The 230,686-nt window shown below is 61.1% G+C and carries 190 protein-coding genes, 4 tRNA genes and 2 pseudogenes (2 of these 196 only partly in view); 122 read left to right on the top strand and 74 right to left on the bottom strand.

From position 1 onward, the window contains the following. On the top strand, positions 1-1,121 hold the 3' portion of the coding sequence (locus tag NTU39_RS18410; RefSeq protein WP_257958246.1) for an MFS transporter. It extends 127 nt beyond the left edge of the window; 1,121 of the gene's 1,248 nt are visible here — the last part of the coding sequence; its start codon lies beyond the left edge, outside the window; the stop codon is at positions 1,119-1,121. A 441-nt stretch (positions 1,122-1,562) separates the two neighbouring features. Here NTU39_RS18410 and pdxR read toward each other — a convergent pair whose 3' ends face one another. After that, on the bottom strand, positions 1,563-3,182 hold the full coding sequence (gene pdxR, locus NTU39_RS18405) for a MocR-like pyridoxine biosynthesis transcription factor PdxR (RefSeq protein ID WP_257958245.1): 1,620 nt from the start codon (positions 3,180-3,182) through the stop codon (positions 1,563-1,565). A 106-nt stretch (positions 3,183-3,288) separates the two neighbouring features. Here pdxR and NTU39_RS18400 point away from each other — a divergent pair, with 106 nt between their 5' ends. Beyond that, a complete protein-coding gene (locus NTU39_RS18400) occupies positions 3,289-4,014 on the top strand; it encodes a GNAT family N-acetyltransferase (protein ID WP_150666494.1) in 726 nt (241 codons plus the stop codon). 108 nt (positions 4,015-4,122) lie between these two features. Here the strand turns inward: NTU39_RS18400 and NTU39_RS18395 are convergent, their stop codons facing one another. The 3 genes from NTU39_RS18395 to NTU39_RS18385 all read right to left on the bottom strand — a co-directional run bounded on the left by NTU39_RS18395 (position 4,123) and on the right by NTU39_RS18385 (position 7,766). Continuing rightward, the gene (locus tag NTU39_RS18395; RefSeq protein WP_150666495.1) at positions 4,123-5,415 is read right to left on the bottom strand and encodes an NCS2 family permease; all 1,293 of its coding nucleotides are present in this window, start codon (positions 5,413-5,415) and stop codon (positions 4,123-4,125) included. A 117-nt stretch (positions 5,416-5,532) separates the two neighbouring features. After that, positions 5,533-6,573, bottom strand: coding sequence for a porin (locus NTU39_RS18390; RefSeq protein WP_150666496.1), 1,041 nt, complete (start codon positions 6,571-6,573; stop codon positions 5,533-5,535). A gap of 353 nt (positions 6,574-6,926) precedes the next feature. After that, entirely contained in the window at positions 6,927-7,766 is an 840-nt protein-coding gene (locus tag NTU39_RS18385) for a metal-dependent hydrolase (RefSeq protein WP_150666497.1), read from the bottom strand. A 161-nt stretch (positions 7,767-7,927) separates the two neighbouring features. Here NTU39_RS18385 and NTU39_RS18380 point away from each other — a divergent pair, with 161 nt between their 5' ends. The 4 genes from NTU39_RS18380 (at position 7,928) to NTU39_RS18365 (ending at position 13,707) form a co-directional block, all read left to right on the top strand. After that, entirely contained in the window at positions 7,928-8,578 is a 651-nt protein-coding gene (locus NTU39_RS18380) for a TetR/AcrR family transcriptional regulator (RefSeq protein ID WP_257958243.1), read from the top strand. A gap of 102 nt (positions 8,579-8,680) precedes the next feature. Continuing rightward, positions 8,681-10,288 (top strand): Na/Pi cotransporter family protein, encoded by a 1,608-nt coding sequence (locus NTU39_RS18375; RefSeq protein WP_150666498.1) that lies wholly within the window; start codon positions 8,681-8,683, stop codon positions 10,286-10,288. Between the two features lie 456 nt (positions 10,289-10,744). Then, a complete protein-coding gene (locus NTU39_RS18370; protein WP_257958241.1) occupies positions 10,745-11,974 on the top strand; it encodes an arabinose transporter in 1,230 nt (409 codons plus the stop codon). A 422-nt stretch (positions 11,975-12,396) separates the two neighbouring features. Further along, positions 12,397-13,707 carry an MFS transporter gene (locus NTU39_RS18365; RefSeq protein WP_150576991.1) on the top strand — a complete coding sequence of 437 codons (1,311 nt, stop codon included), beginning with the start codon at positions 12,397-12,399 and terminating at the stop codon, positions 13,705-13,707. A 171-nt stretch (positions 13,708-13,878) separates the two neighbouring features. Here NTU39_RS18365 and NTU39_RS18360 read toward each other — a convergent pair whose 3' ends face one another. Further along, on the bottom strand, positions 13,879-16,119 hold the full coding sequence (locus NTU39_RS18360; protein WP_150666500.1) for an NADP-dependent isocitrate dehydrogenase: 2,241 nt from the start codon (positions 16,117-16,119) through the stop codon (positions 13,879-13,881). Between the two features lie 545 nt (positions 16,120-16,664). On the opposite strand from NTU39_RS18360, the gene NTU39_RS18355 reads away from it, so the two are divergent. Continuing rightward, positions 16,665-17,174: a DUF2867 domain-containing protein gene (locus NTU39_RS18355; protein WP_150666501.1), complete on the top strand. Its 510-nt coding sequence runs from the start codon at positions 16,665-16,667 to the stop codon at positions 17,172-17,174. 520 nt (positions 17,175-17,694) lie between these two features. Next, positions 17,695-18,522 (top strand): DUF5677 domain-containing protein, encoded by an 828-nt coding sequence (locus NTU39_RS18350; protein WP_257958238.1) that lies wholly within the window; start codon positions 17,695-17,697, stop codon positions 18,520-18,522. Between the two features lie 104 nt (positions 18,523-18,626). Here NTU39_RS18350 and NTU39_RS18345 read toward each other — a convergent pair whose 3' ends face one another. From NTU39_RS18345 to NTU39_RS18280, 14 genes are all read right to left on the bottom strand, one after another. Further along, the gene (locus tag NTU39_RS18345; RefSeq protein WP_257958236.1) at positions 18,627-20,180 is read right to left on the bottom strand and encodes a tetratricopeptide repeat protein; all 1,554 of its coding nucleotides are present in this window, start codon (positions 20,178-20,180) and stop codon (positions 18,627-18,629) included. Beyond that, positions 20,173-21,198, bottom strand: a complete 1,026-nt coding sequence (locus tag NTU39_RS18340) for a protein kinase domain-containing protein (protein WP_257958234.1) — start codon at positions 21,196-21,198, stop codon at positions 20,173-20,175. Before NTU39_RS18340 ends, NTU39_RS18345 begins: the two co-directional genes overlap by 8 nt. 789 nt (positions 21,199-21,987) lie before the next feature. Beyond that, positions 21,988-24,792 carry a toprim domain-containing protein gene (locus NTU39_RS18335; RefSeq protein WP_257958232.1) on the bottom strand — a complete coding sequence of 935 codons (2,805 nt, stop codon included), beginning with the start codon at positions 24,790-24,792 and terminating at the stop codon, positions 21,988-21,990. An 8-nt stretch (positions 24,793-24,800) separates the two neighbouring features. After that, positions 24,801-25,151 carry a DUF1484 family protein gene (locus NTU39_RS18330; protein WP_257958231.1) on the bottom strand — a complete coding sequence of 117 codons (351 nt, stop codon included), beginning with the start codon at positions 25,149-25,151 and terminating at the stop codon, positions 24,801-24,803. Beyond that, positions 25,144-25,320: a hypothetical protein gene (locus NTU39_RS18325; protein WP_257958230.1), complete on the bottom strand. Its 177-nt coding sequence runs from the start codon at positions 25,318-25,320 to the stop codon at positions 25,144-25,146. The genes NTU39_RS18330 and NTU39_RS18325 overlap by 8 nt, the downstream gene beginning before the upstream one ends. Before the next feature lie 350 nt (positions 25,321-25,670). Next, the gene (locus tag NTU39_RS18320; RefSeq protein WP_257958228.1) at positions 25,671-25,835 is read right to left on the bottom strand and encodes an ogr/Delta-like zinc finger family protein; all 165 of its coding nucleotides are present in this window, start codon (positions 25,833-25,835) and stop codon (positions 25,671-25,673) included. Positions 25,836-26,168: 333 nt separating this feature from the next. Beyond that, positions 26,169-26,894, bottom strand: coding sequence for a hypothetical protein (locus NTU39_RS18315; RefSeq protein ID WP_257958227.1), 726 nt, complete (start codon positions 26,892-26,894; stop codon positions 26,169-26,171). Between the two features lie 8 nt (positions 26,895-26,902). After that, positions 26,903-27,076, bottom strand: a complete 174-nt coding sequence (locus tag NTU39_RS18310; protein ID WP_257958226.1) for a helix-turn-helix transcriptional regulator — start codon at positions 27,074-27,076, stop codon at positions 26,903-26,905. Positions 27,077-28,170: 1,094 nt separating this feature from the next. Next, positions 28,171-28,812: a hypothetical protein gene (locus NTU39_RS18305; protein WP_257958225.1), complete on the bottom strand. Its 642-nt coding sequence runs from the start codon at positions 28,810-28,812 to the stop codon at positions 28,171-28,173. After that, the gene (locus NTU39_RS18300; RefSeq protein ID WP_257958222.1) at positions 28,813-30,099 is read right to left on the bottom strand and encodes a tyrosine-type recombinase/integrase; all 1,287 of its coding nucleotides are present in this window, start codon (positions 30,097-30,099) and stop codon (positions 28,813-28,815) included. It abuts the gene before it with no gap. 170 nt (positions 30,100-30,269) lie between these two features. After that, positions 30,270-30,344 (bottom strand) — tRNA-Val (locus NTU39_RS18295). Positions 30,345-30,618: 274 nt separating this feature from the next. Continuing rightward, positions 30,619-31,359: a DNA polymerase III subunit epsilon gene (gene dnaQ, locus NTU39_RS18290; RefSeq protein ID WP_150666502.1), complete on the bottom strand. Its 741-nt coding sequence runs from the start codon at positions 31,357-31,359 to the stop codon at positions 30,619-30,621. Between the two features lie 105 nt (positions 31,360-31,464). Further along, positions 31,465-31,911 carry a ribonuclease HI gene (gene rnhA / locus NTU39_RS18285; RefSeq protein WP_150666503.1) on the bottom strand — a complete coding sequence of 149 codons (447 nt, stop codon included), beginning with the start codon at positions 31,909-31,911 and terminating at the stop codon, positions 31,465-31,467. An 11-nt stretch (positions 31,912-31,922) separates the two neighbouring features. Next, entirely contained in the window at positions 31,923-32,789 is an 867-nt protein-coding gene (locus NTU39_RS18280) for a methyltransferase domain-containing protein (RefSeq protein WP_150666504.1), read from the bottom strand. 14 nt (positions 32,790-32,803) lie between these two features. On the opposite strand from NTU39_RS18280, the gene gloB reads away from it, so the two are divergent. From gloB to mdtD, 8 genes are all read left to right on the top strand, one after another. Further along, positions 32,804-33,631 (top strand): hydroxyacylglutathione hydrolase, encoded by an 828-nt coding sequence (gene gloB / locus NTU39_RS18275; RefSeq protein ID WP_257958221.1) that lies wholly within the window; start codon positions 32,804-32,806, stop codon positions 33,629-33,631. A 375-nt stretch (positions 33,632-34,006) separates the two neighbouring features. Next, entirely contained in the window at positions 34,007-35,698 is a 1,692-nt protein-coding gene (locus NTU39_RS18270; protein WP_150666506.1) for a transglycosylase SLT domain-containing protein, read from the top strand. A 208-nt stretch (positions 35,699-35,906) separates the two neighbouring features. Then, positions 35,907-36,089: a hypothetical protein gene (locus NTU39_RS18265; protein ID WP_150666507.1), complete on the top strand. Its 183-nt coding sequence runs from the start codon at positions 35,907-35,909 to the stop codon at positions 36,087-36,089. Next, positions 36,082-36,843, top strand: a complete 762-nt coding sequence (locus tag NTU39_RS18260; RefSeq protein ID WP_150666508.1) for a lasso peptide biosynthesis B2 protein — start codon at positions 36,082-36,084, stop codon at positions 36,841-36,843. The genes NTU39_RS18265 and NTU39_RS18260 overlap by 8 nt, the downstream gene beginning before the upstream one ends. Before the next feature lie 127 nt (positions 36,844-36,970). After that, the gene (locus tag NTU39_RS18255; protein WP_257958219.1) at positions 36,971-38,806 is read left to right on the top strand and encodes an asparagine synthase-related protein; all 1,836 of its coding nucleotides are present in this window, start codon (positions 36,971-36,973) and stop codon (positions 38,804-38,806) included. Continuing rightward, the gene (locus tag NTU39_RS18250; protein WP_257958218.1) at positions 38,803-40,635 is read left to right on the top strand and encodes an ABC transporter ATP-binding protein; all 1,833 of its coding nucleotides are present in this window, start codon (positions 38,803-38,805) and stop codon (positions 40,633-40,635) included. The genes NTU39_RS18255 and NTU39_RS18250 overlap by 4 nt, the downstream gene beginning before the upstream one ends. 124 nt (positions 40,636-40,759) lie before the next feature. Continuing rightward, entirely contained in the window at positions 40,760-42,661 is a 1,902-nt protein-coding gene (locus NTU39_RS18245) for a propionate--CoA ligase (protein ID WP_150666511.1), read from the top strand. A 217-nt stretch (positions 42,662-42,878) separates the two neighbouring features. Continuing rightward, positions 42,879-44,333, top strand: coding sequence for a multidrug transporter subunit MdtD (gene mdtD, locus NTU39_RS18240; RefSeq protein WP_246184758.1), 1,455 nt, complete (start codon positions 42,879-42,881; stop codon positions 44,331-44,333). A gap of 26 nt (positions 44,334-44,359) precedes the next feature. On the opposite strand, the gene NTU39_RS18235 is transcribed toward mdtD, so the two are convergent. Further along, positions 44,360-45,277, bottom strand: a complete 918-nt coding sequence (locus tag NTU39_RS18235) for a LysR family transcriptional regulator (protein WP_150666512.1) — start codon at positions 45,275-45,277, stop codon at positions 44,360-44,362. Positions 45,278-45,482: 205 nt separating this feature from the next. Here NTU39_RS18235 and NTU39_RS18230 point away from each other — a divergent pair, with 205 nt between their 5' ends. Then, complete coding sequence (locus tag NTU39_RS18230) at positions 45,483-46,880, top strand: M20 family metallopeptidase (RefSeq protein ID WP_257958217.1); 1,398 nt, start codon at positions 45,483-45,485, stop codon at positions 46,878-46,880. Further along, the gene (locus NTU39_RS18225) at positions 46,877-48,235 is read left to right on the top strand and encodes an MFS transporter (RefSeq protein ID WP_257958216.1); all 1,359 of its coding nucleotides are present in this window, start codon (positions 46,877-46,879) and stop codon (positions 48,233-48,235) included. Before NTU39_RS18230 ends, NTU39_RS18225 begins: the two co-directional genes overlap by 4 nt. Before the next feature lie 77 nt (positions 48,236-48,312). Here NTU39_RS18225 and NTU39_RS18220 read toward each other — a convergent pair whose 3' ends face one another. The 8 genes and pseudogenes from NTU39_RS18220 to NTU39_RS18185 all read right to left on the bottom strand — a co-directional run bounded on the left by NTU39_RS18220 (position 48,313) and on the right by NTU39_RS18185 (position 58,672). After that, positions 48,313-48,573, bottom strand: a complete 261-nt coding sequence (locus tag NTU39_RS18220; protein WP_246184759.1) for a DUF5076 domain-containing protein — start codon at positions 48,571-48,573, stop codon at positions 48,313-48,315. 243 nt (positions 48,574-48,816) lie between these two features. Continuing rightward, on the bottom strand, positions 48,817-49,122 hold the full coding sequence (locus NTU39_RS18215) for a hypothetical protein (protein ID WP_257958215.1): 306 nt from the start codon (positions 49,120-49,122) through the stop codon (positions 48,817-48,819). A 125-nt stretch (positions 49,123-49,247) separates the two neighbouring features. Next, a pseudogene (locus NTU39_RS18210) lies at positions 49,248-49,643 on the bottom strand (transposase); the annotation flags it as partial. Between the two features lie 72 nt (positions 49,644-49,715). Continuing rightward, positions 49,716-50,309 carry a hypothetical protein gene (locus NTU39_RS18205; RefSeq protein WP_257958214.1) on the bottom strand — a complete coding sequence of 198 codons (594 nt, stop codon included), beginning with the start codon at positions 50,307-50,309 and terminating at the stop codon, positions 49,716-49,718. Positions 50,310-50,462: 153 nt separating this feature from the next. Then, positions 50,463-50,606 (bottom strand): annotated as a pseudogene (locus tag NTU39_RS18200) (IS5/IS1182 family transposase); the annotation flags it as partial. Positions 50,607-51,117: 511 nt separating this feature from the next. Continuing rightward, positions 51,118-51,678, bottom strand: coding sequence for a hypothetical protein (locus tag NTU39_RS18195; protein ID WP_257958212.1), 561 nt, complete (start codon positions 51,676-51,678; stop codon positions 51,118-51,120). Between the two features lie 526 nt (positions 51,679-52,204). Next, complete coding sequence (locus NTU39_RS18190; protein ID WP_257958211.1) at positions 52,205-53,263, bottom strand: hypothetical protein; 1,059 nt, start codon at positions 53,261-53,263, stop codon at positions 52,205-52,207. Between the two features lie 270 nt (positions 53,264-53,533). Further along, positions 53,534-58,672 (bottom strand): ShlB/FhaC/HecB family hemolysin secretion/activation protein, encoded by a 5,139-nt coding sequence (locus tag NTU39_RS18185; RefSeq protein WP_257958210.1) that lies wholly within the window; start codon positions 58,670-58,672, stop codon positions 53,534-53,536. Positions 58,673-59,127: 455 nt separating this feature from the next. On the opposite strand from NTU39_RS18185, the gene NTU39_RS18180 reads away from it, so the two are divergent. The 7 genes from NTU39_RS18180 to NTU39_RS18150 all read left to right on the top strand — a co-directional run bounded on the left by NTU39_RS18180 (position 59,128) and on the right by NTU39_RS18150 (position 67,314). Continuing rightward, on the top strand, positions 59,128-61,470 hold the full coding sequence (locus NTU39_RS18180) for a bifunctional salicylyl-CoA 5-hydroxylase/oxidoreductase (protein ID WP_257958208.1): 2,343 nt from the start codon (positions 59,128-59,130) through the stop codon (positions 61,468-61,470). A 9-nt stretch (positions 61,471-61,479) separates the two neighbouring features. Then, the gene (locus NTU39_RS18175) at positions 61,480-62,301 is read left to right on the top strand and encodes an SDR family NAD(P)-dependent oxidoreductase (RefSeq protein WP_257958206.1); all 822 of its coding nucleotides are present in this window, start codon (positions 61,480-61,482) and stop codon (positions 62,299-62,301) included. 143 nt (positions 62,302-62,444) lie between these two features. Continuing rightward, the gene (locus NTU39_RS18170; RefSeq protein WP_150661506.1) at positions 62,445-63,308 is read left to right on the top strand and encodes an enoyl-CoA hydratase family protein; all 864 of its coding nucleotides are present in this window, start codon (positions 62,445-62,447) and stop codon (positions 63,306-63,308) included. 3 nt (positions 63,309-63,311) lie between these two features. Then, complete coding sequence (locus NTU39_RS18165; protein WP_150666524.1) at positions 63,312-64,496, top strand: acyl-CoA dehydrogenase family protein; 1,185 nt, start codon at positions 63,312-63,314, stop codon at positions 64,494-64,496. A gap of 209 nt (positions 64,497-64,705) precedes the next feature. Continuing rightward, complete coding sequence (locus NTU39_RS18160; protein WP_150666525.1) at positions 64,706-66,349, top strand: AMP-binding protein; 1,644 nt, start codon at positions 64,706-64,708, stop codon at positions 66,347-66,349. Between the two features lie 81 nt (positions 66,350-66,430). After that, positions 66,431-66,904 carry an acyl-CoA thioesterase gene (locus NTU39_RS18155; protein ID WP_150666526.1) on the top strand — a complete coding sequence of 158 codons (474 nt, stop codon included), beginning with the start codon at positions 66,431-66,433 and terminating at the stop codon, positions 66,902-66,904. Between the two features lie 2 nt (positions 66,905-66,906). Continuing rightward, positions 66,907-67,314, top strand: a complete 408-nt coding sequence (locus NTU39_RS18150; protein ID WP_039402674.1) for a RidA family protein — start codon at positions 66,907-66,909, stop codon at positions 67,312-67,314. A gap of 385 nt (positions 67,315-67,699) precedes the next feature. On the opposite strand, the gene NTU39_RS18145 is transcribed toward NTU39_RS18150, so the two are convergent. The 3 genes from NTU39_RS18145 to NTU39_RS18135 form a co-directional block, all read right to left on the bottom strand. After that, positions 67,700-68,233, bottom strand: a complete 534-nt coding sequence (locus NTU39_RS18145) for an ureidoglycolate lyase (protein ID WP_257958204.1) — start codon at positions 68,231-68,233, stop codon at positions 67,700-67,702. A 1-nt stretch (position 68,234) separates the two neighbouring features. Continuing rightward, positions 68,235-69,260 (bottom strand): allantoicase, encoded by a 1,026-nt coding sequence (alc, locus tag NTU39_RS18140; RefSeq protein WP_150663413.1) that lies wholly within the window; start codon positions 69,258-69,260, stop codon positions 68,235-68,237. Between the two features lie 119 nt (positions 69,261-69,379). Next, positions 69,380-70,705 (bottom strand): C4-dicarboxylate transporter DctA, encoded by a 1,326-nt coding sequence (locus NTU39_RS18135; RefSeq protein WP_150663412.1) that lies wholly within the window; start codon positions 70,703-70,705, stop codon positions 69,380-69,382. A gap of 474 nt (positions 70,706-71,179) precedes the next feature. On the opposite strand from NTU39_RS18135, the gene NTU39_RS18130 reads away from it, so the two are divergent. The 8 genes from NTU39_RS18130 to NTU39_RS18095 all read left to right on the top strand — a co-directional run bounded on the left by NTU39_RS18130 (position 71,180) and on the right by NTU39_RS18095 (position 81,065). Further along, positions 71,180-71,947 (top strand): SDR family NAD(P)-dependent oxidoreductase, encoded by a 768-nt coding sequence (locus NTU39_RS18130; RefSeq protein ID WP_150663411.1) that lies wholly within the window; start codon positions 71,180-71,182, stop codon positions 71,945-71,947. Between the two features lie 2 nt (positions 71,948-71,949). Next, on the top strand, positions 71,950-73,560 hold the full coding sequence (gene treF / locus NTU39_RS18125) for an alpha,alpha-trehalase TreF (RefSeq protein ID WP_257958203.1): 1,611 nt from the start codon (positions 71,950-71,952) through the stop codon (positions 73,558-73,560). A gap of 151 nt (positions 73,561-73,711) precedes the next feature. After that, positions 73,712-74,473, top strand: a complete 762-nt coding sequence (locus NTU39_RS18120) for a FadR/GntR family transcriptional regulator (protein WP_257958202.1) — start codon at positions 73,712-73,714, stop codon at positions 74,471-74,473. A 195-nt stretch (positions 74,474-74,668) separates the two neighbouring features. Next, entirely contained in the window at positions 74,669-75,814 is a 1,146-nt protein-coding gene (carA, locus tag NTU39_RS18115; RefSeq protein WP_039397138.1) for a glutamine-hydrolyzing carbamoyl-phosphate synthase small subunit, read from the top strand. A gap of 28 nt (positions 75,815-75,842) precedes the next feature. Beyond that, the gene (leuE, locus tag NTU39_RS18110) at positions 75,843-76,523 is read left to right on the top strand and encodes a leucine efflux protein LeuE (protein ID WP_257958201.1); all 681 of its coding nucleotides are present in this window, start codon (positions 75,843-75,845) and stop codon (positions 76,521-76,523) included. Between the two features lie 18 nt (positions 76,524-76,541). Further along, positions 76,542-79,784 carry a carbamoyl-phosphate synthase large subunit gene (gene carB, locus NTU39_RS18105; protein ID WP_039397142.1) on the top strand — a complete coding sequence of 1,081 codons (3,243 nt, stop codon included), beginning with the start codon at positions 76,542-76,544 and terminating at the stop codon, positions 79,782-79,784. Positions 79,785-80,089: 305 nt separating this feature from the next. Continuing rightward, positions 80,090-80,566, top strand: a complete 477-nt coding sequence (greA, locus tag NTU39_RS18100; RefSeq protein WP_039397144.1) for a transcription elongation factor GreA — start codon at positions 80,090-80,092, stop codon at positions 80,564-80,566. Next, a complete protein-coding gene (locus NTU39_RS18095) occupies positions 80,550-81,065 on the top strand; it encodes a DUF4149 domain-containing protein (protein WP_150578120.1) in 516 nt (171 codons plus the stop codon). The genes greA and NTU39_RS18095 overlap by 17 nt, the downstream gene beginning before the upstream one ends. Positions 81,066-81,207: 142 nt before the next feature. On the opposite strand, the gene yhbY is transcribed toward NTU39_RS18095, so the two are convergent. After that, positions 81,208-81,708 (bottom strand): ribosome assembly RNA-binding protein YhbY, encoded by a 501-nt coding sequence (yhbY, locus tag NTU39_RS18090; protein ID WP_150663408.1) that lies wholly within the window; start codon positions 81,706-81,708, stop codon positions 81,208-81,210. 156 nt (positions 81,709-81,864) lie between these two features. Here yhbY and NTU39_RS18085 point away from each other — a divergent pair, with 156 nt between their 5' ends. From NTU39_RS18085 to phoR, 11 genes are all read left to right on the top strand, one after another. Further along, positions 81,865-82,515 (top strand): RlmE family RNA methyltransferase, encoded by a 651-nt coding sequence (locus NTU39_RS18085; RefSeq protein WP_150578121.1) that lies wholly within the window; start codon positions 81,865-81,867, stop codon positions 82,513-82,515. 119 nt (positions 82,516-82,634) lie between these two features. Continuing rightward, a complete protein-coding gene (ftsH, locus tag NTU39_RS18080) occupies positions 82,635-84,509 on the top strand; it encodes an ATP-dependent zinc metalloprotease FtsH (RefSeq protein ID WP_150663407.1) in 1,875 nt (624 codons plus the stop codon). A gap of 526 nt (positions 84,510-85,035) precedes the next feature. Beyond that, on the top strand, positions 85,036-85,815 hold the full coding sequence (gene folP, locus NTU39_RS18075) for a dihydropteroate synthase (protein WP_246184482.1): 780 nt from the start codon (positions 85,036-85,038) through the stop codon (positions 85,813-85,815). A 113-nt stretch (positions 85,816-85,928) separates the two neighbouring features. Then, positions 85,929-87,272 (top strand): phosphoglucosamine mutase, encoded by a 1,344-nt coding sequence (gene glmM, locus NTU39_RS18070; protein WP_150663406.1) that lies wholly within the window; start codon positions 85,929-85,931, stop codon positions 87,270-87,272. 464 nt (positions 87,273-87,736) lie between these two features. Then, positions 87,737-88,771 carry a phosphate ABC transporter substrate-binding protein PstS gene (pstS, locus tag NTU39_RS18065; RefSeq protein ID WP_150578124.1) on the top strand — a complete coding sequence of 345 codons (1,035 nt, stop codon included), beginning with the start codon at positions 87,737-87,739 and terminating at the stop codon, positions 88,769-88,771. 139 nt (positions 88,772-88,910) lie between these two features. Next, on the top strand, positions 88,911-89,885 hold the full coding sequence (gene pstC / locus NTU39_RS18060) for a phosphate ABC transporter permease PstC (protein WP_150663405.1): 975 nt from the start codon (positions 88,911-88,913) through the stop codon (positions 89,883-89,885). Between the two features lie 2 nt (positions 89,886-89,887). After that, positions 89,888-90,784, top strand: coding sequence for a phosphate ABC transporter permease PstA (gene pstA, locus NTU39_RS18055; protein WP_150663537.1), 897 nt, complete (start codon positions 89,888-89,890; stop codon positions 90,782-90,784). 71 nt (positions 90,785-90,855) lie between these two features. Beyond that, positions 90,856-91,638 carry a phosphate ABC transporter ATP-binding protein PstB gene (gene pstB / locus NTU39_RS18050; protein WP_039397158.1) on the top strand — a complete coding sequence of 261 codons (783 nt, stop codon included), beginning with the start codon at positions 90,856-90,858 and terminating at the stop codon, positions 91,636-91,638. Positions 91,639-91,659: 21 nt separating this feature from the next. Then, positions 91,660-92,367, top strand: coding sequence for a phosphate signaling complex protein PhoU (gene phoU, locus NTU39_RS18045; protein WP_039397160.1), 708 nt, complete (start codon positions 91,660-91,662; stop codon positions 92,365-92,367). A 53-nt stretch (positions 92,368-92,420) separates the two neighbouring features. After that, complete coding sequence (gene phoB, locus NTU39_RS18040) at positions 92,421-93,122, top strand: phosphate regulon transcriptional regulator PhoB (RefSeq protein WP_010805263.1); 702 nt, start codon at positions 92,421-92,423, stop codon at positions 93,120-93,122. A 113-nt stretch (positions 93,123-93,235) separates the two neighbouring features. Continuing rightward, positions 93,236-94,576 (top strand): phosphate regulon sensor histidine kinase PhoR, encoded by a 1,341-nt coding sequence (phoR, locus tag NTU39_RS18035; protein ID WP_150663404.1) that lies wholly within the window; start codon positions 93,236-93,238, stop codon positions 94,574-94,576. Positions 94,577-94,651: 75 nt separating this feature from the next. Here phoR and ppk1 read toward each other — a convergent pair whose 3' ends face one another. Beyond that, the gene (ppk1, locus tag NTU39_RS18030; RefSeq protein WP_233326380.1) at positions 94,652-96,766 is read right to left on the bottom strand and encodes a polyphosphate kinase 1; all 2,115 of its coding nucleotides are present in this window, start codon (positions 96,764-96,766) and stop codon (positions 94,652-94,654) included. Between the two features lie 152 nt (positions 96,767-96,918). Between ppk1 and ppx the strand changes: the two genes are divergently transcribed. Further along, positions 96,919-98,457, top strand: a complete 1,539-nt coding sequence (ppx, locus tag NTU39_RS18025; RefSeq protein ID WP_150663402.1) for an exopolyphosphatase — start codon at positions 96,919-96,921, stop codon at positions 98,455-98,457. 125 nt (positions 98,458-98,582) lie between these two features. Here ppx and NTU39_RS18020 read toward each other — a convergent pair whose 3' ends face one another. Together NTU39_RS18020 and NTU39_RS18015 are read right to left on the bottom strand one after the other, a co-directional pair. Further along, on the bottom strand, positions 98,583-99,410 hold the full coding sequence (locus NTU39_RS18020) for a GNAT family N-acetyltransferase (RefSeq protein ID WP_150578130.1): 828 nt from the start codon (positions 99,408-99,410) through the stop codon (positions 98,583-98,585). 226 nt (positions 99,411-99,636) lie between these two features. Continuing rightward, positions 99,637-100,113 (bottom strand): SixA phosphatase family protein, encoded by a 477-nt coding sequence (locus NTU39_RS18015; protein ID WP_039402684.1) that lies wholly within the window; start codon positions 100,111-100,113, stop codon positions 99,637-99,639. Positions 100,114-100,302: 189 nt separating this feature from the next. Between NTU39_RS18015 and NTU39_RS18010 the strand changes: the two genes are divergently transcribed. Further along, positions 100,303-100,379, top strand: a tRNA-Pro gene (locus NTU39_RS18010). A gap of 118 nt (positions 100,380-100,497) precedes the next feature. Here the strand turns inward: NTU39_RS18010 and NTU39_RS18005 are convergent. Beyond that, positions 100,498-101,244, bottom strand: a complete 747-nt coding sequence (locus tag NTU39_RS18005) for a GntR family transcriptional regulator (RefSeq protein ID WP_174984386.1) — start codon at positions 101,242-101,244, stop codon at positions 100,498-100,500. Positions 101,245-101,800: 556 nt separating this feature from the next. On the opposite strand from NTU39_RS18005, the gene NTU39_RS18000 reads away from it, so the two are divergent. From NTU39_RS18000 to NTU39_RS17910, 19 genes are all read left to right on the top strand, one after another. Beyond that, entirely contained in the window at positions 101,801-102,832 is a 1,032-nt protein-coding gene (locus NTU39_RS18000; RefSeq protein ID WP_150663400.1) for an ABC transporter substrate-binding protein, read from the top strand. After that, positions 102,829-103,644: an ABC transporter ATP-binding protein gene (locus NTU39_RS17995; protein WP_257958200.1), complete on the top strand. Its 816-nt coding sequence runs from the start codon at positions 102,829-102,831 to the stop codon at positions 103,642-103,644. Before NTU39_RS18000 ends, NTU39_RS17995 begins: the two co-directional genes overlap by 4 nt. Further along, positions 103,641-104,420, top strand: coding sequence for an ABC transporter permease (locus tag NTU39_RS17990; RefSeq protein WP_150663399.1), 780 nt, complete (start codon positions 103,641-103,643; stop codon positions 104,418-104,420). The genes NTU39_RS17995 and NTU39_RS17990 overlap by 4 nt, the downstream gene beginning before the upstream one ends. A gap of 46 nt (positions 104,421-104,466) precedes the next feature. Further along, complete coding sequence (locus NTU39_RS17985; protein ID WP_217426130.1) at positions 104,467-104,889, top strand: cupin domain-containing protein; 423 nt, start codon at positions 104,467-104,469, stop codon at positions 104,887-104,889. Continuing rightward, positions 104,879-105,952 carry an Ldh family oxidoreductase gene (locus NTU39_RS17980; RefSeq protein WP_257958199.1) on the top strand — a complete coding sequence of 358 codons (1,074 nt, stop codon included), beginning with the start codon at positions 104,879-104,881 and terminating at the stop codon, positions 105,950-105,952. Before NTU39_RS17985 ends, NTU39_RS17980 begins: the two co-directional genes overlap by 11 nt. Positions 105,953-106,036: 84 nt before the next feature. Further along, a complete protein-coding gene (locus NTU39_RS17975) occupies positions 106,037-106,438 on the top strand; it encodes a RidA family protein (protein ID WP_150663397.1) in 402 nt (133 codons plus the stop codon). Positions 106,439-106,501: 63 nt separating this feature from the next. After that, entirely contained in the window at positions 106,502-107,410 is a 909-nt protein-coding gene (locus tag NTU39_RS17970) for a fumarylacetoacetate hydrolase family protein (RefSeq protein ID WP_150663396.1), read from the top strand. Between the two features lie 51 nt (positions 107,411-107,461). Continuing rightward, entirely contained in the window at positions 107,462-108,376 is a 915-nt protein-coding gene (locus tag NTU39_RS17965) for a VOC family protein (RefSeq protein ID WP_257958198.1), read from the top strand. Positions 108,377-108,405: 29 nt separating this feature from the next. Beyond that, a complete protein-coding gene (locus tag NTU39_RS17960) occupies positions 108,406-109,362 on the top strand; it encodes an amidohydrolase family protein (RefSeq protein ID WP_257958197.1) in 957 nt (318 codons plus the stop codon). Positions 109,363-109,515: 153 nt separating this feature from the next. Further along, on the top strand, positions 109,516-111,042 hold the full coding sequence (locus NTU39_RS17955) for an amidase (protein ID WP_308340578.1): 1,527 nt from the start codon (positions 109,516-109,518) through the stop codon (positions 111,040-111,042). 63 nt (positions 111,043-111,105) lie between these two features. Beyond that, a complete protein-coding gene (locus tag NTU39_RS17950; RefSeq protein WP_150663392.1) occupies positions 111,106-112,443 on the top strand; it encodes an MFS transporter in 1,338 nt (445 codons plus the stop codon). 130 nt (positions 112,444-112,573) lie between these two features. Continuing rightward, positions 112,574-113,305, top strand: coding sequence for an iron-containing redox enzyme family protein (locus NTU39_RS17945; protein ID WP_039397245.1), 732 nt, complete (start codon positions 112,574-112,576; stop codon positions 113,303-113,305). A gap of 83 nt (positions 113,306-113,388) precedes the next feature. Continuing rightward, positions 113,389-114,843 (top strand): aldehyde dehydrogenase family protein, encoded by a 1,455-nt coding sequence (locus tag NTU39_RS17940; protein WP_257958196.1) that lies wholly within the window; start codon positions 113,389-113,391, stop codon positions 114,841-114,843. 44 nt (positions 114,844-114,887) lie between these two features. Beyond that, positions 114,888-115,367 (top strand): GlcG/HbpS family heme-binding protein, encoded by a 480-nt coding sequence (locus tag NTU39_RS17935; RefSeq protein WP_150663390.1) that lies wholly within the window; start codon positions 114,888-114,890, stop codon positions 115,365-115,367. Between the two features lie 14 nt (positions 115,368-115,381). Beyond that, positions 115,382-116,410 carry a 2Fe-2S iron-sulfur cluster-binding protein gene (locus NTU39_RS17930; RefSeq protein ID WP_257958195.1) on the top strand — a complete coding sequence of 343 codons (1,029 nt, stop codon included), beginning with the start codon at positions 115,382-115,384 and terminating at the stop codon, positions 116,408-116,410. A 25-nt stretch (positions 116,411-116,435) separates the two neighbouring features. Further along, positions 116,436-116,765 carry a 2Fe-2S iron-sulfur cluster-binding protein gene (locus NTU39_RS17925; RefSeq protein WP_257958194.1) on the top strand — a complete coding sequence of 110 codons (330 nt, stop codon included), beginning with the start codon at positions 116,436-116,438 and terminating at the stop codon, positions 116,763-116,765. Between the two features lie 341 nt (positions 116,766-117,106). Continuing rightward, entirely contained in the window at positions 117,107-117,400 is a 294-nt protein-coding gene (locus NTU39_RS17920; RefSeq protein ID WP_150663534.1) for a 2Fe-2S iron-sulfur cluster-binding protein, read from the top strand. Further along, complete coding sequence (locus NTU39_RS17915) at positions 117,394-118,353, top strand: alpha/beta hydrolase (RefSeq protein WP_150663387.1); 960 nt, start codon at positions 117,394-117,396, stop codon at positions 118,351-118,353. Before NTU39_RS17920 ends, NTU39_RS17915 begins: the two co-directional genes overlap by 7 nt. Positions 118,354-118,446: 93 nt before the next feature. Next, positions 118,447-119,121 carry a GntR family transcriptional regulator gene (locus NTU39_RS17910; RefSeq protein WP_150663386.1) on the top strand — a complete coding sequence of 225 codons (675 nt, stop codon included), beginning with the start codon at positions 118,447-118,449 and terminating at the stop codon, positions 119,119-119,121. Positions 119,122-119,170: 49 nt separating this feature from the next. Here NTU39_RS17910 and NTU39_RS17905 read toward each other — a convergent pair whose 3' ends face one another. Continuing rightward, on the bottom strand, positions 119,171-120,067 hold the full coding sequence (locus NTU39_RS17905) for a metal ABC transporter solute-binding protein, Zn/Mn family (protein ID WP_257958193.1): 897 nt from the start codon (positions 120,065-120,067) through the stop codon (positions 119,171-119,173). Positions 120,068-120,225: 158 nt separating this feature from the next. On the opposite strand from NTU39_RS17905, the gene NTU39_RS17900 reads away from it, so the two are divergent. Next, positions 120,226-121,569, top strand: coding sequence for a dihydroorotase (locus NTU39_RS17900; protein WP_373275414.1), 1,344 nt, complete (start codon positions 120,226-120,228; stop codon positions 121,567-121,569). A gap of 48 nt (positions 121,570-121,617) precedes the next feature. Here the strand turns inward: NTU39_RS17900 and NTU39_RS17895 are convergent, their stop codons facing one another. Next, on the bottom strand, positions 121,618-122,172 hold the full coding sequence (locus tag NTU39_RS17895) for an NADPH-dependent FMN reductase (RefSeq protein WP_257958191.1): 555 nt from the start codon (positions 122,170-122,172) through the stop codon (positions 121,618-121,620). Positions 122,173-122,205: 33 nt separating this feature from the next. Then, positions 122,206-123,693, bottom strand: coding sequence for an MFS transporter (locus NTU39_RS17890; RefSeq protein ID WP_257958190.1), 1,488 nt, complete (start codon positions 123,691-123,693; stop codon positions 122,206-122,208). A gap of 302 nt (positions 123,694-123,995) precedes the next feature. On the opposite strand from NTU39_RS17890, the gene NTU39_RS17885 reads away from it, so the two are divergent. Continuing rightward, entirely contained in the window at positions 123,996-124,946 is a 951-nt protein-coding gene (locus NTU39_RS17885; RefSeq protein ID WP_150663382.1) for a LysR family transcriptional regulator, read from the top strand. Positions 124,947-124,948: 2 nt separating this feature from the next. Here NTU39_RS17885 and NTU39_RS17880 read toward each other — a convergent pair whose 3' ends face one another. Further along, positions 124,949-126,007 (bottom strand): acyltransferase family protein, encoded by a 1,059-nt coding sequence (locus tag NTU39_RS17880; RefSeq protein ID WP_257958189.1) that lies wholly within the window; start codon positions 126,005-126,007, stop codon positions 124,949-124,951. Positions 126,008-126,459: 452 nt separating this feature from the next. Between NTU39_RS17880 and NTU39_RS17875 the strand changes: the two genes are divergently transcribed. Both NTU39_RS17875 and NTU39_RS17870 read left to right on the top strand, forming a co-directional pair. Then, a complete protein-coding gene (locus NTU39_RS17875; protein WP_150663380.1) occupies positions 126,460-127,545 on the top strand; it encodes a mechanosensitive ion channel family protein in 1,086 nt (361 codons plus the stop codon). A gap of 131 nt (positions 127,546-127,676) precedes the next feature. Next, complete coding sequence (locus tag NTU39_RS17870; RefSeq protein ID WP_150663379.1) at positions 127,677-128,306, top strand: hypothetical protein; 630 nt, start codon at positions 127,677-127,679, stop codon at positions 128,304-128,306. Between the two features lie 131 nt (positions 128,307-128,437). On the opposite strand, the gene NTU39_RS17865 is transcribed toward NTU39_RS17870, so the two are convergent. Continuing rightward, positions 128,438-129,555 (bottom strand): IS3 family transposase gene (locus tag NTU39_RS17865; protein ID WP_373275322.1). Its coding sequence is split into 2 segments (ribosomal slippage): positions 128,438-129,294 and positions 129,294-129,555, totalling 1,119 coding nucleotides; the frame shifts between segments, so codons are not numbered across the junction. A gap of 492 nt (positions 129,556-130,047) precedes the next feature. On the opposite strand from NTU39_RS17865, the gene NTU39_RS17860 reads away from it, so the two are divergent. The 3 genes from NTU39_RS17860 to NTU39_RS17850 all read left to right on the top strand — a co-directional run bounded on the left by NTU39_RS17860 (position 130,048) and on the right by NTU39_RS17850 (position 132,566). Next, positions 130,048-131,229, top strand: coding sequence for a porin (locus tag NTU39_RS17860; RefSeq protein ID WP_039397265.1), 1,182 nt, complete (start codon positions 130,048-130,050; stop codon positions 131,227-131,229). A gap of 488 nt (positions 131,230-131,717) precedes the next feature. After that, entirely contained in the window at positions 131,718-131,930 is a 213-nt protein-coding gene (gene rpsU / locus NTU39_RS17855; protein ID WP_150663378.1) for a 30S ribosomal protein S21, read from the top strand. Between the two features lie 162 nt (positions 131,931-132,092). Beyond that, positions 132,093-132,566 (top strand): WbuC family cupin fold metalloprotein, encoded by a 474-nt coding sequence (locus NTU39_RS17850; protein WP_046292545.1) that lies wholly within the window; start codon positions 132,093-132,095, stop codon positions 132,564-132,566. Between the two features lie 80 nt (positions 132,567-132,646). On the opposite strand, the gene NTU39_RS17845 is transcribed toward NTU39_RS17850, so the two are convergent. Both NTU39_RS17845 and NTU39_RS17840 read right to left on the bottom strand, forming a co-directional pair. Next, the gene (locus tag NTU39_RS17845; RefSeq protein ID WP_150663377.1) at positions 132,647-133,666 is read right to left on the bottom strand and encodes a hypothetical protein; all 1,020 of its coding nucleotides are present in this window, start codon (positions 133,664-133,666) and stop codon (positions 132,647-132,649) included. A 396-nt stretch (positions 133,667-134,062) separates the two neighbouring features. Next, on the bottom strand, positions 134,063-134,929 hold the full coding sequence (locus tag NTU39_RS17840) for a CsgG/HfaB family protein (RefSeq protein ID WP_150663376.1): 867 nt from the start codon (positions 134,927-134,929) through the stop codon (positions 134,063-134,065). 505 nt (positions 134,930-135,434) lie between these two features. Here NTU39_RS17840 and NTU39_RS17835 point away from each other — a divergent pair. Next, positions 135,435-135,644 (top strand): DUF805 domain-containing protein, encoded by a 210-nt coding sequence (locus tag NTU39_RS17835; RefSeq protein WP_150663375.1) that lies wholly within the window; start codon positions 135,435-135,437, stop codon positions 135,642-135,644. A gap of 98 nt (positions 135,645-135,742) precedes the next feature. Here NTU39_RS17835 and NTU39_RS17830 read toward each other — a convergent pair. Further along, positions 135,743-135,817, bottom strand: a tRNA-Arg gene (locus tag NTU39_RS17830). A 171-nt stretch (positions 135,818-135,988) separates the two neighbouring features. Here NTU39_RS17830 and NTU39_RS17825 point away from each other — a divergent pair. The 3 genes from NTU39_RS17825 (at position 135,989) to NTU39_RS17815 (ending at position 139,937) form a co-directional block, all read left to right on the top strand. Continuing rightward, complete coding sequence (locus NTU39_RS17825; RefSeq protein WP_257958188.1) at positions 135,989-137,053, top strand: site-specific integrase; 1,065 nt, start codon at positions 135,989-135,991, stop codon at positions 137,051-137,053. 476 nt (positions 137,054-137,529) lie between these two features. Beyond that, positions 137,530-139,074: an AAA family ATPase gene (locus NTU39_RS17820; RefSeq protein ID WP_257958187.1), complete on the top strand. Its 1,545-nt coding sequence runs from the start codon at positions 137,530-137,532 to the stop codon at positions 139,072-139,074. Positions 139,075-139,076: 2 nt separating this feature from the next. Next, on the top strand, positions 139,077-139,937 hold the full coding sequence (locus NTU39_RS17815; RefSeq protein ID WP_257958186.1) for an HNH endonuclease: 861 nt from the start codon (positions 139,077-139,079) through the stop codon (positions 139,935-139,937). A 579-nt stretch (positions 139,938-140,516) separates the two neighbouring features. Here the strand turns inward: NTU39_RS17815 and NTU39_RS17810 are convergent. From NTU39_RS17810 to NTU39_RS17770, 10 genes are all read right to left on the bottom strand, one after another. After that, a complete protein-coding gene (locus tag NTU39_RS17810) occupies positions 140,517-142,283 on the bottom strand; it encodes a hypothetical protein (RefSeq protein WP_257958185.1) in 1,767 nt (588 codons plus the stop codon). A 305-nt stretch (positions 142,284-142,588) separates the two neighbouring features. Continuing rightward, positions 142,589-143,236, bottom strand: coding sequence for a hypothetical protein (locus NTU39_RS17805; protein WP_257958184.1), 648 nt, complete (start codon positions 143,234-143,236; stop codon positions 142,589-142,591). Positions 143,237-143,542: 306 nt separating this feature from the next. Continuing rightward, on the bottom strand, positions 143,543-143,779 hold the full coding sequence (locus NTU39_RS17800; protein WP_257958183.1) for a hypothetical protein: 237 nt from the start codon (positions 143,777-143,779) through the stop codon (positions 143,543-143,545). Between the two features lies 1 nt (position 143,780). Continuing rightward, the gene (locus tag NTU39_RS17795; protein ID WP_257958182.1) at positions 143,781-144,560 is read right to left on the bottom strand and encodes a rolling circle replication-associated protein; all 780 of its coding nucleotides are present in this window, start codon (positions 144,558-144,560) and stop codon (positions 143,781-143,783) included. Positions 144,561-145,557: 997 nt separating this feature from the next. After that, the gene (locus NTU39_RS17790; RefSeq protein ID WP_257958181.1) at positions 145,558-145,866 is read right to left on the bottom strand and encodes a cellulose synthase; all 309 of its coding nucleotides are present in this window, start codon (positions 145,864-145,866) and stop codon (positions 145,558-145,560) included. An 801-nt stretch (positions 145,867-146,667) separates the two neighbouring features. After that, entirely contained in the window at positions 146,668-146,916 is a 249-nt protein-coding gene (locus NTU39_RS17785) for a hypothetical protein (protein ID WP_257958180.1), read from the bottom strand. A 433-nt stretch (positions 146,917-147,349) separates the two neighbouring features. Continuing rightward, positions 147,350-147,670 (bottom strand): hypothetical protein, encoded by a 321-nt coding sequence (locus NTU39_RS17780; RefSeq protein WP_373275321.1) that lies wholly within the window; start codon positions 147,668-147,670, stop codon positions 147,350-147,352. Positions 147,671-148,418: 748 nt separating this feature from the next. Continuing rightward, positions 148,419-148,943 (bottom strand): ATP-binding protein, encoded by a 525-nt coding sequence (locus tag NTU39_RS17775; RefSeq protein WP_257958179.1) that lies wholly within the window; start codon positions 148,941-148,943, stop codon positions 148,419-148,421. A gap of 13 nt (positions 148,944-148,956) precedes the next feature. Beyond that, positions 148,957-149,406, bottom strand: coding sequence for an ASCH domain-containing protein (locus NTU39_RS27025; protein WP_505557876.1), 450 nt, complete (start codon positions 149,404-149,406; stop codon positions 148,957-148,959). Further along, positions 149,366-150,841: a PIN domain-containing protein gene (locus tag NTU39_RS17770; RefSeq protein ID WP_257958178.1), complete on the bottom strand. Its 1,476-nt coding sequence runs from the start codon at positions 150,839-150,841 to the stop codon at positions 149,366-149,368. The genes NTU39_RS27025 and NTU39_RS17770 overlap by 41 nt, the downstream gene beginning before the upstream one ends. 814 nt (positions 150,842-151,655) lie before the next feature. On the opposite strand from NTU39_RS17770, the gene NTU39_RS17765 reads away from it, so the two are divergent. The 16 genes from NTU39_RS17765 (at position 151,656) to NTU39_RS17690 (ending at position 170,095) form a co-directional block, all read left to right on the top strand. Continuing rightward, positions 151,656-152,402, top strand: a complete 747-nt coding sequence (locus NTU39_RS17765) for an HNH endonuclease (protein ID WP_257958177.1) — start codon at positions 151,656-151,658, stop codon at positions 152,400-152,402. Between the two features lie 1,189 nt (positions 152,403-153,591). Next, positions 153,592-154,143 (top strand): hypothetical protein, encoded by a 552-nt coding sequence (locus tag NTU39_RS17760; RefSeq protein ID WP_257958176.1) that lies wholly within the window; start codon positions 153,592-153,594, stop codon positions 154,141-154,143. 610 nt (positions 154,144-154,753) lie between these two features. Continuing rightward, the gene (locus NTU39_RS17755) at positions 154,754-155,956 is read left to right on the top strand and encodes a porin (protein WP_150663358.1); all 1,203 of its coding nucleotides are present in this window, start codon (positions 154,754-154,756) and stop codon (positions 155,954-155,956) included. Between the two features lie 185 nt (positions 155,957-156,141). Then, positions 156,142-156,942, top strand: coding sequence for a GntR family transcriptional regulator (locus NTU39_RS17750; protein ID WP_150663357.1), 801 nt, complete (start codon positions 156,142-156,144; stop codon positions 156,940-156,942). Between the two features lie 20 nt (positions 156,943-156,962). Further along, on the top strand, positions 156,963-158,177 hold the full coding sequence (locus NTU39_RS17745; RefSeq protein WP_150663356.1) for an ABC transporter substrate-binding protein: 1,215 nt from the start codon (positions 156,963-156,965) through the stop codon (positions 158,175-158,177). Positions 158,178-158,181: 4 nt separating this feature from the next. After that, positions 158,182-159,054: a branched-chain amino acid ABC transporter permease gene (locus NTU39_RS17740; RefSeq protein ID WP_150663355.1), complete on the top strand. Its 873-nt coding sequence runs from the start codon at positions 158,182-158,184 to the stop codon at positions 159,052-159,054. A 22-nt stretch (positions 159,055-159,076) separates the two neighbouring features. Then, on the top strand, positions 159,077-160,093 hold the full coding sequence (locus NTU39_RS17735; protein WP_257958175.1) for a branched-chain amino acid ABC transporter permease: 1,017 nt from the start codon (positions 159,077-159,079) through the stop codon (positions 160,091-160,093). After that, positions 160,086-160,862, top strand: coding sequence for an ABC transporter ATP-binding protein (locus NTU39_RS17730; protein WP_150663353.1), 777 nt, complete (start codon positions 160,086-160,088; stop codon positions 160,860-160,862). The genes NTU39_RS17735 and NTU39_RS17730 overlap by 8 nt, the downstream gene beginning before the upstream one ends. Beyond that, the gene (locus NTU39_RS17725) at positions 160,859-161,569 is read left to right on the top strand and encodes an ABC transporter ATP-binding protein (RefSeq protein ID WP_150663352.1); all 711 of its coding nucleotides are present in this window, start codon (positions 160,859-160,861) and stop codon (positions 161,567-161,569) included. Before NTU39_RS17730 ends, NTU39_RS17725 begins: the two co-directional genes overlap by 4 nt. 4 nt (positions 161,570-161,573) lie before the next feature. Then, a complete protein-coding gene (locus NTU39_RS17720; RefSeq protein WP_257958174.1) occupies positions 161,574-162,842 on the top strand; it encodes a 3-isopropylmalate dehydratase large subunit in 1,269 nt (422 codons plus the stop codon). A 47-nt stretch (positions 162,843-162,889) separates the two neighbouring features. Then, on the top strand, positions 162,890-163,420 hold the full coding sequence (locus NTU39_RS17715) for a LeuD/DmdB family oxidoreductase small subunit (protein WP_257958173.1): 531 nt from the start codon (positions 162,890-162,892) through the stop codon (positions 163,418-163,420). Beyond that, on the top strand, positions 163,414-165,114 hold the full coding sequence (locus NTU39_RS17710; RefSeq protein ID WP_257958172.1) for a hydantoinase B/oxoprolinase family protein: 1,701 nt from the start codon (positions 163,414-163,416) through the stop codon (positions 165,112-165,114). Before NTU39_RS17715 ends, NTU39_RS17710 begins: the two co-directional genes overlap by 7 nt. Beyond that, positions 165,111-167,162: a hydantoinase/oxoprolinase family protein gene (locus NTU39_RS17705; RefSeq protein WP_257958171.1), complete on the top strand. Its 2,052-nt coding sequence runs from the start codon at positions 165,111-165,113 to the stop codon at positions 167,160-167,162. The genes NTU39_RS17710 and NTU39_RS17705 overlap by 4 nt, the downstream gene beginning before the upstream one ends. A gap of 22 nt (positions 167,163-167,184) precedes the next feature. Then, on the top strand, positions 167,185-167,802 hold the full coding sequence (locus NTU39_RS17700; protein WP_150663347.1) for a cysteine hydrolase family protein: 618 nt from the start codon (positions 167,185-167,187) through the stop codon (positions 167,800-167,802). Then, a complete protein-coding gene (locus tag NTU39_RS17695) occupies positions 167,799-169,223 on the top strand; it encodes an FAD-dependent oxidoreductase (protein ID WP_257958169.1) in 1,425 nt (474 codons plus the stop codon). The genes NTU39_RS17700 and NTU39_RS17695 overlap by 4 nt, the downstream gene beginning before the upstream one ends. After that, positions 169,220-170,095 (top strand): isocitrate lyase/PEP mutase family protein, encoded by an 876-nt coding sequence (locus NTU39_RS17690; protein ID WP_150663345.1) that lies wholly within the window; start codon positions 169,220-169,222, stop codon positions 170,093-170,095. The genes NTU39_RS17695 and NTU39_RS17690 overlap by 4 nt, the downstream gene beginning before the upstream one ends. A gap of 168 nt (positions 170,096-170,263) precedes the next feature. On the opposite strand, the gene NTU39_RS17685 is transcribed toward NTU39_RS17690, so the two are convergent. After that, a complete protein-coding gene (locus NTU39_RS17685) occupies positions 170,264-171,487 on the bottom strand; it encodes a CaiB/BaiF CoA transferase family protein (RefSeq protein WP_150663344.1) in 1,224 nt (407 codons plus the stop codon). Positions 171,488-171,775: 288 nt separating this feature from the next. Between NTU39_RS17685 and alaS the strand changes: the two genes are divergently transcribed. From alaS to NTU39_RS17660, 5 genes are all read left to right on the top strand, one after another. Continuing rightward, positions 171,776-174,400, top strand: a complete 2,625-nt coding sequence (alaS, locus tag NTU39_RS17680) for an alanine--tRNA ligase (RefSeq protein WP_257958168.1) — start codon at positions 171,776-171,778, stop codon at positions 174,398-174,400. Between the two features lie 208 nt (positions 174,401-174,608). After that, positions 174,609-175,862, top strand: coding sequence for a YbfB/YjiJ family MFS transporter (locus NTU39_RS17675; RefSeq protein WP_257958167.1), 1,254 nt, complete (start codon positions 174,609-174,611; stop codon positions 175,860-175,862). A 56-nt stretch (positions 175,863-175,918) separates the two neighbouring features. After that, positions 175,919-176,689 carry a class II aldolase/adducin family protein gene (locus NTU39_RS17670; RefSeq protein ID WP_257958166.1) on the top strand — a complete coding sequence of 257 codons (771 nt, stop codon included), beginning with the start codon at positions 175,919-175,921 and terminating at the stop codon, positions 176,687-176,689. 114 nt (positions 176,690-176,803) lie between these two features. Further along, positions 176,804-176,998, top strand: coding sequence for a 4-oxalocrotonate tautomerase (locus NTU39_RS17665; RefSeq protein WP_150578194.1), 195 nt, complete (start codon positions 176,804-176,806; stop codon positions 176,996-176,998). A gap of 211 nt (positions 176,999-177,209) precedes the next feature. Then, positions 177,210-178,202 carry a threonine aldolase family protein gene (locus NTU39_RS17660; RefSeq protein ID WP_257960102.1) on the top strand — a complete coding sequence of 331 codons (993 nt, stop codon included), beginning with the start codon at positions 177,210-177,212 and terminating at the stop codon, positions 178,200-178,202. Positions 178,203-178,211: 9 nt separating this feature from the next. Here NTU39_RS17660 and NTU39_RS17655 read toward each other — a convergent pair whose 3' ends face one another. Then, on the bottom strand, positions 178,212-179,507 hold the full coding sequence (locus tag NTU39_RS17655; protein WP_257960101.1) for a chloride channel protein: 1,296 nt from the start codon (positions 179,505-179,507) through the stop codon (positions 178,212-178,214). 264 nt (positions 179,508-179,771) lie between these two features. Between NTU39_RS17655 and NTU39_RS17650 the strand changes: the two genes are divergently transcribed. Next, positions 179,772-180,302: an NUDIX domain-containing protein gene (locus NTU39_RS17650; RefSeq protein WP_257958165.1), complete on the top strand. Its 531-nt coding sequence runs from the start codon at positions 179,772-179,774 to the stop codon at positions 180,300-180,302. Positions 180,303-180,438: 136 nt separating this feature from the next. Further along, entirely contained in the window at positions 180,439-180,666 is a 228-nt protein-coding gene (locus NTU39_RS17645; protein WP_039402727.1) for a sulfurtransferase TusA family protein, read from the top strand. Between the two features lie 118 nt (positions 180,667-180,784). Here the strand turns inward: NTU39_RS17645 and galU are convergent, their stop codons facing one another. Both galU and NTU39_RS17635 read right to left on the bottom strand, forming a co-directional pair. Beyond that, complete coding sequence (galU, locus tag NTU39_RS17640) at positions 180,785-181,672, bottom strand: UTP--glucose-1-phosphate uridylyltransferase GalU (protein ID WP_039397316.1); 888 nt, start codon at positions 181,670-181,672, stop codon at positions 180,785-180,787. A 29-nt stretch (positions 181,673-181,701) separates the two neighbouring features. Continuing rightward, entirely contained in the window at positions 181,702-184,563 is a 2,862-nt protein-coding gene (locus NTU39_RS17635; protein ID WP_257958164.1) for a valine--tRNA ligase, read from the bottom strand. 110 nt (positions 184,564-184,673) lie between these two features. Here NTU39_RS17635 and NTU39_RS17630 point away from each other — a divergent pair, with 110 nt between their 5' ends. Next, on the top strand, positions 184,674-186,992 hold the full coding sequence (locus NTU39_RS17630; protein WP_150663337.1) for a UvrD-helicase domain-containing protein: 2,319 nt from the start codon (positions 184,674-184,676) through the stop codon (positions 186,990-186,992). A gap of 72 nt (positions 186,993-187,064) precedes the next feature. Here NTU39_RS17630 and NTU39_RS17625 read toward each other — a convergent pair whose 3' ends face one another. The 3 genes from NTU39_RS17625 to NTU39_RS17615 form a co-directional block, all read right to left on the bottom strand. Next, the gene (locus tag NTU39_RS17625) at positions 187,065-187,877 is read right to left on the bottom strand and encodes a BPSS1780 family membrane protein (protein ID WP_150663336.1); all 813 of its coding nucleotides are present in this window, start codon (positions 187,875-187,877) and stop codon (positions 187,065-187,067) included. Positions 187,878-187,907: 30 nt separating this feature from the next. After that, positions 187,908-188,879, bottom strand: a complete 972-nt coding sequence (locus NTU39_RS17620; RefSeq protein ID WP_150663335.1) for a homoserine kinase — start codon at positions 188,877-188,879, stop codon at positions 187,908-187,910. Between the two features lie 147 nt (positions 188,880-189,026). Continuing rightward, positions 189,027-189,398 (bottom strand): hypothetical protein, encoded by a 372-nt coding sequence (locus tag NTU39_RS17615; RefSeq protein WP_052252618.1) that lies wholly within the window; start codon positions 189,396-189,398, stop codon positions 189,027-189,029. Between the two features lie 354 nt (positions 189,399-189,752). Here NTU39_RS17615 and NTU39_RS17610 point away from each other — a divergent pair, with 354 nt between their 5' ends. Further along, positions 189,753-190,985, top strand: a complete 1,233-nt coding sequence (locus tag NTU39_RS17610; protein WP_257958162.1) for a YeeE/YedE family protein — start codon at positions 189,753-189,755, stop codon at positions 190,983-190,985. Positions 190,986-191,082: 97 nt separating this feature from the next. Here the strand turns inward: NTU39_RS17610 and NTU39_RS17605 are convergent, their stop codons facing one another. Further along, the gene (locus tag NTU39_RS17605) at positions 191,083-191,817 is read right to left on the bottom strand and encodes an LOG family protein (protein ID WP_039397329.1); all 735 of its coding nucleotides are present in this window, start codon (positions 191,815-191,817) and stop codon (positions 191,083-191,085) included. Here NTU39_RS17605 and polA point away from each other — a divergent pair, their 5' ends adjacent. From polA to NTU39_RS17585, 4 genes are all read left to right on the top strand, one after another. Continuing rightward, positions 191,818-194,556: a DNA polymerase I gene (polA, locus tag NTU39_RS17600; RefSeq protein ID WP_150663333.1), complete on the top strand. Its 2,739-nt coding sequence runs from the start codon at positions 191,818-191,820 to the stop codon at positions 194,554-194,556. A gap of 218 nt (positions 194,557-194,774) precedes the next feature. Further along, positions 194,775-196,139, top strand: a complete 1,365-nt coding sequence (locus NTU39_RS17595) for an NAD(P)/FAD-dependent oxidoreductase (protein WP_174984429.1) — start codon at positions 194,775-194,777, stop codon at positions 196,137-196,139. A gap of 156 nt (positions 196,140-196,295) precedes the next feature. Beyond that, on the top strand, positions 196,296-197,171 hold the full coding sequence (locus NTU39_RS17590; RefSeq protein WP_257958161.1) for a dienelactone hydrolase family protein: 876 nt from the start codon (positions 196,296-196,298) through the stop codon (positions 197,169-197,171). Between the two features lie 86 nt (positions 197,172-197,257). Further along, entirely contained in the window at positions 197,258-198,172 is a 915-nt protein-coding gene (locus tag NTU39_RS17585) for a ZIP family metal transporter (protein WP_257958160.1), read from the top strand. Positions 198,173-198,250: 78 nt separating this feature from the next. Here NTU39_RS17585 and NTU39_RS17580 read toward each other — a convergent pair whose 3' ends face one another. From NTU39_RS17580 to NTU39_RS17570, 3 genes are all read right to left on the bottom strand, one after another. Beyond that, positions 198,251-199,135 (bottom strand): sulfurtransferase, encoded by an 885-nt coding sequence (locus NTU39_RS17580; protein WP_039397336.1) that lies wholly within the window; start codon positions 199,133-199,135, stop codon positions 198,251-198,253. A gap of 42 nt (positions 199,136-199,177) precedes the next feature. Continuing rightward, positions 199,178-200,032, bottom strand: a complete 855-nt coding sequence (locus NTU39_RS17575) for a DMT family transporter (RefSeq protein ID WP_150663330.1) — start codon at positions 200,030-200,032, stop codon at positions 199,178-199,180. Between the two features lie 279 nt (positions 200,033-200,311). Beyond that, complete coding sequence (locus NTU39_RS17570; protein ID WP_150663329.1) at positions 200,312-201,427, bottom strand: aromatic ring-hydroxylating oxygenase subunit alpha; 1,116 nt, start codon at positions 201,425-201,427, stop codon at positions 200,312-200,314. Between the two features lie 228 nt (positions 201,428-201,655). On the opposite strand from NTU39_RS17570, the gene NTU39_RS17565 reads away from it, so the two are divergent. From NTU39_RS17565 to folE2, 4 genes are all read left to right on the top strand, one after another. Further along, positions 201,656-201,928, top strand: a complete 273-nt coding sequence (locus tag NTU39_RS17565; RefSeq protein WP_150578213.1) for an exodeoxyribonuclease VII small subunit — start codon at positions 201,656-201,658, stop codon at positions 201,926-201,928. 122 nt (positions 201,929-202,050) lie between these two features. After that, positions 202,051-202,947 (top strand): polyprenyl synthetase family protein, encoded by an 897-nt coding sequence (locus NTU39_RS17560; protein WP_257958159.1) that lies wholly within the window; start codon positions 202,051-202,053, stop codon positions 202,945-202,947. Between the two features lie 243 nt (positions 202,948-203,190). Beyond that, positions 203,191-205,107 carry a 1-deoxy-D-xylulose-5-phosphate synthase gene (gene dxs / locus NTU39_RS17555; protein ID WP_257958158.1) on the top strand — a complete coding sequence of 639 codons (1,917 nt, stop codon included), beginning with the start codon at positions 203,191-203,193 and terminating at the stop codon, positions 205,105-205,107. Between the two features lie 199 nt (positions 205,108-205,306). Continuing rightward, positions 205,307-206,116: a GTP cyclohydrolase FolE2 gene (folE2, locus tag NTU39_RS17550; RefSeq protein WP_233326309.1), complete on the top strand. Its 810-nt coding sequence runs from the start codon at positions 205,307-205,309 to the stop codon at positions 206,114-206,116. Between the two features lie 103 nt (positions 206,117-206,219). Here the strand turns inward: folE2 and tsaD are convergent, their stop codons facing one another. Continuing rightward, on the bottom strand, positions 206,220-207,251 hold the full coding sequence (tsaD, locus tag NTU39_RS17545; RefSeq protein ID WP_150663325.1) for a tRNA (adenosine(37)-N6)-threonylcarbamoyltransferase complex transferase subunit TsaD: 1,032 nt from the start codon (positions 207,249-207,251) through the stop codon (positions 206,220-206,222). A 90-nt stretch (positions 207,252-207,341) separates the two neighbouring features. Here tsaD and NTU39_RS17540 point away from each other — a divergent pair, with 90 nt between their 5' ends. From NTU39_RS17540 to dnaG, 3 genes are all read left to right on the top strand, one after another. Beyond that, positions 207,342-208,589, top strand: coding sequence for a BaiN/RdsA family NAD(P)/FAD-dependent oxidoreductase (locus tag NTU39_RS17540; protein ID WP_257958157.1), 1,248 nt, complete (start codon positions 207,342-207,344; stop codon positions 208,587-208,589). Positions 208,590-208,993: 404 nt separating this feature from the next. Next, positions 208,994-209,440 (top strand): GatB/YqeY domain-containing protein, encoded by a 447-nt coding sequence (locus NTU39_RS17535; RefSeq protein ID WP_150659826.1) that lies wholly within the window; start codon positions 208,994-208,996, stop codon positions 209,438-209,440. Between the two features lie 69 nt (positions 209,441-209,509). Continuing rightward, positions 209,510-211,393, top strand: a complete 1,884-nt coding sequence (gene dnaG, locus NTU39_RS17530; RefSeq protein WP_257960100.1) for a DNA primase — start codon at positions 209,510-209,512, stop codon at positions 211,391-211,393. Between the two features lie 20 nt (positions 211,394-211,413). Here the strand turns inward: dnaG and NTU39_RS27015 are convergent, their stop codons facing one another. Further along, positions 211,414-211,992: a hypothetical protein gene (locus tag NTU39_RS27015; protein WP_257958156.1), complete on the bottom strand. Its 579-nt coding sequence runs from the start codon at positions 211,990-211,992 to the stop codon at positions 211,414-211,416. Between the two features lie 13 nt (positions 211,993-212,005). Between NTU39_RS27015 and rpoD the strand changes: the two genes are divergently transcribed. Together rpoD and NTU39_RS17515 are read left to right on the top strand one after the other, a co-directional pair. Further along, positions 212,006-214,111 (top strand): RNA polymerase sigma factor RpoD, encoded by a 2,106-nt coding sequence (rpoD, locus tag NTU39_RS17520; RefSeq protein WP_246184452.1) that lies wholly within the window; start codon positions 212,006-212,008, stop codon positions 214,109-214,111. A 28-nt stretch (positions 214,112-214,139) separates the two neighbouring features. Then, positions 214,140-214,216 (top strand) — tRNA-Ile (locus NTU39_RS17515). A gap of 90 nt (positions 214,217-214,306) precedes the next feature. Here NTU39_RS17515 and NTU39_RS17510 read toward each other — a convergent pair. Beyond that, a complete protein-coding gene (locus NTU39_RS17510) occupies positions 214,307-214,504 on the bottom strand; it encodes a hypothetical protein (protein WP_150663322.1) in 198 nt (65 codons plus the stop codon). A gap of 341 nt (positions 214,505-214,845) precedes the next feature. Between NTU39_RS17510 and NTU39_RS17505 the strand changes: the two genes are divergently transcribed. Next, a complete protein-coding gene (locus NTU39_RS17505; protein ID WP_039397361.1) occupies positions 214,846-215,325 on the top strand; it encodes a carboxymuconolactone decarboxylase family protein in 480 nt (159 codons plus the stop codon). An 11-nt stretch (positions 215,326-215,336) separates the two neighbouring features. Then, positions 215,337-216,098, top strand: a complete 762-nt coding sequence (locus NTU39_RS17500) for an SDR family oxidoreductase (RefSeq protein WP_257958155.1) — start codon at positions 215,337-215,339, stop codon at positions 216,096-216,098. 113 nt (positions 216,099-216,211) lie between these two features. Here NTU39_RS17500 and NTU39_RS17495 read toward each other — a convergent pair whose 3' ends face one another. The 3 genes from NTU39_RS17495 to NTU39_RS17485 all read right to left on the bottom strand — a co-directional run bounded on the left by NTU39_RS17495 (position 216,212) and on the right by NTU39_RS17485 (position 218,903). Beyond that, the gene (locus tag NTU39_RS17495) at positions 216,212-217,228 is read right to left on the bottom strand and encodes a LysR family transcriptional regulator (protein WP_150663320.1); all 1,017 of its coding nucleotides are present in this window, start codon (positions 217,226-217,228) and stop codon (positions 216,212-216,214) included. A gap of 181 nt (positions 217,229-217,409) precedes the next feature. Next, on the bottom strand, positions 217,410-217,832 hold the full coding sequence (locus tag NTU39_RS17490; RefSeq protein ID WP_373275413.1) for a cupin domain-containing protein: 423 nt from the start codon (positions 217,830-217,832) through the stop codon (positions 217,410-217,412). 144 nt (positions 217,833-217,976) lie between these two features. Next, a complete protein-coding gene (locus tag NTU39_RS17485; protein ID WP_373275319.1) occupies positions 217,977-218,903 on the bottom strand; it encodes an RNA polymerase sigma-70 factor in 927 nt (308 codons plus the stop codon). A 338-nt stretch (positions 218,904-219,241) separates the two neighbouring features. Between NTU39_RS17485 and NTU39_RS17480 the strand changes: the two genes are divergently transcribed. Continuing rightward, positions 219,242-220,159 (top strand): MBL fold metallo-hydrolase, encoded by a 918-nt coding sequence (locus NTU39_RS17480; RefSeq protein ID WP_150663317.1) that lies wholly within the window; start codon positions 219,242-219,244, stop codon positions 220,157-220,159. A gap of 31 nt (positions 220,160-220,190) precedes the next feature. Here the strand turns inward: NTU39_RS17480 and NTU39_RS17475 are convergent, their stop codons facing one another. Continuing rightward, on the bottom strand, positions 220,191-221,549 hold the full coding sequence (locus tag NTU39_RS17475; protein ID WP_257958153.1) for a hypothetical protein: 1,359 nt from the start codon (positions 221,547-221,549) through the stop codon (positions 220,191-220,193). Positions 221,550-221,853: 304 nt separating this feature from the next. On the opposite strand from NTU39_RS17475, the gene NTU39_RS17470 reads away from it, so the two are divergent. The 3 genes from NTU39_RS17470 to NTU39_RS17460 all read left to right on the top strand — a co-directional run bounded on the left by NTU39_RS17470 (position 221,854) and on the right by NTU39_RS17460 (position 226,119). Beyond that, positions 221,854-223,734 carry a methyl-accepting chemotaxis protein gene (locus NTU39_RS17470; RefSeq protein ID WP_150663315.1) on the top strand — a complete coding sequence of 627 codons (1,881 nt, stop codon included), beginning with the start codon at positions 221,854-221,856 and terminating at the stop codon, positions 223,732-223,734. Between the two features lie 201 nt (positions 223,735-223,935). Next, on the top strand, positions 223,936-224,292 hold the full coding sequence (locus NTU39_RS17465) for a GFA family protein (RefSeq protein WP_150663314.1): 357 nt from the start codon (positions 223,936-223,938) through the stop codon (positions 224,290-224,292). A 231-nt stretch (positions 224,293-224,523) separates the two neighbouring features. Then, positions 224,524-226,119, top strand: a complete 1,596-nt coding sequence (locus NTU39_RS17460; RefSeq protein ID WP_150663313.1) for a methyl-accepting chemotaxis protein — start codon at positions 224,524-224,526, stop codon at positions 226,117-226,119. Positions 226,120-226,360: 241 nt separating this feature from the next. Here NTU39_RS17460 and scpC read toward each other — a convergent pair whose 3' ends face one another. Next, the gene (gene scpC, locus NTU39_RS17455) at positions 226,361-227,857 is read right to left on the bottom strand and encodes a succinyl-CoA:acetate CoA-transferase ScpC (protein ID WP_150663312.1); all 1,497 of its coding nucleotides are present in this window, start codon (positions 227,855-227,857) and stop codon (positions 226,361-226,363) included. A 203-nt stretch (positions 227,858-228,060) separates the two neighbouring features. Here scpC and NTU39_RS17450 point away from each other — a divergent pair, with 203 nt between their 5' ends. Further along, on the top strand, positions 228,061-228,963 hold the full coding sequence (locus tag NTU39_RS17450) for a LysR family transcriptional regulator (protein ID WP_257958152.1): 903 nt from the start codon (positions 228,061-228,063) through the stop codon (positions 228,961-228,963). A 1-nt stretch (position 228,964) separates the two neighbouring features. Here NTU39_RS17450 and NTU39_RS17445 read toward each other — a convergent pair whose 3' ends face one another. Next, positions 228,965-229,282 carry a hypothetical protein gene (locus tag NTU39_RS17445; RefSeq protein ID WP_150663310.1) on the bottom strand — a complete coding sequence of 106 codons (318 nt, stop codon included), beginning with the start codon at positions 229,280-229,282 and terminating at the stop codon, positions 228,965-228,967. Positions 229,283-229,470: 188 nt separating this feature from the next. On the opposite strand from NTU39_RS17445, the gene NTU39_RS17440 reads away from it, so the two are divergent. Then, positions 229,471-230,686, top strand: the 5' portion of a protein-coding gene (locus NTU39_RS17440; protein WP_174984367.1) for an EAL domain-containing protein. 380 nt of this gene lie beyond the right edge of the window; the window shows 1,216 of its 1,596 coding nt (coding positions 1-1,216); the start codon lies at positions 229,471-229,473; its stop codon lies off the right edge, out of view.

The raw sequence follows: 230,686 nt of genomic DNA, 5'->3' as shown, positions 1-230,686 counted from the left end.
TGCACGTGGATCTGGCTTATAGCTCTGTGATCGCCGGGCTGGCGATCAGCGTCCAATATCTCGCGACACTGCTCTCTCGCCCGTATGCCGGACGCACGGCCGACGCCTGGGGCCCGAAGCGTACGGTGCTGTGCGGTCTGGTCGCGTGTGGCGCATCCGGCTTGCTCGTGGCGTTGGGCGGTGTGTTCTCCGGTGTGCCCTGGCTGGCGCTGCTCGCGCTGATCGTCGGACGCCTCGTGCTCGGCTTCGGTGAAAGCTGGGTGTCGACGGGCGCGATTATGTGGGGCATCGGACAAGTCGGGCCGTCGCACACGGCGCGGGTGATTTCGTGGAACGGTGTTGCGACATACGGCGCGCTCGCGCTTGGCGCACCGCTGGGCGTGGCACTCAACAATGCGTACGGCATCAAGGCCGTGGGCGCTGCGGTGGCGCTGGCGGGTATCGTCGGTTTGCTGCTGGCCCGCATGAAGCGTGCGACGCCGGTCATTCACGGTGAGCGACTCGCGTTCCGCGCCGTGCTCGGCCGCGTGATGCCGTTCGGCATGGGACTGGCGCTCGGGTCCATCGGCTTCGGTGCGATCTCGACGTTCATTACGCTTTACTACGCAAGCCATCATTGGGACAACGCGGCGCTGGCACTGACAGCGTTCGGGCTGTGCTTCATGGGCGTGCGTCTGTTGCTTGGTAGCAGTATTCAGCGCTTCGGCGGCTATCGCGTTGCGATGGCGTCGTTCGCGCTGGAAGCCTTCGGTCTGATCGTGCTGGGCATTGCCCCGACGGGCTTCACGGCATTGCTCGGCGCCGCGCTGGCGGGCGCGGGCTTCTCGCTTGTATTCCCGTCGCTGGGCGTGGCGGCCGTCAACCTCGTACCTGCGCAGAATCGTGGCGCGGCACTCGGAGCGTACTCCGTGTTTCTCGACGTCGCACTGGGCGTCACGGGACCGGTCGCGGGCCTGATCGTGGGGGCTTACGGGTACGCCGAGGTGTATTTGTGCGCGGCACTGGCCGCCATCGCCGCCGTGCTGCTGACTCTGTGGATGTCGCGCAATGCCCATGTGGGCCAACCGCATGACGCTGCGTCGACGGTGACCAAGTCAGCACAGACCGCGACGTCGTCGTAATCGTCTTTCCGATTCAAGCCTCGCCTCATTCCCACAAGGAGGTCGACGCACGGTCACCGTGCGCCGATCTCAGGGGAACCTTCCTCCCGTTGCACTGCGCTGTCCTCCCAATTCCGGAGGCGCGAGCGCATTTCTGCAAGTCGTCTGCCGTATCACCGACCTAAATTGAATCCGCAGCAGCCAGCGCGTCGCGCAGGGTTGCTGCGAGCGCCCTTGCTCATCGCAACGGGCATTCATCTTAGGAGTGTGAAATGAAACAGAACTGGATGATGCGTGCCGGGTTGATCTCGGCGGCGCTTTGGACACAAATTCCGACGATACAAGCCGCTGAGCTTCCCGGAGTGCAGGCAGCCGATTCACCGTACCAACTGTGCCCACCGTGGGACGATGACGAGTGTCAATGTCCCGACCCAACGCTCGTCTGCCGTGAGCGCTGAGAACTTACCCGGCCGACCCGGCCGACCCAGCCGACCCAGCCGACGTTAACCCGGCGGCTGCGACAATCGCCGCCAGCCGCTTGATCAATCCGGGGATGCGGGACGCGTCCGTATCCCCGTAGCCGATCACAAGCCCGTTGTCCGCCGGTTGCGGATCGAGTGCGAAGCTCGATAGCGCGCGAGGGCCGATCCCTTCGCGCTGGGCGGCTTCCACGATGGCTTTGTCCGGGAAGGCCGCGTCCAGCCGCACCGTCAGATGGAGTCCGCAGCGTTCGCCAATCACCGCGTATGCCGGATCGAAGTGCGTGGCCAGCGCGTCGCGCAATGCCGTCTGACGCTCCCGGTACAAACGCCGCATGCGCCCAAGATGGCGCGCAAACTGCCCGCTTCGGATGAAGTCGGCGAGTGCCAGCTGTTCGAAGCGATGGCCACCGCGCAGGAGTTCGTCGAGCGCGTCGCGGGCCTGCGTCGCGAGTGCGGTCGGCAGAATCAGAAACCCGAGACGCAGTGCCGGGAACATCGTCTTGCTGAAGGTCCCGACATAGACCACGGGCGCGTCCGGCACCATCCCCTGCATCGCAGCAATCGGCTCGCCCTGATGGCGAAACTCGCTGTCGTAGTCGTCCTCCAGAATCCACGCGCCGTGACGCCGCGCCTGTGCAATCAGATCGAGACGGCGCGATGCCGACAACACGCTGCCGAGCGGGTACTGGTGCGACGGCGTGACGTACACCAGTCGCGGCGGCGAGCGCTCCCACAAGCCGTCGGGAATCACGATGCCTTCGTCGTCCACACGCAGCGCCTGCAATCGCACGTCGCTCGAATGAAAAGCGGCCTTCGCGCCCCGATAGCCGGGGTCTTCCATCCACACCGTGTCGCCCGGGTCGGTCAGCAACCGCACGCAGAGAATCAGCGCCTCGTGCGCACCTTCCGTGATGACGACCTGCGAGGCGTCGCACCGTACGCCGCGCGAAATGCGCAGGTGGTCGGCAATGGCTTCACGCAGCGCAGGCTCGCCCAGCGGATCGCCATAGTTGTAGTGACGGGGCTGCGCTTCACGCATGACGCGCTCCAGCGTACGTCGCCATGTGCTTGCTGGAAAGCGGGTAAGCGCGGGCACGCCGGGCGTGAACGGCAGCGGGGTTTCACCCGCGCGTGCGGCGTGCCGGGTGGCGGGCAGGCGTTGAATGCGGCGTGACGGTGACGGTGCGGTCACGACTTCCGGTGCAATGTCCGTCGGCGCGACATCCCGCGCGTTCGACTTCGCCACGAGCGCTGCTTGCGCGGCAATGTGCGGATCGAGCGAGAGTTGCGCGACGCGCGTGCCGAGCCGATGCGGGACGATGAAACCCTCGGCAGCAAGCTGGTCGTAGACGATGGAGACGGTGTTGCGCGACACGGCGAGGTCTTCCGCGAGCGTGCGTGAGGCTGGCAAACGTGCACCCGCAGGCAGACGTCCTTCGAGAATGGCGTGTTTGAGTCGCGTCAGGAGCTGCTTCTGGAGTGAGACGTTGCGCCCCGGTCCCGTGGCAAGCGGGCTATCGAACAGGGCGGCAACGTTTTCCGGTGCAAAGGCAGGTGCCGGGGGCGTTGAGTCGGCGCGCGTTTTGGCTACGGATGTCATGGCACCAAGAGATTTGCGAGGAGTGGTGCTTTTCATCGTACCACTGGCGCGATAATTTAGCCTTGATGATCAAAATGCCCATCCAATTGCCGGAGACGAGAGAGCCATGACCGACGCACCGAACTTCAACGACTACGACCAGCCCATCGGCCCGGCGCTGCCCGACTGGAAGCCGCGCGCGCAGCCCCCGCGCACGCCGGTGAGCGGCCGGTACTGCCGTCTGGAGCCGATCGACGTCGAGCGTCACGCCAAGGATCTCTTCGACGCCTTCGCCACCGCGCCGGACGGGCGCGACTGGACTTACATGAGCGGTGGTCCGTTCCCTGACTTCGACAGCTACTACGCGTATGCGACGAAGCTCGCGGCGTCCACCGATCCGCTGCATCACGCCATCGTCGATCTGGAGACGGGCAAAGCTGTCGGCACGCTCGCGCTCATGCGCATCGACCCGGCGAACGGAGTGGTCGAGGTCGGGCACGTGGCGTACTCGCCGTTGCTCAAGCGCACGCGTGCGGGCACCGAGGCGCAATATCTGCTGATGCGCCGCGCGTTCGACGAGCTGGGCTATCGGCGCTACGAATGGAAGTGCGATTCGTTGAATGCGCCCTCGCGCCGTGCGGCGGCCCGCTACGGTTTCACGTTCGAAGGGATCTTCCGCAACGCCATCGTCTATCGCGGGCGCAGCCGGGATACGGCGTGGTTTTCCATCACCGATGCGGAATGGCCTGCGATCAGCCGGGGCTTCGAGCAGTGGCTCTCGCCGGAGAACTTCGACGCGCAGGGCCAACATCGCTCGGGACTTGCGGCATTGATCTCCGCTGCCCGGGCATAACGGCGACGTCAAAACAAAACGGCCCGCCGGGAAATCCCCGGCGGGCCGTTTTGCTTGTTGCTTGTTATCGGAACCGTCCCAATCGACGGTGACGATACCTCGGGTCGATCAGCCCGGGAAGAAGGCGTACTTCAACACGAACAGCACGGCGATCACCCACGCTGCCGGGTGGACGTCCTTCGCACGGCCCGTGAACAACTTCAGCACGGCGTACGAGATGAAGCCGAACGCCAGACCGGTGGCGATCGAGTACGTGAACGGCATGGCCAGCGCGGTCAGGGCGGCCGGCGTGGCTTCCGTGATGTCGTCCCACTCGACGTCGAGCAGTTCGCGCAGCATCAAACCTGCAACATACAGCAGTGCCGGTGCCGCGGCGTACGCCGGAACCGAGCCTGCCAGCGGGGCGATGAACAGCGCGAGGATGAACAGCACGGCAATCGTCAGTGCGGTCAGACCCGTGCGGCCACCCGCCTGCACGCCCGAAGCGCTTTCCACGTAAGCCGTCGTGCTGCTCGTGCCCAGCAGCGAGCCGATGAAGATAGCGATGGAGTCGGCGAAGAGCGCGCGTCCCAAGCCCTTGTAATGCGTGCCTTCGAGCAGACCGGCGCGCTTGGCCACACCCATCAGCGTACCTGTCGCGTCGAACACTTCGACCAGCACGAAGGCCAGAATGACGTGGACAAAACCGGCGTGCAGGGCGCCCGGAATGTCGAGCTGGAGGAACGTCGGCGAGAGGCTCGGCGGCATGGCGAACACGCCCTGGAACTGGTTCAGACCCAGCACCATCGAGAGCACCGTGACGGCCAGAATGCCGATCAGGATGGCACCGCGAACCCGCAGCGCGTCGAGCACAGCGATCAGGAAGAAGCCGAAGATGGCGAGCAGTGCCTGCGGCGAGTGGAGATCGCCCAGACCGATCTTCGTGGCCGGGTTGGCGACGACCACGCCAGCGTTACCGAGCGCGATGATGGCGAGGAACAGACCGATACCCGCTGCAATCGCACATCGTAACGATTTGGGCACCCCGGCAATGAGCCAGGATCGCACCCCTGTCACGGTCAGGATGATGAACAGACACCCTGAGATGAACACCGCGCCGAGCGCCTGTTGCCACGTGTATCCCATCGCGCCCACGACCGTGAAGGCGAAGAAGGCGTTCAGGCCCATACCCGGCGCCATGCCGATCGGGTAGTTGGCGACAAAGGCCATCACCACCGAGCCGATCGCCGCTGCAAGACAGGTCGCCACGAACACGGCACTCTTGTCCATGCCCGTCGTGCCGAGGATGTTGGGGTTGACGAAAATGATGTACGACATGGTGAGGAAGGTCGTCAGACCCGCCACCATTTCGGTGCGTACATTGGAGCCATGCTCCTCGAGTTTGAAGAATTTGGTCAGCAACGCGCTCTCCTTGTGACTTTGTTATGCCGTTGTCCGTGTGCAGCGGGGGCGCGCGCATTGTACTGCGCGCGAGCCCGTGCCACTGATTTTGTCAGGCGACTGCTTGCGTCGAGTCTGTCAGAACTTCATGCGCATGCCCACCCCGAAAGTATTCCCGGCATCCAGCCCGGAAACCTTGTCGTTGAGATAGGCCGTGTACACATCGGTGCGCTTGGAGAGGTTGTAGTCGTAGCCGATGGCCCACGTATTCCGGCTGGCGTTGTTCGCGCCGGAGTTCTTCGTGTAAGCGTAAGACGCCATCACATTACCCCCGCCGAGCGGCACGGTAAAGCCGAGCTGGCCGCCGTTGGACGTCAGATTGCCGCCCGTGATCGTGTTCTTGATGTACTGGTACTGACCGAAGAACTTGACCACCTTGAAGTCGTACGTCAGACCGGCCTGAAGTGCCTGCTGATTGCGAAAGCCGGTGATACCGGCCTGATCGTCGGGCGTCGAGTCGAATTTGACCTGCTGATAGGCGAGCGTCGCGGCGAGCGGGCCGTGGAAGTACATGGCCGCAGCGCTCCACTTGTTCTGCCCCATTTCGCCTGCCTTGTTGCCGAAGGCGTAGGAGAAGCTTGCGCCCAGTCCCTTGTAGTCGGGCGTGGCGTACATCACGCCGTTGTTCCAGCCCGAGTCGCCGACGATCCCCTGTCCCGCGAGACCGAGGAACGTGTGGTAGACCATCGGGCTGAAGGTGTAGGAGTCGACGAACGGGTTGAACAGGATCGTCGACACGAAGTACGACGTGGTGAGCCGCCCCATCGTGATCGTGCCCAGCGTGTCCGATTGCAGGCCGACGTACGCGTTGCGCGAGAAGAAGCTGTCACCGGTGAAGCGGCCGTAGTTGCCGTTCTGCGGCAGGAAGAAGTCTTCGAGCGTGAAGATCGCTTTCAGGCCACCGCCAAGATCTTCGGCGCCCTTGATACCCCAGTAAGACGTGGACATACCGCCGCCGGCCTGCGTCCACGCACGGTCGCCGCCCGGGGCTTTGGCCGCGCCGACCCACGCGTCGACCTGACCGTAAAGGGAAACGCTGGATTGTGCGTTCGCGACGCCCGCCGCGCCGCAAATTGCGAGGGCGAGCGTGCCCCGCAGCCAACTTGCTGCCTTGCTCATGAATGTGTCTCCGTCTCGTTTTTAGTTTGTGCGTGCCTCTGAACTGCTCTTTTCACCGAAGGGTGCAAGGGGGCACGCCTGAGTCATTGACACACTGACTTCGCGTTGCGCGGGGATCGGTGTTGCTTTGAGGCGTGATCATTATTATCAAGGTGCCTCATACGACATATCACGCTGCGTTGATACTCGTTATTCCGTTGTTGCCGTCACACTTTTCGGGTTAACACTGGCGGTTTACCTCTTGCGCAGCGCAATTTGCGGGCGCGAAAAAAAACGGATATCCGCGCTCTGGACGCGAATATCCGCTCTCAATTTGATGGCGGCTTAAGGCAAGCCGCCGTCGTCGACGGTGCTTACCGAACCGCGCGCCAACTCGCGTTATGCGCTTCGAGCCAGTTCTGCGCGAGCGCCGGATCGCCGTGACGATTCGGATGGAACGACGGCAGCATGTACTTGAGCATCGGCCCGGTGGTGCGCCAGATGACGCCGTCGCGACCGAAGAACATCGTCGTGAATCCCCACCACGTGCTCGGCTTGAAGAGCGTGCCGTCACGCCAGAGATTGTTGATCGTCTGCGCGTGGCTCTCCAGCCCGAACATGAACAGCACGTAGAGATACGTCAGTACCCGCTGGCGCTCGCTGCCACCCAGCGCGCGATACAGGTCGAACGCCACCGCCTTGTGCTCGGTCTCCTCGGCCGCGTGCCAGCGCCACATCAGACGCATCTTCGGCTCCGCCTTCGCGAGCCAGCGGTCGTAGCGCAGTGCGCCGTCGCCGAACACCGCCGTGCAATGCTCGTAAGCAGCCGTGACGGCGAGCATGTACATCGGCGACAGCTTGCGGCGCCGCGCCCACTGAATGCGCGACGTCGCCCAGTTCTCCCAATGATTCACCAGGCCTTGCTTGGCAAGCTGCGCGTTGTACTGGCCGTGCAGATGACGGTGCGTCGCTTCCTGTCCGATGAATTGTGCGATGTCGGCGCGCAGTTTGTCGTAACGCGCGTCGTCAGGCAGACGGTCCATCGTGTCGCGCACCGAGTCGATGAACGACTGCTCGCCGACGGGAAAACTCATCGACAGCGCGTTGTAGTACATCGTGCGGTAAGCGTCGCCGCTGTGCCAATGGCGCTCGAAGCCACTGGCCAGATCGACCGTCAGCTTGCGCACGGTCAGCGCGGAAATGTCGTTGCTCATGATGGCAGACCTCTCTGGCAGTCGAGACGAATGTCGGATGCGATGAATGTGACGTCCATGACGCCGTCTCTTGAAATTCATACCGAATGTGAGCATTATTCATTTTTCAGGCGTCATGCCGCAACTCGCTTCTCGCTCAGTTCCTGCTCAGGTTTTCAGTTATGTCCACACCGAAGTCGCCCGCCACCCCGAATGCCCCGTCCGCCATGCGAAAGCGGCCGACGCAGGCACGCGCGCAGCACACCGTCGAGACCATTTTCGAGGCCACAGCTCAGGTTCTCGACGAAGAAGGGGAGGCGGCGCTCACGACCAATCGCATCGCCAAGAAGGCCGGTTTTTCGATTGGCACGCTGTATCAGTACTTCCCTACCAAGGAAGCGATTCTGTTGGCAATGATTGCGCGCGAGCGGCGTCGCGTAATGGACGAGCAGAACGAATTTCTCGCACGCGCCGCCGATGAAGGTGCAGACCCTGAGCGCGTGATTCGCGAGCGCATCCGCATGCTGATCGAAGCCTTCGGTTCGGGAGGACGCGTGAAGCGCTCGCTCATCAAGATGGCGTGGCAAATGGACCATCACGAGAACATCATGCAGGCGATGCGCGAGGCGGCCGAGCATATCGCTGTCGCCATGTCGCGCCGCGATGCGCCGGGAATGCGTCCGCCGACCACCGCCACGGTCTTTGTGCTCACGCGCGCATTCATGGGCACACTGCGCTCGGCCGTGCTCGAAGACTCCCCGTTGCTTGGCACTCCAGAATTTGAGGACGAGCTTTACCGGTTATGCTGGGGCCTGTTGCGCGCCGACGCCTGACGGCACAGCCGCCGGGCCGACAGTAGATTCCACAGTCGCCTCGCAGGCGACGACGCGCACCACTTCGATAGCTCCGGCAGTACGCACAAAGGAAGGCGTTGCATGGGTGAAATCGTCAAGGCGGTCAGCATTCTGGCGGGTGGCGTCGGCATCTTCCTCATCGGCATGGCGATGATGACCGATGGCCTCAAACTCGCCGCCGGGCCTGCGCTCGAACGCATTCTCGCGGGAGCGACGCGCACCCGATGGCAGGCCTTCGCTTCGGGCGTGCTCGTCACCGCCATCACCCAAAGCTCCTCCGTCGTGACGATTGCGACCATCGGCTTCGTCAACGCCGGACTGCTCAAGCTTGGCGGCGCTCTGTGGCTGATGTTCGGCTCCAATCTCGGCTCGACGATGATGGGCTGGATCGTCGCGGTCATCGGCCTCAAATTCAATATCGATGCGTTCGCGCTGCCGATGATCGCTGTCGGCGTGGCGCTGCGTCTGACGGGCGCGGGCACCCGGCGCGGTGCCATCGGCAATGCGCTCGCGGGCTTCGGCCTGCTCTTCTTCGGCATCTCGCTGCTGCAATCTGCCTTTATCGACATGGCGGGCATGATTCGTCTGCCCGATGGCACCGGCCCGCTCGATGTGCTGCTGCAAGTCGTCGTGGGCTTCGTGCTGACCTGCATCGTGCAGTCCTCGGCGGCGGCAATGGCCATCACACTCACGGCCGCGCAGAACGGACTGCTGGGCGCGCAGGGCGCGGCGGCCGTGGTGATCGGCGCGAACATCGGTACGACAGTAACGGCCGTGATCGCGGCCATCGGCGCTACGCCCAACGCGCGGCGTGCGGCGATGGCGCACGTCGCCTTTAATGTGGTGGCGGCTGTCGTGGCGCTCTTGCTGCTGCCGTGGATGATCCGCGCCATCGCTACCGGCATGGAATGGATGCATCGCGAAGCCGACCCCGCCATCCAGCTTGCCATCTTCCATACGACCTTCAATGTGCTTGGCGTGCTGCTGATGATTCCGCTGACCACGCCGCTGTTGCACTGGTTGCAGCGCCGCTTTCGCTCGCGCGAGGAAGACGAGGGTGCACCGCAGTTCCTAGACGACAACGTGTTGCAGGTGCCGCAACTGGCCGTCGAGGCGCTCAAACGCGAAGTCGAGCGTCTTGGCGTGATCAGTCGGCATATGGTGCGTGGCGCGCTGACCGGCACGAGTTCCGGCGTGCTGGCCCAGTCGCACGCGTGCGTGACTCGCCTCGGCAGCGTCTGCCAGACGTTTGCCGAGCGCATGAGTCGCGTGGCGATGGGCGCGGCGTCCGCCGAGCAACTGGCCGACACGCTGCGCACACTACGTTACTACGAGAGTGCGGCAGAGCAAGCGGTGGCAGCTTCCGCGTTGCGAGACCAGACCAGCACCGCGACCGGGATGTCGGACGTCTACGCGGCGTTCCTGCGCGAATCGGGCGCGCTGCTCGATCATGTGGAAAGCGACACGTTGCCGGAAGACGGTGGCGAATCGCTCGGCACCCATGCGTCGGCGATGGAGGCGGCGTATGGCGGGCTCAAGGCCAAATTGCTGGCCGACGGCGCGGCGGGCACCGCACGTATCTCCGTGATGGAAGAAGCCTTGCGACGTTACAGCGCGCTGCGACGTGCGTTGCAACAGACCGTCAAGGCGAGCACGCGTCGTGCGAAGGGGACGGACCCCATCGATTGACCGACTGACCGGCTGAGCGCGAGGTGTGGCTTTCGCGTCATGTCCATCGCTTGCGCAACGCAACATGCGTGGCTAGAATGGCGACGGATTCTTGGCATCTGGTGAAATCTTCTCCGGTGTCACGTAAGCGTTCACGTGAATCAACGCATTCTCCGCGACAGCGGCCGGTTCTACCGGCACGTCGGTCGAGGGGCGTGCGTTCTGCGTGAACTACCGGGCAACCCATTCAGCGTTGTCTTCGGTTCTCTGAGCGTCATAAGCGCCGTCCTCCTCCGATTTGCCTGTTTCGATACCGATGCCCCGTTTGCGGTCGTTCGTCCACCGGTTGGCGTCTGGTGTCCGTCGTTCGTGGCTTGTTCATCGTTCGCCGGTGTTTCGCCGATGGCTTTGCTCGCGTGTCATTTGTGTCATTCGGCACTGGCTTGCGCTGACCGGTAACCTTTGGAGTTTTCTCGCATGTCGTCCTCCGCTACATCGGCCCAATCTTCGGATCGGGCTCAACCCCCGCATCAGGCGGCGGGTGCGCCCGCCAACGCTACGGCGTTGCTCGTGCGCTTCTCGCTCAATGTTTTTCTCGCGTGCCTGACCATCGGCATGTCGCTCTCCGTAGTACCGCTGTTCGTGCACGACACGCTCGGGTATCACAACGTCATCGTGGGCTTTGCCGTGGGCGTGCAGTCGCTCGCCACGGTGCTCACCCGCAAGTTCGCCGGACGCACCGCCGATCAGCGCGGTGCGCGCGTGGCGCTCATGCGCGGTCTGGTGTTCGTCGGACTGTCAGGCATCGCGCTGCTCGCGACGAGCCTGATTTCGGCGGCCGCCGAACCGCGTCTTGCTGTGCTGACGCTCGCCCGCTTGCTGCTCGGCGTCGGCGAGAGCCTGTGCATCACCGGCACATTGACGTGGGCCATCGGCAGTCTCGGTGCCGCGCAATCGGGCCGCGTGATGTCGTGGACCGGCGCGGCTGTCTTCGGCGGATTCGCGGTCGGCGCGCCGTTGGGGCTGGCGCTCTACGGCGGCATGTCGCTGGCGGGCGTCGCCATCGCAATCTGTCTGTTGCCGCTGGCGGGCTGGGCCGTCATCTCGCGCATTGCTGCCGTCGCGCCCGCGCATCAGGCAGGGGGCGCGCTGCCGTACTCGCAGGTGTTGCGTATCGTCTTCCTGCCCGGACTGGCGCTGGCGCTGCAGGGTGTCGGGTTCGCTGTGGTCGGTGCGTTTGTGGTGCTGTACTTCGAGGCGTCGCGCTGGACCGGTGCGGCGATTGCCTTGTCGGCGTTCGGTCTGGCGTTTGTGCTGATGCGTTTGATCGGCGGACGCTGGCCCGAGCGCTTCGGCAATCTGCGAGTGGCACAGGCGTCGCTCGTCGTCGAGGCCATCGGGCTGCTGATCGTCTGGCAAGCGCCCGTCGCGTGGCTCGCGCTGCTGGGTACGGCGTTGGCCGGGGCGGGGGCGTCGCTGATTTTCCCGTCGCTGGGCATTGAAGTCGTCAAGCGCGCACCGGCGGCCAGCCGTGGCACGAGCCTCGGCACGTACGCCGCGTTTCAGGACATCGCCATCCTGACCACCGGTCCGCTCGCGGGGGCCGTGGCCAACCCGTTCGGCTATCGCGCCGTCTTCCTGTGCGGGGCGGTGGCGGCGGTGCTGGGTGTCGTCGTGATCGTGTTGTTGCGGGCGCGTCAGCGCTGATTTGAGGTCGATGCAGCGCCGTGCTGTCTCTCTCACCCTAGAGGCGCACGGCGTTGCCTTCCGTCGTCCCGCAGAAGCCTGTAAATGCCTACGCTATGCCCGCAGATCGCACCTCAAGAAAATGTTCATGTACTGAAGGTTCGTTCCATTTAAAGCGGTGTCCTATGGTTTACAATCCGCCTCGGCCTCCCAATACCTAAGGGGATGGCAGGGTGAGATGCGTCGCACAACGACTTAACCGTCGGGCGCGACGTCCGGAGACAATGCCTCCGGGCCTGCGCGTGATCGATTCTCGCAACATGGGAATCGTGAGGTCTTCAGAGCGGTCGAGTGGGTAAGGCAGCGTGATCGGTGCGAGTGGTCCGGGTGCAACGTTGCAGTCAATTCAGGCTGCGTGGCAGCCGAAGTTCGAAGTGGAGACCATGAGTACTATCGCAAGCGGTGTCAAAGCCAACGCGCATACGCGCGAGATCGAGGCGCAAGCCTACGCAAAAGCGACCTGGCGTTTGTTGCCGTTCCTTTTCCTGTGTTACGTCGCGGCCTATCTGGACCGCGTGAATGTCGGCTTCGCCAAGCTGCAAATGCTGAACGACCTCCAGTTCAGCGAGACCGTCTACGGTCTGGGCGCCGGCATCTTCTTCATCGGTTACTTCTTCTTCGAAGTGCCGTCCAACATCATCATGCACAAGGTCGGTGCGCGTCGCTGGATTGCGCGCATCATGATCTCGTGGGCGGTGCTCTCGGCGGCGACGCTGTTCGTCACGACGCCGACGCAGTTCTACGTCGTGCGCTTCCTCCTCGGTGTGGCTGAAGCGGGCTTCTTCCCCGGCATCGTGCTGTATCTGACCTACTGGTTCCCGGCGCAGCGCCGTGGCCGCATGAACGCGCTGTTCATGATCGGTATTCCGGTTGCCGGTGTGTTCGGCGGTCCGCTCTCGGGCTGGATTCTGCAAGCGTTCAACGGCGTGGGCGGCTGGAAGGCCTGGCAATGGTTGTTCTTCATCGAAGCCATTCCGTCGGTGATTCTCGGCGTGATCACGCTGATGTATCTGCCGAACGGTATTCGCGCTGCGAAGTGGCTCACCGAAGACGAGAAGGCCGTGCTGGAGCACAACATTGCACAGGACAGCGCGGGCAAGGCACCGCAATCGGTGGCCTCGGTGTTCTCGAACGGTCGCGTGTGGCTGATGGCCGTGATCTACTTCTGCTGCATGATGGGTCTGTACGGCATCGGCTTCTACCTCCCGACGCTCATCAAGGCCAGCGGCGTGAAGAGCGCGCTCGACGTGGGTCTGCTGACCGCCATTCCGTATGCTTGCGCAGTCGTCAGCATGATCGCCGTGGCACGCAGCTCGGACCGCACGCGTGAGCGTCGCTGGCACTTCGCCGTAGTGTCGTTCGCCGGTGCCGTTGGCCTGTACCTGAGCACGATCTGGGGCAACAACGTACCGCTCGCGATGGTCGCGCTGTCGGTCGGCACGGCGGGCATGCTGGCCACGATGCCCGTGTTCTGGACGTACCCGAGCGCGCTGCTCGTCGGCGGCTCCGCGGCGGCTGCCATCGGCATGATCAACTCGATCGGCAACCTGGCAGGCTTTGTGAGCCCGTTCGTCATCGGCTGGCTCAAGGACGTGACGCAGAGCACGAACGCCGGTATGTACTGTGTGTCGGCAGCGCTCGCACTGGGTGCCGTGCTGGCACTCACGCAGTCGAAGGAACAGGTCAATCGCTGATCGTTCCGAAGTGATGTGAGGGAAGGGCGGCAGCGCTGCCCGTCCCTCTGGGGCGATACTTCATGCAAGAAGCGTCGCCGACAAAAAAAGCGGGTCCATGTGAGTGGACCCGCTTTTTTATTTCTTGCTGCCGGGGCAGTCCTTGTGGACCGCCCGGCACGACACCGTGGCTTACGCCTTGGCGACGCTTGCCAGCGCTGCGTTGAACGTCTTGCTCGGACGCATGACTTGTTCGAGCTTTTCGAAGTCCGGCTTGTAGTAGCCGCCGATGTCGGTCGGCTTGCCTTGCACGTCGGCGAGTTCGCCCACGATGGTCTTCTCGTTCTCGGTCAGTTGCTTTGCGAGCGGGGCGAAGAGCTTGGCCAGTTCGGCGTCGTCCTTCTGCTCGGCGAGTTCCTGTGCCCAGTACATCGACAGGTAGAACTGGCTGCCACGGTTGTCCAGCTCGCCGGTTTTCGGCGACGGACCCTTGTTGTTGTCGAGCAGCTTACCCGTTGCGGCGTCGAGCGTCTTGGCGAGGATCTTGGCGCGCTGGTTGCCCGTCTTGATGCCCAGGTCTTCCAGCGAGACAGCCAGTGCCAGGAATTCACCCAGCGAATCCCAGCGCAGGTGGTTCTCTTCCACCAGTTGCTTGACGTGCTTCGGTGCCGAGCCGCCAGCACCCGTTTCGTACATGCCGCCACCGGCCATCAGCGGCACGATGGAGAGCATCTTGGCGCTGGTGCCCAGTTCCATGATCGGGAACAGGTCGGTCAGGTAGTCGCGCAGAATGTTGCCGGTCACCGAGATGGTGTCCAGACCGCGGATCACGCGCTCCAGGGTGTAACGCATGGCGCGCACTTGCGACATGATCTGGATATCGAGGCCGTTGGTGTCGTAATCCTTCAGGTACGTTTCGACCTTCTTGATCAGTTCGGCTTCGTGCGGACGGTACGGGTCGAGCCAGAACACGGCCGGCATGCCCGAGTTGCGCACGCGGTTCACGGCGAGCTTCACCCAGTCGCGGATCGGTGCGTCCTTGACCTGGCACATGCGCCAGATGTCGCCGGCTTCCACGTTCTGCGAGAGCAGCACTTCGCCCGTGGCGATGTCGACGATGTTCGCCACGCCGTCTTCGGCGATTTCGAACGTCTTGTCGTGCGAGCCGTATTCCTCAGCCTTCTGCGCCATCAGGCCGACGTTCGGCACCGTACCCATCGTGGTCGGATCGAATGCGCCGTTCGTCTTGCAGAAGTTGATGATTTCTTGATAGATACGAGCGAACGTGCTTTCCGGGATCACGGCCTTCGTGTCCTTCGGACGACCGTCGGCGCCCCACATCTTGCCGCCGATACGGATCATGGCGGGCATCGATGCGTCGACGATCACGTCGTTCGGTGCGTGCAGGTTCGAGATGCCCTTGGCCGAGTCGACCATCGCCAGTTCCGGACGGTGCTCATGGCAGGCGTGCAGATCGCGGATGATCTCTTCGCGTTGCGTGCTCGGCAGCGCTTCGATCTTCTCGTACAGGTTCACGAGACCGTTGTTGACGTTCACGCCCAGTTCGTCGAACAGCTTGCCGTGCTTCTCGAAGGCTTCCTTATAGAAGATCTTCACGGCGTGGCCGAACACGATCGGGTGCGAGACCTTCATCATTGTGGCCTTCACGTGCAGCGAGAACATGACGCCGGTCTTGCGTGCGTCTTCCATCTGTTCTTCGTAGAAGTCGCACAGCGCCTTCTTGCTCATGAACATGCTGTCGATGATTTCGCCGTCGAGCAGCGAGACCTTCGGTTTGAGGACGATCGTCTTGCCGCTGTTCGTCACGAGTTCCATCTTGACGTCGCGAGCCTTGTCGATCGTCATCGACTTTTCGCCGTGGTAGAAGTCGCCATGCTTCATGTGCGCGACGTGCGTGCGCGAAGCCATGCTCCACTCGCCCATGCTGTGCGGGTGCTTCTTGGCGTAGTTCTTGACGGCGAGCGGTGCGCGACGATCCGAGTTGCCTTCACGCAGGACCGGGTTCACGGCCGAGCCGAGGCACTTCGAGTAACGCTTCTGGATGGCTTTCTCTTCGTCGGTCTTCGGGTCTTCCGGGAAGTCCGGAATCTTGTAGCCCTTCGACTGAAGTTCCTTGATGGCGCTCTGGAGCTGGAACACCGATGCGCTGATGTTCGGCAGCTTGATGATGTTCGTGTTCGGATCCTGCGTCAGACGACCGAGTTCGGCGAGGTTGTCCGGGACGCGTTGTTCTTCGGTCAGGAATTCCGGGAATTCGCCGAGGATACGGCCCGAGACCGAGATGTCGCTCGTGTCGACCGCCACGCCCGCCGGAGCGGTGAACGTGCGGATGATCGGGAGGAAGGAGCCGGTGGCGAGAAGCGGAGCTTCGTCGGTCAGGGTGTAGATGATGCTGGGTTGCTGCGTGCTCATCGCTGGTCTCGGATTCAAGAATCAGGAAAAGGTGGGGGAACGCCGCCGACTGGGTCACAGTCCGCAAGCCATGACAAATTTTCCCTGATTGTGACACGGGTCGGGTGCAAAACTGAAATGCCTTTTCGTAATGTGAATGCTTGGGTCTTATATAAGACTGGCACGGAAGTGCCCATCTCGCCGTTGAAAACCCCGCAGGCTGGGGCAGGGGTGTGGGAATTGGCAGGGAAGGAGGGCCTTCTGATGAGGGTTGTTTGGATGGATTTGGTTTTTCGATAGTAATAATCTATGAAAAACGCCACTAAAGCCGTCGTCGAGACACGAGGAAATCCGGTTCCAGAGCGCACCGTACGCGGTCACGCCGAGTCCGAACATCGCAGTGTCGGCGGGGTCGACCACGTGAGGCCGGTGCAGCAGCGAACTTCCCGGCAGCGTCATCATCCAGGGTGCGGTCATGTGCCGCATACGCGAGCATGGGATCGGTGTAGTCTGACTCGCATGCTCACCGTTGTTACGCCTACTTCTCGATACTCGTGACTTCACTCATGACCAAAGCGCGCGCCGTGCCTATGCCTAGCGACAGCGCAATTGCACCGCTCTATGCGGGCGCAGATTTGTCAGACGCGTATGCAATTCGACTGCCGCCCGAGGCCAGCGACGATCTGGAGGTCCTGACGCGCATCCTGTTCGAGCGGCAGGCGTGGTGGATTCGTGCACTCTTGTGTGTCCGCGACGCAGTGATGGTGACCGTCAACGTCAAATCGTCTCACGCCGTCGGCCTTGCTGGCGCAGCGCGGGGGCCGGTGATCAGTTTCTTTCCACTGCTCTCAAAGAGTGCGACGGAGTTGGTTCTGGGTGCAGATGACAGGCATCTCGATTTCCGCGTTTCCGTCCAACTTCGCACCGATTCGGCCAATGGGCGCGAGTTGCTCACCGCGACAGTTGTGCATTGCCATAACCGGCTGGGAAGAATCTATCTTGCGACGATTGCACCGTTTCATCGCGTGATCCTTCGGGCGAATTTGGAACGAGCGGTCAGAGATATGAGAGTGTGAGCAGAGATTGAGCAGAAAAAGAAAAAGGCCCTCGGCATTTGCCTGAGGGCCTTTCCTTGCGCGAGTCGCGCGAATCTGGTGGTGGTACAGCGACCAAGGTTGAAAATTAATCTGCCGTATTATCAAAGGGTTGTGTTTTGATTTTCTGTTTCATACCCTCAAGCGTACCCTGATGCATACCCCAGTTCCTGCCGCTTTCTGCCAGTGATCTGTACTCTGCGACTAACTTGGGCAAGCCCTCCTTTGGTGCGCGTGGCTGCGTCTAGCGTCTTCCGACCTGGAGGTCGTGTTTTGTTGTGCAGATCGAACAACGCGGGAGCAGGCATGCCGCAGAGCTGCTCCCCGGCAGAATTCACATTTTGATCTTAAGTATTTGAATTTTATATAAATCTAATCGGTCAAGTAGTGGTTTTTGCTCGCTGGTATCCTTTGGTCAATAGGTCGAAGTCCTGCGACTCGTTGGCGATTTTGCATCTGGGTGACCACAACATTCATACGTCGGCTAGTAAGCGTCGAACATATGCACAACGTAGAAGAACTAGAGCGTGATCCGCCCATCCATGAGTGGCCCGAATGGGATTGGTTTGATCAAGTCGCCGCTCTCGTGAAGCAAACGAAGCGAAGCATCAGCGAGGGGGATCTAAACACCCCAGCTCCTTTGTACCCGCTCTTAGATTCCATTGACGAGTCTATCGAGTCCTTGGCGATGTTGGTGCGACGTCAGAGATTGCGTGATTCCTACGTGCTATCTAGGGTGATATACGAGACCGCTGTCAACGTGTGCTTCTTGTTGGTGGATCCGGTTCCGCTAGGGAAGCTCGCCTTTTCTCACGCACGACAAAAATCACTTCGCAATCTCAAGCGCGCGATAAGGATCGCTGGGACCCTCATATTTGAATTTGAGCCAGAAGGAACCGAGCAGTTCTTGAGTCAGCCAACGAACCAAGCTTGGCTGAGAGAGTTCACTTCAAAATCTGGTCGCGAAATAACGTCTTGGACGCCGGAGAATGTTCAGCAGCGTTTGGATGCGATTTTTTTGAAATTTGGAGAGAGCAAGACACGTGGGCTAGCATTCGGTTTGCTAATCTACCGAAATGCCTCCGAAATTGCGCACGGAACGTTGTTTGGTGCGTTGTTTTCGTGGGGGGCAATGGAGGTTGGGCGGCCGCTTCGCTCCAAGGAGGACATTGGGAAATTTAGGCGGAAAGAGCTTCGCCATATGATGAAACTTGTTTCCTATTCGCTCGAATCTTTAATTCGAGTAGTAAGTTCAGTTACGGAGGCGACCGATATGGATGCCGCCGCAACAAACGCGAGAGCTACCTATTACGGGCGGCGAGGGATGTAGTGGTCCAGTCCTTTGACTTTGACAGTCGACAATTCAGATACCGGAGGCGTGGAACTCTTCTTCAAACCCCCAGGGGAACTGTAGCGATCGTGCGGCGAACGCCGTCACTCCACAGAATTGAGCGTGTTGCTGGCCATGTCCCACGTCCACTGCCTCTTTCGCACACGTTGCGATGCTGTCGCATCCAACCGGCTTCGTACACCGTCACCGACCAGGGATCGCACGACGTAGATCGCTCCGGCACTGGGTAACTGCTGCACCTTAGAGGCCGACTCAGACACAATTGTCGATGCGTTGGGGTCGCCAGCAATGGTTGCGCATCGAGCGTAAAACGCGCGCGCCAACGCTTCAATGTCGGGAAGGTTTTTCGCCTTGGCGATACGAATACTTCGTTCGTAATAGTCGCGGGCGTACTCAAACTCTCCGGCTGCATAAGCCAGCGCGCCAGCGTTTGCGAGCAACTGTGTCGAGTGAGTACGAGACTCAGGAAGCCGTGCCAAAATCATTAATTCATCGAAGGCATCATCAAGATCGCCATTCTGAATCTTGGCGAATAGGAGGTTTAGGCGGAGGTGAAAACTCGCTTTTCCGTCCACCTTGATGGCCGCTTCGACAGCCTTTTGGGCTCGCTCATACTGACCATCTATGCTGTACAAGTAGCACAATGCGTCGTGAGAACGAGAACCAAAAGGCTCATCATCTACCCAAGCTAGCGCGTGGGAAATGGCCTCTTCAATTTGGAGCTTCCTGTAGGCATTATGGCTATTGGCTTCGTAAGAAAGTGGGGTGCGGAGAGCGTCGTCATTGACAATCAATCGTAACTTTGATGCCGCCCACTCGGCCTGCGCGAGGCTATTGTCGTTGGGGTGGATGAGGGCTTTTTGAAACAGCTGTTTCGCTCTTTTATCGCCACCGTTCAGATATTCTACCGTGGCTAACGCGCTTGCTAGTTCGCTTTGATCCGCGCCAATTCGCTTCTCATCCAATAATCTCCGAACATTCTGTTTTACTAGGCTTGAAGTGCGTCCTCGCACTGTAGCGACTGCAATTTCTGACGCCTGCACCCACGGGTCCGATTTCAATAGGGGGGAGCCGCGAAGCAAGTCATGCGCGATTTCATGCTCGCCGATGTGGAGGTAATACCGCGCAGCTGCACGAACGACAAATCTAGACTGCGGTGCCATCGCTACCGCCGCTCGGACGTATCTCAGCGCAGATTTTTCGTGTTGTTCAACTGTTAGTGCGCGTGCTACATCCATCAGTAACACCGGGTTACGGTAGTTTGCAAGAAGGTGCTTCCTCGCCTCTTTGACGAAGTCCGCACTGGACGCCTGGACGCGCTCTTCGTCGTCGGTTCCTAAGATTTTTTTAGCCGTTCTAATAAGTTGCCGACCGCCGATCTTGGCTTCGTTCGCGATGATCACGTTTGCGGCTTTTCTTGCCACATCCGCTAAGCCCGCTTCACTTGCTAGAAACATTAGCTCCGAGGCGATGGGTACAGAGCCGTCGGAGATAAACTCACTTTCTTTTCGGGCTACTTCCGCGCTCAGGTCACGGCGAATGGCAGACGGACTTGTCTTGGCTTCATCCGTTTGAGCGGTGACAATAGACGTGCGCCACCGGGGTACTACACGTCGAGCCTCTGGACGGTTATGCATGTTTGTTCGGGCGTCGTACGCTCGCAGTCTTTTCTAATCGATCAAAGCGTGACGCATATCTTTGCAGCCACAGTAATCCACTTTGGGGAGTGGTGCCGCCGTTCGAGCGCCCTCTAAGGCTCGGGTCCGGCGAGCACAGGTCACGTACGATTTCGGCCAGTTCATTACGAAATTGCGAGGGGAAGTCCCCAGACAGATCGTCTAATGCGACCGCAAACGACGCTTGAATGTGAGGCATAACTTCCACGTATGAGTTCCCCCAGTTGCCTGGTCGATATGGGAGTGCGACGCGTTGCATTACGAACTCTGGAAAACAGATGTTCGTAAAGGTGAAGACGACAAGGCATCCCAGATGAAATACGTCCGTGCTTAATCTTCGCTCTACCCAATCACTTGATGTGTGGCCATATCGTTGCTCGAAGGGGGCATAATTAGTCGCACCAGCGATAGCGAAATTATCGTGAGGGGCTACTTTTCCTCGCAAAGAGGAGCGCCCGAGATCTGCCAGTTTCAATTTGTTGCCCTGGAACCGTAGGACGTTCGACGGCTTCAAGTCTTGGTGAGCAATAGCCTGGCTGTGCAGTTGGAGCAATGCGAGTGTTGTCTGATGGAGAACGTAAAATTTCCATTGATCGGAAACCTGCGTTGTTACGTCTACGGTTCCACGAATGTCGCCGTCGGCCAGTTCGAACACCAAGAAAGGAACCTGTCGAAGGACTTGAATAACCTCGGGCCCGCGCTCAATCTCTCCGGCCTCTAGAACTTCAACGACGCGGCCCAGACGCTTCTCCTTGCACAGTTGCACGAGTTCACTTTCATGGGCGAATCCCGCGAGGAGGCCCATAAGCTGGCTTACAGGAAACTTCTCTATATCTAGCGCCTTGAGAAAGGCTTGCTTACCATCCTTTTCCACATAGTAGCAATCTGAGAAATGGCCTCCGGTGTGATCTTCGGAAAACTTGGCTCTTTCTCCGATTGCCCAACCACCTGGCGTGGTTTTCCCCGTAAGGTCAAGCATGACCGTCCCCCTATTCGAGTTTCTAAGATTTTTGGGTTGTACCGTGTGATGTCTAACTCGTTTGTCGCATAAATATCAATTGCTTCAGGCGCTCCGTCAAGACTCAGGCTACTGCGGTGCCTTTGATGTCAGGGGGGGCACACTGGACAAATAAGCCGTGGTTCCGTGGTATGCCCCGAATATGCGCGCGCGATTTCAATAAAATCAAAGGCTTAGCTATCAACAAAATGCCACGGTTTTGGGTGTGGCGCGGCAAGAATTCCGTGGCCCAAAAAATAGGCAACTCGTCAAAACAGTGGCACGTGTCAAGCTCTTATTTTCTCTGCTCTTCTTCTCTTTCTCTTTGATTTAAAAAAGAAAAGAAGAAAATGAAGGGGCGGCGGCGAGGACGCAGGGTGTGGCGGAATCACTCAAAACCGTGGCATTTTTGGATAAAACTGTGGCAGCCAGTTCTAGTAAATTCAAGGGGTTACGAGTGATTGCCGCGGAACCACGGCTTTTTTCTCGCTGCCTGCTACCCAATGACGTGCCAAGGGGCGGCCCTCGCCCACGTGCGTATGTAGGTGAAGCGAGGAGATCAGGCAAAAGGGGTTTCCAATCTGCCAGTTCCTTTGTGAAGGGGAGGCAGTGGCGCACGCGGCAGCCTTCGGCCGTTGCCGATGCTTGGGTGGCAATGCGTGTTCGGTGCGCCAAGGCGGCAAGGCACCGCCGGACTGGCGGTGCCTAGTGAGGAAGGGCGGAGAGGGGTGTACTGAAGCGAGCGGGCGGACTAGGGAACGCCGATCTGGCTCAAGCGTTGCCGTAGCTGGCGGGAACGTCGGGCGACGCATATAGGCCGAGCTGTTCGAGCTTTGAAAGGCGAATGGCCGTCAGATGAGCATGTCTGCGCCCGCTGATGCGCCGCTCCACGTCGTCCATCGGTTTGCCGCCGCACACCGGCACAACGCCGGACTGGAGAAGCTGCTGCTTGAAGACCCGCCCGGTTTTGATTGGCAGCCCGTCGAACTTGGCCCGCAGGTGCGGAGCTGTCGACAGGTGATCCATGACGTGATTAGGACGCAGGAATAGGGCTAGTTCGCGCTTACCGTCAATCAAGATTTCGTCCCACGCAAACGGATGCTCAAACCGCTTCGCTTCGAGCTCCGACAACAGGATTTCCATAATCCAGACCCAAGGCAGGCGGGTGCCGTTCGTGTCGGCCAGGTGCGCGTTCATCTCGGCGACGAGATCCTCGACAAAGTAACCCTCATCAACATCGAGATCCGCGAATTCGCTGAGCAAGCCCCACGCCGTCATGACGGCCGCATAGTTTTCGACCATGCGCCGCGCCGTCGCATCTCCTTTCTCGGCCCGGCTCCGTTGCTGAGCTTGCGCAACATACGTGGCGTGCAAATCTCGAATGCGTGCCGGATCGAGCCTGGCCAGGAACTGTAACCACTCCCAGACCGGGAATTGGGGCAGATTGTGCGGAATCATGTCCCCTTGTTTTGCCACCGACAGCGATGTGCGGCACAACTTGGATTGCAGGCTCTCGACGTCGACCTCTTCCCCGGCCAGAAGCACCGGTGCACACATCAGGTACGGAGTCAGCGAGCTGCCGACCCGTGTGAACTCGAAACGGTAGGTCGATTGCAGCAAGCCGTCGATATCGGTCAGGATGGACTTGGGCAACTTGGAGAACTCGTCCCAGCCGACCGGATGTGATGTCCACGATACCGATGCACGGCGGCGGTGATCCGTCTTGAGCATCTGGCCCGATAGCACCTGGAACGCCAGCGTCGTTTGTAGGCTTTCCAGCAGCTTGGATTTGCCGGAGCCTTTCTCAGCTTGCATCTGCAAATGCGGGTAGAAACCCAGCACCGCCTTGAGATGTGCGCCGAGTGCCCATACGAGGGCCGTAGCGGCCGCGTTGCCCTTGAACGTCTTTTGGTATGCCCGGATGACTTCGCGGGCGTTGTGCGCCGTTCCTCGCGGGAAGATCATGTTCGCATATAGGCATTGCTTTTGCGGTTCGACAAAATAGCAGTCACCGCCCTGCATCGCGGCGAGTTGGCCATCGCGCCAGGCGAGGCCGACAAAGTTCACCACGTCGCGCGCCTGCAAGTCTGCCGTGCGCTCGAAGATGTTGACCATGCGACTGAACTGCGCGGGTAACCAGATCGCGCCGAACTGGCTGCGCCACCATTCCAGGTTGTAGAGCTTGTCATTACCGACAACCTGGCGCTGCAATGTTGAACCGTGGCGCGGGACCTGTGCACTGATACCGAATACGGTCTCGGGTTGGTTGTCGGGCGTGCCGTTGATCGTGGCTAAGTGGCTCTGAATGCGCAGGCGAGAAATGCCAGCGACGCGAAACGAGCACAAGTCCACCTTTTCCTCACTCCGGTCGCTTGGGTTTTCTTCTTCGTCCGCGTCTTTCCACTTGCGAACGTAATGGGTGAAATCGTCTTCGACGCGAAAGCGCCAGTAGACCTGGAAATCGTGCGACGGAAGGAAGATGCGGCGCGTGCCTTCGAGGCGCTTACCTCCTCCTGGCATACCGGGAATCATCCATTCTTCGAGCGAGCGGAGCCGTGTCGATAGCGCTCCGGCCCCGTGCTGCTTGAGCACATCATTGATGTCTTCACCGTCTTCCCAGTCCTGCATGTCGACAAATAGCGAGCCGATGTCCATCGCGGTGAGCGTATCCGACAAGTGCCACGCTGCCGTGAGGCCCGCGCGCCTGCCAGTCCGCTCATTCATCGCGTCAGTATGGTCAAGTGCGATGCGCACATGCCGCTTGTTCTTGAGGAATGACCAATCGATTTTCTCGACGTTGCCGGTGCCGCGCACGGCGAATGCTGCGAAGCTTCCGGGCAGAGCACAACACTCCACCGACAACGCATTGATAGGGCTCTCAACGATGTATACGGTGTCGGCTCGCCTGAGCCGCGCGGGATCACTGGTCCAGCCGTAACCAAGCTTGGCACCGTGGCATTGTGTCTTGACTCCGCCATTGAGCGCCGGATCTGCATAACGCATATCGACGGCCATAACGCGCGATGTGTCGAGTGCGCGCACGACAAATGCGGCAGCGAGGCCACCGTAGCTTTTTTCTCCGGGCGGCACGCTCTTGTTGTGCCACGTGTTCCAGCCGAGGCTGCCGCATTTGATCGCTCTCCGAATCACCGATTCGTCAATGCCTCTACCGGTTAGATATTCCACGACCGGATCTGGCGCGGCCAAGACCCCCTTGGCGATGTACTCCTCCTTGCTCTCGAGCGCGGTGGGCATCGGCTCACACGATTTCGGCAGCGGTATGCCCTGCATTTCACTGAGCAGTTTCGCGGCGTCCATGACCGACTCGACGCCGGGGGCGAAGTGCATGAGAAAGTCGATGCAGCTACCGCCGCGATCCGCCGACCAATCTTTGAATGCGTGACCGTCATCGAAGATCGAGACAGACGCATTGCGGTCGTCGTGATGCGGGCTGTGGTAATTGCCCTTGTCGCCGTCGCGGCGAAGTCCGAGTTTTTCGGCCAGCTCGTTGATGTCGACTCTACGCTTAACGTCGCGAAACCAAGTCGCCATTGCGTTGTTGTTCGTGTGGTGCATGGCTCGCCTCAAAGCATTGTCGAAATATCGTGGAACGACTCGTCCAACTGGCGCTTGAGCGGGGCGAGTAACGCGTGCAGTCCATCGGGATCGATCGGCTTGCGATCTGCACCGGCGAGGTAAAGCAGCTTGAGAAATGTCTCTAGCCCGGAGCTGACGGTGTAGAGGTCGATGACGGTCTGTTGAAGCGTCGCCTCGAACCCTTTACCCATCGTCACCAACTCGGACTGAATCTCATGAGCCGCCTGGATCGAGCGTTTACGACCATCGGAGAGGAGCCAGCGCAGATCGTTGAGCTTGCGGCGATGGAGGTCCAAAGCGAGGTGGCACGCGAAGTCGGCGGGCATCGACTTAGCCATGGCGAACCTCCGTTTCGACAACACGGGCAATTGCGACGAGCACATCACCGGCGGCGTCGAGCGACGCATCATCTGTCGGTGCGTTGACGGCCGCGCGCAATGCGGTGCGAGCGATGGACAGGATTTCAGTGAGGGCGGATTGCTCTTGACGAGCGAAGGCATTAGCCATTGCGGGCTCCTTGGGGTAGTTGGAGGCCCGCCGCTCATTTCGACGTGAGGGGTGGCGGGCCCGACAGCGGGGGTCGAAAACCGGTACCCAAGGAAACCGGCCAGCCCGAAGGCTGCCCCGCCCGGCCCGCCATAGAAGAGATAGGCGTGCGCGAACGCAACGGACGAAAAAAATGCCGCGACGCGGCTGTCCGCCTTGGAGTATTTCGGGTTTCGACGCCCGGCCACCGTTGTCTCGGTAGCAAGAGAATTGTTGGTCATCTTTACATCAAAGTCAAGCGGGCGCGGCGGCTCGCAAGTTCATATGGGCGGGCGAGTGACCCATCGATCCAGCGGGAGGGCCACTCGATTTCAGATGCCCGTCGATTCCGAAGCGACCGATCTACCGGCCAATTGCTTCGCAATCTCGGGGTTAGGCGTGCCGCTGGGCGACAAGGTCCGAACAACCTCCACCAGGCTCATAAAGGTGTGCCCGCATTCAATCTTCGTGCACGCGCAGTACAACTCGCGAGTCATGCGGGACAGCGGTCGGCTCGAGCGGATTAGCGCTCGCGAATCGCAGTGTGGGCAGACCAATTTCATTGTGATGCTCCGTCGGAAACGCCTTTCAATTTGCGCGGCATACTCGCCGAGCATTCGGCCTAGCAATCGGTGGCGATGCGGTAAACCTGCTCACCTTCACTCGTGAAGATCTCCACGCGATCAGACCGTCGTCCCAACGGAACAGAAAAGCGATGTCGACACGATCCGTTAATGCATTGAAACGTGGCTTCTGCTGCTGCGTTGTGGTGTGCGCGGAACGACTCCGCAGGCGTTTCGGCACGGCATTTCGGGCAATCGTGAATCATGTCATCGTCCTCCTTGTGTGCCTGCAGCGCGGGCATCGTTAGCTACGGCGAGCTGGTTCTCTTTCTCGATCCGAGATCTCATGCTTGGCGACATGGGGTCGTATCGTTCGCGCCCTGTCGGACGAACTACGGCATCAACGACGCAGTCTTGCTTTGCGTCATCGGCTGTTGCGTCATAGGTGCTTTCGATGACACTGAAGACCTCGCGAAGCATCGCTTCTTTTAGCGAGACAAACCCGGTCATGGCCCACGGTGCCGCGGGACCGTCCAGATGCATACGGCGTTCGACTAGTGCCATCGCCTGAATCACGGGCTGCAAATTTTCGGGCAGTGCCGCGAGTTGCTCGTCACGGCGTGACGCGACGATGTCGGCGAAGCACCCTCGCTCAATTTTTTTCGCGTCGCCAGCTTTCGCCCTCGCCAATGCAAACAAGGCCTCGACTTCTGCAGCTATCGAGCGGTAGTCCTCTGCAAGCGTGTACGCGGCACGCTCTTGGGCCTTCAGTTCGTGCATTTTCTTTGTTGACGGGTTGCCATCGCGGATCAGTGCCTTCACTGACTCTCGAGCTGCATTAGCATCTGCATCAGCGGCTGAAGCCGCCTTCAGGTGAGTTTCGAGTTCTGCGGCAAGTCGGTCGGCGTCGTCTCGCAATTTCTCGAACGTGATGCGCGCTTCGGCATGTTTGGCAATTACCGCTTTGATGGCGGGGGAGTGTTCGGTATTCATATCGGTTCTCAAAGTTGGCGCGCCGCGATGCGGGCCTCCATCCAATCGCGAATTTCACTAGCGAGCCAGGCGACGTTCTTGCCGGTCAGTGGTACCGGCTTTGGAAAGTCGCCGCGACGAACACCGTCATAAACGGTGGACATCGGCAGGCCGCACACGGCCATGACTTCGGGCAGTCGCATGAATCGTTCGGGCTCGGATTGCCCTGCATGGCTCAAGCGGATGCCGGGTGTTTCGCGATTGCTGGACGTCCCTGCGTGCGAACGTGACATCGGTTTTCCTCGTCGGGTTGGGGGTGAGCGACTAAGCTCGGTATTGCTCGCTGGCGCTCAATGGCGCTCGGTACTGCTCGGAGCAATCCCAGTGTCGGACGGTGGACGTGAGATGCTCAACCGCCTGATGTTGTATACGCCGCCTGCACAACGAAATGAGCGGTGGGGCGGCGGTTTGCGAGCGGCAAATACTTCCGACATGCGACATCTCCTGTACGTGGAAACGCGATATGGGCGCTACAGCGGCCTGGGCGAAAGCGAGGGGGGGCAGAGTCGAGTGCGGCGTCGCAGGCCGACACGTGACGCGCAGGGCAGTTTGGCGAGGCAATCGTCGTTGTACCTAGCGGCCCCTAAACCCCTGCGCGCGCAGTCATGACCCCGCCACGCCTGCCCGCTTGATACAACACTTTTTATGCACCTCTGCGCTGACCGCCAAGGCCCACCAGCATTGGTGCGGAAGGGCATTTCGGGGGGCATGAGACCTGTGCGCTTTCGTGCGCCAAGCTCATGCACTTCTGCGTCGCCTGGTCGGAGTGTCGTGAGTGGCCGCACTGGCTCGGTAGTTGAGCGGGTCGGCGATCCAGGTGTGCACCTGGCTGAAGTCGTACAAAGTGCAGCGCTCTGTGAGGCGAATTGGCTGCGGGGCATGGCCCGCTATCACCAACTGACGCCACTTCTCGCGGCATATTCCGACGAACGGCGCGATGTCGGACCAACGTCCTCTACCTATCGATGGTAGTGAGTTGAGATCCATTCGGTGTTGTCGCATCTCCAGCGAGGAATTGGCGGGAGACGTCGATTTGGATGAGGTGCTAGCCATCTGTGTGAATCGAATGCCAACGATAGGCAAATCAGTTGCGATGGCCGAAGCGTATGGTGTAGCGCTAGTTTTGTGGAGGGAGGGGGCTAGGTGCGAGTCGGGCAGCATCTAGCCAGGGCCGTGTACGGCTTGGTAGGGCACAGATAAATTACTTTCGCTCGTGTGCCCCTTTGGGGTCGCGCGACTACGGGGATGGTGTCTCGGAGGGGATTGTTGTTGGATTCTTCTTCGCGGAACTGATCAAGCGGGTCAGAGTATCGTGGGACAGGGCGATTCCTTTGTTTCTCAATATCTCGGCCGCGCGGGCGGCTGACAGGTTCGGACTGACCTCGTTAGACCAGACGCGAAGAGCGTGCAGCCTAATCTCGGCGTATTTCTCGCCAGTCTTGGAGCCACCGGAGCGCGCAATGCTCCGTCCATTTTCGCGTTGTTCGTATCGCGCGTGCACCCAGCCGATCGCGAGGCTCGCGGTAACAAGATTTTCTATCGCCGCGTCAGGAATGCCCTTTTCCCAGGAATCCCATGCGAGGGCGAGGCAAAAGTGGGCCCAAGCAAGCTTCTCAAGGATTTCCTTGTTCTGCCCACTTTGGATCGGAAGGTTCTCGAGAAAACGGGTTAGTGCCAGATCTCTTTCAATTGTTACGGGGGTTTGCAACCCGAACCCACCTGAGAGAATTGGAGCTCGAGAGCACATCACAATATGTGAGCATTCATCGCTATTGACGTCGAGGTCGAAAATTTCCTTGAGCAAGCGAGCGAGTTCGTCGGTTTGGCTTCCAATTGCCGTTTCGAGTTGCGAGACGGAGAGGGGCAGCAGTTGATCCATTTATTCGTGACGTGCGGAAATTGGTTGTCGGGGCGCGGCCGTAGGATGACTTAAACTTTCGGTGATACGTGACGCATCTATGAAATCTGCCCACCACTGCATGACACGTCGGCGCTCTGGCATGTACTTCGCGTGGTTGTAGGCAGCAATGGTTTGATTGGTTTCCTTGTGAGACAACTGCGCCTCTATGACTCGCGGGTCAAACTCTCCGGATTCGTTGAGCAGCGTCGAGGCGAGGCCGCGTAGGCCATGAACCGTCTGCTGTCCCTTGAAACCAATCGTATGGAACACCTGATTCATCGCTTCCCCGGTCACTGGCTTTAGCTTGCTCACGGCTCCGGGGAAAAGAAGGGCGAAGTGACCGGTATGCTGCTTGAGGTCCTCGAGCAACGAAATCGTCTGGCGTGCGAGAGGAACCACGTGAGGTGTTCCGGATAGTTTGTGCCAAAGGCGTCCCTTCATGCGACCAGACGGCACATGCCATTCCGCATTGGCGATATCGAATTCCCTCCATTCGGCGAACCGGAGTTCTCCTCCGCGAATGAAGGTTAGGACGGCCAGCTTCACGGCTGCAATCGTTTCTGGACGACCCTGGTAGAGGTCGATGCGCTGCAATAGGTCAGGGAGCTGGTCGGTGCCGACGTGGGGATAATGCTTTACTGGCGGCCGTGGCTTGAGTTGTGACGCCATGCCGACGGAAGCGTCTGAAGTTGCGCGGCCAGTACCGATAGCAAACTGGAAGATCTGGCTGATTGCCACGAGCGCCCGCCGAGGCATCTCATAAGCTCCGCGTGCCTCTATCTTGCGCGCTACACCCAGAACGAATGCAGGGCTGATGGTCGATATCGGATGAGGGCCGAGATCCGGCAAGAGGTCGCGCTCGAGCAACTGCCGCGTCTTCTGTGCGTATGTGGCGCTCCAGGTGTCCCGTCGATGGTCGAACCAGTCTTCGGCTACCGCCTTAAACGTGTTCCGATTTGCTGCTGCTTGTGCGGCACGAGCAATGTCTCGCGACAGTGCCGGATCGGTGCCAGTGGCGAGGAGTCCTTTGGCTTCTTCCCGCTTTTCGCGAGCTGTAGACAACGTCACCGCCGGGTAATCGCCAAACGTCAGGAGGTTTTCGGATTTTGTCCCCGGCTTCTGATATTTCATGCGCCACTTCTTTGCGCCGCTCGGGAGGACCTCTAGGTACAGGCCGCCGCCGTCACGAAGGCGATTACCGCCGTCGGCGGTGTATTTGGCCTGGCGGCACTGGAGATCTGAGAGGGGGAGAATTCGTTTGGGCATTGTTTTTAGGGTATGCGAACCCTCAAAACTATACCCCATACCCGAAACCGTACCCTTAAACCGCCTGGTTCTTGACGGGAAACGATGGGCAAAGATGGCAATAAAAAACCCCGGAAGCCTTTCGGCGCCGGGGTTTCATGGGCATCGATAGGAATCGATTGCCACTTATCTGGTGGGTGGTACAGGGATTGAACCTGTGACCCCTGCCGTGTGAAGGCAGTGCTCTACCGCTGAGCTAACCACCCAAATCATTAACTAAATCAATGACTTAGTGTCGATTGCTGAAGTTCTTCTTTCGCAATCAGGAGCAGAACTTTAACTGTTTTCGTAGAAGTCTGCAACCTTTCTTTTGTTCTGTTTTGCTGCCGTCGTGATGATATCTCTCGATCACTTCACGTCGTTTCTTGCGATGACTCGCAAGCAGCAAAGACAGCGATTATAGGGACGTTTTCTTCGTTTGGGAAGGGCTTTGTGCGATTTTTTCGCGAGGCTCGCCGCATTCGCCAAAAGATCGTGCAATCAGGGCGCCGCCGGTGCTTCGCCTTCCGGCGGCGTCGGTTCTTTGCGCCACACACACGTCCCCTTCATGCCCTTGTCGATGCCGTTGAGTACGCCATCGTGCAACTCCACTTCTTCGCTGGCTGCGAGGATCACCGGCAGATCGAACTGACGCAACGAAATCTTCTCGCGCGGCACGCCGTCGCTGCTGTCGTCACCCTCGCTGTCGTCGATGACAAGGCTTTCCTGACCGCGCGTCATCGCGAGATAAACGTCCGCGAGCAGTTCCGCATCGAGCAATGCGCCGTGCAACGTACGGTGCGCGTTGTTCACGCCGAGTCGTTCGCAAAGCGCATCGAGCGAGTTGCGTCGTCCCGGGAACATTTCGCGCGCACGCATCAGCGTGTCGATCAACCCCGAGCAGTTCTGCATGAACGGCGGCCAGCCAAGGCGGCCGAACTCCATGTCGAGAAAACCCAGGTCGAACGCCGCGTTGTGAATGATGATCTCGGCGTCGCGACAGTACTCGCGCAACTGCTCGGCAATCTCGGCGAACTTGGGTTTGTCGGAGAGGAATTCGGTCGTGAGGCCGTGCACCGCCAGTGCACCCGGATCGCTGTCGCGCTCGGGGTTGATATAGAAGTGCAGGTTGTTGCCGGTCAGGCGCCGATTGACCAGTTCGACGCAACCGATTTCCAGCAGACGGTCGCCCGTCTTGGCGTTCAGGCCGGTGGTTTCGGTATCGAGGATCAGTTGTCGCATGATGTTCGGTCGTGTTTCGTGTGCTTTCGGAATTGGCGCATTGCCGGCCGTTGCAAATGACAACGTCCTCACGCAGTGCGCGGATGATGCGAAGGGCTTACTCGCTTACCCGCGGCGCAGGCTCTCGACGCCGCGATTGGCCAACTGGTCGGCGGCTTCGTTACCGTCGTGCCCCGCATGGCCCTTCACCCAGCGCCAGTCGATGTCGTGCTTCTGCGAGACGGCGTCCAGCTCCTGCCAGAGGTCGGCGTTCTTCACCGGTTCCTTCGCGGCCGTCTTCCAGCCACGCGCCTTCCAGCCGTGAATCCATTCGCTGATGCCTTTCTGGACATATTGCGAGTCTGTATGAAGCACAACCTGACAGGGCTTGTTCAGGGCTTCGAGCGCGCGGATGACGGCGAGAAGCTCCATGCGGTTGTTCGTGGTGTTGGGTTCACCGCCGAACATTTCCTTGCGGTGCTTGCCCGCGACGAGCAGGGCGCCCCAGCCGCCGGGGCCGGGATTGCCTTTACAGGCGCCGTCGGTATAGATCTCAACTTGCGGCAAGGTCATCTCTCAAACAATCAATCGGACGCTTCGGTCGTTTCCGCCAGTTGGCGATGCGTGGTATTCGGTGTGGCAACCGGTGCCGCCGCTGGCTGGAGGCCGAGTATACGCTTGCGGACTTTGCCGACCAAACGCATGCCCTTGACGCGCTTGACCGCACGCACGGCATACAGCGCGCCGAAGATCGGCCACCAGCGGTCGCCCGCAGGCTCCATGAATTCGAAGCGTTGCAACCAGTGGTCGCCACGAAGCGGCGGACGATAACACCCGAAGCGGCCGCGGTCGATATCAAACGACAGCAGCTTGAGCCAGTCCTTCAGGCGGGTGAATGCAATCAGATCGGCCCCCGGCGGCAGGAACGGCGCGCCGGCGAGTCGGCCCAGTTCCTCCCGTGCGCCCCAGAGACTCAGGTTGTTGAAGCCGGTAATGATGACCTGACCTTCCGGCACGAGAATGCGTTCGACCTCGCGCAGGATGTCGTGAGGATTCTCGGCAAATTCGAGTACGTGCGGCAGCACCACAAGATCTGTGCTGGCCGTGGCGATCGGCAGTTCGTCGAAGCGGCTCACGAGGATGTCGCGTGCAACCATCTCCGCGCTCGCGCCTCCGGGCGTGCCGGATGGCGCGCATCCGGTCGTGTCGCTGGCGGCTTTGGTCATGAGCGGCGGGGCCTCCGGGCCACGCGCGGCGGGCAGGATGAGGCCCCGGTAGGGCATGCGGTTTTCGCGTAGCGTATCGAGCTCGGGACGGCCCAACTGCAACGCGTGATAGCCGAACAGATCCCCGACCCATTGGTCGAAGAGGGCCTGTTCCCATGCGAGCGCGTAGCGGCCTGGCGGTGAGACGAGCCAGACGGGCCAGTCTATAATCGGACGTTCTGACATGGTGGCGAGTATATATGGATGCGCACGCAGATGCGGCAAGTGGACAGTCAGCCGGAACACTGACCGTATTTCCAGTTCCCGCGTTCCAGGACAATTATCTCTGGGTCGTCGACAACGGCAAAGATGCCGTCGTGGTGGACCCGGGCGACGCTGCACCGGTGCTCGCCTATCTCGAATCGCGCAACCTCACGCTGCGCGCCATCCTCATCACGCACAAACATGCCGATCACATCGGCGGCGTCGATACGTTGCTCGAACGTTTCGACGTGCCGGTGCATGGTCCCGCACATGAGGCGATTGCCTGCGTCGATCATCCGCACAACGGCGGCGAGACGGTGCACATTGCATCGCCCGCGATGACGCTTGAGGTGATCGACGTGCCCGGCCACACCGCCGGTCACATCGCTTATTTCCTGGGTGCCGGTGCCGCGGGTGCGCCGCACCTGTTCTGCGGCGACACGTTGTTCTCGTGCGGTTGCGGCCGATTGTTCGAAGGCACGCCCGCGCAGATGCTCGCATCGCTCGATGCGCTCGCCGCGCTGCCACCCGCCACGCTCGTGCACTGCGCGCACGAATATACGTTATCGAATATCCGCTTCGCGCTCGCCGTGGATCCGGATAACGAGGCGCTCGGGGCGTGGCATAGGGAAGCGACGGCGCTGCGTGCGGCCGGTCGCCCGACGCTGCCGACGACGATTGCCCAGGAGCGCGTGACCAATCCCTTCCTTCGCAGCGACGCCCCGGCCGTGGTCGCGGCCGCCGAAGCCCACGCGGGACGCGCGTTGCTCTCGCGCGAAGCGGTCTTCGCGACCGTGCGCGGCTGGAAAGACACCTTTCGCTGATTTCACGGCTGGCGTGCAAGGCGCTAGCTGTGCAAGTGCTGCGCTGTCAACATCGCAGCGCGTCATACGCTCTGTCACGGCGCAGACGTTGACAGGTTTGTCGACGCCTGCTCCGCCCTGACGAATCGCCCCAAGTGTGAAGTTTCGGAGTCATATCGATGGCATCGTATACGTTCTCCCTGTCACGAAGCGCGTCGAAAATGCGTCTCGTCGCAGCCACAATTTGTGAATTCAAACTCGGGGATAACCCTTGCTTTTGGGACATTTCTGCGTAAATTTTGCAAAAAATTTAGGCAGAAAGGTTGACGCATCTGAAGGGTTTCCTTAACATCCTTGCCAATTTCATGAAGATGTAACCCAAATCGAGCCCGATCAATGCGACTTATCGTTAGCTTGCTCCTGACGCTGCTTCTCGCAGCGTGTGCCAGCACAGCGCCGACCACAGGTGCATCGAATTCCACGCCCGATGCGCAGAGCAAGTCGCCTGTCGCTTCGACCGCAAAAGGCAAGCAGCGCGTCTCCAGCGATCAGACCATCGACCTGGACAACGACTCGATCAACGATCTGGCCTACGGCAGCGACGACGCCGATCTCTGGTCGCGCATCCGCCACGGATTCTCCATTCCCGACCTCGACACCGACCTCGCGCAGGATCGCACGCAGTGGTACGCGCAGCGCCCCGAGTATGTCGAGCGCATGATTCAGCGTTCCGAGAAGTATCTGTTCCACATCGTCGAAGAGCTTGAGCGCCGTCATATGCCGACGGAACTCGCGCTGCTGCCGTTCGTGGAAAGCGCATACAACCCGCAAGCGCTCTCGACGGCCAAGGCCGCAGGCATGTGGCAGTTCATTCCCAGCACGGGCAAGACGTACAACCTCAAGCAGAACATGTTCCAGGACGAGCGCCGCGATGTGCTCGCCTCGACGACCGCCGCACTCGATTACCTTTCGAAGCTCTACGCGATGTTCGGCGACTGGCATCTTGCACTGGCCGCCTATAACTGGGGCGAGGGCAACGTGCAGCGCGCCATCGACCGCAATCAGGCACAAGGTCTGCCGACCGACTATCTGAGCCTGCGCATGCCCACGGAAACGCGCTATTACGTGCCTAAGCTCCAGGCCATCAAGAACATCATTGCGCATCCGGACATCTATAGCGTGAAGCTGCCGGAGATTCCGAATCACCCGTATTTCGTGAGCGTCACCACCAAGCGTGACATCGACGTAGCGCTAGCTGCCAAGCTGGCCGATCTGCCGCTCGACGAATTCCGCGCACTCAACCCGTCGTTCCGCAAGCCCGTGATTCTGGGCGCTGCACAACCGCAGATTCTGTTGCCGTTCGATAGCGCCGAAGTGTTCCAGCGTCGTCTGAAGGGCTACGACAAGCCGCTGTCGAGCTGGACGACGTACACGTCGTCGTCGCGTGAGCGTCCGGAAGACGTGGCGCGCAAGCTGGGCGTGGACGCAGCCGTGATTCGCTCGGTCAACAACATTGCGCCGCGCATGCGCCTGAAGGCGGGCTCGACGCTGCTGGTGCCGCGCTCGGACGACATCGATCAGGACATCAGCGCCTCGGTCGCGAGCAGCGCCGTGCTCGCCCTCGAACCGGATATTCCCGACACCCGCAAGGTGATGGTGCGTGCCCGCAAGCACGACACGCTCGCTGGCGTGGCATCGCGCAGTGGTGTGAGCGTGGCGCAGATCAAGAGTTGGAACCGCCTGCGTCGCGACACGCTGACGTCGGGCCAACTGCTGGTCCTGCACGTGCCGGTGAAGGACGCCTCGCGCGTGCTCGCCGCCTCCGCACCGGAGCCGGTCGCCGCGAAGGACGATGGCGATGCACCGCGTACGCGTCTGGTGCGTGGCAAGAACGGCAAGATGATTCGTGTGGTCGACCACCGTCCGGCCGCCAAGCAGACCAAGACGGCGGTCGCCAGCAAGGCCGCACCGGCGGCTAAGGTCGCCTCCAAGGCACCCGTCAAGGCCGCCGCGAAAGCACCTGCCAAGGCCGTCGCGAAGTCGTCGGCGAAGCCCGCGACGAAGGTCACCAAGACCGCGCAGCGCTAAGCCGCAGCAACGTTATCGCAGACGCCCGTGAGGTTCGCCTCACGGGCGTTTTGTTTTTGGCACTGCCATTGCGCGTCGCAATGACCCGCAAGTCCCTGCACGGGGTTTACGTGCGCCTTCGGAAAATTCCCATAAATGCATCGGCTCTCGTTTCCTATGATGAAGACGCGGACGATTCCGTTCGTATTCACTCAACAAGGAGTCCTAAATGAAGAAGGATCTGGGAGCCGTGAAAGAAGTGACCGAACTCGACGTGCTTGCATCGGTCGATGCCACGCACGCCACGCGAGGTGTCCTCGGCAATGACGCCGAAGGCATCACCGTGCTGCCGCTGTGCTTCAAGCCGGTTTGCATCCCGACGCTGCCGCCGGTGACCGGAGGTCATGCCTGACGTGGCAGATTCGACGCGAATCGGAACCGGCGCGTGTGCGGACGCGCCGGTTTTCCGTCATCTGGCACCGGACGTTCACATCGTCGGGATGGACGCACACGTCGTCGTGCTCAAGCTCGCTCGCGATCGCTACTTCAATCTGTCGTACGCGCACTCTCAGGCGCTGCGTCGGCTGATCGGATGGCGTCACGCGCCGGAGGAGGTCGCGCAGACGCTGCCAGCGATGCAGGACATGTTCGACGCCGAGGGGCTACTCGCGCCCGGTGAGCAGGACATGCCCGACCCCCGACACGCCACACGCGACATGGCACCTCGTCTCGGCTTCGACGCCTGGCTGGCGATGCCCGGCGATCTTGCTGGCCACGCGCGTACTCGCGATGTGATGCGTGCGAGCTATTGGCTCTGGCAAGCCCAGCGAGCGACGCGCAAGACGCGTATGGCGGGCGTGATCGGGCGCATCAATGCCGCCCAGAAACGACGCGACACGCAGTACGGTCTGCCCGGCGATTACGCGCCGTACGTCGCGGCGATGCACCGCGCGGCATTGTGCTATCCGCAGTGCACACCGTGCCTGCCGTGGTACGCAGCGCTTGCCCTGTGGTGCGCGCATGACGGACTGCGTCTGCAACTGGTGATCGGCGTACAGCGCCAGCCGTTCTACGCCCACGCGTGGGCGGAAGCGCAGGGTCGTGTGATTGGCGACGACCCGCGACGTCGCGAGCAGCTCGCCGTCATTTACGAGACGCCGGTCTGATCGTCCATTCGCGTGGTCTCGTTTTCGTGTTTCGCGCTTCGGTACATCGACGCCATCCAGGCCATCGACACGCCGCCTGAACCTCATCTGCGCCCCTACCGGCGCGCTATCCAACACGGAGCCTGTCATGCAACTTGCCCGCCTGAGACCAGGACCGGCCGAGCGTCACGTGCCGTTGCCCGGCGCCGTCGTATTACGGGGGCTGGACGGCCAGCCTGCCGCCCGGATTCGTCCCGAAGCAAACGATGACCGTCGTCATGTGAGCGATCAGAGCGAATTGCTTGCGTGGTACGTGAGCGGTCGTGTGTTTCACAAGGAGGATGGCCGCGAAGTGTTGCCGGGGCTGGAGCTGGCGCGACTGGCGTTGGAATCGCCCGAGCGCTTCGTGCAGCAGTATTGGGGGCACTACCGGATCATCGTGCATGACCGCTGGTGCGGCGCGACGCTCGTGTTGTGCGACCCATGCGGCCACTGTCCGACGTACTACCGCTTCTGTCGCGACGGCGCGGTGCACGTTGCGTCGGATCCGGCGGCGCTTGTCGGGGACGCCCCGTCGTTCGATAGCACCGCGCTCAAATCCTTCCTTGTGCACGGCGACGTGGGCGGCGTGCAGTGTGCGCTGTACGACGTGGAGCGTTTGCCGCTCGGCCACGCTCTGTGGATTCCCGAGCGTGGCGCGCCGAAGACGCGCGTCGTCTGGTGGCCCGCATGGCAGCCGGGCGGGGGCGCGAGTGAGGTGTATGAGATGACGTCGGGCACAGGCCTGCTTGGCGTGTTACGGCGCTCTACGGAGCGCTGTCTCGGCGACCGCTCGGCGGTGCTGGAACTCTCGGGCGGCGTGGAGTCAACCTCGCTGGCGCTTGCGCTTGCGCAGTCGGGACTCGCCGGTCAGTGCACGGCGGTGAATCACTGTGATCCGGCGTCGCCGTCGAGCGACGAATCGCATCACGCGGGCAGTGTAGCGAGGCATGTGCGCATGGCGTTCGAGCGTCTGGATATCGCGTGTGCGGCGTTCTCGCCGCCGACGGACATTCCACGCCTCGCGCGTCCGGCCATGCACTTGTGCATGCTCGCGCAACTGGATGCCGTGCGAGAGCGACTGATGCCGTACCGCGAGCATCGTCTCGTCAACGGTCACGGGGGCGACGCCATCTTCCTCGCGCCGCCGCCCGATGGCGCCTTACTCGATGCCTTCGCTGACAGACAGTGGCGTCGTGCGCTCGGCGCATGGCGCGATCTGGCGATCATGCAGCGCTTGCCGCTTTGGTCGGTCGCGCGAGGGGCGTTTGGACAACTGCGTCAGCGCCATGCGAACCCGCAGGCTGCGCTGCAAGACGGTTTGTTGACGGCCGCCGCGTGCGCGGGTGAGCCATGCCGTGGCGAACCGCTCGCGCAGGCATGGCTGGCGCAGTGGCCGCTCAGGATGCGTCCGGGCAAGCGCGCACAGATTCTCGGCACGCTCGGTAATTTGCGCGATATCGAAGTGCATCCGTCGCTGGCTGCAGGCGGCACGGCGTTTCCGTTCCTCACACAACCGGTCGTCGAAGCCGGGTTCGCGATGCCGACGTACCGGCTCTTCAACGCCATGCACAACCGTTTGCCGCTACGTCGCGCAGCGTATCTGGCCAGCGGTCTGCCGAACCTCTGGCGTCGTGACAAGGGGATGATGACGGGGGTTGTCGGTGCGGGCGTCGCCGCCAACTTGCAGCACGTCGAGGAAGTCTGTCTGGAGGGCTATTGCGCGGCGTCGGGCTGGATCGATCGAGACGCCTGTCGTCGCGCCATCGGCCGGATTGCCCATCATCATCTCGAATCGATGACGACGATTCGCCGCCTGTACGCCGTCGAGATGTTCGTGCGCGGCTGGCGGCAGGGGGCAGGCGGCGTTGGGGGAGCGCCCGAAGCGGATGGACGACGCGGGCAACAGGCATCCTCTGGTCGCGGTAACGAGGCGACGGCATGACGCGACAGGCGGGGTGGAACGCGCTGTGTTTCGTGCTGCGCACGCTATGGGCGCGTGAGACGGCGACATCGCGTCACCGTCTGTGGCTTGCCGCCGCGACGCTTGCGGCGGCGCTGATGCTCACGTTGCGGCTCGTCGCACCCTGGGTGTTGGGGCTGGCCGTGGATGCGCTGGCGGGCGAGCGTCCGGGCACGCTGGCGATGCCGTTCGCGATAGCGTACGTCGTGCTGTGGTCGGGGGCGGCCATCGGCGAGCGGGGTAAGGATCTGCTCATCCAGCGAGTGATGGAGGACCTTCGGCGCCGCACCGGACTCGGCTATCTCACGCGCCTGATCGAGCTGCCTGCGCATCGCGCGCGGGACGTCAATGCCGGGCACGTGCTCGACTGCCTGTTTCGTGTGGAAGTGGCGCTGCCGGTCATCGTCACGGGACTGGTGTTCGGGTTGCTGCCGCTCGCCGTGCAGGTGATCGCGACGGGCGTGATCCTGATGCTCAACTTCGGCGTGCTCTACGGCGTGATACTTGGCGCGACGGTCGTGGCCTACGTGCTGACGCTGCGGCCGACGCTCGCGCGCGTGACGCGTCGAGAGTCGCAGGCGAACGACGTCTCGCGCGCCACGACCGGCGCACTTGCCGACACGCTGAGTCAGCTGGAGTGCGTGAAGACGTTCGCGCAGGAGCCCGCCGAAGTGGGTCGCTTGTCGCAGCGTCTGCGTACGCGCTATGTCGCAGCGTTGGCGACGGCTACGACGGCGCAGGTCACGAGCGCATTGCAGATGGCGATCATGGCGGCGGGCGTCTCGGCGATGACGTTGCTTGCGGTCAGCGACGTGGCGCGCGGCGCCGAGCCGGTGGGCACACTGGTGCAGGTCAACGCCTATCTGCTTCAGTTCGCGTTGCCTGCGGCGATGCTCGGTGCGTTGGTGTCGCAGGTGGCGAGGGCGCTGGTCAGCGTCGACGAGCATCTGCGAGATTCGTCGGGTGGGCCGGTCGCTGCATCGGTCAAGCGTCCTGATGCCTCGGCACCTCCGCCGTCTCCGGCATCGCAAGCACCCACCATCGAATTCGACGACGTCAGCGTGGCCGTCGGGGACGCACCGCCCATCGTGTCCGGCATCCGTCTGCGGATCGCGGCGGGCGAGTATGTCGCGCTCGTCGGTCCCTCAGGCGCAGGGAAATCGACGTTGTTGCGGCTAATGGCGGGTCTCACGCTGCCGTCGCGCGGCGAAGTGCGCATCGATGAACACAGGCTGTGCCCGGTGCGTGCCGAAGCCGTGCGTCGCATAACGGGCTTCGTCACGCAGGATTGCCGTCTGTTCGATCGCACAGTGTTCGAGAACGTCGCCTATCGCGCGGGACTGAGCGAAGGCCGATTGTCCGAGGACGCTCGCGTACAGCACGAATTCCAACGTGTGACGACGCTTGCCGAAGTCCCGGATGCGGTGTCCGTCACAGGTCTGTCTGGCGGGGAGCGTCAGCGCGTGAACATCGCGCGCGCACTCTGGGGCGGCCCGCCGTTGTTGCTGCTCGACGAACCGACCGCAGCGCTCGACGCTCTGACCGAGGCGCGCATTCTGGCCCGACTCTCCCACGAACGGGCTGGCGCGACGTGCGTGGTCGTAGCGCACCGTCTCGCCGCTATCCGGCAGGCGGACCGGATCGTGGTGATGGAGGGCGGGCGCATCGTGGAAACGGGCGACCACGTGGCACTGCTGCGCCACGGCAGCCTGTACGCTCGCATGTGGCACGCCCAGCAAGCCGAAGTCCCGGTATCGCCAGCAGCGCCAGCCACGCCACCGATATCCGCCACCGTCCCGGATCTCGCCTAAATCGACAGAAATCCCCCCGATCTCCGCGTAATCCCCTAGCATTTCAGGCATGTGCCCGCTGCCCCGGTAAGCCTTCCGTAAGCGTCAACGCGCACACTGAATGCCAATAATGCAAGGAGACAACATGACTTCGTACGCGTCGTTTCACGCCCGTTCGATTGCTCCGGACTCGCGTGCGGCCTTCTGGGAGGAACAGGCCAAACTGATCGACTGGGAAACGCCCTTCGATCAGGTGCTGGAATACGACAAGCCGCCCTTTGCGCGCTGGTTTGTCGGTGGGCGGACCAACATCTGCCACAACGCGGTGGACCGTCATCTGCCGTCGCGCGGCACGCAGAATGCGCTGGTGTGGGTGTCGACGGAAACCGAACAGGAGCGTGTCTACACCTACGACGAACTCGCGGCGGAAGTGAACCGCATGGCGGCGTCGTTGCAATCGCTGGGCGTGACGCGTGGCGAGCGCGTGCTGATCTACATGCCGATGGTGCCGGAGGCGTTGTTCGCGATGCTCGCGTGCACGCGTCTCGGCGCGATTCACTCGGTGGTGTTCGGTGGCTTCGCATCGGTCAATCTCGCCGCGCGCATCGACGACGCGCAACCCAGAGTCATCGTCTCTGCCGACGCCGGTTCGCGTAACGGCAAGGTCGTACCCTACAAGCCGCTGCTCGACGAAGGCGTCGCGCTCGCACGGCACAAGCCGTCGAGCGTGTTGCTGATCGATCGCGGGCTGGCACCGATGGAGCGGGTCGAAGGGCGCGACGTCGATTATGCGCCGCTGCGCGAACAGCACCTCGACGCGTTCGTCCCGTGCGAATGGATGGAGTCGAGCGAGCCGTCCTACATCCTCTACACGTCGGGGACGACGGGCAAGCCGAAGGGCGTGCAGCGCGACACCGGCGGTTATGCGGTCGCGCTGGCTTCGTCGATGGAGCACATCTTCTGCGCGAAGCCCGGCGACACGATGTTCTGTGCGTCGGACATCGGTTGGGTGGTGGGGCACAGCTACATCGTCTACGCGCCGCTGCTCGCGGGCATTGCGACGGTGATGTACGAGGGCACGCCGATCCGCCCCGACGGCGGGATCTGGTGGCGCATCGTCGAGAAATACAAGGTGACGCAACTCTTCACCGCGCCGACTGCGATTCGCGTGCTCAAGAAGCAGGACCCGGCGTATCTCACGCAGTACGATCTGTCGTCGCTGCGACTGATCTTCCTTGCGGGTGAGCCGCTGGATGAACCTACGGCGCGCTGGCTCACGGAGGGCGTGGGCAAGCCGGTCGTCGACAATTACTGGCAGACGGAGACGGGCTGGCCGATTCTCGGCATGGCGCGCGGTGTTGAAGTCCTGCCGAGCAAGCTGGGATCGCCGGGCAAGCCGGTGTATGGCTACGACGTCAAACTGGTCAACGAGGCGACGGGCGAGGATTGCGGGCCGAACGAGAAGGGCGTGCTTGCCATCGAAGGCCCGATGCCGCCGGGCTGCCTCAGCACGCTGTGGGGCGACGACGCACGTTTCGTCAAAACGTATTGGCAGACGGTGCCGGGCCGCACCCTGTATTCGAGCTTTGACTGGGGCGTGCGCGACGAGGATGGCTATTACTTCATTCTCGGGCGCACCGACGACGTGATCAACGTGGCGGGGCACCGGCTCGGCTCGCGTGAGATCGAGGAGAGCATCGCGAGCCATCCGGCGGTGGCGGAAGTCGCGGTGATCGGCGTGCAGGATGCGCTCAAGGGACAAGTGGCGATGGCGTTCGCGGTGCTGCGCCGACCGGAGCAGGTGGACACGCCGGACGCACGTCTTGCGCTGGAAGGCGATGTCATGAAGACCGTCGACAAGCAACTGGGGGCGGTGGCGCGTCCGGCGCGCGTGTTCTTCGTCTCGATGCTGCCCAAGACACGTTCCGGCAAGCTGCTGCGTCGCGCTATTCAGGCCATTTGCGAGGGACGTGAGACGGGGGATCTGATCACCATCGAAGATCCGTCTGCGCTTGAACAGGTGCGGGAGGCGGTCGCCGGAAAGTAAGCGGCGCCTGGCAATGTCGGCCGTCGGCTGAAACGTCGGCGGCGATGGACGATTGATGCGGGAAGGCTGCGGCGCATCCGATTTTTCGGACTGCGCCGCAGTGCATTTGGGGGGCGAATGTGTTTCGATATCGATAATCGGTGTTGCGTTTCGACAGACTGTCGCGCAACGCCGGTATGATGCATTGCGCCTCCTCACTGCCATCGTCCATCGAAATATGACTTCACCCGATCAGGCCGCCTGGCGGCAGAAAGCGATGCTTTTGGTCGTCTCCGTCGGCTTCTTCATGCAGACGCTGGACTCGACCATCGTCAACACGGCGCTGCCTGCGATGGCGCGCGATCTCGGTCAGTCGCCGTTGCACATGCAGGCGGTCGTCATTGCCTATGCGCTGACGATGGCCGTGACGATCCCGCTGTCGGGCTGGCTTGCCGACCGGTTCGGCACGCGCGTCGTCTTCTCCAGCGCGCTCACGATCTTCTCCGTCGGCTCGGCCATGTGCGCCTATTCGAGCACGCTCGACGAGCTGGTGCTATGGCGCGTCGTGCAGGGTTTCGGCGGCGCGATGCTGTTGCCAGTGGGACGTCTGGCTGTGCTGCGCACATTCCCGCGCGAGCAGTATTTGCAGGCGCTGGCGTTTGTCGCCGTGCCCGGCATGATCGGGCCACTCATCGGACCGACGCTCGGCGGCTGGCTGGTCAAAGTGGCGTCGTGGCATTGGGTGTTTCTGATCAATGTGCCGGTAGGCGTCGCCGGATGCGTGGCGGCCCACTTCTTCCTCACGAATGCGCGCGCACCGCACCAGACGTCGTTCGACGTCAAAGGCTATCTGCTGCTGTCGGTGGGGATGGTCGCGACATCGCTGGCGCTCGACCGTCACGCCGACATTGCCGGGGCGCACGCGCTGATGCTGGTGTTGCTCGTGGTGGGGTTTGCAGGCTTCGTCGCCTACGGGCTCTATGCGAACCGCACGCCGCAGCCGTTGTTCTCGCTCGCGATGTTCCGCGTGCACACGTTCAGCGTCGGATTGCTCGGCAATCTCTTCGCCCGTATCGGGATCGCGGCCGTGCCGTATCTCGTCCCGCTGCTGTTGCAGGTCAGTCTCGGCTATTCGGCGTTCGAGGCAGGGCTGCTGATGTTGCCGATCACGATTACAGGCATCTTCGCGAAGAGCCTTGCGACGCATCTGGTCATGCGATACGGCTACCGCTCCGTCCTTGTGTGGAACACGATACTGGCCGGTGCAGTGATGGCAAGCTTCTCGCTGGTCACGCCCCACTATCCGGTGCCGTTGCTCATCGTTCAGTTGGGGATTCTCGGCGGCATCAATTCCATCCAGTTCACTGCGATGAACACGCTGACGCTCAAGGATCTGAACCCGGACGATGCGAGTGGCGGCAACAGCTTGTTCTCGCTCGTGCAGATGCTGGCGATGAGCTTCGGTCTGACGGTCGGCGGTGCGCTACTGGTGACGTTCACGGGCGCGTTCGGCGAGGCTGCGGGCGTGGGCGCGCTACCGGCGTTTCGTGCGACGTTCGCGTGCGTCGGTTTGATTACGTGCTGCTCGGCGTGGATCTTCGCGCAGTTGACCGACCGCGAACAGATGGCCAACGACGACGGCGATGCGCAGGCACATGCGGTCGCAACGACGCCGCCACCGCCTGCGAACTAAGGGCCTCGCGTCCTGATTTCGTGACGTCAGGCAAACGGCTTGTCGAGAATCTCTGGGGCGCGGATGGCGTCGATGAGGAGGCCGAGAAACGCCTCGACGGGCGCGGGCAGGGTGCGTCCTGCCATGGTCTGTACCTGAAGGGAGCGCTGATGCAGCGCCGGATTGCGGATAGGGATGGCGGCGAGCCCCTCGGGGGCGAGACGGCTGCGCACCGTCAGTAGCCCGGTGAGCGTGACGGCGTTGCCAGAGCGCACGAAGCTGTGCAGTGCCGCGTGGTAGTTGCTGATGAAGACCGGTTCGAACAGCAGGCCTTCGAGCGTGCAGCATAAGTCGAACATCTGACGAATCGTCACACCGGCCTCCGATAGCGCCATCGGGTAAGGCAGGAGGTCTGCAAGGGCAACGTCGCGCCGCTTGGCGAGAGGGTGCTTCTTCGCCATCAACGCGTAGATCGGCGCGGGTTGTGTATGAACGACCTGCACGCCTTTTTCGGGCGCGACGCTGAAACACACCGCGATGTCGGCTTCGCCGTCGCGTACGCGCTCCGTCGCTTCGAACGGCGAGACGACATCCAGCAGAAAGTGTGCGCCCGGATACGCCTCGCGAAAGCGCGCGAAGACTTGCGGCAGGAAGTCGCGTGCCACACCTTCCGAACTGGCGACACGAATCGTTGCGCGGCCCACTTCGGTGAGACCCCGAATCTCGGAGGTGACGCGTTCGGCGTCGAGCAACACGCGTCGTGCATGATCCGCGAGCAGCGCGCCCGCTTCACTCAGCACCATGCCGCGCGGACGCCGTTCGAATAGCGGCGTCCCCAGATCCTCTTCCAGCTTGGCGATCTGACGGCTCAACGCCGAGACCGCCACATGCAACCGTTCCGACGCCCGGCTCAGAGAGCCTGTCCGGGCGACTTCCAGAAAGTAGCGCAGTGCGTGTGTTTGCATGGGGTGAGCAGGGTAGAGGCTGTTGTTTTTGCTTTGCCGAAACGGCAAAGAAACCTTCGAAATATTATCATTGTTGTCAAAAATACCGACTCCTAGAATGGCCTGAACGGTTGTGCCGCAGCGTGCTACCGACACGCGTCGCATCAATGTCGTACCAATGAGCGAGACCGGCAGCCGTGCCCATAAAGCCATCTGGAGACAAGCAGTGACCCGTAGCGCAGCGATTTCCCAAGCCACCGCCCAATACGATTCGGGCGCCTTCCTCGATACCCTCAATCGTCGGGTCGCCTACAAGACCGAGAGTCAGGAGCCGGACAGCGGCGACGTTCTTCACGCCTATCTCTCCGACGAAATGACGCCCGCGCTCGCGACGCTCGGCTTCACATCGCGCATCGTCCCCAACCCGATTTCGGGCGGCGGACCGTTCCTGATTGCTGAGCGTCACGAAAGCGACGACGCCCCGACTGTCCTGACCTATGGGCATGGTGACGTCGTGCGCGGTTACGACGCGCAATGGCGCGACGGCCTCAAGCCGTGGGAGATCGTCGTCGAGGGCGACCGCTGGTACGGACGCGGCACCGCCGACAACAAGGGGCAGCACACGATCAATCTGGCGGCGCTCGCGGAGGTACTCACCGCGCGCGGAGGCAAGCTCGGTTACAACGTGAAGATGATCGTGGAGATGGGCGAGGAAATGGGCTCGCCGGGGCTGCATGCCATCTGCGAACAACTGCGCGACGAGTTGCGTGCTGACGTGCTGATCGCCTCCGACGGTCCGCGTCTGGCGGCGCAGCGGCCCACGGTTTTCCTCGGTTCGCGCGGTCTCGTCAACTTCAAACTCAGCCTGAATCTGCGTGACGGCGGCCACCACTCCGGGAACTGGGGCGGTCTGCTGCGCAATCCGGGTGTCGTGCTGGCGAATGCGATTGCGTCGATGGTCGACGGCAACGGCAAGATTCTGGTGGAGGGGCTGCGTCCTCCCGAACTGCCGACGTCAGTGCGACGTGCGCTGGCCGGACTCGAAGTCGGTGGCGGCCCGAACGATCCCGAGGTCGATGCGGATTACGGCGAGCCGGGCCTGACGCCGACCGAGCGCGTCATCGGCTGGAACAACATCGAAGTGCTGGCCTTCAAGACGGGCAATCCCGAGAAGCCCGTCAACGCCATTCCGCCTTACGCCTACGCGCATATGCAGATCCGGTTTGTCGTCGGGACGGATTGGGAGCGTCTGGGGGACATCGTGCGTGCCCACCTCGACGCGCATGGCTTCACGATGGTGGACGTAGAAGTTGAGCGCGGTGTTATGGCGACGCGTCTCGATCCGGAGGATCCGTGGGTGCTGTGGGCGCTGGCGTCGATGCGTGAGACGACCGGCAAGCCGCCGGTACTGCTGCCGAATCTGGGCGGCACGTTGCCGAACGATGTTTTCGCCGATGTGCTGGGGTTGCCCACGCTGTGGGTGCCGCACTCCTACCCGGCGTGTTCGCAACATGCGCCGGACGAGCATCTGCTAGGTTCGGTGGCGCGTGAAGCGTTGCAGATCATGGCGGGGCTGTTCTGGGATCTGGGGGACGTGAACCTGAAAGAGGGGAAACCGCGATGAACAGTTCCGCTGCCGCCGCCGGGGCGGATCATGCCGAGGGTGCCAACGACGCCAACGTGAAGGCCGGTGCGCGTTCCGACGTGCCCGTCTACAAACTGATCGTCGCGACATCCATCGGCAACGCGCTTGAATGGTACGACCTGATCGTCTACGGCTACTTTGCGGTGACGATCTCGAAGCTGTTCTTTCCTGCGCACGACGAGACTGTGTCGTTGCTGATGGCGCTCGGCACGTTCGCGCTGTCGTATCTGGCGCGTCCGTTGGGGGCGTTCGTGCTGGGCGCGTACGCTGATCGACACGGACGTCGCGCGTCGCTGATGCTTTCGATTGCGATGATGACGGTCGGTACGGGCATCATCGCCTTCATGCCGACGTATGCGGTCATTGGCGTGTGGGCACCTATCGGCATCTTCCTGTCCCGCTTGATGCAGGGTTTTTCGGCGGGCGGCGAGTTCGGTAGCTCGACGGCGTTTCTGGTCGAGCACGTGCCGAACCGTCCCGGCTTCATGTCGAGCTGGCAGTTCGCGAGTCAGGGGGCGAGCACGTTGCTGGCGTCGGCGTTCGGGGCGGTGCTGACCGGCGCGCTGACGCAGCCGCAACTCGAATCGTGGGGCTGGCGGATTCCGTTCCTGTTCGGGATGCTGGTCGGCCCGATCGGCTTGTACATCCGGAAGTACGTCGACGAAACGCCAGCGTTCGCGAACGATGCGGCGCGCAAGAAGGTGGCAAGCGCCGAGGGCGGCGATGCGGGCAAGTCTCCTGTGTGGGAGGTGCTCGCGACGCAGAAGTCGCGTCTGCTGGTGTCGATCGGCGCGTTGATTCTGACGACGACCGCGAACTACATGATCCTGTACATGCCGACGTATGCGACGAAGCAACTCGGCCTACCGCCCGCGCAGGGCTTTATCGCGACGCTGGTGACGGGGTTTGTGATCATGACGCTCACGCCGTTCGTCGGCCATTGGTCGGATAAGGTCGGACGCATTCGCATCATGCTGGTGGCCGGGCTGCTGTTCCTCTGTACGGTGTATCCGGCGTTTGCCTTCATGAATGCGCATGCGTCGCTGGCAACAATGATGGTCGTGATGCTGTGGGTGGGCACGTTAAAGGCGGTGTACTTCGCGCCGATCCCGGCCCTGATGTCGTCTTTGTTCCCGACACGCACGCGCGCCACCGGCATGGCCGTCGGCTACAACCTGGGGACGACGATCTTCGGCGGCTTCACGCCGTTGGCGGTCGCGTGGCTGATTGCCGCGACGGGCAACAAGCTGGCCCCGGGGTTGTATCTGATGGTGGGCGCCGTGATTAGTCTGACGACGCTGTTGATCGCCAGAACGCGGATGGGCGCTCGCTGAGGGTTACATCGGAGGTGGTGTCGCTACGTCGACTACATCGTTATGTCGTTATGTCATTAAGTCGTTAAGTCGCGAAATTAGTGACGTTGAGGTGGCGCGTCCTCGGTCGAAAGGAGCGACGGGGCGCGCAACTCGTTGAGGAAGTGATCCCGCACCATGGCGAGCGAGTCGGCTTCGGTGTCGGGATAGGCCTGCCGGAGGGCGTCCGATACCTGACGGGCGACGTCCGCGAGGATGACGCCCCAGACCGCTTCCTCGGAAACCTTCCGGGTTTCCTGATACATCCCGACCTTCATCGAGCAGTACATCGTCTTTTCTGCGGTCCAGACGCGCAGCATTTCGACTGCGTCATCGTCAGCTAATACGGCGTCGGGGATGGGACATGCGTGCATCAAATACCTCTCGGATCGTTGACCGGCCTACGTGAGCCGTCGGTCTGGTTTGAATGGGGAGTGTGCTGGCAAAGGCCGAAAACACAGGCCTTGCACGGGGCAAAACCATGCGTCGATGATGACGCGGCCAATCGTTCAAACCCATCGGGTAACGACCGTAGATTGCTTTGGTACTTGTCTGATAAATAGTTAGCTTCGGCTGCGATATGTATCCGTCTTGAAGCCTAGGGCGGCAGCGATGCTCGCTGTTGTCGCGTCCTTGCCCACGCTCGCCGTAATACCCGCGACAACGCTTTCAATGGGTTTCATCCGGGCCTCCTTGTCCTGCTGCGGTAATTCGTCCTTGCGCGTGTCGGCTATCTGATTGAGCAAGTTGCCGAGCACTACGCTTGCGGCACCGCCCATTGCACCCGCGCCGCAGTTGCCTCCCGACGCCGAGCCAGCGGCGCAACCGCCAATCACCTTTAATTCAGTTTTCCAATGGCCCAGGGCCACTCGTTGTGCGTCAAAAAATGCTCAGTGAATGGCCATGAGTAGCTCCTGAGTTTTCGAGGTCGCATCGCCAGGGCGTTGGTGTATCAATTGAGATCGAAAACATGAGCCCCTCAGTGAAGCCGAATTCAGGCGATACGGACGGATTTCGGGCGTGCGAGCGTGGTCATTCGGTTGAGCACGCCTGCCCGGATGACCACTTCGGTAGCTTGCGAGCCGATTTCGCGCGCCCACAGGCAGTGTCCCGTGAGCGTCTTGAGGCGGTATCAGGGTCTCAGCCAGCGAGCGCCGGTGATAACCGCTGGCGACTTTCCATTCGCGCCGACTGCTTTTCTCAATGACATCGATGGCCTCGTTACGCCAGGCTGCACCCGGCGTAAGCTCGGACCAAGGCTTCGCACCATTGCGTGGTGGAATCAAGGGCCGCGCACCTCGCGCAGCAATCGCCGTGTGACACGGCATGCTGTTGCAAACGCTGTCGCCGCCGATGATATCGATTGGCTATCGGTCGGGATCTGATCGACTACCCTCACAACCGTTGCACCTAAACGTCAGCCCAACCAAACCCGAATTTATGCAACAACGCCGCGCGAGGTCTAGATTCCGACGGCGCGGCTTCGAATGGCTTTAGTGCCTTGAGCGGCAAGATATCCGGTAATTGCTAGCAATGCGGAAACGGGAAACACAGCGAACCAGATATACAACGGTTGCTTATAAATTAGATGCAATGGGGCTGAAATCAACCAGGTGAGCAACGCCGAGAAAAAAACATGCGCAAGACGATTTTTCAAGATGCGGGCTGTGAGTATGCAATACGCTAATGGGTTCAGAAGGAAGTTGCACATGGTGAGCGCAACAATTAATAAGGGGCTTCCTTGGAGGACGATTCCTATGATATGGCCAATGGCCGGAACTACCAGTGCTACGACGATGAAGGGGAATATCCATCGTCTAAATTCGAAATTCCAGAATTCGGGATCATCATCAAGCGCCCCTAATCTTCGTCCCACAGTTGCAGAGATTTTGACAGAAAGAATTCCGACAATTGCAGACATGGCGAGTCCTGCGATGCTGAAGCCGTCGGAATTGTAGAATATGGGGGTAAAAAATGATTGGAATATTGAAATTCCAAATGCCGTTCCAAATGCTACGTAAATAGAAGATTTTTTAATAAAAAAATTATTTTTCATGTTTGGTTTTTGCGCGGTTAGAGGTTTCTTCAAAAATAGCCAGGTAAGTGTTCCCGAGAAAACACTAAGCCCGAAAAAATATATTGCCAATCTACCGAGGCGATTCCACGTGGCGTTGTTGCAGAAAACATGAGCCGCTCAGTGAAGCCGAATTCAGGCGATACGGACGGATTTCGGGCATGCGAGCGTGGCCATTCGGTTGAGCACGCCCGCCCCGATGGCCACTTCGGTAGCTTGCGAGCCGATTTCGCGCGCCCACAGGCTGTGTCCCGTGAGCGTCTTGAGGCGGTACGTCAGGGTTGCCGTGCAGAGCGGTTCGGGCGGATTCGCTTTCGAGGTTGTCCGCGATCTGTTTCACCTTTTCAATCGCCAACGTCTGCAAATAGCCGACGGCCGCCCGTTGCAGGAATTCGCCTGTTCCCGCAGTCACGTTTCCTCTCGCGGCTACGCTGATAACGGTGACAGTCTGGCAACAACGCCCGGCTGATGCCTACTTCACAGTATTCGTAATCTAAAAAGTTATTGCGGAAATACTTGTTCAATGTTTTCGTAATTTATTGCTTTGCGTTATTTTTCAAATTTTTTCTGGATTTTATTTTCTCAAGAGCGAATATTCCGATTGAAAGTGGTAGGCTCGCGGCTGCTCCCGCTTTTAATGATTGGTATATGTCTTCGATTGAAAAATTTGATTTGCAATAAAATATAAAAAAGTAAGTTGAAATTGATAATCTAATGATAATTAATGTTGTTGATAGGGTTAGTGTTGTAAAAAATATGTAAAATGCAAATTCAAAAAATCTTTTTTTTATCATTTTTCTGTTGTGTTGTTTATTTCACTTTGTATTTTTGAAGACGTTACTTCAGATGAAACGGACCCGAACAGAGCTCCGAAGATGCTCGAAGCTTCTTGGGATGCGATATTTTTCATCATCTCCGTGGCGGTTCGTCCGGCCTTGGCGCCCGCAACCGTGCCAACAACGGATCCGGCGGCGGCCGCTGAAACGTCTTCTCCCTTAATCGTTGCTCCCACCGCCGCGCCGCTTGCATTTATGGCGATTGACGTGAGGATGCTCCGCCCCTGAGTCAAAACCCCGTTCACAATGGCAATAAGCACATCGACCTTACTCATCTCTTGGTCACCGTTGAGTGCTTTCTGAACGAGTGGGTTCGCAGTTCCGCCGATCACGCCGCCTACGGCCATGCCGGTTGCGGTAGCAGCGCCCGGCGCGAGTGCTGGTGCATTGCCCATCAAAATTGCCCAATTCTTTAGAAGCAGCGTTGCTGGCTGCGGTACGTCGGTACCGACCCATTCGAGCAGATCGGTTTGGGCTTGTTGGATTTCCTCGGCAGATGCGCCGTTCTGGCTCATGAATTCGCCTAACGAGGTCGCAGCGGGCCCCGCTCTCGCTATGCCTTGTGTCGCACAAATTTCTCGAAGCATCCGTTAGAGAGCACGCAGGCGTGAGTCCCTACACCCGTTACAAGTAGTGCGCTGGCGGAGGCCGCCGGCGCGCCTTCGTCATTTATCGTTACCCCATTCGCTGCGACGATAGCGTTCGTCCACATGTGGGTAATAGTCTAGCTGCATTGGGACGGACCTCGGCTCGCCACGCTGATCGCGATACAGAGGTCCGTCGTCTTGATCGTCGAGTGCTAAGATTTTGATTGGTTATTGCTTTTTATTTTTTCGAATACAAGTATTCCGATTGACAATGGAATGCAAGCTGCTAAAGATGCTTTGGTGGCATAAATTATGTCAATAATTCCGAAGTGTAGTTTTCCATTAGTTAAGTAAAAATAAATTGCTATTGATAATCTTAATAAAATCAATGTTGAGAAAATTGAAATTGAAATTGAAATTACATAGAATAAAAATCTAAGTATTATGTTGGATTTCATTTGTCTGTGTTTTGTAATTGATTCTGTATTGTTGCGGTTGTTGCTTCTGATGTAATTGCGTTAAATGCAGCGCCGAGAATGTTCGCGGCTTCTTGGGGGGCGATGCTCTTTGGCATTTCTGCTATTTTTCGCCCGGCCTTTGCCCCGGCGAGCGTGCCGACCAGTGACCCTGCGGTGGCCGCCGAGATATCTTCTCCCTTAATCGTTGCTCCCACCGCCGCGCCGCTTGCATTTATGGCGATTGACGTGAGGATGCTCCGCCCCTGAGTCAAAACCCCGTTCACAATGGCAATAAGCACATCGACCTTACTCATCTCTTGCTCACCGTTGAGTGCTTTCTGAACGAGTGGGTTCGCAGTTCCGCCGATCACGCCGCCTACGGCCATGCCGGTTGCGGTAGCAGCGCCCGGCGCGAGTGCTGGTGCATTGCCCATCAAAATTGCCCAATTCTTTAGAAGCAGCGTTGCTGGCTGCGGTACGTCGGTACCGACCCATTCGAGCAGATCGGTTTGGGCTTGTTGGATTTCCTCGGCAGATGCGCCGTTCTGGCTCACGAATTCGTCCAACGAGGTGGCAGCAGCACCCGCTTTCATTACGCCTTGCGGAAGAGTGAATTGGTTGTTCTCCAACTCCAACCGAGACGCGATGCTCGCTGTCGTGGTGTCACTACCCGTCCCGGCGGTGATGCCTGCCACAACGCTTTCAATGAGATTCATCCGGGCCTCCTTGTCCTGCTGCGGTAATTCGTCATTGCGTGTGTCGGCTATCTGATTGAGCAAGTTGCCAAGCACCACGCTTGCCGCACCGCCCATCGCACCCGCGCCGCAGTTGCCTCCCGACGCCGCTCCACCGGCGCAGCCGACGATGCCGTGCAGGGCAGTGCGAGCCGATTCGCTCCCGAGGCTGTCGGCGATCTGTTTCACCTGTTCCACCGCTAACGTCTGCAAATAGCCGACGGCCGCCCGTTGCAGGAATTCGCCAGTCCCTGCCGCGACGTTTCCACCCGCCGCCCACTTCTCGGCGTGTTGAATCCGTCCTTCCAACGCGCGCATCATCACCCTTCGGGGAAGATTATTTTTTTTCGGTCATCTCGCTGATTTTTGCTGATATCCAAATGCCTGATCCAACGATGAATCCACAGGAGGTGCCGATTTTTATAGATAAAATCACGTCATCGATATCAATGACATTTTTTCCTGTTTTTATTATAAAAATTATTAGAATAAATATGTTTGCTATGATTAATATGGTTGTGAAAATAAATGAGCTTATGATGATCAAGTAGATAAGTATCTTTGCGGTTGGTCGGTATAGTTTTTTTTCATTCATTTTGATGTCTCTATGCCTTTTATTTTTTTATCAACTGTATTGGTTGTAAATTCTGATGCTGCTGAGCCGCCGACTGCGCCGAATATTTCAACGAAAATCTTATTTCCAATTAGCCATGCAAGATTCTTTACGAGGAAGTTGCCGAAACTAGCTCCGGCCGCGCCGCCAATTCCCGCAGGAATAGCGGCATTGATCGGATCGTCCCCTTTGATTGATGCTCCAAGAGCCGCTCCAGCAGCGGAAACGGAGGCGGTGGTGAAAATGCCCCGTCCTTGTGATATTGCTCCTATCCCTGCCGCGATGGCCGCATCCTTTATTTCCACCTCACCTTTAGCCAATTGCTGGGCGACAGCATTGGCTGTTCCAGTTATTACGGCACCTCCGGCCGCCGCAGAGGCGGTCGCCACTGCTCCCACGACGGCCACCGGGCTTATCGCTGCTACAGTTACCGCGTGTTCCACGAGTGCGGTTCCCGGCTGAGGCAAAACGTTTCCTTCCCATTCAAGTTGTCTCTTTTGTTCCGAAAGAATTTCTTCTACGGAGGCCCCGTTCTGCATCATCTGTTCGGCAAGTGTGGCTCCGGCCGATCCCGACTTTGCCGTGCCCAAGGGGAGCGTGAATTGGTTGTTCTCCAACTCCAACCGAGACGCGATGCTCGCTGTCGTGGCGTCATTGCCCGTCCCGGCGGTGATGCCTGCCACAACGCTTTCAATGAGATTCATCCGGGCCTCCTTGTCCTGCTGCGGCAATTCGTCATTGCGCGTGTCGGCTATCTGATTGAGCAAGTTGCCAAGCACGACGCTTGCCGCGCCGCCCATTGCACCCGCGCCGCAGTTGCCTCCCGACGCCGCTCCACCGGCGCAGCCGACGATGCCGTGCAGGGCAGTGCGAGCCGATTCGCTTTCGAGGCTGTCGGCGATCTGTTTCACTTTTTCCACCGCTAACGTCTGCAAATAGCCGACGGCCGCCCGCTGCAGGAATTCGCCAGTCCCTGCCGTGACGTTTCCACCTGCCGCCGCCGCCATCACCGTGACTATCTGACGGTAGCGTCCGCCCGGTGCCCACTTCGCCGCGTCTTGAATCTGTCCGTCCAACGCCGCGATCTTCACCGGATCCGTCTCCTTCTTACGTGCCTCTTTCAGCGCCTCGAATTCCTTCGCTCGGTTGGTCACAAACGTCCCGACTTCGCGCTGCAGCGCCCTCACGATCTCGAAGCCGGCTTCGATCTGCTCCTTGTCGAACTTGTTGGCGAGAGCGTTGCTCCCGTCCCGATCCGACGACACGTCACGATTGACGTCCGCTATCGCTTCCTCCGCCGTCTTACCCGTCAGGTCGAGTTGCCTTGCCTCGTCAGTAATCTCGATCACAGCCCCGCTTACACCGCTTCGGGTGACGCTGGAGGCGCTGTCGCCAGCCGCTACAACTATCGGTGGAGCGACGCTGACAGGACCAGTTTTCGGTAGTTCGGTGCCCGGCGTCGCGTTAGCACCGGTCTGAGCATCTCCCTTCTGGTCGGTCCCGACTTTTGCGTTGTCGCCACCGCCCGTACTGATGCCACCGCCCAAGCTGATACCGAAGGCGTCGTACTCTGCGTGGTTCTCGATGTCACGCGTCGTCAACGACCCAGTTTTCAGACGGTTCCTATTCGCGTCGACCGCTTTTTCCGTGGATGCAATGACCGCTCCCGTCAGGTCGGTGTTGCCCTTGACCGTCACGTCGAAACCCGCATCTCCCGCCTTAATTCCCGCCTGGTCTACGACGCTGGCGAAGTCACTGTTGATTTGCTGATGGCTGACGTTGATGCTGCCGGACGCCCCGCCGAAACCCACCGTTCCGCTCCCGCTGATCGACTGGTCTTTTGACTGATAACGGCTGGTGTCCTGAAGGCTCTCGATGTTCAGATCGCCACCGACCCTCGCGATGACTCGCTCGCCGCTCACCGTCCCGCCGCGGATATTGGTATCGCCTCCCGATGAGATTTCGGCCACGTTGCCCGCCTTGACGTGACTCGATCGATGCGTCACATCCGAACCGTCGGCTTTGCCGCGCGACAGGCTTGCGTTGGCCGTGACACCAATGGTCGAGCCTTTTGTCCCCAGGGCAATGCCCAGTCCTATGCCGCCAGATACCCCGCTGGAAGTTCGATGGTGCTCGGCCGTATCGGTCGACGCGAGAATGTCGAGCGCGCCGTCCGAAGCGAGCGTCACGTTGTCTCCCGCCTCAATCGCGCTCCCCCGAATCTGCATCGACGATTGATCGCCGTCGCCTGTGGCGTGGATGGCAATGTTGCGTCCCGCTCGCAGCGTCGAGCCGGTGGACGTCGTGCTGTCGTTCGTTTCGCGGCTCTGTTGCTTCGATCCTCCGACGGTGACGGAGATATTGACGTTGGCCGCGTCCTGTAGATTCTTGACGCTGTCTGCGGCGTTCTTGATCGCAAGCCCCCCGGCAGCGACACCGAGAGCCTTCATGCGGGAATCGTTCACCTTGCCAACGGCCTTGCCCATCTGGCCGAGCGTCTCAGCGGCGCTCAGGAGGGGGCTGGATACGGCGACCGTCAGGCCAGATTGCTTGACTTCCCGCTCATGAATGGACTTCTCCGAATCCTGGCTTTCGACGATGGCAACGCGCGTGGCGGCGATTTCGATGCTTCCGTCGCGCGCGAGAACCGTGCTGCCTTCCTGCCGGAAATCGTTGCCTGCACGAACCATGACGTCGCCATTGACCGCCCCAACGAGGCTTCCCGTTCGATTCACCTGCTCCCGTTGCTGTCTGTCTTTCTCTGTTCGGCTGCCAATAGTGAAACTCGTGCCACCTCCGAAAACACCGGTGGTCGATTTTTCGGAGGAGGACAGTGAAGTCCCGCGGTCTTCCGTGGACGAGATGTCGATATTCCGTCGGGCGCCCAATACGACATCGTTGTCAGCGATGACGTGACTACCCGCAATGGCGATATCCCGCCCCGACATCAAGGAAACGGCATCCCCGGACAACGTACTCCCCGTCGTGCGTGTTCCGTGACGCTCCCCATGCGTGGTCTCCGTCGTCGATGACAGAAGACCGTTGCTCGTTCGTTGTGTCCAGCGGACGTCGTCGTATTGCGTGGCAACGCCCCCGACGGTGATGTCCCCAGTCGCCGTGATTTGAATATCGGATTTGCCTGCGCGGCCCGGAGCCGGTTTCGTCGTGGGCCGATCAGGCGCGTCGCCACCGGCGCTGAGGTAGGCGCCGAGTATGGTGACGTCACCCGTGCCGGATTTGTCCGTCGACACGTAGGCGCTCACGCCTCGTTGCTCCAGCAGTCGACTCAACGCTGCGGCTTGCCCGGCGGCTATGCCGATTCCCTTGCCAGCCGACAATTGCGTTCCTCGGGCGGTTTCTTCGTAACTATCTACCTCGGTGGAGTACGAACTGCTGCGAACGCGCCCGGCGTCCTGAATGCTGTCCAAGACGGCATCGACCTTGACGTCTCTGCCCGTGACGATGGCGATACCGGGGCCGAACACTCGCCCGTAGTCAATGCCCACATAGACGGCGTGAGTGCTCGTTGCGAGAGGCACGTGGATGTCGTGACGGAGAAAGAAGCCGCGTGCTGCGCTGAGTGTTTGATCGCCCGTGAAGCCCCGTACGCTGTATCGACCGCCGATTGCCATTTGGTCGACGGCCCAGAGCGCATTGGCCGTGGTCTGGCCGTGAAGCGTGCCGGTAAGCCTTAACGGGACGCCGCCAAGTCGAATTGGGGCAGACCACTGCATGTCGGCGAGAAACATGCGGTAGCGATACGTTTGTGGCGTCGGCTGGTGCGTCACCGGGTCACGCAGGTCGTCTTGTGCGCCGAACCACGGCATGCCTTGCCGATAGCTCAATGCCAGGTCCGCTTGTACCGCACCCAGATACTGCCTTCGGGCAATCCCGAGTTGGAGATACGTGTTGTTCCTGTACTGCTGGGAAATCTCGAAGTCTTCGATGAAGCTCTTGCCGAACCGGCGGCCGATTCGCGCTTCCGCAGTCGTCTTGCTTCGGCTGTCCCGATGCACGACGCGTTCCAGCCGTAGTTCGGCTGTCTGGTTTCGTCCACTGGACACGAAGGTTTCATTGGCACCCGCTATACGCTGGAAGTAGGTGCGAGTGCTCCCAAAGACCGAAACCGTGCTGTAACCCCAAGGTACGGAATAGCTGACGCTGCCGCCTTTCGTGCCGAAGCGATCGTCGCCGGTCGACAAGTCGTGCTGCGCGGAAAGGTCGAGAAGATCGTTTAGTCCTAGCGGGTTGTCGATGCCGATGGCCAGTTGCCCCTGCAGGCGGCCTGTGTCGCGGGTGCCACTGTTATCCACGGAGGCCAGCAGTCGCCAGGGCCGTCGACGTTGCACGTCGATCAACACATCGCTGGTCCCGAGCCCCTTGCCGGGCTCGATACGGATGTCTGCGTCCTGACTGGGCATGCGCTTTAGCTGCTCCAGTCCTTGTTCGAGTCCGTGTATCGAAAGGATGTCGTCTTCGCGCAGGGGCAAGGCGGATCGCCAACTGCCTCTCACGCCGTCATCGACAAATCGGATGCTCGAAATCCGGCCGATGATGAGGTGCAATGTCAGGCGGCCACCGGCCAAGTCCTGTTCCGGAACTGAAACGCGGGTTGTGACCCAGCCGTTCGCCAACACCGCGTCGGTCGCCAGCGATGCGATCAACGCAATGCCTTTCGTGCCTGCGCACTGGCCGACAAACCGGCTCAGAGCAGTCGAGATGGCGGCGAACCGACTCGGTAAGGCATCGCCATCCGGGCCGGTAATCGTGATGTCGGTTAGCGGAACACAGGGCGCTTCCGTTGGAAGTTGCGTGGTGTCGATCGGGGATTCGGTGCCGTCGGCAGGGGCCGACAAATGGACGTCGGGTGCGTCGGCTCTATGTTGGCGTTCCTGCGAGTCTCTTCGTTGTCGCTCCAGTTGCGCGTCCTGGATCCCTTGCCGAACGGGAGCCCGGACGACCTGCGGCGAGGTCTGCGCCACCGCCATTTCGGGATGAAGTGTCAAGCCACCGATGAGCGCGCCGAAGCAGGCGATCGCCGAGGCTTGAGTGATAAAACGAGTGCAAGTGCCGTGTGAGACGACTGCCGATTGATGCGGAAAATCTGGATATGCCACGAATTGCGCTGCCCTTACTTTTGGTCGAATCAATGCACAGCGACGCGCTCACGACGAACACCGCATGAGCGGTTTCGGGCGCGAACGCAATAGCGAGTGCGTAGAAGGGCGCAACAGCGAGCACGGTCGACGTGCGATAGCCGGGGGGGCTTACACCCTGGCGTCTAGCCAGAGAGTGGATGGATCGAAAAGTGACAAGACGGCGACGATTCTGGCAGGGGGGCGGCGACAAGTATTTCGAAATTGAACCAACTTGCGCACTTTCGGAATTGTCTGAGTGGAACTTGGGGAAGTGCCTTCGCCTAAGTGCTTTCCCTCCCCTAGCATCCCGGCACGCGGCCGACCTTGCCGTAGCAAATTTTTTTCGCTAGTATTTTAGGCATAAACTATTTATGATTTAACAAAGGTCGACCGCTCGGCTAGCGCGACGCGATCTGTGAATCCGGAGGCTGGAGATGAATATCGTCTGTATCGGTGGCGGTCCCGCAGGTCTGTATTTCGGGCTGTTGATGAAGCTGCGCGATCCTTCCCATCGTGTCGTGGTGGTCGAGCGCAACCGGCCTTACGACACCTTCGGTTGGGGCGTCGTGTTCTCCGACGCCACCATGGACAACCTCCAGGAAGCCGATCCGGTCAGCGCCGCAGAGATCAATGCCGCGTTCAACCACTGGGACGACATCGACATCCACTTCGAAGGCCGCACGATCACCTCGGGCGGGCACGGCTTTATCGGCATCGGCCGCAAGAAGCTCCTGAACATTTTGCAAGCGCGCTGTGAAGCCCTCGGCGTCGAACTCGTGTTCGAGACGGACGTGAGCGACGATCAGGAAATCGCGCGCCGTTACAACGCCGATCTGGTGATCGCCTCCGACGGCCTGAACAGCCGCATCCGGACGCGCTACGCCGACACCTACCGCCCCGACATCGACACGCGTCAGAACCGCTTTGTCTGGCTCGGCACGCACCAACGTTTCGACGCCTTCACGTTCGCCTTCGAGAAGACCGAACACGGCTGGTTCCAGGCGCACGCCTATCAGTTCGACGCCGACACGTCGACGTTTATCGTGGAGACGCCCGAATCGGTCTGGCGCGCCCACGGCATCGATCAGATGAGCCAGGAAGAGGGCGTGAAGTTCTGCGAAAACCTCTTTTCGAAGTACCTCGGCGGCCACGAGCTGATGAGCAACGCCAAGCACCTGCGCGGCTCCGCCATCTGGATTCAGTTCCCGCGCGTCATTTGCGAACGCTGGGTGCATTGGACGGATGTCGACGGTAAGCGCGTGCCGGTCGTGCTCATGGGCGACGCAGCACACACGGCGCACTTCTCCATCGGCTCGGGCACCAAGCTTGCGCTTGAAGACTCTATCGCGCTGGCCGACGGTCTCGGCGCGCAGGGCATCGACGCCTTGCCGCAAGTGCTCAACGACTACGAAGCCGCCCGCAGCATCGAAGTGCTCAAGATTCAGAACGCAGCGCGTAATTCGACGGAGTGGTTCGAAACCGTCGACCGTTACGCGCGCTTCGCCCCCGAACAGTTTGCTTACTCGCTGCTCACGCGCTCGCAGCGCATCTCGCACGAGAACCTGCGCGTGCGAGATGCCGGTTACGTGGAAGGCTATGAGGACTGGCTCGCCGAACACGCGGGTGTGAAACGCGCTGCCGGTCAGCACGCGATTCCGCCGATGTTCACGCCGTTCCGTGCACGCGAACTCACGCTCAAGAACCGCATCGTGATGTCGCCGATGGCGATGTACTCGGCGGTCGACGGCGTGCCCGGCGACTTCCACCTCGTCCACCTTGGTAGCCGTGCGCTGGGCGGTGCGGGCATGATCGTCGCGGAAATGACCTGCGTGTCGCCCGACGCGCGCATCACGCCGGGATGCCCCGGTTTGTGGAACGACGAACAACGCGACGCCTGGAAGCGCATCGTCGACTTCGTGCATTCGGGCAGCGACGCCAAAATCGCCATGCAGATCGGGCACGCGGGCCGCAAGGGCTCGACGCGTCTGGCCTGGGACGGCATCGATCTGCCGTTGAACGACGGCAACTGGCCGCTGATCTCGGCCTCGCCGATGCCGTACATCGATGGCGTCTCGCAGACGCCGCGCGAAATGACTCGCGCCGACATGGACCGCGTTAAGGATGACTTCGTACAAGCTGCCCGTCGTGCGGCCGAAGCCGGTTTCGACTGGCTCGAACTGCACTGCGCGCACGGCTATCTGCTGTCGAGCTTCATTTCGCCGCTGACGAATCAGCGTCAGGATGAGTACGGCGGTTCGCTGGAAAACCGTCTGCGCTATCCGCTGGAAGTGTTCCACGCGGTGCGCGACGTGTGGCCCGCGGCCAAGCCGATGTCGGTGCGTATTTCGGCGCACGATTGGGTCGAAGGCGGGATCACGCCGGATGACGCGGTCGCGATTGCCATCGCCTTCAAAGACGCCGGGGCGGATCTCATCGATTGCTCGTCGGGTCAGGTCAGCAAGGAAGAGAAGCCGGTCTATGGCCGCATGTTCCAGACGCCGTTCGCCGATCGCGTGCGTAACGAAGCCGGTGTACCGACGATTGCCGTCGGTGCCATCTTCGAGGCGGATCACGTGAACAGCATCATCGCGTCGGGGCGTGCCGATCTGTGCGCGCTCGCCCGTCCGCATCTGGCCGATCCGTTCTGGACGCTGCACGAAGCCGCGAAGATCGGCTACAAGGATCTGCCGTGGCCGTCGCAGTACTATGCGGGCAAACGTCAGTACGAGACCAATCTGGAGCGTGCTGCCGCCTACGCTCAACAGATCGGTAAATAAGGACAGTTCATGACGTCGACGACAACCTCCGCCCACGCCATCGGTACGACACCGGCGTCGCTAAGTGGTGTGCACGCCCTCGTGACGGGCGGTGCACGTGGCATCGGCGAAGCGGTGGCCCGCTCGCTGCTCGCGCAGGGCGCGCGCGTGACGCTGCTCGGTCGCAGCGAGGCAAAGCTTGCGCAAGGTGTGCAGGCGTTGGCCGCGCTGGGTGAGGTGAGCTGGGTGGCGGCGGATATTTCCGACGCCGCCGCAGTCGAGGCCGCTTTTGCCCGTGCCGCAGAGCGTTTCGGCCCGGTACAGGTGCTCGTCAACAACGCTGGGCAGGCCGTGAGCGCGCCCTTCGGCAAGACGGACGCCGCGCTCTGGCAGCAGATGATCGACGTCAACCTGACGGGCACGTATCACTGCATTTCAGCCGCACTGCCCGCCATGCTGAGCGCTGGCTGGGGACGCATCGTCAATGTCGCCAGCACGGCAGGCCTCATCGGTTATCCGTACGTCACCGCGTATTGCGCCGCCAAGCACGGCGTGGTCGGTCTGACGCGTGCACTGGCGCTGGAAGTCGCGAAGAAGGGCGTGACGGTGAACGCCGTCTGTCCCGGCTATACGGAAACGGACATCGTGCGCGACGCGGTCGCGAACATCGTCGCCAAGACGGGACGCAGCGAAGACGAAGCGCGTGCCGAGCTGTCGAAGCGCAATCCGCAGGGACGCCTCGTACAACCGCAGGAAGTCGCCGATACGGTGCTGTGGCTGTGTCAGCCGGGCGCGGGCGCGGTGACGGGGCAGTCGATTGCAGTGGCTGGCGGGGAAGTGACGGTCGGCTAGGTGTTGTGGGTGTGTGACAGAGACTCAGGGCGTTGCGCAGTCGGTTGACCGCGCAACGTCATTTCAACGAGCAGGATCGTCGGGCTTCATGGGCGGGGAACGCCGCCCCGGAGCCGCTCGACGATGGCAAAGGAGATCGGCCAATGAGTGACGTGAAACTGACGATGGCGCATCACAAGCGCCCCTTCGCGAACTATGAAGCCAAGCACTTTCTGTGGTCGGTGTCGAACGACGCGCAAGGGCGTCCGAGCATCGGCACGATCACGCTGAACCGTCCCGACAAGAAGAATCCGCTGACGTTCGACTCGTACGCCGAGCTGCGCGATCTGTTTCGCGGACTGGTCTACGCAACGGACATCAAGACGGTCGTCGTGACGGGCGCAGGCGGCAATTTCTGCTCGGGCGGCGATGTCCACGAGATCATCGGACCGCTCACCCAGATGAGCATGCCGGAGCTGTTGGACTTCACGCGCATGACGGGCGATCTCGTCAAGGCGATGCGCGCCTGCCCGCAGCCGATCATCAGCGCGATTGACGGCATCTGTGCCGGTGCGGGCGCGATGGTGGCGCTGGCTTCGGATATGCGTCTGGGCACGCCGCAGACGAAGACGGCATTCCTGTTCGTGCGTGTGGGGCTGGCCGGTGCCGACATGGGCGCCTGCACGCTGCTGCCGCGCATGATCGGGCAGGGTCGGGCCTCCGAACTGCTTTACACCGGCCGCGTGATGACGGCGGAAGAGGGCCAGCAGTGGGGCTTCTTCAACGCGTTGCACGATGGCGGTGCGGTCCTCTCGGCCGCGCAAACGCTGGCCGATCAAATCGCCTGCGGACCGACCTTCGCGCACGGTGTGACGAAGAAGTTGCTGCATCAGGAATGGAATATGGGCGTGGATGAAGCCATCGAGGCCGAAGCCGAAGCACAAGCCATCTGCATGCAGACGAAGGATTTCCGCCGCGCTTACGACGCCTTCGTCGCGAAGCAAAAACCGGTGTTCAAGGGCGACTGACCTATGAGCGATATCACGCCTCACAACGCGCGTAATGCCGACTTTCTGGCCTGGCCGTTTTTCGACGACGCGCATCGCCATCTCGGGACGGAACTCGACGACTGGTGCACGCGCGAACTGAAGGTCGACCATCACGCGGATACGGATGCGACGTGTGTCTCGCTGGTGCGCCAACTGGGTCGCGCCGGATGGTTGAAGTACTGCGTGCCCGCGAGCCACGGCGGTGCGCTGGATCAGTTGGACTCGCGCGCGCTGTGTGTGCTGCGCGAAACGCTGGCGCGTCACGACGGTCTCGCCGATTTCGCCTTTGCGATGCAGGGACTCGGCAGCGGTGCGATCACGCTCGCGGGCAGCGACGCGCTCAAGCAACGCTATCTGCCGCGCGTGGCGTCGGGCGAGGCGATTGCCGCGTTCGCGCTGTCGGAGCCGAATGCCGGTTCGGACGTGGCGGCGATGGCCTGTTCGGCCACGCCGGACGGTGACCATTACGTGCTCAATGGCGAGAAGACGTGGATCTCCAACGGCGGCATCGCGGACTTTTACTGCGTGTTCGTTCGCACAGGGGAAGCGCCGGGCGCACGCGGCATCAGCGCATTCGTGGTGGACGCCGACACGCCGGGCTTGACGATTGCCGAGCGTATCGATGTGAGTGCACCGCACCCGTTGGCGCGTCTGAAGTTCGAGAACTGCCGTGTGGCAGCGTCACAGCGTCTGGGCGACGCAGGCCAGGGCTTCAAGGTCGCGATGATGACGCTGGATATTTTCCGCGCATCGGTGGCGGCTGCCGCGCTGGGCTTTGCGCGTCGCGCCCTGGATGAGGGGCTGGCGCGCGCGAAGTCGCGCGAGATGTTCGGTCAGACGCTCGCGGACTTCCAGTTGACGCAGGCAGCATTGGGCGACATGGCGACGTCGGTAGATGCTGCGGCCTTGCTGACGTACCGCGCCGCGTGGCAGCGCGACGTTCTGGGGCAGCGCACGACGCGTGAAGCGGCGATGGCGAAGATGTTCTCGACGGAATCGGCGCAGCAGGTGATCGATCGCGCGTTGCAGATGTTCGGCGGCGCAGGCGTGGTGTCGGGCGCAGTGGTGGAGCGTCTGTATCGCGAGATCCGGTCGCTGCGGATTTACGAAGGCGCAACGGAAGTACAGAAACTGATCATCGCGCGCGAACTGCTCAAGGACGGTTGATCGTCCGCATTCGGCATTCGGCATTCGACACGCGGGACATGCTTTGACAAGTCCATGACCGTAACACGGCAGGACTTGGGATGTGCGCAGTGGCAACCCACGGAGACAGGGATGGCATGGCGTCTTGCAATAACACTTGGAAGCACTAGGACTACGTCGGGCGCGAAGCGCTGGCGTCATGCTTGATTACCGGGGGCAAGGAGAAGCACATGGAACGATCTGGACATCTCGACACTTTCGCGCGCGACAATCTGCCGCCCGCCGATCAGTGGCCCGAGTTTCTGCTGGACAATCCGGACGTGGCGTATCCGGCGCGCTTGAACTGCGCTGCCGATTTGCTGGACCGCGCGATTGCGCAGGGACGCGGCGACGCGCCTGCGATTTACTCGGTGGAGAACGGTCAGCCGACGGTCACGACGTATCTCGGTTTGCGCGAGATGGTGGACCGCATCGCCCATGTGTTGCGCAACGATATGGCGCTGGTGCCGGGCAACCGTGTGTTGCTGCGCGGCCCAAACAATCTGTTCATGGCGGCCGCATGGCTCGCAGTGATCAAGGCCGGGCTGGTCGGTGTGCCTACGATGCCCCTGTTGCGTGCGAAGGAACTCAAGCAGATCGTCGACAAGGCCGAGGTAACGGCGGCGTTGTGTGACGGCAGACTGAAGGAAGAGCTGGAATTCAATCGTCAGGCAGGGCATGAGTACTTCTGTCCGGTGCTATCGAAGGTGGTGTATTTCCACGACGTTGGTGAGGACTCACTGGAGGCCCGTATGGCCCGTCAGCCAGCGAGCTTCGACGCCTGCGACACGGCAGTAGACGACGTCTGTCTGATCGCCTTCACCAGCGGTACGACGGGGCAGCCGAAGGGCACGATGCACTTCCATCGTGATGTGCTCGCGATGTGCGATCTGTTTCCGCGTCACGTGCTGAAGCCGGGACCTGACGACATCTTCTGCGGCACTCCCCCGTTAGCGTTCACTTTCGGTACGGGCGGCTTGCTGACATTCCCGTTGCGCGTTGGTGCAGCAACGGTATTGCTGGAGAAGCTCACGCCGGACAGCCTGCTGCAAGCTATCGCCGATTACCGTGCCACGATCTGTTTCACCGCCCCGACGTTCTATCGTCAGATGGCGGGGCTTGTGGGTAAGTACGAACTTTCGAGCCTGAAGAAGACGGTGTCCGCCGGTGAGGCGTTGCCGGATGCGACGCGTCAGCTTTGGAAGCAAGCGTCGGGCATCGAGATGATCGACGGCATCGGCGGCACGGAGATGATCCACATCTTTATTTCGGCCGCCAATGGCGACGTGGTGCCGGGCGCGATCGGTAAGCCGGTGCCCGGCTACATTGCGATGATCGTGGACGAGAACATGCAACCGCTACCCCCGGGGCAAGTGGGCAAGCTCGCCGTGAAGGGGCCAACGGGGTGCCGCTACCTCGCCGACTCGCGTCAGACGAATTACGTGAAGAACGGCTGGAATCTGCCGGGCGACACGTTCATGTGCGACGAAGCAGGCAATTACTACTATCAGGCGCGCTCGGACGACATGATCGTCTCGGCAGGCTATAACATCGCGGGTCCGGAAGTCGAGTCAGCGCTATTGCAGCACCCGGCGGTCGCCGAATGCGGGGTGGTCGGTGCCGACGACGAAACGCGTGGTCAGATCGTGAAGGCTTACGTGGTCCTCAAGTCTGGGCAGCCCCGCGACGACGCGATGGTGAAGACGCTTCAGGAGTATGTGAAGGCTAACATCGCGCCGTATAAGTACCCGCGCGCAATTGAGTTCGTCGACGCGCTGCCACGCACGGAGACCGGCAAGCTACAACGCTTCAAGCTGCGTCAGATGGCACAGTAATACAGCATTACCGCAAGACGATAACGACAAGGTTCAGGGTGCTCCAGTGGGCACCCACTGACTTCGGCAGGGGAGGACGGAATGACTACGAAAACCGATGTCGCGGAACACGCTTTCGTGAAACCGCTTCTGGTGCGCTTCAAACACTGCGACCCGGCAGGCATCGTGTTTTATCCGCGCTACTTCGAAATGATCAACGATCTCGTCGAAGACTGGTGCGCCGAAGGCCTCGGCCTCTCGTTCGGCGATATGCACCTGCGCGATGGCATGGGTGTGCCCACGGCAAACATCGAATGCCGTTTCAGTGCCCCAAGCTTTCTCGGCGACACGCTGCAACGCTCGCTGGAAGTGACCCGCCTCGGCCGCTCGTCCATGACGCTGCGTATCCGCTTCGCCGGTGCGAACGACGAGACCCGTCTGCAAGCCACGCTTGTGCTGGTCTGGGTCGCAAAAGGCAAGGGCGGCAAACCCGCCCCGATCGCCGTGCCCCCTGCCCAACGCGACGCGATTGTCCGCTTTGCTTCACCCGATTCTGTGATTGAAGGAGTGTCCTGATGCTGCAAGTTCTCCAACCGCCCGAATGGGCAAAACCGCGCGGCTACGCCAACGGCATGGCCTTCGAAATGACGGCAGGCAGCCGCATCATCTTCGTCGGCGGTCAGATCGGCTGGAATGGGCAGCAACGCTTCGAGACAGATGATTTTGCACTTCAGGTGCGTCAGACCCTCGAGAACATCGTCGCGATTCTCGCGCAAGGTAACGCCAAGCCCGAACACATCGTTCGCATGACTTGGTACGTCAAGAACAAGCGCGAATACGTCGCCAACTATCCCGCTATCGGTGAACACTATCGCGCCGTCATCGGACGCCACTTCCCCGCGATGACCGCTGTGGAAGTCGCCGATCTCGTTGAAGACGAAGCTAAGGTTGAAATCGAAGTGACTGCCGTTGTGCCTGCTGTCTGATTCTTTGGTGCTTCCTTTAACACCTTCCCCCTAACGGACCGGGGCCCCTTTCCGCCGCTCAGACATAAACCCAACTCGCTGCAGAAAGGGGCCCCGGTCCGTCTCCCTCGACGCACCCAGTGCCTCAACCGACACCGCCCGCTTCCCGCTTCCTCTCTCAAAGCCACCAGTCCCGTCGACACCGCTCTTCTCCAGCGTAGTCGCGACGCCACACCCGCCCCGCACGTGCTCCGCAACTGCTGCGGGACGGCCGTGCCGTCGCCCACACGTTTCCTGTCCTTCCCCACGCCTCACCGCTTTCCTTAGCGCCTCACTTCGTTTTCTTTGGCCCCATGAAAAACGCCGAGCATCGCCCGGCGTCTTTTTGTCCCTCTGACTTCATTCCTCACGCAGCCTTCTGCGCTCCCTGCACCGCATCCAACTCAGCCCGCGTCAGCAAATACACTCCCGGCAAGTCCAGCTCATCGCAGTTGTGTCCCTCTCCACCCCGGTCCACCACCACGAAGTCGCTCACCTCATCCAACGCCAACAACGGGTGATGCCACACGCCCTTCGCATAGTTCACACCCTGCCAGCCATCCGAGACGAACGCACGCATCTTGCTCACGTCCAATTCGCCCGCCGGAGCTACAACCACCAGATACGGCGTCGTCTTCAACGGAATGAACGCCTGACTGCCCAACGGGTGACGCTCCAACATCTTCACCTCGTACGGCAACTGTCTCGGCTGTCCACGGAAGACGTTCACCAACGTGCGCCCACCCTCCGGGCCCAGATCCACCGTCGCCAAATCATGGAATCGCTCAGTCGTCCCGCCATTGATCGCGAAATGCTTCGCACCCTCCAACTCGATCACATCGCCGAACGGCTCAAACGCCTCTCGCGTCAATCGCTCGATCTTCAATGCCGGTCCCACCATGTCACGCTCCCTTTTTTTCACTCAACCGCCCCCACAGACGCAGACGCGACACACCACCATCCGGAATGATGTTGAAACGGATGTGCGTGATCGCCCCCAACTTCTGCACCTGCTCTTCAAAGTAAAACTGCTTGTCCATCGCCAACTTCTGCTCCGGCAACAACACCGGCCAGAACATCGATTGCGTAATCAGCGACTGCTCAGTGCCACCCGTCACGTACGCCGCCTGGATGGAGCAGCGGTCCGGGAAGTTGCCCTTGAAGTGCGCCGTATCCACTTCGATCTTGCCAATCTCACCCGGCTGCGCCAACGCAATAATCGCCCAATCATTGCCCGGCTCACGACGACGACGCGTCTCCCACCCATCCCCCATGTTCACGCCACGGCCCGGCATCAACAGATTCGACGCCAAACCGAAGTGCTGGTTGTTCGCTGCCACCACGTAGCCGCCGTTTTCCATCGCAATCAGATCAATCAACTCATCACGCGAACGGCCCGCCCAGTCGCTCTGCGGCAACCCGTACAAGCGCAGACGCGCCAGACCACCATCCGGGTACAGGTTCACGCGTACGTGCGTCGCGGCGCGCTGCTGCGTGATGGCATGGTAGTGGTGCGAGTTGCCCTGCAACGTGGTCGACGGCAACAGTTCGAACCATTCGGCCGACTCGTTCGGTGCGCCGTCCGGGCTGTAGCAGCCCTCAAGCGACGCCGCCGGTGGGAAGTTGCCCGTGAAGTGGCTCGTGTCCAGATCTACGCCGAACAACACGCCCGGGCGCGCCAGCTTGACGATGCACCAGTCGTAGCCGTTCACACGCTTGCGACGCGTCTCCCAACCATCCATCCACTTGCCGTTCTCGTCGTACTTGCCAGGGATGAAGACAGCCGGTTCCGGGTTGAGCATGCGCTCTTTGGCCGCGAAGAATTCGTCGGTGGCGACGAGCGCCTCAGCACCCAGACGCGGGTCGGCCAGATTCACATAACGGCGCACGAAGTCCGGTGCGTTCGGGTCTTGCGGGACGAGAGCCATGTTGCTATCTACTCCAGATGATGATGCCGACGCCGTTGTTCCACGCGTCGGCAGAAATTGCTTGGTTGTTCCGAGGGCCGCTGCATTCGCTGCGACCCTCGCATGCTTCACTCAGTAGATCAGCGTGTCAGTGCAGCGTTTGCCGGTGCACCTTCGATGCCATCTTCAGACGCCGCAATCGGCTCGTATGGCAACTCGCCATTGAGCACTCTGTGCGCTCTCGCGAAGTCGACGTCCTTTTCCCATGCGGCCACAACGAGCGTCGCCACGCAGTTGCCCAACAAGTTGGTGATGGCTCGCGCAATCCCGACGAACCAGTCGACCGGCAGGATCAGCACAAGGCCAATCACGGGGATGGCCGGAATGGCCGTCAGTGTCGCCGCCAGAATCACAATCGCCGAGCCCGGAATCCCATGCGCACCCTTGGACGTCAGCAGCGATACCAACACCACCAGAATCAGGTCGTGCATCGACAACGGGGTGTTGGTCGCCTGCGCAATGAAGATGACCGCCAACGTCAGGTAGATGGAGAAGCCGTCGAGGTTGAACGAGTATCCCGTCGGTACGACCAGACCCACCGTCGACTTTTTGATGCCCATCCATTCGAGTTTGCGCATGATCGCGGGCAACACAGCATCCGACGATGCCGTGCCCAACACGATCGATAACTCTTCACGGAAGTACTTGATGAACTTGAAGATGTTGAAGCCCGCCAGACGCAACACCCCGCCCAATACCACCGTCACGAACACGAAGCAGCTCGCGTAGAACACCAGCACGAGCAAGCCCAGTTGCTTGAGCGACGACGCACCGTACTTGCCCGTGGTGAACGCCACCGCGCCCAGCACGCCCAGCGGCGCGAGCCGGATGATGAACGCCATCACGCGGAAGAAGACATGGCTCAGATCTTCGATGAATCGTGCCACCGGACGTCCACGCTCACCCAATGCCGCCAACGCACAGCCGAACATGACGGAAAAGACGAGGATCTGCAGGATGTCGCCCTTGGCAAAGGCGTCGGTAATGGTGTCCGGGATGATCTTCAGCAAGAAGCCCGCCGTGTCTTTCAGGCTCTTGGCGTGCTCGGTGTAAGCGGCCATCGAACCGGCGTCCAGACTGCGGATGTCGATGTTCATGCCCGCGCCAGGACGCGTCACCCACGCCAGCACCGCACCAATGACCAGCGCGAAGGTGGTGATGATCTCGAAGTACAAGATGGCCTTGACGCCCACCCGGCCCACTTTGCGCAAGTCGCCCGCGCTCGCCATGCCGCTCACGACAACGCAGAAAACGATCGGGCCAATCACCATCTTGATGAGCTTCAGAAAGCCATCGCCCAACGGACGCAACGACTCTCCCAACTGCGGAAACCAGATGCCTAACGCCACACCCACTATCAACGCAATAACGACTCGGCCAAACAACGAACGAAACAGCTTGGGCATGGTTTGTCTCCTCTGCCTGCGCAAATCACTCTCTAGGATTTCGCAATCTCGATATCGAACGGACTGCTCTCGGGGGCTGATTCTCTAACGCTGTACGTCTTACTTCAGGTCACGCGCGGCGTCTTCATCCGCCGCCAACACCAGATTTCATCAGTGTAAATCGACAAGTCATACCGGTCTGACCAGTGGTGTTATGGAGAATATTAGAAAGCCAATATAGTCAGGTCAAGGACTGTCGTTTGAGGGGATTCCCTAGGGCGAAGGCATGCAACTGCGTTGGCCGGTTCGGGGAGGGGAAATCGCTCGCAATCGCTCCTAAGTCGTTGGTTTTGCTGGATGAATCGGGCGAGATTTGTGTGAACTTCGCTTTCCCGCCCGCGGTCGCACTGGCATCTGGTGCATTGTTTCGGTATCCGCCACTAGGACGCCGGGCAGGGCGCACAGATCTCACTTCTTGCTCATCAGGGAGGCGACATGCGAATGAAGGACACGGTGGTACTCGTCACCGGTAGTGCTCAGGGGATCGGGCGCGCCATTGCGATCCGTCTTGCCCAGGAAGGGGCCCGCATCGTGGTGGAAGACCGGCAGGACAACGCGATGGCCGAGCAGACGCTCGACTCGGTTCGCGCCGCCGGTAGCGACGGCTGCGTGATCGCGGGAGACGTCGGGCGCGTGGAGGACGACCGCGCCGTCATCGAGCAGGCCGTCGCCAAAATGGGACGCCTCGATGTCTTGGTCAACAACGCCGGTGTGGAACGCCGTGCCCCATTTCTCGACGTGACGGAAGCCGATTACGACCTCGTCATGAACGTCAACCTCAAAGGGGCGTTCTTTCTTACGCAAGCCTTTGTGAAGCACCTGCGCGATACGCAGCGCGGTGGCCGCATCGTGAACGTCAGCTCGGTGCACGAGGAACTGCCGTTTCCCCACTTCACGAGCTATTGCGCGAGCAAGGGCGGCATGAAGATGATGATGCGCAACCTCGCCATCGAACTCGCGCCGCTCGGCATCACGGTGAACAATGTTGCGCCCGGCGCCGTCGGCACCCCCATCAATCAGCAACTGCTCGCGAACAAGGCGCAGCTCGAAGCGCTCGTCGCGAACATTCCGCTCGGACGCCTCGCGAATCCCAGCGAAGTGGCGAACGCCGTGCTGTTCCTCGCGTCGCCCGAAGCCAGCTATGTGACGGGCACGACGCTGTTCGTCGACGGTGGCCTGCTCTGGAACTACGCGGAGCAATAACGATGACAGACACCGCACAACGCACGCTTGCGACGGGTGGCATGACGGCGGACGTCGCCCACTGCGCACCGTCGGACATCCTCACGCCGGACGATCGCTATCAGGAGCTTTTCGTCGCCGTACAAACGCAACGCATCTTTGCCGACAGCAAGACGTTCGTGGACTGCGCCCCCTCGCTCGCGCCCGAAGAAATTCTCCGCCGCTATCGCGAAGACGCCGACAAACCCGGCTTCGATCTGTCGCGCTTCGTGGGGACCTATTTCACGCTGGAGCGCACGCCGCCCAGCGAATATGTATCCGATCCGGGGCAAGGGCTTGTCGAGCATATCGACGGTCTCTGGGATGTGCTCACACGCGTGCCGGAAGCGCATCCTGCCTATAGCTCGCTGCTCCCGTTGCCGCGCGCGTATGTCGTGCCCGGTGGACGTTTTCACGAGCTCTATTATTGGGACTCCTATTTCACGATGCTCGGTCTCGCCAACAGCGGACGCCACGATCTGCTCGTGAGCATGGCCGACAATTTTTCATTTCTCATAGACACGTACGGCCACATTCCAAACGGCAACCGCACTTACTATCTGAGCCGCTCGCAGCCGCCTATGTACGGTCTGATGGTGGAGCTGTTCGAATCGCATGGCGTGGCGCGCGCCATCCGTTATTTGCCGCATTTGCGTCGCGAATACGACTACTGGATGGACGGCGAAGCGTCGCTGCGGCCGGGCGAAGCCTATCGGCATCTCGTTCGTCTACCCGACGGCTCACTCTTCAACCGCTATTGGGACGAGCGCGACACGCCGCGTGAAGAAGGCTATCTGGAAGACGTGACGACCGCACGCGATGCACCGCAACGTCCCGCCGGTGAGGTGTACCGCGACCTGCGCGCCGGCGCGGCCTCGGGCTGGGATTTCAGCTCCCGCTGGCTGGGCGATGCGAACGACCTTTCGTCGATTCGCACCACATCGATTCTGCCCGTCGACCTGAATAGCCTTCTCTTCGCCACTGAGGGGCATATCGCTCGTCTCAGTGAAGCGGCAGGGGATGTCGACGCGGCGCTGGCCTTTGCGAAGCGGGCGCAGGCGCGTCAGGACGCGATGACGCGACACCTGTGGTCGGACGCCGAAGGCGCGTTTGTCGACTACGACTGGCAACTCGGCGAGCAACGGGCGCAATTGTCGGCGGCAATCGCCGCGCCGCTATTCGTCGGCCTCGCCTCACGCGAACAGGCGCACCGCTCGGCGCTCGCGATGGCCGAGCATCTGCTGGCGGCGGGAGGGTTGCGAACGACGCAGACGTCGAGCCTTCAGCAATGGGATCCGCCCAACGGCTGGGCACCGCTCCAGTGGATGGCCATTCACGGTCTTCGCAAATACGGGGAGAACCGGCTCGCGGGGGACATTGCCCATCGCTGGCTCTCCACCGTCGGCTCGCTTTACGCACGCGAGAGCAAACTCGTCGAAAAGTACTCGCTGCACACGAGCGACGCGATGAGCGCCAGTGGCGGTGGCGGCGGCGAGTACCCGCTTCAGGACGGATTCGGCTGGACGAACGGCGTGGTGCGGCGTCTGCTTGGCGATCACCCGGAACATCACGCGCATCAGGTGAAGGCGGCGTGATCGGAGAGTGGGGCAGCGGGCAGGGCGGGATGGCGTAAACGGGAAGCCCCTGTAGTCGGGGTTTCCCGGCCGGTGGGGGGAGGTTCGCGTAAGGAGAAATTTGGCGTCGTACAATGCGCCATACGCCTACCCACACGCCTTGTGAGGACCCATGAAGCATTCGGCGCATGCCGTAACCGACGCCGCCGTCGCCACGATCCGCGAGCGCATCGAACGTCAGATCTATCCCGCCGGTGCGATGCTGCCCTCGCAACGTCAACTCGCCGAGGAACTGGCCATCAGCCGCGCCTCGCTGCGCGAAGCCCTCTCCACGCTCGAAGCGCTCGGTATGGTCGCCATCCGCCCCGGCAAGGGCGTCTATGTGAACGACGCCTCCGCCCGTCTCGGCGTCGCATGGCGCTTCGCCGACCAGATTTCGCTCGCCGACACTTATCAACTGCGCTACGCACTGGAAGGCTTCTCCGCCCGGCTCGCGGCACTCGCAGCCAGTGCCACCGAGATCGACTGGTTGTCCGATAACGTCGAGTCGATGAAAGGCGCGCTGATCGAGGGCGACGTCGACACCGCCGCACAACTGGACTTCGCGTTCCATCTGCGTATCGTCGGCCTCGCAGGAAACGCCGCCATCGCCGATATCCTGCGCGGCAGCACGGAAATCGTCATGGAAAGCCAGCGTCTGCCGTTTTATCAGCGAGAACTGGTGCTCTCCACCTATCATGAACATCTGGAGATCCTCGACGCACTGCGACGCCGCGACGGCGCAGCCGCAGGCGCTTCGATGGAGCGCCATATCGTGCTGGCGGCCCAGCGGGCCGGTATTCACTTCCCTATCCCCTCTGCGTATCCGTCTGCCGACGGGGTCACCTCCCGGGAGTCCGCAGAGCGTACTGGTGCATCACACGTTCAGCTTTGAGAAGATCCGGATTTGCGCTATACTTTGAAGGTTTTAGTCATTTAACCCTCACCCTAGCGCCTACCCGCCCGACATCTCGTCCGCCGCCCGAGCATCCGCTGTGCGCATATTCCGCGCAATTCCGGTGCCCGCGCTGATGTCATCGCTAGCGGACGGTGAGGCTGGCAGCAGGGGTGAACCCTCCAGGAGTTTCCCGTGCTGCCGTCATTCTCACCCGCCATTCTCGCGCTCGCTGACGGCACGGTCTTTCGTGGGTACGCCATCGGCGCTGCCGGTCACACCATCGGTGAAGTGGTCTTCAATACGGCCATTACCGGCTATCAGGAAATCCTCACCGACCCCAGCTATGCGCGCCAGATCGTCACGCTGACGTATCCGCACATCGGCAACACGGGCGTCAACGGTGAAGACGTCGAAGCCACGAAAGTCCATGCCGCCGGCCTGATCATCAAGGATCTGCCGATCCTCGACTCGAATTTCCGCGCCAACAAGACGCTGTCGCAGTACCTGAAGGACGAAGGCGTGGTCGCCATCGCCGGCATCGACACGCGACGTCTGACCCGTATCCTGCGCGACAAGGGCGCTCAGAACGGCTGCATCCTCGCCGGTGAAGAAGCCGACGAAGCCAAGGCCATCGCCCTCGCACAATCGTTCCCCGGTCTCGCCGGTATGGACCTCGCCAAGGTCGTCTCCACCACCGAGCAGTATTCGTGGACGGAAACGGAATGGACGCTCGAGGAAGGCTACGGCGAGCAGAAAGATCCGAAATTCCACGTGGTCGCCCTCGACTACGGCGTGAAGCGCAACATCCTGCGCATGCTCGCTCAGCGCGGCTGCAAGGTCACGGTGCTCCCGGCCCAAAGCTCGGCTGATGACGTGTTCGCCCTGAACCCGGACGGCGTGTTTCTCTCGAACGGCCCCGGCGACCCGGAACCGTGCGACTACGCCATCGCGGCGACGAAGACGTTCCTGGAACGTCGCTTCCCGACCTTCGGCATCTGCCTCGGCCACCAGATCATGGGGCTGGCCGTCGGCGCGAAGACGCTCAAGATGAAGACCGGTCACCACGGTGCCAACCACCCGGTGAAGGATCTCGATACGGGCCGCGTCGTCATCACGTCGCAAAACCACGGTTTCGCCGTGGACGCAAACAGCCTGCCGGCCAACGCGCGTGTCACGCACGTGTCGCTGTTCGACGGCACGCTGCAAGGCTTCGAACTGACGGACCGCCCGGCATTCTGTTTCCAGGGTCACCCGGAAGCGTCGCCCGGCCCGCACGACATCGGCTACCTGTTCGACCGCTTCGTGCAGTCGATGGCCGACGCCAAGCAGCCCGCGTAAGCAAGCAAGAGAAAGGGAAACACGCACCATGCTCGGGAACTCGATCGGCATCCTCAACCTCTGGACGTATCTCGCCGGGGTCGTGGTCGTCATTCTGCTGCCGGGGCCGAACTCGCTCTACGTGCTGGCCGTGGCCGCACAGCGCGGGGTTCGCCAGGGGTATGCAGCCGCTTGCGGCGTGTTTCTGGGCGACACGGTCCTCATGACGCTGGCAGCCGCCGGTGTAGCGTCGCTGCTGCACACGCAACCGGCACTGTTCTTCGTGGTGAAGTACCTCGGCGCGGCGTATCTCTGCTGGATGGGCCTGAACATGCTGCGCGGAGCCATCGCCAACGCGCGGGCGGCACGTCAGAAATCGGAAGCGACAGCGGACGCAGTTGTCGCCGCACCGAAGCAGGTCGACGCCGATCACCCGTTCAAGCGGGCGCTGTTCATCAGCCTGCTGAACCCGAAAGCGATCCTGTTCTGCGTGTCGTTTTTCATCCAGTTCGTCGATCCGGGCTACGCCTACCCGGCCGTGTCGTTTGCGGTGCTGGGCGTCATCGTACAGACCTGCAGTTTCCTGTATCTGAGCACGCTGATCCTGGCCGGTTACCGCCTGGCCGAGCACTTCCGGCAACGTCGCCGGTTGAGCGCCGGGGCAACCGGCGGCGTGGGCGCGTTGTTCGTCGGCTTCGGTGTGAAGCTCGCGACCGCGACGCTGAGTTAAATTTTTGTTGAGAACGTTATGCCAAAGCGCACAGACATCAAGAGCATCCTCATCATCGGCGCCGGCCCGATCATCATCGGTCAGGCATGCGAGTTCGATTATTCCGGCGCACAGGCCTGCAAGGCACTGCGCGAGGAAGGCTACAAGGTCATCCTGATCAACAGCAACCCTGCCACGATCATGACCGACCCGGACACGGCCGATGTCACCTACATCGAACCGATTACCTGGGAAGTCGTCGAGCGCATCATTGCCAAGGAACGCCCGGATGCCATTCTCCCGACGATGGGCGGCCAGACCGCGCTGAACTGCGCGCTCGACCTGCATCGTCACGGCGTGCTCGACAAGTACAAGGTGGAACTGATCGGCGCATCGCCGGAAGCCATCGACAAGGCCGAAGACCGTCAGAAGTTCAAGGACGCGATGACCAAGATCGGTCTCGGTTCGGCCAAGTCGGGCATCGCCCACTCGATGGAAGAAGCCCTCGCCGTGCAGGCGCAGATCATGGCCGAGATCGGCGGCAGCGGTTACCCGATGGTGATCCGTCCGTCGTTCACACTCGGCGGCTCGGGCGGCGGTATCGCCTACAACCGCGAAGAATTCGAAGAGATCTGCAAGCGCGGTCTCGACCTCTCGCCCACGCGCGAACTGCTCATCGAAGAGTCGCTGCTCGGCTGGAAGGAATTCGAGATGGAAGTCGTGCGCGACCGCGCCGACAACTGCATCATCGTCTGCTCGATCGAAAACCTCGACCCGATGGGCGTGCACACCGGTGACTCGATCACGGTGGCACCCGCACAGACGCTGACCGACAAGGAATACCAGCTGCTGCGTAACGCATCGCTCGCCGTGCTGCGCGAGATCGGTGTGGAGACGGGCGGCTCGAACGTCCAGTTCTCGATCAACCCGAAGGACGGCCGCATGGTCGTCATCGAAATGAACCCGCGCGTGTCGCGTTCGTCGGCGCTGGCCTCGAAGGCCACCGGCTTCCCGATCGCCAAGGTTGCCGCGAAGCTGGCCGTCGGCTACACGCTCGACGAGCTGCGCAACGAAATCACCGGCGGTGCAACGCCGGCTTCGTTCGAACCGACCATCGACTACGTCGTCACCAAGGTGCCGCGTTTCGCCTTCGAGAAGTTCCGCGAAGCCGATGCCCGCCTGACCACGCAGATGAAATCGGTCGGTGAAGTGATGGCCATGGGCCGCACGTTCCAGGAATCGTTCCAGAAGGCCATGCGCGGTCTGGAAGTCGGTGTGGACGGTCTGGACGAAAAGTCGACCGACCGCGACGAGATCGTGGCCGAAATCGGCGAGCCGGGCCCGGACCGTATCTGGTACGTGGGCGACGCGTTCCGTCTGGGCATGAGCCTCGAAGAGGTGTACGCCGAGACCGCCATCGACCCGTGGTTCCTCGCCCAGCTCGAAGCCATCGTCAAGAAGGAAAAGGCACTGTCGGGCCGCACGCTGGCAAGCCTGACGACCGAAGAACTGCGCTTCCTGAAGCAAAGCGGCTTCTCGGATCGCCGTCTGGCCAAGCTGCTCGGCACCGATCAGACCGCCGTGCGTAAAGCGCGTATCGCGCAGAAGGTGCGTCCGGTCTACAAGCGCGTGGACACCTGCGCTGCCGAATTCTCGACCAACACGGCTTACATGTACTCGACCTATGAGGAAGAGTGCGAAGCCCAGCCGACCGACAAGAAGAAGATCATGGTGCTCGGCGGCGGTCCGAACCGTATCGGTCAGGGTATCGAGTTCGACTACTGCTGCGTGCACGCCGCGCTCGCCATGCGCGAAGACGGCTACGAGACCATCATGGTCAATTGCAACCCGGAAACTGTGTCGACGGACTATGACACGTCGGATCGTCTGTACTTCGAGCCGGTGACGCTGGAAGACGTGCTGGAAATCGTCGACCTCGAAAAGCCGGTCGGCGTGATCGTGCAGTACGGCGGCCAAACCCCGCTCAAGCTTGCACTGGATCTCGAAGCGAACGGTGTGCCCATCATCGGCACGAGCCCGGACATGATCGACGCCGCAGAAGACCGCGAGCGTTTCCAGAAGCTGCTGCATAAGCTCGGTCTGCGTCAACCGCCGAACCGTACCGCCCGCGCGGAAGACGAAGCGCTCAAGCTGGCCGCCGAAATCGGCTACCCGCTGGTGGTGCGCCCGTCGTATGTGCTGGGTGGCCGTGCGATGGAAATCGTTCACGAGCCGCGTGACCTCGAACGCTACATGCGCGAAGCCGTCAAGGTGAGCCACGACAGCCCGGTGCTGCTCGACCGCTTCCTGGACGACGCCATCGAGTGCGACGTCGATTGCATCTCGGACGGTAAGGACGTCTACATCGGCGGCGTGATGGAGCACATCGAACAGGCGGGCGTCCACTCGGGCGACTCGGCTTGCTCGCTGCCGCCGTACTCGTTGTCGGCCGAGACGATTGCCGAACTCAAGCGTCAGACGGCCGAGATGGCCAAGGCGCTGAACGTGGTCGGTCTGATGAACGTGCAGTTCGCGATTCAGCAGGGCAACGGCGTCGATACGATCTACGTGCTGGAAGTGAACCCGCGTGCGTCGCGTACGGTGCCGTACGTCTCGAAGGCCACGGGCCGCCAACTGGCCAAGATCGCCGCACGTGCAATGGCCGGTCAGTCGCTGACGTCGCAAGGCATCACGAGCGAAGTCGTGCCGCCGTATTACAGCGTCAAGGAAGCCGTGTTCCCGTTCGTGAAGTTCCCGGGCGTCGACCCGGTGCTCGGACCGGAAATGCGCTCGACGGGGGAAGTGATGGGCGTGGGCCGCACGTTCGGCGAAGCGCTCTTCAAGTCGCAACTGGCAGCGGGTTCGCGTCTGCCTGCTTCGGGCACGGTGCTGCTCACGGTGAAGGACGCCGACAAGCCGCGCGCGGTCGAAGTAGCGCGCATGCTGCACTCGCTGGGCTATCCGATCGTCGCTACGCGTGGCACGGCGGCGGCCATCGAAGCGGCCGGGATTCCGGTGCGCGTGGTCAACAAGGTGAAGGACGGTCGTCCGCACATTGTCGACATGATCAAGAACGGCGAGATCGCGCTGGTGTTCACCACGGTGGACGAAACCCGCACGGCGATTGCCGATTCGCGCTCGATCCGTATGTCGGCGCAGGCACACAAGGTCACGTATTACACGACGATCTCGGGTGCCCGCGCAGCGGTGGAAGGCCTGAAGTATCTGCAGAACCTGGAGGTCTATGACCTCCAGGGCCTGCACGCGCAACTGCCTGCCTGAGTGTCGGGCAGGTGACGCAGGTCCGCCCGGGGCGGTCGGCTTGTTAGGTTGAGTCGGCTGCGTCGGGCAAAGTCGCAAAACAATGGCGCGTTCGTCGGGGAACTGATCTCCACCGGACGCGCCAAATGCTTTAGACGTGCTCGCAGTGTGACCACGCGCCGCGCGGCCGGTCCTCCGGTTGGCAGCGTCGGCAACTCTGCTACACTAATGCAACATAGGTGTCACAGCCGCGGTCGAGCGGCGTTCGCAAAAAGTGCGAATGCGGCTTCGCTGCGGCAATTTTTTTGTCTTTCGGAACAACGCGCATGAGTACCATTCCTCTGACCAAGCGGGGCGCTGAACTGCTCAAGGAAGAGCTGCACCGCCTGAAGACCGTCGAACGTCCGCACGTGATCACGGCGATTGCTGAAGCCCGTGCGCAGGGCGATCTGTCGGAAAACGCTGAATACGACGCTGCTAAAGAAAAGCAGGGCTTCATCGAAGGGCGTATCGCCGATCTCGAATCGAAGCTCTCGGCAGCACAGATCATCGATCCGTCGGTGTTGGATGCCGAAGGTCGTGTGGTCTTCGCCGCAACCGTCGAACTCGAAGACCTCGAGAGCGGCGGCACGGTGCTGTATCAGATCGTCGGCGACGACGAGGCTGACCTGGAGCACGGCAAGATTTCGGTGAGCTCGCCGATTGCCCGTGCATTGATCGGTAAGTACGCAGGCGATGTGGCCGAAGTGCAGGCCCCGAGCGGCGTGCGCGAGTACGAGATCATCGATGTCCGCTACGTCTGATGTGACGTTTGCCAGCGGTGCGCCACGGCTGGAACGACTGTTCCGCCTGATCGCCACCGTCTGGTGCGGCAGCCAGTGGGCGATCGGCTATATCGTCGCCCCGACACTGTTCGCTGTGCTGGAATCGCGCATGGTGGCCGGAACGGTTGCCGGTCGACTGTTTCACACGCAAGCCTGGCTTAGTCTGGTGTGCGGCGTGTTGCTGGTCTGGCTGTCCACCGCGCTGATCGCGCGCACGGCCGATGCACAGGCAGCGCGCAGCTATCGCGGTCTTCGTTGGCTCGCGGTGGCGATGATGGTGTGTGTGCTGATCAGCTCGTTCGGCCTGCAGCCGTTGATGGCCGATCTGCGCGCACAGGCAGAAGCGTCGGGCGTCGACATTGGCCAATCGGCCTATGCTTCGCGCTTTGGCATGCTTCATGGCATTTCGAGCGGCCTTTATCTGCTGCAAAGCTTGCTGGCAATTGCGCTGATCTGGCGCCAGCCGGTGCGCGGCTAATTGCCGCAGCAGGGCAGGGAGAGACGGAAATCGTCTTCAATCCTGTCCAATGGTGTCACACATAAAAAAACGCGCCCGACGATGTCAGGGCGCGTTCTTTTGAGGGCTGGCGGAAGTTGCAACGTCCGCCGCCATCGGGGACTTAGTCGTTGCGCTGGCGCTTGACGCTGGTCTGACGCTTCTTGGCGCGCTTGACGATACCACCGGCGGTCATGCGTTCGTTGCCTGCAACCGTCACTTTCTTGACGGTCGGGCGACGCCCGGCGTTGGTGCTGGACTTGACGACGGTCACGGTGCGCGGTGCGCGACCCTTGACCGTAGCGCCGGTGCCGCCGGACTTGCCGCGAACCGGCGTGACCGTTTCGTCCGGCGTCGGGCGATACAGAACGAGCAGCTTACCGATGTGTTGCACCGGCGCTGCACCCAACTGGTCGCAGATGGATTCGTAAATGGCCACGCGCGTGTCGCGTTCGTCACCGAACACACGTACCTTAATCAGTTCGTGGGCTTTCAGTGCGCCGTCGATTTCCTTGAGCACCGCAGGCGTCAAGCCATCGGCGCCGATCAGAACGACGGGATTCAGCGCGTGAGCGGCAGAGCGCATGTCGGCGCGTTGCGCCGGGGTCAGGGTCAAAGCGGGCATAAAAGACAGAAGACAGACGAGACAAACGAGGTAGGATGCGCCCGCAAATCGAGGCCTGAACACCGTTAGCGGCCGATGAAGGCTGCCGGCGGGCTAAAAGATTTTGGGCGCGCAAGGGCGTATTATCCTGCAAATTCGCAGTGTTTTTGAAGAAATATGGCAAAAAACCGTTTCAACCACGCGTGGTTGCACGATCACATCAACGATCCCTACGTCAAAATGGCGCAGCGCGAGGGCTATCGTGCCCGTGCCGCCTACAAACTCAAGGAAATCGACGAGCAGGACCGGCTGATTAAGCCGGGCCAGGTCATCGTCGACCTCGGCTCGACGCCGGGTAGCTGGAGTCAGTACGCCCGTAACAAGCTGGCGGGCGGCAAGCGCGTCGAGGGTGGCATCGACGGGACGATCATTGCGCTCGACATCCTGCCGATGGACCCGATCGCCGACGTCCACTTCCTGCAGGGCGACTTCCGCGAGGACAGCGTGCTGGAGCAGCTCGAAGAAATCGTCGCCGGACGCAAAGTCGACCTTGTAGTTTCCGATATGGCCCCCAACTTGTCGGGTGTGGCGTCGGCCGATGCGGCGCGGATCGAGCATTTGTGCGATCTGGCGCTGGATTTTGCACAGCGACACCTGAAACCGGAAGGGGCGTTACTGGTCAAATGTTTTCACGGCAGCGGCTATAGCCAGATTGTCGAAAAATTCAAACACCAGTTCAAAACCGTGGCGCCGCGCAAGCCAAAGGCGTCGCGAGACAAATCTTCCGAAACGTTCATTCTGGGTCGGGGTTTGAAAAATCCGGCTTGATGCCCGTCAATACAGCGCACTGGCGCTATGGTGGCGGTAGAGAATCACTATAGCGGTGCGCCTGCGAGTGGATTAGAATGAATTCCTGGCGCGAAGCGATTTCATGAAGGAGCAACGCTTTGAACAATAATATGTTTTCCAAAGCGGCGGTGTGGTTAGTCATCGCGCTGGTCTTGTTTACTGTTTTTAAACAGTTCGACAAGCCGCACGTCCAGGAGGGCGTGACGTACTCCCAGTTCATGGACGATGCCAAGAATGGCAAGATCAAGAACGTGGTGGTGCAGGGCCGCAGTCTTCAGGTGACGCCTAGCGACGGCCAGAAGTACACCATCGTGTCGCCCGGCGACATCTGGATGGTCGGCGATCTCATGAAGTACGGCGTTCAGGTCTCGGGTAAGGCCGACGACGAACCGAACGTGCTCATGTCCGCGCTGTATTACCTCGGACCTACGTTGCTGATCATCGGCTTCTGGTTCTACATGATGCGACAGATGCAGGGCGGGGGTAAGGGCGGTGCCTTCTCCTTCGGCAAATCCCGCGCGCGCCTCATCGACGAGAATGCCAATCCGGTCACCTTTGCCGACGTCGCAGGCTGCGACGAAGCCAAGTACGAAGTCGGCGAACTGGTCGACTTCCTGAAAGATCCCCAAAAGTTCCAGAAACTGGGCGGACGTATTCCGCGCGGTGTGCTGCTGGTCGGCCCGCCGGGAACCGGTAAGACGCTGCTGGCTCGTGCCATCGCCGGTGAAGCCAAGGTGCCGTTCTTCAGCATCTCGGGCTCGGACTTCGTGGAAATGTTCGTCGGCGTGGGCGCTGCCCGTGTCCGTGACATGTTCGAAAACGCGAAGAAGCAATCGCCCTGTATCGTGTTCATCGACGAAATCGACGCGGTCGGTCGCCATCGCGGCGCTGGCATGGGCGGCGGTAACGACGAACGCGAACAGACGCTGAACCAGATGCTGGTCGAGATGGACGGCTTCGAAGCGAATTCGGGCGTGATCGTGATCGCCGCGACGAACCGTTCGGACGTGCTGGACAAGGCGTTGCTGCGTCCGGGCCGTTTCGACCGTCAGGTCTACGTCGGTCTGCCGGATATCCGTGGCCGCGAGCAGATCCTGAAGGTGCACCTGCGCAAGGTGCCGATCGCGAACGACGTCGATGCATCGGTGATCGCCCGCGGTACGCCGGGTATGTCGGGTGCCGATCTGGCTAACCTCGTGAACGAAGCCGCACTGTTCGCCGCGCGCCGTAACAAGCGCATCGTCGAGATGCTGGACTTCGAAGACGCGAAGGACAAGATCTTCATGGGTCCGGAGCGCAAGTCGGCTGTGATGCGCGACGAAGAGCGCCGAGCCACGGCTTACCACGAGTCGGGGCATGCGGTGGTCGCCATGCTGCTGCCGGGTGCCGATCCGGTGCACAAGGTCACGATCATTCCGCGTGGCTGGGCGCTGGGTCTGACGATGCAGTTGCCGGAGCACGACAAGTACTCGGAGTACCGCGACACGATGCTCACGCAGATCGCCATTCTGTTTGGCGGCCGTGCAGCAGAAGAAGTGTTCATCAATAAGATGTCGACGGGCGCTTCGAACGACTTCGAGCGTGCGACCAAGCTGGCGCGCGACATGGTGACCCGCTACGGTATGTCGGACGCCCTGGGCCCGATGGTCTATGTCGATACCGAGCAGGATTCGATGTTCGGCCGGATGTCCGCCAAGTCGGTGTCTGAAGCGACGCAACAGAAGGTCGACACGGAAGTTCGCCGCATTCTGGACGAGCAATACGCGCTGGCGAAGAAGCTGCTGGAAGACAACCGCTCGAAGGTCGAGTCGATGACCGAAGCCCTGATGGAATGGGAAACGATCGACGGCGAGCAGATTGGCGACATCATGGAAGACCGCCCGCCGCGTCCGCCGAAGGGTGGCCAGTCGAACGGCGGTGCTTCGGGTGGCAACCCGCCGCTCAAGCCCAGCAACACCCCGGCGACCGTCTGACGGACGCCCTGGCAGTCGAAAGACTGTCTCCCAGAAAGGCCGGCACTTCGCCGGCCTTTTTGCATTTCCGACGCGAAAGCCGAAGACTTCGGGCGACGTTTTGGGCGCTCGGCGCGAGCAAAGGCCGGAATATCGGGCGAAGAGCAACGCCTTAGCCAGCATTTCTCGGGCGTTTCACGAACGTGGATTTCGTTGTTACCGAGTGTTTCCGTCGTCGATGTGACAGTCGAATCCGGTAACATTACGGCCATATGGGGCGTCCGGTACACCGGGCGCGTCGGCCCGACCCGCACTTCAGTCGTACGGGCCGCGATATGGGTTTTATTGAGCTACGAGCTTCCGAATGTCCACCGAGCAGTCGCAATCCCTTTCTTCGTCCGCGCAGGCAGCGCATACGGGCGTTCCTGACACACAAAGCGTGACCGACGACATCGTCCTTCCGGCGAGCGCGTCCGAGGTGCCCGTCAAACCCGACACGCTGGCGCTGGGGCCGCGCTTCCGGCTCGACGCGCGCCGCGTTCACGTCATGGGCATCCTGAACGTCACGCCCGACTCGTTCTCCGACGGCGGCAAGTTCGTGGCGCGCGACGCCGCACTGCGCCACGCAGAGCAACTGATTGCCGACGGCGTCGACATTCTCGACATCGGTGGCGAATCCACTCGTCCGGGCGCAGAGGCGTTGCCGGAAGACGCGGAGCTCGAACGCGTTGTGCCTATTGTCGAAGCGTTGCGCGATTGCGGCGTGCCGCTGTCCATCGACACCTACAAGCCCGGCGTGATGCGCGCAGTCCTGGCCGCCGGGGCGGACATGATCAACGATATCTGGGGCTTCCAGCAGCCGGGCGCGCTCGAGGCCGTGCGCGACAGCGAGGCCGCCCTGTGCGTCATGCACATGCTGCACGACCCGAAGACGATGCAGGATGCCCCGATCTATACGGACGTGGTGACCGAGGTCGCGGCCTTCCTCGATGGCCGTGTCGATGCGATGCTTGCCGCCGGTGTTGCGCCGACGCGTCTCTATCTGGACCCGGGATTCGGTTTTGGCAAGAATCTCGCCCATAATCTCGCCTTGCTCAAACATTTGCGCGTGCTGTCGCGTGACGGTTTGCCCTTACTCGTCGGTATGTCGCGCAAGCGGATGCTGGGTGAAATCACCGGACGTCAGACACCGCAGGAGCGCCGCGTGGCGAGCGTTGCGGCGGCGATCTGCGCAGCGCAACGGGGCGCTGCGATCGTGCGCGTGCACGACGTCGCCGAGACGGTCGATGCGCTCAAGGTCTGGCAAGCCGTGCGCGATGCCGAGTAAGTGTGCAAACCGCATACGCGACATACGCAGCAAAAAAGCCGCTACAAATAACGAATGACGCGCACGCCTGAAGAGTCAACCGGCGCGACGCGTCAACTGGGAACGATGCAACGATGAAACGACGCTATTTTGGGACCGATGGGATTCGCGGCACGGTAGGTGAGAGCCCGATTACGCCGGAGTTCGTACTGCGCTTGGGCTACGCCGCCGGACGCGTGCTCGCGGGTAATCAGTCCACAGGCCGCCCCACGGTATTGATCGGCAAGGACACGCGTGTCTCGGGCTACATGCTCGAAGCGGCGCTCGAAGCCGGTTTTGCCGCCGCAGGCGTCGATACCATGCTGGCCGGGCCGATGCCCACGCCCGCCGTCGCTTATCTCACGCGTGCGCTGCGTCTGGCCGCGGGCGTGGTGATCAGCGCATCGCACAACCCGTATCACGATAACGGCATCAAGTTCTTCTCCGCAGACGGCAACAAGCTGCCGGATCAGACCGAACTGGCCATCGAAGCCGAACTCGATAATCCGATGACCTGCGTGCGCTCCGAGCAGCTCGGCAAGGCGCGCCGTCTGGATGACGCCGCAGGCCGCTACATCGAGTTCTGCAAGAGCACCTTCCCGAACGACTTCGACCTGCGCGGCATGAAGATCGTGGTCGACTGCGCCAATGGCGCGGCGTATCACATCGCCCCGCACGTGTTCCACGAACTGGGCGCCGAGGTCATTGCCATCGGCAATCAGCCGAATGGCTTCAACATCAACGAAGACTGCGGTGCGACCGCGCCGGATGCACTCATGCGCGCCGTGCGCGCCAACCACGCCGATCTGGGTGTGGCGCTCGACGGTGACGCCGATCGCCTTCAGATCGTCGACAGCGCAGGGCGTCTTTTTAACGGCGACGAACTGCTGTATCTGCTCGTCAAGGACCGGCTGGAGAACGGTGGCGTGGCCGGTGCGGTCGGCACGCTCATGACCAATATGGCGGTCGAAGTGGCGCTCAAGGGCTTGGGTGTGCCGTTCGTGCGTGCAAAGGTGGGTGACCGCTACGTGCTGGAGCAGTTGTACAAGCACGGCTGGCAGATCGGCGCAGAGGGCTCGGGACACATTCTGTGTCTCGACAAGCACACCACGGGCGACGGCATCGTCTCGGCACTTCAGGTGCTGGCCGCGATTCGCCGCGCGGACAACAAGCCGCTGGCCAAGTTGCTCGAAGGTGTGCGTCTGTTCCCGCAACATATGATCAACGTGCGTACGCCGGCCGGTTACGACTGGCAGGCCGATACCCGTCTGAGCGCCGAGCGCGAGGCCATCGAGGCAACGCTGGGCGATGCGGGGCGAGTGCTTATCCGCGCCTCGGGCACCGAGCCGGTGTTGCGCGTGATGGTCGAAGCGCGCGACGAGTCGCAGGCGTCGGCCTTCGCTCAGCAACTGGCGAACGTCGTCAAAACGGCCGCGTAATTGCCGTAATAAGTGCAGTAATTGCCCTCAGGCGACGCCCTCAGCGGCGTCGCCTGCCTTCCTGAAGCCTCCCCGCGCGAACGCACTGCGCACCTCCTTGGGTTTCCTCCGCAGGCTCCCTACCATCATGGCAATCTGAGCGGTCGACGTTCACATTTGTGACAACTGCCTGAGATTCGTCAGACCATTTCCGACACCGATCCGTCACTGTCACGGCGCTGACATAGGCTGAAAATAAGGGTTTCCGACTGCCTGATTTTCATTGGAAATCCTCCGAAACCCGCGCCAATCAACGATCTTCGCAAAATTGTCATGAACGCCGGAATCCGCATGCAATGTGACGATTCCGGGACGGCTCCGTGACATTGGTATTGTGAGCTTTCGAAAATGACACATTACTGTCACATTCGGAATCTATTCTTCGAGCCATCCACACGCTGTACCACACCAACTCGGAGAGATCCATGAAGCTGATGAAGACTGCGATTGCCGGCCTGGCTGGCGTTCTGTTCGCCGCTGGCGCGATTGCGGGCGAGATTACGGGCGCAGGCAGCACGTTTGCCGCACCGATCTACACCAAGTGGGCTGACGCCTATCAGAAGTCGACCCAGAACAAGGTCAACTACCAGGGCATCGGTTCGTCGGGCGGCATCAAGCAGATCCAGGCCAAGACCGTCGATTTCGCCGGTTCGGACGCCCCGCTGACCGATGAAGAACTCGCCAAGCAAGGCCTGTTCCAGTTCCCGACGGTCGTCGGCGGCATCGTGCCGGTGATCAACGTTCCGGGCGTGAAGGCTGGCGAACTCGTCCTGTCGGGCGAAGTGCTGGGCGACATCTACCTGGGCAAGATCAAGAAGTGGAACGATCCGGCCATCGCCAAGCTGAACCCGAAGGCCAAGCTGCCGGATACCGACATCGCCGTGGTTCGCCGCGCCGACGGTTCGGGCACCAGCTTCGTGTTCACGAACTACCTGTCGAAGGTCAACGCCGAGTGGAAGAGCAAGGTCGGCGAAGGCACCACGGTCAACTGGCCGACGGGTACGGGCGGCAAGGGTAACGATGGCGTCGCCGCCTTCGTGCAACGTCTGCCGGGCGCGATCGGCTACGTGGAATCGGCCTACGCCAAGCAGAACAAGCTGACGTACACGGCCCTGACGAACGCCGACGGCAAGACCGTTGAGCCGACCGCCAAGACGTTCGCCGCTGCCGCTGGCAAGGCCGAATGGTCGAAGACGTTCTATCAGATCCTGACGAACGAAAAGGGTGCGGATTCGTGGCCGATCGTGGCTGCCACGTTCGTGCTGGTTCACCAGAAGGCTGACGCTGGCAAGGAAGCGCAAAGCGCCGACGTGCTGAAGTTCTTCGACTGGTCGTTCAAGAACGGCGCCCAGACGGCTCAGGAACTCGACTACATCTCGCTGCCGGAAGACGTCCTGAAGCAAATCCGTGCTGGCTGGAAGGCGAAGGTTGCCGAGTCGGCCTCCAAGGCTGGCGTCTAAAACGCTTTGCATGAGGCACCGGGCGATGCAACGTAGCGTTGCCCGGCACCTCGAAACCGGCAATATCCGCGCCGCCTGTTCCGAAGCCCGAATCGATATCTGGCAACGGCTGGCGGCGCGCTCACGCTGAGACGACATCATGGCAGAAGCCACCAGCCCCCTCGCATCATCGGGCGCGCAGCGCGCTCCGTCTTCCCTGGGCGATTTTCTCTTCGCGCTGCTCACCCGCGCCGCCGCCGTCATTACGCTGCTCCTGCTCGGTGGCATTATCGTGTCGCTGATCGTCAGCGCACTGCCGTCGATCGAGAAGTTTGGCTTCGCCTTTCTGTGGACGAAGGAATGGGATCCTCCCGCAGAACAATTCGGCGCGCTCGTGCCCATCTACGGCACGATCATCACGTCGGTCATCGCCCTGATTATCGCGGTGCCGGTCAGCTTCGGCATCGCCCTGTTTTTGACTGAACTCTCGCCCGTGTGGCTGCGTCGCCCGCTGGGCACCGCCATCGAGCTGCTGGCTGCGATCCCGAGTATCGTCTACGGGATGTGGGGCCTGCTGGTCTTCGCCCCGATCTTCAGCCAGTACTTCCAGAAGCCGCTGGGCGCGCTGCTCGGCGGTGTGCCGATCATCGGCGCACTGTTTCAGGGCCCGCCGCTCGGTATCGGTATTCTGCCCGCCGGCGTGATCCTCGCGATCATGATCATTCCGTACATCGCCTCTGTCATGCGCGACGTGTTCGAAGTCACGCCCGTGCTGCTCAAGGAGTCGGCTTACGGCATCGGTTGCACGACCTGGGAAGTGATGTGGCGCGTGGTGCTGCCCTTCACGAAGACGGGTGTGATCGGTGGCGTGATGCTGGGTCTTGGCCGCGCGCTTGGCGAGACGATGGCGGTCACGTTCGTGATCGGTAACACGAACCTGCTCGACAACATTTCGCTGTTCTCGCCGGGTAACAGCATTACTTCGGCACTCGCCAACGAGTTCGCCGAAGCGGGTCCGGGGCTGCATACGGCTGCACTGATGGAACTCGGCCTGATCCTGTTCTTCATCACCTTTGTGGTGCTGGCGCTGTCCAAACTGATGTTGCTGCGCCTCGAGAAAAGCGAAGGTAAATAATGATGACCCAACAAGCGCTCGAATTGGAAACGCCCGCCGTGAAGCCCACCGACGCCTTCACCCGCGTGCGTCTGCAAGCGTATCGCCGCCGCAAGAACATGTTCGCGATCGCCATGTCGCTTGCGGCCATGGCCTTCGGTCTGATCTGGCTGCTGTGGATCCTCTACACCACGCTTTCGCTGGGCATCGGCGGCCTGTCGCTGTCGCTGTTCACCGAAATGACGCCCCCGCCGAACACGGCCGGTGGCGGTCTCGCCAACGCCATCGCAGGCAGTCTGGTGATGGTGGGGGTTGCAACGCTGGTCGGCACGCCGCTGGGCATTCTGGCCGGTGTGTATCTGGCGGAGTACGGTCAGAAGTCGTGGCTCGCGAGCATTACGCGTTTCATCAACGACATTCTGCTGTCGGCCCCGTCGATCGTGATCGGCCTGTTCGTCTACGCACTGGTGGTCGCGCAGATGGGCCACTTCTCGGCCTGGGCCGGCATCATCTCGCTCGCGCTGTTGCAAATTCCGATCGTGATCCGTACCACGGAGAACATGCTCAAGCTGGTGCCGAACAACCTGCGTGAAGCGGCCTTCGCACTGGGCACGCCGAAGTGGCGAATCATCGTAAAGATCACGCTGAAGGCGTCCATCGCCGGTATCGTGACGGGCGTGTTGCTGGCCGTGGCGCGTATCGCGGGTGAGACAGCACCGCTGCTGTTCACGGCCCTGTCGAACCAATTCTGGTCGATGAACCTGAACCAGCCGATGGCCAACCTGCCGGTCACCATCTTCAAATTTGCCATGAGCCCGTTTGCCGAATGGCAATCGCTCGCCTGGGCGGGCGTATTCATCATCACCCTCGGGGTGCTGTTCCTGAACATTCTGGCGCGTACGTTGTTCGCCAAGAAGTAATCGGCAACTTCGAACGACACCACGCGACCATAACGCGACGACCAACGCATACCTGACGGTTGAGACAGACCATGACGAACCCGACTCAAGAAATCAAGCTGCCCTCGAAGATCGAAGTCAAGAACCTGAACTTCTTCTACGACAAGTACCACGCGCTCAAGAACATTAACCTGCGCATTCCCGACCGTAAGGTGACGGCCTTCATCGGCCCGTCGGGTTGCGGCAAGTCGACCCTGCTGCGCACGTTCAACAAGATGTACGCCCTCTACCCGGAGCAACGCGCCGAGGGCGAGATCAACATGGACGGTGAGAACCTGCTGACCGCCAAGCAAGACATCGCGCTGCTGCGCGCCAAGGTCGGCATGGTGTTCCAGAAGCCGACGCCGTTCCCGATGTCGATCTACGACAACATTGCGTTCGGTGTGCGCCTGTTCGAAAAGCTCTCGCGCTCGGAAATGGACGATCGCGTGGAGTGGGCCCTGACGAAGGCCGCGCTGTGGAGCGAAGTGAAGGACAAGCTGCAACAGTCGGGCTACGGCCTGTCGGGCGGTCAGCAGCAGCGTCTGTGTATCGCACGCGGTATCGCGATTCGTCCGGAAGTGCTGCTGCTCGACGAACCGTGCTCGGCACTCGACCCGATTTCCACGGGCCGCATCGAAGAACTGATCGCCGAACTCAAGGACGACTACACGGTCGTGATCGTGACCCACAACATGCAGCAGGCCGCACGTTGCTCGGACTTCACGGCGTATATGTACCTGGGCGAACTGATCGAATTCGGCGAGACCGAAAAGATCTTCATCAAGCCGGACCGCAAAGAGACCGAAGACTACATCACCGGCCGTTTCGGTTGATGCCACGAGGAAACCCGCGACATGAACGATAAACACCTTTCCAGCCAGTTCGATACCGACCTGAATCAGGTTTGCTCGCGCGTCCTCGAAATGGGCGGCCTGGTCGAATCCCAGATCGTCACGGCGATGCAGGGCCTGAACACGTTCGACCGCACGCTGGTCGACGAAGTGATCTCGAACGAGCATCGTCTGAACACTCTGGAAGTCGAGATCGACGAGGAGTGCAGCAAGATCATCGCCCGTCGCCAGCCGACTGCGCGTGACCTGCGTCTGCTGCTGTCGATTTCGAAGACGATCACCAACCTTGAACGCGCTGGCGACGAGGCCGAGAAGATCGCCAAACGTACCCGTCACCTGCTGGAAGACGGCGCGGCGCAAAGCGTGAATTTCGCCGAAATCAAGCTCTCGGGCGAGATGGCGGCGCAACTGCTGCGCCGTACGCTCGACGCGTTCGCGCGGCTGGACATCGTGGCCGCCGCCGAGATCGTGCGTGACGACAAGGCCATCGACAATGAATTCCGTGGCTTCGTGCGAAAATTGGTGACGTACATGATGGAAGATCCGCGGACCATCTCCGCCGGTCTGGACTTCCTGTTCATTGCCAAGGCTATCGAGCGTATCGGCGATCACGCGAAGAACATCGCCGAATTCATCATTTACATTGTCAAGGGCACCGACGTCCGGCACATTTCGCGCGAAGACTTGCAGCGCAAAGTGCAAGGCGAATAAGGGATTGAGGCGAATAAGACCGCCCGACATTACTGAAGGTTTGAGAGGAACCGATGCCTAGCAGCATTCTGATCGTGGAAGACGAGCCGGCGATTTCCGAGCTGATCTCCGTTAACTTGCAACACGCGGGTCACTATCCGATTCGGGCGTACAACGCAGAGCAGGCGCTCACGTTGATCAGCGACGTCCTGCCGGATCTCGTTCTGCTCGACTGGATGCTGCCTGGCAAGTCGGGCGTGACGTTCGCGCGTGAGCTGCGTGCGAACGAGCGCACCAAGCACGTGCCCATCATCATGCTTACTGCGCGCAGCGAAGAGCAAGACAAAGTGATGGGGCTCGAGATCGGTGCGGACGACTACGTCACCAAGCCGTTCTCGCCGAAGGAACTGATGGCGCGCATCAAGGCTGTGCTGCGCCGTCGTGCGCCGCAGCTGACCGAAGACGTGGTGAGCGTGAACGGCTTGAAGCTGGACCCGGCCACGCATCGCGTGACGAGCCACCAGTCGAGCGGCGATATCAAGCTGGACCTCGGCCCGACGGAATTCCGTCTGCTGCACTTCTTCATGACGCACCCGGAGCGCGTGCACAGCCGCTCGCAGTTGCTCGATCAGGTGTGGGGCGATCACGTTTTCGTCGAAGAACGTACGGTGGACGTGCATATCAAGCGCCTTCGCGCTGCCCTCAAGCCGGCAGGCCACGATGCTATGATCGAGACCGTACGCGGCAGCGGCTACCGACTGACGAAGTCGGTCTGACGCGGCGGGGCGATCCGGTCAGGCTCACGGCCGGTCGACCCCGTCGAAAGCTGCCGTGCCCATGCCGCTCGCGTCCTCCCGGCGACGCGCGGCAAAATTCCTGTGCATCGTCTATGAATATCATCTGGGCCCGTGCGCTGGCGTTTCTGATCCTGCAAGCGGCCATTTCAGTGGCCGTCGGCTGGCTCTTTGGCGCAAGCGTGGGTTATGTCACCGCAGTCGCCCTGTTGGTGATTCAGCTTTTCTTCAACGTCTATCACGCCCAGCGCCTTTGGCGTTTGCTCGACGCCCCGGTCTATGGGGAAGTGCCGAGCGCTCTCGGGTTGTGGGGCGAAATCTATTACCGGCTGCACAAGCTGGCCAAGCGCTGGCATAACCAGGTCAAGCAGGTGGAACAACAGCACGCGCGTTTCATTCAGGCGATCCAGGCATCGCCCAACGGCGTGATCATGCTCGACGAGCACAATCAGATCGAGTGGTGCAATGCGATTGCCGAGATGCACTTCGGCATCGACGCCAAGCGCGATCTGCGTCAACAGATCACCCATCTCCTGCGCACCCCGGCCTTTGTGCATTACCTGTCGTCCGAACGCTACGATGAAGCGCTGCTCATGCATCACATGGGCGAGAAGCGCAACAACGTGCTGTCGATGCAGGTATTTCCTTACGGCGACAATCGCAAGCTGATCATCTCGCTCGACGTGACCGATCTTGAGCGCACCGACGCGATGCGCCGTGACTTCGTGGCCAACGTCTCGCACGAGCTGAAGACGCCGCTCACGGTGCTTTCCGGCTTTCTCGAGACGGTGGGCGAACTGCCGCTGTCCCCGGACGAGATCCAGCGCTACGTGGAAATCATGCGTCAGCAGGCGGGTCGCATGCAGAACATCGTGAACGATCTGCTCACGCTGGCGAAGCTCGAAGGCAGCGGCAAGCCGCCCTCGGACGACCGCATCGACATGGGCATGCAGATGCGTTCCCTGCGCGGCGACGCCGAAGGCCTGTCGCAAGGTCAGCACGTGATCGAAGTGACGGGGTCCGAGGGGCTCGATCTGCGCGGTGCGGAAGGCGAGTTGCATAGCGCGTTCAGCAACCTCGTGAGTAATGCCGTGCGTTACACGCCGCAGGGCGGCAAGATCCGCATCGAATGGGGTCCGACGGACGACGGCGGCGCTCGCTTCGCGGTGATCGACTCCGGGCTGGGCATTCCGGCCGAGCACATTCCTCGCCTGACCGAGCGTTTCTATCGCATCGACCGCAGCCGTTCGCGCGATACGGGCGGCACCGGACTCGGGCTGGCGATCGTCAAGCACGTGCTCACACGCCATCAGGCCGATCTGCGCGTGACGAGCGAGGAAGGGCATGGCAGCACGTTCGCCATCCATTTCCCGCCGACGCGTGTGGTGCATCGCGCACCGGTCGATACGCCGTCGGATGCGTCGGTGAATGGTTGACCTGTGACTTGTCGCTGAAATGAAGAAGGGGCTTTTTCGGCCCCTTTTTCAATGGTGAGTGCAAAGCCCGTCGACTTAGTTACCCGTTTGCACGTGCTGTGCGATCTCCTGCATGAGCACCATCTGACTGTTGTACGGCGTCTTGCCCGCACGGCGGCGCAGGTAGCTGCCGTCTGGACGCATCAGCCACGACAGCACGTTGTCGCGCAGATGCACCATCAGCCCCTCGCGAATCACGCGGGCCTTCAGGCGCTTGTCGCGCACCGGGAACGCCACTTCCACGCGACGGAAGAAGTTGCGCTCCATCCAGTCGGCGCTGGACAGCATCACGTGCTCGTCGCCGTTCGCATAGAAGTAATAGATGCGATGGTGTTCGAGGAAGCGTCCGACAATTGAGCGTACGGTGATGTTTTCGGACAATCCCTTCACACCGGCGCGCAGCGAACACACGCCACGCACGATCAGGTCGATCTTCACGCCCGCACGAGACGCCTTGTACAGCTCGGCGATGATCGTCGGTTCCAGCAACGCGTTCATCTTCGCGATGATGCGTGCCTTCTTGCCTGCAGCGGCCGCTTCCGTCTCGCGGCGGATTGCTTCGAGCAGATGCGTGTGCATGGTGAACGGCGACTGCCAGAGGCCGTTCAGATGCGTCTGACGGCCGATGCCGGTCAGTTGCTGGAAAACGACGTGCACGTCGGCGCACAGCGCTTCGTCGGCCGTCATCAGGCCAAAGTCCGTGTACAAGCGTGCGGTACGTGGGTGATAGTTGCCTGTGCCGAGGTGGACGTAGCGCTTGAGGAACGTCTTCTTGCCCTGGCGCGTGCGACGCACCACGAGCAGCATCTTCGCGTGGCACTTGTGGCCGACCACGCCATAGACGACGTGCGCACCTACCGCTTCGAGCCGTGCGGCCCAGTTGATGTTTGTCTCTTCGTCGAAGCGCGCCAGCAGTTCCACGACGACCGTCACTTCCTTGCCGTTGCGGGCCGCTTCCATGAGGGCGTCCATCAGCGACGACTCGTTGCCGGTGCGATAGATCGTCTGCTTGATCGCCACCACGTCGGGATCGCGTGCGGCTTGCAGCAGCAATTCGAGCACGGGCTGGAAGCTGTCGTACGGATGGTGCAGCAGCAGATCGCCCTGATCGATGAGATCGAACATGGCAGGCGACGCGCTCATGCGCTTGGGCAGTGCAGGCACGAACGGCACGAACTTCAGGTCCGGGCGGTCGACCATCTCGGGCAGCGGCATCAGCCGCACGAGATTGACGGGGCCCTTCACGCGGTAGCAGTCCGAATCGGCGAGCCCGCATTCCGTCTGAAGACGGCGCACGAGGCGGGCAGGGGCGCCGGCATCGACTTCGAGGCGCACGGCGTCGCCGAGGTGGCGGGCCGGGAGTTCGCCCTGAAGCGCCGTGCGAAGGTTGGTGATTTCGTCTTCGTCGACGAACAGGTCGCTGTTACGCGTGACTCGGAACTGGTGGCAGCCCTTGGCGGTGAGGCCCGGAAACAGCTCGCTGGCAAAGCGCAGCATGAGCGAGCTGAGCAGCACGAAGCTGTTGGGCAGCGGAGCGAGCGCGGGCGGCATCGGTACGAGGCGGGGCAAGGCACGCGGGGCCTGGACGATGGCGAGTTCGGCGTCGCGGCCGAAAGCGTCCTTGCCTTCGAGTTCGACGGCGAAGTTCAGACTCTTATTCAGTACACGCGGGAACGGGTGGGCGGGGTCCAGCCCGATGGGCGTGAGCACCGGCACGAGTTCACGCATGAAGTAGTCGCGGGCCCATTCGACCTGCGCGTCGTTCCATTGGCCGGACGGGTGGAACGCGATGCCTTCGGCTTCGAGCAGCGGCAGGATGCTGTCGAACATGGCGTACTGCTTTTCGACGAGCGCTTGTGCCCGGGCGCAGACTTGCGTGTAAACTTGCTGAAAAGTCATGCCGTCCGGCGTGAGCATGCCCGGATTCTCGCGCATCTGCTCCTTCAGTCCGGCGACGCGGATTTCGAAGAATTCATCCAGATTGCTACTCACGATACAGACAAAGCGCAGGCGCTCGAGCAGTGGCGTGGCCGGATCGGCCGCCTGGGCAAGCACGCGTTCGTTAAACGCGAGAATGCCCAGCTCTCGGTTGAGCAGCGGGTAATTCATATTGAACGTGCGAAAGACATGGGATTGGCGTGAATTCTTCATCCGTATTGTTACAGTTATATGACATTCACATTTGTCAACGACGTGTCATATTCGATTTGTAACTTATTCGTCATTTATTTGTCGAGTGGCCGTCATGCTTTTAAAGTTAAGCATCGGACATTACGGCATTCTTCGCTCAGGCGCACCCTCACATGAGTACCCCATCGCCCTTGTTAGCGGCCGTCGATCTCGGCTCGAACAGTTTTCGCCTGATCATCGGTCGCGTGGAGGAGACTTCCGCCGGCACTCAGATCTATCAGGTCGATGCGCTGCGCGAACCGGTGCGACTCGCCGCTGGCCTGAACGCTGAGAAGTATCTCGATCATCCGTCGCAGCAACGCGGCTGGGACGTGCTCAAACGCTTCGGCGAGCGCCTGCGTGGTTTTCATCCTGACCAGGTGCGCGCGGTCGCGACGAACACGTTGCGCGTGGCCAAAAACGCGCAGGACTTTCTGGGCGAAGCGCAGCGGGCGCTTGGGTTCCCAATCGAAGTGATCGCCGGACGCGAAGAAGCGCGTCTGATTTACGCGGGCGCGGCGCATTCAGTGCCGACGTGCCCGGGCAATCGTCTTGTGGTGGATATTGGCGGCGGCTCGACGGAATTCATCATCGGCCAGGATTACGAACCGCTGATCATGGAGAGTCTTTATATCGGTTGTGTGAGCCACAGCCGTCAGTTCTTCCCTAGCGGCAACGTCGACGAGTATGCGATGAAGCAGGCCGAGCTGGCCGCGCGTCGCGAAATCCAGATCATTTCGTCGGCTTTCCGCGAAGCTGGCTGGTCGCAGGCCATCGGCTCTTCGGGTACGGCGCGGGCGCTGGCTGAGTTGCTCGAAGCCAATGGCTTCAACGACGGTGGTGTACATGGCCTCACGCGTGGCGGTCTTGAGCGGTTGAAACGCGCGCTCATCAAAGCGGAGAACGCCAACCGTCTCAAACTGGCGGGCCTCAAGCAGGATCGTATTCCGGTGCTGCCGGGCGGCCTGTCCATCATGCTGTCTGTCTTCAACGAACTCGAAGTCGACCATATGGAGACGACGGACGCCGCGCTGCGTCTGGGCGTGATGTACGACTTGCTGGGCCGTACGCAGCATCAGGACATGCGCGCTGTGACCGTCGAGCAGTTCGTGCGCCGTTACGGCGTGGACCGTGCGCAGGCGGAGCGAGTGGGGCGTCTGGCCGTGTCGCTGTACCGTCAGTTGCCGGTCGATTTCGATGTCGTCGATGACGCCTCCGATGACGCGCAGGACGACGGACGCGAGGAAGGCGAAGCGTTGCTCAATTGGGCGTCGTCGCTGCACGAGATGGGCCTGTCGATCTCGCACAGCGCCTATCACAAGCATTCGGCTTACATAGGCAGTAACGCCGACATGCCGGGTTTCTCGCGTCCGGATCAGGCGCGGCTCGCCGAGTTGCTGCTGGGGCATGTCGGCAAGCTGGGCAAGTTGGCGTCGCAAGCCCAGCAGGTCGACTGGCAGTTGCTGTTCTGCCTGCGGCTCGCGGTGCTGTTCTGTCGCCGCCGTACCGATGCGCTGCCGGAGAGTATCGATGTCGAACGCCTCGACGATGGTTTCCAGGTCTCCGTGCCGCGTGCATGGATCGAAGCCAATCCGCTGACCGATTACAGCCTGCAACGCGAGGCCCAGGAGTGGGAGAAGATCGGGATGCGTTACAAGGTGGTGTACGCCTGACGCCTGCGGTGCGCCCAGTTCAGGGCGCGTAGATGGCCACAAAAAAGCCCGGCTTTTGCCGGGCTTTTTGTTGTCCCTCAGGGTATTGAGCGGGGACGAAATACTTGGGGGGAGATCGGTGCCGGTCAGGCTTGTTGGAGTTTGCTGACGAGTTCCGGTCCGAGGAAGTGACGCGCGTAACGCGGGTTCATGTCGGACAGGCGGAACAGCGTGAGAAAGTCTGCGGTGTTGAAGTCAGGATCCCAGGCCGGTGCGCCGCAGATGCGGGCGCCAAGGCGCAGGTAGCCTTTGACGAGGGCGGGCGGCTCGACGTCGAGGGTCGATTGCAGCTCGTCCACCGGCAGCGCGATACGGGGTACGGCGTGGTACTCGGCCGGGGCCATCGAGGTGTCTTGCAGCTTGCGATAGAGGCTGGCGGCATAGTGACCACCGTCGGCCATCGGCACGCTGGCGCAGCCGAGCATGGTCTCGAGGCCGTTGCGCAGCATGTACTCGGCCAGACCGCTCCACAGGGCCATGATGACGGCGCCGTTGCGGTAGTCCGTGTGCACGCACGAGCGACCGGTTTCGAGCATCTTCGGGCGCAGATGATCCAGCCGCGAGAGATCGAACTCTCCTTCGGAGTACAGACGGCCGAGGCGTTTGGCTTGCGAGGGGGGCAATACGCGATAGGTGCCGACGACCTTGAGCGAATCCTGATCGCGCACGATCAGGTGGTCGCAATATTGGTCGTATTCGTCGACGTCGAGGCCTGCGGGACCCTTGACCGACGCGCCCATTTCTTCCGCGAAGACCTGATATCTCAGGTGCTGCGCTTCACGAAGCTCGCTTTCGTCGCGTGCCCACGCCACAGCCAGATTCGGTTTGACAGGCGTTTCAGGGCGAGGAAGACGCCTCCGCGACGTAGGGGTCAGCGAAGAGAGCGGCATAGTGGGGTTCGGCAGGTCGCGCATAAAAGCCCTTTTTGTGACGGTCGCGTTGCGACGTACTTTAAAAAGCATCAATGTCGATTCCGTGAACGGTAGGCGACAATTCTATGACAAAACGTCCGTTGTCATGAGTCAGATCCCTTATCGGGCGCCTTACATCGTCCGATTCACGGGCATTTCCGGGCATTGAGGGACGAGCGGGGGCGATTTTGTCGCCCGTCGATAAATGTCAGATCAAGCGTCAAATGAGTCAGATGAGATCGGGATTGACCACGGCGCGCACGACGACCTGGCTCTCGTCTTCACGGCGACGGGAGGCGAGCCACCAGATGCCGCCTTTCTTGATTGTCCAGTAGGCTTCCTGGCCGCTCAGCAGGAGTGCGGCGAGCTGGCCGAGGGCGGGTTGATGGCCGACGAGCACGATGGTCTGCGCGGTGCCGGGCCAGTCGATGGCACCGAGCAGCGTGACGGCGTTTGCGCCGGGCGCGAGGTCGCGCACGATGCGCGGGGTAGGTGAGAGTGCCTGAGCGGTCTGGACGGCGCGTACAGCCGGGCTGGTGAGGATGAGGGCGTCGTCGGGCAGGCGAGGGCGGAGCCACTGGGCGGCCTTTTCGGCTTGTTTGCGGCCTCGGTCGGTGAGTTCGCGGGCGAGATCGGCTTGTGCGCTGAGCGCGAGGGAGGCGGGCAGGTTTTCGGCGTCGGCGTGACGCCAGAGAATCAGGTTCATCGACACGGGTTCTGACATGGTGAACCTCCCACTATGGCGGGTTTTCGTGGCGGCCGCGTGACTGTCATCGGCGCGATGATTGCGTAATGATTGTGCAGCTGAAATCGGGAAAATGCTCAGAAGACGCCGGAAACTTGCGCGACGATTTGACGCGGCGCAAGAAAGCCTCTAGAATTCGTCCTCTTTCGTCGGAGCGTAGCGCAGCCTGGTAGCGCATCTGATTTGGGATCAGAGGGTCGTAGGTTCGAATCCTATCGCTCCGACCAGCAGGACAGAAGGAATAAGGGGTTAGCTTCGGCTAACCCCTTTTCTTTTGGTGACACGTCGCGTCATCGCGATGCCATCCCTCAGCGTCGCATCCGGAATCAGGCGCGGCGTACCGGCTTACTCCGCAATCGGATGCAACGGCAGCGGTTCGCTAAACGACGTAGGGGCGACGCGCCGACGACGAAGCGACGCCAGGTGAGCCCCCATCGCGCTGGCGGCCGCCTGGGCGTCGCCAGTTGCAATGGCATCGAGTACTGCCGAGTGCTCGTCCTGTGTATGCGCGAGATCGCCCGGGGCGAGCAAGCGAAGCTTCCAAAGCCGCGCAGATCGCTCGTGCAGCGAACGCATGATTTCCGTCAACGCACTGTTCCCGGCCGCTTCGGCAATGATCGCGTGGAAATCGTGATCGATTTGCATGAATCTGTCGCGGTCGTCCGCACGACTCAATTCGCGCGACGCTTCGATCAGCTCCCGCATCCGGCTCAACTGCGCCTCTGTACGCCGCTGCGCAGCCAATGCCGCAACATTGGCTTCCACTGCCCATCTCGCTTCGAGCAAATCCAGTATCTCGTCCATCGACTCGCGGCGTATCTGAAGCCCCTTGCGCGGAATGATGTCGATCAGTCCTTCAAGCTTCAACCGCTGGATTGCGTGATGCACGGGCGAGCGGCTGAAACCGATCAGCTCGCAAATCATCAGTTCGTTAAAAAACTGGCCGGGACCGAACTCCAGCGAAAGAATGCGTCGCTTGATCTCGACGTACGCCTGCTCGGCGAGCGACGCGCCCTTAGCGATACGTCGAAGTGGCGACGACGTCGGGGCTGCGTTCGGTGTTTCGAGATCGATAGGACTCGGTTTGGGCATTTCTGACGGTATCTCCTTCCTCAACTTCTGCATCTTATGCATCTTCTGCATCCTCACGCGACTTCATGCCACCTGGGCGTGCATCGTGGGGTGCGGGTGTGGGGGACTCATCGCTGAGCATCGTCGGCGGCGCAACGCGAGACAGAACGTGCGCCAGACGGATGTCGGTGCCCGCGCGTCGAATCGGGGCAAGATGGTGAGCACAAACAGCAATCCCCCGCATCAACCACCACGAGCCGTGCGGATGGCCACGATGGGCATCGCATTCTACCCGAGCACCAACGTGCGCCCGACCCGATAACGCCCCGTAGACGGCCGCCGCCATACAGCGACGCATCACCAGCTCGGTGAAAAAACGATGCCACCGCGGCCACTTCAGCGCATCCATCAACAGGCTCCGATCGGAATATTTTTTCACTTGCGAATCTGTAACATATCACACAGTATGTCACAAACTATATTACGCCTCATGAACAAATACAACTTCGCGCGGTGAGGGCTCGGCGGGAAGTTGGCTTGACCGCGTCATCCATGGATTTCTACTTAGGGGTCGGAAATGGCAACGAACAGCAAGCGTCGGCAGGTCGTAAAAAGTCTCGGTGCTGTCGCCGCAGGGTGGGCTACCGGCGGGTGGCAGATGGCCGGGGCGCAAGACCGGAGTCAGGGCGAGCTGACGTTGTCGCTCGATTTCACCGCGCTGGGCCGTCACACACCGTGGTATGTCGCGTTGGGAAAGGGTTACTTCAAGCAGGCCGGACTGAACGTCAAGATCGTGCCGGGGCAGGGCACTGCGCAAGCCATCCAGGCACTTGAGTCCGGTATCGCGCAGTTCGCGTTTTCGGATGTGGTGTCGCTTGCGCTGGCGAGAGGGCGCGGCGCAAGCAGCGCGAAGTTCGTCGCGATGAACTATCAGAGTGCTCCCTACGCGGTCTTCTCGCTCGCGCAAGGGGCGAACGTCACCAAGCCCGAGCAACTCAACGGGCTGGAAATCGCCAGCGGCGCGGGAAGCTTCTCGCCCAAGGTCATTCAGGGCTTCATGAAGCAGCACCGGCTGGATCCGGGCTCCGTCAAGTTCGTCAACGTCGATGGTGCAGCGCGCGTGGGCATGCTGCTCAGCAAGAAGGTGCCCTCCATCGAAAACTTCATCTTTACGCAAGTCGGGTTGGAAAAGGTGCTCCCCGGCGGGCAACTGAGCACATTGCTGCTCGCCGATCACGGGCTCGAACTGTACGCGAACGGTTTGCTGGTCAAGGATGACATGATCAAGTCCCGGCCCGACACTGTACGTGCCTTCGTCAAGGCGGCCATGCAAGGCTGGCGTGACACGATTGCGGATCCGCAAGCAGCCAGCGAGATCATGGCGAACTACGTGCCGGGTATCAATCGCGAAGTCGTCGTCGGCGAGATCAAGCTGCTGAGCGCGCTCGCACAGAGTGCCGATACGCGTCGGTTCGGCATGGGATGGATCGACGCGGGCCGCATGCAGCGAAGCGTCGATTTCATCGCGCAGAACATCGGCATCCCGGGCGCACCGCTTTCTGCGGCGTCGCTGTTCACGACCGACTTCCTGCCCAAGGGGGCAGCATGAACGCGCGGCTCGACATGACCGGCATGGGCGGCATTACGTCAAACGAAGCCGTTTTTGCCTCCATCGAAGACGTCAGCAAGATCTATCCGCCGCGCGGCAAGAACGGCGAGACGGTCGCGCTCGAAGCGGTGAGCTGCGCGTTCGACGCCGGACAACTGGTTTCGCTGCTTGGGCCAAGCGGCTGCGGAAAGACGACGTTACTGCGGATCGTGGCCGGATTGACCAAGTCCACGACGGGCGTGGTCAAGATCCATGGAAAAGCGATCAGCGGCCCACAGCGTGACTTCGGCTTCGTGTTCCAGAGCGCCAATCTCATGCCCTGGCGCAACGTGCTGGCCAACGTGATGTTCCCGATGGAGATCCTTGGGAAAGCCGACAAAGCCGCCAAGACCCGGGCACACGAACTGCTTACGCTGGTCGGCCTGGAGGCCTTCACCAGCGCTCGCCCGCACGAGCTTTCCGGGGGCATGCAGCAACGGGTGGCGTTGTGTCGCGCGTTGATCCATGCGCCGCGGCTGCTATTGATGGATGAGCCGTTCGGCGCGCTGGACGATTTCACACGTATGGAGATGCACGATCTACTGTTGTCTGTTCGCGAACACACGCGGGCTGCCGTCATGTTCGTCACGCACAGCATTTCCGAAGCGGTCTATCTGTCCGACGAAGTCCTCGTATTCAGCAAGCGTCCGGCAAAAATCGCGGAACGCATCGCCATCGACTTCCCTTATCCCAGAACGCAGGCACTCCGGTTCACGCCGAAATTTACGGCCTACGAACATCAGGCCAGCACTGCACTCGGAGTCGTGAAATGAAGACACTGAACCTTCGCGTGATCGGGTATCCCGCGTTCGGCATCGTGCTGCTGCTGGTCATCTGGCAGATGTATGTGGTGATGTTCCATGTCCCTATTGCGGTGCTTCCGACGCCTACTCAGATCGCACAGTCATTTGTCGACGACCGGGCGGCGCTGCTGTCGCAAGGGTGGGTCACGCTCCTGGAATGCGTCTATGGCTTTGCTCTGGCGTTCATCGTCGGCGTTCCTATCGCTTTTGCCATTGCGAATTCGCCGATATTGAACCGGATGTTCTATCCGCTCCTCATCGCGATGCAGTCGGTGCCTAAGGTGGCGCTCGCACCTATCGTGCTGGTCTGGCTGGGCACGGGCATCGAATCGAAGCTGGCACTGGTGTGGCTGGTCGCGTTCTTTCCGATTGTCGTGGATACCGCCACAGGGCTACGAACCACGCCGGTCAATCTCATCGAACTGGCCACGTCGCTGAGAGCGACACGCATGCAGATCTTTCTCAAGATTCAAATGCCTGCCGCGCTTCCACACGTGATCTCCGGTGCAAAAATCGCCGTGACGCTCGCGGTGATCGGCGCGGTGATCGGCGAGTTTGTGGGCAGTACCGAAGGTCTCGGCAACCTGCTGCTGGTCGCCAATTCACAACTGAATACGCCACTCGCTTTTGCCGCACTGATTTCGTTGGCTTTGCTCGGGCTGCTGCTTTATCTGGCGATTGCCGCCATCGAATTCGCGCTTCGTCCGTGGTTGCCGCATACGGCAGAGATGGCGGGAGCGATCTGAGCGCACGTGCTTTTGTGAATGTCGACACATAACGGGAGTCAATTTCATGAGCGGTAACGATAAGCAGACAACGACGGCCGGTGCGCCGATGCCTTCGATGGCCGAGATACTGCTGCACAGCGAAAAGATGCCCTGGCGGGAAAAATCGCTTGCCGGTGTGGCGGAGAAAATGTTCTGGCGCGACGACGAAACCGGTGCGTCGATCGCGCTGATCAAGTTTTCGAAGGGCGCAGGCATTCCTGCCCCGCATTCCCACGCGTCCAATCAGTTCATGTACTGCCTGAGCGGCAAGTACGAATACACGTCCACCGGCGTCACGCTGTTGCCGGGAAGCTTCTATTGCAACCCGAAGGGCAATGTTCACGGCCCGACGATTGCGCATGAGGAGACCGTCGTTGTCGAGATCTACGACGGTCCGCACTATCCGCAGAAGCCCGACTGGTACACGGATGAACGCGATGCTCACTGACAACTCGTCGGTCCGTTTGCCGACCGACACACTACGTGAACTGGTCGTGAGTCTTCTGGTTGCCGAAGGCGTCTCGATGGCGGTGGCGACGTCGGTGGCCGACCCGCTGATTGCCGCCGATCTGGGGGGGAAAGCGTCGCACGGGGTCATGCTGTTGCCCATGTACATCGAGCGGATTCGCGCTGGCTCCGTCAGTAAGGCTGAGTTCGCGCAGGTCGCTCATGACGCCAAGGCCGTCGTCGTACTCGATGCGGAAAACGTGCTCGGCCAGGTGAGCGCGAAGCAGGCCATCACGCTCGCCATCGAAAGAGCCCGACGCTACGGGCTGGCGATGGTCACCGTACGAAACGCATTCCATTTCGGCGAAGCTGGATTCTGGGCGAGAAAAATAGCCGATGCGGGGTGCGTCGGCATTGCGATGGCGAACACCCGCCCGTTGATGCCAGCCCCCGGTGGAGCGGAACGGGTTCTCGGCAACAACCCGTTGGCGATTGCGATGCCGCACGCCGACGACATTCCCGTAGAGCTCGATATGGCCATGAGCGCAAGCGCGATGGGCAAGATCCGGCTCGCGCAGGCGGCGGGGCAGGAGATTCCCGAGGGCTGGGCCGTCGACGCGCACGGCATGCCTACTCGGGACGCAGCAAAGGCCATTGCAGGAATGCTGCTGCCAGCAGCGGGGCCGAAGGGCTTCGGCATGGCTTTCATGATCGATCTGCTATGCGGCGGCCTGTCGGACGGCGGTGTCGCCGACGAGGTGCGGCCGCTCTACGGTGCCAACGCTACGCCGTACAACAGCGCGCAGGCATTTCTCGCAATCGATGCCTCGCAATTCGGTTTGCAGCGGCCGCTCGAACAGCGCGCATCCGAATTGGCCGCCAAGGTCCGCACGTCGACCCCCGCGGCCGGTACGGAACGGCTTTACAGCCCGGGGGAGATCAGTTGGCAAGTCGCTCAGGCAAACGGGCAGACATGCCCGGTCGCCGTCGACGTAGCACGACAGCTTGCCGGGCTGGCGAGCGTCGCGGGTGTTCAAGCGCCAGCGGCATGGGCAGATATCTGAAGCAACTCACCGCCTCATCAGGCTAACGACAGCAGGCTAACGACAGCAGGCTAACGACAGCAGGCTAACAACAGGACTTTCATCATGGCGAAAGAGCAAATCAGCACCGACGCACTGCGCACGCCCAACGGGCACTTTTCGCAGGCGACCACCATCGAGGCGAAGGGCAAGCTCGTGTTCATTTCCGGGATGACCGCTCGACGTCCCGACGGCACGATCGCCGGTGTTGGCGACATCGAAGCGCAGACCCGTCAGGTCTGCGAGAACATCAAGAGTGCTGTCACGGCCGCTGGCGGCACGCTTGCGGATGTTTGTCGCGTCGACGTCTACGTGCGCAACATGGAGCACTTCGAGGCCATCCACAAGGTACGACGCGAGTATTTCCATCCGCCGCTGCCCGCTTCCACGATGGTCGAGGTGACCAAGATGGTCTCGCCCGACTATCTCATCGAGATCAACGCCATCGCCGTCTTGCCGCAGGCCTGACGTCTGACGTCTGAAGTCTGAGACATCGCATCGATAGATCGTGACTACCCACTGAGGAGCATCATGGCTTTCGCAACGCTGCAATACAACGGTGAGAAGCGCATCGCCGTCAGAAAAGATGACGAATGGATCATCCTGCCCGCGTCGATGGGCGATATGGTGGCGCTGATCGGCGGTGGAAAGGAGGCACTGGCGCAGGCCCGACGCTACGCGACGTCGCCCGATGCCCCTCGGGTGGCGGTTAGCGAAGCGCGTCTGCTCGCGCCGATTCAGCGCTTTTATCGCGACGTACTTTGTACCGGTTGGAACTACTGGGACCACTTCGAAGAGGGCAAGGGAAAGCGGGAAGGGCAGGATGTTCCCCCGCCTACCGCCCCCACGTTTTTCACCAAGGGGCCGGATACCGTGATCGGGCCGGTCGATGACATTGCGTACGACGCGTCGCTGTCCGCCAAGTGGGACTATGAAGCCGAGATGGCGGTCATTATCGGCAAGACCGGACGGAGCATTCCGGTGGAGGACGCGATGGAGTATGTGTGGGGCTATTGCCTGGCCAACGACATCTCCCAGCGCGATCTCCAGCGACGTCACGGCGGGCAATGGCTGAAGGGAAAGAGTATCGACGCAACCATGCCGCTGGGGCCGTGGATCGTGCCCGCGGACGAAATCGATCCCGCAAACGTCCAGCTTGAGTGCGTCGTCAACGGCACGGTGCTTCAGTCGGCGAGCACGCGACTCATGGCGTTCTCGATCCCCGAACTGATCGCAGAATTGTCGTTTGGCATGACGTTACGTGCCGGTGACGTGTTGCTCACGGGAACGCCCAGCGGCGTTGGCAATGCGCGCGAGCCGCAAGTATTTCTCCATGAAGGTGACGAGGTGATCGTACGTGGAAGCGGCCTCGGAGAACTCAGAAATCGGATGGCGCGCGTTGATCTGCACGGCAAATCCGGCATCCGGATCGGTGTCTGATACCGAATTTCCCTATCGAGGTGCCTTATGACAACGTCTGCTGTAGAGGGTTTGAACGGCTTCGGCATGACCGTACCCGATCTGGACGTCGCACAACGCTTTTACGCAACGTTCGGATTGGATGTGCGTCGCTCAGATGATGGCCGGGCGCTGCTGTGTAACTCACCGGGTCGATCCAGCAACGAAATCGTGCTGATGCAAGGCGAGAAGAAGCGACTGCATCACCTGTCCTTTCGTATCGCGCCGACGTCGGTGGCGGACATGACTCAGTGCATCGAGGCCGCCGGAATCAAGGTCTATCCCTGCGCCCCGGACGGATGGCAGCGCGAGGGGCTCTGGTTCGAGGATCCGTGGGGCACATGGATTCATCTGAATCCTGAGACCGCCGATGCATTGCCGCGCGTCGAGGTCCCGACCTTCAATTTCGGTGGTGCTGCCGATCGTGTCGACATCAATTTGTGGCAAACCCTTGAGAAAGACAGACCGCCATTACGAATCGGGCACCTGCTTATCTTTACATCGGAATGGGCGCGTGCCGAGCGGTTCTACTCGGACGTACTGGGCTTGCGAACGACGGACCGCGCCGCTGGCAAGGTTGCGTTCATGGCGGCGGGTCAGGGCGTCATCGATCATCATTGTTTCGGGTTGATCAATAGCTCCCACCGGGGCTTCCAGCACGCGAGCTTCCAGGTGCCGAGCTTCGACGACATCGGCTACGGGGCGTGGCGAATGCGCGAAGCAGGATACGGTGACGGCTTCGGTCCCGGGCGGCACGCGATCGCTTCCAATCTGTTTCACTACGTGCGCGATCCGTGGGGGAGCTGGGTGGAGTTCTACGCGGACATGGACAAGATCACCGACCGGTGGCTTTGCCGTGACTGGAGCGATTTGCCTTACACATGGGGGCCGCGCTGGTCGCCGGAGTTTTGGGGCAAGGAAATGAACGCAAATCTCGAACCCAGTTGATGGGTAGACGCAGTGAGTTCGGAGTCGACATGGAAACCACACGCATTGCGCTGGATGTTCACGCGCATCTGGCCCCGATCGACGAGGCCCGGCTGTCCACGATGGCGAATGTTCAATGGGACAGCGCAGCACGACGGCTCACGCTCGACGGTCACACGATCGGGCTGAGTGCCTTGTTTTCGCCCGAAGCGCTGATCGAGTGGATGGATCAACAAGGCGTCGCGCAAGCATGGGTGTCGATACCGCCACCGATGTATCGACAATCGCTGGATCGGGCTGCGTCGTCGGTGTGGTGCGCGTATGTCAACGATGGGTTGCGAAGGGTTTGTGAGCGCTTCCCATCGCGTCTGTCTGCGCTGCTGCATCTGCCGCTCGAACACCCCGAGCTCGCGGCTCGGCTGGTGCTGGAAAACAAAGAAACGTTTCGCTACGCGGCGGCTGCAGGGGGATACGATGGCACGCTCTCAGACGCCGCATACGAGCCCCTCTGGGCGGCGTTGAATGCGCAATCCGCTTTTCTATTCCTTCACCCGGGGCAGTGCTGCGACACTCGCCTGAGCAAGTTCTACCTGGAGAATCTGATGGGTAATCCGGTAGAGACGACTGTCGCGGCGTCGCACCTTGCTTTCGGGGGCGTGGCGGTCCGGCATCCGGAAATTCGCTTTTGTCTTGCGCATGGCGGTGGCGCCACCGCCGTGCTTGCCGGTCGATACGAGCGCGGCTATCGAACCTCCCGACCGGGCGTCGATGTGACGCTTCCTTCTCCGCGTGGCATCTTCTCCCGCTTCTACGTCGATTGCATTACGCACGATGACGTCGCGTTGGCGCTGAGTGAGTCCGTCTTCGGTTCGGAAAATGTCGTGTTCGGCTCCGACTGGCCGTTCCCGATGGGATTGCTCAAGCCGCACGACGACTTGTCCGGACTCGACGAGTCGCGTCGACATGCCATCCTGACGCGCAACGCGTCGGCCTTGCTCAAGGCGTAACGCGCCATCTAACGACCGGGTGAAGTACCCGGTCACTCCCTCAAGCGCCTGCCACTCGGCAGGCTACTCCGCACAAACCCTGATCCCCCAGTCCCTTGACAGTCGTAATTTGTCGGCAGATGGTATACAGAATACTGAAATACGTACCCCATCATGACAAACTTCACGATTGACGCTTTCGATCATCCCCCGGGAGCGACGCTGGCTGAACCCGTAGCAAGGCCAGTCAGTATAGGTTTCCCCTCGCACCACGCCTCAGTAGGGGCCGTACAAGCGGCGCTCCTTCGCGGCGAAGTGACTTCCGTCGAACTTGTGCAAGCCTGCGAAAGCGTCTGGCGTGAAGCCAACCCCCGGCTCAATGCGGTTGTAGTGAGCGATTTCGAGCGAGCGTACCTGACCGCTCGGGAGTGCGATGCGCAGCGACGGGAAGGACTTGCGCGAGGGCCGTTGCACGGGGTGCCGTTCACCATCAAAGAATCGTTCGATGTGCTCGGCTGGCCCACGACCGTGGGGGATCCCGCGTTCGCAGACAACATGGCCACGCGACATGCCACCGTCGTACAGCGTCTGCTCGATGCGGGTGCCATCCTGCTTGGCAAGACCAATGTGCCGCTTTGGTTGCGCGACTGGCAGAGCTACAACGCGGTGTACGGCACCACGCGCAATCCGCACGATCTGTCGCGCACTCCCGGAGGCTCGTCGGGCGGGAGCGCGGCCGCCGTCTGTTCGGGGATGGCGTTCTTCGACGTCGGTTCCGACATCGGCTCCTCAATCCGCAATCCCGCGCACTACTGCGGGATCTTTTCGCATAAGAGCACGCATGGCCTCATACCGCTCGACGGTCACGGGTTGCCCGGCGGTGTGACCTTTCCCGACATCAATGTGGCCGGGCCACTCGCGCGCAGCGCATCCGACCTACGTCATGTGCTGAGCGCGCTTGCTGGCCCGTCGGTCGATGCAGCCTGCGCGGTACGCATCGAGCTTCCGCCTTGTGACGTCGACGACTTGCGTCAGGTTCGTTTCGGCATTCTCCCAAATCATGCCGTTGCCGAGGTCGATGCCACCGTCGAGCAATGCCTCGTGGATCTGGGCAAGACGCTTGAGCGTGAAGGCGCTCAGGTCGTCTGGAACGCGCGTCCGGCACTCGATGCGGCCGAACTCTTGCGGGTGTACACGCTACTCCTGCGTGCAGCGACTTGCGGTTATTTGTCCGACGAGGCTTACGCATCCGCACAGACGGCGGCGCGCGAAGTCGCGCACGACGATATGCGCTACGCCTCGCTCCAACACACCGGCGCGGTGCTGAGCCATCGCGACTGGCTGCGTCTGCAACCGCTGCGTGAGGGGTATGCCGCCGCGTGGCGCGCGTTGTTCGAGCAGGTGGACGTTCTGCTCTGTCCGGTGGCCGCGACGCCAGCATTTCCCTTGAACGAAGCCGGTGCGCCGTGGCAACGCACCCTCGACGTGAACGGTCGCGCGCAGCCGCTCACCACTCAGCTTTTCTGGGCAGGCCATTCAGGCCTGTGCGGTTTGCCCTCGACGGTTGCGCCGGCCGGGCGCACCGCGCAGGGCCTGCCTGTCGGCGTACAAATCGTGGCACCGCTGTACCACGACTTGCGCGCCATCCGAGTCGCCGAACTGCTTGAAGCGGCCGGCTACGCTTTTGTTCCACCCGCCTGAGGCACCACCCTTTTCATTACCGACGATCCCACAGAACCAAGACAACTCAAGGAGGACACCACCATGTCCTGGCTCAGCTCACTATCGAGAAACGAGAAGCGTGCCTTTGCAGGTACGTTCATCGGCCATACGGTCGACGTCTACGACTTCATGATTTATTCCTTCCTCATTCCGGTGTTGCTCACCACCTGGAATATGAGCAAGGCGACGGCAGGCAGCATCGTCACTTACACACTGATCGCCTCGCTCGTCGGCGCGATCGGCGCGGGCCTGCTTGCAGATCGCTACGGCCGGGTGAAGATTCTACGATGGACTATCGCGCTCTTTGCGCTGGCATGCTTCGCGTGCGGGCTGGCCAACTCGCCTACGCAACTGGCCGTGCTGCGCATCATTCAGGGGTTGGGCTTCGGCGGTGAGTCGTCGCTGTGCATGGTGCTGGTCATGGAGACGATCCGTAATCCGGCGCATCGCGGTAAGTTCTCGGGATTCACGGCCAGCAGCTATTCGTTTGGCTGGGCGCTGGCGGCGCTGGCTTACAGCGCGATTTTCAACTGGCTGCCGCCGGAATGGGCGTGGCGCGTGTGCTTGTTCATCGGCGTGGCACCCGCATTGCTGGTGTTCTGGCTGCGACGCAATCTCGAAGAGCCGGAAGCTTTCACGCGCACGCTGGCCGAGCGCAGTCAGACGAGCCCTTTGACGACGATTCGCGGCGTGTTCAAGGGCCGACTCGCAGCCCGTACGCTGTGGTGCAGTCTGCTCTCCGGCGGCATGCTCGGCTCGTATTACGCCATCGCAACGTGGATGCCCACGTGGCTCAAGACCGAGCGTGGCCTCTCGGTCACAGGCACCGGATTGTGGCTGGCCATCACCATTACCGGATCCATCGTGGGCTATGTCGTGGGCGCATGGTGCACCGACAAGCTGGGCAGACGACCGACGTACATTCTGTTCGCGATCGGGGCCTTCGCGATGAGCATTGCGTACATGCTGATCCCCGCGCCTATGCCGGTCATGATGGTGCTGGGTTTCCTGATGGGCGTGCTGATGCAGGGGACGTTTGCCGGGGTCGCTGCCACCATCTCCGAGACGTATCCGCATGAGATTCGGGCGACGGGCTACGGCGTGGCCTATAACGCCGGGCGTGTGATCGGCTCCGTGTTTCCGTTCATGGCGGGCTGGCTTGCCAGCGGTCACACCACGCTGACGCTCGCGATCCCTGTCGTGGCGGCTGTCGGTTACGGACTTGTCGTCATCGCGGCGATCATGCTGCCCGAGACCAACGGCATTGCGCTCGACGCCATCGAACCCGTCGGCAATGGCAACGCATCTGCAGTACCCGCTGCACACATCGGCACCCATGCCGCGCCGCAGGCCGCCGCTGCTGGCCGTTCGGCCGACTGACCTTCCCGAAAAGACTACTGACTCACTCGTTTCGTCGTATTGGCATTTTTTGCAAAACAGTATACCGTATACAAAAATCATCCGATCCAGCGCTTAGGGATCGTTCACCTGGCAATCAAAGGAGTTGGACATGGCAGAGCTGATGGACCGCGAAACCTTCCGCGCGGCACTCGAAGAGGCAATCAAGGGCAAGAGCGCGAACAAGGCGCCGTTTAGCGTGGCGTGGGCGAGCGGCAAGCTCTCTCGCGCGCATCTCGCCCGCTGGGCCGAGAACCATTACCACTACGTCGGGCCGTTTGCCGACTATCTCGGCTACCTGTATGCGCGTACGCCGGATCACATGACCGAAGCGAAGGACTTCCTGCTTGCGAACATGTACGAGGAAGAGATCGGTGGCGATCGTCACACCGATCTGCTGATCCGCTTCGCCGAGGCCTGCGGCACGACGCGTGAGCGCGTGGTCGATCCGGACAATATGTCGCCCACGACGCGCGGACTGCAAAGCTGGTGCTACGCCGTGGCCATGCGCGAAGACCCGGTGGTCGCGGTGGCCGGGCTGGTGGTGGGGCTTGAGTCGCAAGTCCCGTCGATCTATCGCAAGCAGACGCCTACGCTGCGCGACACCTATAAGTTCACCGACGAAGAAGTCGAGTTCTTCGATCTGCACATCGTGTCCGACGAGATCCACGGCGAGCGCGGTTACCAGATCGTGCTGGAGAACGCGAACACGCCGGAGCTTCAGGCGCGCTGCCTGAAGATTTGCGAGATCGGTGCGCAAATGCGCCTGCTGTATACCACGGCGCTTTACTACGACTACGTGGAGAAGGAATTGCCGCTGCCTGAGCTTGGGCTGGCGGCCTGACTGACGTAGCGCCGCGTTCCTGTGCCGCGCATGGCAGGCAGGGGAGCGCGGCCCCTCGGCTTCTTTGCAGGACTGTTGCAGTGATGACAACTGTGCCCACGTTCTTCAACTACATCGACGGCGAATGGTGCGCGAGCCAGACCGGACGCACCTTCGAGAATCGTAACCCAGCCGACACACGCGATGTCGTCGGCGTCTTTCAGGCATCCGGCGAAGCGGACGCGACAGCGGCGGTTCAGGCAGCCGCCTCGGCATTCGGTGCATGGAAGCGTGCCGCACCCGGCGTGCGCGCCAAAGTCTTGCTGAGCGCTGCTGCCTATCTGGAGCGTCACGCAGAGCGATTCGGCGATGAGCTTGCCCGCGAGGAGGGCAAGCAGAAATCGCTCGCCAAGGACGAGTTTCTGCGCGCGTCCCAGACCTTGCGTTACTACGCCATCGAAGCCCAATCGTTCGGTGGCGAGACCTTCCCGAACGACGACGCAGACATGGCGGTGTATACCGTTCGCGAACCGCTCGGCGTCGTGACCGTCATTTCCCCGTGGAATTTCCCCGTCTCGATTCCGGCGCGCAAGATTGCGCCCGCCTTGATCTGCGGAAACACGGTTGTATTCAAGCCCGCCACCGATGCGCCCTTGAGTGGCCTGCGGCTGGTCGAGGCGTTCGTCGAAGCGGGCATCCCGCGCGGCGTGCTGAATTTCGTTACTGGCAGCGCCAGCGCCGTCGGACCGGTGCTTGTCGGTGCCAGGGAGATTCGTGCGATTTCCTTCACGGGCTCGACGTCGGCGGGTGAGCAGATTCACCGCGCGGCATCGATGTCGACGCGCACGCAAATGGAACTCGGCGGCAAGAACGCGCTGATCGTGCTGGATGCCCGCGACATTGACCGCGCTGTCGATCTCACGGTAAAGGGCGGATTCTCGCTAACGGGGCAGGCATGCACAGGCACAAGTCGTGTGCTGGTGGCCCGCGAGATTCGTGCGGCGTTCGTCGAAAAACTGGTAGCGCGAACGGTGGCACTCAAGATCGGTCCGGGGCTCGAGGCGGGCAACGATATCGGGCCGCTCGCCACCGAGGGGCAGCTTCGGACGGTACTTGAGTACGTCGAAATTGGCCGTGGCGAAGCCAAACTGGTTTGCGGTGGCACACAGCTCGTGGACGGTGCCTATGCGCACGGCTACTTCGTGACACCCGCGATCTTCACCGATGTGCCTCGCGACGCGCGCATCGCTCGTGAAGAAATCTTCGGACCAGTGATCGCCGTCATCGATGTCGATGGCTATGAGGATGCCATTGCGGTGGCCAACGACAGCGGCTACGGGCTGGCCGCTTCGCTCGTCACGCAGGACGCGCGCCTCATGCATCGCTTCGTCGACGACATCGAAGTCGGCACCGTCAAGATCAATCGCACGACGACCGGCAATCTGATCAACGCTCCGTTCGGCGGCCTCAAGCGGTCGAGCACGGCGACGTTCCGCGAATCGGGGCGCGACGGACTCGACTTCTATTTGCAGGTCAAGACGATCTATCGCGGCGTCTGACGCCGACCGCATACGTCCGATCAACACAGGATTCTCACTTCGACATGAAACCTTTCTTCAAACTTGAACTGGCCGAAGCGCGTCACATGATTGCCGCAGCCATCGCGCGCTCGCACGAAATCGGCGTACTCGAATCGATTTGCGTCGTAGACGAAGGCGGCTTTCCACTCGCGCTCGAACGGATGGACGGCGGCCGTATCACTGGCCCGCAGATTGCTTGGAACAAGGCGTTCACCGCTGCCGGACACAAGCGCTCGACGCATTTGTTCACCACGCCGCCGAACGGTCCTGCACTGCCGGGCAACGAGGCATTCGGCATTCAGTGGAGTTTCGAAGGCCGGTTTGCTGCGTTCGTCGGTGGCTTCCCCATCGTGGTCGATGGTCAGGTCGTGGGCGGCATCGGCTTGTCCGGGGGGAACGGCGAGCAGGACACGCAGGCGGGGCTGGCGGGCCTCGCCGCGCTGCAATCGTTGCTGGGTGCCAGCGCTCGCGAAGTGCTGGTGCAGGCTGACATCAAACTCTGACGGCGAGGAAAATCGTGGCCCATCGAATCACCTGGATCGAAGCGCAGTGCAGCTTCGATGCATCGCCCGACGAGACCGTGCTGTCGGCGGCGCACCGGGCGGGCGTCGTGCTGCCGTCGGAATGTGAGTTCGGCGGCTGCGGGACATGTCGTGTGACGTTGCGCGAAGGACACGTGCAATACGAAGAGATGCCCCTCGCGTTGTCGCAGGAGGAGGCCGATGCGGGCTTCGCGTTGCTCTGTCAGGCACGTGCCTGTTCCGATCTCGTGGTGAGTACCGAACGAGTGCTGGATGCTCCGGCGGCACAGCGCCGTCAGGCGAAGGTGCTGCGCGTCGAACCCCTGAGCGGTGACGTCACGCGTCTCGTGCTGACGTTTGACGATGGGCAGCCCTTCGCGTTTCGTCCGGGGCAATACCTGAACGTACTGCTGGGTGACCTCGGCGTACGCAGTTTCTCGATGGCGTCGCGAGCGACGTTGGCGGACGATCCCGCGCTGGCGGAGTTCCACATCCGGCGTATCGACGGTGGCCATTTCACGCATCGGCGACTCGGCACGCTGCGCGCCGGCGAGACGCTGGACATCGAAGCGCCGCTCGGTGCTTTTGGCTATCACGCGGACGATTATCGTCCGATCGTGATGGTCGCGACCGGCACGGGCATCGCGCCGCTTCGCAGCATGCTGTCCGAAATGCTGGCCGAGGGCGATACGCCACCCATCACGTTGTATTGGGGCGCACGCACTGCCGACGCCCTGTATCTGCACGAAGAACTCGAAGCGCTCGCTGCGACGCACGAGGACTTCCGTTATGTGCCGGTGCTCTCGCGTGCGGACGCAGGCTGGCAGGGCGTGCGGGGCTACGTGCAAGACGCGGTGCTTTCCGATCAGCCCGATCTGTCGGGGCACGCCATCTATCTGTGTGGTTCGCCGGTGATGATCGCCGACGCGACCCGATCGTTCGTCGCGAACGGGGCGAGCGTACGGTACTTGTACGCCGACAGCTTCACCTTTCACCACGCGCCGCCGGTCGATGCGGCCGCGTGAAACATCGGATCTGACAGGGGGCTTCATGCCAATCGTCGTATTTCACAAGAACGGGCAGACCTTTCAGGAAGAGGTGAAGCCGAACGCCAATCTCGTGGTGCGCGCGGGGATCAAGCAGTTCCCGTATCCGCATCTGCGCTACGAATGCGGGATGGGCAAGTGTGCACGGTGTGCCTGCCGGGTGCTGGCGGGCGGCGAGCATTTGCCCGCCCCTAACTGGAAAGAGAAGAAGCAACTGGGCGAGCGGTTGTCCGAGGGCTACAGGCTCGTGTGCCAGTTGTGGATCGAGCACGATATCGAACTGGAGCAAGGGGCCGAGGTCGCCGTTACCGCTCCGGAAGTCTGCGCGAAGTAGAAGCAATAGGCGCAGAAGCAGCGCCATCGCGACAAGGAGTTCGCATGTTCATTGTATTGACGAGTCGCCCGGGCCAATACCGCAGCGAGCCGACACCCGGCATCACCGCGCTGGAAACGCACGACTATTTTTACGGAAAACGCCATGTCGCGGCCTTCGTGGTCGCCAGACTCGACACGCCGACGCGCGTGCGCATCGTCGACGAGGCGGGTGGTGACGCCAACCTCGTGCCGACAAAATTCTTCGAGCAGTTCGAGAGCGTTCCCGACGCGCTCGCGTCACTACAGTCTTTAGTCGGTGGCGATCCTGCGGCCGCGCGGCTGGCCCGGCGCGACGACACCGTGCGCGCCGCGACGACGGTTCAGATCACCTTCTTGACGAATGGCGGCAAGACCGTCGAGGCCCCGCCGAACAGCAATCTGTTGAGGGTTTCGCTGCGGGAGAAGGGCGGTATACCGTTCAAGTGTGGTGGTGGGCTGTGCGGCACCTGTCGATGCAAGGTCGAAGCGGGCATCGCGCATACCGACGCAGTCAAGGCCAAAGAGCGCCGTCATCTGACGGACGAAGCGATCGCAGAAGGCTACCGGATGGCCTGCCAGACGTTCGTCAACGGCGATGTGAGCGTGTCATGGTGAATGCGGACAACGTCGCCATGGAGCCGTTCGGCGCATTGCCGCAGGCGCAGCGCCAGCAGCTGCGGGAGATCGGCCCGCGCTGGAATGACGATATCGTCGGCAATCGCAAGATCGTGATCGATTGCTACACGCCGGTCGTCGCGGCCGCACCGAAGAGCCCGCATGTGACGCGCGATCTGCCGTATGGCACGCACGCGCGTCAGGTACTCGATGTGTTTAGCCCTGTGCGCAAATCGAGCGATTCGCCCGACGCCCTTCACGATGCCGTGATTTTCGTTCACGGCGGGGCGTTTGTACGCGGCAGCAAGAGCGTGAACGGCGAGATTTACGACAACGTTTGCCACTGGTTCGCGAGGCAGGGCGTTGTGGCCGTCAACGTGGAATATCGATTGGCCGACGTTGCGCCGTGGCCTGGCGGGACGGACGATGTCGCCGATGCCGTCCTGTGGGTGCACGAACACGCCCGGGAGTGGGGCATCGATCCGCAGAGGATTATCCTGGTCGGGCATTCCGCCGGGGGCACCCATGCGGCAAGCAGCCTGTTCGATCCTGCGCACGCACGAGGTGACGACATGCGCGGGATCGTCGCGGGACTGGTGCTTATTAGCGCGAGACTCTTTGCAGATACCGATCCCCGAAATCCGAACGCCAGACCGGTGCAGACGTATTTCGGTCCCGATGAAACGACGTATACCGAGCGCTCACCGCTCACGCATGCCACCCGAAGTGTCGTGCCGACCATGATTGCGGTCGCCGAGTACGAGAATCGGTTTCTCGACGATTACGGCGCTGAGTTCTTCCTGCGTTTGCTGCGGCATCGGGGGGCGCCGCCGCGCTTCGTGCAGGCACGCGGGCACAACCACACGTCCATCGTGGCGCATTTCAATTCCGGCGAGGACTGGCTCGGGCGGGAAATGCTTGCATTCATGGCTTCGATTCCGGACCGAGGCTGAGAGATGCCGCCCCCAAATTCATATTGTGTACAGTCTACGAAATGCCGCGCGCTGCTAGAATTGCGCCATTGGCGGTTAGGGGAGACTGGAAATATGGTGCGGGGAGCCAAGGCGGCAAATGGGCGCGTGCCGATCATGCATCAGCAATTGTCTGATCTGGTGTTCGATCGTCTGCGTGAGTCGATCACCAAGGGCGAATACAAGCCTGGCGACCGGCTCGTCGAAGGACGGATCGCCGAGGAGCTGGATGTCTCACGCGTCCCGGTGCGGGAGGCCCTGCGGGCGCTGGCCGTCGAAGGGCTGGTCGAGGTGCGCCCAAGGCATGGAGCGGTGGTGGCTTCGATCGATCCGGCATCGACACGAGAACTCGTGCAGATTCGCGCCACGCTTGAAGGCCTCAACGCCCGGCTGGCCGCAGAGCGCCGTTCGCCGGAGCTTGTCCAGCGAATCGAGGCCGTCCTGCAGGAAGGCAATGCAAAGGTCGCCGCGGGTGAAACCTCCGGGCTGCTGGAGCTGAACGCGCGCTTTCACGATCTTTTGTACGCGGCTGGTGCTAACGCAATGCTGGCCGATCTGATGCGCTCGCTACGTGATCGGACGCGTATTGTCTTCGTCAAAACCGATGACGAGGAAGTTCGCGTTACGTGGGAAGAGCACGCCGCGATATTGCGCGCCGTGCAAACGGGCGACGCCGCCTTCGCGGCGTTGCTTGCCGAGCGCCACGTCACGCGCGCGGCACAATACTATCTCGACAATCTTCCGAAATGAGTGCAGTCGCGCCGCGTTACGACACGCGGCGCGCCATTGCCTATTGCCGCTACTTCGCGCTGGCCTGCGCAGGCGCTTTCTCCAACGCCGTGGCGAGCGTGTCGACGTTGTGACGAAGCATGTCGAGATACGTCGATGCCGGGCCGCCCGGGGCTGAAAGCGCTTCTGCATACAGCTCGCCGCCGGGCTTCACGTTGGTCGCCTTGGCGACCAGTTCCACGAGGCGCGGATTGTTCGAATTCTCGACGAAGTAGGCCGACACGCGCTCCTTGCGGATCTGATCGATCAGCGCGGCGATGTGCTTGGCAGACGGTTCGTCGGCCGTTGAGATACTCATCGGCGAGAGAAATGTAATGCCATACGCGTCGCCGAGATAGCCAAACGCCGCGTGCGATGAGATCACCACGCGTTGCGCCTCAGGAATCTTGCCCAACCGTTGGCGAGCGTCGGCATCGATGGCCTTTAGCGCAGCGATGTAACGCGCCGCATTGGCTTCGTACTCGGCGCGGCCTGCCGGATCTCTCGCTTCGAGGGCGTCCTTGATGTGGCCCACGTAGATGACCGCATTCATTGGATTGTTCCAAGTGTGCGGATCGTCGCCCGCCACGCCTTTGCGAACACGGGTTCGCAACTTCACTCCCTCCGAAACCGTCACGACCGGACCGGTGTAACCGGACGCTGCGATCAGGCGAGGTAAATACCCCTCAAAGCCAGCGACGCCGTGCACAAACACGACATCTGCCTTACGCACTTCTGCGACATCCGCAGGGCTGGGCTCGAAGTGATGGGCATCGCGATTGCGTGGAATCAGCGAGGTGACGTCGATGCGATCGCCGCCCACGCTTTGCACGATGTCGGCGAGTACTGAGAACGAAGCCACGACGCTTAACTTCCCCTGCGCCGCGTACGACGAAACGGGTGCGGTGAGTCCGACGAGAACCGCCATCCCTACCACCAGCCGCCATGCGGCAACCCTACCAAAACGCATTTCAACTTCCTCCGGGAAAGACACCGCGACATTCGTCCGTCGTGACGGGGCGGCGCAATATCGATATGATCTTAAATGCAACTGAGTTGCATATTGTTCCACAAAGGATCTGTCGAATGCAAACCACAAGTTCTCGCAGGCATGCCGATCTGCTGATTACCGGCGCAACCGTCATGACGCCCAACGGCGCGGAGCGTGTCGACGTTGCATGTCGCGACGGCCGCGTTGTCGCAATTGGAGAACTCGCGGGCACGTGGAGCGGGCAAACCGTTCTGGATGCGCGGGGGTTGTATGTGCTCCCAGGTGTCATCGACACTCAGGTGCATTTTCGAGAGCCTGGTCTGGAGCACAAGGAGAACCTCGAGGCGGGCACCCGTGGGGCGGTGCTCGGCGGCGTCACGGCCGTGTTCGAGATGCCGAACACTCATCCGCTCACGCTGGACGCTACGCAATTGCAAGCCAAACTCGACGCTGCATCCCGCCGCGCGTGGTGCGACTACGCCTTTTACATCGGCGGTTCTGCATCGAACGCTGAGCAACTCAGTACGCTGGAAAATCTGCCCGGATGCGCTGGCGTCAAGGTGTTCATGGGAAGCTCGTTCGGCGACCTCCTCGTGGATGACGAACGCGCATTGCGCAGGATCGTTCGTCATGGTCGCCGCCGGATGGCCATTCACGCCGAGGACGACCGCCGTCTGCGCGAACGAAAATCGATTGTCGAACAGAGTGGCGACGTGTCGGACCACCACGTCTGGAGGGATGTCGAGAGTGCGCTGATGGCCACGCGACGCATCGTGAATATCGCGGCGGAAACCGGGCGGCGAATTCATGTGCTGCACGTCTCCACGGCGGAAGAGATCGCATATCTCGCCCAGCATAAACACCGCGTCTCGGTAGAGGTCACGCCGCATCACCTGACGATGCATGCCCCTGAGTGCTATGAGGCGCTGGGCAGTCTGGCGCAAATGAATCCCCCCGTGCGCGAGCGACGACACCAGAGGGCATTGTGGGAGGGCATCCGCGAAGGTGTTGTGGACGTGATCGGCAGCGATCACGCCCCGCACACGTTGGAGGAGAAAGCGAAGCCGTATCCGCAATCTCCGAGTGGCATGACCGGGGTGCAGACCCTGTTGCCGGTGATGCTCGATCACGTCAACGCGGGACGACTGAGTTTGCAGCGGCTGGTCGACCTCACCAGCGCGGGACCTGCACGCATTTTCGGCATTGAAGGGAAGGGTCGGATCGCGCTCGGCTATGACGCAGATTTCAGCATCGTCGATCTGAACGAGCGTCGCGTCATTCGCAACGCGCGGATCGCCAGCGTTTGCGGCTGGACGCCCTACGACGGCACGTCGGTCACCGGCTGGCCCATTCATACCGTCATCAGAGGGAAGTGCGTTATGCGCGACGAGACGCTGGTCGGCCGTCCGGAGGGCGCGCCGATACGGTTTCTCGATTGAGGCGCGCGATTCGGGCAGCGATATCGCCGTCCCGTGATCCCATGCAGGTCAGGGACGTGCGTTTGGGACCTCAGACATGACATTGACAGCCAACTCCGTCATCGCCTGTTCGACGCAGGAAGCAAATTCGACGAAATCCGTTGCCGGATGCAAGGCGCCACCGTGACGGATGACATCATCGGACAGGGTGATGGACGGGGATGTCGTGATGACGCGCATTTTCAGCGCCTGGGCGACCTGTCGCAGTTGGCTGGCGCACGTGGTGCCGCCGTGCCCGCCGTAGGTCACGATGACCGTGGGCTTCTCCCGCCATTCGAAATACAGGTGATCGATAGCGTTTTTCAGGGCTGCGGGATAGCCCCAGTTGTACTGCGGTGTGACGAAAACCACGGCGTCGCAGGAAGAGATCTTCTCGCTCCACGCGCGCGTGTGCGGTTGAACATAGGGGGCGCCCGTGGCAGGTAGTCCCGGCTCGTCGTCAAGCGGAAGGTGCCACGCTTTGAGATCAACGATCTCGTAAGTCAGATCCGTGCACGTCTGGCCGATGTCGGCAATCCACTGCGCGATCGCGGGGCAGTTTCGGCATGCGCGCGTGCTTCCCATGATAAGGAGCACCAATCTTCTTTCTCTCATCGTTCATCCTTTGGATGGTGTGGGCGACATCAGGGGGACGAAGCACAGAGCCAACACCCCGACAGATGCCATGAAGACGAAGGCGTCTGCATAGGCGAGGGTTCTCGCTTGCCTTATCGCGGTCTCAGTGAGTAGCGCTTCGGCTGCGCTGCGCGCTTGTGTCGCCGACATCCCGCGCTGCATCAACAGGGTGGTTGCGGATGTTATCCATTCGTTGACTTGCACGGACGTCGCGTAAAGGAAGTCGAACAACCGGCTCGAATGCAGCTGCTCGCGCCACGCCAATACCACGGTCACGAGGGTCACACCCAGTGACATACCCAATTGTCTGAACGTCATGTATACGGCGACCGCGTCCAGTTGTACATCTTGCGGCAATCGGGCGACTGTCCCGCTGGCGAGCGCGGACAGTACCGGCGAAAGACAGAAGGCGTAGAGGATGAGCGGTAGCGCGAAATATCCATACGGCGTGGTTGTCGTAATGAGATGTGACATCAGCGACATGGATACCGTCAAAAGAATAAAGGCGAATGCGAGTACCTTTCGTGGCCCGAATTTGCCGACCGACCGCGTCACCAGTGGGCGAATAGCCGCAGCCGTTAGTGCATACACACACAAGATTCGTCCCGTGTGGGTCGCGTCAAGTCCGGGCGAATAAACGGTTCGCAGGAACTCCGGCAGTGCATACGTGCTGCCGGACACGATGATGCCCGCAAGCACCCCCAGTACGACGGAGGCGGTGACATCGCGGTGTCGAAGCAGATCAAGACGATGCAGCCGTACGCGGTTGCGATGATGCAGTTGCCATCCGGCGAACAAGACGAATGCCGAGATTGCAGCCCAGGCCAATACGCGCATTTCCGATGAGCCGAACCAGTCCTTCGCCTGCCCCCGGCTCATGACGACTTGCGTGCAAACGAGCGCAACCGCAAGGAGCAGAAGTCCGGGCGCGTCGATGCCACGGGCGCGTGCATCGGTTGGGCGGGCAACCTTGGGATAGTGGCGAATGAGTAGCCAGATGGCCGCGACAGCGACGACGATGTTTGGCACGAAAAGCCATCGCCAGGTGTATCGGTCGGTCACGTATCCGCTGAATAACAATCCCGCGGCCGTCGACAGATAGATCATGATGGAGATGCGCATCATCGACCCGCTGCGTCGAGGCCGGGGCATCAACAGATAGACGCTGCCTCGCCACCACATTGCCAGGCCTGCACCGGCAATCCCTGAGACGGTACGCCACACCAGCATTGTTCCGAAGTCGTTGGCGAACGCGCAGCCCAGCGACGCGATCGCGAACAACCCGATGCTGCCGAGGATGTATCGCAAGTGGCCGATATAGCCAGCGAGCCAGACGGAAACGGCCATCCCCCAGAACAACGACGCGCTGAACGCGATCAGGAGCCAACTGGCTTCATCGTGCGACACACCGAATGCGCCGGCCATGTCGGGCAGCACGAGATTGACGGCATCGAACGTATAGAACTCCATCCATGCCGCCAGTCCGAGTCCGGCGAGCAGCCCGCTCTGCTTTCCGTCGGCGAGCGGCGCAGGTGGGGCGGTCGTCGCTAATGCATCGCTTGCGCCGGTGATGCCGTTTGGGGGAAGAGAAGGAAGCAACATATTTGTGAAATTCGGAAATAGCTAGGCCGACGCGTCATATTGAATCGGTCAGGGTCGTGCCGAAACCCATGGATTTGCACGGTATATTTCCGATAAGTGGAAATATGGGGCCGTCGGTGCTAGCATCCCTCCCGATAAGTACGCGGTGAAATCACCGGTGGGAGACGGCCTTGGACTCGATTTCTGAACTGGCGCTTTTTCAGGCGATTGTCGATAACGGGGGCATTTCGCGCGCTGCGGTTGCCTTGCGTTCCTCTCCGGCTGCGGTGAGTCGGCGTCTGCGGCAACTGGAAACGCGCCTGGGCGTTTGTCTGGCGAATCGCAGCACGCGACGATTCAATCTCACTGACGAAGGGTTGTTGCTGTACGAGCGCGCGGTGGCGATTCTGGAGTCGGTTCGGGACGTGGAGTCCGAGGTGTCTTCGCGAGGCACGGTCGCTCGAGGTGTTTTGCGCGTCAGCGCCCCGTCCGATTTGGGGCGTCGTCGGCTATCGACGTTGCTGGCGCAGTTTGCGCGCCTCCATCCCGGCCTTGAAATCACGCTGTTCCTGTCCGACGCAGGGGTTGAAAACATGCTCGACGGCTGTGACGTCGTGCTGCGCTTTGGCTTGCCGGGCGACGAAGGCATGGTCGCCCGCAAAGTCGCATCGTCGGACATGCTGCTGGTCGCAGCACCGTCTTATCTCGACCGGTACGGCAATCCGGCAACGCCGGAAGCGCTAAGTACTCACAATTGCCTGAGATTGTTCCGTCGCCATCGAGTCCAGGGGACGTGGCGATTCATGCATGACGGAGAGCTGGAGGGGAGATCATCGGATGTCGAGGTCACAGGCACGCTGGCCAGTGCCGATGGTGCGATGCTGCGCGAGTGGGCGCTGGCTGGCGAGGGTATCTCCTGCGAAGCAGCGTGGGATGTCGACGAGGACATCGCGTCTGGGCGACTGGTCCGCTTGCTCCCGTCTCACCCGATGCAGCGCATCGATCTCTATGTCGTATTTGCGCCCGGAAACCCCGTGCCGCCCCGGATTCGGCTACTGGTCGATTTCCTGATCCACGAATTTGGCGACGCGCTTGAGCGACTTAAGGGCGCGTACGCTTGCCCCGCCGGGGCAAAGGCCTAATCTCAGACGACTGCGGTCGTGTTCGAGGCCCCCTCGGGCTTGTCTGGCCCGTGGGAAATCTTCTCTTTCAAGCGCAGGATAGGCGCTTCGAAATAGCGGAACGAGGCGGCGGCCAGGCAAAACGTCAGACCGATGCGTACGGCGTCGTTGACGACCCAACCGAGGTCTGGGATCCATCTGCTGGATAGCGCAGTGCTGATGATCCCGAACCCGAGCGCATGCCAGATGTACAGGCCGTAGCTGATGCGCCCGATGTACGCGAGGGGTCTCCACTCCAGACCGAGGCCGTTCCGGCTGCACCCAACGATGCCCACCACACCTGTAAATACGAGCGCCAGAACGAACATAAATTGACTGTTCGATGCGTTCAGGGTGTTGTTTGGCCAGACATTAATCGCAACCAGCAACGCCAGACCGATGGAGAGAGATCCATAGGACTGCGTAACGAATCGTGCGCGGCTCTCGCGCGCCGCGATGGCCAGTAGGGCACCTAGACAGAGTGTGTCGAGATTCGATGAAAGCGGTGCGAACGCGACATGTTGAGTGTTATGCGCCAGCCAATACCGCGAGACCACGCCGACGCCGATCAGCACAACGCAGAGAAGCTTCAGCCACTGGCGGGACGTAATGAACACCAGCAGCGGCCACAGCATGTAAAACTGTTCTTCGACTGCGAGCGACCAAGTGTGCGACAAATGCATGCCCGGGGACAGTTCGAGATGGCGTGCGCCGAGATAGAAGTTCTGAAGGTAGACGAAGAACCACGACCAGCCCTCAGTTGGCAAGCGCAAGATCCAGCAAGTCACCGCGACGACTGCGAGGTACGCAAAATACAGTGGGAAGATCCGCAGCGATCTGCGGGCATAGAAGACCGAGAAGAACGTGCGTGCATCGGCCCCCTTGTTATCTAGCAGGATGCCCGTGATCAGGAAGCCGGAGAGGACGAAGAAGAATGGGACGCCGATCCAACCATACGCGAACGGTTCCCACCCCAGGTGCACGAACATGACACCAAGCACGGCAAAGGCACGTAAGCCATCGAATCCCTTGATGTGTTTCATTGAGTAGTTGTACTTGCGGAGGCCCGGAATCTAGCGCCGCGGGTCTTGTGCAACGCCCTATGAGTGTCCGCTTGATGGACTGTTGTCAGTTAATTTAATTCAAATGGATTTTATATGTGTTTGATTTTTAATAAGGTTTTTTGTTGATCTCGTGTCGGAGGCTCCGAATCATCACAATGCGCGCTTTGTAACTGCCGCGATAGCAGCGAACCGGGTCAATTTCTTCCTTCGATTGAAACATTGGGCATAACTGTCCAATGCGTTGTCGCTGGCGTGCGCCCGGTCAGCGTCGAATTCGACGCCTCTTAAGTCGATCTCATCTCACTGATTTCCCCGGATTTTTTCGCCTTCGTCAGCCGATTCGATGGTCGACCGGACGTCTGCTCGTCCGCCCGGCACGCCGCTTGCTCCTTCATCAGTCTTTTGCCTGACGAAGGAGGACGCATTTGCCGATGACCACGCTGACTTCGCTGAGAGCCTTCGAAGGGATAGCGCCCGCCGACTGGGCTGTCGCTGCGGTCGCCATGGTGCTGAGCTATGGAATTCTGACGGGCGTGTTGCGACTCGCGCTCGGTCGCTTCGGGGCGTTGTCGGCGCGTCTGCAATCGCAGGCGGCCGGGATGTTCGCCGAGGTGCTGGGCGCAACGCGGCACTTCGTGCTGCTCTTCGCGGCATTGCTCATCGGCCTGAAGATGCTGGACCTCGGTGACAAATGGGACACCGCCATCGTTCATGGCTGGACGGTGTTGTTCTGTCTGCAACTAGCGCTCTGGGTCAATCGAGCAGTGGGCGTCTGGTCCACGCGACGCATGCAACATCGCGCGACGGTGCCCGACAACCCTGTCATCGTCACCATGACGGCGTGGACGCTGCGCGTGCTTGCGTGGGCCGTGTTACTACTGGCAATGCTGGCGAACTTCGGCGTGAACATCACCGCTTTCGTCGCCAGTCTCGGGATCGGCGGCGTGGCCGTTGCGCTCGCGGTACAGAACGTGCTGAGCGATCTGTTTGCGTCGCTCGCCATCGGGCTGGATAAGCCCTTCGAAGTCGGTGACTTCATCGTGTTTGGCGATGTGGCGGGGACCATCGAGCGGATCGGTCTCAAGACCACGCGCATCCGAAGCCTCAGCGGTGAGGAGATCGTTTGCGGCAACACCGAGTTGCTCAAGAACACGTTGCATAACTACAAACGCATGTCCGAGCGACGCATCGTCTTCACGTTCAGCGTGACCTACCACACTGTGCCCGACAAGCTCGCCAGGGTGCCGGCGATGGTCAGGCAGGCCGTGGAAGCCTCCGGCAAGACGCGCTTCGACCGTGCTCACTTCAAGCAATTCGGTGCGAGTTCGCTCGACTTCGAGGTCGTCTATTTCGTGCTCAGTCCCGACTACAACCTCTATATGGATTTGCAGCAAGGCATCAATCTCGCGCTGATGCGCGCGTTCCTGGACGAAGACATTCGCTTCGCAATACCGGCCAGCGTCCAGTATTTCGCGCAGGCACCTGAGCCGCCTGAGGTTGCGCCGACCACACACTGAACGGCCTGGAAGCCGCATGCCTGCTGGCATTGACATTGCGGCGTGGTAGGATCGAGCGCATCCACGTGATTCAGATCGTGGCTTCGATCCAATCCGGGCTCGCCGCGCGGCGGGAACATCAGGAGGCCAGTATGTCTGCAGAGCAGAAGACGTCGCATCGCGGGTTCACCATCATCACCGTTCTCGAACGCCTCTCGAAGGGTCGCGCGCGGCTCTCGGCGAAGGTGCTCGCCAGCGACGAAGATCATAAGCGGCGTCTCGGCGGAAAGAAGCTGTTGCAGGCCAAGCGCTGGTTCGATCACTTTGCCGACGATCTGGCCGCCCCCGTCATCGCAGGCCTCAAACACACCATCGATCTTGAACTGGCTGCCGCTGCTAAGGCTGCGCCGAAGACGGCCGCTAAGCCTGCGAGCGCTGCCGCTGGCGCGAATGCCGGAAAGATTGCGAAGGTTGAGAAAGCCCCCAAGGCCCCCAAGGCCGCGAAGCCTGCAAAACCGGCTAAGCCGGTGAAGCCCACCAAGGCGGAGAAGGTGGCAGAGAAGGTGGCAGAGAGGGGCGCACCGAAGTCGGCCAAACCTGCCAAGGCGGCGAAGGCAGCAACGACGAAAGTCAAAGCGCCCGCAAAATCGGCCGTCGCAGCGAAGTCGGTGAATGGTGCTGCAACGGCGGCGAACGGTGTCGCGAAGCCGGTGGTCGGGGGTGTCGCGGCAGCGGCGCGCAAGCGCGCGGCGACGGCAGCTTCCAAAGCCCCCGCTCGTTAAATTCGCGCCGCACTTGCGGCGAAAGCGTTACCGAAAACGGCGCATGCCCACGGGTGAACTGACCCCGTAAAGTTGGACGGGTAAGTTATGCCGCTAAGGGCTGAGTGACGTGTCCCCGGTAACTGGACAGTTTAAAACTGGAGAGGGATTGCCTCTTTGGGTTTTACTGACCATTTTTGGACGAACTCTCTCGGGGTCAGATGGCCGAGTGAGCCGTGTGGACGATGATGGTTGTAGTCATGCTGCCAGGCTGTCATTTTCTCTCGGAGGTCGTATAGCGTGACGAATTCATGCACGTTCAGGAATTCATCACGCAACCGACCATTGAAAGATTCGATCAATCCATTATCGGTCGGCTTGCCGGGGCGCGTGTAGTCGAGTTTCACGCCGCGTCGGTATGCCCAATCGTCTAAAGCGCGAGAAGTGAACTCTGTGCCGTTGTCCACGGTGATGGATTCGGGCCATCCGCGAAGGACCGCAGAACGATCCAGCGCCTGACCCACCGCACGGCCGGTCTGTCGGAAGTTGGCCTCCAGACAAACACTCTCGCGACTCCATTGATCGATGACAGTCAGAATGCGAAAGCGGCGTCCATCAAGCATCTGGTCATGAACGAAATCCATGCTCCAGTGCTGATTCGGTCCGGTGGGCGCCGGTGGCTTGCCTCGCAGCAGCGCGATGCGCTTGCGGCGCTTGACCTTCATCCGCAATTGCAGGCCCTCTAGGCTGTAAAGCCTGTAGACGCGCTTTTTACCCACGTCCCAGCCCTCGCGACGCAACATCACCAGCACCCGCCGATAGCCAAACCGCGGACGACTTAAGGCGATGTCCCGGATACGTTGGCGCAGCGCACTTTGATCGCGTGCACGACTCTTCGCGTACCAAGTCGAGCGCTGCAGCAACGCCAACGCGCAGGAACGCTGCACGCTTATGTGGAAACGCTCTTGCATCCAAGCCGCCAGCTCGCGCCGTTTGGCGGCCTTCAGACTTTTTTTCGCACCACCTCTTGCAGGATCTGTTTATCCAGCGTCAGGTCGGCGACGATACGTCGCAAGCGCGCGTTTTCGTCTTCGAGTTGCTTGAGCTTGCGCATCTCGCTAACGCCGAAATCGGCGTACTTCTTCTTCCATGTGTAGAACGTTGCCTCCGACACACCGATCTGCCGACACACGTCGACCACCGGTGTGCCGCTCTCGGCCAATCGCAGCGCATAGGCGATCTGCTCTTCACTAAATCTCGAGCGTTTCATGGCGACTCCTCGCCCCATTCGGGGCGCTGAGAAGCAACTTTACCTCTAGTTTTGACCTGTTCGGATATTCCGGGGACACGTCACGGGCGATGCGCCGTTTTTCATTGCATCGTTGAATCGTGGTTGGGTGAGAGTCGCGTTGAAATTGTCGCCACGCCTTGCCGCGCTGCCGAGACATCGCCGGACCATGATGTGACTTATCACGGTGTCCGAAATCCTTGCGGTACACGTCGCATATGTCCGCTATTTCATGTGTTGCAATTGCACCACTTGCGTGCGAATTGTGTCGCCAGCGTGTCAGAATGCACCCGCTTGCAAACGACCCGCGGTGCTTTTCCTTCATATGGAAAGCACCGCGTGTCATTTGGTGAGTACTCCATTGCATATGCGGTTGCAGCATCCTCGTCGCACAGATCGAGGCAGCCGACATTGACAGTGGACGCCCGCACCCGCGGGCCAAAAAATATAAGACCACTATCAAAGAGGATAAAGATGAAGCGCTTCCAACTCACGGCCCTGGCGGCTGCCAGCTTCGCCGTTGCCGCTCCGGCAATGGCCCAGAGCAGCACGAACGTCACGCTGTACGGTGTGATCGACGCGGGCGTTGCTTACGTCAACAACGTCGCTACCGGCCTGAACGCAAAGGGTGCACACAACTTCCAGGCCGTGAGCGGCATTGGCCAGGGTAACCGTTGGGGCCTGAAGGGCACGGAAGATCTGGGCGGCGGACTGAAGGCTGTGTTCGTGCTGGAGAACGGCTTTAACCTGATGAACGGCACGATGCTGCAAAACAGCCGCATGTTCGGTCGTCAGGCGTATGTGGGACTGCAAAGCGCACAGGCAGGCACGGTCTCGATCGGTCGTCAGTACGACTCCGTGGTCGACTTCGTGAGCCCGATCACATCGGCCAAGCAGTGGGCCACGCAGTATGGTGCGCACATCGGCGACATCGACAACCTGTACAACTCGTTCCGCGTCAGCAACTCGATCAAGTACACGAGCGCGAACTACAGCGGCTTCTCGTTCGGCGCACTGTACGGCTTCAGCAACCAGCCGAACACCGGTGGCGGCACGGGCTTCTCGAACAACAACGCATTCAGCATCGGCGCTGGCTATGCCAACGGTCCGCTGACGGCAGCCCTCGGCTACATGCACCTGTCCAGCCCGGGTACGACCAACGCCAACGGCGCGGTCTCGAACGACTATTCGAGCGCCACGGACATCTTCTACACGAGCGCCGTCGACAAGCACGACATCGCTGCTGCGGGTGTTTCGTACGCGATCCAGGCAGCAACGGTCGGCTTCGTGTACAGCTACGCCAAGGTGAACTACGTCAATCAGTCGTCGATTCGCGTGAACACCTTCGAACTGAACGGCAAGTACCAGTTCACGCCGCGTCTGCTGGCGGGTCTGGCCTTCGTCTACAGCGATGGCAGCGTGAGCGGCGCGACGGCACTGTCGGGCATCAGCAAGGGCACGAAGCCGCGCTGGTTCCAGGTCAACGCCGGCACGACTTACTCGTTCAGCAAGCGCACCGAGACGTACCTGAACGGCGTGTACCAACGCGCTACGGGTGACGCGGTCGTCGCCGCGATCGACAACGTGGGTGGCCCGACGGGTACCGGCGCGCAGTCGCAGATCGCCGTGATCGCAGGCGTGCGTCACAAGTTCTAAGCAGGTTTTTGCCTGCATCAGGGCGGCGTTCGACGCCGCCGGGCAGTGCAAACCTGACTGGCGGAGGAGGGCATAGGATGCCGTCTTCCGCCGGTGACGGGCTCCTCCAGCGTGCTGGCGGGGCCCGTTGTACATAGCGGGACGTCAAATTGAGTGCGTTTGGGGCCCTTTCTGTGTATAATCACGACCTTGTCCAAATTATGGGCATTGCGGGAGGTGGCGCTCACTGACGAACGATGGGCATGCCGCTTCGCCATCAATCAACCGTTCAGCCAGTCTGGAAGGCGCGATACCAGGTATCGATTGCCAATCGGGAGATCGCAGAGGAGGTGAGTCGCGGTCCCGCCGGATGTGGTGTAGTGCAGTCCGTAGCAAGTCCGTTCGTCGCGCCTGGCAGGAGGAATCTCCGGCAGGGCGAGGAATGGCGTCTTTGCGCGGTAAATCAAATTTACGGCTCTTCGGGGCCGAAACACTATTCGAGATATTGCATGACCAAGATTCTTATCAAAGACGGTGAACCCGTTGAAGTTGCACTGCGTCGTTTCCGCCGCGCTATCGACGGCACGGGCCTGATTAAGGAAGTTAAGGCACGCGCTGCTTACGAAAAGCCGACGGCTGAACGCAAGCGCAAGAAGGCTGCTGCCGTGGCCCGTCTGCGCAAGCGTCTGCGCAGCCAGACCCTGAGGAAGAAGATGTACTAAGCACGCCGTTGCGCCGTTCGGGCGCAATGTAGTGCGAAGTCGAAAAACCCGCCACACGGCGGGTTTTTTTATGGGCAGATGAGGCGAGCCGGTTTGCTACACTCGTGGGCATCGGCAATGGCCGCCTCTGCCGTGAACACCCCACACACCCCACATAAGCTGATGAAAACGTTGACCTTTGCCGCGCTCGACGCGCTCACCGAACAAGCCACGCAATCGCCCCGTGCGCGCATGAATCAGAACCTGCATGAGTCGCTCGACGATTCGATCCAGCGTCTGGCGATCGCGATGGAGCCGTCGACGTACATTCGTCCGCATCTGCATCATCACACGTGGGAGTTGCTGACGGCGCTGCGTGGCCGCTTTGTCGTGCTGACGTTCGATGCGGCTGGCGTCGTGATCGACCGCAAGGTGCTCGGCGAAGACACGAGCGTCATCGAAAGCCCTGTCAAGACGCATCACACGGTGCTGTCGCTTGATCCGGGGGCGGTGATTTTCGAGGTGAAGCACGGCCCGTATCGTCCGTTCGTCGAAGCGGATTACGCCGACTGGTCGGCACCGGCGGATACGCCGGAAGCCGCAGCGTTTATGGAGTGGGTCAAGACGGCGCAGGTCGGAGACCGCTGGGCGGCTTAACGCCCTGTGTGTCCTGTTAATAGTTGTTGACGGCTAGGCGACATGGCGCGTACAGGCGGCCCCGTCGCCTCGTTGACGAGTTAGCGGGTCCAGCCCTGAAACTCCGTGGCCATCGAGAGAAGCGCTTTTGCAGCGGTGTCCACCGTGCCGGACCAGTCTTGCGAGACGGGCGGCGGGCGGAAATCGTCCATGTCGGCGCGATGACTCAGGCGTTCCGGGCTGAAGTGCGTGTCGTAACGATCGTCATGACGCGCCGACGCCGATAGCGCCGTTCGCGGCGCACCCAGATACCACACCGGCACGCCGAGGCCTTCGGCCAGATGGGCGTAGCTGGCATCCAGTGCGATCACCAGATCGAGATTGTCGATGAGCGATGCTTCATCGGCCAGATCGTCACAGTCCGTGCGCCAGTCGATCCAGTCGACCGATTCCGGCGGCAGGGCATCGGATATCCCATCTCCTTGCTGACCCAGCGGCACCCAGGAAACCCCAGGTACGCGCAGCAGCGGTGCCAGCGACGTCAGGCGCGGGGCGCTCAGTGACGTTCCCGCCAGCTCCGTACTGTCGAGCGCATCCAGCCCGGCAAACCCTACGCAGAGGCCGTGTTGTGCGGCGGCGGCCAGCCGGTCGCGCCAATGTCGTGCGGGGACGGTGGCTACGCGCAGAAACGGCCGTCCGGCGTGCGCATGTGCGGCTTGCGGGCCGAGCGTGCGCGCGAGCGAGGCGAGCGGGCAGCGCAGATCCCAGTCCGAGACGTCGCGCGGCATACGCGAAAGCACGACGACGCGCTCTCCCATCGACCATTCGACCAGACGCCGCGTGTTGACCGGTCCAACAAAGCCGACCTTGCCGAAGCGTGCGGACGCGACTTCCAGATGCCTGAGCTGGCTGACCAGATCACTGTCGTGCTCGTTGCCGATGACCAAAAGATGCTGATGGAGCGTATCGCCGCCCCCGGACCAGTTGGGCAGCGGGCAGTCTGGATGCGGGCTGAGGGCTGCGCCGACCTGAGCCCAGGCGTGAGCAACGGCGCTGGCGGCGGGGGCGTCATCGGCGTTGGGTGTCGTAAGTGGGACAGCGCGCTGCGAAGGCTTCGTCATACGAATCCTGGCATCGAGAGAGGACAAGGAATAGCGGGATTGCGCGGTCGGGCGGCGGGCGCGGCGACGCAACACCTACGAAACACCTGGGTCGTGCTAATGAATGCTTAGGTACCGCTCAGGTAGAGGCTAGGCAAACGGCTTGGGTGACGCGCAAGCGATGGCTTAGGCAAAAACGTAGGCAGCAACTTAGGCACTTTGGGGGGAGGGCACGTGCGGAATGATAGTGGAGCGGAGATTGGCGGTTAGGCGGTTGCCTTTGCCGACGAGGCCAATCCATTTGCTGGACGGCAAAATATTTGAGGTTTGAAGCGGGTGGGGCCGGGGGGACATAAAACCGTCCCTCAAACCTGCCGAGGAGACAGGTTTGAGGGACGGTCAATCGCGCAAGCGTGATTACTTCTTCCTGCGCACGGCCTTCTTGGTCGGTGCGGGTGCGTCGTCGTCCTGGACGGTGAGTTGACCGCCCGTGCCGAGGCCACCGGCGACGGTTTGTTGCTTGTAGTTCTTCACGGCACGCACGACGTTGTTGTACGAGTCGGTGAATGCGGCCACGATGACCTTGCCTTCGGCGGTGTTCGAGTAGCCGCCGAGCGAGCCACCGGCCGAGCTGCCGACGATGCGACCGAGGGCGCCGAAGTCCATGGCGGTGGCGCTGCCTTCAGCGGCGGCGATCTGGACGCTGGAGCGGTTGTCGATAACGGTCAGCATGGTGCTCGCTTCTTTCGAGTTCATGCTGCCGGCAAGCGCGCCGATGGCTGCACCGATGCCGCCGGGCAGAAGACCGGCGATGCTGGCACCGGCACCCCCGGCGTTATTGTTCGTGAAGGTGATCGACGGGCTCAGCGCGTAGTCGGCGGAGACCATCTTGCCCTTGCCGAAGTTCGACTTGTTGCGCAGTTCGCCGGACTCTTGCAGGGCGCGCTCGCCCATGATCGTGTTCATGCCGCGGCCGCGATCGACGATCACGAAGCAGTTCGACTGCTGGACGAGTAGTTTGAGTACGGGGACGGTCGAGCCGAGCTTGTACTGGCCGGTCAGCACGCCGTACCAGGGGGCGGAGGTGTCTTCGATGACCGCCATGGTGCCCAGTGGGCGATCGCACTTTTCAAGCGTTTGGTTAGCGTTTTCGGAGTTCGCGCCGCCGGCGGATCCGGTGGCGGCCGTTTTGGCGCTGCTGCTCCCCTGGTTCATGGTCGAGCAACCCGCCATGATGCCGGCTGCAAGCAGCAGGCCGGTGATTTTTACGAGATGGTGTGCCATTTTCCTAGTTCTTTAGAATGTTGTTCTGGAAATTGGCGGCGCTGCCGCACCCGCTTTTGCAACGGATTTGGCCCAGTCGGTGACGCCGCCTAATGCCAGGAGTCCAAAAAAGCAGGAGTGAAATCGATTTACGGTAGGACTCCTATGCTGAAATGCTCCGTAAGAACATTCCGCGCCGCATGCTAGCACGGGCGCAAAGTGCGTATGACCTATCAAAAATAGTGGGGATTACGAATGGATTAAGGCACTGCTTTCGTTAGTCTTAGGTAAGGATTAAGGGAAAACCATGAGACGGCGGGTTGCTGGCGAGTTGTGGGCGTGTTGGGGCATGATTTCGTATGGAATCATGACAATTCGATGGCCGAATTGGCGGCGGATGTTGCGAGCGAAGCAGGTGAAAAGCAGGCGAAGAACAGACGAAAAAATGACCTCGCGCAGCAAATGTTGTGCGAGACAATGTGCAGCATTCACCGTAGTTTCACGACGCTAATAAACGAGGAGAGTTATGGGCCACCTAAGCATCTGGCATTGGCTGATTGCGTTGCTGCTCTCGATATTTTTCCTGTATCCCTATGCGCGCATTATTCGCCGCGCGGGATTCTCGCCCTGGTGGGTGCTGGTCGCTTTTGTGCCGCTTCTCAATTTCGTGATGATTTGGGTGTTCGCATTTGTCCAGTGGCCGGCGTTGGAAAAGAAGTCGAGCGCTCCTTACTGACGCCTTGGTACTACAGCGTTTGCGAAAGCAAAAAGCCCCGTCCGACGAACGCCGGACGGGGCTTTTTGCTAAATCTTATGAAACGTGGGACGCAAAATTGGTCCCCCCGACAGGAATCGAACCTGTATCTAGCGCTTAGGAGGCACTCGTTCTATCCATTGAACTACAGGGAGAGACTGGATTCTATCCACTGGCGAGACGTCCTTTGAAATCAAAGGCATCGCCTTATTCCACGGGGCTTTCCGGGCGGTAGTGACACCCCTACAGTATCACTCCAGATCACTCCGCAACCTGCTGTTTCACGTCGCCGTTGCTACACTTTTGCTACAGCAAGGAGGGCGACAGTGGCATCGATTGTGCAGATAGGAACGCGTTGGCGCGCTCAGGTCCGACGCGAGGGCAAGAGTATATCAAAAACGTTTCGGACAAAGGCGCAGGCCTCAACATGGGCACGCGAAATTGAGGTAGCGGTTGATGAGGGCCGGAATCTGGACAAGGTGTCCGCCAAGACGCTGGTGCCCGCGATCATTGCGCACTACCGGATTTTGCGTGAGGAATCGAAGCGTCCGGTTAAGGCGAAGTCGACTGAGGATTACACGTTGAAGCAGCTGGCAGAGCACTTTAACGGGGTCACGATAGCTGAACTCACGCCGAAGACGCTTGTGAAGTTCGCTCAGGCACGGCATCGGGCTGGGGCAGGGGCAGCTACCGTGAATATGGATATCTCGAAGCTCGGGACGGTGTTGCGGCATACAGCGAGCTTCTTGGACTTCGACTTGCCGGATGTGATCGGCAAGGCTCGGCCAATGCTTCATCACCTGAGGTTGATCGGCGCTGCGGGGAAGCGGGAGCGTCGTCCGACGGCTGGCGAGATCGCGAGGATTATGGCGTGGGATCGAGAGCATCCGGAGTACACGTTACCGCTGGCCGATGTCATTGAGATCAACGGGCAATCGGGATTTCGGCGTGGCGAGATCTTTCGCATCGAGTGGCGTGATCTGGATGAGGTCAACCGGATGATGCTTGTGCGTGATCGCAAAGATCCGCGCAACAAGGTCGGGAATCATGAGTGGGTGCCGCTGATCGGGACGTCATTGGATGTGATTAAGCGGCAGCCCAAGTTTGACGGCGAGCAGCGCATCTTTCCGTTCTCGCCCCAGACGGCCAGCAAGTATTTCAAGATGGCGTGCGACGAGAAAGGCATTAACGACTTGCGGCTACACGATCTGCGCCATGAGGCAACGAGTGCGCTATTTGAAGCAGGTTGGGGGATTGCCGAAGTTGCCGGTGTTACCGGGCATAAGGACTGGCGACATTTGAAGCGCTACACGAATCTTCAGCCTGAAGATCTAGCGGAAAAAGGCAAACTACTGCCGTTTAAGAAAAATCACTGTGCCAATGGCTCGTAGGCATCTAGTCAAAAGTCCAGGTCGCAGGTCACTCAATCTGAAAAAATTAAATCGGAGCACGTTCAGAAAATCTTGCTGCTATGGGAGCTCACCTAGCGCGATTTAGTGCATCTCTGATTTGACGGGGGAGCGCTTGTGAGGTTTCAACCGAATCTTTCTCCGCTTTTGGCGTTGATCGCCTTTCGGAGTGTCGCCTCACAACTGCCGGTCGCATTGTCCGTGGCTCAACGGCGGTTGATTGAGTGGTCAGATTAGTCGAATAAGGTGCAATTGCGAAACATGTCAACAAAGTCTTTTGAGAATCAACGACAGCAGTCAGGTGGCAAAGACGGCTGTAAAGCTGAAAGGGTCGGACATGTTACGGTCACTGCCAACGCAGCGCCCGCTGCCGCTTGAGGTCCTACCAGCTTTCGACGCAAAGTGCATACTCTGCGTGACGGCAAGCAGTACAATTCCAAATCTTGTAGGAGACTTGCATGTCGCTGCGCTTCGTTTTGAAAACGCCATCGCCTGGTACTCAATCCAATAGTCTTGTTGTCCTATATCTTGATAATTGGGACGACTACTCGTTCAAAACTTTCTTCACTGCCAGAATTTACGATGAAAATGGAACCGCCCATGAGCTTGGCAGCCTGAAAATTGGTTTTGTTGGACAGCAGCACAGTCGAACCTCCGACAGTCTTCTACCATCATTTTCAGAACTGCCAGAGCAGTACTTTTCGCTCGGACAGGAGCCGGAGTATTACGAGCGGTTGATGAAGCTGTCATCGAAGCTCCGGAACGAATACCTTCGCGCTATCCGTGACGTCGTTTCTGATTCTGAGCGATTGATAAAAGCAGAACAGGAAACTGTCTTCTCAACGTCGTTGCTCCGAAACGTTAGCCGTTCTGTAATCGAAGGACAGTTCCGTCGAATACTGGACGGCGGAGCCATGCTTACGGAGTATAGATTTGTCTACACAGCGCCGTTCGGAGACAGTGTCGGGCCCATGCAACTTGACTTCGAGGTCGTGCCTAACTCCCTGCCCCCGACAAACATTCACGTTCTGATCGGCCGAAACGGCGTTGGCAAAACGACGCTCCTCAACGCCATTACCGCTTCGATCGTCGAACGAAAATCGCACCAGGATGTCGGTAGCTTTCAGGTTTCGGAACACAAATTTTTTCCTCGCGTTGCGATGCCTGAGAACTACTTCAGTAGCGTTACATCTGTGGCCTTCAGTGCATTTGATTCGTTCACGCCGCCCCCGGACCGTACCGACAGATCAAAAGGAGTCGGCTATTTCTACATCGGTTTGAAGAAGAGGGTAAGTGCGGCAAATCCGAACGAATTCATGCTTAAGGCCCCCTCTGATCTTTCGGGAGACTTCGTTGCGAGTCTCAGAGCATGTTTCAATACGGAAACTAAACGGCAGCAGTGGCGCAATGCAATTCACGCGCTTGAATTCGATGAAAATTTTGCTGAGATGAATCTTTCTTATCTCGCAGAGGGTACTTTGACCAATGACGAAGTGTCCGCGCAAGCGCATAGACTGTTCACCCTAATGAGTTCCGGTCACAAGATCGTGCTTTTGACCATAACAAAACTTGTCGAAACAGTTGAGGAAAAAAGTCTGATCCTGCTGGACGAGCCTGAGAGCCATCTGCACCCCCCTCTTCTATCAGCCTTCACCAGAGCGCTGTCGGAACTACTGATCGCACGTAACGCAGTTGCACTCGTTGCAACGCACTCGCCGGTTGTCGTACAGGAGGTTCCGAAATCATGTGTATGGAAGATCAGGCGATACAGGAATGCAAGTCGTGCAGAGCGAGCTGAGACTGAGACCTTCGGAGAAAATGTTGGTGCGCTGACTCGAGAGATATTTGGTCTCGAAGTAAGCAAATCGGGTTTTCACGACATGCTGGCCAAGGCCGTCGACCGCGGTCAATCATTTGATCAGGTGCTGCAAAGTTATGGGGAGCAGATCGGGCTGGAGGGGCAGTCCATCCTGCGCGCCCTGTCTGCGTCGAAGAAGGGTTGAATATGCACGCGATCCCCAAACCGATATACGAACCAAACTTCGCGTTCAACATGTGTGTTGACGGCACCGCGGACGCCGATCTTCAACTGAGGCTTCGTGCAATTGCACCGGACATGATTAACGCTGGCCAACACTATGACCAGCTTGCGACTGAGGGACGATTGCACCAGATGAATCGTGCAGCTCAACGTGATGCTGACTTGGCGCTAGGTCGGGTAACCAAAAGCGAGCTCCGAAATCTATATGAGGCGCAGATGGTCCCACGCCACAAGGCCGCTCGCGAAATCTACGACGACATTCGGGCAGCGGCGCCAGATGGTAAATGTCCGACCTGTGGTTTCGGCCATGTCCATACGGTCGATCATTTTCTTCCCAAATCTGTATTTCCCTGGTTTTCGGTCCTTCCCGAAAATCTGGTACCAGCGTGCCGTGATTGCAACACGGGCAAGATGGCAGCCGCCGCGAACGACGCGCAGAGCTTTCATCCCTACTACGACGGTGCGACTCTGATGCACGATGAATGGATTGTTGCGCAGATCGTACGTACAAAGCCCATTCGGGCCGATTACTCTATCCGTGTGCCGCAGCACTGGAATGAACTGCAGGCTCTTCGAGCTGCCACTCATTTTCGTGACTACAAGATTGGTCTGCGATTTGCCGTCGAAGCGGGCAGCGAACTGAGTTCACTCGTGCACTATTTTTCCGATCCACCGATGACGCCTAACGAGATTCGAGACGTGTTAAGCCGGAAACTGCGAGCTGAGCGTCAGCGTCGCTGTAATTCATGGAAAATAGCGCTTTTCCAGGCGTTGCACGATTGCGACTGGTTTTGCGCTCTCGACTTTGACGGCGCGCACGCATGACTGGCGTTGGCTCGCATCGAGGCCGCAGAGGTCTTCTCCAGGGTGCTTAGGTCTCGAGTTTCCATCTCGTCGGCTATAGCGGGAGAGGCCTGCCTGGAAGCGGGTCCATGGGTTGTGACAAGTGCGGCGCCCTAGCCGCCTACGACTGATGCGTACCTTTCCGAAAGCAATCAGGCGCATTGCTGCCTTAATACTCGACATTGCCGAAATGTCGGGGGAGGGGCAGAACGTCCTTTCTCTACTTTTAGATGGCCAGTTTTGGGGCGGCGCCGACGCTTGAACGTCTGGGCCACTGTCCGCAGTCGGCCGATATCCGGCTGACGTGACTGGGGCATCTCGAGCCGAAGGGGATATTTGTTCTTCTGCGAAGCTACGCTTTCGATGCTACGCAATGCATCGGCAATTCAATTGTCTCAGACTCGGCCAGCAGGCGTGCGCGTTCACTTCGCGGGCGATTATCACCGTACGAACTGGGCGCGCTTCGCGCTTTCGATATCTTCGATACCTACGCCGATAGCGCCTGCTGAGCGGCAAGTCCTTTCGAAGTCGTAATCGTGCCGACCCGGGAACGCACCGACGCTACGTTCCTTGCTCTTGCGATTCACCAAAGAGCAATTTATTTGTCCACCAGACAGATCTTCCGAAATTGTGAATCAGTTGCTCGCCCTGTCGCATGAATGAGCGGTTCACATCAATTTCGGCAAGCTTGAGCGCTTCCCCGATCTTCGAACTGGTCGGATGCGCGTCACCTAGCCGCATATCATATGTACCAGCGATAGGGCCAAAAATGAGGCGAGCTTTCTCGGTTCCAGCCTTTTGCGCCAAGATATCCTGAAGGAGCTTGTTTGATCCCAGCTTCTCCTTCTCCGCATGCGTAGATAGCTTGCGAAGTGCGCGCACATCAAGGCGGTCCGAAAACACCCGAACAAGCTCCTTCGCGAGCCTGAGCAAGGAAGCTTGGTCCTTACTCGCGAAGCGCGACACTTGCTGCATGACCTCCGCATCATCAATCTCGTGTGTGTAAAGCCCGACACCGAAGTTGTCCTGAAAACCCCCTTCTAGCATCCGCATGCTTACAAACAACAATTCTTCGACAGCGTGCGTCGGCGCTACCTGCGCTTTCACTTGCGCCGACAGCAACTCATTGGAAACCTTTCCTTCCGGTACCACGTTGTGAGCCGCCCAAATGTGCTGCTCCCATGCAGCAACGCGCGCAACATCATAGGCATAGACCGTGATCAAATCGGAACCGTTAATTCCAAAGTGCGTCACGTAACCAGACGTGGAGCGAATACCGCCCGTTTCCGCCGTGTACCACTTGAGAGAAAAGCCGCGATGGCCGAGCAGTTCGTTGACTATATTCGAGCGGAACCACAACCAACGACCGACATCCTCGTTGTTTAAATCGGAAGATGCCATTCGCTTTCCGTCAGTCTCAACGATGAATTGAGGAAGGTTGCGATCTGCGTCGCCTCGAACGCGAACGCTCTGCCCTTGGTGTTCAATCCATTCATCACGCCAAAATTCGCCTTCAACCCGCACTCCAACTGAACCGTTGTGATGCCCGTGTGAAGTCTCATAGTCGGTGTTGTCGTCGCTTTCGGGTCCCATCACGGGGGCGTCGTCATCCTCATCAACATCCGTTCGCCATGCCCGGAAGTTTGCCCAACTTCCACCGAACACCTCGTCCAAGCTACTGACACGAACGTTGAAACGCCCGCCGTTCCGTTCTTCTTCGCGGTCCTCCAGATTCTCATACTCGCTGCCTTCGAGCGCAGCGACGTTCTCGACTCTTTGGCGGTAGTAAGAGAGGCGAAGCGAAAGATTCCTCGCCGCCAGATAATCAATGAGGAATTCCCGCTTGATCTCGATCAGGCGAAATTCTCCCTTCTCATCAAGAACCTCGCGGGCTACGACCACGAAGTCTTCTTCTGGCCTTACCCAATTGTTTTCATCCTTTATCAGATGCAAAGCAACGACAAGATCGGGATTGAGAATCCACTGCGTTCCACCAATGACAGGTTGCGGATGTTCGAAAACAAGTTCGACTCCGACAGGTTCCTTGTCGTTGTACTGATATTGATCGATAGGCGAATAGTGACCATCCTCGTAAGCGTAGGGCTGCGCGTTGTGACCGATTCCGATGTCAGACCAGCCAAGTCGTTCCGCGATCTCACGATTCTCCGGCGGGAACGCGATGGACCCACACCCGAAGTATTCGCTGACATAACCCACTTCCCGAAACTCACCCTGTTCGTCGCTGCGCGACGCCCTCAACGGCACCCAAGTTGCGTCCGCAAAGGTTCGACGCACTTCTTTTGTTTGCAAAATCCAGTCTCGGCCCATCGCTAATTCCTTTGAAATGCAAAACTTCAACTGTGCATGCAACTAAGATTTTCACGCCTCGGTAAAATGGACAACCTCCAAGCCACTTCCCGTCGCTTTGTCGTCGTACGGTTGACAATTGTCAACGAATCGAATGGCTGTATCGGATGGCCGATTGCTGCCCTACATGGATGGCTCTGGCCGTCCCATATGCTGTCATTCGGGCTTCAGATCTGCGGCCATTCAGGAGCGTAGGCCTCAACTGGTGTTGCGCGGTTTTATCGCACAGCGTCCGATGACTGGAAGGAACGAGGTTGAGCGCCATGTTAGGCTTCTACTGGATCAGGGGAACTCTTGGTGTTGGCACCATTGCTTTGTAGCGATGACTTTGTAATTTTCGTGTGCCGCCAAGTATCTGGTTTTGGTTGGTATGTCGAAACATGAAAATCAACTGGAAATAGAGCGCAAAGAGTTTCTATTCTTTGACGAATATCGATTCCCGACATTGAATTCGCGTTTCTCGCGAAGATTGAGACGTAGAATGCTGCCCAGATAGCGGCAGCATGATCGGAATCAATTTCTTCTGCTGGGGCTACAACAGAGTGCATACCTTTGTTTGTTCCAGCCAAGCAGGTGGTAAATAATTCATTGCCAAGTTCGCACGCGGAGAAGAAGACTCTTCTTAGCTTTAGGTGGCCTTTAAATATATCTGCGAACTCCACATAGGAAAGATTTTCATTTGTCGTCGCCACGACGTCGGAGGATGCGTGGCAAGAGACATGGAGGTAGCGGTAATCGGAAAGTTTGAATAGTTCGAGCAGGTGAGGCAGTTCATCCTTCGACTGGAAGTAGAAATACTTTGGATTCTTTCCGCTCAGTCTTAGAAGTTCGGCAAGCCGCTGTCCTTCATAGCGATGTCTGGCTTCATCCGCTTTTGTTAGGCTTTCGATAATGAATACGTCTGCGATGGTCAAAACATTCTCCTAAAGCTTGTCAGGGGTTGCGTGGATGAAAATGTCCGCGTAAAAATTGATATTGCTGACGTCGAATTTTCAATCAAATGCGAATGGATTTCAATTCCTTGAAATTATAACGCTCAGTAGAAGAAGTTCAATGTGGCGGGAACTGCCGTAGGCAATCCCGCTTTGGGTGGGGGCGGGAGTCAGTTTTTGGTCGTTAACCGTCATACCAAGCGCACCGGGGCTCTTTCGATTGCGATGGGGGCGTTCTTCCTTTTGCACTCATCGATTGCCAAATCGGCACGAGGCTATCTTTCCAATCTATCCATGATTTCCACGAACTGTCGCATCTTGTGCAATCGCGTCTAGGTAGGATGCGATTGCGTCGTATGACGCGAAGCGACGGCCTCCTTCCAAGTAAGTCGGAACGGGGAATGTATCGGCGCTGATCTGGTTGCGAATGGTTCCTTCTGCGACACAAAGCAGTTGCGAGAGCTGTGCGACGCCAAGTCTTACGCCGTATTGTTCGAGGATATACGCGCGGGTAAGTAAGCTCATCTCAGTTTTCCTTTGTCGCTAACCAAAAGCACCCAAGCCCCTGATTCCAAAATGCCTGGCAGTTGTCCAACTTCGCGCCAGCCTCTTGCGCCGCTTCAAACGCCGTCACGATGGCCTTCACTGGGTCGTCGCTCAAAATGTGGTCGATGGGATGTCGCTCGGGGATTGTGATGCCGCGACTGGACCAATAGCGCTTCTCGTTCATTTTGTGCTCGGCGAAGTCCTTGGTGAGGTACTTGCCGAGATAGGCAGCTAACTTGTGCTGTTGTCCGTTTCGCCGAAACGGATTGCGGACGTTCACGTTGCCATTGTCGTCGCCGACGATTGATATCCAAATCGCACGTAGCACCCGGTAGTTCTGTCGTCCCTTCACTGCGATGTGCAGGTGCCATGCTCCCCGCTTCTGACGTTCGGGGACAGCCACGTATTGGAAGTCCTGAATCTTGTTCAACCGACGGCGTAGTGCATCGAAGTGGCGCTTGAGGCGCTCCTTGTCCTGCATGTTTTCCCGGTAGGTCAGCGTGATCATGCGATCCGCACCGATTGCCTTACAACGCAATCTGACCTGTCGCTTGGCTCGTTGAGCCGAAGCCATTTGGTTATCTTCCGAATTTTCAGATTCGCCGCGCTTGGCTCTTGGCATCGTGTGAAGCGCCTGAGCGCCCATGTAGCGGTCGAATCGGGTGACTGTGACCTCTACCTGGCCCGCTCCAAAATTCCGCCCTCTTACAAGCCACTCCCTCCGGAAGGCGGCATCGTTCCCTAAAATTGGTTTCTGCATGGCAGATCCTCCTCTGTCATGTGTCATTGCGGAGAAAGTCTTGGTCCCGGTGCATTTCTGCCGGGGCATTTTTTCATCCGGGCTTTTGATGTGTTCCTGTCTTGATTGCGTAGGCTTTGCAACCTCCTTTGACGTTGAGTGTTACGGATATAAATTTAGGGCGCGCTTCGCGCGCCCCCGCCGTCCTCGACCCTGCGGGCGGCGGCGGTCGCGCGAAGCGTCCCTTCCTCTTCCCGCAACGCCACGCTGTCGGCGAGGGCGGAAGGGCTGTCTTCAGTGAGGGGATGTGTGGTCGGCGGCACCCTCGGCGGATAAAACCGAGTAGTGCGCCCACATGGGCACTCACGAACCAAAGTCCGACGACGGTTGTGAATGCCAATGTCCAGAAGCCCGCCAATTGGCTTGCGTCGAGAGAGGTGGCGGGCATGTGATTGAAACCCGTCGTCGGATCGACGGAGACCATCGCGAACTGCTGCCCGTTCTTGGGAGGGCAGAGTTCGCGGCCAATTGCAGTTGCCGTGTCTGGCGAATGAGCGGGCTTGCAGGCAAGCACACGGATGCTGTGGCTTGTCATGCGTAGGCCTTGCGGCTGCGCCGCTTGCGCGTAGCTGTGTGAACCGGCGCGGAACGCATATAGCCGTCGTAGCCCAAGATTCGGGCCACGAGCGAGCGCGGGGTCTTGCATAAAAATTGATCGCCGTTCGGACGCGTCCAAACGATGCCCCTCCCGAACCCGATCAGACGTCGAAGCGGCAACTTGAGGCGCATCTTTCGCAACGACCGACGCAAAGTCGGACGAGAGCGTCGCAGACGCCTTGATTTGCGGCGTGCTGGGCATGAACCGCCGAGTCGGCTGTGTGACAACTGCTGAAACATCGCAACCCCCGATATTCATCACGGCAAAGCGCTGTGAAGGTGTGAAAAATCTGGCGGGGGGCCGGATGTGTGAGGCGAGAAGCGCTCGTCTATGCGAAGGCGCAGCGCGATCTGAACGACTTCACGCGGTTGCCTTGCTGGAAGCGGTGGGGCGTGTATTACTTGCGTATGGGTGCAGCGCTACAATGCGCGGCACTAGGTGACCATCCATCGACTGTGTGAAGGCGAATTCTGCGAGGTATTCGCCTTTGGTCGTTTCTTTGAGACCGTCGGGCAGCATGACGCGTCCAACGACGGCTTGATCGCCTTCGCTTGTCGATTGGTAGAGCACGCACTGTGCGGTGCGCATGTCGTATGGGCGGCCAGTCTTGCTTGAGATGCCTTCGAGTCGCGTGATGTCGATGATGATGAGCTTTTGCTTGCTGGTCATAAGGTCTCCGCTTGCGAGTGAACGGTAGGCACGCGGGCCGTGCTACCGATGTCTATGAACTAGACACGTCTAAAGTGTAGGTTTTCATGTCTGAAACGTATTTGGGGAAATTCCGATATGCGTGAACGTATCTGCGAGTTGATCGCGCATGTCACCGCCCCTGACCGATGTTGGCGGGACATGGAGGACTTCACGGGTGTTCCGTCGAAGCGATGGCAGAACGTCGCCCGCGATCTTCAGCGACCGACTTCCGAAATGTTTGAAGCAATTGGAAAAGTCTGGCCTCAGTTTGCGTACTGGTTGTTGACAGGACAAACCGACGAGGCCAGCGGGCACATCTCGCCCGCGCTGGAGCAGATGGCTCGGGACTTAAACAATCATCGGAAGGCTGGGTAGTCGCAGCCAAGGTGCTAAACCGTTGGATGCAGCGGCGTGAGCCGCGTTGACGTTTCATGAAAGTGTCCCCATCACCGCGTTGGCGGCAAGCCGAATTGGCGCTGGGGGCGACTGGCAGTTGTTCTACTTGATGTCGTCGCTTTACTTTGGAAGGTGTACGGCGAACGCTGTGTGGTGCCGCACCCCATCAGCGTTCTACGCGGTTGAGCCGCTAAGGAAGACAGCAAGATCGTTCATCGGCTCCCGGCAACCTGCCGGTCAGAGATATTGCGGGCCTTCGAGACCGCTATTCGGTTGTTGTCGGACTCGTGGGTCGGCATCGCATCGTGCCGCATTTAGGGGGCGCAGAAAACAAAATGCCTCTCGCAATGAGAGGCATCAAGTACGTAGTGAAGCGTAACGACTTCAAGAAAGCAGGAGCGGTGCGTTTCCTGCAAAACTCAGATCGTCATCCAACTGCTGCGTTACATCGAGAACTTCGTCTGCGAGGTCGCCCAACTGCTCGAAGTATGCGCTGGTGAATTCCGAGGGAATGGCTTCTGCACTTTCTTGATTGGCTGCGACCATGCAAAGCGCGACAAGTCGTTCGGAGAGGCAGTGCAGTTTGTCGAGGGAATCGCGAACTGCGACAGGGGTAGGTACGAGAGAGGTCATGCTGTGTCCTCATGCTAACCGTTTCAATCCTGCCCCTCGTAAGACGAGAGGGGGTGGGCAGGCACTGGACTGGGTTAGCGGACCGCTGTTCAGTAGGATTAGGCGGCACACCCGAAGGTGTCCCTGCCCAGGCCTGCCCGTTGGCTTTCGAGGGCATGCATGAGACCGCACACGAAGCCGCGATGCATTGCGGCTGTGTGCCCTACAGAACGATCGGACCGCTAAGCCCGGCCACGTTTGGGACGTGACGAGAACAAGCTTACAGAGACCGCACGCGGGCAACAAGAACGCGGGCGGCAAATTATGTGCGATGGGCAGGAATTCGGACTGGTCTTAGGTGGAGGTAAGGATATTTCCCCCGCAAGCGCTATTTGCGTGTCGATATTGAGGTTACGCAAAGTTTTCGGTCGTCTACTCGAAGCGTTTTTCGTACTCAGTCTGCGTATGTGTCCGCAGCAGTACGATTCAGAATGTCTTGAATGGCCCCGCATCTAAGCATCAACTCGTCGAACGTCACGTTGGTCTCGACCAGAATGTCGTCTTCAATCATGGCGCTGTAGTCCCTCGCAAGCGCTGCCTTCGCAGCCCCGTCAGGTACGATTTGCAGGCCTCCTGACACAGCGTGTCGATAGTCGATGATGTTTCCGTTGACGTCTTTCTCGATGAAGAAGCAGGACTTGTGCTCAGCCACCATCGACGCGACACCCATGTCCGCAAGAACTCTATCGAATTGATTGCTGGTGGCAATCGACATCAAGTCGTGCCAGTGGCGCGCATAGCGCTCGCCTCGGATTCTTCCTTGCGCGCAATAGACGTGGGCAGCGGTTGCCTTTTCCAGAACGTCCGGGACAAGTTCATGACGAGTGGGGTTGCATCAGGGAATGAGACGCTATCCAAAATCCCGTCCATGTCGCACCGCACGGGCATTTCGGCGTGGGGCTCGTCCCACGCCATCGCAGGTTTAAGGCGCTAGAGGAGTTGAGTGGGGTGCGAGCTCAGACCTGGCGCAGCATCTATGGCGGGCGTCAGCGTGCGACGGAGGAGGCAATCCTTGCGCTCTGCAAGAACTGGCCAAAATACGCGTATTGGCTGGGAACAGGACTGACGGACGAGGAACACGGTCATTCATCGCCGATATTGGCGAGACGGGGGCGTGATTGCGAGATGTCACGCAATTCTCGGGATCTTCGATAAAAGAGAACGGCAGCGCAAGCCCACTCTATAGCGGGAAAAATGGCATTTGACGTCGCTTGAGATATTTCATCTCAAAGTCAATCGCTGACCACGTTAATCCGACTTCCGGCCAATGCGGCCGACTGTAATCGACCCATTGCCATCCGTGACTACGTCATCAGATCAACGACCGTTTGAAAGCCACGAGCAAGCGTGGGCAACATCTGGGGTTGTTTCCTCATCGGCAGGCAACTGCTGCACCCTAATAAGTGCTGTATCCGCCACGGGGAGGCACCTCCCCCCCTTTTGAACCTACGCAGGAAGCGTTTCTATTTCATGAGGGCAGCTACCATCTCGTCGAAGCACTCGGGCGTTGGCGATTCGATTTTTCGATACTGAAGGTTCAGATGCGAACACACATGCTCTGCGTGCTTGCTCTCCTCTGCGACGAAGCGTGCGATTTGTTGCATGGTCCATGAATGATCGCCGCGATCCCTTAGTCGCGGCGCAATTTGTTCGACTTTTGCCTCGAGGAGTAGCACGCCTACACACCCCAAGTCTCGAAAGACCTCCGGCGCGAGTAACACCGGTTCACCATCGCTACCGCGCAGAACGAAATGTCCATCAAGCAGGAGCGTCCTGCCTGTCGCTCGGACGCGCGAGACGGCAGCAATCAGAGCTCGCTGGTTCTCGTCGATTGCGTTCGCTCGCTTGTCAGTGCCCCACGAAGCAGTGCCCCGCTCCTCCCGAATAAGCTGACTCGCGGTCGCATGGAGAAGACCAAGCCGCTCACACGCCGGCTTCGCGAGAAACGTTTTTCCAACACCATGCATTCCAGCGACGAATATGGTCATCAGATATCTCTGGTTACGAGGCAGCCGATTCAATGCTTTTCAATTCCACCTCTGTCAGATAGCGAAACGACTGTGGTGGCGAGAAATTCTCTAAAAGCGATCTGGGATCGACGGGTTTTCGCATCCTTTTGACCTTCCCCAATAAGACCGCATATCCCTTCGACTTACCTGAGAAGTAGTCATATAGCTCTCGCCTTGTAAGACCGCCACCGTGACTTCGACAGTATTCCCAGAGCTTGCTCGGAGACGCGTGAACGACCTCGTTGACCGGCACTGTCGCCACAAGACGTTGTTGTGGTGAGCTGGCATAGATCACCACCAGCCTGATGTCGTCCCGCGCCCACGATCTCCGGAACTCGACGAGCTTTTCGCGCGACAGAATGAGATCAGAATATTTCGGTTTGACTGACAGCAACACGGCTCTACCGCCCTGCAGCTGCGAGCACTCTGGAAAAAGCGTCATCCTGAATTTCACGAATGGATTGTATGGGGCCAATAATGCCTTCATGCTGGAGGCGAGCATACGGCACTGGGTTCGGCAAGTGTTCAACCAGTCGAAATAAGATAACCTTAGTCCGCCTAGTTGCCAGCTCTACAATCTGCCGTTGGCTGTAGACCGTGCGGCGACTGACAAGGCTCGCGATTCTGGCGGCGTCGTCGAGCACATCAAACTGATCGACAACGCCAATCGATGTGGTAGCTTTCTCATCCCCCGTGCGGTAGAAAAGTACGATGTCCCCGGCGCTAATTGCATTTGTTTGCGCATGGCAAAGATAGGCAAGCTTGATCGCATTGCCGACACTGCTCGGTGGCACAAACAGACGTTGCTGATGCGGATGGTAATCCGGGAACAATGTATCGTGGAATGTTGGCTTGATCGGGATGATGAATTTTCGGACGGATCGGTCCCGGCGGAAGTGGGGAAAGAAACGGCGGTTATATTCAGGCGCGGGGAGTGTGGGTAAGTTCGGCGCACTCTTCGGGTGCTCTTTTACAAGCACAGAATCACCCATGTATGTGCCTCTTTCTCCGAACCCATAGTCTTGCAGAAGCCGAATGAGATAGTCGTGCCTCTCCGCGTTGGCATGGATAAAGACGTTCTCGCAGGCATTCTCCGTTGCGTAACGGAATGAGGCCTTCAAAAACAACTCCCCAATTTTTCGGCCGCGAACCGTCTCGCCGACTTTGAATGTACAAAGCTTCAGCGCTGTCCCTATCAGCTTGGTTCCGGCGTCGGTAATCTGCTCGTTATGTTGGACCGCATAGATACATATCGCCGCAAGGCTGCCATCTTCGTCCTGATACACCCACGCTCTGCGATTCTCGCGAGCTTTTCGCCTGAACCACTCGTCAAATTCCGAGCCGCCGTATCCGTCGCGCAAGCTGTCGAAGAATGGCTGCGCCAGAATCGGGGTAAGACTGTGAAGCGGCACATCCTCGATATTAGGTAACGCAATCTGGCGGGGCTCGTGCAGGCGTCGAAGCCAGTCTTCGGCGGTTTGAATGGTATAGACCCGCCCGCCAATGCCTCGGAGACGAGCCTTTGCATGGATGCCACGATCCTCGGTTACGAGAGCATGAACCGCATCGCATTCCAATGCGTACAAAATTTCGTTGTCACATACGTCGTTCGGCGAAGTTTCGGCCGTATTCCACGGGCAGGGTGCGGCGTGGTCAAGCATCGAGTATTGCGCCAATCTTTCCAGATTTCGGAGCTTCCTGGCTCGATCTGGGTCGCGTTGAAAATCTGCAACCGTCGCGGCGTGATAAAGCAACTGGTGACCGCCCAGTCCGGCAAGTCGAACAAAGTTGGCCAGATTGCTTTCCAAAACCTGATACGTGTCCTGGAGTGGAATTAATACATTCGTGTCAAGCAGAAACCGAAGTCGCATCGACATGTTCAGCTCCGGCTAGCGGGGTTGCTGGGACGCCAAAACAGCAGCAAGCCCGATACCACCGTAGTTGTTGCTGGAAAATGTCGTTGCTGCATGAAGCCCCCGTTAGACCGTTGACGTTACGCACAAAACAACGCTGTGCCGCTTAAGCTTTTTCGCCATGTTATATCAGGTTACGCATGTCGCCAGAGACCGTTCAGCGGCTCTTGCGTATATGACCGCTTGAGATTTGGAGGGCTCACAGCCACCCACGCTTCCTTAAAGCGACGACTTCTCGATTTGAAGTCAACATCTGAGTGTCACGTCGAACGCACGGCGATCGGCTCCTATTTGCCGATTGCACTCGCGCACACACTGGAAAAAGCGAAGTTGCAGGCCGCTGCATGACGACAAGTATCATTCACCTCTAATCACCACCACCAAAGTAACCACCTTTCGGAAAATGCTCCGGCGTTCGCTTTCAACCGTTCGCGGCGCGAACGTCGAGTTCCGAACTGCAGCGGTCACTTGTCGGGATATCGCCGTTGACAGGTGACCGGCCATTGCTGGCGTCGGGACAATCGCCGACCATAGGCGGCTGGTTGTTCTGCAGTCGTTAGACTGCCTGTTACGGCGAGGATGACAACTTTTCGGCTGCACGAGGACTGCACTTGTCCGCATGGGAGGCGCTCGCTATTTGGAATGGCTTATTTCGAAATGCTGCGAACACCTAGATCACCTGATGTGCAGCATGCTTTTCTATAAAAAGTCTAGTTGATAATTTTTATTTAATATAAAAATGCGATGCATATTTTGCAAAAAAAGTTCATTGTTGAGCGTGGCTATCGAGCACATTGTCCCTGAGTCGCTCGGAAATACGAAGCTAACGCTGCCGAAGGGTGTCGTCTGCGATAAGTGCAATAATTATTTCGCCACCCATCTTGAGCAACCCATACTTAAATCAAATGAATTTTTGTATTTGAGATTTAATCAAGAGTTGAAAAATAAACGACGTAAAGTTCCTGTGGCTCCAATAATTTTCGGAGATAAAATTGTTAATGCGCATCGCCATGGAACGCTAGATTTTTCTTTCAACTCAGAGGATTTTTCAAAGATAGAGGAGTATCTGGATGCGGGCGGAACTAAGATGATGATTCCCATTTCGGGAGCCTCTCCCGACGACACGCTGACGTCAAGGTGGCTCGCGAAGATGGGGCTCGAGATGCTTGCATTTCGATGGCAAAACATCGATGGATGGAATGACTATTTAGTCGAGCATGAAGGACTCGATGAGGTTAGACGATATGCACGCGCACCAAAGCCTAAGGAAAAATGGGATTACAGCAAGCGTCGTATATATGAACAGGATAATCTGACGCTAACTTCAGATGGGCAATCAGTTCAAATGATTTACGAGTGCGACATCCTCACGACGGGGACATCGGAAAGTAGTGAGTTTTACTTTGTGATTGCAATTTTTGGTGTCGAGTATTCAATTAATCTCGGCGGAGATAGCATGGATGGATACCATCGATGGCTAGAGATTAATGGTGGAAAATCACCACTCTACAGCAACAAGGATTGAAGCAGTGCTTGGTAAATTTTGATGAAGTTTTTTATAATAAGTAATCACCAAGCTTAGTTGATCTGTGGTATGCCCGACTACCCGATGAGCAATGTTGAACGGCGGTTGCCGTCCGGCTCATTTTTTGTGTGTATGGCGCTACAAAGCTGCCGCTGTTACGGAGGGCGCTGGCTTTCGATGAACAAACTGAATTCGTACAACCAGGCAATTGGGGACTTTCAATTCGCGTATGTCGATTGTTGGCAAAGGCTGATGCGGAGTGTTCATCTTCGACAACCGGATGGCCCGTTTCGAGGTGAAAGCGACGTCTGAACATCTCATCTACGATGCATGTGAACGGCCGGTTGCGGCCGGAAAGGGGGGGCGCCCGTGCTGCGTTGGGCGCTCGGGAAAATCCTGCGCGACTCGTTTCCAGCGAAGCGAACAATGCGCGGCCCGAACCTTGTTCGACATATCTGTATTGCTGCGACAACGACTTTAGTGCTCGTAGAGCTAGTGCGTATGTTGCGCGCTTTTGATTTGGTCCAACGGCTAAGCCAATAAGGAAACGTCTGAGATTTGGGGCTAGGGAAGGCGGGGCGAAACGCTCATTAATTTCAGATTTCGAGCGTCCCAATACGGAAGGTTTCAGCCCAGAAAATAAAGCCATTTCCACCGCCAAATACACAACCCACAGCGCATTACAAGTGCTACAAATTTGCTACAGCAAATTCGAAATCCCTTTTTAATCAGTTATTTATCTTGTCATTCTATTAACTGAACTACAGGGAGAGACTGGATGTGATCCAGCGGGACGCAATAGCATCGTTCTTGCAGGTACGACGTGAGGGCAAGAGTATAGCAAAATCGTTTCGGGCGAAGGCGCAGACATCCACATGGGCACGCGAAATTGAGGTGCCGGCTGAAGGAGGCTGGATATGGTGTCGGTCAAGGCGCCGCTGCCGGCGATCTTTGCGCACTACCGGGAGCGGGGTGGCTACGGTTAATGCTGCCGCTTGGCTCGTTGGGCCGCCGCCATTTGGTTATTTTCCGAATTTTCGAATTCGCCGCGCTTCGCATTCGGCATCGCATGAAGTGCCGGAGCGCCCATGTGGCGGTCGAATCGCGTGACTGCGGCCTCCACCTGACCCACCCCAGAACGACCCACTCCCTCCCAAAGGCGGCATCGTTCACTACACTCGGTTCCTGCATGGCAGATCCTCCTCTGTCATGCGTCATCGCGGAGAAAGTCTTGGCCCCGGTGTATTTCAGCCGGGGCCTTTTTTTCATCCGGATTTCCCCGGGAGCTAACGACTTGGTCACGTGGGCTTGGCCCATCCATGCCAGAGCAAGTACCGCCTCTTTCGAAGAATCCGAGTCGCCGTGGTGCGTTCGCTTGCTTTGCGACTCACGCGAGTACGGTCATTGCGCTCGGCATCCCAATCTTGTGGCTTTAAAGGAGGTCGATATTCGCGACAGAATCAAAGAGATCGTCGACACGGTTGTCCCGCGCCATCGCAGGTTCAAGGCGCTAGAGGAGCTGAGTGGACTGCAAGCGCAGACCTGGCGCAGCATTTATGAGGGACGTCAACGTGCGACGGAGGAGGCGATTCTCGCACTTTGCAAAAACTGGCCGAAATACGCGTATTGGCTGGGGACAGGAATGACTGATGAGGATCACGGTCATTCGTCGCCGATATTGGAGCGAGTGAAGCGTGATCGCAAGACGTTACGTAATTCGGGAGACCTTCGAATGAAGTGAGTGCGAAGGAGATCCCGGGCAAAGGGTGGTTGTGCCGCGAATCCGAATTCCCTGCGAGCCTATTCGATGCTCGCCTACGCGGCCGGGTCGGATCACTCCCATCGAAACTTGATCCAACTCCCACAAGATTGACGGCCTATCTACGCATTTCCATCGAGCAAAACGCCGCGCTGACGATGTCTCAGGAATTTCCCGATAGAACAACCGGGATTGGCATTTGTTCCATTGACGCTACAAATTGGCCCTCCTAGAGTCGTCGCCATGATGACTCGTTCCTCCCTGCCTATGCTGACGTCCGCCCGTATGCGAGCGGCACAGCGCGTTCATCGCGTGCTGCGCGAGTAACTCGCCGCCTCTCGGCGCGTGCGTGCGTTCACCGCGTTTGTCACGTTCATCCTTTGTGACAAATCGCATCCGACGCCACCGCGCTCACCCCATTCGCCCCATGCCGGACGACGCGCCACTCGTGAGCGCGCCGCGGCGTCGTGCGCCCTCGCGATTCGATACGTGATGCGAGCGAGTCCAAAGCAACACCGGACTCGTCGCAACGGTCGACGCACGGCGTCGTGGGGCGCTGTTTTCCTCAACAACAAGAAAGACGCCCAACCTCATGACGCACTCCTCGCGCAAAACGTCAAAACTGCTGCCTTTCACTGGTGCTGCCGGTGCGGCCAGTGCCGCCAGTGTTGCTCTACTCCTCGCAAGTGTCGCTGCACCCGCGCACGCCCAGTCGAGCGTCACGCTCTACGGCCTGATCGAATCGGCCATCGTCTCGCAAAACCACGCCAGCCCCACTGGCGGACGCATCTACTCCGTCAATCAGGCCGGAGAAGGCTTCCTCTCCGCCAGCCGCTTTGGTCTGCAAGGCATCGAAGACCTCGGCGGCGGGATGAAAGCCCGCTTCGTGCTCGAGAACGGCTTCAACTCGCAAGCCGGCACCTTCGATCAGCAAGGTCAACTCTTCGGACGTCAGGCGTTCGTCGCGCTGCAAGGCGGATGGGGTGAACTCGCGTTCGGACGTCAATACACCGGGGCCGTCGTCGCCATTTCGATGGTCGATCCGATCTTCATCGGTGCACCGCCCACGAACTCGTGGCTTGTCTTCCTGACAGGTCAGCGCTACAACAACGCACTCACCTGGACGAAGAAGTTCGGCCCGTTCGGCGTGAACCTGCAATACGCGTTCGGTGGCATCGCCGGGCAAGGCTCCGCGCGCTCATCCGCATCGGGTGGCGTGTCGTGGGAGCAAAACGGCAACGTCTTCACCGGCCAGTTGCAGCAGACGCACGACTCGCAAAGCCGCACCGCGAAGACGTGGTCGCTCGGCGGCAAAGTCAGCTACGGTCAATGGAAGTTTCATGCGGACTACCTGCAAAGCCAGCGCGATCCCGGCTTCGACGTGACCAACGGCGGTGTCGACTACGCCTCAATCACCAACATGAGCACGGCTGCCACACCCACCACCGTAGCCGCCATCGGCTCAGTGTTCTCCGCCGCTCGACGCGATCAGTTCTTCACACTCGGTGCGACCTATCTGCTCAGCCCGTCGTGGCAATTCATCGCCGCCTATATGTACAACAACACCACGGCGGTCAATTTCAGCGGCAAGCGCCAGACGCTCTACGGCGTCATCGATTACTTCCTCTCGAAGCGAACCGACGTCTACTTCGCCACCGCCTACGAGCGCGTCGACGGCGGCTGGAGCGGTCTGTTCGGCACCACGACCACTAACTGGACCGGCGGCAACGGTGTGAAGCTCAACGGCTTCGATAACCAGATGAGCTACTACATCGGTCTGCGTCACCGTTTCTAAACGGTCAAAAACGAAGCGGCGCAGCATCAAAAAATGCTGCGCCGCAACCTTGAAACCCTTGCTGTACCTGCGTTTGCAGGCGATCAAACAAATATCTCGAGCCGCTTAGGTGTTTTCCCGATAGGACATTTTGTCTGTACCTTTGTTCTATTGACCGGACATTATGACACTTCCAGAATCGCCGCATGGATACCCCACTTCCGCTTCCGAAATACCACCAGATCTACCTCGTGCTGCGTGAACAATTGCAGGAGGGGCGCTTCGATCAGGACGGTGTGCCCGGCGAGCATCTGCTAGCCGATCAGTTCAGCGTTGCGCGCATTACGATCCGCAAAGCGATGGAAATGCTTGTGGCCGACGGTCTCGTCGTGCGTCGCCCGGGACTCGGCACCTGGCCGCTGCATGCCGGTCAGCGCACCGGTGGAGGCAAGATGCCCGGCATTTCCCGGGAAAAGGCGCACCTCACGGGCCTGCTCGAAAACATCGTCAACATGGGTCTGCGCACGAGTGTCGCTGTGCTCGAATCGTCGGTCGTCGGCGCGAGCGACGCGGTCGCCGATGCGCTGACGCTCGCGCCCGGTGCCCCTGTCTACAAGAGCATTCGTGTGCGCAGCACGCAAGCCGGGCCGCTGTCGTACATCACCACGCACGTGCCGCAGGACATCGCGCAAATCCGTCGCGAAGAACTCGAACGCAAACCGCTGCTGATGCTGCTCGAAGAAGCGGGCGTCGAGCTGGGCGGGGCGACGCAAACCATTTCCGCGCGTCTGGCCGATGCCGTCGTGGCGCGCCATCTCGATATTGCCGTCGGCTCCGCGCTGCTCGCGGTCACGCGTCTCGTGCGCGACGTTGCCGACCGTCCGGTGCAACTGCTGCAAGGCCTGTATCGCCCAGATCGCTACCAGTACCAGCTTCAACTCTCGCGCGTCGGCGACATCGACGCCAAGGTCTGGGTCAGCGAAGAACTGTCCGCCCAATTCCACTGAACACGTCCGGAGAATCATTCATGAGTTCGCGTCGCACGTTTCTGCGTCAGTCCACCGCCATGGCCGCGCTCGCCGCTGCCTCCACCAGCACCCCGTGGCTCGCGCGTGCTGCCGGCAAGCCGGTCAAGATCGGCGTGCTTCACCCCGTCACCGGTGCACTCGCCTATTCGGGACAGCAATGCCGTCTGGGCGCGCTGCTCGCCATCGACGACATCAACGCGGCGGGCGGCATCAAGTCGCTCGGCGGTGCACCCATCGAAGCCATGCTCGGCGACGCACAATCGCGCCCCGAAGCCGGTTCGGCCGAAGTCGAGAAGATGAACGAAGCCGGTGTGTCGGCAATTCTCGGTGCCTACGCCTCGGCCATCTGTTTGGCAACGACGCAAACCGCCGCGAAGTATGGCCTGCCGCACGTGGTGGATGTCGGTGTGGCCGACCAGATCGTCGAGCGCGGCCTGACCAACACGTTCCGCTTCGGTCCCGGCTACCGCATGTGCTCGCTGCGCGCCGTCGACGACCTTGCCGCGTTGAATAACGCCGCAGGCAAGCCCGCGAAGACCGTCATGATCGTGCACGAGGAGTCGCTCTTCGGCACCGGCACAGCGGCGCTGCTGCAAAAGGAATTGCCCGCGCGAGGCTTCGAGATCAAGGAAGTCATCAAGCACGCGAACCCCACGCGTGACTTCAACAACATCGTGCTGCGCATGCGCTCGGTCAACCCGGACATCGTGATTCCGGCGAATTACTACAACGAATACGCGCTGCTGCTGCGTGCGATGAAGCAGCAGAAGGTGCGCCCGAAGGCGATCTACTCGGTGCTGGGCGGCGCGGCGTCGAGCTACAAATTCCTGAAGGAATTCCCGGATATCGCCGACGGCATCATCGACTGCAATCACTGGTTCAACCCGAAAGACCCGCGCGTGGCGTCGCTCAAGAAGCGCGTGGAAGCGAAGGGCGCTTACTTCAGTTACGAAGTGTTCATGACGTACACGGCCATGATGCTGCTGGCCGACGCCATCGAGCGCGCCAAATCGGTCGACCGCGCAGCCATCACGGCGGCGCTCGCGTCGAGCACGTTCAAGGATCACATCATGCCGTACGGTCCGACCAAGTTCGTGAACGGTCAGAACACGGGCGCGCAGCCGCTGCTCACGCAGGTCTCGGGCGGCGACATCAAAGTGATTCTGCCGGACACCTATCGCCAGGTCGCACCGGTCTTCCCGCTCAAGGCCTGACGCAATGTTAGATCCGGTCATTCTGCTCTCAGCCGTGCTCAACGGGCTCACGACGGGCGCGGTCTACGCGCTCATCGCGCTCGGCCTGACGCTGGTCTATGGCGTGCTGCACATCATCAACTTCGCGCACGGTGCGGCGTTGATGGTGGCGCTATACGCCGTCTGGCTGCTTCGCGAGAAGCTCGGCATCGATCCGTACGTCGCGCTGCCGTTCGTCACGCTGGGCATGTTCGCGCTCGGCTACGCACTGCAACGCGTGGTGATCGAGCGCGCCAGCCACGGCAAGGACGAGAACATTCTGCTCGTCACGCTGGGGCTGGCCATCGTGCTGGAGAACCTTGCGCTGGTGGTGTTCAAGTCGGATACGCACACGATCGATACGCCGTACACGCTGGCTACCGTCGACATCGGCCCGGTCATGCTCGCGTTGCCCAAGCTGATCGCGTTCGGCGGAGCGCTTGCCGCTGCCGCCGTGCTGTTCTGGATCATGCGCTCGACGGATCTGGGACGCGCGATTCGCGCAGTCGCGAAGGAGAAACACGGCGCGAAGCTCATGGGCATCGATGTGGAACGCGTGTACGCGCTTTCGTTCGGCATCGGCATGGCCTGTGTGGGCGCTGCCGCGTGCTTCCTGTTGCCCACGTATTACGTCAATCCGCAGGTCGGCGGCGGCTTCGTGCTGGTGGCGTTCACGATCGTTGTGCTCGGGGGCATGGGAAGTTTCGTCGGCGCGCTCGTGGGCGGTCTGCTCATCGGTGTGGTCGAGTCGCTGGGTGGCCTGTGGCTGGGCGATTCGCTCGGCCAGATGGGCATCTTCGCCATCTTCATCATCGTCGTGCTGCTGCGCCCGCAGGGGCTCTTCGGCGCACGCGCCTGACGGAAGACGGCGGGAGAAAAAAATGAAAGATATTCGGATGATCGTGTTGTTCGGTGTCGTGATGACAGCGTTGCTGTTCACGCTCCAATCTGGCGTGTGGTTGTCGTTCCTCATGATGACGATCTACACCGTGCTGCTTTCCCAGTCGTGGAACATTCTCGGCGGGTTCGGCGGGCAGTTGTCGTTCGGCCACGCGCTGTTCTTCGGCGTCGGCGCTTATGCGCAGGCGATCGCGCAATTGCAATGGGGCTGGAACCCGTGGCTCGCCATGCCGTTCGCGATTGCGGCGGGCACGGTAGTCGCCGTATTGCTCGGTGCCGTGACGTTCCGCTACGGCCTGAAGGGTTCGTACTTCGCGCTCGTCACGCTGGCGTTCGCCGAGGTGTTCCGCATTCTGGCCGTGTCGCTGCCGTTTACTGGCGCAGGCGTCGGTCTGATGGTGCCGCTGCGCCAAAGCCTGGGCAATCTTCAGTTCGCCTCGCCGCGCGGCTACGCAGCGCTGCTGCTCGTGTTCGTGATGGCGGCCTTGCTGGTCACCGCCTGGCTGCGTCATTCGCGCTTTGGTGCATGGTTGCAAGCGGTGCGCGACAACGAGAACGCGGCACGCGCCGTCGGCGTGAATCCGTTGCGTGTGAAGCTTGGCGCGATTGCGCTCTCGGGCGCGTTCATGAGTGCGGCGGGTATGTGCTACGTGCAAATGTTCCAGTACATCGATGCTGGGATCGCTTTCGGTTCGACGATTTCGGTCGAGGCGCTCGTTGGCGTGATCGTGGGGGGCATGGGCACGCTCTGGGGCCCGGTCTTCGGTGCGGCCGTGTTGTACACCCTCGGCGAGTTCACTCGCAACCTGTTCGGCGAACTGCCCGGCCTGTCGATGGTGATCTACGGCGCCGTGCTGATCCTGATTGTCATGTTCCTGCCGCGTGGCATCACGGGCGCAGGCGCGTCGGTGCGCCGCTTGCTGGGCATGGATGGGAAGACCCGCGCCGCACATGGCGCGCAGCCGACGACGTCGCGCGAGGAGAAGGCCCGTGTCTGACATTTTGTTGAGGGCCGATGGCTTGTCCATCACGTTTGGCGGTCTCAAGGCCGTGCAGGACGTCAGTCTCGACGTCAAGGCCGGTACGCTCACGGCGCTCGTGGGTCCGAACGGCGCAGGCAAGACCACGCTCTTCGGTCTGCTCTCCGGCTTTCTCACGCCCACGGCCGGTCGCGTCGAATTTCAGGGGCGCGACATCACCGGTCAGGCACCGTACGACACGGCGCGTCAGGGGCTGACGCGTACGTTCCAGATCGTGCAGCCGTTCGGCGCGCAGACGGTGCGCGAGAACATCGCCGTTGGCGCGCATCTGCATCAGCGTGACCGTCGGGCTGCGTTGCGCGAGGCCGAGGAAGTCGCGCTGCGCACCAATCTGCAAGCGCAGCTCGACAAGCCAGCGGCGGACCTGACCGTGTGCGGGCGCAAGCGTCTAGAACTGGCCCGCGCACTAGCGACCAAACCCCGTCTCTTGTTGCTCGACGAAGTGCTCGCGGGCCTGAACCCGAGCGAGATCGATGAAGTCATTCCGGTCGTGCGCGAGATCGCGGACAGCGGTGTGACGGTGCTGATGATCGAGCATGTGATGCGCGCCGTCATGAGTCTGGCCGAACACGTGTGGGTCCTGGCGCAGGGCAGGTTGATTGCGGCAGGCACGCCGCGTGAAGTGACGTCCGACCCGGTTGTGATCGAAGCCTATCTGGGGCATGGCACCGCCGCGCGGCTCGCCGCTCAGTCGGGTGCGCCGATGGCGATGGGAGGTGTGCAATGAGCCATCTGCTCGAGGTGGAAGGCCTGCATACCGGCTATGGCCGCGTGGAAGTGCTGCGTGGCGTCGATCTGACGGTCGGCGAAGGCGAGATCGTGGTGCTGCTCGGCAGCAACGGCGCGGGCAAGTCCACGCTGAACAACACGCTCTCCGGCATCAATCCTGTGTGGTCGGGACGCGTGCGCTTCGACGGTCACGATCTCACCGGCCGCCATTACCGCGACGTCGTCAAAGCCGGGCTGATTCAAGTGCCGGAAGGGCGTCGCATCTTCCCGAACCTTAGCGTGCGGGAAAACCTGGCGCTGGGCGCGTTCGCACGTGGTCGCGCGTCGCGCGAGCAGGGGCTCGAGCGCATGCTCGACCTGTTTCCGCGTCTTCGCGAGCGCATCGATCAGGCAGCGGGGACGATGTCCGGCGGCGAACAGCAGATGCTCGCGATCGGACGCGGTCTGATGGCCGAACCCCGTCTGCTGATCCTTGACGAGCCGTCGCTCGGCCTCTCGCCGCTCATGGTGGAAGAGCTGTTTTCGCTGATCTCGCGTCTGCAACGCGAGGGCCTGTCGATCCTGCTGGTGGAGCAGAACGTCGGCCAGTCGCTGGAGACCGGTCAGCGCGGCTATGTCCTCGAAAACGGTGCGATCCGCCATCGCGGCACCTGCGCAGAATTGCTCGCCAGCAGCGATCTGCGCCGGGCCTACCTCGGAATGTAAGGGAATGACTGTGCCTCAAACTCTGACGCAAAAGCTGCTGGCAGCGGCGTGTGGCCGGGACGAAGTCGCCGTGGGCGAGATCGTCACGTGCGGCGTCGACCTCGCCATGTTCCACGATTCCAGCGGTCCCCGCCGCTTGCAGCCGATGCTCGAATCGCTCGGCGCGCAACTGTGGGACAAGTCCAAAGTCGTGCTCGTGATCGATCACTACGTGCCGGAAACCGACGACGAATCGCGCCGTATCGTGCGCATCGCCCGCGACTGGGCGAGTGCGCAACAACTGCCCAACGTCTACGACTCAGTAGGCATCTGCCACGTGGTCGTGCCCGAACACGGTCATCTGCGTCCAGGCATGTTCTGTGTCGGCGGCGATTCGCATTCGCCCACGGGCGGTGCGTTCGGCGCGTACATGTTCGGCATCGGCAGCACGGAAATGCTGGGCGTGGCGGTGTCCGGTGAAATCTGGGTGAAAGTACCCGACACGATTCAGATGCGCTGGGACGGCAAGCTCGCCGACGGTGTGACCGCCAAGGACATGATGCTGCACATGATCGGTCGCTTCGGTATGAACGGCGGACGCTATCAGGCCATCGAGTTCTGCGGCGAAGCGGTGCGCGCCCTGTCGATGCAGGAGCGCATGACGCTCTCGAACATGAGCGCCGAACTCGGCTCGCAAGTCGGTCTGATCGCACCGGATACCACGACCGTTGAGTATCTGCGCGCGGTGGGCGTGACCGATCCTATCGACGTCGACCGCTGGCAGAGCGATGCCGGTGCGCACGCTGAAATGCATACCTTCGACGCGAGCACGCTCGCCCCGCAGGTCGCCGCCCCGCACAGCCCGGCCAACACGCGCGCCATCGACGAATTTGCCGACGTGACGGTGGACGTCGCTTATCTCGGCGCATGCACCGGCGCGAAGCTCGAAGACCTGCGCGCAGCGGCGCGTGTGCTCAAGGGACGCCGCGTCGCCGACGGCATGCGCTTTGTCGTGGCCCCGGCCTCGGCGCGCGATCAGGCGCAGGCCGCGCGTGAGGGCGTGATGGACGTGCTGGTCGACGCTGGTGCACAAGTGCTCGCCAACACCTGCGGCGCATGTGCGGGCTATGGCGGCTCGATCCCCGAAGGGGCGACGGTGCTGTCGAGCACCGCACGCAATTTCCGCGGCCGCATGGGGGCAGAGACGGCGCAGGTCTACCTCGGTTCGCCATACGCCGTGGCTGCGGCCGCGCTTACCGGGCGTATCGCCGACCCGCGCGGACTGCTCGTCTGAGCGCCTGTCCGACTCATCGACGATTCCTCGACTTCCTCACTTCTGACATGACAACGCCAACGTCTTCTTCCGGCCGAGCGTGGCGCGTCGGTGCCGACATCGACACCGACGCGCTCGCACCCGGTGCCTACATGAAGTTCGGCATCGACGAAATCGCCCGCCATTGCCTGCACCGCGTGCGTCCCGAGTTCGCAGCCGATGTGCGTCCGGGCGATGTTCTCGTCGCTGGTCCCAACTTCGGCATCGGGTCGTCACGCGAACAGGCGGCTGCCGCGCTCGTGCATCTCGGCGTGCGCGCGGTGATCGCGCCGTCGTTCAATGGCCTTTATTTTCGCAACGCCTTCAACGTGGGGTTGCTGCTGCTGACCTGCGCCGACGCACAGCGCATTGGCGAGGGCGAAGCCCTCACGCTCGCGCCGCGCGACGGTTACGTCGAACAGGCCGATGGCAGCCGGCTGACTTGCGAGACCGTACCGGGGTTCCTCCTCGATATGGTCGACGCCGGTGGCCTGCTCAATCTGCTCAAGCAGCGCAGTACGGCATCCCCATCGACATCTCACGGAGTTTCTTCATGCTAGATCCCGTCACGCTGGCGGTCCTGAAAGGCCGGCTGGAGCAGATCGCCGACGAAATGGACGCGACGCTCTACCGCAGCGCATTCAACCCGATCATTGCCGAGGCGCACGACGCCTGCCACGGCATCTACGACGCCACCACCGGCGCAACCCTCGTGCAAGGCAAGTCGGGCCTGCCCGTATTCGTCGGCGCGATGGCGTTCGCCGTACAGGCGGCCGCACGCGCAGCGTCCGAGCGCGGCGGCATGGTCGAGGGCGACGTGTGGCTCTTCAACGACCCGTACGAAGGCGGCACGCACGCCAACGACTTCAAACTCGTGCGTCCGGTGTTCCGCAACGGCAAGCTGTACTGCTTCCTTGCCTCGGCGGCGCACTGGCACGACGTGGGCGGCGCGGTGCCCGGCAACTACAACCCGGCCGCGACCGAATGCTGGCAGGAGGCCGTGCAGATCCCGCCGGTGCGCATCGTGCGACGCGGTGAACTCGATCTCGACGTGCTCGCCATTCTCAAGGCCAACACGCGTCTGCCCGACAGCCTGTGGGGCGATCTGAACGGTCAACTCGCGGCGCTCGAACTCGGTGGACGTCGTCTGTCGGATCTGCTCGATGAGTACGGCGACGGCACGGTGCAGGACGCGCTCGGTCAGTTGCGCGAGCGTGCCGTCAAGCTGATGCGCACCCACGTGGCGGCGCTGCCCGACGGCGAGTACGTCTATCAGGACACGCTGGATAACGACGGTGTGCACGACGAGCCGCTCACGATTGCGCTGCGCATGCGCGTCGAAGGCGACTTGCTCACGCTTGATTTCACCGGCACGTCCCCCGCGTGCATGGGACCGGTCAACATCTCGCGCGCTACTGCCATTGCCGCTTGCTACGTCGCACTCAAGCACCTGTTCCCGGATGTCCCGGCCAACGCCGGTGTGCTCGACGCGGTGCGCTTCGAGTTGCCCGAGGGGTTGCTGATCTCGGCGCAACGTCCGCGTCCCGTCGGTGGTTACACCGAAACCATTCTGCGCATGATCGACGTGATCTTCTGCGCGATGGCGAAAGCCGCACCCGAGCGCGCGATGGGGCAGGCGTACGGCACGATCAACGCCTTGTCGATTGCCGGGTATCGCACCGACGAAGCGCGACGCGGCCAGCGCTGGGTGATGTTCAGCTTCTTCGGCGGCGGTCACGGCGGGCATATCGACGGCGATGGCCTGTCGCACGGTAACGCGCCGATCTCGACGGCGACGATTCCGCCCGTGGAGATTCTCGAAGCAGCGTATCCGGTGCGCTTTACGCAATGGGCGCTACGCCCCGATTCGGCGGGCGACGGCGCGCATCGCGGCGGTCTGGGTGCCATCTACGAAATCGAGTTGCTCGAAGACAGTGCGGAAGCGTTCGTGTTCGGCGAGCGTGGCCGTTCCGCGCCGCAAGGGATCGCGGGTGGCGAAGCATCGGTGCCGAACGTCTTCCGCTACCAGAACGAAGGGCAATGGCGCACGCCGCCAATGGCTTCGAAGATGCTCGGCATCAAGCTGACGAAGGGTGAGCGGGTACGACTGGAGACGCCGGGCGGCGGGGGGTATGGGGCACCGGCGCAGCGCGACGAAGCGGCCCGCGCGCACGACCGTGAGATGGGCTACGTGACGACACAAGCCACCGTGCAAGGTGAGCGCGGCGCGACCAAGAAGGAGCAACAGGCATGAGCGAAGCAGCAACGATTGTCGGCGTCGACGTGGGCGGCACTTTCACCGATTTGTTCGTCCTCGACGAAGCGGCCGGTGTGGCGCGCATCGTCAAGGTGCCCTCCACGCGCGGCGAAGAAGCGCGCGGTTTCATGAACGGCATCGAGCGTGTCGATACACAAGGGCGCGGGGCTGCGGCCATCGCGACCATCGTGCACGGCACGACCGTCGGCACGAATGCGCTGCTGGAGCGCAAGGTGGCGCGCACCGGGATCATCACGACGACGGGCTTTCGCGACGTGCTGGAGATGCGCCGCCGCGACCGTCCTGCCACCTGGGGTTTGCGCGGCAATTTCACGCCGATCGTGCCGCGTAATCTGCGCCTTGAAGTCGACGAGCGCGTGCTGGCCGATGGCACAGTGCACACCGACGTCGACATCGCGCAGGTCGAAGCGGCGGCGCGCGCCTTGCTCGAAGCGGGCTGCGACGCCGTGTGTGTCTTCTTCGTCAACGCGTACGCCAATCCCGTCAACGAACAACGCGCGGTCGCAGCGGTGCGCGCGCTCTGGCCGAACGGCAATGTAACGGCGGCCACCGAAGTGCTGCCGGAAATTCGCGAGTTCGAGCGTTGCTCGACAGCCACGCTTAACGCCTCGCTGCAACCGGTGGTGGGCAGCTATCTGACGCGTCTGGAGAGCGACCTGAAGGCGCGTGGCTTCGGCGGGGAACTGCTCGTCGTGCAAAGCAACGGCGGCATCATGTCGCGCCAGACGGCCTGCGACGTGCCGGTGCGCACGGCGCTCTCCGGCCCGGCGGCTGGTGTGATCGCGTGCGCGGCCATCGCGCGTTCGGCGGGCTTCGCGAACGTGGTGACAGGCGACATGGGCGGCACGTCGTTCGACGTCTCGCTGGTTGCGAACGGTGAGGCCTCGCTCGCAGCGCAGACGTCCATCGAATTTGGGATGGTGGTGCGCTCGCCGATGATCCAGATCGAGACCATCGGCGCGGGCGGTGGCTCGATTGCCTCCGTCGACGCGGGCGGGCTGTTGCAAGTCGGTCCGGAGTCGGCGGGCAGCGTACCGGGACCGGCGTGCTACGGACGAGGCAACACGCGCCCGACCGTGACCGATGCCAACGTGCTGCTCGGCCGGATTGCCGCGGATCGTCCGCTGGGCGGCGGATTGCTCGCCAAGCTCGACGGCAACCTCGCCTTGCAGGCCATCGATACGCACGTGGCCAAACCGCTGGGCCTCGATGCCTATGCCGCTGCGGAAGCGATTCTGACCGTGGCCAATGCCAAGATGGCGGGCGCGATCCGTCTTGTGTCTATCGAGCGTGGGCACGATCCGCGACAGTTCGCTTACATGCCGTTCGGCGGCGGCGGCGCGCTGCACGTCTGCGCGATGATGCGCGAAGTCGGCACGACCACCGGCATCGTGCCGCGTTATCCGGGGGTGACGTCTGCGCTCGGTTGCGTGATCGCGGACATGCGTCACGACAGCGTGCAGACGCTCAATCAGCCGCTCGCTGCGCTCGATACGGACGACCTCGCCGAGCGTGTGGATGGGCTGGCGCAAGCGTGTCAGGCGCGTCTGGATTCGGCCGGTGTGCGCTTCGACTCGGTGCGCGAGATCATCGAACTCGACATGCTCTATGTGGGGCAGAGCCACACGGTGCGCGTGCCGGTAGCGCGCGAACGACTGGATCGGGACGGCATTGCCGCCGCTTTCGAGACTGCCTATCGCGACGCCTTCGGCCGTGCGCTCGACGGCATTCCGGTACGCATCATGAACCTGCGTTACGCGCGCATCGGTGTGCGTCCGAAGTTCGACCTCGCGGTGCTCGCACCGCAGGCGAACGCGATGCCCGAGCCGCTCGGCAGCCAGCGCGTGTATCACGCCGGACAGTGGTGGGATGCGGTGCGTTATGCGCGTCTCGACCTGCCGGTGGATGCGAGCGTCGCCGGTCCCGCGATTCTCGAACAGTCGGACACGACGATCTGGCTCGAACCGGGATTCTCCGGGCGCGTCGATGCGCTGGGCAACCTGCTCATCACGCGCGACGCCTGATGCCCGCGACAGGAGCCATGACATGAGTCAAACCTCTTTGCTCGACCCGGCGCGCACGGCACTCGTTATCGTCGATCTGCAAAACGACTTCATCACGCCCGGCGGTGCGTACGACCGGGGTGGTGCCGCAACACCTGAAGCGCAAGCGTTGCCCGCGCGCGTCGGGCCGATCGCGCAATCGCTCAAGGCCGCAGGCGGTTTTGTCGCGGCTAGCCAGTTCACGTTGTGGCCGGACGCGAACGGCGAGCCGATGATTTCGCCGCATCTGAAGCAATTGCGGCCGTTCCTGCGCCGTGGCGATTTCGTCGCGGGAACGGACGGTCATGCCACCGTGGCGGCGCTGGCGAAGCACGTCGACGTGTCGGTCTGGAAGGTGGCGTACTCCGCCTTCTTCAACACGCAACTGGACTGGGTGCTGCGACGTGCCGGTATCGACACGGTGGCGGTGTGCGGCATCGTGACCAACGGCGGCGTGGCGAGTACGGCGCGCGATGCGCACATGCGCGACTACCGTGTGCTGGTGCTCTCCGACGGATGTGCGGCACCCACCGTCGCCGCGCACGACGCCGCGTTGGCCGACCTGCGCACCGTTGGCGAGATCGTGACCTGCGAGGCCTTTGCAGGCCGCATCGCGTCATGAGCGGTCCTACGACACCGGTCGTTCGTCAGGGACGGCCGCCGGTGGACGATCTGCCGCAAATCAGCGTGGTGATCGTGGGGGCAGGCGCATGCGGCCTGACTGCCGCGCTGGTGCTGCAAGACGCAGGCATCGACTGCGTGCTGCTTGAGCGTGACGCTATTCCCAGTGGCTCGACGGCGCTGTCGTCGGGCTTCATTCCGGCGGCGGGCAGCGCAGTGCAGCGCGCGCTCGGCATTGATGACAGCGCTGAGCAGTTTGCGTCCGACGTCATGGGGAAGACGGAAGGCACGGCGGCGGCGCATCTGGTACGGGCGTATTCGGAGGCGTCCGGTCCGGCGATGGATGCGCTCGCGCGCCACGGGCTGACGTTCGACATTCTCGACGGCTTCCTTTACCCCGGCCACAGCGTGCGGCGCATGCACAGCCTGCCCGAGCGGACCGGTGCGGCGTTGATGGCGGCGCTCGAGCGTGCCGTGCAGGCAACCGACGCTCACGTCATGACGAAGACGCTGGTGCGCGAGCTGTGGGTGGATGCGTCGGGCAAGGTGCAGGCGGTTGGTTGCGTGCGTCCGGATGGCGCGATGGAATACCTCGGCTGCGACATGCTGCTGCTCGCCTGCAACGGCTTCGGCGGTAATGCCGGGTTGCGTACCGAACTGTTGCCCGAAATGGCACACGCGGTGTACGGCGGCCATGAGGGCAACGACGGCAGCGCCTTGCTCTGGGGGCGGGCGCTCGGCGCGGCAACAGCCGATCTGGGCGGCTATCAGGGGCACGGCTCGTGGGCGAGTCCGCACGGCGTGCTGATCTCGTGGGCCGTCATCATGGACGGCGGGGTGCAGATCAACCGGGAAGGGCGGCGGTTTCATGACGAAACGCACGGCTACTCGGAAGCGGCCGTGCACGTGCTCGCACAAACGGATGGCATCGCCTGGAATGTGTTCGACGCGCAGACGCTCGCACTGGCGCGCACGTTTCCCGACTTTCAGGAAGCCGAAGCCGCAGGTGCGCTCAAGACCTGTGCCGACCTCGACGCGCTCGCCAGTGTCATCGGCTGCGACGTGGCGACGCTGCGCGAAACGTTGGACGGCGTCGCGCCCGGCGTGAATGCCACCGATGGCCGCCGGTTCACGCGCTCGCTCGTCGCGCCGTATTACGCAATTCGGGTCACGGGCGCGCTGTTTCATACGCAGGGCGGACTCGATATCGACGCCGCCTGCCGGGTGCTGCGTCCCGACGGATCGCCGATGCCCAACCTGCTCGCCGCAGGCGGTGCAGCGCGCGGCGTGTCGGGCAATGCAGTGTGGGGCTACCTGTCCGGTAATGGCCTGCTCTCGGCCGTCGCGGGCGGCTACATCGCGGCGAATACGATGATTGGCTCACTCGCCGCCATCACGAACACTCAGGAGATTTCTTCATGACGGCTTCGTCATCTGTCCAACTGTCGCTCCGACAGCGCCTCTCGCAAGGTGTGCTGCTGGCGCCCGGCGTGTACGACGCCTTGTCTGCCCTCATCGCCGCACAGTCCGGCTTCGAGGCCCTGTATCTCTCGGGGGCATCGATTGCCTATACGCGGCTCGGCCGCTCCGACATCGGTCTGACCACGTTCCCGGAAGTCGAAGACACGGTTGCACGGATTGCCGAGCGCGTGTCGGTGCCGGTGATCGTCGATGCCGATACCGGTTTCGGTAACGCGCTCAATGTCAAACGCACCGTGCGTGGTTTCGAGCGGGCGGGGGCGGCCATGATCCAACTGGAGGATCAGACGTTTCCGAAACGTTGTGGCCATCTCGATGGCAAGGGCGTGGTGCCTGCTCAGGAAATGGCGGGCAAGGTGCGGGCGGCCGTCGATGCACGGCATGACGCCGAGACGCTGATCCTCGCACGCACCGATGCGATTGCCGTCGAAGGACTCGACGCCGCACTGGACCGCGCTGAGCTGTATCTCGAAGCCGGGGCCGATGCGCTTTTCATCGAAGCGCTGCGCACGACCGAGCAGATGACTGCGGCCTGCGAGCGCTTTGCCCATCGTGTGCCGTTGCTGGCGAACATGGTCGAAGGCGGCAAGACGCCCGTGCAAAGTGCGCAGGCACTCGCGGATATCGGCTTTCGCATCGTCATCTTTCCCGGTGGCACCGCGCGTGCGGTGGCGCATACGTTGCAGGGCTATTACGCCAATCTGCACGCGCAGGGCACGACGGCGGCATGGCGCGACCGGATGCTCGATTTCGACGGTCTGAACACGGTGATCGGTACGCCTGAACTGCTGGCCGAGGGCAAGCAGTACGAGTGATTCGTGACGCCAGGGAAAGAATAGGGACGTCTACGATGACGGTGTGACGTCCGTCAGGGTCTCGGCGTGGAACGTGGGTAGCGCCGGAACACGGGGCCTGTCGCGATGAGATTCGCGACAGGCCCTTTTTGCATCAGGCAGACTGCCCGGATGGCGCTTGAGTCGGTCTCACACCACACCATCGGTACGCAGGCCTGCGATCTTCACATCATCAAAGCCGAGCCGTTCGCGCAGGATCTCGTCGCTATGCTGGCCGAGCGTTGGCGGGGCGGTGCGCGCGAGCGGGGGCGTCTCGCTCATCTTCATGGGGCTCGCGACCAGTCGCGACACACCACCGGACGCGTGCGGCAACGCGACTTCCATGCCACGCGCCTTGACCTGCGGGTGTGCGAAGACTTCGGGCAGCGTGTTGATCGGGCCGCACGGCACGCCGGACGCTTCGAGCTTGTCGATCCAGACGTCCTTGCCGAACTTGCGCACCATTTGCGCGAGCAGCGGCACTAGCGTCTCGCGGTGACGGACCCGCGACGGGTTGGTGGCGAAGCGCTCGTCGTCGGCCAGCGCTGGCTCGCCACCGGCCTCCACGAACTTGCGGAATTGCCCGTCGTTGCCGACCGCGACGATGATCCAGCCGTCGTCGCCCGTCTGGAAGGTCTGATACGGCACGATGTTCGGATGCGCGTTGCCCCAGCGCACCGGCGCTTTGTCGCTGGCCAGATAGTTCGTGTTCATGTTCGCCAACATGGCCACCTGCGTGTCGAGTAGCGCCATGTCGATGTACTGACCCACGCCGGTGCGGTCGCGGTGGGTGAGGGCGGCCATGATCGCGAGACTCGCGTACATGCCCGTCATCAGATCGGCAATCGCTACACCGGCCTTTTGCGGGCCGCCGCCGGGCAGCGCGTCGCGCTCGCCGGTGATGCTCATGAAACCGCCGATACCCTGCACGATGAAGTCGTAACCTGCACGCGAGGCGTACGGGCCGTCCTGCCCGAAGCCGGTGACCGAGCAGTAGACGAGATCCGGCTTGACCGCTTTGAGCGAGGCGTAATCGAGGCCGTACTTGGCCAGTTGTCCGACCTTGTAGTTCTCGACGACAACATCGCTCTGCGCAGCCAGCGCCTTGACGATGGCCTGTCCTTCCGGTCGGGAGATGTCGAGCGTGAGCGAGCGCTTGTTGCGGTTTGCCGCGAGGTAATAGGCGGCTTCGGCCGTGTCGTGGCCATCGGCATCGCGCTGGTAGGGCGGGCCCCAACTGCGAGTGTCGTCGCCCACGCCGGGACGCTCCACCTTGATCACGTCTGCGCCCAGATCGGCCAGATTCTGCGTGGCCCACGGACCGGCCAGCACACGCGAAAGGTCCAGTACCCGGATATGACTCAGCGCACCCATCGTTCGCTATCTCCTTGTGTTTCGATTTGTCTTCGTTCGTCCGGGGCCTCGTTTGACCGACGTCGATTCGTCAACGATCGTTGGCTCGAACATGTTGCGGAACATTGTTTTGCAATGCGGAACTTGTGAGTGAGAGTCTACGGCGCACGCGCGGTGGCTGACCAGCGCCGTTTCGCACTGCGGTTAGCGGCGGGACGCTGTGGAGAGGTCGATTTCCCGTATAATCAAAAGTTTGCAAAATACCCCGCCAGGCTTTGCCTGCCCGGTCCCCACGCTTCCACGCAGCCTATGAAAGTCGCAGACATTCGGGAAAAATTCCTAAACTTCTTCGAGTCGAAGGGGCACACCATCGTGCGCTCGTCGAGCCTCGTGCCGTCCAATGACCCCACGCTGCTGTTCACGAACTCCGGCATGGTGCAGTTCAAGGACGTCTTCCTCGGACTCGAATCGCGCCCGTACACGCGCGCGACCACGGCCCAGCGCAGCGTGCGCGCCGGCGGTAAGCACAACGACCTCGAAAACGTGGGCTACACCGCCCGTCACCATACGTTCTTCGAAATGCTGGGCAACTTCTCGTTCGGCGATTACTTCAAGCGCGAAGCGATTCAGTACGCGTGGGAATTGCTGACGACCGTCTACAAGCTCCCGAAGGAAAAGCTCTGGGTCACCGTCTACAAGGAAGACGACGAGGCCTACGACATCTGGGCGAAGGAAGTGGGCGTGCCGGCCGAGCGCATCATCCGCATCGGCGACAACAAGGGCGCGCGTTACGCCTCGGATAACTTCTGGCAGATGGCCGATACCGGTCCGTGCGGCCCGTGCTCGGAAATCTTCTTCGACCACGGTGAAGACGTGTGGGGTGGCCCGCCGGGATCGCCGGAAGAAGACGGCGACCGCTACATCGAAATCTGGAACCTCGTGTTCATGCAGTTCAACCGCGACGAGCAGGGCAATATGACGCCGCTGCCCAAGCCGTGCGTTGACACCGGCATGGGGCTGGAGCGTATTGCGGCCGTGCTGCAACACGTTCACAGCAACTACGAGATCGACCTGTTCCAGCACCTGATCAAGGCCGCCGGTCGTGAGACGGGCGTGACCGACCTCAATGCGAACTCGCTCAAGGTGATCGCCGATCACATCCGTGCGTGCTCATTCCTGATCGTCGACGGCGTGATTCCGGGTAACGAAGGCCGTGGTTACGTGCTGCGCCGTATCATCCGCCGCGCGATCCGTCACGGTTACAAGCTCGGCTGCAAGAAGCCGTTCTTTTACAAGCTCGTACCGGATCTGGTCGCCGAGATGGGCGTTGCCTATCCGGAACTGGCGCAGGCGCAGCAGCGCGTGACCGACGTGCTCAAGCAGGAAGAAGAGCGCTTTGGCGAGACCATCGAGAACGGCATGGAAATTCTCGAAGGCGCGCTGGCCGATCTGGCCAAGAAGGGCGTGACCACGCTCGACGGCGAACTGGCATTCAAGCTGCACGACACCTACGGCTTCCCGCTCGATCTGACGGCGGACGTTTGTCGCGAGCGCAGCATTACGGTGGACGAAGCAAGCTTCGACGCCGCGATGGCGCGTCAACGTGAGCAGGCGCGCGCCGCCGGTAAGTTCAAAATGGCGACGGCGCTCGAATACACGGGCGACAAGACGCGCTTCGAAGGCTACGACAAGCTCGCGCTCGAAGGCGCGAAGGTCACGGCTTTGTACGTCGACGGCACCAGCGTGGCTAAGATGACTGCTGGTCAGCAAGGCATCGTTGTGCTCGACACGACGCCGTTCTACGCCGAGTCGGGCGGTCAGGTGGGCGATCAGGGTCTGATCGTCGCCGGGGCTGCGCGTTTCGGCGTGTCGGACACGCAGAAGATTCAGGCCGACGTGTTCGGTCACTACGGTTCGCTGGAATCGGGTGAGCTGAAGGTCGGTGAAGCGGTAACGGCGCAGGTCGATGCCGTGCGTCGCGCGCGCACCGTGCGCAACCACTCGGCGACTCACCTGATGCACAAGGCCTTGCGCGAAGTGCTGGGTGGTCACGTGCAACAGAAGGGCTCGCTTGTCGACGCCGACAAGACCCGCTTCGACTTCGCGCATAACGCTGCGATGACGGCCGACGAAATTCGTCGCGTGGAAGATATCGTGAACGCCGAAGTGCTGGCGAACGCGCCGACGCAAGCCGCGCTGATGTCGTTCGACGACGCGGTCAAGGGCGGCGCAATGGCGCTGTTCGGCGAGAAGTACGGCGACGAAGTGCGCGTGCTAGACATCGGCACGTCGCGCGAACTGTGCGGCGGTACGCACGTCTCGCGTACGGGCGATATCGGCCTGTTCAAGATCGTGATGGAAGGTGGCGTGGCCGCCGGTATCCGTCGCGTGGAAGCGATCACCGGCGATAACTCGGTGCGCTTCGTCCAGACGCTCGACGACCAGATCAACGAAGCAGCTGCCGCGCTCAAGACGCAACCTGCAGAACTGAGCCCGCGTATCGCGCAGGTGCAGGAGCAGGTCAAGTCGCTGGAGAAGGAACTGGCGGCGCTCAAGTCGAAGCTGGCATCGAGCCAGGGCGATGAACTGGTCGAGAAGGCCGTCGACGTGAGCGGTCTGAAGGTGCTGGCCGCGCAACTCGAAGGCGCCGACGCCAAGACGCTGCGCGAGACGATGGACAAGCTCAAGGACAAGCTGAAGAGCGCAGCCATCGTGCTGGCTGCCGTCGAAGGCGGCAAGGTCACGCTGATCGCCGGTGTGACGGCGGACGCGACGGCCAAGGTCAAGGCGGGCGAACTCGTCAACTTCGTCGCCCAGCAGGTCGGCGGCAAGGGCGGCGGTCGTCCGGACATGGCGCAGGCCGGTGGTACCGACCCGTCGCAACTGCCGCAGGCGCTCGCTGGCGTGCAGGCATGGGTGGCTGGCAAGCTGTAATGGGGCGATGACGGGGGTTATCTCTCGTTTCACTCACGCCTGATTCATCAAAACGCGCACTTCGGTGCGCGTTTTGCATTTTTGGCTGGCCGGCGCGCGCTATCGCCCTGCCGGGGGCAGGGGCACCGTCACCTTCGGCAATGGTTTGCATGTAAAGTATTTGCCACGATTCACGTCAACTTCTTTCGCCTGCGGGCCAGCCATCGCCATGCCAGCTACTCTCGCCGATTCCGACCGTGTCACGAAGCTGCGTCAACCGTCGCCGGAGCGCGCGGCCTGGCGCATCGCGTTGTCGTGCATGCTCGCCTTGTCGATTGCGATGGGGATCGGCCGCTTCGCTTTCACGCCGATGCTGCCACTCATGCTGCATGAGCATCTCACCGACATTCAGCACGGCAGTTGGCTCGCGTCGCTGAACTATGCGGGGTACTTCATCGGGGCGTTGTCGTGCATGTGGCTGCACTTCACGCCGACGCTCCTCATTCGCTTCGCACTCGCCGCCACGGTCGCGCTGACGTTGGCGATGGGGCTGATGGAATCGTTCGTCGTGTGGGCGATCGTGCGCACGCTCGCGGGCGTGATGAGCGCATGGGCGATGGTGTTCTCGGCGGGGTGGGGCTTTCGCAAACTGGCCGAGCTGCGCATGCCGAGTCTCGGTGGTGTGATCTTTGCCGGGCCCGGCGCGGGTATTGTGGTGACGGGCTTGCTCGCGAGCCTGAACGATGCGCTCGGCTGGCCTGCGCGCGGCGGCTGGTTGCTGTGCGGCGTGCTCGCGCTGGCGTTGCTGGCCGTCATCTGGCAGACGTTCGTGGCCGATGTACCCGTGGCCGTCGATGCGACCAAGTCGGCCGACGCTGCCAAGTCTACGGCCGCCACCGCCGCGCCCTCGATCAATCACGGCAGCGGCGAGAGCGTGATCCCGGTCACGATCCTGTACAGCTTCGCTGGCTTCGGCTACATCATCACGGCGACGTTCCTGCCGGTGATTGCACGTCAGGCGCTGCCCGGCTCGCCGTGGCCCGACCTGTTCTTCCCGCTGCTCGGTCTGATGGTGATTCCGGGAGCCATCATCGGGGCACGCGCGCCGCTCGCGTGGGATAACCGTCTGCTGCTCGCGGTGTGCTACGTCATGCAAGGGCTGGGGGTGGGCATCGGCATCGTGCTGCCGAACGTCGTGGGCTTCGCGATGGGGAGTGTGCTCGTGGGGCTGCCGTTCACGGCGATTACGGTCTACGCGGTGCGCGAGTGCCGACGTTTGCGTGGGGACAATGCCAATGGTCTGATCGGGCTGGTGACGGCATCCTATGGCATCGGGCAGATCGTCGGCCCACTGGTGGCCGCGCCGCTCGTCGCCGCGACCGGCGGGTTCACGACGGCATTGCTGTGTGCCAGCGGCGTGCTGGCGCTCGGGGCTATCGGTTTCGTGTGGGACTGGCGTCGTTCGCTCGAACGCGCGCCCTGATACGACAACTCCGGTAGGCCTTCGCTTGAATCTTCGGACTTTCCTCAGAGAAGCGTATGTCTTTTACCTTGAAGGCGGGCCGAAAGGCCGCCACTGTCATGAGCGACGAAGAGCGTCAGGTGCGCATCGATCTTGCCGCCTGCTATCGCCTCGTGGCGCTGAACGGCTGGGACGATCTCATCTACACGCACATCTCCGCGATGGTGCCGGGCGAGCCGGGGCACTTCCTCATCAATCCGTTCGGGCTGGCGTTCGACGAAGTGACGGCGTCGAATCTCGTGAAGATCACGATGGACGGCGAGATCGTGGGCGAGAGCGCACATCCCGTCAACGTGACCGGGTTTGCGCTGCACGGAGCGGTGCACGCGGCGCGCCCGGATGCCGTTTGCGTCATGCATCTGCACAACACGGCGGGTATCGCCGTATCCATTCAGCCGCATGGCCTGCTGCCGATTTCGCAGCATGCGCTGCGCTTTCACGAGCGCATCGGATATCACGACTATGAAGGGCTGGCGTTTTCACCGTCGGAGGGCGAGCGGCTGGTGACGTCGCTTGGCGCACATCCCGCGATGTTGCTGCGTAATCACGGCACGCTGACCGTCGGCCGCACGGTGGCGGAAGCCTTCGTGCTGATGGCGACACTCATCAAGGCCTGCGAGATCCAGTTGCAGGCGCTGGCGGGCGGCGCTGCGCCGAATTTGCCGAGTCCGGCGGTGCAGGACAAGACGGCGATTCAGCTCGAAGACGGCGGCGCGATCGAGGGCGTGCTGGAATGGCCTGCGCTGCTGCGCAAACTCGATAGAATAGACGCCTCGTTTCGCGATTGACCGTTCGATGGAGGGCGCACGGACTTGTTGTCTGGGGCGCTCGGGCAGGGCATCGGAAACGTCCGGCAGCGCTACGCCGCCGGTTCCAATAACGACATCAGGAGATTGATCGCAATGCCAACGTTTCACGTCGAGATGTTCGAAGGGCGCACCGTCGAGCAAAAGCGCGCGTTCGTCAAAGCCGTTACGCAAGCCGCAGTGGAGACGATCGGTTGCACGCCGGGGTCCGTCGATATCATCATCACCGACATCAAGCCGGAAAACTGGTCTACGGCAGGCACGCTCTGGTCGGATCCGCGCCCCGAGTGAGCGCGCGAATCTGAAGTCGCAAATCTGTTAAGCCGGTGTCCGTCACCGGGCTGTCTGAAGCGGGAGCGTTGTGTGGCGTTCCCGCTGTCTTGAAGAGGTCGTCATGTCGCAAGCTCCGTCCGTTTCGAATACTGAGATCACGTCCACCGACGCGGCACAAACGCCGCAGCACTTCGCGTCCGACAACTACGCGGGGATTTGCCCCGAGGCCATGCGCTATCTGGTCGAGGCGAATGCCAGCGGTCACGAAGTGTCATATGGCGACGATACGTGGACGCAGCGCGTGTGCGACGGCATCCGGCAACTCTTCGACACGGACTGCGAAGTCTTCTTCGTTTTCAACGGCACGGCGGCCAACTCGCTTGCGCTGGCGTCGCTGTCGCAGTCCTATCACTCCGTCATTTGTCACGAACTGGCACACGTCGAGACGGACGAGTGCGGTGGTCCGGAGTTCTTCTCCAACGGCGCGAAGCTGCTCACCGCACGTGGTCGCGAGAACAACGGCAAGCTCACGCCAGACGCCGTCGAGGCCGTCATCAATCGCCGCTCGGACATCCACTTCCCGAAGCCCAAGGTCGTCACGCTCACGCAGGCGACGGAGGTCGGGACCGTCTACTCGGTCGATGAGGTCAAAGCGATCTCGGCGGTCGCCAAGCGCCGCAACCTGCGCGTGCACATGGACGGCGCACGCTTTGCCAACGCGGTGGCGACGCTCGGCTGCCATCCGGGCGACGTGACCTGGCGTGCGGGGGTAGACGTGCTGTGTTTCGGTGGCACGAAGAACGGTTTGCCGGTCGGCGAGGCGGTGGTGTTCTTCAACCGCTCGCTCGCAGAGGATTTTGCTTATCGCGTGAAGCAGGCGGGGCAGTTGGCCTCGAAGATGCGTTTCATCTCCGCGCCGTGGCTCGGCATGCTGGAGAACGACACGTGGCTGCGCCGTGCACGGCATGCGAACGAGATGGCGCAGTTGCTCGCGAGCCGCATCCGCGACATTCCCGGCGTATCGATCATGTTCGAGACGCAGGCCAATGGCGTATTCGCAGAACTGCCGCCGCATGTCATCGAGGCGCTGCGCGCGAAGGGCTGGCGCTTCTATACGTTCATCGGCGCAGGCGGCTGCCGCTTCATGTGCGCGTGGGATACCCGTGTGGAGACGGTAGAACGTCTGGCTGCAGATATCCGTGCGCTGAGTGTGAAGGCGTAGCAGTTTCGATCAAGCCTGACGCGGCGCAGGCACCGTAGGCGTCAGGAAGCGGTGCGCCAAAGTGTGATAGAACGACGGCGCGATGGTCTTCGAGACCTGCGTCGACAGCAGTGCGACGGCCATGAGCGGAATCACCATCTGATGGCCGTCGATCATCTCCATGACGATCACAAACGACGTAATCGGCGATTGCGTCACCGCCGCCAGATAGCCGACCATACACAGCGCGGCCATCGCGGGCAGCGGTATCACGGACGTCACGTGCGCCATCACATTCCCCAGCCCGGCACCAATCGCCAGCGACGGCGCGAAGATCCCGCCGGGAACGCCAGACAGATACGACACGCACAACGCGGCAAACTTCAGCACGGCGTAAAACGGCGAGAGCGCCGCGTGCGACTCAAGCAAACCCCGCGCTTCGGCGTAGCCGCTGCCGAACGTGGTGCCGCCTGAGACAATGCCGATCACCGCAATCGCCAGACCGCACAGGAAGGCGAAGCGCACCGGGCGCGCGCGACGCAAATTGACCAGTTGCGCGGGCATCCATCGCGGCACGTTAAGCATCAACCAGCCGAAGAGTCCCCCGGCCACGCCCGTCAGCACACTGGCGACGATGAGCACCGGGATGAGTGCCCAGTTGAATTCGCTGATGGCCTTGATCTGGCCGAAATAGAGATAGTTGCCTTGCAGGCCGAGCGCCACGACGCCGGAGAAGATGATGGCGGTAATGAGTGTGCCGCTGCTGCGTGCGACGAAGCTGCGGCTCAGCTCTTCGATGGCGAACACGACGCCCGCGAGCGGCGTGTTGAACGCTGCCGCCAGACCTGCCGCTGCCCCGGCCAGTGTCAGTTGACGCTCGATGTGCACGCTGCTGCGGCGATACCCGCGTCGCATGGCGTACATCAGCGATGCGCCGATCTGCACGGTCGGGCCTTCGCGGCCGATCGTGAAGCCGCACAGAATGCCGAGAAACGAGATCGCGATCTTGCCGAACATGATGCGCAGCGTCAGCAGCGATTTCGACAAACGCGAGTCCTGAAGCGTTGCGATCACCTGGGGAATGCCACTGCCCTCGGCACCCCGGAAGAACTTCTGCGTCAGCCATATCGCCAGCGCGGCACCGAGCGGGGTGACGATCAGCGGCAGCCAGAAGCCATGCGTCAGCATGCGCTGGAATAGCTCGAATCCGAAGTCCACCAGCTTGGCGTAGGCCACCGACACCAGACCGACGAGCACTGCGCCGAGCCAGAACACACCATAGTTGTGCCACAGACGACGTGAGCGGCGTACGCCACGTTGGGTCAGCCGGGTGGATAGCGATTTAGGCGACGTGGCAGGAGCAGCGGGTGAGGGCGATGCAGACGGCGAGGACGACTGAGGTGGCGTGTCGGACGCGGGCGGAACGTTCGGTGGAATGTCAGTCACGGGGCCGTGATCGAAAATTGAAAGACGTTCGGCGATTATACGCCCCGGCCTGTTTGGGCTTGGTCCGGACGCGTCTCGGAATTTGCCGAATATGCAGCGCGTCATGAGTTCATTTAATATGTTCGGATTCGCTGAAGAACGATCATGAACGAACTCATTTTTTGTCCCCGCTGTGCCTCTGCGCTCGATTCTCGCGAGGTCGCCGGGCGTATTCGCCGCGCCTGTCCGGACGCGGCCTGTGGTTTCGTCCACTGGGACAACCCGCTGCCGGTCGTGGCCGGACTCGTGGAATACCGTGGCCAGATTCTGCTGGCACGCAATGCGGCGTGGACCGAAGGCATGTTCGCGCTCATCACCGGCTTTCTTGAGCGCGACGAGACCCATGAAGACGGCATTCGCCGCGAAATCAAGGAAGAGACGAATCTGGAAGCCGATGCGATTTCACTGCTCGGCGTCTACGAATTCATGCGCAAGAACGAATTGATCATCGCGTATCACGCGGTCTGTGACGGTGATATTCAGCTCTCGGAGGAGCTGGCCGAGTTCCGGCTCGTCGCGCCGCATCAAGTGCGTCCGTGGCGCGCAGGGACCGGGCACGCGGTCGCCGAATGGCTACGACGGCGCAATCTGCCGGTCGAATACGTCGAATCGGCGCGGATGTCGATTGCTGGATGACGTACGGATGCGCCGATGGGCCGACGCGCTGAAACGGGCGTCGGCGGGAGCGTTCGGCGACGACTACGGTAGAATCGCGATTTGCGGGGCCAACTCCGCAACAGATTCGAACAAGACCGAAGAGAGGGACATGAGCATGGAATTCCAGAAAGAAGTCGACGCGAGCGGCCTGAACTGCCCGCTGCCGATCCTGCGTGCCAAGAAGGCGCTGGCGGAAATGCAAAGCGGCGAAGTGCTGCACATCATCGCCACCGATCCGGGCTCGGGGCGCGATTTCAGCGCCTTCGCCAAGCAAACCGGCAACGAACTGCTCGATACGCGCGAAGATGGCAAGACGTTCCACTTCTGGATGCGCCGTCGCTGATTGACGGTGGGTGTTGTCAGCGTCGATTGCATCGATGCCAACGCCCTAGCGGTACAGCAGACACAAAAAAACCGACGGACATGCCGTCGGTTTTTTTATTTGCGCAGGTGACAGACGCTCAGGTCAGGTCGCCCTGCACATCTTCCTGCAGATACTTGCGGAATGCGTCCTTCAGTTCCGGGTGACGCAGAGCGAACTCCACCGTCGCCTTCAGATAACCGAGCTTGCTGCCGCAATCGAAGCGCTTACCGTCGTAGCGATAGGCGAGCACGACTTCGTCCTGCATGAGTTTCTGGATGGCGTCCGTCAGTTGGATCTCGCCGCCCGAACCCGGATCGATCTCGCGGATGCAGTCGAAAATACGCGGACGCAGCACATAACGGCCAACCACGCCCAGATTCGACGGTGCATTTTCCGGCGCCGGCTTCTCGACGATGTCCGTCAGTTTGACGATCGCCTTCTCGCCCCAGTCCGTGCCCTTGACGATACCGTACGAGCGGCTTTGCTCGATGGGGATCTCTTCTACGCCGATGATCGAGTTGTGATATTGGTTGTACAGATCGACCATCTGCTTGAGCACCGGCGGCTGGCCGTCGAGCAAGTCGTCGGCAAGGATGACGGCGAACGGCTCGTCGCCCACCAGCTTCTCGGCGCACAGCACGGCGTGGCCCAGACCCAGCGCTTTCGGCTGACGCACATAGAAGCAATCGATGTGCGGCGGCTTGATCGAATGCACGACGTCGAGCAGCGCCTGCTTGTTCTTCGCTTCGAGTTCGGCTTCGAGTTCGAATGCCGTATCGAAGTGATCTTCGATGGCGCGCTTGTTACGGCCTGTTACGAAAATCATCTCGGTGATGCCAGCCGCTGCCGCCTCTTCTACGGCGTACTGAATCAGCGGCTTGTCCACGACCGGCAGCATTTCCTTGGGGCTCGCCTTGGTCGCCGGCAGAAACCGGGTGCCGAGCCCCGCAACGGGGAAGACGGCTTTGGTCACAATGGCTTTCATTAGTATCTCCCTGATGAATATTGCGCGTCTCAGGCGGGCAGGCGGGCGAGTTGTGCCTGCAATTTGCCGAGTACCGCTTCAAAGTCGACTAATCGTTGCTTCTCAAGTTCCACAACGTTGGCTGGGGCGCGCGCCACGAAACTCTCGTTGGAGAGCTTGCCGTGGCATTTGGCGATCTCGCCTTCGAGGCGCTTCACTTCCTTGCCGAGGCGTTCGCGCTCGGCCGCAACATCGATTTCGACCTTCAATGCCAACTTGTTTGCACCCACCACGGCGAGCGGCGCGCCGGCGGCCTGCGCGTCGAGCGTGGCTTCGTCGGCCAGCACCTGCACTTCCGAGAGTTTCGCCAGCGTTTGCAGATACGGGGCAATCGACGTCAGGAACGGCACATCGCCCGCGACCAGCAGCGGCACGCGTTGCGCCGGCGACAGGTTCATTTCGCCGCGCAGGTTACGGCATGCATCCACGGCGGCCTTCAGTTGCTGCATCCAGGCTTCGTCGCTTTCGTCGATCTTGCTGGTATCGGCGACCGGATACGGCTGCACCATGATACTGGCTTCGCCCGGCGCCTTGTCGGCCGGATAGCGGCCAGCCAGCGGGGCCACCTTCTGCCACAGGGCTTCGGTGATGAACGGAATGATCGGGTGGGCAAGACGCAGCACCGTTTCCAGCACGCGCAGCAGCGTGCGGCGCGTGGCGCGCTGTTGCGCCGGGGTGCCGTTCTGAATCTGCCACTTGGCCAGTTCGACGTACCAGTCGCAGTACTCGTCCCACACGAATTTGTAGATCGCGCTGGCGATGTTGTCGAAGCGGTAGTCGGCAAAGCCCTTCGCAACGTCGGCTTCCACGCGCTGGAGCAACGAGACGATCCAGCGGTCGGCGCGCGAGAAGTCGAGCTGACCCTCCGGGCCGCAATCGCCCACGCACGGCGCGAGACCGCAATCCTGACCTTCGCAGTTCATCAGCACGAAGCGCGTGGCGTTCCACAGCTTGTTGCAGAAGTTGCGATAGCCTTCGCAGCGCGCGAGATCGAAGTTGATGTTGCGGCCAAGCGTGGCCATCGATGCGAACGTGAAGCGCAGCGCGTCGGTGCCGAACGGCGCGATGCCCTCCGGGAATTCCTTGCGGGTCTTCTTCTCGATGGTCGCGGCTTGCTTCGGGTTCATCAGACCCGTGGTGCGCTTGGCGAGCAGGGCGTCGAGCGACACGCCGTCGACGATGTCGATCGGATCGAGCGTGTTGCCCTTCGACTTGGACATCTTCTGGCCTTCGGCGTCGCGCACAAGGCCGTGCACGTACACGGTCTTGAACGGCACCTTGCCGGTGAAGTGCGTGGTCATCATGACCATGCGCGCCACCCAGAAGAAGATGATGTCGAAGCCGGTCACGAGCACCGACGACGGCAGGAAGTGCTTCAGTTCCGGGGTTTCCTGCGGCCAGCCCAGCGACGAGAACGGCACGAGCGCCGACGAGAACCACGTGTCGAGCACGTCTTCGTCGCGCTTGAGCGCACCGGTGGAGCCGGCGGCACGCGCTTTCTCGATGGCTTCGGCTTCGGTGCGGGCGACGAACACGTTGCCTGCGTCGTCGTACCACGCCGGAATCTGATGGCCCCACCAGAGCTGACGGGAAATGCACCAGTCCTGAATGTTCTCGAGCCACTGGTTGTAGGTCGTCGTCCAGTTCTCCGGCACGAACTTGATCTCACCGCTGCGCACGACGTCGAGCGCAGTTTCGGTGATCGACTTGCCGGGGTGGAACGTGCCTTCGGGGGCCGGCTTGCTCATTGCGACGAACCACTGATCCGTGAGCATCGGTTCGATGACCGTGCCCGTGCGGTCGCTGCGCGGCACCATCAGCTTGTGCGGCTTGACCGATTCGAGCAGGCCCAGCGCGTCGAGGTCGGCGACGATCTGCTTGCGCGCGTCGAAACGATCCAGCCCCTGGTACTTTGCGGGCGCGTTTTCGTTGATCTTCGCGTCGAGCGTGAGGATGTTGATCTGCGGCAGGTTATGACGCTGACCGACGGCGTAGTCGTTAAAATCGTGTGCCGGGGTGACTTTCACCACGCCCGTACCGAATTCGAGGTCGACGTAGTCGTCGGCGATGATCGGGATTTCACGGTCCGTGAGCGGCAGCTTGGCCGACTTGCCGATCAGGTGCTTGTAGCGCTCGTCTTCCGGGTGCACCATCAGTGCGGTGTCGCCCAGCATCGTTTCCGGACGCGTGGTTGCGACCGTGAGCGTGCCGGAGCCATCGGCGAGCGGGTAGCGGATGTGCCACAGCGAGCCTTCTTCTTCCTCGCTGACCACTTCCAGATCGGACACGGCTGTGAGCAGCGTCGATTCCCAGTTCACGAGACGCTTGCCGCGATAGATCAGACCCTGCTCGTACAGTGCGACGAACACATCGCGCACGGCGCTGGACATCTTCTCGTCCATCGTGAAGTACTCGCGGCTCCAATCGATGGAAGCCCCGAGACGGCGCACCTGACGCGTGATCGTGCTGCCCGACTGCTCCTTCCACTCCCAGACGCGTTCCGTGAACTTCTCGCGGCCGAGGTCATGGCGCGAGACCTTCTGGGCGTCGAGTTGACGCTCGACGACGATCTGCGTGGCGATGCCCGCATGGTCGGTGCCCGGCACCCACAGGGTGTTCGCGCCCTTCATGCGGTGGTAGCGCGTCAGACCATCCATGATCGTCTGGTTGAACGCGTGCCCCATGTGCAGCGTGCCGGTGACGTTCGGCGGCGGCAACTGGATGCTGAAATCTTCGCGGGCGTCGTCGAGGGTCGGGCGGGCATAGCCGCGGCGTTCCCATTCGGGGCCCCAGTGGGCTTCGACGTCCTGCGGCTCGAAGCTCTTGGCAAGCGTATTGTCGCTGTCGCTCATGGATTGATGGACCGTGTAATGCGTGAAACCTTGAATTATAAAAGATTCGGTGGCGTTTCCGCGCCGCAGCAGGATTTATAATCGGGCTTCACTCGAAATTCCTCCCCGACATGCCCGATCTGCTCGCCAATCTGAACCCCGAACAACTGGCCGCCGTCACGCTTCCCGACGAGCCTGCCCTCATTCTCGCGGGCGCGGGTTCCGGCAAGACGCGCGTGCTCACGACCCGTATCGCCTGGCTAATCCAGCAGGGACACGTCGGCCCGGCGGGCATTTTGGCGGTGACCTTTACCAATAAGGCCGCCAAGGAAATGCAGGCCCGGCTTGGCGCGATGCTGCCGATCAGCACGCGTGCGATGTGGATCGGCACCTTCCACGGGCTGTGCAACCGCATGCTGCGCGCGCATTTTCGCGACGCTGGGCTGCCGCAGAGCTTCCAGATCCTCGACCAGTCCGATCAGCTCTCCGCCATCAAGCGGATGATGAAGGCAGCGAATGTCGACGATGAGAAATTTCCGCCGAAAAACCTGCAATATTTCATCAACAACGCGAAGGAACAGGGCCTGCGGCCGCATGAAGTCGAGGCCAACGACGCGTTCAATCAGAAGTTCGTCGAACTGTACGCGAGCTACCAGGAGCAATGCCAGCGCGAGGGTGTGGTCGATTTTGCCGAACTGCTGCTGCGCTGCTTCGAGCTGCTCAAGCACAACGAGCCGCTGCGCGTGCATTACCAGTCGCGCTTCCGCCATATCCTCGTCGACGAGTTCCAGGACACCAACAAGCTCCAGTATGCGTGGCTGAAAATGCTCGCCGGTACAAACGCCGCCGTGTTCGCTGTGGGCGACGACGATCAGAGTATCTACGCGTTTCGTGGTGCCAACGTCGGTAATATGGCTGACTTCGAGCGTGAATTCCGCGTTCGTCACCTGATCAAGCTGGAGCAGAACTATCGCTCGCACGGCAATATTCTCGACGCCGCGAACGCGCTGATTTCCAACAACGCGCGACGTCTGGGCAAGAATCTGCGCACCGACGCGGGCCATGGCGAGCCGATTCGCGTCTATGAAGCGGCGACCGATCTGCAAGAGGCCAGCTGGCTCGTCGAGGAAATCAAGGCGCTGGTCGCGCAAGGCCTTTCCCGACAAGACGTGGCGATTCTGTATCGCAGCAACGCCCAGTCGCGGGTGATGGAACATGCGCTGGTCGGCGCGGGCATCGCCTATCGCGTGTACGGTGGCCTGCGCTTTTTCGAGCGTCAGGAAGTCAAGCACGCGCTGGCGTATCTGCGTCTGATCGAAAATCCGAACGACGATACGGCGTTCGTGCGTGTCGTCAATTTCCCCACGCGCGGGATTGGCGCACGTTCGCTGGAGCAACTGGCCGACGCGGCGCGTCTCTACAACTGCTCCATGTATGCGGCTGTACCTTATATGACGGGCAAGGCCGGGACCAATCTACTGGCGTTCGTGCGCATGATCGAACAGATGCGCCATGCCACCGAGAGGCTCACGTTGCCGGAGGTGGTGACGCATGTCATCGACGCGAGCGGCCTGATTACGCACTATCAGACCGAGAAGGAAGGGCAGGATCGCATCGAGAACTTGCAGGAACTGGTGCATGCCGCCACGGCCTTCATCGCTGAAGAGGGCTATGGACTGGACGCACCGGCGCGTCTGATCGCGATGCGCCCCGCACTGCCTGGCGCGCCCGACGTGCTGGCGTCTCCCGATGGCGTGGTCGATGCCGATACGCCGGTGGAGATGACTCCGCTGGCAGGCTTCCTTTCGCACGCGTCGCTCGAAGCGGGCGACAACCAGGCCGAAGCCGGCCAGGACGCTGTGCAACTGATGACGGTGCACGCAGCCAAGGGGCTGGAATTCACGGCGGTGTTCGTCACCGGTCTCGAAGAGGGGCTGTTTCCGCACGAAAATAGCGCGCTCGAACTCGACGGGCTCGAAGAAGAGCGTCGTCTGATGTATGTGGCGATCACACGCGCGAAGGAGCGTCTGTACCTGTCGTTCACGCAAAGCCGCATGCTGCATGGTCAGACGCGCTACAACGTGCGCTCGCGCTTCTTCGACGAAATCCCCGAGGAAGTGCTGAAGTTCCTCACGCCGCGTGCGCAGCCGGGGGCGCGTCTGAGTCAAAGCGAACCGGCTTGGGGGCGCGACTGGTTCTCACGCCCGCAAGTCAGCGCGCCGAAGGACGAATGGGCGGCAACGAAGTCTGAGAAGGCGCTGGCCGATCGCTCGCGCGCGTCGGAGACGGGCTTCAAGCTGGGACAGGGCGTGTTCCACACCAAGTTCGGTGAAGGCAAGATCATCGGGCTGGAAGGCACGGGCGACGAAGCGCGTGCGCATGTGAAATTCGGCCGTCATGGCGAGAAATGGCTGGCGCTGGCTGTGGCGAAACTTCAGCCGATCGAGTGATCGTTGGCACTGCAATAAAAAAGGGCACCTTCGGGTGCCCTTTGCTTTTGTCGACGTCGCCCGATGCCTGCTTCAAGCCTCCGGCGGCGAAACGTTCGGATCGAGCGCCCCGATCTCCTGCACGCCGAAGCATCCGCGATAGCTGGCGTAGAACGAGCAGTAGATGATGGCGGCGAACAGCAGCGACAACGGCGAGACCAGAAGAATGGCGTATTGGAAGACGCCCAGCACGGCCATGATGATCGTGAGAATCATCGATGCCGCCGCCGCGAGCAGCATCACACACAGCGCGTAGACGACGAACGCGCGGAAGTTTCGCGTGCAGGCTGTCCAACTGAAGAAGATGGCCTTGACGGGCGTGATGTCGTGCCATGCTACGAGCACCGGCGCGAACCAGAACAACATCGCCACCGGGATGTACGCGATGGCGAAGGCGATGGCAGCGATCAATCCGGCGGTGCCGTTCATGATCTCGTCGCGATTGACGTTGCCGTCGAACAGCAGGTTGTTGATCAGTTCGCTGCCATTGAACAGCGACGAAATCAGGTAGGCGGCGATGGTTGCGGCCATGTAATACCCGCCCAGCACCAGCAGACGGCGGGCGATGTCTTTGCCGTGTCCGCGAAAACCGTCGAGCAGCACCTGCGGCAACACCTGCTTGTTCTTGATGATGTCGCGGCAAGCGGCCATGAAGCCCACCGACAGGCCGGGCACCAGGACGAGCAAAACGGGCCCGCCGATGATCGGCACGAAGGAGATCACCAACGTGCCGAACATATAGGCAAACAGCAGGCTCATGATGGCGAGCGGATTCTTGCGGAACAGCCAGATGCCCTGGCGCAGCCACAAATAACCACTCTTCGGCGGGACTTCAAGCAATTGCATAGGGTTCGAGAGACTCCGGGTGGGGTCGGGTTACAGCCAGGGAATGGAAACGGCTTCGATGCGTTTGCGCAGGATTCGTTCGAAATGCCCCGGATCGTGCGGCTTGAGCATTTCGGCCGCCCGCGGCAAGTGAAAATCATACAGGCGTGAGAGCCAGAATCGCAGCGCGCCCGCTCGCAGCATGTCTCGCCAGTGCGACGCCTCGATGTCGGTCAGCGGACGCACCGTCTCGTACGCGCGCAGCATCGCGAGCGCACGGGCGTCGTCCAGCTCACCGGTGGCGAGGTCGCAGCACCAGTCGTTGACCGTCACGGCCAGATCGAACAGCCACTTATCGCAGCCGGCAAAGTAAAAGTCGAAGAAGCCGCCCAGACGAGGCGAGCCGTCTTCGGCCTTGTCGAAGAGTACGTTATCGCGGAACAGATCGCAGTGGCACGGCCCGGCCTGCATCGCGCGATAGTCGCCCGAGCCGAAAAACGCCTCCTGATGCGCCATCTCGCTTTCCAGCAGCGTGCGCTCGGCATCGTTCAGGAACGGCAGCACGGCCGGAGCCGCCTCACGCCACCACGGCAGGCTGCGCAGGTTGGCCTGTTCCAGCGTGAAATCGCGTCCGGCCAGATGCATGCGGGCAAGCATTGCGCCGACATGGGCGCAATGCGCGGGCGTCGGCGCCAGTTCGGAGCGACCCGACAGTTTGGTGACGATGGTCGCGGGCTTGCCGTTCAGCTCGCCAAGGATCTCACCCGTGCGATCCGGAATCGGATCGGGCACGGGCACGCCGTGATGCGCCAGATGGCCCATCAATTGCAGGTAGAACGGCAACTGCGTGGCCGTGAGCTTCTCAAACAGCGTCAGCACGAACTCGCCGCGCTCGGTCGTCAGGAAGTAGTTGGTGTTCTCGATGCCCGAGCTGATGCCCCGGAAGTCGAGAACATTCCCCAAATCGTAGCGTTGCAGCCACTGCTGGAGCTGCTCGGGCGAGACGGAAGTAAAAACGGCCATGCTTGCGTTGAGTGGATAAGACTCAGACAAACGGCCCGTGCGCGTGCAGCGGGCCGCTGGTTTGAGACAAACAGGTGGCTCGCGCGCCGAACGAAATGAAGTATCGGAAGTGCCGGGGCGCGCGAAAGAGTCAGATTACCAGAGACGTCAGAACTTCAGGCCGACGGACGGCAGACGGTCGTTTTGCGACGTGTTGTCACGTGCGCGCGGCGCGTTGTCGGGCGGCGTGGTCAACTGGTAGTTGGTGCCGAAACGGGAGTGGACATCGATTTCCGTGGGCTTGCCGCGATCGCGGTACTCGGTCACGGTCGTACCCTGGTCGTTGACGTAGTAGCTCGGCTTGCGTTCCTGATTGACGTCGACGTTCTGGACGCTGGTGGCAGCGGCGCGGGCGTCGGCTTCACGTTTGGCGGCTTGTGCGGCGGTTTCCTTGCCGTCCTGAGCGTAGACATGGCCGGCGAACAGCAGGCCGGCACCGATCAGCAGGGGCAGGGCACGGGAAAAGCGCGTTTTCATCATTATTCTCCGAGGGCGGGAACGCATCCGCGACGTAAGAGGCAAGCCGGGCCGGCGCAGCGGGTTCCAATCTGTCCATTCTATCAAACGTACCCCACTTCGCATTGTGGAATCTCGTCGAATGCGCCGTGGTTGCTTGCCTGCGGCCCTTTTTGTCCTCACCAATGAACGTTTCATGACAACACTTCTGTCCGAAATGTGAGATTTCAGATGATTCGCAATGCTGGTCTATATTTCTTTTGGTTATAACGAAATCACAAAACGGTCGTTCGCATCGACGTCGAGTTCTGGCAGCCTTGCAAGTTGTCTTAATGGGTGGCCAGGTGCCACCCATCTGCATTCTGGAGTCAGAAAGTCATGTCGTCTTCCGCTTCGGCCGCCGTCAAAACGGCGTCGCCTTCTCCCTCTTCCTACAATGCTCGCCCGCTGACGATTGCGCTGGTGCTCATCGTCATCGGCATTACGTATCTGCAAGCGACGGTCGGACCCAAACAGGCTGCGCTCGCAGGTGTCGGTGCGTTGCTCGGCGTCGCGCTTTACCACGCGGCGTTTGGCTTCACGTCGGCCTGGCGCGTGTTCATTTCGGATCGTCGTGGCGCCGGGTTGCGCGCGCAGATGGTGATGCTCGCGGTCGGTGTCGTGCTGTTCTTCCCGGCGCTGGCGGATGGCACACTTTTCGGCAACAAGGTCGTCGGTCTCGTGTCGCCGGTCGGCGTGTCGGTGGCGTTCGGCGCGTTCATCTTCGGTATTGGCATGCAGCTCGGCGGCGGTTGCGCGTCGGGCACGCTGTACACGGCTGGCGGTGGCAATACGCGCATGCTGGTGACGCTTGCGGCGTTCATCGTCGGCTCGGTCGTGGCGACGGCGCATCTGCCGTGGTGGGAATCGCTGCCGCACATCAAGCCCGTCTCGCTCGTGAAGACGTGGGGCCTCTGGCCCGTGCTGATCGCGAACCTTGCGCTGTTCGCAGCGATTGGCGCGTTCACGCTGTGGGCGGAGAAGCGTCGTCATGGCCGTATCGTCGGTGTGCCGATGACGCGCAGCGCCAAAGGCAAGCCTGCGCTGCTGCGTGGTCCGTGGCCGCTGGTGTGGGGCGCACTCGCGCTCGTGCTGCTCAATTATGCGACGCTCGCACTGGCCGGTCGCCCGTGGGGCGTGACGTCGGCATTTGCACTGTGGGGCGCGAAGGCGTTCATGGCCGTGGGTATCGACGTCGCTTCGTGGCCATACTGGGCCAAGCAGGTCAACGTACTCAACGCGCCGGTCTCGCAGGACGTCACGACCGTCATGGATCTGGGCATCATCCTCGGCGCATTGGTGGCCGCTTCGTTGGCGGGCAAGTTCGCGCCGGTATGGAAGGTGCCCGTGCGCTCGCTGATCGCGGCTATCGTGGGCGGTCTGCTGCTCGGCTACGGCGCACGTCTGGCGTACGGCTGCAACATCGGCGCGTACTTCAGCGGCATCATCTCCGGCAGCCTGCACGGCTGGCTGTGGCTGGTAGCGGCGTTCTTCGGCAACGTGTTCGGCACGCGCCTGCGACCGTTCTTCGGTCTGGAAGTCGAGACGACACCGCGCGAAAGCGGCTGCTGATTCGTTGCTCCGGTGGACGTGCGTCCGCCACAAAAAACGGCGCTCGCGATGATCTCGCGGCGCCGTTTTGCATGGCGGATGACGTTGCGCTCAGCCCTTACAGGTAGAACATCTTTTCACTGGTTTCCGTCTCGGGTTCGATGTGCCCGTCGTAGAACGCGAAGACCGCCTTGAGGATTTCGTCGGGGTCGTCGATCACTTGCACGAGATCGAGATCCTTTTCGCTGATGAGTCCCATCGGCAGCATCGACGAGCGCACCCAGTCCAGCAGGCCTTTCCAGAACTCCGAACCCACGAGAATCACCGGCACGCGACGCGACTTCTGCGTCTGGATCAGCGTGAGCACTTCGGACAATTCGTCGAGCGTGCCGAAGCCGCCGGGCATGATCACGAAGGCGTCCGAATTCTTGACGAATGTGACCTTACGGGTAAAGAAGTGGCGAAAGCGCAGCGAGATGTCCTGCCACTGATTGCCCTTCTGTTCGTGCGGGAGTTCGATGTTCAGACCGACGGTCGGTGACGCGCCACCGTGCGCGCCCTTGTTGGCCGCTTCCATGATGCCGGGGCCGCCGCCGGAGATGACGGCGAAGCCGTTGTCCGAGAATTTGCGGGCAATCGTCATCGTCAGTTTGTAGAACGGCGATTTCGGCTTGATGCGGGCGCTGCCGTAGATGCTGACGGCCGGCCGGATCTCCGACAGGTACTCGGTCGCCTCGATGAACTCTGCCATAATCGTGAACATCTGCCACGACGCGCGCGCCTTCTTGGCGGTGGCGCGCTCATGGTCTGCCAGCATGCGCAGACTCGGTATCTCTTTTCTTCTCTTGGTCATATGTCGGAACAGCAAAGTCTGGAAGGTAAGACGCTCTTATTGGTCGATGGTTCGAGTTATCTGTATCGAGCCTATCACGCCCTGCCGGATCTGCGCGGCCCAAGCGGCGAACCTACGGGCGCGCTGCACGGCATCGTCAATATGCTGCGCCGCATGCGTAAAGACGTTCATGCAGAGTACAGCGCTTGCGTTTTCGATGCAAAGGGCAAGACTTTTCGCGACGACTGGTATCCCGAGTACAAGGCGAATCGCCCGTCGATGCCCGAAGACCTGCGCGCGCAGATCGAACCGATTCACGAAGCCGTGCGCGCGATGGGCTGGCCGCTGTTGATGATCGACGGCGTGGAAGCCGACGACGTCATCGGCACGCTCGCAAAGCGGGCGGCCGAGCTGGGTATGCGCGTGGTCGTCTCGACCGGCGACAAGGATCTGGCGCAACTCGTGAACGATCGCGTCACGCTCGTCAACACGATGACGAATGAAACGCTCGACGCGGCTGCCGTCGAAGCCAAGTTCGGCGTGCCGCCTGCGCGCATCGTCGACTACCTCGCGCTGGTGGGCGACACGGTCGATAACGTGCCGGGTGTGGAGAAGTGCGGGCCGAAGACGGCCGTCAAGTGGCTCACGCAATACGGCGATCTCGACAACCTCGTCGCCAACGCCGCCGAAGTGAAAGGTGCCGTCGGCGAGAATCTGCGACGTGCACTCGACTGGCTGCCGATGGGGCGCAAGCTCGTGACGGTGGCGCTCGATTGCGATCTCACGCCGCAGGTCACCTCCATCGAAGCGAGTCTGCAAACGCAGCCCGAAGACGCCGAAGTGCTGCGCGATTTCTTCTCGCGCCACGGCTTCAAGACGCTGCTGCGCGAAGCGGAAGCGACGGTGGCATCGCAAGCCGGTGAGGAAGCTCCGGCACCGGTGGCCGACACCATCGAACGCGAGTACGAAGCAGTGCTCACGTGGGAGCGGTTCGATGCGTGGCTGAAGATCATCGAAGCCGCCGAGTTGACGGCGTTCGATACCGAGACGACGTCGCTCGACGCGATGCAGGCGCAACTCGTCGGTCTGTCGTTCTCCTGCGAACCGGGTCGCGCAGCGTACATACCGGTGGCGCACCGTGCGCCAGGGGAAGTCGAGCAATTGCCGCGCGACGAAGTGCTCGCCCGTTTGAAGCACTGGCTCGAGAGTCCCGATCACAAGAAGGTCGGGCAGAACCTCAAGTACGACGCACATGTGCTTGAAAACTACGGCGTGATTCTGGGCGGCATCGTGCACGACACGCTGCTCGAATCGTACGTGCTCGAATCGCATCGCAGTCACGACATGGACAGTCTCGCCTCGCGCCATCTGGGCGTGACGACGGTCAAGTACGAAGACGTGTGCGGCAAGGGTGCCAAGCAGATCGGCTTCGACGACGTGAGCGTCGAACGTGCGACGGAGTACGCTGCAGAGGACGCCGACATTACGCTGCGTCTGCATCGTGCGCTGTACCCCGATGTCGCCCGCGAAGCCACGCTCGAATTCGTCTATCGCGATATCGAATTGCCCACGGCGCGCGTGCTTCAGCGCATGGAGCGCAACGGTGTGCTGGTCGACACGGCACGTCTGGCGGCACAAAGCGACGAGATCGGGCGCAAGCTGATCACGCTCGAAACCGAGGCGTACGCGCTGGCCGGGCAGCAATTCAATCTGAATTCCCCCAAGCAGATCGGCGACATCTTCTTCACGCAACTGCAACTGCCGGTCGTCAAGAAGACGGCCAGTGGTGCGCCGTCGACCGATGAAGAAGTGTTGCAGAAGCTCGCAGAGGACTATCCGCTGCCGAAGGTGCTGCTGGAGTATCGCGGTCTGGCCAAGCTCAAGTCGACGTACACGGACAAGCTGCCGAAGATGGTCAATCCGTCGACGGGACGTGTGCATACGAACTACGCACAGGCCGTGGCGATCACTGGCCGTCTGGCGTCGAACGATCCGAACTTGCAGAACATTCCGGTGCGCACGGCCGAGGGGCGTCGCATTCGCGAGGCCTTCATCGCGCCGCCGGGGAGTCAACTGGTCTCGGCCGACTACTCGCAGATCGAGCTGCGCATCATGGCGCATATCTCCGGCGACGAAAGCCTGCTGCGTGCGTTTGCGAACGGCGAGGATATTCACCGTGCGACCGCTGCGGAAATCTTCGCCGTCACGCCGCTGGAGGTGTCTTCCGAGCAACGTCGCTATGCCAAGGTCATCAACTTCGGTCTGATCTACGGCATGAGCGCGTTCGGGCTGGCTGCGAACCTCGGCATCGAGCGCGACGCGGCCAAGCAATACATCGATCGCTACTTCATGCGCTATCCGGGCGTGGCGCGTTACATGGACGAGACGCGCAAGAGCGCCAAGGCGAAGGGGTACGTTGAGACCGTGTTCGGTCGTCGTCTGTGGTTGCCGGACATCAATGGCGGCAACGGCCCGCGTCGTCAAGGTGCCGAACGCGCGGCTATCAATGCGCCGATGCAAGGCACCGCCGCCGACCTCATCAAGCTATCTATGATTGCCGTGCAGCGCTGGCTGGACGATAGCGGTTTGCAGACGCGTCAGATCATGCAGGTGCACGACGAACTCGTACTCGAAGTGCCGGATCATGAATTGGCTGAGGTTCGCAAGCGTCTTCCGGAACTGATGTGCGGCGTGGCCAAGCTGCGTGTGCCGTTGATCGCCGAAGTCGGCGTTGGTGAAAACTGGGAGCAAGCACACTGATCGTGCTGGGCTAATGCCCAAAGTGTGTGAGGCGGTGTGTGAGGCGGTCGACGTTGCAGCACGCTTTGGCCGCCACTACGATCAAGGTCACGCAATAGCGGAAATAGGGTGGCGGGTATACCCTAAGTCCGCACTCTGCGGTATGGTAATCGCTATCGCCGGTCTGGCAAATGCTGACCGGCCGGACGGTTTTCCAAGCACGGGGAGTTATCGTGAGTGTGCATCGTATCGTTGTGGTCGGCGGAGGCGCCGGCGGTCTCGAACTCGTCACCCGGTTGGGCGACAAGTACGGGCGTGGCAAGGACGTTCAAATAACGCTGGTCGACCGTTCCCTGTCGCACATCTGGAAGCCGTTGCTGCATGAGGTCGCGGCCGGTGTCATGGATACGGCGACGCATCAGCTCTCTTACGTGGCGCAGGCGAACTGGCATCACTTCGAGTTCGCGACGGGCGAGATGATCGGGCTGGATCGTGTCGCCAAGACCATCCGTCTGGCTGCCGTCCCGGCGGCGGACGACGAAGGCGAGGGCGATCTGCTGCCCGAGCGCACGTTGCCGTACGACACGCTCGTGCTCGCCATCGGCAGCACGACCAATTTCTTCGGTGTTCCGGGCGCGAGGGAACACACCATTGCCCTCGATACGGTCGAACAGGCCGAACGTTTCCGTCGCCGGTTGATGGCGGCTTGCGTGCGTGCGCAGAGTGCTGCCGAAGCGTCGGCACCGGCTGCTGCGACTGAGGTGCAGAGCGGTGGCGCGTTGCTGTCGCCGCCGGGCGCTCAGCGTCCCAAGGTCAATCTCGTGATCGTCGGTGCGGGGGCGACGGGTGTGGAACTGTCGGCCGAGTTGCGCAATACCGCTGAAGTGTTGCGCTCCTACGGTTTGAAGCTCGACCCGCGCAAGGACGTGCGCATCACCATCATCGAATCGAGCCCGCGCATTCTGAAAGCGTTGCCGGAGCGTGTGTCGGGCGCGGTCGCCGGGTTGCTCGCCAAGCTGGACGTCGACATTCTGTGTGGCGATTCGGTGGCGGAAGTGCGTGCCAACGAAGTGACCCTGACCAGCGGCAAGATTCTGCCTGCAGACATCACGGTCTGGTCGGCGGGCATTACTGCACCGCCGGTGCTTGGCACACTGGGGCTGGACGTCAATCGTCTGAATCAGATCGAAGTGCTGCCGACGCTGCAAAGCAAGACCGATCCGGACATCTTCGCGTTCGGCGATTGCGCGAGCTGCGAGTGGCCGGAGCATGGCTTCGTGCCGCCGCGCGCGCAGGCGGCGCACCAGCAGGCGAGTTTCCTTGTGAAGGCCGTCGAGGCACGTCTCAAGGGACAGAGCTTGCCGACGTTCACGTACCGCGACTTCGGCTCACTGGTCTCGCTGGGCAAGTTCAGCGCCGTGGGTAACCTGATGGGCGGACTGATCGGCGGCAGCATGTTCATCGAAGGGCTGTTCGCCCGCGTGATGTACACGTCGCTCTATCGGATGCACGTGGCGGCGCTGCATGGCGTCTGGCGAATGATGCTCGATACGGTGGCTAACCGTCTGCGGCGCTCGACCGTGCCGCGCGTGAAGCTGCACTGACGTCCCGGCCGCGCAGGCACTTTGCCTGCACGGCTTTTTTTCATGCTTCGTGCTGAGTGCGCGCGAATTTCCCCTCTAGTAATATCCGAACGTCCGACCCTCGGTCGGCGGTCTTCCCGACCATTTTCTTATTGACGCTTTCTCCTGGAGTGCGACATGTCGCAAGCGGATCTGGATAGTCTCGTACCCGAAGTGGCGCCGCGTAACCGGCGCGATTTTCTGAAGACCGCCGTCGGATCGGCGTTTGCACTGGCGGTGTTGCCGGTGGCGGCCGAAACGATCACCACCGACACGCAAGGACTGGACGCGGGCGAGTACATGCTCGAGGTGTCCGGTATCAAGATGCCGGTGTACTACGCAAAGCCCGCGGGTAAGACACATCTGCCGACGATCGTTGTCGTCTCGGAGATTTTCGGCGTGCATCAGCACATCGCCGATATCTGCCGTCGCTTCGCGAAGCTCGGCTATCTGGCAGTTGCGCCTGAGTTGTTCGTGCGTGCGGGCGACCCGCAATCGTTGGGCACGATTGCAGAGATCCAATCCCAAATCGTAGCGAAGACGCCGGACAAGCAAGTCATGAGCGACATCGACGCGACCGTGAAGTGGGCGGTGGCCAACGGCGGCGACGAAAAGCGTCTGGGCATTACCGGCTTCTGCTGGGGCGGACGTGTCGCGTGGCTGTACGACGCGCATAACCCGAACGTGAAGGCGGCGGTGGCGTGGTACGGACGCATCGTCGGCGACAAGAGCGAGAACTTCCCGCAGAACCCGATCGACATCGCTGGCAAGCTGCACGGCCCGTTGCTGGGGTTGTACGGCGGCAAGGACACGGGAATTCCGGTCGCGAGCGTCGAACAGGCGCGCGAGGCGCTGGCCAAGGGCGATGCTGCGTCGAAGCGCTCGGAGCTGAAGGTGTTCCCGAACTCGGGCCACGCGTTCTTCGCGGATTATCGTTCGAGCTATGTCGAGGCCGATGCGAAAGAGGGTTGGAAGCTGGCGCAGGACTGGCTTCGGAAGCACGGCGTCGCTTGATGGCAGGGAGGTGAGGGGGAGAGCCGTCGGCATGCTGACGGCGCGTGGCCCTTGCCCGATCGCCTGCGTAGGCGCTGCACGCCTCGATGTACCAACGGTTTGCCTGTAACGGTAAAAGCTGGTTAAATCGCCGGCTTGCCCGCGGGAGAATCACCATCGACGCCATCTTTGTTTTCATCGTTATCGCCACGCTGGCTTCCGGCGTGCTGAGCCTTTTCGGGGCGGCGTCACTGTCGCTGGGGCTGCTCTCGAAGCTCATCGACAAGATGGTGAGCTTCTCGGCAGGCGTGCTGCTCGGCACGGCGTTGTTGCATCTACTGCCGGAAAGTCTGGAGTCGCACGTTGACGCCCACGTCATCACACGCTGGTTGCTGGGCGGGCTGTTGGGGTTCTTCCTGCTGGAAAAGCTGGCGTTGCTGCGCCATAGCCACCACCACGAAGGGGACGGACATCATCACGAGCATGGCCATGACGCGCACGAAGCGGGCAAGGGCGGCTGGATGATTCTGGTGGGCAGCGCGATCCACAATTTCGCCGACGGCGTGGTGATTGCGGCCGCTTTTCTGACCGATCCGCGTCTGGGTGTGGCGGCCACGGTGTCGATCACGGTGCACGAAGTCGCGCACAAGCTGGGCGACTTCATGGTGTTGCTGAACGCGGGTTTCAAGCGCCGCAAGGCGCTGGTGCTCACGTTGGCGTCCAGTCTGACGGCCTTGCTGGGTGGCGTGCTCGGTTACTTCATGCTGGATCGTCTGCAAAGCCTGATCCCGTACCTGCTGGCGCTCGCAGCGAGCAGCTTCATCTACATTGCCGTGTCGGATCTCATGCCGCAGATGCAACGACGCACGTCGCCGCGCGACGCCCTGCCGCAGATCCTGTTGATCGGTGTTGGGCTGGCGTTGGTCGTGTGGCTCAATGGGCATGACCACGGGCACGGCCATGACGAAGGCGGAAGTGCGCTGGCGATGTCGGCAAGCGTAGTTAAGTCGAGTGGCGAGTAACGAGTAACGAGCGACATCGAACGGCACAAAAAAGGGCACCTCATTCGGGGTGCCCTTTGCATTACTGGCCGACTGAAATCAGGGTTGTGCACCCGTCGAAACCGGACGACGCTTGTCCGCGCACCACTCGCTCCACGAGCCGGGGTAGAGGCTCGCCCCGTGCAGACCCGCCACTTCCATTGCCAGCAGATTGTGGCACGCGGTCACGCCCGAGCCGCATTGCGAGATGACGCGTTCCGGCAGGCGGTCGTGGCCGATCACTTGTGTGAACTCCTCGCGCAGTGTGGCTGCAGGTTTGAATCGACCGTCCGCGCCGAGGTTGTCTTTGAAGAAGCGATTCTTTGCGCCTGGAATATGGCCGCCAATCGGGTCGAGGGTTTCGTTTTCGCCGCGATAGCGGTCCGGTGCGCGGGCGTCGATAACAAGACGCTCGTGCGACGTGAGGTTGCGCTCGATGGCGGCGGCGTCTGCCGTCGTCGCCAGCGGTTCGCCCGGCGCGAAATCGCCGGGAGGCGGCGCTTCGGGCGGTGCGGCGTCGAGCTTGAATCCGGCGGCTTCCCAGGCTTGCAGGCCGCCGTCGAGTACCGCGACCGACTCGTGTCCGAGCCAGCGCAGCAGCCACCACAGGCGCGCGGCGTACATGCCGCCCTGAGCGTCATACGCAACAACCTGCTGGCCCTTCGACAGGCCGCATGCGGCGAGATGTCGGACGAGGGCATCGCGATCGGGCAACGGGTGACGTCCGTTCTTTCCGTTCGTCTTGCCCGAGAGATCGCGTTCGAGATGCGCATAGAACGCGCCGAAGATATGGCCCTGAACGTAGGCTTCCTCGCCGGCCTTGGGATTGGCAAGATCGAAACGGCAATCGAAGATGACCACCGGGGCGCCGCCACCGGCGGCGGTTTGCATCAGCGCATCGAGATTTTGCGGACTGATGAGCGTGGTGAAATGCGTATGAATCATGGCGTCTCCGCAGACGGGCGTGGGGGATTCGTTCGGCGGCGATCAGGCGGAGGGGGAAGGCCGGCGCAGCGCGGTCATGCCGCTCGCTACGATGAGCAGCATGCCGATCCAGCCGGCCAGTGCAGGCCAGTCGCCCCAGACAAGCATGCTGATCAGTGTAGCGAAGATTACGCCGGAATATTGGAGATTCGCAGTGACGAGCGTGTTGCCAAGACTGAACGCCCGGGTGAGCGCCGTCTGCGCAATCAGTGCAGCGATCCCGACGCCTAGCATCAGGCCGGCGCCGCGCCAGGTCATCGGGTGCAAGCCTTCGATGGCGACCCAGGCCAGACCGAGCAGCACCCCGCCCGCCGAGAAATAGAAGACGATGCGCCAGTCGGGTTCGCCCGCTGCGCCTAGCTCCTTGACCTGCATGTATGCGACGGCCGAGAACACGCCCGAGACGACGCCTGCGACACCGGCAACCCACGCCTGGCTGTCGATGGTCGGTTGCAGCAGGAGCGCTACACCGACGAAACCGGCGAAGATCGCCGCCACCAGCCTGAAATCGGTGCGCAGGCTGCCGCGCATTGCCGCCGTCCCCATCACGATCAATGAAATCCAGATCGGCGACATGTAGTTGAGCGTCATTGCCGTGGAGAGCGGCAACTGTGTGAGCGAAAAGAACCATAGACCGAGGGAAATGACGCCGGCCGTGCTGCGTTTGATGTGCGACCCCAGATGGCGCGTACGAATGGACTGGCCGCGCAAACGCGCCATCCCCAGAAGGACGATCACGCCGATAAGGCTGCGGTAGAGAACGATTTCGCCGGTGTTGTATTCGTTTGCCGCCAGTTTGATGAAGAGCCCCATCAACGTGAACATGAAGGCGGAGACCAACATCCAGAGCGATTGCATGGCGAATTGTGGCCGATGACGGCGAGGAGACGAACGAGCGCGTTTTGTGCTGAACGCGGGCGACTCGTGCAGCACAAACGATCAGTGCACGGTCATATTGGAAGCATGGCGTCGATTCTAACGAAAACGGCGGGCACATGGCCCGCCGTTCAGCGTTTTTTCGGCAAATATTTAATTCAGTCTCGCCGGCACCACAGGCGTCCGCGAGGCCAATCCGACAGGACTTCCGTCAGATGGTTTTGCGTTCTCATGCAATGAGACTTCCTGAGCCGCTGAGGCTTAGAAATCCCCCATCTGGCGACGCAGGAACTCGTGGAAGTGTTGCATGCCGTCTTCCATCGGGCTCTGATATGGGCCCACTTCCGAGACGCCACGCTGGAACAGGGCGCGGCGCCCGGCGTCCATGCGTTCGGCAATTTCGTCGTCTTCGCGCGCCGTTTCCATGTAGGCGGCACGCTCGGCTTCGATGAATTCGCGTTCGAAGAGCGCGATTTCCTCGGGGTAATAGAATTCGACGATATTCGTCGTCTTCTGTGGTCCGTTCGGGATCAGCCACGACACCACGAGCACGTGCGGATACCACTCGATCATGAGATGTGGGTAGTACACCATCCAGATCGCACCGAAGTCCGGCGGCACGCCTTCCCGGTAGCGCAGCAGCACGTCGTGCCACTGGCGGTAGATGGGGCTGCCGGGTTTGGCGAGACCTTCATGCACGCCAACCGTCTGGACGCTGTACCAGTCGCCGAACTCCCAGCTCAGGTCTTCGCACGAAACGAAGCTGCCCAGACCGGGATGGAACGGCACGACGTGATAGTCCTCGAGATAAACCTCGATGAACGTCTTCCAGTTGTAGTTACATTCGTGCACTTCGACGTGATCGAACATGAAGTTCGAGAAGTCGAGATGGTGCTTCACGCCCAGTCGTGCGAGATCGGCCTGCACATCGCGGCCTTCTGCTTCGAACAGCAGCCCGTTCCAGCGTTGCAGCGGGAACTTGCCGAGGTTCAGGCAGGGCTTCTCCGGGAAATGCGGCGCGCCGAGCAGTTCGCCCTTTGTGTCGTAAGTCCAACGGTGAAGCGGGCAAACGATATTGGGCGTGTTTCCACGCCCATTGAGCATGACCGCCTGACGATGACGGCAGACGTTCGAGAGCAGTTCGACGCCGTTATGCTCGCCCGTACCGTTGCGGACCAGCATGCGCCCCTCCTGCTCTGCCGGAAGGGCAAAATAATCGCCGACTTCCGGGACCATCAATTCGTGGCCCACGTAACGGGGGCCGTGCTTAAACAGGACTTCACGCTCGCGGGCGAGGAGCGCCTCGTCGAAATACGTGTAGACCGGTAGTTGGCTTGAGGCTGGCTTCAGTTGCAAAGCGCTGCTTAGATTGGACATTCCCACTCCCGTCTAGCTTGAAAGCAGTGAACAACCCAACCATCGAAAAATCGATTTAGGGGAACCGACGATTATACCCGGTCTAAGCATCCGAGGGCTGCTAAGTCCATGATTTACGTTAAATAATGTCCGAAAAAAGTCATCCGGACCCGATTTCAGGCAATTTACGCTCTGCGAGCTAATGCGCTTTTGCCGTAAAATGGAACATTCGACCCGAATTTTGCGTTTATGGCTAAGACTGCAAAGTCGCAAGACGCGGCGCCCGAGGTGCCGCAAGACCTGCCCGAGACCTATGAGGCTGCGCTGGCTGAGCTCGAACAGCTCGTCGGACGCATGGAGGGCGGTGAGCTGGGACTGGAAGAATCGTTGGGCGCGTATCGGCGCGGCGCCGTCCTGGTGAAGTACTGCCAGGGTCTGCTCGAGAAGGTCGAGCAGCAGGTGAAGGTGCTCGAAGGCGAGACGCTCAAGCCGCTCGAAGCGTCTTCGCGCGACGAGTTCTAAGTCGCCTGAGCAGCCAACCCGAATTACGGCAAGACGACCCACGACCCAAGGCGTCCCCCAGCAAGACACCGGGGCGCTTCAATAACAAGCACGGCCCGACGGGCACGTGTAGGACGAAGACGATGGCGGATCAGAATATCAAGGCCTGGATGCAGGCAGTACAGGCCCGTGTGGAACAGGCGCTCGACGCTGCGCTGCCCAAGGCGACCGATGGCGGCTCGGCGCGACTCAACGAGTCGATGCGTTACGCCGTGCTCGGTGGCGGCAAGCGGGTGCGCCCGCTGCTGTGCTTCGCTGCGGGCGAAGTGACGCAGGCCAGCGAGACGGCGCTCGATCGCGCGGCATGCGCCGTCGAAATGATTCATGCGTATTCGCTGGTGCACGACGATCTGCCGTGCATGGACGATGACGACCTGCGCCGTGGCAAGCCGACGGTGCACGTGCAGTACGACGAAGCGACCGGTCTGCTCGCCGGCGACGGTCTGCAGACGCAGGCCTTCGCGCTGTTGGGCGAGGCAACGGGCGATCTGAGCGCAGCGCAGTCGCTTGCGCTGGTGCGCGAACTGGCGCTGGCTTCGGGTGCGCTCGGTATGGCAGGCGGTCAGGCCATCGATCTGGAAAGCGTGGGCATCAAGCTCACGCAGTCGCAACTGGAAAACATGCATCGCCTGAAGACGGGCGCATTGCTGCGTGCTTCGCTGCGTATGGGCGCTATCTGTGGCCGCGCGCTGTCGGACGACGAAACGGTCGCGCTCGACGCCTACGCGGCAGCCGTCGGACTGGCTTTCCAGGTGGTGGACGACATTCTCGACACGACGGCCGACTCGGCCACGCTGGGCAAGACCGCAGGCAAGGACGCCGCCAACGACAAGCCGACCTACGTGTCGCTGATGGGCCTCGATGGCGCACGCGGCTACGCGGAAAAGCTGCGTGCCGATGCGCATGCAGCGAGTGCGTCGCTGGGTAACGCGGATCGTCTGCGTGCACTGGCCGATTACGTTGTCGATCGCATTAATTGACCGACGTAGATTAGATGTAAGCCGACGATTCGTGGCGGAAGGCGCGACGCATCATCGGCAAATGAGTTTTCTGGGCAGTCTCTGGGGCGTGGGGTAATGCGTATCCGGGGACTGCTGGCAGTAGCGATAAGCAAGGGGCAAGGAGGGTCGACGCGTTTCTCCCCACAGAACGCATCGGCAGGAGATCGGGAACAACTCACAGGGGGAGTTGACCGGTAAAGAACGCCTATATATGGAACGACGATGTACGAACTTCTAAATACTATCGATGACCCGGCCGATTTGCGGCGTCTGGAGCGTCGCCAACTCGCGCCGCTGGCCGAAGAGCTGCGGGCTTTCGTGCTTGAGAGTGTGTCGCGTACCGGCGGCCACCTGTCGTCCAACCTCGGCACGGTCGAGCTGACGATTGCGCTGCACTACGTCTTCAACACGCCGGAAGATCGCATTGTCTGGGACGTGGGCCACCAGAGCTATCCGCACAAGATCCTGACGGGTCGTCGCGAACAGATGGGTTCGCTGCGTCAGCTTGGCGGTATCTCGGGTTTCCCGAAGCGCGACGAATCACCGTACGACACGTTCGGCACGGCGCATTCGAGCACGTCGATCTCGGCGGCGCTCGGCATGGCGCTCGGCGCACGCACGAAGGGTGAGAACCGCTTCGGCATCGCTGTGATCGGCGACGGTTCGATGACGGCCGGTATGGCGTTCGAGGCGATGAACAACGCCGGCGTGCATGAAGACGTGCCGCTGCTGGTCATCCTCAACGACAACGACATGTCGATCTCGCCGCCGGTCGGTGCGCTCAACCGCTATCTGGCCCGTCTGATGTCGGGCCGTTTCTACGCCGCTGCGAAGAAGGGCGTGGAGAAGGTACTGAGCGTGGCACCCCCGGTGCTGGAGCTGGCGCGCAAGTTCGAAGAGCATGCCAAGGGCATGGTCGTGCCGGCCACGATGTTCGAAGAATTCGGCTTCAACTACATCGGCCCGATCGACGGTCACGACCTCGACTCGCTGATTCCGACGCTCGAGAACATCAAGAATCTGAAGGGTCCGCAGTTCCTGCACGTGGTCACGCGCAAGGGCTATGGCTACAAGCTCGCGGAAGCCGACCCGGTGCTGTATCACGGTCCGGGCAAGTTCAACCCGGCCGAAGGTATCAAGCCGAGCACGAGCAGCAAGAAGACGTACACGCAAGTGTTCGGCGACTGGCTGTGCGATATCGCTGCGGTGGACAAGCGCATTGTGGGCATTACGCCGGCCATGCGCGAAGGCTCCGGCCTCGTGGAGTTCGAGAAGCGTTTCCCGGATCGTTACTACGACGTGGGCATCGCCGAGCAGCATGCGGTGACGTTTGCTGGCGGCATGGCGACCGAAGGTCTGAAGCCGATCGTGGCGATCTACTCGACGTTCCTCCAGCGCGGTTACGATCAACTGATTCACGACGTCGCGCTGCAAAACCTGCCGGTCGTGTTCGCGCTGGACCGCTCGGGCCTCGTGGGTGCCGACGGTGCGACCCACGCCGGAGCGTACGACATTCCGTTCATGCGTTGCATTCCGAACATGGTCGTGATGGCCCCGTCGGACGAGAACGAGTGCCGCCAGATGCTGTACACCGGCGTGCAGATCGACGGTCCGTCGGCGGTGCGCTATCCGCGTGGCGCAGGCACGGGTGCCGTGATCGAACAGACGATGACGGCACTGCCGATCGGCAAGGGCGTGGTCCGTCGCGAGAGCCAGGCGGAAGCCGGACGTCGCGTCGCCATTCTCGCTTTCGGTAGCATGGTGGCCCCGTCGCTTGCTGCGGCAGCGCAACTCGACGCGACCGTGGCCGACATGCGCTTCGTCAAGCCGATCGACGACGAACTGATCGCACGACTGGCGCAAACGCACGACTACCTCGTGACGGTGGAAGAGGGCAGCATCATGGGCGGCGCGGGCTCGGCAGTGGCCGAATCCCTGTTGGCCAGCGGGGGGCATCGACCCGTACTACAATTGGGCCTGCCCGATCGCTTCATCGATCATGGCGACCCGGCGTTGTTGCTGTCCGGTGTGGGTCTGGACGCCGCAGGTATCGCCAAGTCGATCTGCGAGCGCTTCGATCTTCTGTCGGCAGAGGCCGCTCAGATAACCGGCAAGACCGCGGCGAAGCTCGTCGCCTGACCTGTCCGGTAGTCTCGAGTCTGCGAACGATCCGGCCCAAGCGCCGGATCGTTTCGTTTTGAAAGACGCATTCCCCATCCCGTGCCGGGGTTCTCCGGCACGTTCCCGACGCCACTCGGCAGAGGCCCGCGAGCCGTGTGTCGGATACGTTTGCCCATTGCCTCCCCCCAGTCGGCTTGCCGGCAAAGAAGGAAATTAGATGAACCAGATGAACCCCGCTTTCGTCATGCCGGATGTGCAGAGCACCGTCGACACCCGGCAGATTCCGATTCAGCGCGTTGGTGTGCGTGGCGTGCGTCATCCGTTGTCGGTGCGTCTGGCCGACGGCGACGTGCAGGCCACCATTGGCCTGTTCAATCTCGACGTGCATCTGCCTGCCGACCAGAAGGGCACGCATATGTCGCGTTTCGTCGCCTTGCTCGAAGCGAACCGCGAGCCGATGAACGTGGCGGGCTTCCGCGCAATGCTCGCCAGCATGCTCGACAAGCTCGAAGCCGAAGCCGGTCGCATCGAAGTGACGTTCCCGTACTTCATCAACAAGACGGCGCCGGTCTCAGGCGTGCAGAGCCTGATGGACTACGAAGTCACCCTGACCGGCGACGTTCGCAACGGCGAGACGCGCGTGTGGCTCAAGGTGCTCGTGCCGGTCACGAGCCTGTGCCCGTGCTCGAAGAAGATCTCGCAATACGGTGCGCACAATCAGCGCTCGCATATCACCATCGACGCCGAGATCGCAGGCGACATCGCGGTCGAAGAACTGGTGCGGATGGCGGAAGAGGAAGCGTCGTGCGAGTTGTGGGGGCTGCTCAAGCGCCCGGACGAGAAGTACGTGACCGAACGCGCCTATGAGAATCCGAAGTTCGTGGAGGATCTGGTGCGTGACGTGGCGACGCGTCTGAACAATGAGCCGCGCGTCGCAGCCTACGTGCTTCAGGCCGAGAACTTCGAATCGATCCACAACCACAGCGCCTATGCCGTGATCGAGCGAGATAAGCGCGTGGCGGCGTGATCGTCCGAGACTTTCGTCGGACGTAAAAAAACCGCTCCTCGGAGCGGTTTTTTCTTGGGCGTTCGCCGGAGGATGTGCAGATCGTCAGGTCATCGACATCGCGTTACACACTTCGCACGATATCCGCCAGATCCCAACGCGGGCGCACCGTGTAGGCGTATTCGCTATCCGCTTCGTCCGGCCAGTGCTTGAGACGCATCGCGCCCGCAAAGGCGATCATCGCGCCGTTATCGGTGCAGAACGCGAGGTCGGGGTAGTGCACGCGGTAGCCACGGCGCCGTGCCGCTTCGTTCAACCCGGCGCGCAGTTGAGCGTTGGCACCCACCCCCCCGGCGACGACCAGCGTCTTCATGCCGGTCTGCTTCAGGGCAGCCATCGACTTGGCCACGAGGACGTCGACAATCGCGTCGACGAAGCCACGCGCGAGGTCGGATTTTTCCTGTTCGCAGACGTTGCCGCCGAGATTGCGGACCTGCGTGAGTACCGCCGTCTTCAGGCCGCTGAAGCTGAAATCCAGATTGCCCGAGTGCTTCATCGGGCGCGGCAGGTCGAAGCGTCCCGGCGTGCCGAAGTCGGCCAGACGCGAGACGGCAGGGCCGCCCGGATAGCCGAGTCCGAGCAGTTTGGCCGTCTTGTCGAAGGCTTCACCGGCCGCGTCGTCGAGCGTTTCGCCGAGCATAGCGTACTGTCCGAACGCGCGGACTTCCATCAACTGCGTGTGGCCACCGGAGACCAGCAGGGCGACGAAGGGGAAGTCGGGCGCGTCCGGGGCGAGCAGCGGCGACAGCAAATGGCCTTCTAGGTGGTGCACACCGACGACCGGGCGGTCGAGTGCAAAGGCGAGGGCGTTGGCGACGCTTGCGCCCACCAGCAGCGCACCTGCGAGACCGGGGCCTTGCGTGTAGGCGATGGCGTCGACGGCGCTCAGCGGCTTGCCAGCTTGCGCGAGCACCTCTTCGGCCAATGGCAGGGCGCGACGAATGTGGTCGCGTGACGCCAGCTCAGGCACCACGCCGCCGTACTCGCGATGCATCGCAATCTGCGAATGCAGCGCGTGCGAGAGCAGCCCGGCCTCGGTGTCGTAGAGGGCGAGCCCGGTTTCGTCGCAGGAGCTTTCAATGCCTAGAACCAGCATGGCGGATGGGGATGCGCGCAGCGTCAACTTTAATGGGGAACCCGGAAGTATACCAGTCGGCCTCATCGGCTGCCGGTTACAATGCGCGCCATGGAAAAGTTCGATGTAGCGATTGTGGGGGCTGGTGCGGCCGGCCTGATGTGCGCGGCGGTGGCCGGGCAACTGGGCCTGCGCGTGGTGCTCATCGATCACGCGACGCGTCTCGCTGAGAAGATTCGAATCTCGGGCGGCGGTCGCTGCAATTTCACCAATATCAATGCGGGCCCGGCGAACTATCTGTCGGAGAATCCGCGTTTCTGTCGTTCAGCGCTCGCGCGTTACACCCCGCGCGACTTCCTCGATCTGCTCAAGCGCCACCGGATTGCGTGGCACGAAAAGCATCGCGGTCAGCTCTTCTGCGACGAAAGTGCCGAAGACGTCATCGAAATGCTGCGAAACGAGTGTGCAGCGGGGCACGTGCACTGGCGCATGCCGTGTGCGGTCCATACGGTCGCGTACACCGAGGCCGGTGGGGCGCACCGCTATCACTTGACGACAGATGCCGGGCATATCGCGGCAAAACGTCTCGTGATCGCGACTGGCGGACTGTCGATTCCGAAGATTGGGGCGACGGACTGGGGGTATCGAATCGCGCGTCAGTTCGGTCTGGATATCGTAGAGCCACGACCGGCGCTCGTCCCCCTGATGTTCGATGCGTCGACCTGGGCACCCTTCGTCGGACTGTCGGGTTTGTCGCTGGAAGTCGACGTCAGCACGGGCAAAGGTAAGGATGCGGGCAGCTTTCTTGAGGATCTGTTGTTCACGCACCGCGGTCTGTCCGGTCCGGCGATTCTTCAGATTTCCAGTTTCTGGACGCCGGGACAGCCGATTACGCTGAATCTCGCGCCGACGTCCGATATCGAGGCGGCGCTGTTTGAAGCCAAGGCGTCGTCCAAACGTCAATTGAGCAACTTGCTGGGGCAATGGGTTCCGGCGCGATTGGCGGATGCATGGGTCGCCAATAGCGGCCTCTCGCCGCAAGCGCGCGTGCAGGAGTTGCCGGACAAAGCGCTGCGCTCGCTCGCACAGGCGTTTTCCGGCTGGACGCTCAAGCCTTGCGGCTCGGAAGGCTGGCGCAAGGCGGAAGTGACGCGCGGTGGCGTCGACACCCGCGCACTGTCCTCGGCCACGCTGGAGGCGCGCGCGCAACCGGGGCTGCACTTTGTCGGGGAAGTGGTCGACGTGACGGGCTGGCTCGGTGGCTACAACTTCCAGTGGGCGTGGGCGTCGGCAGTGGCGTGCGCACGGGCGATGTCCGAAAGCATCCAGGCGGCCAAAGCCGCTGGCGAGGGCATCTGACCGCCCCAAGGCGACGCGCTGTCGTAGACGGCCACTAGACCGTTATGCTACGATCTCTCCTTCGTGGAGACGGCGCTGTATCTGTCGTAATAGTCGTTTCGGAAGGCGTTTTGGTTACTTTCAGACGCCTCCGGCGCATTGCCTGAAGATTAGCGTCCGATACGCCAGCGACATGAGGCATCGAACAATGCCGGTGTCCGGGCGGTCTAACTCTCCGGCGAGCCCGCTTGTGATCGCACGTGTGATCGTTTCCGCAAGCGGGTTTTTGTGCTTTGTGCCCCCGTGAACGCTGCGCCAGTGCACCGGCAGCGGCGCAGCGCGGTGCGTGTCACACCGTCGCCGTCCTTTTCTTTGGGGCGGCATGCACTACACTGAAACGTAATCGAATTCCGGAATCCCTGCTCATGAGTCTGAAAGAACGCATTAACGAAGACATGAAGACGGCCATGCGTGCCAAGGCCGCCGACAAACTGGGGACCATCCGCCTGCTGCTTGCGGCAATCAAACAAAAGGAAGTCGACGAGCGCATCACCCTCGATGACGCGGCCACCGTTGCCATCGTCGACAAACTGATCAAACAACGCAAAGATTCCATCAGTCAGTTCCAGGCCGCTGGCCGCGCCGATCTGGCCGATAAGGAAGCCGCCGAAGTCGAAGTACTCATGGTCTACATGCCGCAGCAACTCTCGGCAGACGAAGTTGCACAGGCGGTGAAAGCGGCCGTGGCGCAAACGGGCGCAGCCGGCCCGCAGGACATGGGTAAGGTGATGGGCGTGCTCAAGGGTCTGTTGGCGGGCCGTGCCGACATGACTGCCGTGTCCGCGCAAGTGAAGGCGGCGCTGGCTGCGTAATCCGGTAGTGCGGTAAGGCGCTGTTGCTTGTGCGACGGTGCGGCACCGCGTTGCGATGGCACCGATCCAGTGATTCCCCAGTCGTTTTTGCAGGACTTGCTCAACCGCGTCGATATTGTCGAGGTGGTGGGCCGTTACGTGCAGTTGAAGAAGGGCGGGGCGAACTTCATGGGGCTGTGCCCCTTTCATAACGAGAAGTCGCCCTCATTTACGGTAAGTCCCACCAAGCAGTTCTATCACTGCTTCGGGTGTGGCGCGCACGGCAGCGCGATCAGCTTCCTCATGGAGCATGCCGGGCTCGGATTTGTCGAAGCCGTGGAAGAGCTGGCCCGCAACGTCGGGTTGGACGTGCCGCGAGAAGCGCCCCTGCCGGGCGCACCGGCACCGGCTGCGCAACGTGCGCAGACCCTCGGCCTCGTCGACGTGATGACGCGCGCTTGCGACTACTACCGCAAGCAGCTGCGCGGCGCGCCGGTAGCCATCGAATATTTGAAACGACGTGGATTGACGGGGGAAATCGCAGCACATTTCGGGCTCGGTTACGCCCCGGAAGCCTGGCAGAACCTGGAAGCGGCGTTTGAGAATTACCGCGACGACCAGTTGCTTGACGCCGGTCTCGTCATCGAGAGCGAAAAGGGCGAGCCGGGCAGCACGAAGCGACGCTACGACCGTTTCCGCGACCGGATCATGTTTCCGATCCGGAATACGAAAGGCCAGGTCATCGCCTTCGGCGGACGCGTGCTGGATAAGGGCGAGCCCAAGTATCTGAATTCTCCTGAGACGCCGCTCTTTAGCAAGGGTAGCGAGTTATACGGATTGTTCGAGGCGCGCATCGGCATTCGGGACGCGGGTTACGTGCTGGTGGTCGAAGGCTATATGGATGTCGTGGCGCTGGCCCAGCTTGGTTTTCCGCAGGCGGTCGCAACGCTCGGTACGGCCTGCACGCCGATGCATGTGCAGAAGCTCCTGCGCCAGACCGAAACGGTGGTGTTCAGCTTCGATGGAGATGCGGCGGGGCGCCGGGCGGCGCGTCGTGCACTTGAAGCCTGCCTGCCGCATGCCGACGACAACCGGAGTTTCAAGTTTCTGTTTTTGCCGAGCGAGCACGATCCGGACAGCTATGTGCGCGAGCACGGCACGCAAGCGTTTGCAGACGAAGTCTCGCGCGCCATGCCGATGTCGCAGTTCCTGATCGGCGAAGTGACGGCGGGCAAGGAAATGCACCAGCCGGAAGGGCGGGCGCGTGCGTTGTTCGAGGCCAAGCCGCTGTTGCAGCAGATGCCCGCTAACGCGCTGCGTGGCCAGATCATTCATGCCCTGGCCGAGCGGGTGGGCAGCTCGGTCGAGGAAGTTGCGGAGCTTTGCGAGTTGCACATCGGCGCTGCGCGCCGTCAGAACACGTGGGACAAAGCACCGGCCAAGCGCGAGAAGCGTCGCGTGGTCGGTACCGAGCATCGGGCATTGCAGAACTTGCTGATGTTCCCGGCGCTGGGAAACGAATTAACCGACGAAGAGACCAAGATTTTGCGGGAGATGGGGCAGCACGGCGAGATTTTCTCGGAAGTGCTGACGCTGTGCCGCGAAATGGGTGCGCAGGCCGATTTCCGCTATATGTCGGATCGGCTGCGGATTTCGCCGAACTGGGCCAGTTTCGACGACATCATTCGCGAAATTCTGGCATTTGAAGAAAATGCGCGGGATCTGATGTTGTTCGATCCGGCCGATGAGGCGCAGGTCGAGCGTCGCGAAGAGCAGATCGCTTTACGCCTCACCGAGTTGCGTAGTGCCATCCGGCGTTTGCAGTACGACCGGTTGTGCGAAGAATTGGAGACGATTTTCAAGCGGGCGTCGTTGACGCCCGATGAATTGCGCCACGCTCAAGCGCTGTCGCGGGAACGCGACGAATTGAAGCGGTGGCTGGCTACGGCCAGCACAGGAGGCGCGCGAAGTTGAGGTATGCCCGCGTGCTATAATTAAAGGTTTTCAGTGGGCTGTTTTCTGGCAAGCGAGATCGCTATGGCAAAGATGACAACGACCAGCGGAAAAAAGACGGTTATCCCTTCACCGACAGCTAAACGCGCGACCAGTGCGGCGGCGGCGTCAGGTGGGAAGGGGGCGTCTCGTTCTGCGAAAGCTGGCGTTGCAGCGAAAGCCGGTGCGGCGTCGCAAGCCTCGAAGAAAACAGCCAGCCAGGCAAGTTCGGCGAAACGTACTACGCAAACCAAGGCAGCTGCCGGTGCCAAGAAGGCAATCGGCAATACGGCTGCGAAGGTGACCGATGTCACCAAGCGCAAGAGTGCGACCGCCGCGACGGTGGGGGCTGCCAAGGCAGCCAGGCCGACGGTGAAGTCTGAGCCGCCCGCCACGACCGCGAAAACGGTCAAGGCGACCAAGCCGGCAACGGCCGCGAAGGCGACGGCAGGCGGGAAACCGCAGGCCCGACAACCCGCTGAAAAAAGCGCGAAGAGCGCAACTACCGCCAAGGCTTCGAGCCCGGCGGGCCGCAGTACACCTGCGACGAAAGCCCCACGCAAGACCGGGGCTTCCAGCAAACCGGAGGCAGTGGTGGAGGTTACGTCGGCAGCAGTTGAGCCGGTCGTCCCGACCAAAGCACGCGGCAGAGCCGCGAAGACCGCCGCCCCGGGGGAGCAGAACGTCGCAGCGAATACTAATGATCAACCCGTGAACGAAGATCAGACCAAAGTGGAAAAGCAGAAGGCGCGTGATCGCCGGGCAAAAGAGAAAGCACTGCTCAAGGACGCATTTTCCTCGCACCAGCCCGGTACGGCCGAGGAACTTGAGGAACGTCGTGGCAAGCTGCGGACACTGATCAAGCTGGGCAAGGAACGAGGCTTCCTGACCTTTGCAGAGATCAATGACCACCTCCCCGACGATGTGGTCGAAGGCGACGCGCTGGAAGGCGTGATCGCAACGTTTAACGACATGGGCGTGGCTGTCTACGAGCAGGCACCCGATGCCGAGACGCTGCTGCTCAACGACAATGCCCCGAACGCTGCGACGGACGACGAAGTTGAGGAGCAAGCGGAAGCGGCCCTCTCGACGGTCGATTCGGAGTTCGGCCGCACGACCGACCCGGTGCGTATGTACATGCGCGAAATGGGCACGGTCGAGCTGCTGACGCGTGAAGGGGAAATCGAGATCGCCAAGCGCATCGAAGAAGGCCTGAAGCACATGGTGCAGGCCATCTCCGCATGCCCGACGACGATTGCCGAGATCCTGGCGATGGCCGAGAAGGTCGAGCGCGAAGAAATGCGCATCGACGAAGTGGTCGACGGCCTGATCGATCCGAATGCGGAAGCCAATGCGGCCGCCGCAGCCTCTGACGACGAAGACTTCGACGCTGATGCGGAAGAAGAAGAGGAAGAAGAGGAAGAGGAAGACGGCGACGAGGAAGAGGATAGCAGCAACGGCGGCGCAGCTTCGGCAGCGCAGGTCGAGCAGCTCAAGCGTGACTCGCTTGCCAAGTTCGCCGTGATCGCCGACTGGTTCGGCAAGATGCGTCGTGCGTTCGAGAAGGAAGGCTACCAGTCCAAGTCGTACGTGAAGGCTGGTGAGTCGATCCAGGCTGAACTGATGATGATCCGCTTCACTGCACGTACGGTCGAGCGTCTGTGCGACACGCTGCGTTCGCAGGTGGACGAAGTGCGCAACATCGAGCGTGCGATCCTGAACATCGTGGTCGACAAGTGCGGCATGCCGCGTGCGGATTTCGTGTCGCGTTTCCCGGGCAACGAAACCAATCTCGACTGGATCTACACGGTTGTGGCCGACAACAAGGCGTACAGCTCGGTGGTTGAGCGTAACGTGCCGGCCGTTCAGGAATTGCAGCAGAAGCTGATCGACCTGCAAGCGCGCGTGGTGTTGCCGCTGACCGAGTTGAAGGACGTCAATCGCAAGATGTCGGAAGGCGAGCGCCGTGCCCGCAAGGCCAAGCGCGAGATGACCGAAGCGAACTTGCGTCTGGTGATTTCGATTGCGAAGAAGTACACGAACCGTGGTCTGCAGTTCCTGGATCTGATTCAGGAAGGCAACATCGGCCTGATGAAGGCGGTGGACAAGTTCGAATACCGTCGTGGTTACAAGTTCTCGACGTACGCGACGTGGTGGATCCGTCAGGCCATCACGCGTTCGATCGCGGACCAGGCACGTACCATCCGTATTCCGGTGCACATGATCGAAACGATCAACAAGATGAACCGGATTTCGCGTCAGATTCTGCAGGAAACCGGTGTTGAGCCGGATCCGGCGACGCTGGCCGAGAAGATGGAAATGCCGGAGGACAAGATCCGCAAGATCATGAAGATCGCGAAGGAACCGATCTCCATGGAAACGCCGATCGGTGACGACGACGATTCGCATTTGGGCGATTTCATTGAAGATACCGGCACGGTCGCCCCTGCCGACGCCGCATTGCATGGTAGTATGCGCGACGTCGTGAAGGACGTGCTCGATTCGCTGACGCCGCGGGAAGCCAAGGTGTTGCGCATGCGATTCGGTATCGAGATGAGCACGGACCATACGCTCGAGGAAGTGGGCAAGCAGTTCGACGTGACGCGTGAGCGTATTCGTCAGATCGAAGCCAAGGCGCTGCGCAAGCTGCGCCACCCGAGCCGTTCCGACAAGCTCAAGTCGTTCCTCGAAGGCAATTGATTGCTGCTGAGCGAGCGCCGGTAGTTTAGGGCCGTTAGCTCAGTTGGTTAGAGCAGAGGACTCATAATCCTTTGGTCGCTGGTTCAAGTCCAGCACGGCCTACCAAAAAACACTGTTGTATAAGCACCTTACGCCGCTCTAACCAGCGGCGTTTTTCTTTTCTGCACCTGCTGTGACCAAAGCTTGCCCCGACCCCTACCACGTCGGCCGAAGCGAGTAGGCGCGGCGGAAGTACGACCGGCCGAATTCGGTGGGTTCGAAGTGCGTGCCCACCCGATGTATCAACTCGCGAGCGAGCAACGCGTTAATGACAGCATCGGGCGGCTGGTTGGGGCTCTTTTCCGCAATGGACTGGAGCGCGGCAGTAATGGCGGGCGCTGAAAGGGCGAGCATGTTGGCTCCTGTAGACGTCTTGAGGCCCTCGGCGCTGTGATTCGATAGCGCTTGCTCGGGTGAGCGTACTTTCCAGACTAAAGCCGCTGTATGACGCGGATGTGTGCGGCATCACTTGAGGTTCCCTCTCTCGCTTATACGCTTGTTACGCTGGGGGCTCAACGCAATTCGTGTAGGTGTTTTCGCGCCTCGCGCGTATTGTTGCCAATAGGGCAACACGATAGTCCCCGCCCGGGGGCTTCTGACGGTGCTTGTGTCGACCTACGATAGGGGTGTTGTTCACGTATGCGTGAAACCCGTCAACCGCTGACGGGGCGCGCCAACCCAATGAGGAAGTCATCATGAGCCAACGTCTGAACGCCTTTGCCCAATCCCCGGAACTCTTCAAGAAGTTCGTCGAATTCGGCATGTTGCTCAAGTCGAGCGCCATCGAGTCGTCGATTCTGAGCCTTGTTGAAATCCGTGCCTCGCAAATTAACGGTTGCGGCTTCTGCCTCGACATGCACGTCAAGGAAGCGAAGATTCGCGGCGAAGGCGAACTGCGTCTGCACCACGTCGCGATCTGGCGCGAATCGACCTTGTTCTCGGCACGCGAGCGCGCCTGTCTCGCCTGGACCGAAGCGCTCACCACGCTCGGTGCACACGGCGTGTCCGACGAAATCTACGAGCGAGTGCGCGGCGAGCTGTCGGAGAAGGAAATCTCGGATCTCAGTTTCGCCATCATGGCCATCAACGGCTGGAACCGCCTCAACGTGGGCTTCCGCACCGTTCCCGGCTCGGCCGACAAGGCTTACGGGCTGGACAAGGCCAACTTCAGCTGAGCGGCCCCGTCATGAAAATTCTGGTTATCGGCGGTACCGGCCTGATCGGCCGAAAACTCGTCGCACGGCTTATCGAACTGGGTCATGAAGCGATTGCAGCCTCACCCGCCACGCATGTGAATACGATCACCGGAGAAGGACTCGACGACGCGCTCGTCGGCGTTCACACCGTGATCGATGTGGCCAACTCGCCTTCGTTCGAAGACAAGGCCGTGCTGGAGTTCTTCCAGACATCGAACCGGAATCTGCTCGCGGCCGAGGCACGCGCCGGTGTGCGCCACCACGTTGCGCTGTCCGTTGTGGGCACGCAGAAGCTTGCCGAGAGCGGATACTTCCGCGCGAAGATCGCGCAGGAAGCGCTGATCGCACAAGGCGGCATTCCGTACACCATTGTTCACAGCACCCAGTTCTTCGAATTCCTGGGCAGCATCGTGCAATCGGGGACCCAGGCTGACGAGGTGCGTCTCCCGACGGCGTTCGTTCAGCCGATTGCCTCCGACGATGTGGCACTGGCGCTGGCCGATTCGGCGCTGGGCGAGCCGGTGAACGGCGTCGTGGAAATCGCAGGTCCGGAGCGTGTGCGAATGGCCGAGCTGGCAGCGCGCTACCTGCACAAGACAGGTGACGGCCGTACCGTGCACGCTGACCCGAACGCCCGCTATTTCGGGGCATTGCTCGACGACGACATGCTGGTGCCCGGCACGACGGCTCCCCGTCTGGGCAAGACCGACTTCGACACGTGGTTCAGCCGCGCGAACGAGCGTCGGGCATAGCGAACGCAAGCGCCTTCATCGATCTGTAGACCGCATCTGCGGCCTCCCCTTCAAAGTCCAATGGACAAGCGCGGGAGGCCGTTGCGCATATTCCGGCGGCTATCCGCACCTGCCTACGCGGCGTGCGCTTGATTCACCAGCAGATCGTTGTGCAAGACATGCAGGTCCATCGCGCGGATCTGCTCCGTCATGTAGTCGATAAACACACGAATGCGAGCCGGTAAGTGCTGTCGGCTCAGAAAGCACACGAAGTGTCCCCGATCCTCCGGCGCATATTGCGGCAAGCAGGCAACGAGACGGCCGGTGCGCAGGTGATCGCCCACCTGATAGGCCGCCATCTGCGCGATTCCTTGAGCGTCGAGTACCGATTGCAGCACGAGGTCTTCGTCGTTGAAGGTCAGCATGGCGTTTGGCGAAATCTTGCGCGCCCGCCCGTCGACCCTGAACTCCCATTCCGACACCCGACCCGACGCCAGCCGGAAATTCACTCCCCGGTGATCGGCGATCTCGTCGACGTTCTGCGGAAGCCCATGCTTAGCGACATAGTCGGCAGACGCACACAGCACCATCTGCATCGGGATCACCTTCCTGGCGATGACGCGGCTGTCTTCCATCCGGCCGTTACGAAACGACACGTCAATGCCATCGGTGGTGAAGTCGGTCGGGCTGTCATCGAGCACCAGCTCGATGGAGATGTTCGGATTGGCTTCGCGAAATCCACCCAGCAGGGGCGCCAGAATCTTGCGCCCGAAGTCCACGGTCGAGCACACGCGCAGCTGTCCCGACGGCGGCCCTTCGCGCAACTCACGCATGTCGTCCATCGCCTGCACGATCCGCTGGACGCCCGGATGACACTGCTCGTAGAAGCGTTTGCCTTCGTCGCTGAGCGACGTGTTGCGCGTCGTACGGACAAAGAGGCGCGTGCCGAGCTGGTCTTCGAGCTTCTGCACGCTGCGGCTGACCGCCGAGCGGCCAATGCCCAGCCGGTCGCCCGCCTTGGCAAAGTTACCTTCGGCCACCACGGCGATGAACGCCACGACGCCTGCATAACTCGTCGCGAAACTGTCGGCCAGCGAGTCGGCCCGCTTGGGACTCTGGGAGATCGAGAGTGCTGATGAAGGTGTCGACATGGTCACTGGGCCGCCGTTGGTTGTGCCTGCTGATAAGACGGCCCGGCGATACGTTCTGTGACATCGAACGCAAAAAAAGCTGACCTTCCAGGGGAAAGGCCAGCTTGGAAGCACGCCCGGCGGGGCGCACAGGGAAGCGCAAGCGGCTCGGGGCAGCGTGTGGCGGGTTAGCGCACCGGGATCATCTGATCGGAATCAGCGCCGGGGCGCCTTGTTGCTTGATGAGCATGACCAGAAATTTGGCGGGTTTCGTCTTGCTGGCGTTGCGCCCGACCGTGTGAACGTCTTCGGGGCCTTCATAGAACGTCTGACCGGCCGTGAGCGTGACTTCCTTGCCGCCTTTGACTTGCATGACGATACTGCCTTCGAGCACATACACGAAGCCATAGGCGTTGTGGCGATGCACCGGGTCCTGCGCGCCGGGCGGGTAATCGACGGTCAACATCAACGCGTCTTTGCCGGGAATGTCGGGCAAGGCTTTTTCCATCAGTTCCGACACGACGGGCTGCGGCGGCGCTGCGTTCGCGACCGGGCCAACGAAGGCACCGGTGACGGCAAGCGTTAAAACGCCTGTCGCCAGTTGGGTGCGCGTGGCGCGTTTCATGATCTTCAACATGGCTTGTCCTCGGCAAGGGAAGAGGTCCTTATCGTATGAGGGCATGCCGCACGGCGGTAGCACCGCGCAGGGGATCGCCATGTTGCCTGTCGCGCACCAAAGCCGGTGCGCCTGTTTCAGTGCATCGGCGAACTACCGCTTCCCGATGGCGGCAGCGATGCGTTCGAGCTTGTCGGGATTTCGTTGCACCAGAATGCGCGTGAGACGTTCGCCGTCGGTCTCAAACGACTGTGCGGATTCCAGCTCGCCGTCGATGAAGCGCAGCAGCGCCCATTGACCGTTGATCTGGACGACTTCGGTACGCATCGCGTCGCGGAACCGGAGCGTGCCCGCGTAGAACAGTTGCGCCAGACGTTTGCCGCCGACCAGACTGCGAAAGGCGTTGACCTTGCCGCCGCCGTCGCCCACGAGTTCGGCATCGTCGCTGAGCAGCGCGTGCAAGCCGTGGAAATCGCTGCGTTGCATGGCGTCGGAAAAGGCCAGCAGCAGACGGTGCAGGGTGGCGCGTGGCACCGCGTCGCGGGGCGTGCCGTCGCGCAGTTGCTGCCTTGCACGACGCACGAGCTGACGCACTGCCGCCGGTGTCTTGCCGAGTGTCTGCGCGATGTCCTCATAGTCCGCGTCGAAGACGTCGCGCATCAGGAAGGCGGCGCGGGCATCGGGCGAGAGGCGTTCGAGCATGTACAGGAACGCCACCGACACGTCGTCGGCCAACTCGTGTGCCTGCTCGGGTGTCGCGGGGGCGGACATCAGCATCGGCTCCGGCAGCCAGACGCCGGTGTAATGCTCACGCTCCGCCTTCGCGGCTCGCAGTCGGTCGATGGACAAGCGCGTCGTGATGGTCACGAGCCACGCCTCCGGCGTCTCGATGGTCGCGCGCTCGGTACCGTTCCAGCGCAGCCATGCTTCCTGCACCACGTCTTCGGCTTCGGCCACGGCACCCAGCATGCGATAGGCGATCGCGTACAGCCGGGGGCGATGGCGTTCGAACAGCAACAGCGGGTTGTGGTCGATGCCGGAGTCGGGGGTGGAAGCGGAAGAGGAAGCGGAAGCGGTCATGAAGGGAGGGAAAGCGCCAGTGGCAAAGCTTCGGGCGGTCCATTTTGCCCCACCGCATGCCCCTCGACAAGGACGCACGGTGTTGCCTGCGAGACAACAATTCGGTCCGCGCCGAGAGACACGTCGACATATGCAGCGTCTCACGCATTGGTGGGCATTGGTGGGCATTCGTGGGCATTGGCCCGCATTGGTGCATGAAGCACAACAACGCGCTTCCTCCCGTCTATCTACCGCCATCGTGGGACGGCACCTACGATGCAGTCGCTTCACTGCGTTTCGTCCCCCCACATACCACCCGGAATCCGGCCGACAACCGGCCGCGCTTGAGGAGATTCACGATGACCGCGACAGACAACACTTTGTTCGCCAGCGAAAACCGACCCGTCGATCTGGTGCCCTCCCGCTACGCGCTACGCATCGGCGACATCGAAGCGATGGTGATCAGCGACGGCGTGCTGCCGTTGCCGACGGCGACGATGGCCACCAACGTTGCGCCGTCCGACCTGGCAGCATGGCTCGACGACATGTGCATGCCGCCGGACGCCTTCGACTGGCCGCTCAATGTGATGGCGGTTCGCAGTGGCAGCCAGACCATCCTCATCGACGCCGGGCTGGGTGGTCAGTTTCCCGGATTCCCGCGTGCGGGCCTGTTTCCGCAGCGACTCCAGGCCGCTGGCATTTCGCTGGAATCGATCACGGACATTATCGTGACCCATATGCATATGGATCACGTGGGCGGTCTGCTTGTCCCCGAGGTCAAGTCGCGTCTGCGTCCGGACGTTCGTATTCACGTGTCGGAGACGGAAGTCGCCTTCTGGACGTCGCCCGATTTCTCGCACACCGTCATGCCGACGCCGGTCCCGCCCGTGCTCCGCACGACGGCGACGGCCTTCTACAACGCGTATCGCGAGCAGTTACAGACGTTCGAGCATTCGCGCGAGGTCGCGCCGGGCGTGACCGTTCGCATCACGGGCGGCCATACGCCGGGGCACAGCGTGGTCGATCTCGTCTCGGGGGATGAGCGGCTGACGTTCGCGGGGGACGCCATGTTCCCGGTCGGCTTCGACCATCCCGAATGGCAAAACGGCTTCGAACACGACCCCGAAGAGTCGACGCGTGTTCGCATTGGTCTCTTCGAAGAACTCGCGGAGAACCGTGGCCTGCTGGTGGCGGCCCACCTGCCGTTCCCGTCGCTCGGCCGCATTGCGCGCAATGGTGATGCCTACCGCTGGGTGCCTGTGATCTGGGATTTCTAAGCGCCTGAACGGTCCGGGAGGGGGACGGTGCTTACTGTTCGCCGTCCTCTTCGGAAAGGTGGTTTCCGTCCTCCTCCTCGTTCATCTCACTTTCCTTCTCGTCGTCATGGTCGTGATCGTGGACGTGGTTCTGCGGCTCGGATCGCGCGATGTACGCCTGGAGTTCTTCGCCCATGTGGCGTGGCTTACTCGTGGTCCAACTGATTGGGTTGTGCGGGGCGACGCGCCCGCCGGCGTTGGTGATGATGAGTGGATTGCCCTGGTGTGTGTATGGCCCGGCCGTCGACACGCCGAACGATGCGAGGCCGGTATTTTGCGCCAGGAACGAGAACTGCGACGGCAGATGCTGATCGAGCAGGCCACCGTACGTTCCGACCGTATTGGCCATCTCCTGATTGCATCCGCCGGGGAAGCCGCTTTCGCCGAATTTGCCGCAGGATGCGCGATTCTCGACGATGTCCGTCGTTACGCCCGGCATTCCAAGGACTGACGAAAGGTATTCCATATCGTCTTCGGTTGGATCGTCCGGGACGACTCGCTCGGTATCGATCCCCATCATGGACGCCATGTTGTTCAGATCCGTTGCGTTCTTCTCGACAGCCTTCTCGAACCCTTGACTATGCACAGCTAGCGCTTCAGCGTGAGCCGTCTTGCGGCCTGGCGGCAGTGTCACCCCTTGCGGCGGCCGACCTTGCATGAAGACGTTCTGTTTGTGAAACGCAAACGGGGACGTTCCGGGAAGGCTGCTCAGCGACGTACTCTGACCGGTCGGGTTGAAGACCTGTCGATTGTCGTCAGGCCCGTTCGTCATGATGACGGCGTAAGTGTTTTGTCCGCTGAAAGCCGTCTTGCCCGGCTCGGTCACGAAGGCGGAGCCACCCTCCATGACCGACCCCACCTGATTCTGATGAACCTGCCCGCCTGTCGTCAGCACCGGACCGAAGTGCGCGGGGTACTGATGCAGCGCGGCGGAAAGCGGATTCTCAGGCGTCGGCACCGGCCCTGTCGGTGGCTGGAACTGAAAGTTGACTGGTGGGCGTTCCCGCTGCGCCTGTTCCGCACGTTCGCGCCGAACCTGTTCTTCGGCCGCCTTCGCCTGCTCGTAGGTAGGAAATTCGCGGCCCGGGACTTCGGAGCTTCGGTACGGGCGTCCGTTTCGCCCGCCGGTGACCACGCGCTGAATCGGCGGTGCGTTCGACACAGGCATAGCGGAAAGTGTCGAATGGCGATCTGCCATCGCTTGAATCGCGCTGTGCTGCGAGGCGACGGGGCGATTGTCGGAAATGCCGGAGATACCGGTGAACCGGGCGCTTTCACGCTTTTGAATCGGATGCCGCGATGCGACATGGTCACAGCCACAGGGTTCGGCGCGTTCGACGAGCTGTTTCACGGAATTCACCTGAATTCGAGAGTGAACGAGGCAACTGACGGTCACCGCACTATAGCCGACGCGTGCGTCGTATGTCCCGGCTATGTGCAGCAATCGAGACGGTCTGCATATCCATTCGTATCACTGACGTTTCGCCATCCGTAACGATAGGCAAATATGAAGTCAATGATTCGGGTTAATACCTAAAGTTTTCGCTGCGACTGCCGTAATTTCCGAGGTGGAACCTCCCACCTCGTGGAGCCGGTAGCCTGGGTGCCGGTCTCTTGTCTTTCGATCCCCCTAGCCGCAGGCCTGCCTCGACAGCATGACAGTATCTTCGCTTAGAACACGCATCATTCTGATCGCGTGTGCCACCGTCATTGGTGCACTGATCCTCTCCGGCATTACCACTTACATCATCGTGCGCGACAGCATGATGTCCACCATCTCCAACACGCTCGACGCGGTCGCACGGGGCAACACGCTCGCGGTGGAACGCTGGGCGGCTGCCAAGGGCCAGTCGGTCGTCGGCACTGCCGCAGCCGTCGAAAAGGGCGAGCAGGGCGTGGCGCTCACGAAGCTGCTCGGCGCGACCAACGGTTTCCCGATTTCCAGCATTGGCTGGAGCGACAAGTCGTACTTCTCCAGCGGCCCCACGCCGCCCGACTACGATCCGACTGCGCGCCCCTGGTACAAGGGCGCGACTGCGGCGGGCAAGCTGACCGTCGTCAAGCCGTATGCCGACATCGCTTCGGGCAAGCTTTACGTGTCGTTCGCCGCGCCGATTCTGCGTGACGGACAGACGCTCGGCGCCGTGAGCGGGGCTGTGCCGCTCGACGCCGTGCAGGACGTCGTCAAAGCCGTGCACCCCACGCCGTCGAGCCTGGCGTTCGTGGTCTCGCGTGACGGTCTCGTCATCGCACACCCCGACGAGAAGTTCATGCTCAAGCAGTCGAGCGACCTCGCCTCGGTGCTCACGCCCGACGCACTCGTCAAGATGGAGCACGCCACCGAGCCGACGGAAGTCGAACTTGGCGGTGCACCCAAGCTCGTCAAGACGCAACCGGTGCCGGGCACCGACTGGCTCTTCGTCGTGGCGCTCGACAAGGCGGAAGCGACTGCCGGTCTCTCGCGCGTGCTGAGCGGCACGGTCATCTCGCTGATCGTGCTGACGTTGTGCGCCATCGGTATCGCGAGCTTCTTCACGTCGCAAGCGTTCCGTCGTCTGTCGCAGGTGCGAGACGCCATGGATACCATCGGTTCCGGCGGCGGCGATCTGACGCGTCGTCTGGATGTCGTCGGTCACGACGAAGTCGCGCAGATCTCGACGTCGTTCAACGCATTTGTGGACAAGATCAGTACCGTCATGCTCGACGTGCGCTCCGGCGTTCACGGCATGACTTCGGCGACCAGCGAAATCGAAATGGGCAACCGCGATCTGTCGCAGCGCACGGAGTCTTCCGCCGGTACGTTGCAGGAGACGTCGGCGGCGCTCACCGAGCTGACGGCCAGCGTCAAGCAGACGGCCGAGGCCGCCGAACATGCCACGCGTCTGGCGGGCGACGCCAGCGACGCCGCCGCGCGCGGCGGGGAAGTCGTGACCGGCGCTGTCACCACGATGAGTGAAATCGCCAAGTCGTCGGAGCGGATTACCGAGATTATCGGTGTGATCGACGGCATTGCCTTCCAGACCAACATCCTGGCGCTCAATGCTGCGGTGGAAGCGGCGCGTGCAGGTGAGCAGGGACGTGGCTTCGCGGTCGTGGCCGGTGAAGTGCGCACACTGGCGCAACGTAGCGCCGCTGCCGCGCAGGAAATCAAAACGCTTATCGAAGCCTCGGTGCAAAACGTCAAGAGCGGCACGCAACGCGTGCAGGCGGCGGGCGACACGATGGGCGAGATCGTCGACGGTATTTCCCGCGTGCGCCGCCTGATCGGCGAGATTCACTCGGCGGTGACGGAGCAGAGCACCGGGATCAGCCAGATCGACCGTAGCGTGGCCGAAATGGATCAGTCGACGCAACAGAACGCGGCGCTGGTGGAGGAATCGGCAGCAGCTTCCGCAATGCTCAGCGAGCAGGCACGCAACCTCGCCGAGACCGTGGCGCTGTTCCAGCTTCGCGAGCACAGCCGTCATGGTGTCACCGTGATGCACACGTCCCAAGGCGGGCGCGGTTCGCGCGACGAACCGGCACTCGCGGCGTAAATGCGTCAGCGAGCGCTTCGGCGCGTTCGCTGACGTCCCTTTACCGCCTCACCTTTGGCACGCCGGCGCACCGTCGCCGCCCGCTGCCCGCCCGCTGGAATATGTCGCACAATAGAGCGCATTCCGGCGGGCACTTCCCGAAGTCCTTCCCATCCCGAATCACCGCCGGTAGCGTTTTCCCTTTTTCGAAGGAGCGACGTCATGGCGAATCAGCAATACTCAGGCGGCTGTCATTGCGGCGATCTTCGCTTTGCGGCGAATATTGATTTGTCCAAAACAATTACGTGCAATTGTTCTATCTGTAAAAAGCGTGGATTGATTCTCGCTTTTACGCCGATTGCCGAGTTTTCGCAAACGACTGGCGAAGGAAAGGCGCGGGAATATCTTTTCAATAAGCACGTCATTCGTCACCAGTTCTGTCCGAATTGCGGCGTCGAAGCCTTCGCGTTTGGTCAAATGCCGGATGGGTCAAAAATGGCCGCAGTGAATGTGCGCTGTATCGACGACATCGATCTCGATGCCGTCCACCCAACTCCCTTTGATGGTGCAAGTCGATGATGCGATAGATAGTCAAATATATGACAATGAATATTTAATAATATTCAAATGATTATTGGCTTAACCATCGCAGTCAAAGAAGTAAATCTCTGAAAAAACGTTTCGGCTTCCGGAATTTGAAATATTTCGAAAGCCATTGCGTGAGAATCAGGGGTTTATTGGCTCAAGTTTTTTGAATGGTCGCCCGTTATCGCATGCGATTGTTATCGTTTTTTCGCATTTGGAGCGGGCATGAAGTTCTTGGGTAGTCTCAAAATCGGCACACGGCTGACCGTCGGGTTCGCCATCACGCTGATTCTCTTGTGTATCGTGGGCGGCATGGCTGTCTTTCAGGCGTCGCGCATCTACGGGGGAACACGCGATCTGGCCGACAACTGGCTGCCCAGTGTGCAGACGCTCGGCACCGCGCAAGTGGCCGCCAACGCAGCGCGACGCGCGACGCTCGCCACGCTGCTGACAACCGTCGACAGCACGCGTAAGGACGAAGAGGCTAAACGTCTGGCATCTATCGACCTGATGAACAAGACGCTCGACAGCTACAGCAGCATGGTGGCGTCGAGCGAAGACCGTCGTGCCTACGACGCAGTGAAGGCGGCCTGGGCCGACTATCTGGCCCTCGACAATCGTGTCGCCGCGCTGGAGCAGGGCGATGAAGAGGCAAAGACGCAAGCCCGCACCATCGTTATGACGGAGGCAGTCAAGCGCTTCGGGACGCTCAGTGACCGGCTGACCGAGCACGTTGCCATTAACCGCGCGGGTGCGGTCGGTGCGACGGACGCCGCGGCCGCCAACTATCACGCCGCTTTCATCGCCACTGTTGTGCTGATTCTGCTGGCGCTGGCCGTGGCGACATTCACGGCATGGCTCATCACGCGCTCCATCACCGGACCGATTGGCCGGTGTGTGGAGATCGCGCAGACGGTCGCGCGCGGGGATCTCAGCTCGCGTATCGACGTGCAAGGCCAGGATGAACTGGCGCTGCTGCTCGGTTCGCTTAAGGACATGAACGCCAAGCTCGCGCAGGTCGTGGGTCAGGTGCGCAACACGAGTGAGAGCATTGCCACCGGCTCGGCGCAGATTGCGGCTGGCAACACCGATCTGTCGTCACGCACGGAGCAGCAAGCGGCGTCGCTGGAGGAAACGGCGGCGAGCATGGAAGAGCTGACGACGACCGTCAAGCAGAATGCGGACAACGCAGAGCAGGGCAATGTGCTGGCGTCGAACGCTTCGCACATCGCACAACGCGGCGGAGAAGTCGTGCGTCAGGTCGTTGACACGATGCGCGAAATTTCGGACGGATCGGCGCGCGTGGCGGACATCACGAGCGTGATAGAAGGGATTGCGTTCCAGACCAACATCCTCGCGCTCAACGCGGCGGTCGAAGCGGCGCGCGCGGGTGAGCAGGGACGCGGATTCGCGGTGGTCGCAGGCGAAGTGCGTACGCTGGCACAGCGCAGTGCGAACGCTGCGAAGGAAATCAAGGAGCTGATCGACGCGTCGACGCGTCAGGTGAGCGAAGGCGCAAAGCTCGTCGCCGATGCGGGCAACACGATGGACGAAGTGGTACATGCCGTCAAACGGGTGACCGATCTGATGGCGGAAATCGCCGCCGCGTCGACCGAACAACGCACGGGTATCGAGCAGGTGAATCAGGCCGTCATGCAGATGGATACCGTCACGCAACAGAACGCAGCGCTGGTGGAAGAAGCCTCGGCGGCCGCGCAGTCGATGGCGGCACAGTCGAGCGGCCTGCGCGAACTGGTGTCGATTTTCCGTATCGACGGTGCGGCCAATCAGGGACAGCCAGCCCGGCAGATTTCCGCCTGAACCTCAGCAAGGTGTGTCCCGGTGCATCTCAGTGCAGACGCACCCGTCACCTTGTAAAAGACGGCTCGCCCGCGCACGCCGGCGAGCCGTGAATGCCGGAACGCTCTCACCAGCGCCCGGCCCATGAGACCGCATGCGTCTCACGTTCTTCTCGGCACCGACACGAAGGGTCGATACCGGCCAATCGGCGTCCGTTCGCCCGCCCCCCGGCGATGGCGTCCGGCACCGATGTCCAATGAAGTTATTTCCCCACCAGCATCGAGCCGCGCTCGCGCAAGTTGACGTGCAGATCGAACGCACGCTCAAGGGCATGCGGCGTCTGGCCGCCATAGCGAAGGGCGTCGCGATAGTAGTCGCGCAACACCTCGCGGTAGCTCGGGTGGGCGCAATTGTCGATGACGAGATTCACGCGCTCGCGCGGGGCGAGGGTGCGCAGATCGGCCAGTCCCTGCTCCGTCACGATGATGTCGACGTCGTGTTCGTTGTGATCGACGTGCGGCACCATCGGGACGATGCTCGAAATCTTGCCGTCCTTGGCAATCGACTTCGTCGCGAAGATCGCCATGCGCGCGTTGCGGGCGAAATCGCCCGAGCCGCCGATGCCGTTCATCATGTGCGTGCCGCCGACGTGCGTCGAATTGACGTTGCCGTAGATGTCCACTTCAAGCGCGGTATTGAGCGCGATCAGCCCCAGACGGCGAATCACTTCCGGATGATTGCTGACCTCTTGCGGACGCAGCACGAGCTTGTCGCGATAACGCTCCAGCCGCTTGAATACGCGGTCCTGCACGGCCTGCGAGACCGTGATCGACGAGCCTGAAGCAAACACCATCTTGCCCGCGTCCATCAGATCGAACGTGGAGTCCTGAAGCACTTCCGAGTACATCGTCAGGTCTTCGAACGGCGATTCGATGAAGCCGCTGAGCACGGCGTTCGCGATGGTGCCGATGCCCGACTGAATGGCGGGCAAGGTGCGCGGCAGGCGTCCACGCGAGACTTCGTGCTGGAAGAATTCGATGAGATGCCCGGCGATGCGTTGCGTGTCGGCGTCTGGCGGCAGCGCGTTCGAGGCGCTGTCGGGCGTGTCGGTAATGACGATGGCCGCGATCTTTTCCGGCGCGATCTTGACGACGTTCGTGCCCACGCGGTCGCGCACGTCGACGATCGGCAGCGGTGCGCGATGCGGACGCTGGCCCGGAATCCAGATGTCGTGCATGCCTTCGAAGGCGAGCGGCTGCGCGAGGTTGATCTCCACGATCACCTTTTCCGCGAGGATCGCGAAGCTCGCCGAATTGCCGACCGACGAACTCGGCACGAGGCCGCCGTCTTCGGTGATGGCGACCGCTTCGATCACCGCGACGTCCAGCTTGCCGAACTGACCGGTGCGCAGGAATTCGACCGTCTCGGAGAGATGCTGGTCGACGAACATCACTTCGCCGCGATTGATCGCGCTACGCAACGTCGTGTCGACCTGAAACGGCAGCCTTTTGGCGAGCACGCCAGCTTCCGTGAGCGTCTTGTCGGAGTCATGCCCCAGCGACGCCCCGGTGATCAGCGTGATCTTCATCGGGTTGGCTTTGGCTCGGCGGGCCAGCGCAATCGGCATGTCCTTGGCGTCGCCGGCGCGGGTGAATCCGCTCATACCGACCACCATGCCGTCGCCCACGAGCTTGGCAGCATCGTCGGCAGTCATCACCCGGTCGCGTAGCGACGCCAGGCGAATGCGGTCTTCAAACATCGTGAGGCTCCTCGTCTCTTCTCGTCTCTTATTCGAATCTCTTGGATTCTTGGCGCGCCGGCGATGGATATGCCGGTCTGCGCTTGATTCGAAGTGTATTGACCCGCCGGTCACATTTCCAATATATTGAACATCAAGTTTTCATACTTTTAATGTATTGTCGATGTAAAGCCATATGGCATCGGGCTGACGGAGGAGGGGTCATGGAATTGCGGCATCTGCAATATTTCATTGCGGTCGCGGAGGAGCGGCACTTCACGCGTGCGGCGGCGCGGGTGGGCATCCAGCAACCGCCGCTGAGCTTGCAGATCAAGCAGCTGGAAACAGAGCTGGGCGGGCCGTTGTTCGTGCGGCTACCGCGCGATGTGGTGCTCACGGAGTTGGGCGAGGCGCTCCTGCCGGAGGCGCGCCAGATTCTCGAGCGTGTGGAGCGCACACGGCGGCGCATGCAGCAGATCTCACGCGGCGAAGCGGGGCACATTCGCATCGGTTTCGCCGGTGCGACGTATTTCGAGCCACGGATTCCGGCGTGGATTCGCGACTTCCGCGCGCGCTATCCCGACGTGCAGTTGCATCCGCAGCAGAGCAATACGGCCAGCTTGCTCACGGCGCTGGTGGACGATGCGGTCGATGCGGCGTTCGTGCGCACGCCGTTCGAGGTGCCGCCCGGCATCGTCAGCGTGCCGGTCGTGGACGAGCCGATGGTGCTGGTGCTGCCGCTGGGGCATCCGATGTGTGCGCGCGAACGCGTGCCCCTCGCTGCACTCGCGCAGGACGAATTCATCCTGCTGCCGCGCGACATCAGCCCGGCGCTCTACGACCGCACGGTGGCCGCATGCGAAGCGGCAGGCTTCCGGCCGAAGCTGGGGCAGGAGGCGCCACAGATCACATCCATCGTGCCGATGGTCGCGGCGGGCTTCGGGGTGTCGCTCGTACCGGCGTCGGTGAGCCAGATTCGTACGCCGGGCATGGGCTTCTGGCCCATCGATGCCGCGGGCGGCGACGTGCCGCTAGCGCCGATCAGTCTCGCCTATCGCGAAGATCATGGCTCGGCGGCACTCGATCGCTTCATTGCGATGATGCCGGTGGCGGACACCGCCGAATGACTCAGTGATAGCCGCGTTGTCCGGGGCTCGGCAGGGCGTCGTCGCTGGTGGATTCCCAGCCGTTCGCGCGCAGTCTGTTGGTGAGCAGCGGATGAATCATCACGGCGTAGAGCAGGCAGGTAGCGGGCAGCGAAATCGCCAGCAACGATTCATTCCAGAGCAGGGCGGGGCCGATGGCGAGCACCGTCCAGAGTAGTGCGTGCCACGTGAAGCCGTACGCCAGCAGGTAGAGCGGGCCGAGAAAGAAGGCCCCGATGCAGGACAGATACGAAATCTCGATGACATCGCCGTTCGCGGGATGGCGAAATTTGAGTGTCATGGCGAGTTCGCAGTCGGAGGGAAGAAGTCGGCAAGTTACCCCAGCGTCGACCCAAAATCGTCCCACTCATGCGGCGATCTGCGAACCAGCGACCCAACGGGCGTTGTGTGGCAATCCGATGCGTTCGACCGGCGGTAGGCTACACTGCTTTCACGCCCCGACACGGGGCACACCGTGGATGCCTCTCCATGCAAATGCTCAGAAGGTTGACCCGCTGGTTGCCGGTGCTCATCGGCGCATTGGCGGGCATGCTGGTCATGCTGCTGATTGGACAGATCGCGCAGACGCGTATCGACGATTTTCGCCTGCGCGCCTATGTGCAGGACATCATGGGCTTCATGAGCGATGCGTCGGTGTCGAGCCGCAACGCGTTGCACGAAGCGATGTACAGCGGCGCGGTGCCCTGTAACGACGCGGACATTCTGGCGCTGCGCCGCGTTGCCATGCGTAGTCCTTATTTTCACGACATCGCCCGGGTGCACGATTCGCAATTGCTGTGCTCAGCCGTTGCGGGACGCTTCGATCCCGCGCCTGCACTGCCCCCCGCCGACCATGAAACGCGCAACGGGGTGAAGCTCTGGCACACGCTCACGGGCATCGTCACGCCGGGTGTTCAGGTTAATGCGATGGGCATGGGTGACGTGGTCGTCTTCAGCCCGCCGGTATTGCCTGAGAGGCTGGCGACGCCGGAGCCGGGCTTCGCGTCGGTGGCGTCGACGAGCGATATGCGCTTCGTCTTCTGGCGCGCAGGACTCGCCGGGGACCAGCAACGCATTACGCTGGGCGAGACGTCGCGCTGGCTCGATATCGGACCGGTGCGCCAGTTCTCACGGTGTTCGAACAACGTGGATGTGTGCGCGTCGGCGGTTTATACGTCGTCGCGCATCGTGACGAACGCGTGGGGATTGCTGTTGGCGCTGGCGATTGGCGCCGTGGCTGGTGGTGCGATGGGGCAGTCGTGGCGTCTGCGCCAACGTTATCGCACATCGATCGACTGGGTCACCCAGCAGGCCGCCGAGTCGGGGGGGATCTACCTCGTCTATCAGCCGCTGGTCAGGCTGCGCGACGGGAAGACGGTTGGCGTGGAAGCGCTCGCACGCCTGAACGACAGCGCGGGCAATCCGATCTCGCCGGACATGTTCATTCCGATTGCCGAACGGCGCGGCGTGATCGGTCTGATCACGCGACAGGTCGCACGTCAGGCACTGATCGAAATGCACGGACGCGCATTGGCCGACCCGGAATTCCACATCAGCATCAATCTCGCTGCCGTGGACGTCGTCGATCGCACCTTCCACACGTTTTTGAACCACATGGCCGCGTCGCTGCGGGTGCCGCGTGCGCAGATTGCGCTGGAGGTAACGGAACGCTCGACCGACAACATGGCGCGGCTTCGCGAAGCGC

Origin of the sequence: Pandoraea commovens (genome assembly GCF_024704525.1) — a bacterium.
Lineage (GTDB): Bacteria > Pseudomonadota > Gammaproteobacteria > Burkholderiales > Burkholderiaceae > Pandoraea > Pandoraea commovens.
The sequence above is the reverse complement of the archived record's forward strand: the minus strand, read 5'-3'. Positions and strand labels throughout refer to the sequence as shown.

What these genes read in the sequence shown, in the direction of transcription:
- NTU39_RS17890 (WP_257958190.1), bottom strand. Translation starts at nt 123,693, where the DNA reads ATGGAGTTCTATACGTTCGATGCCGTCAATCTCGTGCTGCCCGACATG.
- NTU39_RS18380 (WP_257958243.1), top strand. Translation starts at nt 7,928, where the DNA reads ATGTCCACACCGAAGTCGCCCGCCACCCCGAATGCCCCGTCCGCCATG.
- carB (WP_039397142.1), top strand. Translation starts at nt 76,542, where the DNA reads ATGCCAAAGCGCACAGACATCAAGAGCATCCTCATCATCGGCGCCGGC.
- gloB (WP_257958221.1), top strand. Translation starts at nt 32,804, where the DNA reads ATGGATGCGCACGCAGATGCGGCAAGTGGACAGTCAGCCGGAACACTG.
- NTU39_RS17820 (WP_257958187.1), top strand. Translation starts at nt 137,530, where the DNA reads ATGTCGCTGCGCTTCGTTTTGAAAACGCCATCGCCTGGTACTCAATCC.
- NTU39_RS17945 (WP_039397245.1), top strand. Translation starts at nt 112,574, where the DNA reads ATGGCAGAGCTGATGGACCGCGAAACCTTCCGCGCGGCACTCGAAGAG.
- NTU39_RS18220 (WP_246184759.1), bottom strand. Translation starts at nt 48,573, where the DNA reads ATGCTGCGCGTCTGGACCGCAGAAAAGACGATGTACTGCTCGATGAAG.
- NTU39_RS18315 (WP_257958227.1), bottom strand. Translation starts at nt 26,894, where the DNA reads ATGAATACCGAACACTCCCCCGCCATCAAAGCGGTAATTGCCAAACAT.
- NTU39_RS17845 (WP_150663377.1), bottom strand. Translation starts at nt 133,666, where the DNA reads ATGACGAAGCCTTCGCAGCGCGCTGTCCCACTTACGACACCCAACGCC.
- NTU39_RS18320 (WP_257958228.1), bottom strand. Translation starts at nt 25,835, where the DNA reads ATGACTCGCGAGTTGTACTGCGCGTGCACGAAGATTGAATGCGGGCAC.
- NTU39_RS17780 (WP_373275321.1), bottom strand. Translation starts at nt 147,670, where the DNA reads ATGTCGATTGCCACCAGCAATCAATTCGATAGAGTTCTTGCGGACATG.
- NTU39_RS18255 (WP_257958219.1), top strand. Translation starts at nt 36,971, where the DNA reads ATGCAACTTGCCCGCCTGAGACCAGGACCGGCCGAGCGTCACGTGCCG.
- ppx (WP_150663402.1), top strand. Translation starts at nt 96,919, where the DNA reads ATGAGTACCCCATCGCCCTTGTTAGCGGCCGTCGATCTCGGCTCGAAC.
- NTU39_RS18160 (WP_150666525.1), top strand. Translation starts at nt 64,706, where the DNA reads ATGGAACGATCTGGACATCTCGACACTTTCGCGCGCGACAATCTGCCG.
- NTU39_RS18180 (WP_257958208.1), top strand. Translation starts at nt 59,128, where the DNA reads ATGAATATCGTCTGTATCGGTGGCGGTCCCGCAGGTCTGTATTTCGGG.
- NTU39_RS17870 (WP_150663379.1), top strand. Translation starts at nt 127,677, where the DNA reads ATGTCTGCAGAGCAGAAGACGTCGCATCGCGGGTTCACCATCATCACC.
- NTU39_RS17925 (WP_257958194.1), top strand. Translation starts at nt 116,436, where the DNA reads ATGCCAATCGTCGTATTTCACAAGAACGGGCAGACCTTTCAGGAAGAG.
- NTU39_RS17580 (WP_039397336.1), bottom strand. Translation starts at nt 199,135, where the DNA reads ATGATTCATACGCATTTCACCACGCTCATCAGTCCGCAAAATCTCGAT.
- NTU39_RS17975 (WP_150663397.1), top strand. Translation starts at nt 106,037, where the DNA reads ATGGCGAAAGAGCAAATCAGCACCGACGCACTGCGCACGCCCAACGGG.
- NTU39_RS17745 (WP_150663356.1), top strand. Translation starts at nt 156,963, where the DNA reads ATGAGTTCGCGTCGCACGTTTCTGCGTCAGTCCACCGCCATGGCCGCG.
- NTU39_RS17950 (WP_150663392.1), top strand. Translation starts at nt 111,106, where the DNA reads ATGTCCTGGCTCAGCTCACTATCGAGAAACGAGAAGCGTGCCTTTGCA.
- NTU39_RS18365 (WP_150576991.1), top strand. Translation starts at nt 12,397, where the DNA reads ATGAGTACTATCGCAAGCGGTGTCAAAGCCAACGCGCATACGCGCGAG.
- NTU39_RS18095 (WP_150578120.1), top strand. Translation starts at nt 80,550, where the DNA reads ATGTCCGCTACGTCTGATGTGACGTTTGCCAGCGGTGCGCCACGGCTG.
- NTU39_RS17575 (WP_150663330.1), bottom strand. Translation starts at nt 200,032, where the DNA reads ATGCAATCGCTCTGGATGTTGGTCTCCGCCTTCATGTTCACGTTGATG.
- NTU39_RS18335 (WP_257958232.1), bottom strand. Translation starts at nt 24,792, where the DNA reads ATGCACCACACGAACAACAACGCAATGGCGACTTGGTTTCGCGACGTT.
- NTU39_RS17795 (WP_257958182.1), bottom strand. Translation starts at nt 144,560, where the DNA reads ATGCAGAAACCAATTTTAGGGAACGATGCCGCCTTCCGGAGGGAGTGG.
- NTU39_RS18355 (WP_150666501.1), top strand. Translation starts at nt 16,665, where the DNA reads ATGACCAAAGCGCGCGCCGTGCCTATGCCTAGCGACAGCGCAATTGCA.
- NTU39_RS27025 (WP_505557876.1), bottom strand. Translation starts at nt 149,406, where the DNA reads ATGACGCTTTTTCCAGAGTGCTCGCAGCTGCAGGGCGGTAGAGCCGTG.
- NTU39_RS17960 (WP_257958197.1), top strand. Translation starts at nt 108,406, where the DNA reads ATGGAAACCACACGCATTGCGCTGGATGTTCACGCGCATCTGGCCCCG.
- NTU39_RS18370 (WP_257958241.1), top strand. Translation starts at nt 10,745, where the DNA reads ATGTCGTCCTCCGCTACATCGGCCCAATCTTCGGATCGGGCTCAACCC.
- NTU39_RS17645 (WP_039402727.1), top strand. Translation starts at nt 180,439, where the DNA reads ATGGAATTCCAGAAAGAAGTCGACGCGAGCGGCCTGAACTGCCCGCTG.
- NTU39_RS17650 (WP_257958165.1), top strand. Translation starts at nt 179,772, where the DNA reads ATGAACGAACTCATTTTTTGTCCCCGCTGTGCCTCTGCGCTCGATTCT.
- rpsU (WP_150663378.1), top strand. Translation starts at nt 131,718, where the DNA reads ATGACCAAGATTCTTATCAAAGACGGTGAACCCGTTGAAGTTGCACTG.
- NTU39_RS18330 (WP_257958231.1), bottom strand. Translation starts at nt 25,151, where the DNA reads ATGGCTAAGTCGATGCCCGCCGACTTCGCGTGCCACCTCGCTTTGGAC.
- ppk1 (WP_233326380.1), bottom strand. Translation starts at nt 96,766, where the DNA reads ATGAAGAATTCACGCCAATCCCATGTCTTTCGCACGTTCAATATGAAT.
- NTU39_RS17835 (WP_150663375.1), top strand. Translation starts at nt 135,435, where the DNA reads ATGGGCCACCTAAGCATCTGGCATTGGCTGATTGCGTTGCTGCTCTCG.
- NTU39_RS17570 (WP_150663329.1), bottom strand. Translation starts at nt 201,427, where the DNA reads ATGTCCAATCTAAGCAGCGCTTTGCAACTGAAGCCAGCCTCAAGCCAA.
- NTU39_RS18390 (WP_150666496.1), bottom strand. Translation starts at nt 6,573, where the DNA reads ATGAGCAAGGCAGCAAGTTGGCTGCGGGGCACGCTCGCCCTCGCAATT.
- glmM (WP_150663406.1), top strand. Translation starts at nt 85,929, where the DNA reads ATGAAACGACGCTATTTTGGGACCGATGGGATTCGCGGCACGGTAGGT.
- NTU39_RS17665 (WP_150578194.1), top strand. Translation starts at nt 176,804, where the DNA reads ATGCCAACGTTTCACGTCGAGATGTTCGAAGGGCGCACCGTCGAGCAA.
- NTU39_RS17840 (WP_150663376.1), bottom strand. Translation starts at nt 134,929, where the DNA reads ATGGCACACCATCTCGTAAAAATCACCGGCCTGCTGCTTGCAGCCGGC.
- NTU39_RS17630 (WP_150663337.1), top strand. Translation starts at nt 184,674, where the DNA reads ATGCCCGATCTGCTCGCCAATCTGAACCCCGAACAACTGGCCGCCGTC.
- NTU39_RS18310 (WP_257958226.1), bottom strand. Translation starts at nt 27,076, where the DNA reads ATGCGACTGCCCGAAGTCATGGCCGTGTGCGGCCTGCCGATGTCCACC.
- NTU39_RS17895 (WP_257958191.1), bottom strand. Translation starts at nt 122,172, where the DNA reads ATGGGAAGCACGCGCGCATGCCGAAACTGCCCCGCGATCGCGCAGTGG.
- NTU39_RS18000 (WP_150663400.1), top strand. Translation starts at nt 101,801, where the DNA reads ATGGCAACGAACAGCAAGCGTCGGCAGGTCGTAAAAAGTCTCGGTGCT.
- NTU39_RS17915 (WP_150663387.1), top strand. Translation starts at nt 117,394, where the DNA reads ATGGTGAATGCGGACAACGTCGCCATGGAGCCGTTCGGCGCATTGCCG.
- scpC (WP_150663312.1), bottom strand. Translation starts at nt 227,857, where the DNA reads ATGTTTGAAGACCGCATTCGCCTGGCGTCGCTACGCGACCGGGTGATG.
- NTU39_RS17710 (WP_257958172.1), top strand. Translation starts at nt 163,414, where the DNA reads ATGCTAGATCCCGTCACGCTGGCGGTCCTGAAAGGCCGGCTGGAGCAG.
- NTU39_RS18235 (WP_150666512.1), bottom strand. Translation starts at nt 45,277, where the DNA reads ATGCAAACACACGCACTGCGCTACTTTCTGGAAGTCGCCCGGACAGGC.
- NTU39_RS17990 (WP_150663399.1), top strand. Translation starts at nt 103,641, where the DNA reads ATGAAGACACTGAACCTTCGCGTGATCGGGTATCCCGCGTTCGGCATC.
- NTU39_RS18170 (WP_150661506.1), top strand. Translation starts at nt 62,445, where the DNA reads ATGAGTGACGTGAAACTGACGATGGCGCATCACAAGCGCCCCTTCGCG.
- NTU39_RS18245 (WP_150666511.1), top strand. Translation starts at nt 40,760, where the DNA reads ATGACTTCGTACGCGTCGTTTCACGCCCGTTCGATTGCTCCGGACTCG.
- NTU39_RS17935 (WP_150663390.1), top strand. Translation starts at nt 114,888, where the DNA reads ATGAAACCTTTCTTCAAACTTGAACTGGCCGAAGCGCGTCACATGATT.
- NTU39_RS17880 (WP_257958189.1), bottom strand. Translation starts at nt 126,007, where the DNA reads ATGAAACACATCAAGGGATTCGATGGCTTACGTGCCTTTGCCGTGCTT.
- pstC (WP_150663405.1), top strand. Translation starts at nt 88,911, where the DNA reads ATGGCAGAAGCCACCAGCCCCCTCGCATCATCGGGCGCGCAGCGCGCT.
- NTU39_RS17725 (WP_150663352.1), top strand. Translation starts at nt 160,859, where the DNA reads ATGAGCCATCTGCTCGAGGTGGAAGGCCTGCATACCGGCTATGGCCGC.
- NTU39_RS18400 (WP_150666494.1), top strand. Translation starts at nt 3,289, where the DNA reads ATGACCGACGCACCGAACTTCAACGACTACGACCAGCCCATCGGCCCG.
- leuE (WP_257958201.1), top strand. Translation starts at nt 75,843, where the DNA reads ATGCTCGGGAACTCGATCGGCATCCTCAACCTCTGGACGTATCTCGCC.
- NTU39_RS18175 (WP_257958206.1), top strand. Translation starts at nt 61,480, where the DNA reads ATGACGTCGACGACAACCTCCGCCCACGCCATCGGTACGACACCGGCG.
- NTU39_RS17450 (WP_257958152.1), top strand. Translation starts at nt 228,061, where the DNA reads ATGGAATTGCGGCATCTGCAATATTTCATTGCGGTCGCGGAGGAGCGG.
- NTU39_RS17995 (WP_257958200.1), top strand. Translation starts at nt 102,829, where the DNA reads ATGAACGCGCGGCTCGACATGACCGGCATGGGCGGCATTACGTCAAAC.
- NTU39_RS18020 (WP_150578130.1), bottom strand. Translation starts at nt 99,410, where the DNA reads ATGCGCGACCTGCCGAACCCCACTATGCCGCTCTCTTCGCTGACCCCT.
- NTU39_RS17445 (WP_150663310.1), bottom strand. Translation starts at nt 229,282, where the DNA reads ATGACACTCAAATTTCGCCATCCCGCGAACGGCGATGTCATCGAGATT.
- NTU39_RS17760 (WP_257958176.1), top strand. Translation starts at nt 153,592, where the DNA reads ATGGCAGATCCTCCTCTGTCATGCGTCATCGCGGAGAAAGTCTTGGCC.
- NTU39_RS17980 (WP_257958199.1), top strand. Translation starts at nt 104,879, where the DNA reads ATGCTCACTGACAACTCGTCGGTCCGTTTGCCGACCGACACACTACGT.
- NTU39_RS18325 (WP_257958230.1), bottom strand. Translation starts at nt 25,320, where the DNA reads ATGGCTAATGCCTTCGCTCGTCAAGAGCAATCCGCCCTCACTGAAATC.
- NTU39_RS17670 (WP_257958166.1), top strand. Translation starts at nt 175,919, where the DNA reads ATGTCTTTTACCTTGAAGGCGGGCCGAAAGGCCGCCACTGTCATGAGC.
- NTU39_RS18085 (WP_150578121.1), top strand. Translation starts at nt 81,865, where the DNA reads ATGGCAAAAAACCGTTTCAACCACGCGTGGTTGCACGATCACATCAAC.
- NTU39_RS18205 (WP_257958214.1), bottom strand. Translation starts at nt 50,309, where the DNA reads ATGAAAAATAATTTTTTTATTAAAAAATCTTCTATTTACGTAGCATTT.
- NTU39_RS18350 (WP_257958238.1), top strand. Translation starts at nt 17,695, where the DNA reads ATGCACAACGTAGAAGAACTAGAGCGTGATCCGCCCATCCATGAGTGG.
- NTU39_RS18270 (WP_150666506.1), top strand. Translation starts at nt 34,007, where the DNA reads ATGCGACTTATCGTTAGCTTGCTCCTGACGCTGCTTCTCGCAGCGTGT.
- NTU39_RS17800 (WP_257958183.1), bottom strand. Translation starts at nt 143,779, where the DNA reads ATGAGCTTACTTACCCGCGCGTATATCCTCGAACAATACGGCGTAAGA.
- NTU39_RS17860 (WP_039397265.1), top strand. Translation starts at nt 130,048, where the DNA reads ATGAAGCGCTTCCAACTCACGGCCCTGGCGGCTGCCAGCTTCGCCGTT.
- NTU39_RS17480 (WP_150663317.1), top strand. Translation starts at nt 219,242, where the DNA reads ATGACCGCGACAGACAACACTTTGTTCGCCAGCGAAAACCGACCCGTC.
- NTU39_RS17495 (WP_150663320.1), bottom strand. Translation starts at nt 217,228, where the DNA reads ATGTCGACACCTTCATCAGCACTCTCGATCTCCCAGAGTCCCAAGCGG.
- NTU39_RS17985 (WP_217426130.1), top strand. Translation starts at nt 104,467, where the DNA reads ATGAGCGGTAACGATAAGCAGACAACGACGGCCGGTGCGCCGATGCCT.
- NTU39_RS17735 (WP_257958175.1), top strand. Translation starts at nt 159,077, where the DNA reads ATGAAAGATATTCGGATGATCGTGTTGTTCGGTGTCGTGATGACAGCG.
- NTU39_RS17585 (WP_257958160.1), top strand. Translation starts at nt 197,258, where the DNA reads ATGTACCAACGGTTTGCCTGTAACGGTAAAAGCTGGTTAAATCGCCGG.
- NTU39_RS18300 (WP_257958222.1), bottom strand. Translation starts at nt 30,099, where the DNA reads ATGCCCAAACGAATTCTCCCCCTCTCAGATCTCCAGTGCCGCCAGGCC.
- NTU39_RS18250 (WP_257958218.1), top strand. Translation starts at nt 38,803, where the DNA reads ATGACGCGACAGGCGGGGTGGAACGCGCTGTGTTTCGTGCTGCGCACG.
- folP (WP_246184482.1), top strand. Translation starts at nt 85,036, where the DNA reads ATGGGCATCCTGAACGTCACGCCCGACTCGTTCTCCGACGGCGGCAAG.
- NTU39_RS18195 (WP_257958212.1), bottom strand. Translation starts at nt 51,678, where the DNA reads ATGAGCCAGAACGGCGCATCTGCCGAGGAAATCCAACAAGCCCAAACC.
- NTU39_RS18005 (WP_174984386.1), bottom strand. Translation starts at nt 101,244, where the DNA reads ATGCCCAAACCGAGTCCTATCGATCTCGAAACACCGAACGCAGCCCCG.
- NTU39_RS17770 (WP_257958178.1), bottom strand. Translation starts at nt 150,841, where the DNA reads ATGTCGATGCGACTTCGGTTTCTGCTTGACACGAATGTATTAATTCCA.
- NTU39_RS17500 (WP_257958155.1), top strand. Translation starts at nt 215,337, where the DNA reads ATGAAAATTCTGGTTATCGGCGGTACCGGCCTGATCGGCCGAAAACTC.
- pstA (WP_150663537.1), top strand. Translation starts at nt 89,888, where the DNA reads ATGACCCAACAAGCGCTCGAATTGGAAACGCCCGCCGTGAAGCCCACC.
- NTU39_RS18135 (WP_150663412.1), bottom strand. Translation starts at nt 70,705, where the DNA reads ATGCCCAAGCTGTTTCGTTCGTTGTTTGGCCGAGTCGTTATTGCGTTG.
- phoR (WP_150663404.1), top strand. Translation starts at nt 93,236, where the DNA reads ATGAATATCATCTGGGCCCGTGCGCTGGCGTTTCTGATCCTGCAAGCG.
- NTU39_RS17635 (WP_257958164.1), bottom strand. Translation starts at nt 184,563, where the DNA reads ATGAGCGACAGCGACAATACGCTTGCCAAGAGCTTCGAGCCGCAGGAC.
- NTU39_RS18340 (WP_257958234.1), bottom strand. Translation starts at nt 21,198, where the DNA reads ATGCTTGACCTTACGGGGAAAACCACGCCAGGTGGTTGGGCAATCGGA.
- NTU39_RS18130 (WP_150663411.1), top strand. Translation starts at nt 71,180, where the DNA reads ATGCGAATGAAGGACACGGTGGTACTCGTCACCGGTAGTGCTCAGGGG.
- NTU39_RS17510 (WP_150663322.1), bottom strand. Translation starts at nt 214,504, where the DNA reads ATGCTCGCCCTTTCAGCGCCCGCCATTACTGCCGCGCTCCAGTCCATT.
- NTU39_RS17940 (WP_257958196.1), top strand. Translation starts at nt 113,389, where the DNA reads ATGACAACTGTGCCCACGTTCTTCAACTACATCGACGGCGAATGGTGC.
- NTU39_RS17715 (WP_257958173.1), top strand. Translation starts at nt 162,890, where the DNA reads ATGACAACGCCAACGTCTTCTTCCGGCCGAGCGTGGCGCGTCGGTGCC.
- NTU39_RS18345 (WP_257958236.1), bottom strand. Translation starts at nt 20,180, where the DNA reads ATGCATAACCGTCCAGAGGCTCGACGTGTAGTACCCCGGTGGCGCACG.
- phoU (WP_039397160.1), top strand. Translation starts at nt 91,660, where the DNA reads ATGAACGATAAACACCTTTCCAGCCAGTTCGATACCGACCTGAATCAG.
- NTU39_RS18385 (WP_150666497.1), bottom strand. Translation starts at nt 7,766, where the DNA reads ATGAGCAACGACATTTCCGCGCTGACCGTGCGCAAGCTGACGGTCGAT.
- NTU39_RS17675 (WP_257958167.1), top strand. Translation starts at nt 174,609, where the DNA reads ATGCCAGCTACTCTCGCCGATTCCGACCGTGTCACGAAGCTGCGTCAA.
- yhbY (WP_150663408.1), bottom strand. Translation starts at nt 81,708, where the DNA reads ATGCCCGCTTTGACCCTGACCCCGGCGCAACGCGCCGACATGCGCTCT.
- NTU39_RS17790 (WP_257958181.1), bottom strand. Translation starts at nt 145,866, where the DNA reads ATGACCAGCAAGCAAAAGCTCATCATCATCGACATCACGCGACTCGAA.
- greA (WP_039397144.1), top strand. Translation starts at nt 80,090, where the DNA reads ATGAGTACCATTCCTCTGACCAAGCGGGGCGCTGAACTGCTCAAGGAA.
- NTU39_RS18265 (WP_150666507.1), top strand. Translation starts at nt 35,907, where the DNA reads ATGAAGAAGGATCTGGGAGCCGTGAAAGAAGTGACCGAACTCGACGTG.
- galU (WP_039397316.1), bottom strand. Translation starts at nt 181,672, where the DNA reads ATGAAAGCCATTGTGACCAAAGCCGTCTTCCCCGTTGCGGGGCTCGGC.
- NTU39_RS17810 (WP_257958185.1), bottom strand. Translation starts at nt 142,283, where the DNA reads ATGGGCCGAGACTGGATTTTGCAAACAAAAGAAGTGCGTCGAACCTTT.
- NTU39_RS17850 (WP_046292545.1), top strand. Translation starts at nt 132,093, where the DNA reads ATGAAAACGTTGACCTTTGCCGCGCTCGACGCGCTCACCGAACAAGCC.
- NTU39_RS17970 (WP_150663396.1), top strand. Translation starts at nt 106,502, where the DNA reads ATGGCTTTCGCAACGCTGCAATACAACGGTGAGAAGCGCATCGCCGTC.
- NTU39_RS17485 (WP_373275319.1), bottom strand. Translation starts at nt 218,903, where the DNA reads ATGACCGCTTCCGCTTCCTCTTCCGCTTCCACCCCCGACTCCGGCATC.
- NTU39_RS18305 (WP_257958225.1), bottom strand. Translation starts at nt 28,812, where the DNA reads ATGGATCAACTGCTGCCCCTCTCCGTCTCGCAACTCGAAACGGCAATT.
- NTU39_RS18015 (WP_039402684.1), bottom strand. Translation starts at nt 100,113, where the DNA reads ATGAACCTGATTCTCTGGCGTCACGCCGACGCCGAAAACCTGCCCGCC.
- NTU39_RS17505 (WP_039397361.1), top strand. Translation starts at nt 214,846, where the DNA reads ATGAGCCAACGTCTGAACGCCTTTGCCCAATCCCCGGAACTCTTCAAG.
- treF (WP_257958203.1), top strand. Translation starts at nt 71,950, where the DNA reads ATGACAGACACCGCACAACGCACGCTTGCGACGGGTGGCATGACGGCG.
- NTU39_RS17540 (WP_257958157.1), top strand. Translation starts at nt 207,342, where the DNA reads ATGGAAAAGTTCGATGTAGCGATTGTGGGGGCTGGTGCGGCCGGCCTG.
- NTU39_RS18155 (WP_150666526.1), top strand. Translation starts at nt 66,431, where the DNA reads ATGACTACGAAAACCGATGTCGCGGAACACGCTTTCGTGAAACCGCTT.
- NTU39_RS17955 (WP_308340578.1), top strand. Translation starts at nt 109,516, where the DNA reads ATGACAAACTTCACGATTGACGCTTTCGATCATCCCCCGGGAGCGACG.
- NTU39_RS18280 (WP_150666504.1), bottom strand. Translation starts at nt 32,789, where the DNA reads ATGTCAGAACGTCCGATTATAGACTGGCCCGTCTGGCTCGTCTCACCG.
- NTU39_RS17560 (WP_257958159.1), top strand. Translation starts at nt 202,051, where the DNA reads ATGGCGGATCAGAATATCAAGGCCTGGATGCAGGCAGTACAGGCCCGT.
- alc (WP_150663413.1), bottom strand. Translation starts at nt 69,260, where the DNA reads ATGGCTCTCGTCCCGCAAGACCCGAACGCACCGGACTTCGTGCGCCGT.
- NTU39_RS17705 (WP_257958171.1), top strand. Translation starts at nt 165,111, where the DNA reads ATGAGCGAAGCAGCAACGATTGTCGGCGTCGACGTGGGCGGCACTTTC.
- NTU39_RS18375 (WP_150666498.1), top strand. Translation starts at nt 8,681, where the DNA reads ATGGGTGAAATCGTCAAGGCGGTCAGCATTCTGGCGGGTGGCGTCGGC.
- NTU39_RS17700 (WP_150663347.1), top strand. Translation starts at nt 167,185, where the DNA reads ATGAGTCAAACCTCTTTGCTCGACCCGGCGCGCACGGCACTCGTTATC.
- NTU39_RS18260 (WP_150666508.1), top strand. Translation starts at nt 36,082, where the DNA reads ATGCCTGACGTGGCAGATTCGACGCGAATCGGAACCGGCGCGTGTGCG.
- mdtD (WP_246184758.1), top strand. Translation starts at nt 42,879, where the DNA reads ATGACTTCACCCGATCAGGCCGCCTGGCGGCAGAAAGCGATGCTTTTG.
- rnhA (WP_150666503.1), bottom strand. Translation starts at nt 31,911, where the DNA reads ATGACCTTGCCGCAAGTTGAGATCTATACCGACGGCGCCTGTAAAGGC.
- NTU39_RS17815 (WP_257958186.1), top strand. Translation starts at nt 139,077, where the DNA reads ATGCACGCGATCCCCAAACCGATATACGAACCAAACTTCGCGTTCAAC.
- NTU39_RS17905 (WP_257958193.1), bottom strand. Translation starts at nt 120,067, where the DNA reads ATGGCGGTTCTCGTCGGACTCACCGCACCCGTTTCGTCGTACGCGGCG.
- dxs (WP_257958158.1), top strand. Translation starts at nt 203,191, where the DNA reads ATGTACGAACTTCTAAATACTATCGATGACCCGGCCGATTTGCGGCGT.
- NTU39_RS17775 (WP_257958179.1), bottom strand. Translation starts at nt 148,943, where the DNA reads ATGACCATATTCGTCGCTGGAATGCATGGTGTTGGAAAAACGTTTCTC.
- polA (WP_150663333.1), top strand. Translation starts at nt 191,818, where the DNA reads ATGTCGGAACAGCAAAGTCTGGAAGGTAAGACGCTCTTATTGGTCGAT.
- NTU39_RS17755 (WP_150663358.1), top strand. Translation starts at nt 154,754, where the DNA reads ATGACGCACTCCTCGCGCAAAACGTCAAAACTGCTGCCTTTCACTGGT.
- NTU39_RS17690 (WP_150663345.1), top strand. Translation starts at nt 169,220, where the DNA reads ATGACGGCTTCGTCATCTGTCCAACTGTCGCTCCGACAGCGCCTCTCG.
- NTU39_RS18120 (WP_257958202.1), top strand. Translation starts at nt 73,712, where the DNA reads ATGAAGCATTCGGCGCATGCCGTAACCGACGCCGCCGTCGCCACGATC.
- NTU39_RS17620 (WP_150663335.1), bottom strand. Translation starts at nt 188,879, where the DNA reads ATGGCCGTTTTTACTTCCGTCTCGCCCGAGCAGCTCCAGCAGTGGCTG.
- dnaQ (WP_150666502.1), bottom strand. Translation starts at nt 31,359, where the DNA reads ATGCGACAACTGATCCTCGATACCGAAACCACCGGCCTGAACGCCAAG.
- NTU39_RS17605 (WP_039397329.1), bottom strand. Translation starts at nt 191,817, where the DNA reads ATGACCAAGAGAAGAAAAGAGATACCGAGTCTGCGCATGCTGGCAGAC.
- NTU39_RS17720 (WP_257958174.1), top strand. Translation starts at nt 161,574, where the DNA reads ATGACTGTGCCTCAAACTCTGACGCAAAAGCTGCTGGCAGCGGCGTGT.
- NTU39_RS17785 (WP_257958180.1), bottom strand. Translation starts at nt 146,916, where the DNA reads ATGACCTCTCTCGTACCTACCCCTGTCGCAGTTCGCGATTCCCTCGAC.
- NTU39_RS17465 (WP_150663314.1), top strand. Translation starts at nt 223,936, where the DNA reads ATGGCGAATCAGCAATACTCAGGCGGCTGTCATTGCGGCGATCTTCGC.
- tsaD (WP_150663325.1), bottom strand. Translation starts at nt 207,251, where the DNA reads ATGCTGGTTCTAGGCATTGAAAGCTCCTGCGACGAAACCGGGCTCGCC.
- NTU39_RS17565 (WP_150578213.1), top strand. Translation starts at nt 201,656, where the DNA reads ATGGCTAAGACTGCAAAGTCGCAAGACGCGGCGCCCGAGGTGCCGCAA.
- NTU39_RS17660 (WP_257960102.1), top strand. Translation starts at nt 177,210, where the DNA reads ATGCGCTATCTGGTCGAGGCGAATGCCAGCGGTCACGAAGTGTCATAT.
- folE2 (WP_233326309.1), top strand. Translation starts at nt 205,307, where the DNA reads ATGAACCAGATGAACCCCGCTTTCGTCATGCCGGATGTGCAGAGCACC.
- NTU39_RS17625 (WP_150663336.1), bottom strand. Translation starts at nt 187,877, where the DNA reads ATGCAATTGCTTGAAGTCCCGCCGAAGAGTGGTTATTTGTGGCTGCGC.
- phoB (WP_010805263.1), top strand. Translation starts at nt 92,421, where the DNA reads ATGCCTAGCAGCATTCTGATCGTGGAAGACGAGCCGGCGATTTCCGAG.
- NTU39_RS17610 (WP_257958162.1), top strand. Translation starts at nt 189,753, where the DNA reads ATGTCGTCTTCCGCTTCGGCCGCCGTCAAAACGGCGTCGCCTTCTCCC.
- NTU39_RS17590 (WP_257958161.1), top strand. Translation starts at nt 196,296, where the DNA reads ATGTCGCAAGCGGATCTGGATAGTCTCGTACCCGAAGTGGCGCCGCGT.
- NTU39_RS17615 (WP_052252618.1), bottom strand. Translation starts at nt 189,398, where the DNA reads ATGATGAAAACGCGCTTTTCCCGTGCCCTGCCCCTGCTGATCGGTGCC.
- NTU39_RS17900 (WP_373275414.1), top strand. Translation starts at nt 120,226, where the DNA reads ATGCAAACCACAAGTTCTCGCAGGCATGCCGATCTGCTGATTACCGGC.
- NTU39_RS17875 (WP_150663380.1), top strand. Translation starts at nt 126,460, where the DNA reads ATGACCACGCTGACTTCGCTGAGAGCCTTCGAAGGGATAGCGCCCGCC.
- NTU39_RS18165 (WP_150666524.1), top strand. Translation starts at nt 63,312, where the DNA reads ATGAGCGATATCACGCCTCACAACGCGCGTAATGCCGACTTTCTGGCC.
- NTU39_RS17535 (WP_150659826.1), top strand. Translation starts at nt 208,994, where the DNA reads ATGAGTCTGAAAGAACGCATTAACGAAGACATGAAGACGGCCATGCGT.
- NTU39_RS18225 (WP_257958216.1), top strand. Translation starts at nt 46,877, where the DNA reads ATGAACAGTTCCGCTGCCGCCGCCGGGGCGGATCATGCCGAGGGTGCC.
- pstB (WP_039397158.1), top strand. Translation starts at nt 90,856, where the DNA reads ATGACGAACCCGACTCAAGAAATCAAGCTGCCCTCGAAGATCGAAGTC.
- NTU39_RS17470 (WP_150663315.1), top strand. Translation starts at nt 221,854, where the DNA reads ATGACAGTATCTTCGCTTAGAACACGCATCATTCTGATCGCGTGTGCC.
- pstS (WP_150578124.1), top strand. Translation starts at nt 87,737, where the DNA reads ATGAAGCTGATGAAGACTGCGATTGCCGGCCTGGCTGGCGTTCTGTTC.
- NTU39_RS18145 (WP_257958204.1), bottom strand. Translation starts at nt 68,233, where the DNA reads ATGGTGGGACCGGCATTGAAGATCGAGCGATTGACGCGAGAGGCGTTT.
- NTU39_RS17910 (WP_150663386.1), top strand. Translation starts at nt 118,447, where the DNA reads ATGGTGCGGGGAGCCAAGGCGGCAAATGGGCGCGTGCCGATCATGCAT.
- NTU39_RS17695 (WP_257958169.1), top strand. Translation starts at nt 167,799, where the DNA reads ATGAGCGGTCCTACGACACCGGTCGTTCGTCAGGGACGGCCGCCGGTG.
- NTU39_RS17460 (WP_150663313.1), top strand. Translation starts at nt 224,524, where the DNA reads ATGAAGTTCTTGGGTAGTCTCAAAATCGGCACACGGCTGACCGTCGGG.
- NTU39_RS17685 (WP_150663344.1), bottom strand. Translation starts at nt 171,487, where the DNA reads ATGGGTGCGCTGAGTCATATCCGGGTACTGGACCTTTCGCGTGTGCTG.
- NTU39_RS18190 (WP_257958211.1), bottom strand. Translation starts at nt 53,263, where the DNA reads ATGATGCGCGCGTTGGAAGGACGGATTCAACACGCCGAGAAGTGGGCG.
- NTU39_RS18360 (WP_150666500.1), bottom strand. Translation starts at nt 16,119, where the DNA reads ATGAGCACGCAGCAACCCAGCATCATCTACACCCTGACCGACGAAGCT.
- pdxR (WP_257958245.1), bottom strand. Translation starts at nt 3,182, where the DNA reads ATGACATCCGTAGCCAAAACGCGCGCCGACTCAACGCCCCCGGCACCT.
- NTU39_RS17740 (WP_150663355.1), top strand. Translation starts at nt 158,182, where the DNA reads ATGTTAGATCCGGTCATTCTGCTCTCAGCCGTGCTCAACGGGCTCACG.
- alaS (WP_257958168.1), top strand. Translation starts at nt 171,776, where the DNA reads ATGAAAGTCGCAGACATTCGGGAAAAATTCCTAAACTTCTTCGAGTCG.
- NTU39_RS17750 (WP_150663357.1), top strand. Translation starts at nt 156,142, where the DNA reads ATGGATACCCCACTTCCGCTTCCGAAATACCACCAGATCTACCTCGTG.
- NTU39_RS17490 (WP_373275413.1), bottom strand. Translation starts at nt 217,832, where the DNA reads ATGAAACGCGCCACGCGCACCCAACTGGCGACAGGCGTTTTAACGCTT.